At 49.3% G+C, this 230,686-nt stretch carries 199 protein-coding genes, 5 tRNA genes, 1 other RNA gene and 1 pseudogene (1 of these 206 only partly in view); 47 read left to right on the forward strand and 159 right to left on the reverse strand.

All coding sequences use genetic code 11. From position 1 onward, the window contains the following. Positions 1–929, forward strand: the end of a protein-coding gene (locus AOV_RS02575) for a hypothetical protein (RefSeq protein ID WP_075139011.1). 9,595 nt of this gene lie to the left of the window's left edge; 929 of the gene's 10,524 nt are visible here — the last part of the coding sequence; its start codon lies beyond the left edge, outside the window; its stop codon occupies positions 927–929. Between the two features lie 364 nt (positions 930–1,293). Here the strand turns inward: AOV_RS02575 and AOV_RS02580 are convergent, their stop codons facing one another. The 3 genes from AOV_RS02580 to AOV_RS02590 all read right to left on the reverse strand — a co-directional run bounded on the left by AOV_RS02580 (position 1,294) and on the right by AOV_RS02590 (position 6,097). After that, a complete protein-coding gene (locus tag AOV_RS02580) occupies positions 1,294–1,584 on the reverse strand; it encodes a hypothetical protein (protein ID WP_233497095.1) in 291 nt (96 codons plus the stop codon). Positions 1,585–1,876: 292 nt separating this feature from the next. Further along, on the reverse strand, positions 1,877–3,709 hold the full coding sequence (gene typA, locus AOV_RS02585; protein WP_075139012.1) for a translational GTPase TypA: 1,833 nt from the start codon (positions 3,707–3,709) through the stop codon (positions 1,877–1,879). A gap of 78 nt (positions 3,710–3,787) precedes the next feature. After that, positions 3,788–6,097: an AAA family ATPase gene (locus AOV_RS02590; protein ID WP_075139013.1), complete on the reverse strand. Its 2,310-nt coding sequence runs from the start codon at positions 6,095–6,097 to the stop codon at positions 3,788–3,790. Positions 6,098–6,213: 116 nt separating this feature from the next. Here AOV_RS02590 and AOV_RS02595 point away from each other — a divergent pair, with 116 nt between their 5' ends. Next, positions 6,214–6,942 (forward strand): TerC family protein, encoded by a 729-nt coding sequence (locus AOV_RS02595; RefSeq protein WP_233497096.1) that lies wholly within the window; start codon positions 6,214–6,216, stop codon positions 6,940–6,942. A gap of 114 nt (positions 6,943–7,056) precedes the next feature. Here the strand turns inward: AOV_RS02595 and rbfA are convergent, their stop codons facing one another. From rbfA to AOV_RS02680, 18 genes are all read right to left on the reverse strand, one after another. Next, complete coding sequence (gene rbfA / locus AOV_RS02600; RefSeq protein WP_075139014.1) at positions 7,057–7,410, reverse strand: 30S ribosome-binding factor RbfA; 354 nt, start codon at positions 7,408–7,410, stop codon at positions 7,057–7,059. Beyond that, a complete protein-coding gene (infB, locus tag AOV_RS02605; RefSeq protein WP_075139015.1) occupies positions 7,407–9,908 on the reverse strand; it encodes a translation initiation factor IF-2 in 2,502 nt (833 codons plus the stop codon). Before infB ends, rbfA begins: the two co-directional genes overlap by 4 nt. Positions 9,909–9,929: 21 nt before the next feature. Continuing rightward, a complete protein-coding gene (gene nusA, locus AOV_RS02610) occupies positions 9,930–11,480 on the reverse strand; it encodes a transcription termination factor NusA (RefSeq protein WP_075139016.1) in 1,551 nt (516 codons plus the stop codon). Between the two features lie 322 nt (positions 11,481–11,802). After that, a complete protein-coding gene (locus AOV_RS02615; protein WP_075139017.1) occupies positions 11,803–14,904 on the reverse strand; it encodes an efflux RND transporter permease subunit in 3,102 nt (1,033 codons plus the stop codon). A gap of 238 nt (positions 14,905–15,142) precedes the next feature. Continuing rightward, positions 15,143–15,883, reverse strand: a complete 741-nt coding sequence (tatC, locus tag AOV_RS02620) for a twin-arginine translocase subunit TatC (protein ID WP_075139018.1) — start codon at positions 15,881–15,883, stop codon at positions 15,143–15,145. A 134-nt stretch (positions 15,884–16,017) separates the two neighbouring features. Then, positions 16,018–17,286, reverse strand: a complete 1,269-nt coding sequence (gene ispG, locus AOV_RS02625; protein ID WP_075139019.1) for a flavodoxin-dependent (E)-4-hydroxy-3-methylbut-2-enyl-diphosphate synthase — start codon at positions 17,284–17,286, stop codon at positions 16,018–16,020. A 27-nt stretch (positions 17,287–17,313) separates the two neighbouring features. Beyond that, the gene (locus AOV_RS02630) at positions 17,314–18,687 is read right to left on the reverse strand and encodes a TRP75-related protein (RefSeq protein WP_233497097.1); all 1,374 of its coding nucleotides are present in this window, start codon (positions 18,685–18,687) and stop codon (positions 17,314–17,316) included. 195 nt (positions 18,688–18,882) lie between these two features. Continuing rightward, complete coding sequence (dxr, locus tag AOV_RS02635; protein ID WP_075139021.1) at positions 18,883–20,064, reverse strand: 1-deoxy-D-xylulose-5-phosphate reductoisomerase; 1,182 nt, start codon at positions 20,062–20,064, stop codon at positions 18,883–18,885. A 22-nt stretch (positions 20,065–20,086) separates the two neighbouring features. Next, positions 20,087–21,532, reverse strand: a complete 1,446-nt coding sequence (locus tag AOV_RS02640; RefSeq protein ID WP_075139022.1) for an NADH-quinone oxidoreductase subunit N — start codon at positions 21,530–21,532, stop codon at positions 20,087–20,089. A 2-nt stretch (positions 21,533–21,534) separates the two neighbouring features. Beyond that, entirely contained in the window at positions 21,535–22,998 is a 1,464-nt protein-coding gene (locus tag AOV_RS02645) for an NADH-quinone oxidoreductase subunit M (protein WP_117374435.1), read from the reverse strand. After that, positions 22,995–24,878, reverse strand: coding sequence for an NADH-quinone oxidoreductase subunit L (nuoL, locus tag AOV_RS02650; protein ID WP_199463048.1), 1,884 nt, complete (start codon positions 24,876–24,878; stop codon positions 22,995–22,997). The genes AOV_RS02645 and nuoL overlap by 4 nt, the downstream gene beginning before the upstream one ends. Before the next feature lie 84 nt (positions 24,879–24,962). Further along, the gene (gene nuoK / locus AOV_RS02655) at positions 24,963–25,289 is read right to left on the reverse strand and encodes an NADH-quinone oxidoreductase subunit NuoK (protein ID WP_075139024.1); all 327 of its coding nucleotides are present in this window, start codon (positions 25,287–25,289) and stop codon (positions 24,963–24,965) included. A 48-nt stretch (positions 25,290–25,337) separates the two neighbouring features. After that, complete coding sequence (locus tag AOV_RS02660; RefSeq protein ID WP_075139025.1) at positions 25,338–25,937, reverse strand: NADH-quinone oxidoreductase subunit J; 600 nt, start codon at positions 25,935–25,937, stop codon at positions 25,338–25,340. A 188-nt stretch (positions 25,938–26,125) separates the two neighbouring features. After that, the gene (nuoF, locus tag AOV_RS02665; protein ID WP_075139026.1) at positions 26,126–27,418 is read right to left on the reverse strand and encodes an NADH-quinone oxidoreductase subunit NuoF; all 1,293 of its coding nucleotides are present in this window, start codon (positions 27,416–27,418) and stop codon (positions 26,126–26,128) included. Between the two features lie 179 nt (positions 27,419–27,597). Beyond that, entirely contained in the window at positions 27,598–27,840 is a 243-nt protein-coding gene (locus tag AOV_RS05410) for a hypothetical protein (RefSeq protein WP_233497099.1), read from the reverse strand. Between the two features lie 231 nt (positions 27,841–28,071). Continuing rightward, entirely contained in the window at positions 28,072–28,293 is a 222-nt protein-coding gene (locus AOV_RS05415; RefSeq protein WP_233497100.1) for a hypothetical protein, read from the reverse strand. A gap of 86 nt (positions 28,294–28,379) precedes the next feature. After that, positions 28,380–28,583 carry a hypothetical protein gene (locus tag AOV_RS05420; protein WP_233497101.1) on the reverse strand — a complete coding sequence of 68 codons (204 nt, stop codon included), beginning with the start codon at positions 28,581–28,583 and terminating at the stop codon, positions 28,380–28,382. 314 nt (positions 28,584–28,897) lie between these two features. Next, positions 28,898–29,338, reverse strand: a complete 441-nt coding sequence (locus tag AOV_RS02680) for a hypothetical protein (protein WP_075139029.1) — start codon at positions 29,336–29,338, stop codon at positions 28,898–28,900. Positions 29,339–29,538: 200 nt separating this feature from the next. On the opposite strand from AOV_RS02680, the gene miaA reads away from it, so the two are divergent. Next, the gene (gene miaA, locus AOV_RS02685) at positions 29,539–30,456 is read left to right on the forward strand and encodes a tRNA (adenosine(37)-N6)-dimethylallyltransferase MiaA (protein ID WP_075139030.1); all 918 of its coding nucleotides are present in this window, start codon (positions 29,539–29,541) and stop codon (positions 30,454–30,456) included. A gap of 44 nt (positions 30,457–30,500) precedes the next feature. Here miaA and AOV_RS02690 read toward each other — a convergent pair whose 3' ends face one another. Both AOV_RS02690 and rmuC read right to left on the reverse strand, forming a co-directional pair. After that, complete coding sequence (locus AOV_RS02690; protein WP_075139031.1) at positions 30,501–31,184, reverse strand: VirB8/TrbF family protein; 684 nt, start codon at positions 31,182–31,184, stop codon at positions 30,501–30,503. Positions 31,185–31,421: 237 nt separating this feature from the next. After that, positions 31,422–32,750, reverse strand: coding sequence for a DNA recombination protein RmuC (rmuC, locus tag AOV_RS02695; protein ID WP_199463049.1), 1,329 nt, complete (start codon positions 32,748–32,750; stop codon positions 31,422–31,424). A 90-nt stretch (positions 32,751–32,840) separates the two neighbouring features. Here rmuC and serS point away from each other — a divergent pair, with 90 nt between their 5' ends. Then, positions 32,841–34,130 carry a serine--tRNA ligase gene (gene serS / locus AOV_RS02700; protein WP_199463097.1) on the forward strand — a complete coding sequence of 430 codons (1,290 nt, stop codon included), beginning with the start codon at positions 32,841–32,843 and terminating at the stop codon, positions 34,128–34,130. Positions 34,131–34,313: 183 nt separating this feature from the next. Here the strand turns inward: serS and AOV_RS02705 are convergent, their stop codons facing one another. The 4 genes from AOV_RS02705 to yihA form a co-directional block, all read right to left on the reverse strand. Further along, positions 34,314–34,850: a hypothetical protein gene (locus AOV_RS02705; protein ID WP_075139033.1), complete on the reverse strand. Its 537-nt coding sequence runs from the start codon at positions 34,848–34,850 to the stop codon at positions 34,314–34,316. A 218-nt stretch (positions 34,851–35,068) separates the two neighbouring features. Further along, the gene (gene hemF / locus AOV_RS02710) at positions 35,069–35,896 is read right to left on the reverse strand and encodes an oxygen-dependent coproporphyrinogen oxidase (protein ID WP_075139034.1); all 828 of its coding nucleotides are present in this window, start codon (positions 35,894–35,896) and stop codon (positions 35,069–35,071) included. 199 nt (positions 35,897–36,095) lie between these two features. After that, complete coding sequence (argB, locus tag AOV_RS02715) at positions 36,096–37,076, reverse strand: acetylglutamate kinase (RefSeq protein ID WP_199463051.1); 981 nt, start codon at positions 37,074–37,076, stop codon at positions 36,096–36,098. Next, entirely contained in the window at positions 37,027–37,638 is a 612-nt protein-coding gene (yihA, locus tag AOV_RS02720; protein ID WP_075139036.1) for a ribosome biogenesis GTP-binding protein YihA/YsxC, read from the reverse strand. Before yihA ends, argB begins: the two co-directional genes overlap by 50 nt. A 344-nt stretch (positions 37,639–37,982) precedes the next feature. On the opposite strand from yihA, the gene prfA reads away from it, so the two are divergent. After that, positions 37,983–39,062 (forward strand): peptide chain release factor 1, encoded by a 1,080-nt coding sequence (gene prfA, locus AOV_RS02725; protein WP_075139037.1) that lies wholly within the window; start codon positions 37,983–37,985, stop codon positions 39,060–39,062. A 188-nt stretch (positions 39,063–39,250) separates the two neighbouring features. Here the strand turns inward: prfA and AOV_RS02730 are convergent, their stop codons facing one another. The 4 genes from AOV_RS02730 to AOV_RS05325 form a co-directional block, all read right to left on the reverse strand. Then, positions 39,251–40,783 (reverse strand): acyl-CoA carboxylase subunit beta, encoded by a 1,533-nt coding sequence (locus AOV_RS02730; RefSeq protein WP_075139494.1) that lies wholly within the window; start codon positions 40,781–40,783, stop codon positions 39,251–39,253. 95 nt (positions 40,784–40,878) lie between these two features. Then, positions 40,879–41,040, reverse strand: a complete 162-nt coding sequence (locus AOV_RS05320; protein WP_158543033.1) for a hypothetical protein — start codon at positions 41,038–41,040, stop codon at positions 40,879–40,881. A 23-nt stretch (positions 41,041–41,063) separates the two neighbouring features. Beyond that, positions 41,064–41,867 (reverse strand): bifunctional DNA-formamidopyrimidine glycosylase/DNA-(apurinic or apyrimidinic site) lyase, encoded by an 804-nt coding sequence (gene mutM / locus AOV_RS02735; protein WP_075139038.1) that lies wholly within the window; start codon positions 41,865–41,867, stop codon positions 41,064–41,066. Beyond that, positions 41,845–41,982: a hypothetical protein gene (locus tag AOV_RS05325; protein ID WP_158543034.1), complete on the reverse strand. Its 138-nt coding sequence runs from the start codon at positions 41,980–41,982 to the stop codon at positions 41,845–41,847. Before AOV_RS05325 ends, mutM begins: the two co-directional genes overlap by 23 nt. A 21-nt stretch (positions 41,983–42,003) precedes the next feature. On the opposite strand from AOV_RS05325, the gene AOV_RS02740 reads away from it, so the two are divergent. Then, positions 42,004–42,074, forward strand: a tRNA-Thr gene (locus AOV_RS02740). A gap of 45 nt (positions 42,075–42,119) precedes the next feature. Here AOV_RS02740 and AOV_RS02745 read toward each other — a convergent pair. From AOV_RS02745 to AOV_RS02775, 6 genes are all read right to left on the reverse strand, one after another. Further along, positions 42,120–43,433, reverse strand: a complete 1,314-nt coding sequence (locus tag AOV_RS02745; RefSeq protein WP_075139039.1) for a hypothetical protein — start codon at positions 43,431–43,433, stop codon at positions 42,120–42,122. 81 nt (positions 43,434–43,514) lie between these two features. Next, the gene (locus AOV_RS05365; protein WP_199463053.1) at positions 43,515–44,411 is read right to left on the reverse strand and encodes a hypothetical protein; all 897 of its coding nucleotides are present in this window, start codon (positions 44,409–44,411) and stop codon (positions 43,515–43,517) included. Between the two features lie 93 nt (positions 44,412–44,504). After that, positions 44,505–45,575 carry a hypothetical protein gene (locus AOV_RS02755; protein WP_117374438.1) on the reverse strand — a complete coding sequence of 357 codons (1,071 nt, stop codon included), beginning with the start codon at positions 45,573–45,575 and terminating at the stop codon, positions 44,505–44,507. A gap of 93 nt (positions 45,576–45,668) precedes the next feature. Continuing rightward, positions 45,669–46,784, reverse strand: a complete 1,116-nt coding sequence (locus AOV_RS02760; protein ID WP_147314700.1) for a hypothetical protein — start codon at positions 46,782–46,784, stop codon at positions 45,669–45,671. Between the two features lie 135 nt (positions 46,785–46,919). Continuing rightward, complete coding sequence (locus tag AOV_RS02770) at positions 46,920–48,332, reverse strand: hypothetical protein (protein ID WP_147314701.1); 1,413 nt, start codon at positions 48,330–48,332, stop codon at positions 46,920–46,922. 78 nt (positions 48,333–48,410) lie between these two features. After that, the gene (locus AOV_RS02775; protein WP_075139046.1) at positions 48,411–49,367 is read right to left on the reverse strand and encodes a hypothetical protein; all 957 of its coding nucleotides are present in this window, start codon (positions 49,365–49,367) and stop codon (positions 48,411–48,413) included. Between the two features lie 66 nt (positions 49,368–49,433). Here AOV_RS02775 and gltX point away from each other — a divergent pair, with 66 nt between their 5' ends. Next, complete coding sequence (gene gltX / locus AOV_RS02780; protein WP_075139047.1) at positions 49,434–50,834, forward strand: glutamate--tRNA ligase; 1,401 nt, start codon at positions 49,434–49,436, stop codon at positions 50,832–50,834. 383 nt (positions 50,835–51,217) lie between these two features. Here gltX and AOV_RS02785 read toward each other — a convergent pair whose 3' ends face one another. From AOV_RS02785 to AOV_RS02865, 18 genes are all read right to left on the reverse strand, one after another. Continuing rightward, positions 51,218–52,816 (reverse strand): porin, encoded by a 1,599-nt coding sequence (locus tag AOV_RS02785; RefSeq protein WP_075139048.1) that lies wholly within the window; start codon positions 52,814–52,816, stop codon positions 51,218–51,220. A gap of 396 nt (positions 52,817–53,212) precedes the next feature. After that, entirely contained in the window at positions 53,213–54,817 is a 1,605-nt protein-coding gene (locus AOV_RS02790; RefSeq protein ID WP_075139049.1) for a porin, read from the reverse strand. Between the two features lie 27 nt (positions 54,818–54,844). Beyond that, positions 54,845–55,951, reverse strand: coding sequence for a porin (locus tag AOV_RS02795; protein ID WP_233497102.1), 1,107 nt, complete (start codon positions 55,949–55,951; stop codon positions 54,845–54,847). 70 nt (positions 55,952–56,021) lie between these two features. Further along, on the reverse strand, positions 56,022–56,609 hold the full coding sequence (locus AOV_RS05425) for a hypothetical protein (RefSeq protein WP_233497103.1): 588 nt from the start codon (positions 56,607–56,609) through the stop codon (positions 56,022–56,024). Positions 56,610–56,815: 206 nt separating this feature from the next. Continuing rightward, a complete protein-coding gene (locus tag AOV_RS02800) occupies positions 56,816–57,583 on the reverse strand; it encodes a cytochrome c1 (RefSeq protein WP_117374442.1) in 768 nt (255 codons plus the stop codon). Continuing rightward, complete coding sequence (locus AOV_RS02805) at positions 57,584–58,810, reverse strand: cytochrome b (RefSeq protein WP_075139497.1); 1,227 nt, start codon at positions 58,808–58,810, stop codon at positions 57,584–57,586. Between the two features lie 11 nt (positions 58,811–58,821). Next, a complete protein-coding gene (gene petA / locus AOV_RS02810) occupies positions 58,822–59,346 on the reverse strand; it encodes a ubiquinol-cytochrome c reductase iron-sulfur subunit (RefSeq protein WP_075139498.1) in 525 nt (174 codons plus the stop codon). A 311-nt stretch (positions 59,347–59,657) separates the two neighbouring features. Next, complete coding sequence (locus AOV_RS02815; RefSeq protein ID WP_075139050.1) at positions 59,658–60,422, reverse strand: hypothetical protein; 765 nt, start codon at positions 60,420–60,422, stop codon at positions 59,658–59,660. 270 nt (positions 60,423–60,692) lie between these two features. After that, positions 60,693–61,496, reverse strand: coding sequence for a metal ABC transporter permease (locus AOV_RS02820; protein ID WP_075139051.1), 804 nt, complete (start codon positions 61,494–61,496; stop codon positions 60,693–60,695). Between the two features lie 6 nt (positions 61,497–61,502). After that, the gene (locus AOV_RS02825) at positions 61,503–61,856 is read right to left on the reverse strand and encodes an Mth938-like domain-containing protein (RefSeq protein ID WP_075139052.1); all 354 of its coding nucleotides are present in this window, start codon (positions 61,854–61,856) and stop codon (positions 61,503–61,505) included. A 23-nt stretch (positions 61,857–61,879) separates the two neighbouring features. Continuing rightward, on the reverse strand, positions 61,880–62,755 hold the full coding sequence (tsf, locus tag AOV_RS02830; protein ID WP_075139053.1) for a translation elongation factor Ts: 876 nt from the start codon (positions 62,753–62,755) through the stop codon (positions 61,880–61,882). Between the two features lie 34 nt (positions 62,756–62,789). Further along, a complete protein-coding gene (rpsB, locus tag AOV_RS02835; protein WP_075139054.1) occupies positions 62,790–63,773 on the reverse strand; it encodes a 30S ribosomal protein S2 in 984 nt (327 codons plus the stop codon). Between the two features lie 144 nt (positions 63,774–63,917). After that, a complete protein-coding gene (locus AOV_RS02840) occupies positions 63,918–64,508 on the reverse strand; it encodes a Maf family nucleotide pyrophosphatase (RefSeq protein ID WP_075139055.1) in 591 nt (196 codons plus the stop codon). Further along, positions 64,502–64,837, reverse strand: coding sequence for a translation initiation factor IF-1 (infA, locus tag AOV_RS02845; RefSeq protein WP_233497104.1), 336 nt, complete (start codon positions 64,835–64,837; stop codon positions 64,502–64,504). The genes AOV_RS02840 and infA overlap by 7 nt, the downstream gene beginning before the upstream one ends. Further along, positions 64,834–65,253 carry an FAD-dependent oxidoreductase gene (locus AOV_RS02850; RefSeq protein WP_075139056.1) on the reverse strand — a complete coding sequence of 140 codons (420 nt, stop codon included), beginning with the start codon at positions 65,251–65,253 and terminating at the stop codon, positions 64,834–64,836. The genes infA and AOV_RS02850 overlap by 4 nt, the downstream gene beginning before the upstream one ends. A 54-nt stretch (positions 65,254–65,307) precedes the next feature. Next, positions 65,308–66,423, reverse strand: coding sequence for an efflux RND transporter periplasmic adaptor subunit (locus AOV_RS02855; protein ID WP_075139057.1), 1,116 nt, complete (start codon positions 66,421–66,423; stop codon positions 65,308–65,310). Beyond that, entirely contained in the window at positions 66,389–67,804 is a 1,416-nt protein-coding gene (lpdA, locus tag AOV_RS02860) for a dihydrolipoyl dehydrogenase (protein WP_075139058.1), read from the reverse strand. The genes AOV_RS02855 and lpdA overlap by 35 nt, the downstream gene beginning before the upstream one ends. Before the next feature lie 7 nt (positions 67,805–67,811). Then, positions 67,812–68,978: a PQQ-like beta-propeller repeat protein gene (locus tag AOV_RS02865; protein ID WP_075139059.1), complete on the reverse strand. Its 1,167-nt coding sequence runs from the start codon at positions 68,976–68,978 to the stop codon at positions 67,812–67,814. A gap of 322 nt (positions 68,979–69,300) precedes the next feature. Here AOV_RS02865 and der point away from each other — a divergent pair, with 322 nt between their 5' ends. Next, positions 69,301–70,626 (forward strand): ribosome biogenesis GTPase Der, encoded by a 1,326-nt coding sequence (der, locus tag AOV_RS02870; protein ID WP_075139060.1) that lies wholly within the window; start codon positions 69,301–69,303, stop codon positions 70,624–70,626. Positions 70,627–70,763: 137 nt separating this feature from the next. Here the strand turns inward: der and gpmI are convergent, their stop codons facing one another. Beyond that, a complete protein-coding gene (gpmI, locus tag AOV_RS02875; RefSeq protein WP_075139061.1) occupies positions 70,764–72,248 on the reverse strand; it encodes a 2,3-bisphosphoglycerate-independent phosphoglycerate mutase in 1,485 nt (494 codons plus the stop codon). Between the two features lie 318 nt (positions 72,249–72,566). Between gpmI and carA the strand changes: the two genes are divergently transcribed. From carA to dut, 3 genes and pseudogenes are all read left to right on the forward strand, one after another. Continuing rightward, entirely contained in the window at positions 72,567–73,667 is a 1,101-nt protein-coding gene (gene carA / locus AOV_RS02885; protein ID WP_075139063.1) for a glutamine-hydrolyzing carbamoyl-phosphate synthase small subunit, read from the forward strand. Positions 73,668–73,937: 270 nt separating this feature from the next. Beyond that, positions 73,938–74,856 (forward strand): annotated as a pseudogene (gene ispH, locus AOV_RS02890) (4-hydroxy-3-methylbut-2-enyl diphosphate reductase). A 208-nt stretch (positions 74,857–75,064) separates the two neighbouring features. Beyond that, complete coding sequence (gene dut, locus AOV_RS02895) at positions 75,065–75,508, forward strand: dUTP diphosphatase (protein WP_075139064.1); 444 nt, start codon at positions 75,065–75,067, stop codon at positions 75,506–75,508. Between the two features lie 48 nt (positions 75,509–75,556). On the opposite strand, the gene AOV_RS02900 is transcribed toward dut, so the two are convergent. After that, the gene (locus tag AOV_RS02900; RefSeq protein ID WP_233497105.1) at positions 75,557–76,975 is read right to left on the reverse strand and encodes a UDP-N-acetylmuramoyl-tripeptide--D-alanyl-D-alanine ligase; all 1,419 of its coding nucleotides are present in this window, start codon (positions 76,973–76,975) and stop codon (positions 75,557–75,559) included. A 187-nt stretch (positions 76,976–77,162) separates the two neighbouring features. On the opposite strand from AOV_RS02900, the gene AOV_RS02905 reads away from it, so the two are divergent. After that, positions 77,163–77,768 carry a DUF2460 domain-containing protein gene (locus AOV_RS02905; protein ID WP_075139065.1) on the forward strand — a complete coding sequence of 202 codons (606 nt, stop codon included), beginning with the start codon at positions 77,163–77,165 and terminating at the stop codon, positions 77,766–77,768. A 21-nt stretch (positions 77,769–77,789) separates the two neighbouring features. Here the strand turns inward: AOV_RS02905 and AOV_RS02910 are convergent, their stop codons facing one another. The 7 genes from AOV_RS02910 to AOV_RS02940 all read right to left on the reverse strand — a co-directional run bounded on the left by AOV_RS02910 (position 77,790) and on the right by AOV_RS02940 (position 97,166). Continuing rightward, positions 77,790–83,792 carry a type IV secretion system protein gene (locus tag AOV_RS02910; protein WP_199463056.1) on the reverse strand — a complete coding sequence of 2,001 codons (6,003 nt, stop codon included), beginning with the start codon at positions 83,790–83,792 and terminating at the stop codon, positions 77,790–77,792. A 22-nt stretch (positions 83,793–83,814) separates the two neighbouring features. Further along, a complete protein-coding gene (locus AOV_RS02915) occupies positions 83,815–87,990 on the reverse strand; it encodes a type IV secretion system protein (RefSeq protein WP_117374445.1) in 4,176 nt (1,391 codons plus the stop codon). Positions 87,991–88,001: 11 nt separating this feature from the next. Further along, complete coding sequence (locus tag AOV_RS02920) at positions 88,002–90,992, reverse strand: TrbL/VirB6 family protein (protein WP_233497106.1); 2,991 nt, start codon at positions 90,990–90,992, stop codon at positions 88,002–88,004. Between the two features lie 118 nt (positions 90,993–91,110). Further along, complete coding sequence (locus tag AOV_RS02925; protein ID WP_075139068.1) at positions 91,111–93,756, reverse strand: TrbL/VirB6 family protein; 2,646 nt, start codon at positions 93,754–93,756, stop codon at positions 91,111–91,113. Further along, the gene (locus AOV_RS02930) at positions 93,749–96,157 is read right to left on the reverse strand and encodes a VirB4 family type IV secretion/conjugal transfer ATPase (RefSeq protein ID WP_075139069.1); all 2,409 of its coding nucleotides are present in this window, start codon (positions 96,155–96,157) and stop codon (positions 93,749–93,751) included. Before AOV_RS02930 ends, AOV_RS02925 begins: the two co-directional genes overlap by 8 nt. A gap of 3 nt (positions 96,158–96,160) precedes the next feature. Further along, entirely contained in the window at positions 96,161–96,457 is a 297-nt protein-coding gene (locus AOV_RS02935) for a type IV secretion system protein VirB3 (protein WP_075139070.1), read from the reverse strand. 94 nt (positions 96,458–96,551) lie between these two features. Beyond that, on the reverse strand, positions 96,552–97,166 hold the full coding sequence (locus tag AOV_RS02940) for a superoxide dismutase (protein ID WP_117374446.1): 615 nt from the start codon (positions 97,164–97,166) through the stop codon (positions 96,552–96,554). Between the two features lie 347 nt (positions 97,167–97,513). On the opposite strand from AOV_RS02940, the gene pstA reads away from it, so the two are divergent. Then, a complete protein-coding gene (gene pstA / locus AOV_RS02945; protein WP_075139501.1) occupies positions 97,514–98,761 on the forward strand; it encodes a phosphate ABC transporter permease PstA in 1,248 nt (415 codons plus the stop codon). Positions 98,762–98,967: 206 nt separating this feature from the next. Here pstA and AOV_RS02950 read toward each other — a convergent pair. After that, positions 98,968–99,042: transfer RNA gene (locus AOV_RS02950), tRNA-Arg, on the reverse strand. A gap of 9 nt (positions 99,043–99,051) precedes the next feature. Then, positions 99,052–99,939 carry a lipoyl synthase gene (gene lipA / locus AOV_RS02955; protein WP_075139502.1) on the reverse strand — a complete coding sequence of 296 codons (888 nt, stop codon included), beginning with the start codon at positions 99,937–99,939 and terminating at the stop codon, positions 99,052–99,054. A 272-nt stretch (positions 99,940–100,211) separates the two neighbouring features. Here lipA and AOV_RS02960 point away from each other — a divergent pair, with 272 nt between their 5' ends. Next, on the forward strand, positions 100,212–102,602 hold the full coding sequence (locus tag AOV_RS02960) for a hypothetical protein (RefSeq protein ID WP_117374448.1): 2,391 nt from the start codon (positions 100,212–100,214) through the stop codon (positions 102,600–102,602). A gap of 151 nt (positions 102,603–102,753) precedes the next feature. Here the strand turns inward: AOV_RS02960 and AOV_RS02965 are convergent, their stop codons facing one another. The 3 genes from AOV_RS02965 to AOV_RS02975 all read right to left on the reverse strand — a co-directional run bounded on the left by AOV_RS02965 (position 102,754) and on the right by AOV_RS02975 (position 110,597). Further along, a complete protein-coding gene (locus AOV_RS02965) occupies positions 102,754–104,337 on the reverse strand; it encodes a hypothetical protein (protein ID WP_075139073.1) in 1,584 nt (527 codons plus the stop codon). Between the two features lie 106 nt (positions 104,338–104,443). Continuing rightward, entirely contained in the window at positions 104,444–108,517 is a 4,074-nt protein-coding gene (locus AOV_RS02970; RefSeq protein ID WP_233497237.1) for a hypothetical protein, read from the reverse strand. A 103-nt stretch (positions 108,518–108,620) separates the two neighbouring features. After that, the gene (locus AOV_RS02975) at positions 108,621–110,597 is read right to left on the reverse strand and encodes an acetyl-CoA carboxylase biotin carboxylase subunit (protein WP_075139075.1); all 1,977 of its coding nucleotides are present in this window, start codon (positions 110,595–110,597) and stop codon (positions 108,621–108,623) included. Positions 110,598–110,967: 370 nt separating this feature from the next. On the opposite strand from AOV_RS02975, the gene AOV_RS02980 reads away from it, so the two are divergent. Then, on the forward strand, positions 110,968–111,957 hold the full coding sequence (locus AOV_RS02980; protein WP_075139076.1) for an RluA family pseudouridine synthase: 990 nt from the start codon (positions 110,968–110,970) through the stop codon (positions 111,955–111,957). Here the strand turns inward: AOV_RS02980 and rpmB are convergent. The 21 genes from rpmB to AOV_RS03085 form a co-directional block, all read right to left on the reverse strand. Continuing rightward, a complete protein-coding gene (gene rpmB, locus AOV_RS02985; protein ID WP_075139503.1) occupies positions 111,954–112,265 on the reverse strand; it encodes a 50S ribosomal protein L28 in 312 nt (103 codons plus the stop codon). The genes AOV_RS02980 and rpmB overlap by 4 nt on opposite strands. Positions 112,266–112,853: 588 nt before the next feature. Further along, positions 112,854–114,842 (reverse strand): replication restart helicase PriA, encoded by a 1,989-nt coding sequence (gene priA / locus AOV_RS02990; RefSeq protein ID WP_075139077.1) that lies wholly within the window; start codon positions 114,840–114,842, stop codon positions 112,854–112,856. A gap of 205 nt (positions 114,843–115,047) precedes the next feature. After that, positions 115,048–115,980: a gamma-glutamyl-gamma-aminobutyrate hydrolase family protein gene (locus tag AOV_RS02995; protein ID WP_075139504.1), complete on the reverse strand. Its 933-nt coding sequence runs from the start codon at positions 115,978–115,980 to the stop codon at positions 115,048–115,050. Positions 115,981–116,100: 120 nt separating this feature from the next. Beyond that, entirely contained in the window at positions 116,101–116,802 is a 702-nt protein-coding gene (locus AOV_RS03000; RefSeq protein ID WP_233497238.1) for a uroporphyrinogen-III synthase, read from the reverse strand. 191 nt (positions 116,803–116,993) lie between these two features. Continuing rightward, positions 116,994–118,706 (reverse strand): aminopeptidase P family protein, encoded by a 1,713-nt coding sequence (locus AOV_RS03005; RefSeq protein WP_075139079.1) that lies wholly within the window; start codon positions 118,704–118,706, stop codon positions 116,994–116,996. A gap of 127 nt (positions 118,707–118,833) precedes the next feature. After that, on the reverse strand, positions 118,834–119,361 hold the full coding sequence (locus AOV_RS03010) for a retropepsin-like aspartic protease family protein (protein ID WP_075139080.1): 528 nt from the start codon (positions 119,359–119,361) through the stop codon (positions 118,834–118,836). Positions 119,362–119,753: 392 nt separating this feature from the next. Continuing rightward, the gene (locus AOV_RS03015) at positions 119,754–120,596 is read right to left on the reverse strand and encodes a 3'-5' exonuclease (RefSeq protein WP_075139081.1); all 843 of its coding nucleotides are present in this window, start codon (positions 120,594–120,596) and stop codon (positions 119,754–119,756) included. Continuing rightward, positions 120,590–121,483, reverse strand: a complete 894-nt coding sequence (era, locus tag AOV_RS03020) for a GTPase Era (RefSeq protein WP_075139082.1) — start codon at positions 121,481–121,483, stop codon at positions 120,590–120,592. Before era ends, AOV_RS03015 begins: the two co-directional genes overlap by 7 nt. A gap of 94 nt (positions 121,484–121,577) precedes the next feature. Then, the gene (gene ffh, locus AOV_RS03025) at positions 121,578–122,933 is read right to left on the reverse strand and encodes a signal recognition particle protein (RefSeq protein WP_075139083.1); all 1,356 of its coding nucleotides are present in this window, start codon (positions 122,931–122,933) and stop codon (positions 121,578–121,580) included. Then, complete coding sequence (locus tag AOV_RS03030) at positions 122,926–124,476, reverse strand: proton-conducting transporter transmembrane domain-containing protein (RefSeq protein ID WP_075139084.1); 1,551 nt, start codon at positions 124,474–124,476, stop codon at positions 122,926–122,928. The genes ffh and AOV_RS03030 overlap by 8 nt, the downstream gene beginning before the upstream one ends. 73 nt (positions 124,477–124,549) lie before the next feature. Continuing rightward, the gene (locus tag AOV_RS03035; protein ID WP_075139085.1) at positions 124,550–125,026 is read right to left on the reverse strand and encodes a type II toxin-antitoxin system RatA family toxin; all 477 of its coding nucleotides are present in this window, start codon (positions 125,024–125,026) and stop codon (positions 124,550–124,552) included. Positions 125,027–125,054: 28 nt separating this feature from the next. Next, positions 125,055–125,212: non-coding RNA, 6S RNA (ssrS, locus tag AOV_RS03040), on the reverse strand. A 44-nt stretch (positions 125,213–125,256) separates the two neighbouring features. Next, positions 125,257–127,182 carry a molecular chaperone DnaK gene (dnaK, locus tag AOV_RS03045; protein WP_075139505.1) on the reverse strand — a complete coding sequence of 642 codons (1,926 nt, stop codon included), beginning with the start codon at positions 127,180–127,182 and terminating at the stop codon, positions 125,257–125,259. A 212-nt stretch (positions 127,183–127,394) separates the two neighbouring features. Next, positions 127,395–129,254 (reverse strand): Rne/Rng family ribonuclease, encoded by a 1,860-nt coding sequence (locus AOV_RS03050; protein WP_075139086.1) that lies wholly within the window; start codon positions 129,252–129,254, stop codon positions 127,395–127,397. Positions 129,255–129,348: 94 nt separating this feature from the next. After that, positions 129,349–129,675: a cation:proton antiporter subunit C gene (locus tag AOV_RS03055; RefSeq protein WP_075139087.1), complete on the reverse strand. Its 327-nt coding sequence runs from the start codon at positions 129,673–129,675 to the stop codon at positions 129,349–129,351. Between the two features lie 84 nt (positions 129,676–129,759). Continuing rightward, on the reverse strand, positions 129,760–130,218 hold the full coding sequence (locus AOV_RS03060; protein ID WP_075139088.1) for a Na(+)/H(+) antiporter subunit B: 459 nt from the start codon (positions 130,216–130,218) through the stop codon (positions 129,760–129,762). Then, the gene (locus AOV_RS03065) at positions 130,193–130,762 is read right to left on the reverse strand and encodes a DUF4040 domain-containing protein (protein WP_075139089.1); all 570 of its coding nucleotides are present in this window, start codon (positions 130,760–130,762) and stop codon (positions 130,193–130,195) included. The genes AOV_RS03060 and AOV_RS03065 overlap by 26 nt, the downstream gene beginning before the upstream one ends. Next, a complete protein-coding gene (locus AOV_RS03070) occupies positions 130,763–131,062 on the reverse strand; it encodes a monovalent cation/H(+) antiporter subunit G (protein WP_075139090.1) in 300 nt (99 codons plus the stop codon). Positions 131,063–131,069: 7 nt separating this feature from the next. Further along, a complete protein-coding gene (locus tag AOV_RS03075) occupies positions 131,070–131,324 on the reverse strand; it encodes a monovalent cation/H+ antiporter complex subunit F (RefSeq protein WP_075139091.1) in 255 nt (84 codons plus the stop codon). Positions 131,325–131,341: 17 nt separating this feature from the next. Then, positions 131,342–133,324 (reverse strand): transketolase, encoded by a 1,983-nt coding sequence (tkt, locus tag AOV_RS03080; protein ID WP_075139092.1) that lies wholly within the window; start codon positions 133,322–133,324, stop codon positions 131,342–131,344. A 19-nt stretch (positions 133,325–133,343) separates the two neighbouring features. Next, on the reverse strand, positions 133,344–134,828 hold the full coding sequence (locus tag AOV_RS03085; protein WP_075139093.1) for a gluzincin family metallopeptidase: 1,485 nt from the start codon (positions 134,826–134,828) through the stop codon (positions 133,344–133,346). Positions 134,829–135,073: 245 nt separating this feature from the next. Between AOV_RS03085 and AOV_RS03090 the strand changes: the two genes are divergently transcribed. Together AOV_RS03090 and AOV_RS03095 are read left to right on the forward strand one after the other, a co-directional pair. Next, entirely contained in the window at positions 135,074–135,766 is a 693-nt protein-coding gene (locus AOV_RS03090; RefSeq protein ID WP_075139094.1) for an OmpA family protein, read from the forward strand. A gap of 372 nt (positions 135,767–136,138) precedes the next feature. After that, positions 136,139–137,419: an adenylosuccinate synthase gene (locus tag AOV_RS03095; protein WP_075139506.1), complete on the forward strand. Its 1,281-nt coding sequence runs from the start codon at positions 136,139–136,141 to the stop codon at positions 137,417–137,419. Here AOV_RS03095 and AOV_RS03100 read toward each other — a convergent pair whose 3' ends face one another. The 5 genes from AOV_RS03100 to AOV_RS05330 form a co-directional block, all read right to left on the reverse strand. Then, a complete protein-coding gene (locus tag AOV_RS03100; protein ID WP_410518155.1) occupies positions 137,420–138,211 on the reverse strand; it encodes a GTPase in 792 nt (263 codons plus the stop codon). Next, positions 138,151–138,624 (reverse strand): Holliday junction resolvase RuvX, encoded by a 474-nt coding sequence (gene ruvX, locus AOV_RS03105; RefSeq protein WP_075139095.1) that lies wholly within the window; start codon positions 138,622–138,624, stop codon positions 138,151–138,153. Before ruvX ends, AOV_RS03100 begins: the two co-directional genes overlap by 61 nt. A 60-nt stretch (positions 138,625–138,684) precedes the next feature. Next, positions 138,685–140,472: a ribonucleoside-diphosphate reductase subunit alpha gene (locus tag AOV_RS03110; protein WP_075139096.1), complete on the reverse strand. Its 1,788-nt coding sequence runs from the start codon at positions 140,470–140,472 to the stop codon at positions 138,685–138,687. A gap of 220 nt (positions 140,473–140,692) precedes the next feature. Then, positions 140,693–140,765: transfer RNA gene (locus AOV_RS03115), tRNA-Glu, on the reverse strand. Beyond that, positions 140,751–140,897, reverse strand: coding sequence for a hypothetical protein (locus AOV_RS05330; protein WP_158543035.1), 147 nt, complete (start codon positions 140,895–140,897; stop codon positions 140,751–140,753). Before AOV_RS05330 ends, AOV_RS03115 begins: the two co-directional genes overlap by 15 nt. A 187-nt stretch (positions 140,898–141,084) precedes the next feature. On the opposite strand from AOV_RS05330, the gene AOV_RS03120 reads away from it, so the two are divergent. Together AOV_RS03120 and AOV_RS03125 are read left to right on the forward strand one after the other, a co-directional pair. After that, positions 141,085–141,948, forward strand: coding sequence for a polyprenyl synthetase family protein (locus tag AOV_RS03120; protein WP_075139507.1), 864 nt, complete (start codon positions 141,085–141,087; stop codon positions 141,946–141,948). Then, the gene (locus tag AOV_RS03125) at positions 141,945–142,889 is read left to right on the forward strand and encodes an FKBP-type peptidyl-prolyl cis-trans isomerase (RefSeq protein ID WP_075139097.1); all 945 of its coding nucleotides are present in this window, start codon (positions 141,945–141,947) and stop codon (positions 142,887–142,889) included. The genes AOV_RS03120 and AOV_RS03125 overlap by 4 nt, the downstream gene beginning before the upstream one ends. Positions 142,890–142,910: 21 nt before the next feature. Here the strand turns inward: AOV_RS03125 and AOV_RS03130 are convergent, their stop codons facing one another. The 3 genes from AOV_RS03130 to AOV_RS03140 form a co-directional block, all read right to left on the reverse strand. Further along, complete coding sequence (locus AOV_RS03130; protein ID WP_075139098.1) at positions 142,911–144,044, reverse strand: FAD-dependent oxidoreductase; 1,134 nt, start codon at positions 144,042–144,044, stop codon at positions 142,911–142,913. A 132-nt stretch (positions 144,045–144,176) separates the two neighbouring features. Next, positions 144,177–145,637: a replicative DNA helicase gene (locus AOV_RS03135; protein WP_075139099.1), complete on the reverse strand. Its 1,461-nt coding sequence runs from the start codon at positions 145,635–145,637 to the stop codon at positions 144,177–144,179. A gap of 69 nt (positions 145,638–145,706) precedes the next feature. Next, entirely contained in the window at positions 145,707–146,375 is a 669-nt protein-coding gene (locus AOV_RS03140) for a hypothetical protein (RefSeq protein ID WP_075139508.1), read from the reverse strand. A gap of 178 nt (positions 146,376–146,553) precedes the next feature. On the opposite strand from AOV_RS03140, the gene AOV_RS03145 reads away from it, so the two are divergent. After that, positions 146,554–147,036 (forward strand): nucleoside deaminase, encoded by a 483-nt coding sequence (locus tag AOV_RS03145; protein ID WP_233497108.1) that lies wholly within the window; start codon positions 146,554–146,556, stop codon positions 147,034–147,036. 78 nt (positions 147,037–147,114) lie between these two features. On the opposite strand, the gene AOV_RS03150 is transcribed toward AOV_RS03145, so the two are convergent. From AOV_RS03150 to rpmF, 3 genes are read right to left on the reverse strand one after another with little or no spacing between them, the layout of a single operon-like run. After that, positions 147,115–148,086: a beta-ketoacyl-ACP synthase III gene (locus AOV_RS03150; RefSeq protein ID WP_075139101.1), complete on the reverse strand. Its 972-nt coding sequence runs from the start codon at positions 148,084–148,086 to the stop codon at positions 147,115–147,117. Next, positions 148,086–149,135, reverse strand: a complete 1,050-nt coding sequence (gene plsX, locus AOV_RS03155) for a phosphate acyltransferase PlsX (protein WP_075139102.1) — start codon at positions 149,133–149,135, stop codon at positions 148,086–148,088. Before plsX ends, AOV_RS03150 begins: the two co-directional genes overlap by 1 nt. A 6-nt stretch (positions 149,136–149,141) precedes the next feature. After that, positions 149,142–149,318, reverse strand: coding sequence for a 50S ribosomal protein L32 (rpmF, locus tag AOV_RS03160; protein ID WP_010265167.1), 177 nt, complete (start codon positions 149,316–149,318; stop codon positions 149,142–149,144). A gap of 210 nt (positions 149,319–149,528) precedes the next feature. Here rpmF and AOV_RS05565 point away from each other — a divergent pair, with 210 nt between their 5' ends. Both AOV_RS05565 and tgt read left to right on the forward strand, forming a co-directional pair. Next, positions 149,529–149,585 (forward strand): hypothetical protein, encoded by a 57-nt coding sequence (locus AOV_RS05565; protein ID WP_410518156.1) that lies wholly within the window; start codon positions 149,529–149,531, stop codon positions 149,583–149,585. Further along, positions 149,585–150,766: a tRNA guanosine(34) transglycosylase Tgt gene (gene tgt, locus AOV_RS03165; RefSeq protein ID WP_410518157.1), complete on the forward strand. Its 1,182-nt coding sequence runs from the start codon at positions 149,585–149,587 to the stop codon at positions 150,764–150,766. The genes AOV_RS05565 and tgt overlap by 1 nt, the downstream gene beginning before the upstream one ends. Positions 150,767–150,951: 185 nt before the next feature. On the opposite strand, the gene pstB is transcribed toward tgt, so the two are convergent. The 6 genes from pstB to AOV_RS03195 form a co-directional block, all read right to left on the reverse strand. Beyond that, a complete protein-coding gene (pstB, locus tag AOV_RS03170) occupies positions 150,952–151,710 on the reverse strand; it encodes a phosphate ABC transporter ATP-binding protein PstB (protein ID WP_075139103.1) in 759 nt (252 codons plus the stop codon). A gap of 5 nt (positions 151,711–151,715) precedes the next feature. After that, the gene (gene dapB / locus AOV_RS03175) at positions 151,716–152,456 is read right to left on the reverse strand and encodes a 4-hydroxy-tetrahydrodipicolinate reductase (RefSeq protein WP_233497239.1); all 741 of its coding nucleotides are present in this window, start codon (positions 152,454–152,456) and stop codon (positions 151,716–151,718) included. A gap of 210 nt (positions 152,457–152,666) precedes the next feature. Further along, positions 152,667–153,152, reverse strand: coding sequence for a flavin reductase family protein (locus tag AOV_RS03180; protein WP_075139105.1), 486 nt, complete (start codon positions 153,150–153,152; stop codon positions 152,667–152,669). Positions 153,153–153,164: 12 nt separating this feature from the next. Further along, on the reverse strand, positions 153,165–154,058 hold the full coding sequence (locus AOV_RS03185; protein WP_075139106.1) for a 4-hydroxybenzoate octaprenyltransferase: 894 nt from the start codon (positions 154,056–154,058) through the stop codon (positions 153,165–153,167). A gap of 222 nt (positions 154,059–154,280) precedes the next feature. After that, positions 154,281–154,793: a hypothetical protein gene (locus tag AOV_RS03190; RefSeq protein WP_117374451.1), complete on the reverse strand. Its 513-nt coding sequence runs from the start codon at positions 154,791–154,793 to the stop codon at positions 154,281–154,283. Positions 154,794–154,997: 204 nt separating this feature from the next. Beyond that, positions 154,998–155,921 carry a hypothetical protein gene (locus AOV_RS03195; protein ID WP_147314702.1) on the reverse strand — a complete coding sequence of 308 codons (924 nt, stop codon included), beginning with the start codon at positions 155,919–155,921 and terminating at the stop codon, positions 154,998–155,000. Positions 155,922–156,433: 512 nt separating this feature from the next. On the opposite strand from AOV_RS03195, the gene rpmH reads away from it, so the two are divergent. Genes rpmH through AOV_RS03210 form a run of 3 tightly spaced genes read left to right on the forward strand, consistent with a single transcriptional unit; the run spans position 156,434 to position 158,267 of the window. Beyond that, on the forward strand, positions 156,434–156,568 hold the full coding sequence (rpmH, locus tag AOV_RS03200) for a 50S ribosomal protein L34 (protein ID WP_012880559.1): 135 nt from the start codon (positions 156,434–156,436) through the stop codon (positions 156,566–156,568). Continuing rightward, complete coding sequence (gene rnpA / locus AOV_RS03205; RefSeq protein WP_075139109.1) at positions 156,559–156,933, forward strand: ribonuclease P protein component; 375 nt, start codon at positions 156,559–156,561, stop codon at positions 156,931–156,933. The genes rpmH and rnpA overlap by 10 nt, the downstream gene beginning before the upstream one ends. Positions 156,934–156,947: 14 nt before the next feature. Beyond that, entirely contained in the window at positions 156,948–158,267 is a 1,320-nt protein-coding gene (locus AOV_RS03210; RefSeq protein WP_075139110.1) for an alanine:cation symporter family protein, read from the forward strand. Positions 158,268–158,396: 129 nt separating this feature from the next. Here AOV_RS03210 and AOV_RS03215 read toward each other — a convergent pair whose 3' ends face one another. The 31 genes from AOV_RS03215 to AOV_RS03365 form a co-directional block, all read right to left on the reverse strand. Beyond that, entirely contained in the window at positions 158,397–160,577 is a 2,181-nt protein-coding gene (locus tag AOV_RS03215) for a ComEC/Rec2 family competence protein (protein ID WP_117374453.1), read from the reverse strand. A 296-nt stretch (positions 160,578–160,873) separates the two neighbouring features. Continuing rightward, complete coding sequence (pheT, locus tag AOV_RS03220; RefSeq protein WP_075139111.1) at positions 160,874–163,240, reverse strand: phenylalanine--tRNA ligase subunit beta; 2,367 nt, start codon at positions 163,238–163,240, stop codon at positions 160,874–160,876. A gap of 3 nt (positions 163,241–163,243) precedes the next feature. Next, the gene (gene rplQ / locus AOV_RS03225) at positions 163,244–163,648 is read right to left on the reverse strand and encodes a 50S ribosomal protein L17 (RefSeq protein WP_075139112.1); all 405 of its coding nucleotides are present in this window, start codon (positions 163,646–163,648) and stop codon (positions 163,244–163,246) included. A 39-nt stretch (positions 163,649–163,687) separates the two neighbouring features. After that, entirely contained in the window at positions 163,688–164,788 is a 1,101-nt protein-coding gene (locus AOV_RS03230; RefSeq protein ID WP_075139113.1) for a DNA-directed RNA polymerase subunit alpha, read from the reverse strand. Positions 164,789–164,808: 20 nt separating this feature from the next. Beyond that, the gene (gene rpsK / locus AOV_RS03235; protein ID WP_075139114.1) at positions 164,809–165,183 is read right to left on the reverse strand and encodes a 30S ribosomal protein S11; all 375 of its coding nucleotides are present in this window, start codon (positions 165,181–165,183) and stop codon (positions 164,809–164,811) included. Between the two features lie 9 nt (positions 165,184–165,192). Next, positions 165,193–165,564, reverse strand: coding sequence for a 30S ribosomal protein S13 (rpsM, locus tag AOV_RS03240; protein WP_010265244.1), 372 nt, complete (start codon positions 165,562–165,564; stop codon positions 165,193–165,195). 62 nt (positions 165,565–165,626) lie between these two features. Further along, positions 165,627–166,277, reverse strand: coding sequence for an adenylate kinase family protein (locus tag AOV_RS03245; RefSeq protein ID WP_117374454.1), 651 nt, complete (start codon positions 166,275–166,277; stop codon positions 165,627–165,629). Continuing rightward, positions 166,259–167,560 (reverse strand): preprotein translocase subunit SecY, encoded by a 1,302-nt coding sequence (gene secY / locus AOV_RS03250; RefSeq protein WP_075139115.1) that lies wholly within the window; start codon positions 167,558–167,560, stop codon positions 166,259–166,261. The genes AOV_RS03245 and secY overlap by 19 nt, the downstream gene beginning before the upstream one ends. A gap of 21 nt (positions 167,561–167,581) precedes the next feature. Next, entirely contained in the window at positions 167,582–168,022 is a 441-nt protein-coding gene (gene rplO, locus AOV_RS03255; protein ID WP_075139116.1) for a 50S ribosomal protein L15, read from the reverse strand. Positions 168,023–168,035: 13 nt separating this feature from the next. Next, positions 168,036–168,560: a 30S ribosomal protein S5 gene (rpsE, locus tag AOV_RS03260; protein ID WP_010265253.1), complete on the reverse strand. Its 525-nt coding sequence runs from the start codon at positions 168,558–168,560 to the stop codon at positions 168,036–168,038. A 9-nt stretch (positions 168,561–168,569) separates the two neighbouring features. Continuing rightward, positions 168,570–168,935 carry a 50S ribosomal protein L18 gene (gene rplR / locus AOV_RS03265; RefSeq protein WP_075139117.1) on the reverse strand — a complete coding sequence of 122 codons (366 nt, stop codon included), beginning with the start codon at positions 168,933–168,935 and terminating at the stop codon, positions 168,570–168,572. A 12-nt stretch (positions 168,936–168,947) separates the two neighbouring features. Continuing rightward, on the reverse strand, positions 168,948–169,493 hold the full coding sequence (gene rplF, locus AOV_RS03270) for a 50S ribosomal protein L6 (RefSeq protein WP_075139511.1): 546 nt from the start codon (positions 169,491–169,493) through the stop codon (positions 168,948–168,950). A gap of 11 nt (positions 169,494–169,504) precedes the next feature. Continuing rightward, positions 169,505–169,903 carry a 30S ribosomal protein S8 gene (gene rpsH / locus AOV_RS03275; RefSeq protein ID WP_075139512.1) on the reverse strand — a complete coding sequence of 133 codons (399 nt, stop codon included), beginning with the start codon at positions 169,901–169,903 and terminating at the stop codon, positions 169,505–169,507. A gap of 17 nt (positions 169,904–169,920) precedes the next feature. After that, entirely contained in the window at positions 169,921–170,226 is a 306-nt protein-coding gene (gene rpsN, locus AOV_RS03280; protein ID WP_075139118.1) for a 30S ribosomal protein S14, read from the reverse strand. An 11-nt stretch (positions 170,227–170,237) separates the two neighbouring features. Next, positions 170,238–170,771 (reverse strand): 50S ribosomal protein L5, encoded by a 534-nt coding sequence (rplE, locus tag AOV_RS03285; protein WP_075139119.1) that lies wholly within the window; start codon positions 170,769–170,771, stop codon positions 170,238–170,240. 6 nt (positions 170,772–170,777) lie between these two features. Beyond that, a complete protein-coding gene (gene rplX, locus AOV_RS03290) occupies positions 170,778–171,092 on the reverse strand; it encodes a 50S ribosomal protein L24 (RefSeq protein ID WP_075139120.1) in 315 nt (104 codons plus the stop codon). After that, a complete protein-coding gene (rplN, locus tag AOV_RS03295; RefSeq protein ID WP_075139121.1) occupies positions 171,092–171,451 on the reverse strand; it encodes a 50S ribosomal protein L14 in 360 nt (119 codons plus the stop codon). The genes rplX and rplN overlap by 1 nt, the downstream gene beginning before the upstream one ends. Before the next feature lie 11 nt (positions 171,452–171,462). Continuing rightward, positions 171,463–171,696, reverse strand: coding sequence for a 30S ribosomal protein S17 (rpsQ, locus tag AOV_RS03300; protein ID WP_011114489.1), 234 nt, complete (start codon positions 171,694–171,696; stop codon positions 171,463–171,465). Then, positions 171,686–171,892: a 50S ribosomal protein L29 gene (gene rpmC / locus AOV_RS03305; RefSeq protein WP_075139122.1), complete on the reverse strand. Its 207-nt coding sequence runs from the start codon at positions 171,890–171,892 to the stop codon at positions 171,686–171,688. Before rpmC ends, rpsQ begins: the two co-directional genes overlap by 11 nt. Before the next feature lie 7 nt (positions 171,893–171,899). After that, positions 171,900–172,313: a 50S ribosomal protein L16 gene (gene rplP, locus AOV_RS03310; RefSeq protein ID WP_075139513.1), complete on the reverse strand. Its 414-nt coding sequence runs from the start codon at positions 172,311–172,313 to the stop codon at positions 171,900–171,902. Positions 172,314–172,325: 12 nt separating this feature from the next. After that, a complete protein-coding gene (gene rpsC / locus AOV_RS03315) occupies positions 172,326–172,961 on the reverse strand; it encodes a 30S ribosomal protein S3 (RefSeq protein ID WP_075139123.1) in 636 nt (211 codons plus the stop codon). Positions 172,962–172,964: 3 nt separating this feature from the next. Next, positions 172,965–173,303: a 50S ribosomal protein L22 gene (rplV, locus tag AOV_RS03320; protein ID WP_075139124.1), complete on the reverse strand. Its 339-nt coding sequence runs from the start codon at positions 173,301–173,303 to the stop codon at positions 172,965–172,967. Positions 173,304–173,306: 3 nt separating this feature from the next. Beyond that, on the reverse strand, positions 173,307–173,588 hold the full coding sequence (gene rpsS / locus AOV_RS03325; RefSeq protein ID WP_075139125.1) for a 30S ribosomal protein S19: 282 nt from the start codon (positions 173,586–173,588) through the stop codon (positions 173,307–173,309). Between the two features lie 5 nt (positions 173,589–173,593). Then, a complete protein-coding gene (gene rplB, locus AOV_RS03330) occupies positions 173,594–174,427 on the reverse strand; it encodes a 50S ribosomal protein L2 (RefSeq protein ID WP_075139126.1) in 834 nt (277 codons plus the stop codon). Further along, a complete protein-coding gene (locus AOV_RS03335; protein WP_075139127.1) occupies positions 174,424–174,711 on the reverse strand; it encodes a 50S ribosomal protein L23 in 288 nt (95 codons plus the stop codon). The genes rplB and AOV_RS03335 overlap by 4 nt, the downstream gene beginning before the upstream one ends. Further along, positions 174,704–175,330, reverse strand: coding sequence for a 50S ribosomal protein L4 (gene rplD, locus AOV_RS03340; RefSeq protein ID WP_075139128.1), 627 nt, complete (start codon positions 175,328–175,330; stop codon positions 174,704–174,706). Before rplD ends, AOV_RS03335 begins: the two co-directional genes overlap by 8 nt. Positions 175,331–175,347: 17 nt before the next feature. After that, a complete protein-coding gene (rplC, locus tag AOV_RS03345; RefSeq protein WP_075139129.1) occupies positions 175,348–176,046 on the reverse strand; it encodes a 50S ribosomal protein L3 in 699 nt (232 codons plus the stop codon). 1 nt (position 176,047) lies between these two features. Further along, positions 176,048–176,365: a 30S ribosomal protein S10 gene (gene rpsJ / locus AOV_RS03350; protein WP_075139130.1), complete on the reverse strand. Its 318-nt coding sequence runs from the start codon at positions 176,363–176,365 to the stop codon at positions 176,048–176,050. A 6-nt stretch (positions 176,366–176,371) separates the two neighbouring features. After that, the gene (gene tuf / locus AOV_RS03355) at positions 176,372–177,553 is read right to left on the reverse strand and encodes an elongation factor Tu (protein WP_011114180.1); all 1,182 of its coding nucleotides are present in this window, start codon (positions 177,551–177,553) and stop codon (positions 176,372–176,374) included. Positions 177,554–177,601: 48 nt separating this feature from the next. Next, a tRNA-Gly gene (locus AOV_RS03360) sits at positions 177,602–177,672 on the reverse strand. An 8-nt stretch (positions 177,673–177,680) separates the two neighbouring features. Next, positions 177,681–177,763 (reverse strand) — tRNA-Tyr (locus tag AOV_RS03365). Positions 177,764–177,927: 164 nt separating this feature from the next. On the opposite strand from AOV_RS03365, the gene rlmB reads away from it, so the two are divergent. The 9 genes from rlmB (at position 177,928) to hemH (ending at position 185,814) form a co-directional block, all read left to right on the forward strand. After that, complete coding sequence (gene rlmB / locus AOV_RS03370) at positions 177,928–178,713, forward strand: 23S rRNA (guanosine(2251)-2'-O)-methyltransferase RlmB (protein ID WP_075139131.1); 786 nt, start codon at positions 177,928–177,930, stop codon at positions 178,711–178,713. Beyond that, positions 178,706–179,380, forward strand: coding sequence for a (d)CMP kinase (gene cmk, locus AOV_RS03375; RefSeq protein WP_075139132.1), 675 nt, complete (start codon positions 178,706–178,708; stop codon positions 179,378–179,380). The genes rlmB and cmk overlap by 8 nt, the downstream gene beginning before the upstream one ends. A 64-nt stretch (positions 179,381–179,444) precedes the next feature. Beyond that, positions 179,445–181,124, forward strand: coding sequence for a 30S ribosomal protein S1 (locus AOV_RS03380; protein WP_075139133.1), 1,680 nt, complete (start codon positions 179,445–179,447; stop codon positions 181,122–181,124). 9 nt (positions 181,125–181,133) lie between these two features. After that, positions 181,134–182,009 carry a signal peptide peptidase SppA gene (gene sppA / locus AOV_RS03385; protein WP_075139134.1) on the forward strand — a complete coding sequence of 292 codons (876 nt, stop codon included), beginning with the start codon at positions 181,134–181,136 and terminating at the stop codon, positions 182,007–182,009. Positions 182,010–182,016: 7 nt separating this feature from the next. After that, the gene (locus AOV_RS03390; RefSeq protein WP_075139135.1) at positions 182,017–182,292 is read left to right on the forward strand and encodes an HU family DNA-binding protein; all 276 of its coding nucleotides are present in this window, start codon (positions 182,017–182,019) and stop codon (positions 182,290–182,292) included. Positions 182,293–182,457: 165 nt separating this feature from the next. Continuing rightward, positions 182,458–182,745 (forward strand): DUF4164 domain-containing protein, encoded by a 288-nt coding sequence (locus tag AOV_RS03395; RefSeq protein WP_075139136.1) that lies wholly within the window; start codon positions 182,458–182,460, stop codon positions 182,743–182,745. Further along, positions 182,746–183,180: a cell division protein ZapA gene (zapA, locus tag AOV_RS03400; RefSeq protein ID WP_075139137.1), complete on the forward strand. Its 435-nt coding sequence runs from the start codon at positions 182,746–182,748 to the stop codon at positions 183,178–183,180. A 327-nt stretch (positions 183,181–183,507) separates the two neighbouring features. After that, positions 183,508–184,461, forward strand: coding sequence for a hypothetical protein (locus tag AOV_RS03405; RefSeq protein WP_075139138.1), 954 nt, complete (start codon positions 183,508–183,510; stop codon positions 184,459–184,461). Positions 184,462–184,761: 300 nt separating this feature from the next. After that, positions 184,762–185,814 carry a ferrochelatase gene (gene hemH / locus AOV_RS03410; protein ID WP_075139139.1) on the forward strand — a complete coding sequence of 351 codons (1,053 nt, stop codon included), beginning with the start codon at positions 184,762–184,764 and terminating at the stop codon, positions 185,812–185,814. Positions 185,815–185,816: 2 nt separating this feature from the next. Here the strand turns inward: hemH and zapE are convergent, their stop codons facing one another. From zapE to ankB, 4 genes are all read right to left on the reverse strand, one after another. Next, the gene (gene zapE, locus AOV_RS03415; RefSeq protein WP_075139514.1) at positions 185,817–186,866 is read right to left on the reverse strand and encodes a cell division protein ZapE; all 1,050 of its coding nucleotides are present in this window, start codon (positions 186,864–186,866) and stop codon (positions 185,817–185,819) included. A 276-nt stretch (positions 186,867–187,142) separates the two neighbouring features. Further along, positions 187,143–187,472, reverse strand: coding sequence for a hypothetical protein (locus AOV_RS03420; RefSeq protein ID WP_075139140.1), 330 nt, complete (start codon positions 187,470–187,472; stop codon positions 187,143–187,145). A 557-nt stretch (positions 187,473–188,029) separates the two neighbouring features. Then, positions 188,030–188,926: an SPFH domain-containing protein gene (locus tag AOV_RS03435; protein WP_075139142.1), complete on the reverse strand. Its 897-nt coding sequence runs from the start codon at positions 188,924–188,926 to the stop codon at positions 188,030–188,032. A gap of 99 nt (positions 188,927–189,025) precedes the next feature. Then, on the reverse strand, positions 189,026–189,826 hold the full coding sequence (gene ankB / locus AOV_RS03440; protein ID WP_233497109.1) for an ankyrin repeat domain-containing protein AnkB: 801 nt from the start codon (positions 189,824–189,826) through the stop codon (positions 189,026–189,028). A 122-nt stretch (positions 189,827–189,948) separates the two neighbouring features. Here ankB and AOV_RS03445 point away from each other — a divergent pair, with 122 nt between their 5' ends. Beyond that, positions 189,949–192,552 (forward strand): UvrD-helicase domain-containing protein, encoded by a 2,604-nt coding sequence (locus AOV_RS03445; RefSeq protein ID WP_075139144.1) that lies wholly within the window; start codon positions 189,949–189,951, stop codon positions 192,550–192,552. A 187-nt stretch (positions 192,553–192,739) separates the two neighbouring features. Here the strand turns inward: AOV_RS03445 and AOV_RS03450 are convergent, their stop codons facing one another. Together AOV_RS03450 and AOV_RS03455 are read right to left on the reverse strand one after the other, a co-directional pair. After that, the gene (locus AOV_RS03450; protein WP_075139145.1) at positions 192,740–193,714 is read right to left on the reverse strand and encodes a quinone oxidoreductase family protein; all 975 of its coding nucleotides are present in this window, start codon (positions 193,712–193,714) and stop codon (positions 192,740–192,742) included. A gap of 115 nt (positions 193,715–193,829) precedes the next feature. Beyond that, complete coding sequence (locus AOV_RS03455) at positions 193,830–196,163, reverse strand: type I secretion system permease/ATPase (protein ID WP_233497240.1); 2,334 nt, start codon at positions 196,161–196,163, stop codon at positions 193,830–193,832. A 197-nt stretch (positions 196,164–196,360) separates the two neighbouring features. Here AOV_RS03455 and AOV_RS05370 point away from each other — a divergent pair, with 197 nt between their 5' ends. The 3 genes from AOV_RS05370 to carB all read left to right on the forward strand — a co-directional run bounded on the left by AOV_RS05370 (position 196,361) and on the right by carB (position 201,051). Beyond that, on the forward strand, positions 196,361–196,531 hold the full coding sequence (locus AOV_RS05370; protein WP_199463058.1) for a hypothetical protein: 171 nt from the start codon (positions 196,361–196,363) through the stop codon (positions 196,529–196,531). Positions 196,532–196,541: 10 nt separating this feature from the next. Continuing rightward, positions 196,542–197,348, forward strand: a complete 807-nt coding sequence (gene folP, locus AOV_RS03460; RefSeq protein WP_075139147.1) for a dihydropteroate synthase — start codon at positions 196,542–196,544, stop codon at positions 197,346–197,348. Between the two features lie 397 nt (positions 197,349–197,745). Beyond that, the gene (gene carB / locus AOV_RS03465; RefSeq protein ID WP_075139148.1) at positions 197,746–201,051 is read left to right on the forward strand and encodes a carbamoyl-phosphate synthase large subunit; all 3,306 of its coding nucleotides are present in this window, start codon (positions 197,746–197,748) and stop codon (positions 201,049–201,051) included. 479 nt (positions 201,052–201,530) lie between these two features. Here carB and AOV_RS03470 read toward each other — a convergent pair whose 3' ends face one another. Beyond that, positions 201,531–201,920 (reverse strand): hypothetical protein, encoded by a 390-nt coding sequence (locus tag AOV_RS03470; RefSeq protein WP_075139149.1) that lies wholly within the window; start codon positions 201,918–201,920, stop codon positions 201,531–201,533. A 161-nt stretch (positions 201,921–202,081) separates the two neighbouring features. Beyond that, complete coding sequence (gene fumC / locus AOV_RS03475; protein ID WP_075139150.1) at positions 202,082–203,470, reverse strand: class II fumarate hydratase; 1,389 nt, start codon at positions 203,468–203,470, stop codon at positions 202,082–202,084. Positions 203,471–203,638: 168 nt separating this feature from the next. On the opposite strand from fumC, the gene AOV_RS03480 reads away from it, so the two are divergent. Both AOV_RS03480 and AOV_RS03485 read left to right on the forward strand, forming a co-directional pair. Next, the gene (locus AOV_RS03480) at positions 203,639–204,289 is read left to right on the forward strand and encodes a phosphopantothenoylcysteine decarboxylase domain-containing protein (RefSeq protein WP_075139151.1); all 651 of its coding nucleotides are present in this window, start codon (positions 203,639–203,641) and stop codon (positions 204,287–204,289) included. A gap of 24 nt (positions 204,290–204,313) precedes the next feature. Next, positions 204,314–205,654: a dihydroorotase gene (locus tag AOV_RS03485; RefSeq protein WP_075139515.1), complete on the forward strand. Its 1,341-nt coding sequence runs from the start codon at positions 204,314–204,316 to the stop codon at positions 205,652–205,654. A gap of 112 nt (positions 205,655–205,766) precedes the next feature. On the opposite strand, the gene glmM is transcribed toward AOV_RS03485, so the two are convergent. From glmM to radC, 3 genes are all read right to left on the reverse strand, one after another. Further along, positions 205,767–207,128, reverse strand: a complete 1,362-nt coding sequence (gene glmM / locus AOV_RS03490; protein ID WP_075139152.1) for a phosphoglucosamine mutase — start codon at positions 207,126–207,128, stop codon at positions 205,767–205,769. A 36-nt stretch (positions 207,129–207,164) separates the two neighbouring features. Next, positions 207,165–207,809, reverse strand: a complete 645-nt coding sequence (gene lipB / locus AOV_RS03495; protein WP_075139153.1) for a lipoyl(octanoyl) transferase LipB — start codon at positions 207,807–207,809, stop codon at positions 207,165–207,167. Positions 207,810–207,897: 88 nt separating this feature from the next. Further along, positions 207,898–208,590, reverse strand: coding sequence for a RadC family protein (gene radC / locus AOV_RS03500; RefSeq protein ID WP_075139154.1), 693 nt, complete (start codon positions 208,588–208,590; stop codon positions 207,898–207,900). A gap of 222 nt (positions 208,591–208,812) precedes the next feature. Between radC and AOV_RS03505 the strand changes: the two genes are divergently transcribed. Together AOV_RS03505 and groL are read left to right on the forward strand one after the other, a co-directional pair. Next, positions 208,813–209,097: a co-chaperone GroES gene (locus AOV_RS03505; RefSeq protein ID WP_075139155.1), complete on the forward strand. Its 285-nt coding sequence runs from the start codon at positions 208,813–208,815 to the stop codon at positions 209,095–209,097. A 47-nt stretch (positions 209,098–209,144) separates the two neighbouring features. Then, positions 209,145–210,800 (forward strand): chaperonin GroEL, encoded by a 1,656-nt coding sequence (groL, locus tag AOV_RS03510; RefSeq protein WP_075139156.1) that lies wholly within the window; start codon positions 209,145–209,147, stop codon positions 210,798–210,800. 843 nt (positions 210,801–211,643) lie between these two features. Here the strand turns inward: groL and AOV_RS03520 are convergent. After that, the gene (locus AOV_RS03520; RefSeq protein ID WP_075139158.1) at positions 211,644–212,375 is read right to left on the reverse strand and encodes an SDR family NAD(P)-dependent oxidoreductase; all 732 of its coding nucleotides are present in this window, start codon (positions 212,373–212,375) and stop codon (positions 211,644–211,646) included. Between the two features lie 220 nt (positions 212,376–212,595). Between AOV_RS03520 and clpB the strand changes: the two genes are divergently transcribed. Continuing rightward, complete coding sequence (clpB, locus tag AOV_RS03525) at positions 212,596–215,214, forward strand: ATP-dependent chaperone ClpB (RefSeq protein ID WP_075139516.1); 2,619 nt, start codon at positions 212,596–212,598, stop codon at positions 215,212–215,214. Between the two features lie 121 nt (positions 215,215–215,335). Here clpB and AOV_RS03530 read toward each other — a convergent pair whose 3' ends face one another. The 3 genes from AOV_RS03530 to AOV_RS03540 form a co-directional block, all read right to left on the reverse strand. Further along, positions 215,336–216,988 carry a hypothetical protein gene (locus tag AOV_RS03530; protein ID WP_075139159.1) on the reverse strand — a complete coding sequence of 551 codons (1,653 nt, stop codon included), beginning with the start codon at positions 216,986–216,988 and terminating at the stop codon, positions 215,336–215,338. A 244-nt stretch (positions 216,989–217,232) separates the two neighbouring features. After that, a complete protein-coding gene (locus tag AOV_RS03535) occupies positions 217,233–218,060 on the reverse strand; it encodes a hypothetical protein (RefSeq protein WP_233497110.1) in 828 nt (275 codons plus the stop codon). 260 nt (positions 218,061–218,320) lie between these two features. After that, positions 218,321–219,058 (reverse strand): protocatechuate 3,4-dioxygenase, encoded by a 738-nt coding sequence (locus tag AOV_RS03540; protein WP_233497111.1) that lies wholly within the window; start codon positions 219,056–219,058, stop codon positions 218,321–218,323. 652 nt (positions 219,059–219,710) lie between these two features. On the opposite strand from AOV_RS03540, the gene AOV_RS03550 reads away from it, so the two are divergent. Both AOV_RS03550 and purN read left to right on the forward strand, forming a co-directional pair. Further along, entirely contained in the window at positions 219,711–221,207 is a 1,497-nt protein-coding gene (locus AOV_RS03550) for a leucyl aminopeptidase (RefSeq protein WP_075138991.1), read from the forward strand. A gap of 14 nt (positions 221,208–221,221) precedes the next feature. Further along, positions 221,222–221,866, forward strand: coding sequence for a phosphoribosylglycinamide formyltransferase (gene purN, locus AOV_RS03555; protein ID WP_075139484.1), 645 nt, complete (start codon positions 221,222–221,224; stop codon positions 221,864–221,866). Positions 221,867–221,874: 8 nt separating this feature from the next. Here purN and AOV_RS03560 read toward each other — a convergent pair whose 3' ends face one another. From AOV_RS03560 to AOV_RS03580, 5 genes are all read right to left on the reverse strand, one after another. After that, positions 221,875–222,126 carry a hypothetical protein gene (locus AOV_RS03560; protein WP_075139163.1) on the reverse strand — a complete coding sequence of 84 codons (252 nt, stop codon included), beginning with the start codon at positions 222,124–222,126 and terminating at the stop codon, positions 221,875–221,877. Further along, positions 222,092–222,925, reverse strand: coding sequence for a hypothetical protein (locus AOV_RS03565; RefSeq protein ID WP_117374461.1), 834 nt, complete (start codon positions 222,923–222,925; stop codon positions 222,092–222,094). The genes AOV_RS03560 and AOV_RS03565 overlap by 35 nt, the downstream gene beginning before the upstream one ends. 428 nt (positions 222,926–223,353) lie before the next feature. After that, positions 223,354–224,379, reverse strand: coding sequence for a hypothetical protein (locus AOV_RS03570; RefSeq protein WP_117374462.1), 1,026 nt, complete (start codon positions 224,377–224,379; stop codon positions 223,354–223,356). Then, entirely contained in the window at positions 224,361–225,779 is a 1,419-nt protein-coding gene (locus AOV_RS03575) for a hypothetical protein (protein WP_147314703.1), read from the reverse strand. The genes AOV_RS03570 and AOV_RS03575 overlap by 19 nt, the downstream gene beginning before the upstream one ends. A 92-nt stretch (positions 225,780–225,871) precedes the next feature. Then, complete coding sequence (locus AOV_RS03580) at positions 225,872–226,654, reverse strand: phosphoribosylformylglycinamidine synthase subunit PurQ (RefSeq protein WP_075139168.1); 783 nt, start codon at positions 226,652–226,654, stop codon at positions 225,872–225,874. 80 nt (positions 226,655–226,734) lie between these two features. Here AOV_RS03580 and mnmG point away from each other — a divergent pair, with 80 nt between their 5' ends. Continuing rightward, a complete protein-coding gene (gene mnmG / locus AOV_RS03585; RefSeq protein ID WP_075139169.1) occupies positions 226,735–228,648 on the forward strand; it encodes a tRNA uridine-5-carboxymethylaminomethyl(34) synthesis enzyme MnmG in 1,914 nt (637 codons plus the stop codon). Positions 228,649–228,834: 186 nt separating this feature from the next. Here mnmG and glpX read toward each other — a convergent pair whose 3' ends face one another. Then, on the reverse strand, positions 228,835–229,803 hold the full coding sequence (gene glpX, locus AOV_RS03590; protein WP_117374516.1) for a class II fructose-bisphosphatase: 969 nt from the start codon (positions 229,801–229,803) through the stop codon (positions 228,835–228,837). An 85-nt stretch (positions 229,804–229,888) separates the two neighbouring features. Between glpX and AOV_RS03595 the strand changes: the two genes are divergently transcribed. Continuing rightward, the gene (locus AOV_RS03595) at positions 229,889–230,593 is read left to right on the forward strand and encodes a murein hydrolase activator EnvC family protein (RefSeq protein WP_075139170.1); all 705 of its coding nucleotides are present in this window, start codon (positions 229,889–229,891) and stop codon (positions 230,591–230,593) included. The last annotated feature ends 93 nt before the right edge of the window (positions 230,594–230,686 follow it).

The following is a 230,686-nucleotide window of genomic DNA, read 5'->3' on the forward strand; positions in this document are numbered from 1 at the left end:
TCAGAGGTATTCATAGGGAGGGATCAATAATGGAAGACGATATTGGAACTGCTGGACAGAAGCAGCCGAACCACGGAAAAAAGACTCCGAACTTTGCCGGAAAGCTGCTCCAGACAATACCCAAGATGGAAAAGAAAGGTCAGCAGCCCTGGTATGCAAGATTGTGGCAGTGGATCAAGGGTGTGATTGATTGGTGCCGTGTGGTGGCCGGCGTGGCAGTAATGTTGATCCAGGATGCGGTACGGGTACGCAGGATGAAAGCCCAGCACTCTTCACGGCAGCAGCAGGAGACTCAGCAGGTCGCTGATATACACTCTGCACGCTCCACTGACACTGGAAGCGGTAAGGGAGCACCGGATGATAAGCATGACCGTGGCGCCGACGACAAGAAAAAAGCACCTCCTTCATTCTCTGACGTGGCAGTACTGTTCAGGAGTATGCCCAAGATGGGTGAAGGCCAGCGGCCTTGGTATGCAAAATTGTGGCAGTGGGTCAAGGATGTGACCCTTTGGTTGGTTTATACCTGCGCTTTTGGACTTGCAGTTTGTCTCGACAAACTCGGCATAAGGAAGCTAAACCGCTCTGCAGAACCTACTGAATCAGGAAAGCGCGCACCACAGGAAGCGCAACAAGAGCAAAGCAACAATAGTAGCATTGCAAAAGAAGAAAATCACCGTGGCGTTTCGGAGGCTGCTGAGGCAAAACCCGAAGTTGCTGAGGAGCATTCTCCACCGACATCAGACAGCCAACAAGCGGAGGCGCGGTCACCTGGCGAGGATGAACTTCATAAAAGTCAGCAGAATAAACACCAACAAGGTGCGGCGGAAACACCACAGGGGAGAGAAGGCGATACACCTTCAAGCACCATAACAGACCCTGAAGTAGTCAAAGAAGTTAGTAAGAGCCAGGATCGCCGCAACAGCGTTTAATGAGATCCCCAAAGGGGCATCTTACTAACAAGCAGTCTTCCATATTTCGGTCACGCACGCGCCACGCAAAGCGTGGCCTGCCGTGGGGTGTCTGCTTCTCGCACACGGCATCAGTTTCTATCACAGCATTACTGCTGCAGTGGTGTCCACTGCTCATCACCGCACCATGGGACCATAATTAGGGAGTGGTACTTAGCATAGGCTACCTGAGGCACGTCACAATCGTGCAGCCGTGGTAACCCACTGCAAGACGTGGCCTATCGTGGTTGGGGCCAGGGCAACTTTTCCATATTCATCTCAGCAGCGCAGCAACCCCTCAGGTGCGTACCAGATCCCAGTTCGATTGTGCTGGCTTCCAGGCACTTCACGACATCTGAGCCATCAGGGAGTGTTTTCCGGCAAGGCAAGTATCAAATCTAGCAAAAGTGGAGTTAAGCTTCTCCAGCACAGCCGGGCTACTTCCGTGCAAAATTTCTGCATTTCCCCTGACTTTGCTGAGCGCCTCCTCCAGGAGCTGGAGTAATTCCCTCTCTATGTCTTGCAACGCCTTGAATTTTTGATTATCACGCAGGCGCAGGCACTCCATCTCCCTTTCTATCACAAAAACAATCTGCATAGTAAGTTCTGTTATGTACTCAAGAGGCTGCTGTATCATAGGGCTCACCAAACACTTGTGATGGCCAGCTTCCAGGAAAAACCTTAATCTTACGTTACGGGGAGTATGCCGAGATCGCCACCGCGCAGTGCGGGTACGTTATAGTAGGTGGCTATGGACGCGGGAGGGCGCACACCGTGACGCGAGCGATCCAGATCGCTGTGAACTATAACACCGAGCCAGGGCTTGTTTTGTCACACCTGTATTATTCGCCACGAAAGCCTATATGCACGTACGAGCAAACACCGGGCAAACATCACACGCCAAACCCTGCTCAACACAGAACGTGCACCTATGCCGTATTTTTTGACCTTGAAAGACGCTTGCGCTCATTGGGGTCCAGAAACCTTTTCCGCAGCCTCAGAGATTTTGGAGTACATTCTACCAGCTCGTCATCATTGATGAATCCTATCATTTCCTCTAGCGTCATCAACTGCGGGGGAACAAGCCTGACAGCCTCATCAGAACCTGCGGCCCTAATGTTGGTCAACTGCTTGCCCTTCAGGACGTTCACTTCAATGTCATTGCCCCTATTGTGCAACCCGACTACCATGCCCATGTATACCTTATCCTGAGGTTTGATAAACATTGCACCCCTATCTTGAAGGTTAAAAATGGCATACGCAACTGCCTCACCCTGCCCAGTAGAAATCAACACGCCGTTCACTCTACCAGGAATATCGCCCTTATGCGGTGCATACCCATGGAACAGGCGGTTCATTATACCGGTGCCCCTGGAATCTGTAAGAAACTCACCATGATAGCCAATTAGCCCCCTAGAAGGAATCAAAAACACCATGCGCACCCTTCCCTTCCCCGACGGCGACATATCCTGCATGTCACCCTTGCGGAAGCTTAATTTCTCCATTATCACGCCGCTGTATTCTTCATCAACGTCAATTACTACCTCCTCAATGGGCTCCAGAACGGCCGACCCCTCTTTCTTAAATAGGACGCGCGGGCGTGATACGGAAAGTTCAAAGCCTTCTCGCCGCATTGTTTCAATCAATACACCTAACTGCAGCTCCCCCCTGCCACCAACCTCATAAAAATCACTGCGCTCTCCCTCCTTCACCGTGATTGCAACGTTAGTCTCAGCCTCGGATAGCAGCCTGTTTTTGATCACAGTAGACGTAAGCTTGGTACCCTCAGTACCAGCCAGAGGTGAATCATTCACTCCGATAGTCACAGCCATAGTTGGGGGGTCCACCGGAGTAGAGGAAATGGGCACGCTCGCCGAAATGTCTACGATGCTGTCGGAAACCGAAGCTTTTTCAAGCCCAGCAACGGCTATTATGTCCCCAGCACTGGCCTCATCAACTGGAATACGCTTCAAACCAGAAAAGGACAGCAGCTTGGTCAGTCTGCCGCTCTCCACAACTTCACCGCCCAAGTTTAGCACTTTCACCTGCGAATTGATCTTCGCCCTACCCTGGTATATCTTACCAGTCAGCACCCTACCCAAAAACTTGTCTGACTCCAAAAGGGTCAATAACATACTGAACGGGGCGTCATAATCATACTGTGACGGCTTGATGTATTCCAAAATCGCCCCAAACAGGGGAGAAAGATCTTTACGCTCCTCGGACAAATCCCTGACGCACCAACCATTCCTCCCGGAAGCATATAGCACAGGAAAATCCAGCTGCTCACTTGTAGCATTGAGATTTATAAAAAGCTCATACACCTCATCCAAAACCTCGCTCACCCTACTATCGGGGCGATCAACTTTATTTACCACAACTACCGGTAGCAAATTGGCCTTCAGCGCTTTCGATAGCACAAACTTTGTCTGCGGCATTGGGCCCTCAGATGCGTCAACAAGCATGAGTACCCCGTCCGCCATGGAGAGTACCCTCTCCACCTCACCACCGAAATCGGCGTGGCCGGGTGTGTCTATTACATTGATTTTGTGGCTTCTCCACGTAATTGCGGTACACTTTGCCAGAATTGTAATACCCCGCTCCCGCTCCAGGTCGTTGCTATCCATCATCCGTTCAACAACTTCCTGATTATCTCTTAGTGCACCGCTTTGCTTGAGCATACTATCTAGGAGTGTAGTCTTCCCATGATCTACATGTGCAACAATAGCCAAATTACGAACAGACTCGTAATTGTTAGACATAGACTCCCCCACGACGCAACGGGATAAATCTATAGGATTTAACTAAATAATCAACGATAAAAACCACCGTGCAGCAAGTTATTGCGCAATACTATCAACAGATTTTTCGAAAAATTCATACGAGAAATCCTCCTTTTGAGGATCAAACTTTACCTCTACCCTGCCCCCGTATGCCAGCTTTCCGAACAACATTTCAAGCGCTAGGTGTTTCTTAATCTTCTGCGCAATCACACTCTGTGCCTTTCTTGCGCCATAGCCCTCCTGTTGCCCCATTTTCGTTAGAAATTCCACCGATGCTTTATCGATGCTTATGTCAACACCCTTTCTGGACAGCTGATCCCTAAGCTCGGCAATGAACTTACCTACTACTTTCTCCATCACTTCGGCACTTAGGTATGAAAATGGTACTACGGCGTCCAATCTATTGCAAAACTCCGGACCAAAAATCTTCTCTATGGCCTTGCGCTCGCTACCTATGTGAAAAGTGCGGTCGCGGTCAAACCCCAAAGCGTTTTGGCTGAATTCCACCGCCCCGGCGTTCGTAGTGAGTATGATAACAACATTACGAAAACTAACCTTGCGTCCGTAGGTGTCAGTAATGCACCCGTAGTCCATTATTTGCAGCAATATATTATACACGCTGCTATGGGCCTTTTCTATCTCATCTAGTAGCAATACGCTATATTGGTTTCTCGCTATCGTGTCGGTAAGCAAGCCACCTTGCTCATATCCCACATATCCTGGGGGAGAACCTATCATTCTAGCAACAGTGTGGGATTCCATGTATTCAGACATGTCAAATCTGACCAATTTCATCCCCATGTTCTTTGCCAGCTGTTTTACCAACTCAGTCTTCCCTACCCCAGTGGGGCCGGCTAGTAGGTAACTTGCAAGCGGTTTTTGATGGCTTCTGAGCCCAGCCTTGGCAATTCTTATTGCATCCACAATCTGCGAGATGGCTGCATCCTGTCCGAAAATAACCTTCTTCAGATTTTCTTCTAAATTTTTCACCTTATGAGTGTCGCTCGCGAAAAGGTTGTCGCACGGTATTTCAGTAATACGAGAAATTATGGCTTCGATGTCCCTACCCGTGACTATTTTACCATTTTCGTCCGATCGCAGCTTGGCATACACCCCCGCCTCATCTAGAACATCCACCGCTTTGTCTGGTAGCATCCTTTCAGCTATATACCTGTCTGACAACTCCGCAGCATATTTGACCGCCTGGCTGGTGTAGTGCACATCATGATATATCTCATAATATGACTTTATCCCACTCAGAATCTGTATAGTTTCTTCAACAGTAGATTCCTCAACATTAATCTTCTGATACCTTCTCGCCAGCGCTCGGTCCTTCTCAAAATTGCTGTTATATTCCTTGTATGTGGTTGCACCTATGCACCTGATGGAGCCCCTAGCAAGCGCTGGCTTCAGCAGGTTACTGGCGTCCAATGGGCTTCCACTAGTAGACCCAGCACCAATGATAGTATGTATCTCATCAATGAAAAGGACTGCATTCTTTTTGTTCTCTATGGCCCGGATAACCGCTTTTATTCTCTCTTCGAAGTCACCACGATACCTCGTTCCCGCAAGCAAAGAGCCCATGTCTAAAGAGTATATTTCCACACATTTGAGTTGAGGCACAATGTTTCCCTCAACAATTCGTAGCGCTAAACCCTCAACTATAGCTGTTTTTCCTACGCCAGAATCCCCAACATACAGGGGATTGTTCTTCCTCCTACGCAATAGAACTTCAATAGTACGCTCCTGCTCGTACTGCCTACCTATGACGTAGTCTATCTTCCCATTTTTGGCCAAAACATTGAGATTTACGCAATACGCCTCAAGGCTTTCACCATCCTTCGAGACCACATCCTTGGCTACATGAGGAAAGCCAACCGCCCCTCGTTTGACGAAATCCACCTCTTTGCCCAGGTCGTGTTGGTCATATAGCTCTTCCGGATGCTCGTTACTGGAAATACAACTTACAACATCAATATACTTGACATTGTGCTCATTCAAAAAAGAAACGCTACAGGAGTCTTTTTCCAAAAAAATTTCCGCCAAAACGTTTACGCCGTTAATTTCGTCTTTCCCAGAAGCATGCGCGTGCACTATAGCCCTATGCACCACCTTTTCAAATGCCATGCTCGGCCTGACTTCGGTGACATTCTGGTTCATTGCTATAGACATTTCGTATCTTAAAAAGTTAATTAAGGTCGCCCTTAATCTGTCTATAGAAACCCGACATACATATAATACTCGCCTAACATCAAGGTCATCAGTCAATGCCAGTAACAGGTGTTCCAGGGTTGCACATTCGTGACGAAAATCAAACGCTATTGATAGCGCCCTGTGTAAACTGGCCTCAAGGTTCTTCGATAACACGTAAATCCCACCCCCAACTCTCGGGGCCAGAGTACCATCTAAGCATTAAAATACATTGAAAACAAAATGGGATCAAAAATGCAAAAGTGTGTATACTACCTTGTGAATTACGCTCTATGGCCGAGGATAATGCACTGACTATGAACTTCCATTGTAACAGTATTATTGAGTTCTCCACCCTATTTTTCCTGGAGATGATTCTAGGTATTGATAACCTAATCTTCATAGCCTTGATCACCTCAAAGCTTCCGGAAAGCTTACGCAACAAGGCACGAATTTGCGGTCTTAGTGCAGCTCTGGTAATGCGCTTTGCCATGTTGTTCGGAGCTTCATTTTTATTATCAATGAATGAACAATTAATCACACTGTTGCATGTACAAATCTCCTACAGGAATATGTTCTTTATAGTGGGCGGGGCTTTCCTGGTATATAAAAGTGTACGCGAAATTTATTTGGAGATATTTCCTAAACAAAATCTAAAAATTAATGCTACACCCAAATTTCTTCTAGCAATTGGACAAATCATTGGGATTGATCTTATGCTCTCATTAGACTCTGTAATATCAGCAGTTGGGCTAACTGATAATACACTTCTCATCGCCATAATATTCGCCATATACGCTGTCATTGCGCTCTTTTTGTCCAAAGAGGTGTCTAACATCGTGCACAAGCGCTCAAGAGTTAAAACGATTGCGTTACTATTCATAGGGGCATTAGGAGCGCTGCTAGTCGCGGAAGGTATGGGGTATAACATCCCTCACAGTTACCTGTATACGACATTACTCTTTCCTATAGTAATGGAGTATATAGACTACTGGAAAGAGAAGCGCACCTTACTGAAGTAGCAAACAGCTAGGTAACCTCTTTAGTAGCCGCACATCGCTAACAAATAATAAGCAGGTGCATATCGGGCACACAGGCCACTATCTGCCAAACACCACCCCCAATAGCAGGCAGCCTCACCTCGGAGCAGCCATTATCTCACTAATCCGGAGGAAATTATCAAACTCAACATCTAGCTTGAAGTGCAACCTGGGCACATACCGTAATTTGAGATATCTGAATACCGATCTCCTGATGCTATTGGATGCATCATTCAGCGCGGCAACCACCCCATCATTATCAACCAACCTGTCCCCAATTACCACAAACACCGTGGCGTTCCTCGCATCTTCACTAACTTTCACGGCAGAAATTGATAGCACACCGCTCAGATCATAAAACTCACGAACAAATAGCTGTGCAAGCGCCCTCTTAAGAACTGACGCAACCTTCAAGCTACGCAACTTGGCAGCCGGAGTAAAAGCTATCATTCCACCACCCTAGCGTGTTCCACTACTTCGAGAACTTTTATCACATCACCCACAGCAATATCCTTGGCGCCCTCAATTAACACGCCACACTCTAGGCCGTGACTGACTTCTTTTACGTCGTCCTTGAACCGCCTTAGAACCTTTACTTTGCCCTCGCACATTATCGCGTCGTTTCTGTAAATCTTCACCGACGCACCCCTACTTACAGCACCTTCAGACACATAACAACCGATAACCGTCCCTCCTTTGCCGCTGGAAAACACCTCTCTAACAACCAACAGCCCGACCTGCACCTCTCGTATGATCGGCTTCAGCTTCCCAGAAATAACACCTTTTACGTCATCTATTAGGTCATATATAACGCGGTGATGGCGTATATCAACGTCTTTCTGCCTTACAAGATCCCGAGCTTGAGCATCTACCTTGACGTTAAACGCCAATATCACAGCCGATGCAGCCTCAGCAAGCAAAATGTCAGACTTTGTAACGTCACCAATGTCTTTATGCAGGATATTAAACTTGACCTCTTCGTGCTCAATCTGCGCTACGGAGCGGGAAATAGCCTCGAGAGAGCCGGCTACATCAGCCTTGAGTATCATGTTGACTCCTTCCTCGGGCCTACTCATGGAGAACACCGGCCCCGCGAAAACGCCGCCATTCTTACTGGACTCACGCTCACGGGAGAAGTTAATCCCTGCCCTGTGCTCAAGCAAATCCCTGGCATGTTTCTCGGAAGGCATCACCAAAAAGATGTCACCCGCTTTAGGTACTTTATCAAGCCCTAAAACCCTAACGGGCATGGATGGAAATGCTTCCTCAACACTATTATCGCCGTCATCAAACATGTTGCGTACTTTCCCGTACGAACCATCCCCAGCTACTATTACGTTCCCCTTCCTTAGCGTACCCCTCTGTACTATTACAGTCGCAACTACGCCACAATTCCTCTCTATCTTCGACTCTATTACCACACCTTGCGCCCTACCCTCAACTGGGGCCCGTAACTCTAACATCTCGGCCAAAAGCAAGACACTTGATTTCAGCTTATCTAAATTCTCTCCAGTCTTCGCAGAGACCGGTACAATTATGACGTCTCCCCCAAGCTTCTCTGGTACCACACCGTGCTGCAGCAGATCATTAGTAATCTTATCAACATTGGCATCGCTCCTGTCTATCTTGTTGACTGCTACCACCATGGATACACCTGCAGCCTTAACGTGATTTATGGATTCCACAGTTTGGGGCATAACTCCATCATCAGCAGCTACCACTAATATAACTATGTCGGTGACGTTAGTACCCCGGGCACGCATGTCAGAGAACGCCTCGTGCCCAGGTGTATCAAGGAAGGTTATCTTTTTACCATCAACATCTATCTGATAAGCACCTATGTGCTGCGTAATACCCCTGAACTCCTTTTCTGCAACGTTAGACTTGCGCAAAATGTCGAGTAGCGAGGTCTTACCATGATCCACGTGACCCATTACAGTGACAACCGGCGGCCTCGGCTCTAGTGTAAGACCACTGTCACCAATGTCAGATAACTCCCTCTCCATCTGGATCTTACTCACAACCTTGGGTCGATGATTGAATCTCTCGGCAACCTCACGTGCCACATCAGACCCAATAGCAGTGCTCTGCCTAGCCTCTACACCCATGTGTGACAAAACCCGCAACACATCTCCCACCTTCTCTGCCATCGCGGCAGCCAGCGCCTTAACCTCTATTTCATCGGGAATCACAACGTCTCTGGATATTCTGCGATCACTCTTGGAACCACCCCTACGCCTGGAAGATGCCACGAGTACATATCTCTCCTCCGTGCCACTCAGGGCATTTTCTATATCTAATTTGATGTGCTTGCTGGAGGCGCGGGAAGCCGCTGCCTTTTTGATACCACCTCCACCCTCTTTTTCTTTAATTTTGCCGCCAGCACCTTGGTAAGAATATCTCTTACCTTTGTCATCGTGCCCCCCTCTTCCAGGACGCGCGCCCGCGGCACCGGAGGTAATGTCGCCCAACACTGGAGCGGCAACTTCCGCAACTACATCATCTGCGGCGGGGGCGGGCTCTTTCACACCATCAGACCCATCTATCACATCCCCCCCTTCAGCAGGGGGCGCCGTCTCTGCTTCTTCTTCATCCCGAAACTTCTTAGCAGCCTCTTTCTGGGCGCTTATACTGTCCGCCGTGTGTATCGCATTAATCCTGGAAAGCTGCTCCCTTGCGGTCAAGCCGCATGTAGCAGACCGGGAAGCTTGTCTTTGTCTGCCATCATCAGAAGTATAAGGCAACGCGCCATAGCCCACACCCTCAGGGGAAGATACGCCACCCGACTTTCTTTTTCTACTGCGCACCTCAACGGTCATGAAGGTCCTACCGCCAGCAGAGGCAGGTGTTTTTGTAAGCGTAGAGGCTCTGGCACCTAGTTTGAGCGTAGGACGCCCACTGTTACCAGAGGAGCCGCAATCCCCTCCAAACTTCTCAACATCACTCATCAACAAGTACCCGAAAAATCTCTAAATCCACCCCATTCGCTTGCGAGACTCCAAAATGATGGAATCCACCTGCTCTTTACTCAATCTTGCCTTGGGAACCGTATCATAAAACTCATCGGTACACATCGAGGCGATGTCCTCCACGTTTCTTATGCCACCCTCACACAGCTTTACAACATCTTCTATCTCCAGATACGGAAGCTCCAGTACCTCCTCACTCACAGACATATTCTTCAGCGTCTCAAGCGCTTCCTCGCGTCTACGGGTCAGATACTCAGCAGCGCGCTTTTTGAGCTCCACCGCAATCTCCTCATTAAACCCGTCTATCGCGGTAATCTCAGCAACGTCAACCTTGTCCAAATCTTCTATTGTAGAAAAACCCTCACTTACTAACAGTTGCCCTATAATCTCCTCGACATCCAACCCGTCAACGAAAACTTTAGCCCCAAAACTAAGCTCCTTGGCCTTTCGCGTAGATTCCGTCTCATCCCCGATGACGTCAATCTCCCACCCTACAAGCTCAGAGGCCAATCTTATGTTCTGGCCGTACCTACCTATCGCTAGGCTAACCTGATTTTCCGGAACGACGAGCTCTATCTTCTCCACATCTTCATCTATGATGACTTTCACAACCTCAGCAGGGGCTATTGCGCTCACTACAAACTTCGCGAGGTCTGATGAATACAGCACAACATCTATCTTTTCTCCGTGTAACTCGGAGACTATATTTTGTATTCTCACGCCCCGCGCACCTATGCACGCACCCACCGGGTCCACGTTTTTGTCTGAAGAGAACACGGCCACCTTAGACCTAGAACCAGGATCCCTGGCCAGCGCCTTTATGGAAACTATCCCGTCATACACCTCGGGTATCTCTTGCTTGAACAAGAGCTCCATGAACCTCCTGCTAACTCTAGAAAGGAAGATCTGAGGACCAGATAGCTCTTCTTGTCGCACCTCTTCTACGTGAGCCTTTACCCTGTCATTGGGGCGGAAGACCTCCCCCCTTATGGTATTATAGACAGGTAGGTATCCCTCACTACCGTTAAGATCGACCACCACATTGTTGTACTCAACCCGTTTGACAACCCCATAGACAAGGTCACCAACTCGGTCTTTAAATTCCTCATACTGGCGCTTCCGCTCCTGAATCATGATTAGCTGCGCAACTTTCTGCCTCGCAACCTTGGCGGAGTTATAGTCAACGTCCACAGGAGGTAGCGGCTCAAGCAGGATATCACCAACCTTTACATCCTCCTTACCATCAGCAACCGCATCAGAGATCTTGATCAACTTGTATTTATTCACCTCACCAGGCAAGATACCATACTGCTCGCTATCGAAGCTCATATCATCATTAACTACCAGAGCCTGCCTGGAGAGAGAGATCACACCCGTCTTTCTGTCTATTGACGCTTTGATCTTACAGTCACCATACTTGCTGCGACTCACAAGTTCCAAAGCCTGCTCTATCGCATCCACCACCATTTCCAGATTCAGACCCTTCTGCTCCGCAACGTCCCGAGCAACCCTGATTAGCTCCAGATTATCAAAATTATACAGATTCACCATAAAACCCCTTGCACGAGCCCGAAACGCCTATTACACCTTGATGGTAGAAGCGGCGCTTTTACGCAACACGCCACGGCGATTCTACTTATGAGGCCAATTTGAGTCAAGACATTTCTCCACCCTAAAAAGCAGAAGTGGAATAGGGTATCTCAGCCACAGAGCCGCATAAGGACTACCTTGCCTGCTACCTGCAGAATATATGGGAGCATTAACACCCAGCTAACCCTTCCCGCAAAAAGCGCACCTGGCGCCCAAAAATGCTCTGATGACGGCAAAATCACACGGAGTCGCAGGTATAGCATCACACCATGCACAAACCCCCTCAGCCCGTTGCGGCCCTTCTCTTCTCGCCCAATATCAGAATCGCGGGAGTGAACAACAGCGTGATGATCGTGGCAAGCAGTAGCCCCACAGAAGTTGTGGTAGACAACTCAAACCACATTTGGCTGGATGGGGAATCGTACAGGATTCGCCTACCTAGAAAGTCTATGCTTACCCTCAAAACCATGGGTAGAAGACCTAAAACTCCTGTGATAACGGTCAAAAATATTGGCCTCAGCCTGGAAAGCGCAGATTTCAATATGGCATCCTTCCTGTCTGACAACGTCTTACAGTTTTCTCGGTAAGCATCCACGAGCAATATGTTGTTATTAACCACTATACCGGAAAGCACAATGATGCCAACCCCGCCCATGACGACCCCAAATGCTTTGTAGGTAACCAAAAACCCCAAAAATACACATGTGGTGGATAAAAACACTGCAGTCATCACCACTGCAACGTAGTAGAAGCTGTTCAGCTCTCCTACCAAGACTAACACCATCAGAAGTAGGACTAAACAGAATGCTGTTATCAAAAACTCCTTGGATTCTTCCTGACTTTCTATATCCCCAAGAAAACTGGCCGTGATATTGGAACCAATTTGCTGATCTAAAATATTTTTGAGGTACTCTACTCGCTCACTCACAAGATACCCCGGCAGCAAGTTGGAATAGATGGTAAGCGACCTTAATCCATCCACCCGTTTTATCACATCCGCTCCATGTCTCACTTTTCCATCGACAAAATAGGAGACCGGAACAGCCCCGTGTACGGTATTTATAGACAGGCGGTCCAATCCTTTCAGTGATCTATCACCCTCATGAAACCTGGCCAAAATGTCTATGCCATCTTTGGCCCCTTCTGGGTAATATTTGCCTACAATCGTGCCACTTGTTAGCAACTTGACGAACTGCCCTACCAATACCACATCCGCACCGAATGAGATTGCTTTCTTTCTGTTTATATCAACACTCCACTCGGCTCCCGTAAGTAGGTTATCGCGCGTGACCCCAGTAAAACCTTGAGATTTACCCATCGCAGATACTAAGACATTGGCAGCGGATTCTAGATCCTCAACACTTTCACCCCTCAGGTTCACCTCCAGCGGCTTACCCTTGTTTGGCTTCATGCTATCACCCTTAACGTCAAACGTTACCCCGGCAATATCCCGCAACCGCTCGATAATCTCCCTTAGCAACACGGTGGACTTCTTGCGCAGGTACCAATCCTGAAATTCGATGTTAATTGCACCAATCACCCTACTGTTCCATGGATCATCCAAGCCGTGCCCAACCAGCGCATAGAGAAGCTTAATCCCCTCCACGCCCGCAATTTTCTCCTCAGCGCATCTAATTATTTCATCTTTTTCCTGCAACGAAAGGTTGCTGTCGCTTTTTACTTCTATAACGGCGCGGTCAGGCTCGATCTCGGGGAAGAATTCCATCCCAGGACCTATAGTAAAATACGCTATTGTAGCTAGCATCAGAGACCCGACTGTGGCACACACAAACTTTTTTGGGTGATCAAGCACAACACGTAATACCTTAGCGTACAAGCGTGTTGCACTGCCTAGTTTACTAATATCTAAATCTTCTATCGCGTTGATCTTTGACACATCTTCCTCAGACGTCGCCGAAGGCTTACCGAACATAGAGCCCAACACTGGAGTAAACACTATGGCCATAATCCAAGACCCCACTAACGTGGAGATTGAAACTACTGGTATGTGCTTCATAAACTCACCAATAATTCCAGGCCAAAACAGCAGGGGAATGAAAACCGCCAGCCTGGTCATGGTGGATGAGGCTATGGGCCAAAACATCTTAAAAGATGCCAACTTATACGCTGATGTCCTATCCAGCCCGTATACCATCTTCCGGTCCGCATATTCACTCACCACTATAGCGTCATCCACCAACATTCCCACAACCATGATCAGGGTGAACAGTATGACGATGTTGAGGGTGTACCCCATGACGTATATGACAACAATCCCCAGCAGAAATGAGACTGGTATGGAAAGAGCAACCAGAATGGCTGTGCGCACACCCATAAATGCCATCATTACCAACATAACCAGCAGCACAGAAAATGCTACTGTGTTTTCAAGCTCGTGCAGGATAGCTGACACCTCTTGGGACTGATCCTGTATAAAAAGCAGCGATACCCCTTCCGGTAGGAACTTACTTGCACCCTTCAACAGAGCGGTAACGTGCTCAACAACTTCGGAAATATTGCTCCCACCCTTCTTCGAGATTTCCAATACAACGCACCGCTGTCCATTAATTCTGGCAAACTCTTTCGCGTCTTCCAAAGCCAACTTCACCTTTGCAACATTGCCGATAGTGACAACGGCATCACCGCGCGCCTTTAGTACTACATCTAAAATCTGTTTACGGCTGTCTAATAGGCCATTAACCTTTATTTTATGGCTACCAACCTCCGATTCAAGCACACCATAATCCACAAACGCGTGGTTTCTCGCTATCGCCTGCGCCATGTCTGTCAGCTGTATTCCATGGTGGTCCATAAGCTCTGGAATTAGATCCAGCTCTACAACGTCCTTACGCAGACCAACAGCATTTACCTTAAAAACGTCACTCAGGGCCTCAATTCTGTACTTTAGCTCGCGTGCTACAGAGCACAAAGACCTAGTTGGCAAATCCCCAGCAACAGCCACACTGAGTACGGGCAGCAAACCTAGATTCCGCTCCTCAGCCAGGAGTGAGGTAACATTTCTTGGAAGCTTTGGGCGCACCACATCAAGCCGGGCTCTGACGTCTTCCACGGCGGCTTTTATATCCGAACCATGGCGAAACTCAAGCACCATGCTGACAACACCATCCCGCACTATGGAGACAACCCTCTTAACCCCAGAAACCGATCGTATCTCTCTCTCAATGGGCAGGGCCAATAACACCTCGGCCAGTTCTGCTGGCACGCCCTCCATAGCAGCGGTGACGTTAATAACCGGAGCTCTGACCCCAGGAATTTTCTCACGCGGCAGTTTGTAGTAAAAGTATGCCCCGGCTATGGAAACAACAAACAAAACGAATAGGGTAAGCCTACTCTTCTCCAAAAAGAACCCTGAAATCCTACTCACGACAACCACACCGTTCTGTCAACACACTACGCATTTGAGGGGCTCGCAACTGGAGCCCAAGCGCATCATTCTGCGGTCCCCCCCCCCCAACACACACAACACACCCAAAGGTGGTGAGCATCAGTCAATATAACTAGCACAAATTCCGAGAAGATATAACCCCCTATAATGGGTAACCAACGTTTAATAGTAAGTTTTCTGCTTACAAAATTGCTGATTCTACAACCAACTTGCCTCCCTACCTGCGTTCAATGTACCTACAGGCGAGTATAGAGGCTTCGTACAGCAATAACATAGGAATTGCGAGACCTATCTGACTTATCACATCGGGAGGAGTCAAAATTGCAGCCAAGGTAAATATAACCACAATTGCGACCCTGCGTTTTCCCGCCAAAATTTTTGACGAGATCAGGCCCATCCTAGCCATCATGGTGAGTATTACGGGCAGCTGGAACGCCATGCCAAAGGCAAACATTAGCTGCAATACTAAATCCAGGTATTCGCTCACAGATGGCATAAAGTCTATGGGTACACCAACTGAAGCATCTCTATTCTCGAAACCCATAAAAAACTTCCATGCCAACGGAAATATGTAGTAGTACACCATAGCTGCACCGGCAGTGAATAGGACCGGCGCGGCTACTAGATACGGCAGTAAAACCCTTTTTTCCTCCTTGTACAGGCCGGGAGCAAGGAACATATAAAGTTGCCAGGTAAAAACAGGAAATGAAAAAAATAGCGCGGCAGTTGCACCTACTTTTACATATACAAAAAAGGCTTCGGTGAGGCCTGTGTATATAAGAGAAAAGTCTTCATTATCACCTGCAAGCTCCACCAAGGGGACTAGCAGGAACTCATATATCTTATCGGAGAACAGATAGCAGACGATAAACATTCCTATAAAACACATGACGGAGAATACAATCCTTCTCCGGAGTTCACAAAAATGCCCTGCTAATGACATGTTACCCGTATCCATTGGATGCACCACAATTGTAAGAGTATAGGGGAATTGTGACATACTTGAGGAAATTTACCAAGTAGTCCGCACAGCGGCACAATCACACATTCCCCGCCTACCTGTGGTAGACCGATCGCTCCTAACCACGTTTTCTAACTGTAATTCCGGTGCACGTAAGACTCAACTATCTCGAGAAACTCCCCAAGCACGTTTTCACCCTGGAGCGTGCAGAGCTTTTTTCCGTCCTCATACACGGCAGCAACCTCTCTTTCCCCGTTTCCGGGAAGACTGATGCCCAAATTCGCGTGTTTGCTCTCACCGGGCCCATTGACCACGCATCCCATGACTGCAACCGTCATGTTGACCACACCGGGGTTGCTTTTTCTCCAAACCTGCATACGCTTCTCTATGTAGTCGTTCACTCCGCTTACTAACTTCTGAAAGTAAGGGAAATTTGTGCGCCCACAACCTGGACAGGAAGTCGTCTGGGCGGAGAAAAACCGCAGACCTATAGCCTGCAGAATCTCCTTACATACCCTAACTTCCTGTGCCCTATCCTCTCTAGAAGTGGACGTCAGCGACACCCTTATAGTATCACCTATGCCCATAAGCAAGAGGTGTGCTATCCCGGCTGTACTGCTGACTATACCTTTCAATCCAGTGCCTGCTTCGGTTAACCCCAAATGGAGAGCGTAGTTGGCAGACTTGGATAAGGCAGAGTACACCGCCACCAGGTCACGCACTTTGCTGGTTTTACAGGAAAGCACTATTCTATCACGCGGCATGCCTATACGTTCCGCAAGCTCGGCACTTTGAAGAGCGGACATCACTAGGGCTTTTCTCATCACCACGTTATCCGGGTACGGATTCGCCAGAGATGCATTATCACCCATAAGCTTGCCTATCAAGGCCTTATCTAGGCTCCCCCAGTTGACTCCTATCCGAACTGGAATATCATGCTTTATTGCGTACTCTATGACAGATTCAAAATTCCTATCTCGTCTGTCGCCAAAACCTACATTTCCCGGATTTACCCTTATTTTCCCAAGAAACGCTGCATAATCCGGGTACTTGCCCAGTAATCCTGCGACCTCATATTGGCCACAACCAACAACCATTTTCTCATCGAAGCCATGGCTGACTAAATGCTCAACAATCTTGGGAATGCTTTTTATAGACTCCTCAGAATTTATGGCAACCCTTATAAGCTCAGACCCCTCCATTGCGAGACAGAGAATTTCCTCCAGGTCGGAAGAGAGGCTTCCAGAACCCCCAAGAGCCATAGATTGCACCACTACAGGGTTGCCACCACCTATGACAACCCTACCTACTCTAACCGCACAGCTGACCCGCGCCGTGTGTGGCGACCCAACAACAGACTCAAACTCCGCTACACCCAAAGCGGCACGACAATCGACCACTATACCCCTCCTCTACGGGAGTGCATGCTAGTCCATGTACTGTATGATGTAGTCGTCTTCATATTCGTCGTCATCGAACTTCCAGGAATCCAGAAAGTCCCTACCGACAACTCCTGTCTCCCCACTTCCGGCAGTGTGCGTCTTCCCCCTGGTACTCGCACCCTTGTCATCCTTTGTGAGAGGCGCAGCCTCAGGGGCAGCTTCTGACTTACCACGGACATCACCTTCAGCCCGCTTAGCAGCCCTCTCAATCTGCTTTCTACCTATCTGCTTAGAAGGCTGCCCGGCATCAAGCTTCTTGAGCTTACCTGGGTCAGGCGCTTTGGTAGAAGCGCTCTTCACCGGAGCAGCCACACTACCACTCTCTACAGAACTTGCAGACTTTTCGGCATCATCATCTGATTTCTTTGCGGTAGGAGCCACCTTTTTGCTTTTGGAAGTTGGCTCTGCCAGCGGCGCAACGGCGGAGGGCTTCTTTTTGCCTGCAGAAGGCGCAGCACCACTACCTACAGGTATAGGTGCAGCCCTAACCGAGCCGCCGCCATCAGATTTTTTGGCACTTTCCCCTTTCAAAACCTTTTTATCATCGCCACGCTTGTCAGTGGAGCCAGCCGCGTCAGACAGCTTTTTCTTGGTCTCCTGAAGATGCTTAGCAGCGGCCTTCTTGCCAGCTGAGACAGATTTATTATCATTAGCCGAAGAAGCGCCACCTTTCTTCTCCTCCTTGTTTGAACCCGCAGAAACGGCACCTACACCACCATTGGCGTCAGGTCCGGCCGTAGCAGTAGCAGGGGGGTTAACATTACTCACAGAAACCTTCCCGCCTGAGCTAATACCAGCAGCGGGGGAGCTGGATGCGCCACCACTTTGAGCCGCCGACTTAGCGCCAGGAAGAGCAGCCTTCTCAGATTGGGTAGACACACGCTTCTTGCGCCCACTGGTAGGAGTGCGCGCTTCCAACTCTTCAGGCGCCTCATTCCTAAGTTTCAGATCCACGTCCAAAAACCTCGCACCTTCAACCCGGGCAAGATCCATTCCTTCCTTGTTTATCATGCCCTTACCGCCGCTTTCCACCCTATCCAGGGGAACCGCACCATACTCACGCAACTTTTCCACGACATCACGCTTCTGGATACCAGAACGGCCACTAATGCGCCTATCAGAGGCCCCTTTCCCCTCTGTGCGCAACTCCCGCGTACCAGAGCCAACATCCGCCAGGATGTCTTCCCTGCGCTGCTTGTACACCTCATAGGACTGGGCAAAGCCCTCATCCTCATCAAAGAGGTCCCCTCCTGGATTATATGGGGGAACGTAGTTCCTACTCATCTCAAATACGTACTTTTCACCACACGAAGTTACAAACAGCGCCAAACCCAACAAAGAAATCACTAACCTTGACATGGAACCAACCGATGAAGTTAACACAACATACCACGCACTAGACACACTCACCACGCCAGACACGCGAGACACCCACAGGCAAGCAACGCACGCTGCCCACTATACCCACGTAGGAACGCACCCACGCGCATTACATACATTATTACTCGCGGCAGCACAACATTTATCACACAAAAAGCATGCAAGCTCGTACTGTTATTGAATCAATTCAGAAACTTTTAGTGTATCTATAATCTCCCTAACTCTAGTTCTGCATATTAGGTCATATTCGCTCACTTCCGAGATGGAGTTTACCTCACAATATGCGAGCTTGTCCATAGCATTCATAATAATGTTGGTTATATCCAAAAATGCAATCTCGGAATTTAAGAAGGCTTCCACTGCAACCTCATTCGCAGCATTGAGCATTATGCCCGCAGCGCGCGGCTTGGATGAGCAAAGCGCTTCAAATCCAAAATTCAGTGCGGGAAAACGCTCGAGGTCGGGCTCCATGAACGTTAGCCTACCATAAGACGCCAGATCGAGAGTGCTGCTGCATACGGTTGCCCGCTGAGGCCAGTACAGCGCGTGTAGTGTGGGTATGCTCATGTCTGGTATAGACATGAGGGAAATGGATGTTCCGTTTGGATACGCAGCCACAGCGTGCACCACAGACTCTGGGTGTACTATTACGTCAATCTTGTCTGGATCAAGCGAAAAAAGGTAGTGCGCTTCTATGACCTCCAATGCCTTGTTAACCATAGTGGCGCTATCAACTGAGATTTTGCGCCCCATCTTCCACACAGGATGCATAAGAGCATCGTTAGGTGTCACAGTTTGCATCTGCTCTCTGGTCCACCGCAAAAACGGCCCACCAGAAGCTGTTAACGTAACCCTATCGACGCACCTGTCATGAGCTAGTATTTGGAACACAGCATTGTGTTCGGAATCTATAGGAACGATATTGACGCCCATTTGCTTGGACGCATTGACGAGTAAGTCACCCCCGCAGACCACGCTTTCTTTATTCGCCAAAGCAATTGACTTCACACCCGATTCTATTAGACGTATTACTGGGTGCAAAGCAGCTATACCTGTTATGGCCATTACCGCACTGTCCACACTCTGAGACGCCGCATCCATGACACCGGTGGTACCCGCCCCTACTTCGACATCTGTATCACAAAGCAACTCCCGCAGCGTCCCATACGCGTCATCTTCGGCTATAACGGCCATGTCTGAGCCCAAAAGCCTCGCTTGCGACGCCAATAGGTGTGCATCCTGCCCAGCAACCAAGGCTACAACTTCAAAGTCATCAGGATTGTCGCGCAAAATCTGAACTGCCTTCTGTCCTATGCACCCAGTCGAACCAAATACAGAGACTCTCTTACGACCCATGTGAAACACCCAACCTTTCGACCTAAGTGTGCCCCACGAGAACCCACACTAGGCCCTGGAACAGGATATCAAAATACTGGGCCAAAAACAAGGCAGCGACGCTCAACAATGTACAAACAACGGCAACAGCGGTCAGGCCCAAGCGACGCGGAAGCGCTGGATGCTCGGCACCTCTTGCCGGTTGGTCAAAGTACACCACCCTAGCAATGCGAAAACAGTAAAAGCATGGCACAGCCCCGACTGCACACGCGAACAGAACATACGGGAAAGCCACAACCGCCGGGATGTCTGACATCACAATGGACTTGAGTAAAAAATATTTGGGCCAACATCCCACAAACGGAGGAAACCCCGCAGTCGAAATCATAGAGGTAACCAACGAAAAAGCCACAAACGGGTTGTTGCGGTACATACCGGCGAGGTCTGCTAATTCAAATCCTTCATCATCATACCTGAGGAGCACAGAAAAAATCCATGCGTTGATTACCAAACTTGTCAACACGTAGTGCGATATGACACATGAAGATGTGCCGTGCAGGGCAACTACCGGCAGCACATACCCAAGTTGCCCTATGTTGGAATATGCAAGCAGCCTTTTGATGTTGCTCTGCCGTAAAGCACCGAGCTCTCCAATGATTGCAGATAACCCAGAAACGAAAATAATCCCGAATAAAATGCTCTGTTGCAGTATACCATTCTCCCCAATAATTCGGGCAAGTAGCAAGATCGCCGTAGATTTTGTCACTATAAAAAAGAACGCCATAGCCGCCATGGGAGAGCCGTGATAAGTATCCACAGCCCACATGTGAAAGGGCGCCACAGCAAGCTTGAAGAGCACACCCACCAATATGAACGCGCACCCTAAAGTGGCCCCCAGCGAAGCGCGCCCCTCAAGAATCTCCCGCATCACACCGCATTCTAACCCCGTGGAGTATCCGTACACTAATGAGATTCCATAAAGCATGATGCAAGAAGAAAGAGCGCTCAGAATGAAGAACTTAAGCGCGGACTCAGACGCGCGTTCCGAACCGCGATTAAAGCACACCAGAACACAAGATGACAGGCTATTTAGCTCAAGCGAAATGTACAAAGAAAGAAAATGGCCTGCCTGCACCAAGGTCATGGCACCCAGAGCCGCAAACAGCATAACTACAGAAAATTCGTAGCGCACCTCTCTTTTTGCACACAAAAACAGCAGGGAGACCACAAACCCCGCAATACCCACAAAAATTCTGGATACGCAGGTGTACTGAGTATGTAACACGAGGCCGCTAAATAGGTGAACGTCTTCAGCAACGTGATGGGCAACACCCGACCACCAAGAGAGAACAACCACCACGCCCATAGAAATCGCCGATAGCCTATGTATCCAGCGTGCATCTACCACCATACCCAACAGAAGGACAACCATTGCTGAGCCCAGAAGATAAAGCTCGGGCAGCATGTACAGTAGATCTCTCCAGCACATACTCAGCCCCAGGAAGGTTGAAGTTTATGTAGAGGCACCAATAAATGCTCTACGGCAGGCTTTAACATGGTAAGCAATGGCGCAGGAAAGACACCAAGCACCAACACAAGTATGGCTAGGGCCGCTAAAATGGCAAATTCTCCAATGTTGATGTCATCAAACTTGCCAGAACCCGCAGGAGCGGACCCCCAAACAACCTCCTTACACAGACGCAGCATATACGCAGCGCTTAGTACCATGCCTACAGCAAAACAGATAACCATTGGCCCAAAGGCCTTAAAAACTCCAAGCATTGATAAAAACTCCCCCATAAACCCGGAAGTACCCGGAATTCCCGCAGAAGCCATGCTGAAGAACACTATCATCGCGGAAAGCCTTGGCATCTTCGATGCCAATCCACTACACTCAGACATCTCCATGGTCCCCGTTCTGCTATATATCATACCAACACACAGAAACAGCGCAGCAGATATCAGGCCATGACTTAGCATCTGATAGACCGCCCCCAGCATCCCGGCCTCATTCAAGGAAAACATCCCAGCAGCAACAAAGCTCATATGAGCAACAGAGGAATATGCCACGAGCATCTTCATATTGCGTTGCGCAAACGCCGTTAAAGATGCATAGATCAACGACACCGCACTCAAGCAGATTACAAATTTCGCAAAATGGGCACTAGCCGTTGGCAACATTTGGATGCAAAATCTCAAAAGCCCATACCCACCAAGTTTGATCAGTAACCCTGCAAGCAGCACGGATCCAGCTGTTGGCGCCTGCACATGCGCGCTCGGTAGCCATGTATGGCAAGGAACCACCGGAAGTTTGACGGCAAACACAATGAAACACAAAATCCAAAAGTACACTTGCCAGTGGAAGTGTACATTCGTCGCCAGCCCAACGGCAGTATCATCGAATGACGAGGAAGTTGCGTTGGCAACAGCATCAATACACGCCACAGCAGCCAAAAATCCGACCGAAGCTGTAGCCGTGTATATAAGAAACTTAAACGCGGCACCTACTTTATCACCATGACCCCAAAACCCGATCATGAAAAACATCGGGACCAATGAAGCTTCAAAGAAAATAAAAAACATTAAGATGTCATGTGTGCAGAAAACTGCAATCACAAGACTCTCTAACAAAAGCAACAACGCGAAAAAAGAAGGAACGGTCGGCGCCCCGCCCGGACTAAACACACAAAAAAGTGAACATACAAGAAACAGGAAAGAGGACAGCACCGTCAATGGTATGGACAGCGTATCCATAGAAAAAATCTGCCCTACCCATAAATGGGAATCTGTCTCCCCAGCGAAATCACCCCCTTGCACCAGCGGTATAACGCTTACACAAAACACTGCCAGCGTGACAACCACGGCGGCTGGACCTACAGCCCTGGACATAGCACCGCGCGAAAACGCCGCCAGACAAGACCCCAACGCCGGTATTAGGATCATCAGAAGAATCACCGTATCATAAAACCATATACCACCAACAGTGTAGTAGCTACCACCCCGGACAACATGACAAGAGCATAATCAAACGCGCGCCCGCTCTGCACCTTGACACTATATCTGGCGCATGTGCTCACCGCCTCAGTAATACCACCTAAGAGGAAATAATCAATCACTTTTTGGTCTACAACGACCCGAAAGGTCGTGGCTATTCTGCCCATTGGACGTACTAGCGTCAGGTCATACAGCTCATCAAAATAGAATTTGTTCTTCAAAACCGTATGGACCAGCCTTGCAAGCTTGTCCGGGAAGGCAATAACACGCAACCTGTTGTGGTAGGCTAGGTACAACAACGCACCAGCGACACCCAATATTGCGGGAAGCAGGGAGAGCAGCAGCCCGATGTCTTCATGTGCGTGCACTTTTAGGCTTCCACCCCAAAATTCACTTCCAGTAATGCCCCAAAAGCTCTTGAGCAACATGCCGGAAACCACTGCCCCAACTGCTAGTACAAGCAGCGGGAACAGCATAATGCCACTGGATTCATGTATAGACGAAATTCGCTTTGTAGAAGGATTGTGAAACACCTTGAGCATGAGCCTACACGAATACACGGAAGTAAGACAGGCAACCAAATTCGTCACCGCAAATCCAACGCTGCTGGCACTGCTACTTTCAATGATCAGCTCCTTGGAATAAAACCCAGCAAAAGGAAACACACCCATGAGGGACAGGGAGCCTATCCACATCAGCGCGTAGGTTAACGGTATATCACGCCAGCAATTCTTGCTCATATGTGTAATCCTCTGCTCACCAGCATTAGAGTGAATTACGTTACCAGCAGCAAGGAATAGTAGAGACTTGAAAAGCGCGTGTGTCGCCAAGTGAAAAATCGCCAAGTGGTAGTTGGCGGTTCCACATGCCACAAACATGTAACCCAGCTGACTGCAAGTGGAATAGGCTATTATCTTCTTGATGTCTTCCTGCACAATTGCAACTAGCGCCGCAACCAGGCACGTCGCCAGCCCAATCACTAGCACAACGTCCAGAGCGGCTTGTGATAGCTCAAAAATTGGCGAGCAACGCGCAATTAAAAACACACCTGCTGTCACCATGGTGGCTGCATGTATGAGTGCAGATGCAGGAGTGGGGCCCTCCATGGCATCCGGAAGCCAAGTGTGGAGGCCGAGCTGGGCGGACTTTCCCATACACCCAAGAAATAGTAATATGCATGCAATGCTTACAATCTGTGTTTGGTATCCAAGCACGCTCACGGTGCCGAAACCTTCCCCGTTTGAAATCTGCTCGAAAATTTCATCGAAACTCAAAGAGCGAAATACGTAAAAAATGGCCAACATACCACACAGAAAAAACAGATCCCCTACTCTGTTCACAACAAACGCTTTCATCGCAGATCTGTTTGCTGCATCTTTTTTGAACCAAAACCCTATAAGTAAGTAAGAGCATAGCCCAACACCCTCCCAGCCAAAAAACAGCTGCACGAAATTTCCGCTGGTAACCAGGACCATCATGAAGAAAGTGAAGACGGATAAGTAAGCGAGGAACCTAATTCCGCCACTATCGCCGCTCATATATCCTATCGAGTACAGATGCACCATTAGTGACACAGTAGTCACAACCACAAGCATTATGGCGGACAGTTTATCAATGCAAATTGACCATGCGATCGCCATATCTCCAATTTGGAACCAGGGCATAACCCCAACACTGTAGCGCTGCTGTAGTGTAAGAAATAGGTACCAAGACAGTACCGCTGAACAAAATACGCACGAAGATATTATACCGGCAGACAACAGTCTGCTGCGTCCCATTGCCTGCCCAATAATAGCCCCAATTAGGGGAAGCGTAACACAGAGAAACTCAACACTAAACATACAACCACCACGGGACACGGGCTATATGGCAGCCCCCACCTCCAAAACAAAATGCACAAGAACGTGCGCCTTTACCACCTTTAACTACATCTTCAACGAACTCGCCTCACTGAGGTCAATATCCCCAACATTTCTGAAATGCGCCAGCATCACCGCCAGGCCCACAGCAGATTCCGCAGCCGCAACGGTAAGTATGAACACCGCAAAGATCTGCCCTTGAATGTCCCCCTTATAGGCAGAAAAGGCCACAAAATTCATGTTTACAGCCAGCAACATAAGCTCCAGGGAAAGCAAGGCATTGATCGCACTCTTTCGCCCTATCACTATGCCACAGGCACCAACAACAAACAAAGCAGCCGCGAGCACTAAAAAGCAATTCAGAGACAAGCCGGCATTTACTAGAAACTCCATATCACCCCTCCTACACGGAGTAAATCAACTAAATTCAGCGCAAACGGTTCAGTCCACATCAGAGACGCCCACACCAACTCCAGGTGAAAGTAACTTAATCTTAGACGACCTCCTAAGTTGCCGGCCAACATCTTGCTTCAAGGACCGGCCACTGCTGCCACCAACCACCAAAATCAGGCTCCCAACCCCAGCAATGAGCAGTAGAACTCCAGACAGCTGGAACGCATAAGCATATTCGGTGTAAAGCTGCGAACCTATGAGGAACACGTTATCTGCGCCACCAAACCCCTCTGAATCGCCAATTGCAGCGGATTTGACGTGAAAAATTGAGTATACCATGCAACCAAAAAACAGGAGCATGCATGCAACCCCCAGTGGATAGTGCCTGACTAAGCCGTGTTTAGACCTCACCCGATTGATATCTAGCATCATTACAACAAACAGGAAAAGCACGGCAACAGCCCCTACATATACTATGACGAGAAGCATAGCCACTAGCTCTGCCCCCAACATGATAAATACGGCGCTGGAGACAAAAAAAGTCAAAATCAGGCTCAAAACTGAGTACACCGGGTTTGGCAACAGGACAACACCCACAGCAGATAGTACCACCACTCCCGCAAAGCAGAAGAACAAAAAGCTGAGCACCGGCCCCTCACAGCGATAACACCGGAGATGATAACATAACAACGCGCAGGTGCAAGTTCATTCAGCCCAACCCACCGGCGATTTACGTGCAAAAGACCCCGCCAGACATTGATGACCGCCACAGCAGCACCACAAGCATCTTTTCAACTTGCAGTAAATAGCACACGTAGTAGGGGAGCTGCCCTCGTTCACGAAGCCGCAACTCTGCGCTTTTCCTTTCCCTTACCACCAATGCGGTCTTCAACTACATGCCTGAAGTGGCGAAACAGGCCTTGTATAGGCCATACCGCAGCATCTGCAAGGGCACAGATCGTGTGGCCTTCAATTTGGGATGCAACATCGAGCAGTTTGTCTATCTCACCGTCTTTTGCGGTCCCATCGACCATTTTTTTCATCATTCTCCACATCCATCCAGTACCCTCTCGGCATGGAGTACATTGACCACACGATTCATGCATGTAAAAGCGAGCAATTCTCTCGATTGCCTCTACCAGATCTGTAGACTTATCCATAACTATCAACCCAGCCGTGCCGAGACCGGATTGCACTGCCTTTAGGGAGTCAAAATCCATCATCACATCGTCACAAATAGACTTAGGCAACATAGGAACGGAAGAGCCACCGGGTATTACAGCCAAAAGGTTATCCCAGCCACCAACAACGCCACCGGCGTATTTTTCTATAAGTTCCCGCATCGGGATTCCGAGCTCTTCTTCCACGTTACACGGCTTATTCACATGCCCAGAAATACAGAAAATCTTTGTCCCAGTATTATTCGGCCTACCCAAGGAGGAAAACCATTTTGACCCCCTACGCATGATGTCCGCAACCACAGCGATGGTCTCAACATTGTTTATGGTTGTGGGGCAGCCGTACAGACCCACAGCCGCAGGAAATGGGGGTTTCAACCTGGGCATTCCCTTTCTCCCTTCCAGGGATTCTAGCTGTGCGCTTTCCTCCCCACAGATATATGCACCAGCGCCCCTATGGATAAAAATATCCAAATCGTAGCCGGAAGAGCATGCATTCTTCCCAACCAACCCGTGTTTGTATGCCTCATCCAAAGCTTGAGACAACACTAAGTATTCTTGATAGAACTCACCCCTTATATAGATATACGCGGCGGTGACGCCCATAGAAAACCCGGCTATTAGAATGCCCTCTATGATCTTGTGCGGCTCATATCTGATTATGTCTCTATCCTTGCAGGTCCCTGGCTCTGATTCATCAGCATTAATTACCAAGTACGCTGGACGGCCTTCTGGGCGCGTTTTAGGCATAAAGCTCCACTTCATCCCCGTGGGGAACCCAGCACCACCTCTCCCTCTCAACCCAGAATCTTTGACCTCCTGGATTATTTTGTCGGGGCCCAGCGCCAGTATCCGCTTGGTACCATCCCACGCTCCACGCTTCTTAGCCGCCCCAAGATACGGAGACTCTCGGCCAGCAAGGTTGGTAAACGCCACATCCTCGCTTTTCACTCAACACCCCAACGAGCAAACAAATCAAATACTAACCCACAATTCCAAGAACAGCAAACCCGTAGAACCAACCACCCGCTTATTTTTGCAAATCAAGTTTCACACATTTATTATTTCAGCAAGCTTATGGATGCCGTGTTCCCAGCTGTAACCGGCTCGCAAAACACTATCCATAGAGCTTAATGCCTTCTCCCCACGCAACCCAATTGGTACTTTAGTGTAAGGAAAGAATGCCTACCAAACCAGCCTGGAAAACTTACTGAACCTGCCCTCAGCATGTGGCTCCGCTGGCACAGAGTCACCACTCTTGACGCTTCTATAATAAAGTCCAGACCCTGCTCCATCTTGCCATCACGTACGTCATATGCACGATAAGACCCTACTCTACCGACGTTGGAACCGGTAAGCCTGTCAGCAATCATCCAAAACGACGTCCGGTATTTGGCGCGTGCAGTGAATTATCCCATTCAATGACTGCACTAAATCGTCCAAGAGAGCGATAAAATTATCCGCTCCAAGTGTCCAGAATGGAAAACGGCCCCGGAAGTGGAATACCAGTGTGCTCGTTAGCAACTAGATGGTCAGCCGTCTACCCCAACACCGCATTCATAGGCGGCTGATACGCACGTAGCCGCCCAGAAAAACCCTACTTATCAAAGAGCCCCCTCAGAGAATTCAAGTACACCTTTATAATACTCCTTTATAGGGCTCATAATATCCTCAAACTCTACAGAATGGGGGAAGAACTCCAGCACCGATGCCCCACGGAAAGAGGTGCGGAACCTTACAGAAGCCAGTTTGCGCCACAACTGCCCCGGAAGCTTCGCGCTAAGCTCACCCAACAACACGGGCTGCATATTGAAAATGAAAAACACGCCACTTTGTCTGGGACTACAGTGGGATAAAACTTCGCTTTTCCATCCACCCCTAGCGATTAGCTCAACAGCCCAGTCTACTGCGCTTAAACACTTCGGGTCAAAATTACGTGGCTAGGCACGTGGTCAAACTTCTTAGAAGTCGCAGCCACATCACTACAGAAGAGCACCAAACCACCCTCTCGCTGTATTCTTCTATCACTTTGACTGGATAACGCTGGATCCAAGACTGCTAGCTTCGCGCTAAGCTTACCCAACAACACGGGCTGCATATTGAAAATGAAAAACACGCCACTTTGTCTGGGACTACAGTGGGTAAAACTTCGCTTTTCCATCCACCCCTAGCGATTAGCTCAACAGCCCAGTCTACTGCGCTTAAACACTTCGGGTCAAAATTACGTGGCTAGGCACGTGGTCAAACTTCTTAGAAGCCGAAGCCACCAGCACATAGTGCCAAGCTGCCCTCCGCGGCATTAGAGTTGCTACCGCCCTGACGCCAGACAAGGCTGCACCAAGAATGGCTAACTTCTTTATTCGCAAATGCCACCCCAAATGAAACCGACAGCAGTGCGCTGCCAGAGATGCACAGGGTGCACAAGTCCATTTAGGCGCCGAACTCCTCTTCGACCTTCTTCACTATGTCATCCGGAGGGTTCTCACCCCAACCAGAGTAGAGAATCTCGCCATAGAGCGCAACATCCATAGAGCCACTCTTGCTTTTTGCAAGAAACATTTCTCTCTTGCCTTTGTCCACCAGCACATAGTGCCAAGCTGACCTGCCCTTGTCCTTGCCTCGGACAAGAAACAGGCAATCCAGCCTGCCTTTCCTAGTAGCACTGGCAAACCCCTCACTACTTGCCCTGGTAGTTCTAAGGACGCTCTTGTCCTCGCTAAAGACCGCGGGCCTACCAGTTCTATTCTCTACAATACTGGCAAACTGCTTACCAGCACTTTCCTCGCTCCCCCTCTGGGTAAAAGATTTCTTCCCACCGAACCTAGCGGCGAACCCCTTCCCGCTACCAGCGGAACCCCCCTGATCCGTCATCGTGCAAATCCTTCAAAAGTACAACAATCCGGCAAAACAGCAACTCGCGTAGAGTGTACCATGCGCAATGCCCGAGTTCAACACTATTTGGTCATGGTAGTTGACATTGATTATCAAAAACATAACCCTACTTGGAAGAATACGCGTGGTAAAGTATACGCAGCATGTTTCCCGCGTAACCGATTGTATTAGCAGATAGTATGCACAAGTTATTGATACTGACCGGGCCAACAGCCTCTGGAAAATCTGAGGTGTCCGGAATAGTGGCAGAGCGCCTGGGGTGCACGATAATCAATTGTGATTCGAAACAAATTTATCAGCACGTCCCGACAATTACTGACCAGGCAGAATACCTGCAGACCAACCCACAGTTTCGATTGTATAGCTATGTGCACCCAAGTAACAATTACTCGGTAGGGTTGTGGCTGGAAGATGCAAAGCAAGAAATATTGCTCGCTTGGAAGAAAAAATCATTCCCCATAGTTGTCGGGGGAAGCGGCCTGTACATAAACAGCCTGATATACGGGCTTTCTGAAATGCCCCCAGTAGACGCACACATCAGGCAGAAAGCCAGGACCCTGCTTAGTGAAGTTGGAAACGACAAGTTTTTTGAATTGCTGCTTCTGCAGGACGCAAACGCCAGCAAAATTGACCGACGAAACTCCCATCGGCTTTTGCGGGCTTTTGAGGTGTTTGAGAGCACCGGAGTTTCAATATTCTCTTGGCGAGAGCGTCACCCAAGGCAGCGTCCTTTCGAAAATTGCGAGGTGTGCGTTTTACTACCTCCTAAAGAGGAGTTATACCCCAGAATTGACAGAAGGCTGGTAGACATGATCAACTCATCCGCAATATCTGAGGTTGAGTATTTGATGTCACTAAACTTGCCTGCAGATGCCCCAATCATGAAGGCCATAGGAGTGCGAGAAGTTATGGAATACTTGCGCGGAAACATAAGCCTGTCCGAAGCCATAGAAAACTCACAAAGAAACACACGGCTATATGCCAAGCGCCAGTATACGTGGTTCAGAAGGCAACTACCTGAAGATGCGCGGGTCCTCAACACCCGGGAAGAAATGGTGCAGCATCTAATATCCAGTCTAACGGAGATGGAGAAGTAAAAACCGATTGCTGAGCAGCCAGCATTAAGCCAGATACCAACTTGTTAGTCTATGTATCTGTACGTATTAATAGTAAACTCAAATGGCACTACCCCGGCCGAGGCCATTCTGACGTTAGACAGAGAGAAAGAAACCAGTACTTTACGACGTTCAGTATCGGCCAACACACCGTGTACTATGTGTTTGACTCTAAACTCCACAACCGCGCTGCTAAGTGAGGCCACACTGCGGGGCAATAGCTCAACCTTGTCAATCACTGCTTCAAGGGATATGGCATCAGTCTTATATTTTGATATCAGCGGGTGTATAACCGCACCTCGTTCCATAATGTTTTTGAACGCAACGAACACCCTTCTGGACGAGTTATTCTTTACGAAACCCAGCTGTGCCTCCGTACTGTCAGGAGAGTATGACTCATAGCGTTTCACGTACTCCCCCGCTAGGTAGGAAGAAAGAAGATCTTCCTCCCTTTCCTCAACATCCACGCTAAGCCTCTTGATCCGCAAAAACTCGTCGCTGTACCGGTCTGTATATTTTATGAAGCTAAAGTCAGTCTTGGTAGGAAACATAGAGTACGTATCCAACATCAAGAACAGAAGAAACGTTAAGAAAACCACGAGCGAGACGCACAGCCATGCCCTTTCACTAACGGCAACTAAATACTTACGGCAATACCATTCCAGCGCGTCTTCAAAGTATTTCTGACTTTCGCCGATAAATTCACTCATTCTATTTCAGATAACTCCCGACACTGCGCGGCAAAAACCAAATTTCCAGATTACCTTGTGCCCGTGCGCGCATGCTACTTCAAAACAGTTGCTATTGTATTTACTAGTCAGCAATCTGGGCGGCTATGCGGATGTTTTCACGCTTTATATAAAAAGTCCACAAATTTCTTAAAATAGCAACTATATACCACCATCAACCTAGGCCCTAAGCCGCCCCCTTTGGGCACTTGGTCTATTTCAGCTGTCAACAACATCCACCTCAAGGCTTTTCGAGGTCCGGACCCCTAGGTTTTTCAGGCTTTTTGTGCGGGCAAGTATGTTCCCGTGCCCCTCAGAAAGCTTTTTCATTACATCACGGTATGCGCTACCGGCAGTATCTATCTGCTTACCCAACTTTTGCATATCCTGAATGAAAGACGCAATTTTGTCGTACAGCGCTCCCCCTTGGCGAGCAATTTCCAGCGTATTGCGGTTTTGGTTTTCTAGCCTCCATAGAGATTCAACCGTCTTCAGAGTTGCCAACAGTGTAGACGGACAAACCACAACTATCTTACGATACCACGCATACTTGTGAAGCTCTGCATCCGCCTGAACAGCCAGAAAATAAGCGCTCTCTATCGGAATAAACATTAATACAAAGTCCGGAGCATTTATGCTTTCTACGTCGGAGTATCTTTTACTCGAAAGGTCGCTTATGTGCGCCCTCACAGAGCCTACAAAATGCTTGAGGTGCGTCAGCCGCGCGTCTTCCTGTTTCTCCGAACAGTACTTTTCGTAGTGCACTAGTGACACTTTAGAATCCACAATAATATGCTTATCCCCAGGCAGAAGTATAACTACATCTGGATATTGCTTTCCTCCATCAACTCCCTGCAGGCCCATACCTGCACCGTGTAGTTTGTAATCCTGCCCTCTGCGCAGACCAGAATCTTCCAGCACCCTTTCCAAGATGACCTCGCCCCAATTTCCTTGGATTTTTGTCTCCCCCTTCAGTGCATTGGCGAGCCCCTCAGCTTGAAGTGTTATCTTTTCATTGGCGAGCACTATACGCTGAATTTCGTTCTTCAGTGAAAACTGCTCCTTGCCATGCCTGATAAATGCCTCTTCCAATTCACGCTTTAGGGCTTTCATATTCTCCCTCACCGGCTCCAACACTCCGCTCAGCCCCTCACGCGACATTTTGTTCAGCTTATCAACTTTCTCATCAAAAATCCTATTCGCAAGGTTCTCAAAGTGTGCCCTACACTGCTCATCAACACACTTCAAAAAGCTATCCAGCTGCGCTCCGGCCTGTTCTAAATTTTTCTTCTCAACCTCAAGAACCAAGGCCCTATCTTTGGCATCTTGCAATTTGAGCTGTAAAGCCTGCACTTCTTGCCTTAAGGAGGTATTTTCACCTTCCACTACCTGAAGCTTTTCCTCAAGGTGCCTTTTTGCTACGCTAACATCTCCATAAGTGCGGCTTGAAACCCGGGTCCTCAGCGCAAAAATATACGTGACGGAAAACACGCAAAGCGCCTCTACCACCAGCACAGATACCGTATGCCAGGTAACATCCAGCATCATAAGGGCTACTCCACACAAAATGGTCTTACAATTGTAGGGCTTATCATATAGTATGTCTAAGTTCTTTTGAAGCGCGATTCAGGAATTCCAGTGCACGATATTGAGCTTATTAAAAAAGACCCTACACTGTTTGACAGGGCTATGATATCTCGCGGGTTCGATAAGCAAGCAGAGAGGATTATCGGGCTAGATACGAAAAAAAGGGGGGAGTTGTCTGCGTTGTATTCTCTGCGAGAACAACGTAACACAGTCACGCGGGAAGTGGCACTTCTAAAGCGCGATGGGGTTGAGTGTACATCCCAAATCGAGGCCTCAAAAAAACTGGCTGAAGAAATAGAAGCACTAGAGCGCAGGATTAAAGAAGATACAGAACTCTCCAGCCTACTCGAAAGCCTACCTAATATTCCTGATTCCATGGTCCCGGTAGGTAGCGATGAGAATAGCAATGTTGAAGTGAGGTCTTACGGACAGAAGAGAGATTTTGCTTTTGATGCCAGACCCCACTATGAGCTTGGCGAAATGTTAAACCTGTTGGATTTCAGGCGTGCTGCGCTGCTTTCCGGAGCAAGATTTTCCATCTTAAAGGGCCAATTAGCGGGGCTTGAAAGAGCATTGGCAAGCTTCATGCTAGACATGCACACTAAGGAGTTTGGGTACACAGAGATATCACATCCCATCCTAGTGAACGAGCGTACAATGTACAACGTGGGCCAATTACCGAAGTTTGATGATGACTCCTTCCGGACCACAAATAACTTCAGGCTCATACCAACCAGCGAAGTTGCACTAACCAACCTGGTGTCTGGAGCAACAGTCCCACACAATTCTTTGCCAATAAGGTTTACTGCATATTCTCAGTGCTTTAGGGCAGAAGCCGGAAGTGCTGGTCTAGACACGCGAGGTGTAATACGGCAACATCAATTTGGTAAGGTTGAGCTTGTTAGCATCACCACAAGTGGCGCGTCAAATGCCGAACTTGAGAGGATGACTTCAATCGCGGAAGAGGTGTTGAAGCGGCTTGAGCTTCCGTACAGAGTCATGCTTCTATGTTCCGGAGATATGGGGTTTTCCGCCAGTATTTCCTACGATATAGAAGTATGGATGCCGGCTCAAAACAAATATAGGGAGATCTCCAGCTGTTCAAACTGTAAAGATTTTCAATCCAGAAGGATGGGAGCCAAGTATTTCTTTTTTGAAAACAAGAAAAAGCACTCCGAATTGGTGCACACCCTAAACGGTTCTGCACTTGCCATTGGGAGGACAATAGCCGCCATTATGGAGAACCACCAAAATGAGGACGGGTCTATCACCATTCCAGACGCGCTGAGAAAGTATACCGGAACGAGTAAAATAATGCGTGCAGAAGATGCGCTGCCTTAGGTTTGTACTGGGCCGCGGTTGCGGAAATAGAACTTGGTCTTCTCAAGCAGTATTTGCATGGCAAAGGCTGGCCAACACGCCGGAAATGCGTAGTCATCCCCAAATGCTTCGACGTATGTAGTGCAGATAGCCCCGTTAATGGGCACGGCGTTGTGCCCAAAACATCTGTGTGCGGCAAAACGCTCAACCCCTCAATGACGACGGAGATGCGCTACGTATGCCACAAGCATCACCTATTACAACCTCGTTACAACTCGCACTAATCGGTTGATCACCTAGACATCTTACCTCGGGCAACAAGCACACAACACCGTAATTGCGTTTAGACACCGGCTCTGTGGGCATGCCAGATATCCGAATCGCACCATCGCACCCAAGAGACTCCATCTCGATCAAATTGGGAATGCGCACCGCTTCAGGTGCATAACCGGATGTAGGTGAACTCCTACAACCTGATAGTGAAGCCGGGTTCATCCGACCCCTATGCAACAGACTATTGGCTCTGTTAGAAGCACGCGCCACCTGTGCAGAAAAGCACATGCACAACCCGAGCAGACACAAAATTGCGCCATGGACGGAGAGCGAAATGAACAGATGCTTGTCCACATCTTGCTCTTTGTATTTACTAACAACATACGATGCACACACAGAGGTAAGCGCACTGCAAGTAACTACAAAAGCCGCAATGTGCGCAGCCATGGTTACCTGACTACTGTTCACGACTACTCCTCAACATATCCAAAATAGAATTAGGCTCAGCGTGCGCAATGCTACCACGCATTATGACAATTTCAACATATTTCTTATTATCTTTACCAATTTTACTGACGGTAGTCGCAATGTTACATTCTGAATCAACACCGGGCGTGCAACCTCCTAAGTGAAGAGCCAAAAGGCCTATACCGACCCAGACCAGGCATCAAGCTTGGAAGCTTAGCCTATTCCCACCGCACCAGAGGGGGCATGGACATCATTATTGCGTCCGGGTTCCCATTGGTCATAAGGCCAAATCTCGTTCCTCTATCGTATATCAGATTGAACTCGACGTACCTACCGCGCTTCAATAGTTGAAAGTTGCGCTCTTTTTCTCCCCACGTTTTGTGCATGTTTTTTCTAACTATGGCGGGATATACTCGCAAAAAGCATTCTCCGACTTCCCGTGTAAACGCAAAGTCTTTTTCCCAATCTCCGGTGCACAGGTTATCGTAAAATATTCCGCCTACACCGCGCATTTCTTTCCTGTGATGAAGATAAAAATATTCGTCACATTTTTGCTTGAACCTGGGATAATATTCGGGATCAAACTTGCCGCACGCAGCACGTATACCCTCATGGAATGTGGTTTTGTCATCTTCGTCGTAGTATATAGGGGTCAGATCCATGCCACCACCAAACCAGCTCTTTGCAGTACACATAAACCTGGTATTCATATGCACTGCAGGTACAAACGGAGACTGCATGTGCGCAACTACGGAGATGCCGCTGGCCCAGAACTCTCCCTCGCTTTCCTGTGCCCCAGGTATTTCGCGGGCAAAGTTATCACCCATTATGCCGTACACCGTTGAAAAGTTTACCCCGGCCTTCTCAAACACTTTGCCGGCAATCACAACTGATTCGCCTCCACCACCACCTTCTCTATCCCACGTCCTGCGCTTGATGTCTGGACGACTGTCGGAAAACTCCCCTTCGATCGCTGAAAATTCATCGACAATCTTATCGCGTAACTCGCGAAACCACTGTGCAGCCCTTTCTTTCCTTTCGTTCATACAAACCCAACTACTGACGTGTAAAGCGTACACGAATTCCGAGTATAGACAACCATAAAGCATCTGCCAAAGAATCGGCGCAGCAGCACCAGATCTGCAGACAAAATTGACGGCGCAGGCACACACAAACGTCACTGACAGTGGCACCTCAAGTGAGAAATCGGTGTTAGGAGAAGTTTGGCTGCAGCGAGGACACGACTTATTGCTCCCCGCGGAATTCACAGCAGAGAGTTGTACCAGTACCGTGTGTTGTGAATAGCTCAAGCAGCAGGACGTGGGGTATGGTGCAATCAACTATGTGGGACGTGCCGCATGTTTCACGGGCGAATTTTATACATGCCTGCAGCTTGTGCAGCATGCTTACGCTCATTCCCTCATCCTGCAGCAGTTTTTCTGCTCCATCTGACGAGATTTCCCGCAATAAATGGCCTTGGGTGTCTTTCACGCAATCAGCGGCATCCGCCAAAAGCACCAGTTTCGCAGCAGACATGGCCGAGGCTATTGCACTAGCCATGAGATCCGGATTTACTACGTAAGTTACCCCATTAGCCCCGCTACACACCGGCGAGATTACTGGAATAAAGTCTGACTCCTCAAGGAGAAATAGCAGATCTGTGTTAACTTCGCTAGGCTCGCCTACAAACCCCACATCCATGATTTTCTCTATGTTGTTCGGGCCCCCATCGCGCAAGGTGCAGCATGTCTTTTTCGCTCCCACCAAGCATGCATCCTTCCCACTAACACCTACAGCAGAGCCCCCAGTATTGTTTATTTGCTGAACCACCTCTTTGTTCACAAGGCCGGACAGGACCATCTCCGCAATTTCCAAGGTCCCCACATCCATAACCCGTAAACCGTTGACAAAAGTACACTCCCTGCCAAATTTTGCCAAAACTTCCTCAACTTTGTAGTCGCCCCCATGCACAACAATCGGATTTATGCCAACCTGTTTCAATAGCACTACATCGCTTGCAAACCGTGCGGAAAGGTTTGCGTCTTTCATTGCGGCTCCATCGTATTTGATTACAAAAGTCTCCCCCGAAAACCTCTGTATGTAAGGCAGAGATTCAGATAATACTTTGACGTCACGCAGCCACTCACTATTTCCCAAAAATTGACCAGCATTAAGTTCAGACACTGCGCTCTCCCGGCCACTCTTTGACACATTTTGAGACTTCATGAACCAACTCCTTTATCCCCTTTCCAGACTTGCTGCTAGTCCCAATTATTGGACGTAGCAGCATACAACACCCCTCCACCCTGCCCTGTACGGCAGATAAAACATCGTCAAACTCCCTGTCAGTCAACCTGTCGATCTTGGTAAGGACCAAGCTATAGTGCACACAGTGTTCCTCAAGCCAGGACATAAAATCCATGTCTATTTCCCTGAGCCCGACTTTAGAATCTATAAGCAAAACCAACCGATGTAAAGTTTCCCTAGTCAGCAAGTAATGTTCTACCAACGACATGTAAGAACTTGCGCTTTCTTTCGATGCCTTAGAATATCCGTAGCCAGGGAGGTCAACAAGCGCAAGTACCCCTTCGTTCAGGTAGAAGTTGATTTGCCTGGTAGACCCCGGACTGGAAGACACTCTGGCACCCTTTCTATTTCTCGTCACCGCGTTAATTAAGCTAGATTTCCCCACATTGGACCTTCCCGCAAAAGCAACCTCAGGAACCAGAAAGTCTGGCAGGGAACGCTTATCTTGCACCCCGGCGACGAATTTGCACTTAGACAACATATAATGGCCTATATCTCGTGGCACTTAGTGTACATTGCACAGCGGAGGTGCAGCATTAAAAATTTACAATCCCACTGCAGAGAAGCCACAGGTAACAAGCCCCGAACATTATGGTCGCCCACTCGGGTAATGTATGGGCTACGGGCCCCATGTCCGCGAACATGATACAATGCCAAACGTATCTGCCAAAATGCAAAACTTACTAAAGTGCATTGATTGTTTTAATCTACGCGCGCGGCATACAGCACAAAAAATTTACAACGTTCTGCATAGGTGCTAACATGGCCGTGTTTTGCAATTTCGGTTTCGAACGGCTGCCCTAGCCATGAGGTACAGGTAAAACTATGAGCTTTGAAGACAGCCTTGAGGGGCTGTGCGAGAAATTTCGTATTTTGAAACGTCAGCTATCTAATCCTGAGTCGCTTGGAGTCCAGGCTTTCGTTGTTGCGTCCAGGGAATATTCTGATCTACTCCCTATAATGTCTCTAATTGAAGAATACCAGACAACACAAAAAGAAATCGGGGAGCTGGAAGAGCTTATCAATAGTGCGGAAACAGATGCAGAATTAGCCCACCTAGCAAAAGAAGAGTTATATACAAAGCAAAAGTCAATCCCGAAGCTAAAGCACCAGTTACAATTGTCTCTACTACCGAAGGATAAGGATGACTCACGCAGTGCGATTTTAGAAATTAGAGCTGGTACCGGGGGAGAGGAAGCTGCGCTGTTTGTGTGCGATTTGTATCGTATGTACATAAAATACGCAGAGAGAAAGTCATGGAAGGTGGAGCCTATAGGCATCTCCACCACCGGCATTGGTGGATATAAAGAAGCCTCTTTGTGCATAGGGGGAAAAGACGTGTTTGCGCGGTTGAAGTTTGAATCTGGAGTGCACAGAGTGCAACGTGTACCGGAAACTGAATCTTCGGGTAGGTTGCACACCTCCGCGGCAACTGTTGCCGTATTGCCGGAGGTTGAAGAAGTAGACCTAAAAATCGACGAAAAAGATCTCAGGATAGATGTCTACAGATCGAGTGGTCCGGGCGGGCAGTCAGTCAACACAACCGACAGTGCCGTTAGGATAACACACATCCCGACAGGTATAGTGGTGATACAACAAGACGAAAAGTCTCAGCATAAAAACAAGAGCAAGGCCCTAAAGGTGCTCAGGGCAAGGTTGTATGCTATGGAAAAACAAAAAATAGAAGATGAAATATCAAAAATGCGCAAGAGCCAGATAGGCTCGGGTGACCGTTCAGAGCGTATCCGAACCTACAACTTCCTGCAATCCAGAATTACCGACCACCGTATTAATATGACACTATACAGGCTTGAACACATAATGAGAGAGGGAGATCTTGATGAATTTGTCGATGCCCTCATCGCTGATGACCAGGCAAACAAACTGCGGCAGATTTCCCCCTAGCATCCCAAACCATACACATCACACAACCTACCGAAAGACGTGCATATTACGCCATGATGCCAAAACCTCCCGCAGTCACAGTTGGTAGCCAAAATAACAACCAGAGCCTATACGTAATACACCCAAGTAGTGTCGCATAATTCCCGAACTACACCCTGTTGCAAATGCCACCCAAGGGCGTATTGGCGTTACAGAGGAAGATTATCGTGCTTGCGCCAAGCCCGTGCAACCTGCTTGTCGCGCAACATACTTAGAGCAGAGTGCAAATGCCTCCTAGTGGAGGACGGAACTATGACATCGTCTATAAACCCTCTTGAAGCTGCAACGTAAGGGTTGACTATCTTGTCATTATATTCCTGCACCAGCCTCTGCAAACATTCCTGGTCTTTTTCATGGCGGAAAATAATTCCAACAGCACCTTCCGAGCCCATTACAGCTATCTCGGCACTGGGCCAAGCATAGTTGACGTCCCCACACAGGTGCCTAGAATTCATAACAATATATGCGCCTCCATAGGCCTTGCGGACAATAACGCTTATTTTCGGCACGGTCGCCTCCGCGTACGCGTACAGCAATTTAGCACCATGAGCTATTATGCCAGAATATTCTTGAGACACACCCGGCATGAACCCAGGAACGTCAATAAGCGTGACAATTGGTATGTTAAAGGCATCACAAAACCTTACGAACCTGGCAGCCTTTCTTGATGCATCAATATCCAAACACCCAGCCAGATGCAGCGGCTGGTTCGCTACAAACCCCACAGTGTGGCCGCCTATCCTGCCAAAGCCTGTTATAATGTTTTTCGCAAAATCCGGTTTTAACTCGAAAAACACCCCCTCGTCACACACTTTGTGTATAAGCTCGTACATATCATACGGAATGCTGCTACTATGGGGGACCAGAGTGTTTAAGGACTCGCTTTCTCTGTCCACAGTATCTCTTGTCTCTCTGAATCTGGCAGTGCTCTTATTATTTGCAGGCATAAACGAGAAAAACTTCCTTACCTGACGCAGCGCATCAATTTCATCGCTAAAAGCGCGATCGGCAACTCCGGTCTTCTTCGTGTGTATGGCAGAGCCGCCCAAATCTTCCTGGGTAACTTCTTCAAAGGTAACCTTCCGAATAACATCCGGTCCGGTAACAAACATGCATGAGCTGCCACGCACCATGAATACAAAGTCAGTCAATGCGGGGGAATACACCGCACCACCTGCACATGAACCCATGATTAGAGATATTTGCGGGACCACCCCAGACATTTCAACATTTCTACGAAATATCTCGCCGTAGCCGGCCAGAGAATCCACTCCCTCCTGTATACGGGCACCACCGGAATCGTTAATCCCTATCACAGGCATCCCCACCTTGGCGGCTATATCCATAATGTGGCAGATCTTCTTCGAGTTCATCTCGCTCAGAGATCCACCAAATATCGTGAAGTCTTGTGAGTACACACATACCCTCTGGCCATATATTGTGCCAGAACCGGTGACAACACCATCTCCCGAAATTTTCGCCTGATCCATGCCGAAGTTGGCGGATCTGTGCTCCACAAATACTCCGTATTCTTGAAAAGAGCCTTCATCAAGCAAAACCTCAAGCCGTTCTCTAGCAGTGAGCTTACCCCTACTGTGTTGCTTCTCCACCCGGGACACGCCACCCCCAGTTTTGAGCTGGGATTTTTTACTTTCTAGCTCCTGAATAACTGCGGAACACATCACATACCTGAACAAATTAAACTGTAGCACGCGAAATTATACCAAAAAAATCTCTCGATTTTCATCTTTTGTAAAACTGGGCAATTTACTCCTCATCAATCTTCAGAATCGTAGGGGATTTCAAACCCGCCCTGTGTAACCACGAAACTCTTAACCCCCTTTCCGGCCAAACACACAGATTCATTCGCCGATTCTATGCCGGCACAACAAGCGCCCGCCAGTGGGCTCACAAACCAATCTCTACCCCCCAACTCCAAGAAAACCCGTTATCCGGGCGAAGCTACCGCTGGCATAGTGCACAGAAAAACGTGCTCCTCCCGCCATGCCTTTCCGAGAGTATGCTCGCCCCACAAATGTTGCAGGGCTTTCCTTCCCTTTGGTATACCATAAAATGCTGCTGGAACCCTCCCACGGCACCAGTAGGTACTTTATAATCCTTGATGGTAGACCCACCAGTATCTATGGCAAGCTGAAGGGTGACTTTAGTTTCCCGCACTATTCTCTCGCATTCTTCGTAAGAGATGCTACTCATCGCTCGCGTGGGCAACACCCCGACTCTGAACAGAATCTCCGATGCGTATATATTCCCTATTCCAGCAACTATAGAGTTATTCATCAACACGCTCTTGACGCATGTCTTACTTGGTCGCATCAAATACCTTGCGTTAAATTCGGCAGAAAGCGGATCTGGCCCAATCCTTGACGCGATATCCTCATATGCCTGAAAGTCAACCAGCAGCACGGCCCCAAATCTGCGTGGATCGTTGAAAACTATATGAAATCCGTCATCCAGAAGCAAGGCAACGTGGTCGTGTTTTTCCCGCACATAGGGCCTGGCGTGGATCATCCTACCACTCATACCCATGTGGAACATAACGCGCCCACCTCCGCCCAAAACAAACACCAAGTATCGCGAAATTCTGTGTACGGACTCAATCTTCCTACCTACCACTGCACTTTCGAAACCGTCCGCTATCCGGACGCGCAAATCACGCCTATATACCGTAACACCTTCCACAGACCTGCCAACGGCTTTGCAAGCGAAGAACCTGGAAATGACTTCAGCTTCTGGCAGTTCTGGCATCTTCAGCGCCGGGAGACTTTTTCTTTTTGCGGCGGGCGATGTTCTTTTTTAAGAGCTCCGCCAGCCTCTTTTTTCTGTCTTCAGCATTAATGTTTATCTTTGACTTACCCATCACAAAAAACTACAATCCGTTTCCGCCGTTATAGTTTAGTGGCAAAACGCGTCCTTGGTAAGGACGAGCCTCAAGTTCGATTCTTGGTAACGGCACCCTGAAGCTAGTTACCAGTTTTTCTCCCCCTTGGATAGTACTTCCTACCAACCTCCAGGCACGCGCCACGCCTTAGCCTTACCAACAACAGGCTCCCAATCTTGATCAGCATTAAGAGCCTGAGTAGCTTGAGCAAACTCTAGACCAAGCTTAGCGGCCTCCACAGCAGTCTGAGCAGCCTCTACAGCAACAGCACCAGCAAAGAGTAGAGCACCACCAGCAATCGCTAGTCCCACAGCAGCAACAGCCCCAGCAATAGCCAGACCAACGATAGCCCCACCAGCAGCACCTGTTAGCAGTCCCACGATCTCAACACCTTGAGGACCTAGAGCCCCAGTCACACTAGCCACCACACCGGCCGGGCTAGTTTGAGCCATAAGAGCCTGAGTAGCCGTAGCATGAGCAAACTCAGCAGTCTTAGCATCTACAATACCCCGAGCAGCACCCACAGCAGTCTGAGCAGCCACAGTGAAACCCTCAGCAGCCTGACCATAAACATCAGCAGTAGCCTTAGCGGCCTCCAGACTAGCAGTAGCAGCCACCACACCAGCCCTACCAGTCTGAGTCAGGACCTCAGCAGCACCTTGACCAGCCTGAGTCACAACATCCTGAGTAGCCTTAGTAACATCTAGAGCACCCTGAGCAGCCTGGGTCCCTACACCAGCCACAGCCTCAGCAGCCTTAGCCACAGCACTCTGACCAGCCTGAGCGGCCTCTAGAGTGGCCTTAACAGCAGCAATCTGAGTCTCTACAGCAGCCTTAGCAGTAGCCGCAGCCTGAGCAGCAGCAGCCTGAGCAACCAGAGCACCCTTACCGGCCACAGACTCTACAGCCTGGGCAGCACCAGCCATACCAGCAGCAGTAGCCCAAGCCTGAGCAGTAGCCCCAGCAGCAGCCTCCTGAGCAGCATAAGCAGCCTCAGCAACAACCTGAGCAGCCACACTAGCAGTTTGACCAACCTGAGCAGCACCCTCAGCAAGCTGACCAGCAGCAGCCTTCTGAGCGGCCTCCAGACTAGCAGTAACAGCCATACCAGCCTTAACAGCAGCGGCCTGAGTAGCAACCTGAGCAGCAGCAATCTTACCAGCAGCACCCTCCTTAGTACCCCAAGAAGTACCAGCATCTTCAACAGCAACCTTACCACCCTCAGCAGCCTTAGCAATTTTCCCATAATTTATTTTTCCAGCTATAGGAGTTATAGGAGTAAGAACAGGTTGTAATGATTGTACAGTGACTAATCCTTCTTCCTTTACTTGTATAACTTGCTTACAAGATCTATATAAATCCCTTATAGATACTCCAGTTACTGCTAAATATGCTACTGCAGCAACCGCTGATATAACGGCAGCTACAGTCACAGCAGCAATACCTGCTGGATTTGCTGCTGCTACACATACTGCTACTGTGCATAGTAGCTTGCCTATGTTCAGGAGTACCCCTTACCATATGGAGCAACAGGCACAAGTAATCACAGCAACGGTCCCAGCAAAGAGTAGAGCACCACCAGCAATTACTGCTCCCACAGCGACTACAGCCCCCACAACAGCCAGACTAACGATAGCCCCACCAGCAGCACCTGTTAGCAGTCCCAGAATCTCACCACCTTGAGGACCTAGAGCCTGAGCAGCCAGACCAGCAATCTTGGCACCCTCAGCCCCACCACCGGCCAGAGCAACCAAACTAGTCAAGCCACCAACACTAGCCTGAGCAGTCTGAGCAACACTAGCAGCTGCACCTGTAGCAGCCTTAAAAACCTCACTATTCGCAGCAGCACCAGCATTGGCAGCACCCTTAGCTAGAGCCTGAGCAGCACTAGCAACCTCTAGAGCTGCCCTAGCAGTCTCAGCCGCAGCCTGAGCGGCAGCCAGGCTAGTAGTCTGAGCAACATTCCCAGCAGCGGCACCTAGGACCAGACCACCGACAGCACCCGCGGCCGTAGTACCTTTGGCAATCTTAGCCCCGACCTTGGCACTATCCTTAGCTATCTTAGCCCCGACCTTGGCACTATCCTTAGCAACCTTGACACCAGCCTTGGCAATTTTAGCAGCAGCACCCTCCTTAGTACCCCAAGAAGTACCAGCATCTTCAACAGCAACCTTACCACCCTCAGCAGCAACCTCAGCACTAGCAATTTTCCCATAATTTATTTTTCCAGCTATAGGAGTTATAGGAGTAAGAACAGGTTGTAATGATTGTACAGTGACTAATCCTTCTTCCTTTACTTGTATAACTTGCTCACAAGATCTATATAAATCCCTTATAGATAATCCAGTTACTGCTAAATATGCTACAGCAGCAACTGCTGATATAGCACCAGCCACTGCAGCTACAGTCACAGCAATACCTACTGGATTTGCTGCTAACGCAGTAAAAATTGCACATAGTGCTGCTACTGTGCATAGTAGCTTGCCTATGTTCAGGAGTGCCCCTTACCATATGGAGCAACAGGCACAAGTAATCACAGCAACAGCACCAGCAAAGAGTAGAGCACCACCAGCAATTACTAGTCCCGCAGCAGCCAAACCAGCAACAAGTAGAGCCCCACCAGCAGCACCTGTTAGCAGTCCCAGAATCTCACCACCACCAGCACCTAGAGCCCCAGTCACACTAGCCACCACACCGGCAGCCTGAGCAACCTCACCAGCTACACCAGCCTCAGCCGCAGCCTGAGCAACAGCAGCCTGGGCCTTAGCACCCTCAGCTAGAGTCTTAGCAGCCTCAGCTAGAGTCTTAGCAGCATCCTGAGCAGCAAAAGCCTGAGCAGTCTGAGCAACACTAGCAGCTGTGGCCTCAGCAGCCTTAGCTAGAGCCACAACACCCTGAGCAGCACTAGCAGCTGTGGCCTGAGCTGTACTCTCAGCATAAGCACCAGCACCCTCAGCCACAGCCTGAGCAACATTCCCAGCCACAGAACCCAGGACCAGACCACCGACAGCACCTGTTACCACACCACCTTTAGCTATCTTAGCACCAACCTTGGCACTATCCTTAGCAACCTTGACACCAACCTTGGCACTATCCTGAGCAACCTTGACACCGGCCTCACCAACCTGAGCCATGACCTTACTGGGCCCAATCTCAACAGTACTTCTACAAGTAATCACAGCCCCTGCAGCTACAGCACCTAGGACCAGAGCACCAGCCGCAGCCCCACCTATAACCAGAGTACCGGCCAGAGCAACACTAGCACCAGCAACCAGAGCCCCGACACCACCTATAACCAGAGCACCAGCAATTACTGCTCCCACAACACCAACCACGCCAGCTACAACATCTAGTGCACCCTCAGCACCAACCCCAGCCTTAGCAATTTTCCCATAATTTATTTTTCCAGCTATAGGAGTTATAGGAGTAAGAACAGGTTGTAATGATTGTACAGTGACTAATCCTTCTTCCTTTACTTGTATAACTTGCTTCCAAGATTTATATAAATCCCTTATAGATACTCCAGTTACTGCTAAATATGCTACTGCAGCTACTGCTGATATAGCACCAGCCACAGCAATAGCTAGACCACCCTGAGCAGCAGCCAGAGCAACTGCACATATTACTGCTACTGTGCATAGTAGCTTGCCTATGTTCAGGAGTACCCCTTACCATATGGAGCAACAGGCACAAGTAATCACAGCAACAGCACCAGCAAAGAGTAGAGCACCGACAGCAATTACTGCTCCCACAGCCACAGTCAGAGCAGCCCCAGTCAGAGCTATAGCCCCACCAACGATAGCCCCACCAGCAGCACCTGTTAGCAGTCCCAGAATCTCAGCACCCTGAGGACCTAGAGTCCCAGCCACACTAGCCACCCAATCAGCACCTAGAGCTCCTACAATCAACCCGGCCAACCCACCACCACCAACACTACCCTGAGCAGCAGCCTGAGCAGCCTCAGCAGTAGCCGCAGCAGCCTTCCCAACCTTAGCACCAGCCACACCACCTACACCCTTAGCTAGAGCCACAGCAATCTCAGCACCCAGAGCCCTAGCAGCCTCAGCAGCAGCAGCCTGAGCCTCTAGAGTCTGAGCGGCAGCCTGAGCGACATTCCCAGCCACAGAACCCAGGACAAGACCACCAGCAGCACCTGTTACCAGTCCCAGAATCTCACCACCCTGACCACTGAGAACACCAGCAACCTTGACACCAGCCTTGGCACTATCCTTAGCGACCCTGACACTATCCTTAGCAACCTTGACACCAGCATCGGCAATCTTACCAGCTGTACCCTCAGCAGCACTAGCAATTTTCCCATAATTTATTTTTCCAGCTATAGGAGTTATAGGAGTAAGAACAGGTTGTAATGATTGTACAGTGACTAATCCTTCTTCCTTTACTTGTATAACTTGCTTACAAGATCTATATAAATCCCTTATAGATACTCCAGTTACTGCTAAATATGCTACTGCAGCTACTGCTGATATAGCACCAGCCACAGCAATAGCTAGACCAGCCCCAGCTGTAGCAGCCAGAGCAACCGCCCATATTACTGCTACTGTGCATAGTAGCTTGCCTATGTTCAGCAGCACCCCAGATACTATATGGAGAATGCTATTAGTGCATATTGGGATGAATGATAGCGCTGAGCACTGAAAGTAAAGGGAGCTTGCATTACCTATGTTCAGTGGTACCCTGACACTTTTCCTGTTTTGGTGGCTTAGAAGTACTCTGTTCAGGTTCAACATCTGGAGCAATCTCACCAATCTCAGCAGGTGCATAAGCGAGCTGACCAGCCTTCACAACATCCTTGATTGCACTAGCCTTACGTCTACACACATAGGCAGCCCCTGCAGCACTGGCATAGAACACACAAGAGGAGAGTGCTAAGTAGAAAAAGACAAGGGGAGCTTGCATTACCTATGTTCAGTGGTACCCTGACACTTTTCCTGTTTTGGTGGCTTAGAAGTACTCTGTTCAGGTTCAACATCTGGAGCAATCTCACCAATCTCAGCAGGTGCATAAGCGAGCTGACCAGCCTTAACAGCATCCTTGATTGCACCAGCTTTACGTCTACACACATAGGCAGCCCCTGCAGCACTGGCATAGAACGCACAAGAGACTACAGCTATAGCAATTACAGGAGGAGCAGCACCAACAACACTAGTCACAGCAACAGCAACACAAACCACAGCCATGACTAGTTTCATAGTTGGGCCACCAACAGGTGGAGCATTAAGCCACTTTATTTTACTAACCTGCTGTGGTTTATAGTTTTCTATGACATCATATTCTGTATTATCCTTCTTACTCCCTGCTACAACAATCTCCTTCATGGATATCACAGGAATCTTAGCATTCTTAGCAGCATCCTTTATGGCACTGGGATCTACCTCAACCATGACCTTGGCAACACCAGAATTGGTAGCAACCTGAGCTACGACCTTACTGGGCCCAATCTCAACAGTACTCCTACAGCAACAACAGGCACAAGTAATCACAGCAACAGCACCAGCAAAGAGTAGAGCACCGACAGCAATTACTGCTCCCACAGCCACAGTCAGAGCAGCCCCAGTCAGAGCTATAGCCCCACCAACGATAGCCCCACCAGCAGCACCTGTTAGCAGTCCCAGAATCTCAGCACCCTGAGGACCTAGAGCCCCAGCCACACTAGCCACCCAATCAGCACCTAGAGCTCCTACAATCAACCCGGCCAACCCACCACCACCAACCTTAGCAACCAAACTAGTCAAGCCAGCAACATTACTCTGAGCAATTTGAGCAACACTAGCAGCTGTGGTCTGAGCAGCCTTAGCAACCTCACTACCCTGAACTAGAGTCTTAGCAGCATCAGCTAGAGCCGCAGCAGCCTTAGCAGCCTCAGCAGCAGTCTGAGCGGCAGCCAGGCTAGTAGTTTGAGCAACATTACCAGCAGCGGCACCTAGGACCAGACCACCTATAGCACCTGTTACCACACCACCCTTAGCTATCTTAGCACCAGCCTTGGCAGTATCCTTAGCGACCTTGACACCAGCCTTGGCAATCTTACCAGCAGCACCCTCCTTAGTACCCCAAGAAGTACCAGCATCTTCAACAGCAACCTTACCACCCTCAGCAGCCTTAGCAATTTTCCCATAATTTATTTTTCCAGCTATAGGAGTTATAGGAGTAAGAACAGGTTGTAATGATTGTACAGTGACTAATCCTTCTTCCTTTACTTGTATAACTTGCTGCCAAGATTTATATAAATCCCCTATAGATACTCCAGTTACTGCTAAATATGCTACTGCAGCAACTGCTGATATAGCAACAGCAGCTACAGCCCCCACAGCCATGCCTGCTGGATTTGCAATTGCACATATTACTGCTACTGCACATAGTAGCTTGCCTATATTCAGCAGTACCCCTTACCATATGGAGCAACAGGCACAAGTAATCACAGCAACGGTCCCAGCAAAGAGTAGAGCACCACCAGCAATTACTAGTCCCGCAGCAGCCAAACCAGCAACAAGTAGAGCCCCACCTGCAGCACCTGTTAGCAGTCCCAGAATCTCAGCACCTTGAGGACCTAGAGCCCCAGTCACACTAGCCACCCAACCGGCAGTCTGAGCCCCACCACCAACCTCAGCAATCAACCCGGCCAACCCACCACCACCAACATTACCCTGAGCAGTCTGAGCAACACTAGCAGCTGTGGCCCTAGCAGCCGTACCAACCTGACCACCAACCTTCTCAGCAGCCTTAGCTAGAGCCGCAGCGGCCTGAGCAGCCTCAGCAGCAGCCTTAGCACTAGCTAGGCTAGTAGTTTGAGCAACATTCCCAGCCACAGAACCTAGGACCAGACCACCGACAGCACCTGTTACCAGACCAGCATTACCACCTATTTCCAGACCACCCTTAGCAATCTTGACACCAGCCTTGGCAATCTTACCAGCAGCACCCTCCTTAGTACCCCAAGAAGTACCAGCATCTTCAACAGCAACCTTACCACCCTCAGCAGCAACCCCAGCCTTAGCAATTTTCCCATAATTTATTTTTCCAGCTATAGGAGTTATAGGAGTAAGAACAGGTTGTAATGATTGTACAGTGACTAATCCTTCTTCCTTTACTTGTATAACTTGCTGCCAAGATTTATATAAATCCCCTATAGATACTCCAGTTACTGCTAAATATGCTACTGCAGCAACTGCTGATATAGCAACAGCAGCTACAGCCCCCACAGCCATGCCTGCTGGATTTGCAATTGCACATATTACTGCTACTGCACATAGTAGCTTGCCTATATTCAGCAGTACCCCAGATATCGCATGAGCTCTGTTTGCTACTGCGATACGATGTGCAAGCAGTGGGCATCCGCCATACAATTTCGCCTATATTGCCATCGTGGGACTTTTGTTGTACCATCCCCCTGGGTTTTTGAAGCAGGAACAGTGCGCGTCGTTACCAGGTTTGCTCCGTCTCCTACCGGAAGCTTGCATCTGGGTGGGGCAAGAACGGCTTTGTTCAATTGGCTGTTCGCTCGGCGCCACGGTGGCCAGTTCTTGCTCCGTATGGAAGATACGGATCAGGAAAGGTCTTCCGAAACCGTTGCGCAGTCTATTATAGAAGACATGGCGTGGCTTGGGCTACATCATGACCAAGATGTAGTTATCCAGTCTGCAAGAAGAGAACGTCATACGCAAGTGGCAAAAGAGTTACTTGCGCACGGTAGAGCTTATTACTGCTATTGCTCGGAAAATGATATCGCTGCTGAAAAGCTGAGGTCCGAAAAGGAGGGAAAATATTACAGGCATCACTGCCCGTCGAGAGATGTGAATCACGCACAATCGGGCACTGTTGGGGTTGTGAGGTTGAAAAGCCCAGAAAACAGGGAAATAAAATTTACAGATGGAGTATACGGGGAAATATCTGTGAACAGTGCGCAGATAGATGATATGGTCATATTGCGTTCGAATGGCCACCCCACATACCTCCTAGCGGTGGTGGTGGACGACCACGACATGTGCATTACCCACATTATACGGGGCTCTGACCACATAACAAACACGATAAAACAAATGTTGCTTACCGAGGCTATGGGCTGGGACAATCCCCAGTTCTGCCACATACCCCTGATACATGATGAAGAGGGAACAAAACTATCGAAAAGAAACCGTGCACCGGGAGTGCATGAGTATCGGGAGCTTGGTTTTTTGCCCGAAGCCGTGTGCAACTACTTATTGCGTATGGGGTGGAGCCACAAGGATGAAGAAATTATAACAATGCAGAGTGCAACTCAGTTGTTCTCAATCGAAAAAATTGGCACTTCCCATTCATGCTTGGACAGCAAAAAACTGCTATTTTTGAACCATCACTACATGAACCAAAGAACTGAGCATGAGATTCTTGAGCTCCTACTGCCATTCTTGGAAAGAGAACTAGGTTGCGCCGTTGCCAAAACAAAACTTGCTAGACTTTCTTTGGGAGTAAAAAAGCTCATGGAAAGGGCCAGGACTCTGGCCGATCTCGCTAGAGACTCGGTGTTTTACGTTCAAGATATACCAATTTCCGTCGATAACGATGCAAAGCAAGTTATTTTAAGCAGCTTAGAGCTACTAGCCAAACTTACAGATTCGATGTCACAAATAGAGCAAAAAACCTGGACGAAGGATTTTTTGCCTTCGTACATTAAGGAATGGACAAAGAGAAATGGTGTGGTGATGAGTGATGTCTATCACCTGCTGCGCGCAGCCATAGCGGGACGGCTTAGTACCCCAAGCATATCGGAAGTTATGGAAATATTAGGCCAGGAAGAATGCATTCACAGGTTGAGGTTTTTTCTCAACCCCTAGTGTGCATGCAAAGGGCCATGATGTTTAAAGTGGCGGGCAACACCAAACCGGATCGCCAAGCACCAGTTATTAGTGTGTGGTAAGTACAAAAAGACCGGCACCCGTATCTACAAGACATAACTATTCAAATAATCGAGAAGTCTACAGAAAGTTTGGTTGGCATATGTGTCTCGCGCAAGCTGCCGCACGAGATGAGGAGATTTTTACACTGCCCTGGGGCAGGCCCACTTTCCTTAATTAATTCCTAGAGAAGGCTGCGCACCCCCCGGCTATGCAGGCTTTGCAGCACAAGAGTATGCGCAGACAGTACAGCTAATCGGGTAACAGCCCCGCCAGCAAGTAAGTCCAAGCAGGCGGGGTTTGCTTCTTCCGACGGCGATAGTCTAGAATTTGACCTTCATCCCAGCAAGCATCACTCGCCCATTATTTACGCCATTAGTCTTCGCGCTATCTAACACCACAGAAGACCGTGCGTTAAAGTAGTGGTAGTTCGCAAAGAATGAACAGTCAACCCTAGAGGCACTGGTGGAAATATTATATTCCGCTCCTAGCGCGATTTCGTTTAGCTTATTACCGCTGTAATTGCTGCCCCTATAGATTGCCGAGACGTATGCCCCGTTATACTCATATCCACCTCCTAGCGTCCAAAAGTACGTGCCTTCCGTCTTGATAAGCACTTTATCGCGGATATTGAGCACAAACTTTCCCCCGTCCCAGACGTACATGTTGTTTACTCTATCTATCGGACCGAGATAACCGTAAGAGGCTGCCAACTTCAGATTTTTGTAACCAAACATCCCACCAAAGGCGATGTTTTTCATATCATCCAATTTTGCAAAGGAAAGGTGTTCGCTCAACAGCCCTTTCTTGCTTTTCGCGTATTCGCTGATTGCTGACACCTTAAAATCTACCCCCTTGATTTGCGCCGAGTAAGTCACGGCAACATTAGTCACACGTTCATACAAAGGCAGTATGTGGCGCGCTCTGGCATTTTGCTCTTGAACCACCACATTCTCCTCAAGAGTCCCCCGTAAAAAGCCCAGGCCAAGCCCAAGAAGCCCGCTCACGGGAGTTTGCGTTTGCACAGAAAGCTTACGTGGTACGTGGGCATTGATAATCTTATCCTCATCGTACCCGAACGGCGAGTAGCTTACACCCAGTCTCAACCCACCAAAACTTGGGGAAAGGTATGAAAATCTAAAAGGCAACGCATTAACTATATTAGCGGGTAGACCGCGATTGGAAGAGCTAGAAACCCCTGTGGAGAATCTGTTGCTGCCTTCCAGTATACTCTGGCTGTACAGTCCGGTAGACAGGTAAAATGTATTCTCTAGATACCGCTTCCTCAGCTCATTTGGAAGATCTACTGCATCAGCGTCAGAGTTTTTCAAGGGGTCATGAATACCTCTCAGATTTACATATCGCATCCAAATATTACTGTTATCTCCTGCTCCTATACTGAAAGCGTCAACTTTCATCAAGGAATCAACACCCTCTTGATACCCAACTTTCAAGTCGCCAAATTGTGTGTTGACGAATACGCGCGCACCCCTGCTACCAACCTGCTTAAAAGAAACATACGCATTCTTCTGAACATGCGGAACATCTAGTTCCAGGCTCCCCCCATAGGAAACACCCCACACATCGTTGCGTCCTTCAGCAGTGATGTGCAACATCCCATCTGAGGCAAACCCATACTTCCTTGAATACTCAGAAGGAAAGTCACCGCGCTGTATGCCCTTAGTGCGGTAGTAGTCATTTTGAAGTGAGACCCACCCATGAGTAATTAGGGTTCCACCTATATCTATAGAGGGCATGGTACTGGCATAGTGATCAGCGGCGCTGTATTTATGTTGTCGCTCAGCGGAGGCGACATTTCCATTACTGTGTAACTTTTGACCACGAGATACGGCAAATGCATCGCCCGCCTCGCATAACACCAAAAGAGACGCAAGAGCAGTGGAAAAAGAAACTCTCGTCATTGTGTATTACCCGATTAAACATTGAAAATATGTTAGCTGTACGAGCTATACTTAATGAGCGACAGTAAACATGTCAAGGAATTAATACTGATATAGCATAATAATATTATGCTATATGATTATACTTTATGCCTAAACAGCAAAGCCCTGCAACTGCTTAGGATTTTTCTATTAAACCCAGACACAAAAACGGCAACAACAGAAAAGACTGACAAAGAAACAAAAAGAAAGGAGCGCCTATGGCGCATAGGCCACCCGTAGCACACATCACGCGTTCACGCCACTCTACACGTTAAATGGCATAGCCGCACAGCAAGGAACGCGCCAGCGCCCCCGCCGGAGGAGAAGGGCCTAACGCCGCGCAGCCTACTGGCGGCAGCCGTCACGCCCCGCAGGCTAAAAATCAAACTTCACACCGGAAAGGACCACAACACCATCATGTTTGTGGTTTTCACGCCCTTGAGTACTATCAGAAGTGCGCACATAATCTGCGTTATCCCCCCTCTTGAACTCACTAGGCCTCTGCTCCAGGGAAAACGCGTGACAGCTGACAAACAGCCCAAATTTAGTGCCCCTTCTCTCATATAAATTATAACCGAGGCCAACAGCCAAATCCCTCAGCACGTGCTCACCATCGAACCCCTTTCCATAGTCGTGGTACGCTGCACCGCCGCGAGCGACGCCAACAGTGTGACCAACCCTACTGACGAAGTACACCACACTGGAATAGAAATCGCCATAGCCATACCCTAGTGACGACGCAAAGTAATAGGAAGGGAGGTTAGTTCCGTATGGCACTTCCCAAGTCCTGCCACTCTGACTAACAACTTTCGGGCGTCCAGAACCGCCCAAGTATCCATATGATACCGCAGCCTTCAGCCCGGCAAACTTCATTTCAGCACCAGCTGACAGTGCGGCAAGATTACTATATTCAACAAAAGGGCTTGTACCCGGGTTCAGTATGTCCGCATACCGCTTCGGCCTAGCATACTCACCAGTAACAGACAAGCCGATAGCCACGTCGTCATCGCCCCAGTCATAGCGCAACGCGCCGCTGAGTATGTTCTTGTAGACGGGGCCCAAGTCAAAACTGGGCTTCACAGCGACAAGAGCAAGCTTCGCATCTTCCACAGCGTCACTATCGCTCCTACTGCTCTCTTCCTCACTACTCACATTCCGCCCAACACCGAGCCTGTAGGCATCACTCTTGAATAGATCATCCCTGTAACCGGACGGAGAGTAACTGACTCCCAACGAAAACCCACCAAGCCTGGGAGACATGTAAGAGAGCCTCATGGGCAAAACCCCCAAAAACCTGCGGGTCTCTCTAAGAACCCCAACCCTGTCGAAGCTGCCTATAGACCGGAAAAGATTCTCGCTGTATAACCCTGGATACATGTGAAAGGGCATACCGGAGGCATATCCCAGGAAACACCTCAGGTACTTGCCCCACGCGCCGCCCCCTCCTCCAGGAACCAAAGCCAGCACGTCTGCCTTCATAGAGGACTCCACGCCTTCCTGGTAGCCCAGCAAGAAAGTGCCGTAAGGCGTATCGGCGAATATCCTACTGCCGGCACCTACCATCTCATCGTAGAACGACTTCCCGAAAGACCCTACAGGAACTGATAGAGCAAAATCTGCTCCGTAGACCAGCCCGGGCGTACTTCCTTTCGATCTCAATCCAACTGCAAGCGCGGCATCGTAACTGGTCCCCCAACTACCTAAATTATGCTCAAAAACATGCGCATCACTTATGCCGTGCCTGCCGTAACGCCAAGATTTAACTTCTCTATCATCGCTGCGCACCCGCCTGTGTCCCTCGTGCTCATCTCCAACAGGATTATCATCCAACAGCCATGCGTAAGAGAGCACTCGCCCGGTGACAAAAGCATACCCTTTACTCTCCTCCTGAGGCTCAGTAGAAGCAGCTACACCCCCAGAAGAGGCAAGCAGCAGCGCCGCCGCCATAACCGGAGCCACCAGAGAACCTTTATGTACCATACAACACCCTCAAAACTAGATACCTGACTAGAAGACCAGCCTCACGCCGGACATTAACACATCGAAATCGTACGAAAGGTGACTATCAGCCCAGCCTTTCCCTACAAAACCCCTAGCAAAATCGTACTCCACAGAAACCCTGTGCAGCTGCGCGAACAGTGCACAATGCACATCGACACTTCCGTACAGATCATAACTGACCCTCACACCGAAATCATCAACTTCCGCCGAGGATACATACCCACCCTTCACGCTAGTGAAATACGACAGCTCAGCACGAAAAGGCCCAGAACCATAACCCGCACCCATTACAAGATAACTCGAGGGACGCCAAGCGGGATCCGTTTTGCCACGACCCCAGTTAATGGTAGAGCCTACAAGAGGCCCCCTGGGGTAACCCGAGTTGCCCAGATGCCCGTATCCAAACCCGAAGTCTACGCCCCCAACCTCTACGCTTGCAGACATGCCAACCGCCGCGAGCGCACAGAATCCACCAACTGGCGCTATGTCCCCATAGCTCTTAGACACCCCGATAGCAGGGGCCCACTCTGCAGCAAAAGCCGCACCAACTTTTATTTCTTCTCCCCCAATGTGAAACGAGCGCTCCGCCGACAAGGCTGCGCTCACAACATTTTTGTAGGCAGGAGCATACAGCACGTCATCCGTCAGAATGGTTCTGGACACACCCACGACAGATCCACCAGGGGAACCAACGCTTGCAGGGGGTTGGTCCGCCACCGGCACGCCAACGCCTCCTACAGACCCGCGACGCACACCATCCCGGTCCGCATTCTCCACATCACCAAGCTCACCAACAAGTCTCCACTGCTCCTCTTCCCTCTGCAGCGAATCTTCGTAGTAGTACCCCCTAAAGAGCTCCGAGTTGTATCCAGTAGGGGAGTAACTCAGACCAAACCTCACGCCAAAAAACGTAGGTGACTGATAAGAGAGCCTGAATGGAAGGTTATTGGCAAAATATCTGCTGTAGTGCCTACTGTACTCATCCACACCATAGTAATCCACCAAGCTGTTCTCGCGAAAGACAGACTCGCTATACAGCCCGGGATACAGCAGCGCAGCACCGCGCAGCCACCACCACCCCTCACCATGAGCGAAAAAGTCACCCTTCAGCATAGGCAACTTGTACTTCATTAGAGTTGGATCCTGCCCGCGTACAAAATCATCGAACACGTTTCTGTGTGATTTAGGGGGAAGAAACTACAGACTCAACCCCCTCCTGATGTCCTAAGGAGAATCTCCCGTATGGAGTTAGAACAAACACCCGACTACCGCGGTTAACAATAGCCTTACCCTCACCCTCAACAGCACTACCGACCTCCGGCACCAGGAGCTGAAAATCCGCCCCATACAGTACGCCGGAATCCGCTACATACTCGAACGACAGATTTCCGATAAAGTCACAGTCTCCATTCCACCCCAAATCCTTCGAGACTCTGCCTTCGGCTTTAATAGAGTCCCCAAATGAGCCTACAGAGCCGGCACCAGCGGAAAACTTGGGAAGTACAGCGCGCCCTCCCCAGCCATAAAAGAGGATCTCGCCGCCGAACGAGAATTCATCGTCCCCACCGCGTGTGGCACCACCCTTACCGTAAAATTCCACCCCACTACCCGCAGAGTTATGGGCAGAGCCAGCAACAACGGCAAAGCCAGGGAACAGCCCGCAACAAACTGCACAGAACGCCAGCAGGACCCGCATAAAATCAACCTTAGAAAGCAACACGCTGCGGTAGACCACAGCATTTGTAACTATAATACAACCAAAAATGTGCATCCACGCGCGCATAAAACACCCAATGCGCCCGGAAGCCAATCTATACAGTATGCGCTCTGCCGCAAACTTTCAGCATATACCATGTGGCATACGCTCACAAATCCGCCATAGTATGGGTTTTTATAGCAATACAAGAAATGGACAACTCTGCCTAAACCTGAAGGTTGTAACCCACCTAGAACAGAGGGCAAGCACGGCCCCACCACTTATTGTTTTAATAGCGCTTTACGCAGCCTAGAATGCACCAGGGCGACTAAAACAGTGCCAATAGCCAACGAAAACACCACTTTTATCCCTAGCTTCTTCCTACGCTCCATCTCGGGTTCCGCTGCCCACTGTAGAAAATTGACTACATCACGGGCAACATTCTCAACACTGGGTACAGTGCCATCAGAGTAGTTCACCGCACCTTCAAAAAGTGGCGGGGCCATGGCAATTTTCCCTCCGGGGAAGTGCCTATTTAGGTAAAGGCCACCTTCATCCGGCTCGCTGCCCTCATAGCCTGTAAGCAGGGAATATACATAATCAGCCCCATTGTGACGGGCCTTGATTATTAGAGATAGATCTGGTGGATAGGCGCCATTGTTTGACGCAGCCGCAGCCTCTTTATTGGGAAAAGGGTTGGGAAAATAATCCGCGGGCATTCCCGGCCGCTCAAACATTTCACCCGCCTCATTAGGCCCATCACTCACCGAATAAGAGCTCGCTATCGCCTTAACTTCTTCCTCGGAAAAACCCACATCACGCAGGTTACGAAACGCGATCCTACTCATGGAATGGCAGCTGGAACACACCTCCTTGTAGACCTGATAACCGCGCTGTATAGCACTCCTATCAAAAGACCCAAAAATGCCGCTAAACTTCCACTTTTGCCGCACCACACCGCCCTGTGTTTCAGCACCTGCTACATTAACAAAGCACATGCCAATGAGGAACAAGGCGGCAGCTAACAAAACTGGTGAGTACCTCCGCATTTACTTCATCTCCGGCACGGCATCACTGATACTCTTGGGCAACGTTCTGCATCGTTCGTACTTGGAAAGTAACGGCAGCACAATGATAAAGTAACAGAAGTAGTAGAAGGTTGCCAATCTACTCAGAAATATAAAGGGTTCCCTCACTTCCTGCCCACCTAGCCAGACCAGCGCACAAAAATTCAGGACAAAAATCCAGTAGCAGACCTTGAAAACGGGGCGGTACTTACCGCTTTTGACAGCTGACCTATCGAGAACAGGTAACAAAAACCACACCGCTATGGAGCCGAACATTGTTGCAACGCCAAGTAGCTTATCTGGAATAGAGCGTAGCATTGCATAAAACGGTAGGAAGTACCACTCGGGCACTATATGTTCGGGAGTGACCATGGGATTCGCCTCTATGTAGTTATCGGGGTGCCCCAAGTAATTGGGAGCATAGAACACGAAGAGGTATAGAAAAATGAAGTACAACCCGAATGTTATGCAATCCTTCACCAAAAAGTACGGATAAATGGGTACGGTATCGTGCTTTGACTTCACTTCAATTCCACTGGGGTTCCCAGAACCGAACTTGTGCAGTGCAGTAATATGCAAAACCGCAAGAGCAACAAGTACAAACGGTAGCAGGTAGTGCAGCGCAAAAAACCTATTCAGTGTGGGATTGTCCACAGCGAAACCGCCCCACAGCCACCTTACGATATTTTCGCCAACAACGGGAACAGCGGAAAAGAGGTTTGTTATCACAGTGGCACCCCAAAAACTCATCTGACCCCAGGGAAGAACATATCCCATGAATGCAGTGGCCATCATCACGAAGAATATTATGATGCCAAAAAACCAGACTAGCTCTCTGGGCTTTTTGTACGAGCCATAATACAGTCCGCGAAAAATGTGGATGTAGACAACAATAAAAAAGAAGGAGGCACCAACCGCATGGGTATATCGTATCAGCCATCCATAACGTACGTCGCGCATTATGCGTTCTACGCTGTCAAACGCATAGTCAACATGCGGAGTGTAGTGCATAGCAAGAAACACACCAGTTACAATCTGGACCACAAGCGCAATTCCCGCCAGAGACCCAAAGTTCCACAGGTAACTAAGATTTTTCGGCACCGGGTAGGCAGCCATATGTTTCAGGAAGGCACCTATGGGCAGCCTATATTCTATCCAAGCAAGAACGCCCCGACCGAGCCCATTAGAATTGCCTTTACCGCCAGACATACCCCGCACTCCTATACAGCAGATTCAGCGCTTCTCTTACCAATAACCACGGTGCTACTATCGGGAAAGTAGTGGTCAGGCACAGGAAGATTAAGCGGCGCCGGACCCGAAACTACCCTGCCAGATGTATCGTATTTAGAACCGTGACATGGGCAGTACCACCCCCTCTTGCCATTCTTTAGCTCCACAGGAACACAACCTAAATGTGTACAAACACCCAGCACGATTAGCCACTCACCACTCTCTAGACGAGTGCGCTGCTGGTCGCTTTGAGGATCACGCAGGTCAGCAACATTAACTGCCCTAGCGTCCTTTATTTCTTCCGAGGTCCGCCTGCGTATAAAGACCGGCTTCCCCTGCCACTTTACAACTTTGGTACTACCTTCCTTAATGCCGGACAGATCCACCTCAACCGTAGCCTGAGCCATAACATCAGCAGAGGGATTGAGAGATTCAACCAGAGGATACACGAAAGAGGCCAGCCCCATGCAAGCCATGGAGAGCGTGGTAAGGCCCAAGAAATCCCTACGCTTCATCTCACCACGTGGGACACACTTGTCTTCTTCCTCAACCACAGCAACACCCTCCCCACATGCACGCTGAAACTCCTAACCAAGGAACAACAGCGGCCGTATTGTAGCAAATAATGCATCCAAAACAAACAAATTTATCACCGCATCATCTACAACAGCATGTTGCATGCTTGCGCGCAGGTAATGTATCTAGCAACGCTGCGAAGCGAGAGCGCACAGTATTTGAGGTGTAAGCACGAAGACTGTAGGGCACAGTCTGCCCGGCATAGTAGCTTGAGATATCATCACTTGCACGAGACCACCCACCACAAAACTTACGCGCAAATGGCAATTTCCTCCGCGTAACACGCGCACGCCTTTTTCCTAATTTCCGCGGCAGATTTTTCTGTGAGGGTGCCAGACAATATCTTTTCCTTCACAACCGCAGATAGGTACTCGGAAGTCTTTATGTTATACTTCACATCCTCAGGGAGTGTATTGTATCTCTCAGCACTGTCGACCATCTTTTCGTAACTGATTTGGCTCTTTTCGTACGCGCGAGTAAGTTTCCGAAGTGTGCGGTCCTGCCTTTTTCTGGAATTGTTGCATGTACCTGCAATCGTGGAACAAAACCCAAGTGCACCAAAAACCATGAACGAGGCAACAATAGCCGTAATCGCGTGATTAGAGGTGCTAATCCCCGTGGTGTATGCACCAGATCCGAAGAGCTGCTTTAATACGTATAGCAGTAGAACAGAGCCAACGACCACACCAACAACTACTTTACAAATAAAAGATGCTGCATCACCAACCGCAGCGCCTGCGCCATGACTTGTAGGCGGGAACCATCCCTCGGGAATCTCCGTATCAATTGAGTCCAGAACACAAAGCAAGGAAAAGTGGTCCGTTATCCTACTTCTCATTATAGATTGCTTTACTGCCATGTTCTCCAACTCTATCCTTAGTCTTTCACATTCGTTTGCAGTCTCGCTATCTTCATGTGCACCAAGATATTGGGCACAAAACATGGCGGTCAGTGCGGCAGTAACCGCGGCAATCACATATTGCGTTACTGTATCACCCCCTCTAGATCCTGGCATCTTCACACTCCTGTTAAGTCACTCATGCAACAAAAGCAATTATAGCCTTCCAAGCTATACTAATTCTGGCATCATTATTCAAGAACAAAGTTTGTCCAAAGTAGGTTTCTCAATGATGTGCATCTTGAGTGCGGCAGTGTGGCGGTTACGGGGCTTTTTCACTGGATGTGTGAGCGACTATCGACACCAAGCAGTGTGCATTCGTTGTTGACGTTTGTTAAGTTGCAGCCATCTCCCGGCACGACATCTTAGAAGGGAAGCCGTGAGACCTCACAGCTTTTTACTTTTTGAGAAGAGATATACTAGTAAAAGCATAGAAAAGGAGGCAATGATAATCATCGGCCCTGGAAATGTGTCAAACTTTGCTGCAGACAACAACCCCAAAACGCCTGATGTTGCGGAAATCACTACAGAAACGATGACCATCTGTACCGGAGTTTTGGAAATCAACCTGGCACCTGAGGCTGGTATCGTCAAAAACGCTGTAATCAGCAGTATTCCCACCGAACGCGAGAATAGCACAATTACAAGTGCGGATACCACGAAAATTTCCGTCTTTATTTGGCCGGCCTTGATGCCCGCAGACAGCGAGAGATCGCGGCTCACGGACACGGCCACCCAGTACCTCCACCGCAAGACAAGCACAAATATGCCAGTTATGGCAATAGCTGCCATTTCCAGTAAGTCACTTCTACCTACCATGAGAACATCACCGAATAGTGAGTGCATTACGCGCTCACCGGGTGACGGTACCAGCGATAGTAAGATCATGCTAAGTGACATAACCACGCTCGTCATGATGTTCAAAATGGTGTCTATCGCATGAATTTTGTCCGTAGTTAGGGAAATGATAAGTGCAAGCAGTACTGCAACCACAAAAACACCGATCGATGGGTGTATTTCCAGCAGAAGCGCAATCCCCACCCCAAGAAGCGATGAGTGCGCTACGCTGTCACCCATATAAGAAAGCCTGTTCCAGATCATGACTGAGCCCAAGGGTGCCGTAATAAGGCTTGCAGTCAGGATCGCAAGAATCCCGTTAATAAAAAAATCTTCGAATATAATATTGGACATCGCGATCTACAGCGGAAGAAGCAAAATGGCGCAGACATGCTCGCTTTCATGTAGTAGAACGTTGTACGTATCACAAGCTGCAGTTATGGACATAACTTCGTGACGCACGCTCGAACGCTGTAGACGAGAGGAAAGGACGCGCGAAAACCGTTCAAAACCCCTGCCAACCCCTATAGGTACCATTCTAAAGTTACCTTGTACATACGAAAGCACAGCCTCAGCGCCACCAGAAAGCTCTAGCTGATGTGGAAGCGCCACAACGCGGTGGGGAAACACCACCGAAGGACCACGATAAACGGCCCCCTGGATGACAAAGCACTCACCGTCGCAACTATCTATGGCATTTACTAAGGGAGACAACGCCGTAACCCCTTGAAGACACCTTAGCCAACCGAGAACAGTCTGTAAGCAACGATGCGCACTTCACACCCTAAATCTTGACCCTTCTTGTGCAAAAGATCACGAATTTTCGTGCTACCATCCATTATGAACGCCTGTTCAAGTAGCACCATGTCTTCAAAAAACTTTTGCATCCTCCCATCTACTATCTTGCTTACAACGGACTCTGGCTTGCCAAGCGCTTCCACTTGTTTCGCCACTATCGCCCTCTCCCGCTCGATAATATCGCTGCTCAAAGTTTCAACAGAGATCGACTCAGGTTTAGCCGCAACGATGTGCATGGCCAGCTGCCTAGCGAACTCCAGCAACGCTTCAGTTTTTGTAGTATTAGCTTCCAGGGCAACTAGAGCACCAGCTCTTCCAATACCCTCATCTACGGCGCCATGTATATAACTTCCAACAACCCCAGAGCCGCCAAGTTCTAAAAAGCCTATTCCACTCAAGACAACATGCTCACCAAGAACGGCAGCAGCATTCACTACTTCATCAGCAACGCTTACACCAGATCCACCATCATAAAAAGACTCGGAGAAGTTTGAAAGGTCTTCCGCCCCGTACTTGAGCAGACTGCCAACTAGTTTTGCGGCAAGGGAACGGAACTTCTCATTACGCGCAACAAAATCGGTCTCCGAACCCAGCTTCAATATAGCCCCTTTGTTACCCTCAACACGCACCGCAACCAGCCCATCAGCCGTATCTCTATGCGATTTTTTATAAGCTTTAGACAGCCCTTTCTCTCTCAGGTACACCTTGGCCTTTTCCATGTCACCAGAGCAGGTTTCCAGAGCCTCTTTACAATCACCAAGACCCGCACCTGTGATCTGACGCAGCTCTCTAATAGCTTCAACACCAATTTTCATCACCTACCTCACATAACAACAAGAGAGCATACGATCATTCCAAAGCCGCATCATCAGCAACACTAGAATCCGGCAGCACGCCATTCCCCGCAGGCACACTGGCACCATTGGGCTCACCGTCCGGCAACGTCGCGCTTTCGGGTGTATCAACTTCCACAGTAGATAGGTCAACCTCAGGTGTATAAGGACCGGCCCCGGCAGCAGACTCGTCAATACTAGACACCTCACTCACAGGTGTACGACCGCTACCCGTTGTTGCCCCCGTGTTTGACTCTACAGTATCACTTCCCTTGGCAACAATGCTTACCCCAGAACTCGCCAAATCTGAACGTATAGCTTCCAAAATAGTTTTCGATACAGCGCGACAAAAGAAGTCTATAGACCGCACTGAATCGTCGTTTCCCGGAATGGGGTAATCCACACCACTGGGATCAGAGTTCGTATCGAGAACGGCAACCACCGGGATCCTTAGCTTGTTGGCTTCCCTAATAGCTATGTGCTCTTTATTAGTGTCAATCACAAACAGGGCATGGGGCAGCCCGCCCATTTCTCGTATACCACCCAGCGATCTTTCCAATTTACCCCTCTGCTTATCAAGCATTAAGAGCTCCTTTTTAGTAAACTGTCCCTCGCTATTGTTAATGAGCTTCTCAAACTCCACTAGGCGCCTAATGGAAGAAGAAACAGTTTCCCAATTTGTTAGCATTCCCCCGAGCCATCTGTGGTTTACGTAATACTGGCCACACCTGGTAGCTTCCTCAGCAATCATGTTAGAAGCTTGAACTTTAGTGCCTACAAAAAGCACCCTTCCCCTTTTCAGCACCACATCATAAAGCACCGATAGGGCATCTCTGAGAAGTACCAAAGTTTTTCTCAGATCTATCACGTGAATGTCTTTATACTTGTGCACCCCATATATGTAGGGGGCCATCGCTGGGTTCCAGCGGCCAGATTTGTGTCCAAGGTGTACCCCGGCCTCAACGAGATCGCGGATACTAAATTCAGGCAGATTACCCATTACCACTCCAAAATTACTACAACAGTTAAACCTCCATAGCCCAACCCGCATACACGGGACCATTGTACGGCTATGTGCGAAATAGCACGCCACCAGCGTTGGAAAAACACCGGCTACCAATGCTAGCAGGCACTCTACCCTTTATCAAGGAATATGTTTAAGATCGAAATAGCCGCTCAAGAGGCAATATGTCTCATGCAATGGCAGTCCAACTATGGAAGAGTATGAACCCTGAATCCAAGAAATCAGCGCCCCAGCAAGGCCCTGTATACCATACCCTCCAGCTTTACCCTTCCATTGCCCAGAGCTTACGTAATACTCTATCTCGCCCTTAGACATATTCTTAAACTTGACAACGCTAACAACACTTCTTTCGTGCACCATGCCACCAGGGGAATACAAGCAAACCGCGGTGCACACGCGGTGCCTCCTACCAGAGAGCATTTCAAGATAATCTACGGCGCGGTCCTTATTCTCAGTCTTGGAGAGCACTCTCTTACCGCAGTAGGCAACCGTATCTGCACCAAGAACGAACTTACCAGACCTCAAAGCCGCCACTGTAGTCGCTTTACTCCTAGCCATGCGCATGCAATACTGTTTGGGCAACTCCCCCCTAAGTGGGCTTTCATCAACGTTAGGAGGCACGATCTCGCCGGGCACGACACCAATCTGTTCTAACAGACTCAGTCGGCACCTCGAAGAAGAAGCAAGCACCAGACCGTCTATCTTCAGCATTCCCTATTCCTGAGCCTGCTAACAACTCGCCCCTTGCCCATGCCGTCTTTGCTCACACCATAAGAGCTCACTTCAACCATAACCCGGTCATGCATCAGGATGCGTATTTTGCTCTTGCGTATCCTACCAGAAGCGTGAGCCATAACCTCACAACCGTCGTTCAATTTGACAATAAACACGGCGTCCCGGAGCAACTTCGTGACCACGCCCTCAATCCTTACTACCCCCTCCTTAGCTTTCACCATACACCAGAAAAAATCACATGGCCGACATTGTAAAATATACACAGCACCATTGCAATTAGTTTCAAAACCTCTTCCTAAGGTCACAGATTAACTTCCGTGCCAACTGCCACATACTCAACCTCTGCACCCAATCTGCTCCACACCGAAGACATTTCAGGGCCTATGGCCCCACCTCCTATGACAAGCAGTTTGCCCGGAACGTCCATACTTAATGCCCCATCCGAGGACAAAATCTTGACTTCATCAATGTCAATACCAGGTAAAGAGGCCGGAAGGGAACCTGTGGCAAGTACAACATTCTTGGCAGACAGTGTATTATCTGGGGATGCTCCATCACGTCCTGCAGCAATCTCAAAACCATCACCTACAGCGCGAGTGATAGTTGCAGTCCCACATAGCTTATCTACCCCCGCAGAAGAAAACAGGCTGCTTATGCCGGAGCCGAGTGCGCTTATTTCTTTGTCTCGTACCTCAAACATCTTGCGTAGGTCAAACTTCACATCTCTGGCCGTAATCCCAAAATCCTTGAAAAGATCCTTGGCTGCGTGTAAAGGTCACAAATTAACTTCCGTACCAACTGCTACATACTCGTGACCGCGCGCTATAAGGTCCACGTCATCGGGAACACCAGAAACCCAGAGCTGTCCACCTAAATCGTCAACTATCTCTACCTCAAAAAACCGTACCGTATTATTGTCGAGAACTTTAACACCGACCGCGCCAGTGTCATCCAAGCTCAGGGAAGAAGAGGAAATTTTATGGGTCCTGAACTTGCCAATAGGAACTCTAACCGATGCGGCCATCCCTTCCGTCACAAAAACTCCGCTTTTGTTATCAGCCAAAACCTCAATTGTGTACGTCTTGGTTCCAGGAGAAGCAATCCTCCCGATGAAGGCGATATCACCGCGCAATACCTCACCACTACCTAAAACAACATCAGCAGGGCCATGAAGTCTCAGTTTTGATATGCTCTTCTCCGAAACATGAGAGACAACTCTCAGGCGGTCAAAGCTCGCAATCTGCGCGATGGTCTGCCCACCACTGATAAAGCTTCCCGCTTGGGGAACAATCTTGCCAAGTATGCCCGAAAATGGCGCTCTGATACGCGTATTGCGCAACTCTATCTGGGCACGTTTTAAGTCGGCAGCAGCAGCCATAAGTGCGACGAGCGCCGCATTGTCCTGGGCTTCAGATCTATAGCCGGTACTGCTTAGGGACTCTGACGCGTCGCGCTCAAGTTGCCTCTGTTTCAACAAAGCTTCGGACTGCTTGAGCCTTTCTACTCTGCCACACTCTTCGATCTCGAGGATGACCTGCCCACTTTCAACTTTGCTACCACTCTTAGCAACCACCCGCTCCACTTTGCCGCTAACCTCAGACAGAATGTCCATAAACTTTGAGGCATGGACTTCCCCAGTCAAATGTATGACCAGCTCCCTATCCTCAGCGTGCAGTTTTTCCACCCTTATAATTGTAGGCAGCTTTTGAAGGCCCGATATGACATCACGTTTGGCTGTACCGGACGCAATCAACCCGCTCAAAAGCCATAGGGCACACACTATAAGCAGGCAGGCAGCAAGCTTGTAGCGCGACCTCAGGCGCAAAATCGCCTGCAGCACGCTGCGCAACACATTGCTAACTTGTCTTGGAGCAAGCAACTTCACACGCATCTCTAAAGACCTCGTTTACATCCGGATGGGAGTGGCATATGTGGCAAATGTCCTTGGAGGAGGCCCGGTAGCCAAGAGCGACAACGGCCTCGTTAATCATGGTATCAGCGTAAGTACCCACAATGTGCACCCCGAGGATGGTATCAGTACGCTTGCACGCCACAACCTTAACAAACCCCTCACCTTCACCGGTAACCCTAGCTCGTCCGTTTGCAGCAAAGCTGCTTTTACCCACCTTGTAGTCATACCCCACGCTCTTCACGTAGTCCTCACTTCGCCCAACAGACGCAACTGCGGGGTGTGTGTAGACCACTGCTGGAATGACACCGTAATCCACACCCGAAGCGTGCCCCGCAATAAGCTCAGCAACTGCATGCCCTTCCATCTCAGCCTTGTGAGCCAACATCGCCCCACCAATCACGTCACCTATAGCAAAAATCCCCTTTATGCTGGTCTCATATCTGCCATCTACCGAAACGAAACCCCTATCGTCCAGCAGCAATCCATCTATGGCAACTGTCTTATCAATGTTTGGCCTGCGACCCACCGCTACAAGAACTTTGTCAACTTCCACAGCCGACACTGCACCACCGGAAAGGGCTTCACAGCTCACAACCAGCTTGCCTCCCTTCTTCTCAGACACGGAAACCACTTTGCTCGACAACATAAAATTGATTCCCTGCTTTTTCAAGTGGTTCAGCAGCGCTTTGCTAACCTCAGAATCAAAACCCGGAGCTATGCAATCCGCATATTCAACAACAGTAACCTCTGCACCCAATCTGCTCCACACCGAAGACATTTCAAGGCCTATGGCCCCACCTCCTATGACAAGCAGTTTGCCCGGAACGTCCATACTTAATGCCCCATCCGAGGACAAAATCTTGACTTCATCAATGTCAATACCAGGTAAAGAGGCCGGAAGAGAACCTGTGGCAAGTACAACATTCTTGGCAGACAGTGTATTATCTGGGGATGCTCCATCACGTCCTGCAGCAATCTCAAAACCATCACCTACGGCACGAGTGATAGTTGCAGTCCCACATAGCTTATCTACCCCCGCAGAAGAAAACAGGCTGCTTATGCCGGAGCCGAGTGCGCTTATTTCTTTGTCTCGTACCTCAAACATCTTGCGTAGGTCAAACTTCACATCTCTGGCCGTAATCCCAAAATCCTTGAAAAGATCCTTGGCTGCGTGATATTTGTAGGAATAGTCCAATAAGGCCTTTGATGGAATACATCCAACTCTGAGGCAGGTACCACCAGGCAGTGAGTTGTTGTCTATACACGCAACCTTGAGGCCGAGTTTCGCGGCCTTGAGCGCGCACTTATACCCACCGGGCCCCGCACCAATAACAGCAACGTCATAATCACATGCACCCATACGACACCTACGAAAGCACCATTAATCCTTGCTTCCCTGCAGAAGCGTATGCCATGCCTTCTGATAGCATGAAAGGGCGGGTAAAAAACCCTGGAATTTTGTATGACTCCTCAACCGAGCCGGAAAGCGCGTTCACTCCAAGAAGCCGTCCATTCCTTCCCAGCAACCACAACTTACCCCCAACAAGCACCGGGGAATTCCACCTGCCACCTCCTCTGATCCCAGCCAAATCAAGGACCCATAGTTGTGTTTTACTTTCGGGATCAAAAGCCATCAGTTTGCCAGCCTTGGTCAAGACAAAAATACCCATTTTTTCCACACCAAGGACGTCATAAGACTCAACGTCAGCAGACCATAATTCTTTCCCAGAAGATAGCTCCACACTCTTTAGAACCCCGGACTCATCCACCAGAAGCACTTCCCTAGCAACGATCACCGGAGAGACTACACTGCGCCCGACCACGCCTAGATCTTTCTTGCTAAGACCAATTTCCCAAACTTTATCCCCACTATAGGCATCCAGGCACAGCACTTTGCCATCAGGCAAAAGCATGACAATTACGTGCTTTCTGTGGGAGTAGGCGACTGATAGCGGGCCTTTCACTCGTATATCCGAGCCACCAACCTCTTCGTGATGCCACAGTAAACCACCGTCAGCCACGTTAAAGACATAAAGGCAATTGTCAATAACCAGCGCCGCAACGGCCTTGCCGTCGTTTAAAATGACGAGGTCCCCGCTCAAGGGGTTACGCAGAACCCTCTTCCATTTTATCCGCCCATCTTTGGGATCAACACCGTACAATAGATTATCGATAGCGCACAGCAAAGTCCCATCAGAGTACACCACGCTACTAGAGTACACACCATCTGTGCCCTCTGCCAAGTCAACATGCCACGCTATCCCACCGGCATCTTCCCCGCTGAGCGCAATTAGCCTGCCGCGCCCATCTAGAACCACGATGTGGTCATCCACAACTACGGGTGGAAGCGTAACGTCATGGATGCCAACCAAGTTGCGCACCTGAGAAAACGTCTGATCAACTTCAGGCACAATAAAGGGCGCGGAAAGACCCCAGACCCGTTCAGAAACAGCTAACTGCTTCACAGAGCCGGCAAACGCCGCACCACTATACGATAGGCAGAAAAATACTGAAACGACAGCTAGCAGCCGCATACAAACACAACGCAATAAAAAGAACTGTGTTCATAATCTGACAACTCGTGCAAAAAATCAATCAATTTTGTTAACCTCCATATCGCACACGATCGCCGATTAACACCACACAAAAACTTCGTTTATGCCGCATATGTGCGCGTCTTCCACACAACAACAAATTGAAACAAACATCACACTGTGTCGCAATAAAGTATGTGCGAAAGTTTGGCTGTGCACACATGCCACGACGCACAATCCCTTTCCTCCATTAAGGTGCTGCACACTCTGGATATTGTGGGTATAATCCCCAGGGACACGGTTCCACCATAGGTCTTATATAATGCAAAAGGTGGCTATAGTCGGGCTTCCGAATGTGGGTAAGTCTACTATTTTCAACAGGTTAGTGAGGAGTAAGTCAGCCATAGTCAGCAATGTTGCCCACGTCACCAGAGACAGGAAGGAAGGCGTGGCGAACTTTTGCGGGCTGCGGTTTGTTGCCATAGACACAGGCGGGGTAGGAACCGGCACCGGCATGCAAGCATTGGTCACCGAGCAGGTTGAGTTTGCTCTTGAATGCACAGACATAGTGCTGTTCGTTGTAGACGCCAAAAAGGGCACAGATATCCAAGATGCAGACTTTGCAAAGTGGCTTAGGAAGAGAACATCTAAACCGGTCATCCTGGTAGTAAATAAGTGTGAAAGTAACAAGAGCTGCGCTCCCATAGATGGCATGGAATATTTGAACTTTTTGGGGCCTGTGTACATCTCGGCTGAACATAACCTGGGCATGCCAGACCTGTATGAGGTTATGTCACCCCTATTTGAGTGCGAACATAAGCAAAAGACCCATGAAAAGGCTATCATAATCTCAATAATCGGCCAGCCAAATGTCGGTAAGTCAACATTCATGAATAGCGTTTTGGGAGAGAAAAGGGTGATTACTGACGGCATTGCAGGCACCACTCGTGACTCCATCAGTGCGGAATATTGCTACAAAGGGGTCAAGCTCCTCCTCACTGACACTGCGGGGATCCGCAAAAGGACAAAAGTCGTAGAAAATATGGAAAAGCTTTCGGTAAAATCAGCTACTGATGCCATATCAAAGTCGAGCGTCGTTGTGCTCATGGTCGATTTTACGCTTGGTATAAACCAACAGGATCTTTTCATAGCTGATACCGCCATCAGGGAAGGCAAGGGGATAGTAGTTGTCCTAAATAAGTCAGACCTAATAAATGATAGGGCAGTTGAAGAAGAAATACTACAGGCGATAAGACAACACAGTAGGGTGGATTTTGACGTACCCATTATGAAAATCTCCGCACTGCGCGGCACTGGGTGCAGCAAGGTTTTGGATAGGGCAATAGAGTTGTATAAGTCTGCAAGTAGTAGAATAAGTACCGCACAACTCAATAAGTGGCTCAATGCCGCGTTGGAGCACCATGCCCCTCACTTGCAGAACAATAGAAAGGTAAGATTGAAATATATAACCCAAGTTTCGGCATTACCACCAACTTTCGTGGTATCAGCAAATATGGCACATATTGAGGATAGTTATTTGCAGTACCTCAAGAATAGCTTTATCAAGAACTTTTCTATGCAAGGCGTACCAATTAGGCTTATCGTCAGAAAGGGCCATAACCCATACTCAAGTAAGCAAAAGCGCTGATAGCTGCTACCCTCCCCCGCTTTGAGCTCGAAAGTGCCGCGCGTATCAAACATCCTTTCGGCATTCTCGTGATAAGTGATCATCAACATAGTTGCGCCAGTCCTCCGCGTGTCGCCTTGGCATTGGCGCGCATGTTGCTACGCTAACGTGAGAAGAGAGCTCCCAGTCATTTCGTCTGGCTTTGCTATTTTCATGAGCTCCAAAATCGTTGGAGCAACATCACAAAGCCTGCCATCAATGAGACCAAATCGCTTGTCGCAATTACACAGCACAAGGGGTACCGTGTTAGATGTGTGCGCAGTAAATGGAGTGCCGCGCGTATCAAACATCTTTTCAGCATTCCCATGATCGGCAGTTATCAGCATAGTTGCACCAGCCTTCCGCGTGGCATCAAATACCATCTGCAAGCATGTATCAACCACAGATATGGCCTTCTTCACAGCTTCAAGGTTCCCAGTGTGCCCTACCATGTCCGCATTGGCATAATTTACAACAACCAAGGAATACTGCTTGGATTCAATGTGCTTTACCAAAACTTCAGTCATCGGAAACGCAGACATCTCTGGCTGTAGGTCGTAAGTACTCACCTGAGGGGAGGGAATGATGACTCTATCTTCCCCGGGAAATGGTTCTTCTCTCCCTCCACTGAAGAAAAATGTCACATGCGCGTATTTTTCAGTCTCCGCAATTCTGAGCTGCCTCAGGCCACATCCAGAAACAACCTCCCCTAGGGTGTTGTATATATTTCTGGGAGGAAACAGAGACGGAACCTGAATTTTCTCGGAGTAGCGGACCATACCAAGAACGTTAGACACCTCCTGAGATCTATGCAATATCATACTCAGGATCTGCACGATTCTGTCACTCCTGAAGTTTGTAAGCAATATTCCATCCCCAGGGGAAAACCCTTGATAGTCACCGATAACAGACGGTACCAAAAACTCATCTGAGATTCCATCGCTGTAGTTACTCTCAACAGCGGTGATAGCGTCTCTGTATCTTGGACCACGAGCCAGGGCAATAGCTTCATAAGCCTTTTCGGTCCTGTCTAATCTGTTATCTCTGTCCATCGCATAGTATCGACCGCTTACAGTCGCTATACTTGCACCGCATGAGTGCACAACCTCACCCAAGGCCGTTACGTATTTCTTTGCTGAACGTGGGGGAACATCACGTCCGTCCAAGAATGCGTGTATCATAACTTGTACTCGTAGCTCCGCAAAGACCTGCACAAGCTTAGTTATGTGATCTTGCAATCCGTGCACCCCCCCGTCAGAGAGCAAACCCATTATGTGGCACACCCCACTCCCATTCCTGAGCGCATCCACAAACTGCAAAAGGTACGGATTACTGTGTATACCACCAATTTCAGCGTTGATCCTCTGAAGATCTTGCGGCACCACCCTGCCAGCACCGAGACTTATATGCCCAACCTCTGAATTTCCAACCTGGGTGGCGGGAAGCCCAACATCTTCACCGCTGGCAGATAGGCTACTACGAGGACATCTAGAAGCTACAGACTCCCAAAATGGCTTATGGGCGGCATGTATGGCGTCACACTCACTACCATCACCATTGCCCCATCCATCGAGTATGCAGAGTACAACAGCGCTGCCCGACATACACTTTTTTTAGCTAAACGAAAAACAGGGCCAATTCTACAATACCTTCCGTGCCATAGCAAACAACTATCGTCCACAACTTGTGCTTAAAATCCCGTACCACCAGCCCTGCTGCACGTACTGTAATTTGCTCAAGCAAAGCCTTGTAACATATCCACAAACCGCATGCAAATGGGCATGTATTCGTGCAAACACCGCACAACTACCTCGTCACTACCAGACAACGCCTGGAAGTGTGCATCAAAATACACAAATAACCCGTTAACTTTTGCAAGGTTTTGTACTACAATACCGGGGTTTTTGTTTTCGTTACTAGTTATGATGTACGGCCACCATGATGCAGTGCTAGTGCTGTCGGATGGCCGCCACTTTTTTGGTAAATCCCTGGGAGAAAGAAAAAGCTGCATAGGTGAGGTGTGCTTCACCACAGGATTCACTGGCTATCAGTATACTATTACTGACCCGTCATTTGCCGGACAAATAGTGGTTTTCTCCTTCCCTCATATAGGGAACGTGGGCGTGAACAGCAAAGATTTCGAGTGCGAGCATGTGCTAGCGAGGGGCATAGTTGTTAGGGAGATGTCTGATGCGTCCCACGTATCTTCATTAACAGACCTAAACTCTTGGATGAAAGCCAACGGAGTTAGCGGAATATCTGGAGTAGATACACGCGCACTCACCGTACACCTGCGTGAGCATGGCTCACAAAATGGTATAATACACTGCTTTGATGACCCAAATTTGCTGAATTTGCAGGAGCTGAAAAGCATCGCAATGGCGCCGATTGCACCCCCCGTGGCCACTGAGCTTCCACACCTGAAAAGTTATCAGGTTTCGCAGACTGGACCGAGGGTTTGCGTAATAGATATGGGAGCGAAACGTGGCATAATGCAGGCACTATCCGCCCTCGGGTGTGCTGTACATGTTGTGGCAGGTAGGGATGATTTCGTAACACAAATCATGGATTTGCACCCGCAGGGGATAGTACTCTCCAACGGCCCTGGTGACCCTCACGACGTCCCAACTGATATAATAGAACAGTTGCGCGTCCTGTTGCGGCGGGGAATACCTATTCTCGGCATATGCCTAGGGCACCAATTACTCGCCATTACCATAGGGGCAAAAACCGTCAAAATGCGGCACGGCCACCGGGGCAGCAATCACCCAGTGTACAACATTATGACCCGCACTGTTGAGGTGACTAGCCAAAATCATGGGTTCGCTGTGGACGCGCAGACCCTGCCGGAGAACGCTGAAGTTACCCATAGATCGCTGTTTGATGGCACAATAGAAGGCATGAGGTTGCTAGATTACCCAGCACTTTCCGTGCAGTACCACCCAGAGGGGCATCCCGGCCCGCATGACTCTCACTATATATTCAAAGACTTTGTAAACCTTGCCAAGGCCCACGAATGGTGATACCCGTACAACCCCGCTGAAAGTCGTGGCACTATCCTCTCGATACTCACACACCTGCAGCCATGGGCATAGTGTGCTTGGCTAAGCACAAAGTTTTGGAGTTAAACTGTGCATGTGTCACCTCTGGAGCCAGACCATCAGTGCAGTCCCTCCGGATGCTTGACAGCCTTGATCGAAAGTTGTACAACGAAATCGTGGTGTGCCGCGGCTATTGCGGAGTTGTGCCGTGCGATAGCAGCTTTTTTCCTCGGGGTTTCTATGCTTGGCAATGTGGAGGTAATTCTGGCTCGGCCGCGTGGGTTCTGTGCGGGCGTGGAAAGGGCAGTGCGCACCCTTGAGAGTGTCGCTAACAAATATGCTGGCACTAGGGCAGTATATGCGCTACATCAGATTGTACACAACCTTCACGTTGTAGATAGCTTCAAGAAAATGGGCGTCAAGTTTGTTAGTACGCTGGATGAGGTGCCAGAGGGGGCGGTTCTGGTGTTAAGCGCACATGGTGTTTCCCAGCAAGTCAGGGAGGAGTCGAGGCGCAAGGGGCTTACAGTGGTTGATGCAACGTGCCCCCTAGTCACCAAGGTACACCTGGAAATACAGCGATACGACAAAAGCGGATATCAGGTCATATTTGTGGGGCACAAGGGGCACAGAGAAGTAGAAGGCAGTATGGGGCAGATATTCAACCCGGTGATTTTGGTACAGAGCGTCCAAGATGTGCAAAACATTCAAGTTCCAAGCGCGACCAAGCTCGCATACGTAGACAACTCTTAGCATTGATGACACCGCAGATATAATAAACGCCTTGAAGCTCAGATTTCCTGAAATCGTGGGGCCAAACCTGCGCGACATATGTTACGCAACCCAGAACAGACAAGTAGCGGTGAAGTATATGTCAAAAATGGTAGATGTTGTGCTTGCGATAGGCAGCAAAAATAGCTCTAACTCAAATCGCCTTCTAGACCTGGCAAAATCTCAAAATGTGAGGGCCTATCTCATAGATTCGTACAGGAACATAGATCTAAAGTGGCTAGTTGGCGCGCACAAGATTGGGATCACCGCAGGTGCTTCTGCTCCGGAAATTCTGGTACAGGAGGTTGTGGACTATTTAGGCCTGCATGCCAACCTGAGGGTGCGCACCATGGAAGGAGTTAGTGAAAATATCACCTTCAAACTGCCTGAGCTAGATTAGCTGGGTGTCATGAGCATCTTGTGCACCCTCATCTCGTCGCAATGCTGGAGCAGGTGTCTTGGCGCATGAATCAACAACCTATAAACATTCATGGGTTACGGTCCAAGCAGCAATAGCCAATTCTCGACGGAGATTTTTGTATCTGCCAACACTTGATTATTCCTGGGAAAAACAGTAGGATCGCCGAAGGTTCTAAGGTCGTGGGGTTGTGTTGAAAGTCAAGATTTTGAGACTTGCCTCGGGGTATGGGTTGCCCTTGCCATCCTATGCCACTCCCAAAAGTGCAGGGCTAGATTTGTACGCCGCGGTCGACGGCAAGTTGGTAGTGCACCCAGGTGGCAGGTGCGCAGTGAAGACGGGTATTGCCCTAGAGTTGCCTGATGGATATGAAGCGCAGATAAGATCTAGATCCGGTCTGGCTGCTAACTTTGGTGTTTTCGTGTTGAACGCACCGGGAACCATAGATTCCGACTATCGCGGGGAGATAACCGTGGTGCTGTCAAACTTCGGCAGCGAAGATTACGTAATTAGCCGTGGTGACAGGGTTGCGCAGATGGTCATAGCCCCGGTGGAACGGGTAGATTGGGAAGAGGTAAGTAGTATAACAGCCACCAGCCGCGGAGAGGGTGGGTTTGGTTCTACTGGAACGTAGGGCACGCACGCCGATGTATGCGGGGCAGGCAGGTTTCCTCAAGGCACATCAGGTTGCGTGCTCCGGACACTCGAGCAGGTGTTTGACGATTAGAGACAGCTTGGACGCGAATGAGCCCTTGACCAGCACGCCGTCTCCCGGCCTGATGGCGTGTTCCAGGTGTGCAATCGCCTCCTCATAGTTGGTGAAATGTCTCCCACGTAGGCGTTCAGGTAGTACGTCGTACAGGGACAGCATGTGTGTTCCTACGGTGTATACCACGTCTATGTTGCCGCGCGCTATGTGTTCCAGTAGCCCGCAGTGGTAATGATGGCTGCCACTCCCCAGTTCGAGCATATCACCTAAAACCGCTACTTTTCTAAGGATACGAGCGTGCTTCAGATCACTAAAACTCCCTATAGCCACGGCCATAGATAAAGGATTTGCGTTGTACGCATCATCCAGCAAGATAATTTCCCTGCCCCTAAATGTGGTAACATGGACTTTACCCCTACCTTCCAGTGGGACAAATTCTTCTATGACGTCTTTAACTGGCGTGAGATCTAACGAAAAAACTTGGCCCACGGCAGCTGCTATAGCAGCCGAATATGCCAGGTGCCTGGCACAGTTTTTCAGGTCACACTGCAACTTCCTTCCAAAACACCTCAAGGTTACGGAGTTTCCTGGTTCTTTGCTTCCGAGAATCTGTACATCGGCTCCTGCACCCACACCAAAACTTATGACACGCGCACAACGGTTTTCAGCCACAGCACGCATTTTATCATAGCATATGTTATCACGGTTCAATATGGCGACAGCACCATCCTTGACGTGGTTGAACACCTCTAGCTTTGCAGCTAGCACACCCTCAATAGACTCAAAAAACTCCAAATGTGCCGGGCCCACGTTGGTAATCACGGCAACGTCCGGCCTCGCAATACGAGACAGGATGTCTATCTCCCCGGAAGAATTCATGCCCATCTCAAGCACAACAAACTCTGCATTTTCGGCCAAATTCGCAGCACATAGAGGCATTCCTATAAGGTTGTTATAGTTCGCCTCGTTGTAATATACCTCACCGTACTTGGACAGGACTTCGGTCAGAATATACTTCGTGGTAGTTTTGCCTACGCTGCCGGTAATTGCTATTATCTTGGCACGTGTACCCCTTAGGCGAACAGCTGCAATATCGTGCAACGCCTGTAGAGTATCTTTCACCATAACCAAAGGCCCACAATCTGCAGCCAAGGAGGATTCCTCACTCACAACAGCAGCAACGGCACCTTTGTTGAACGCCTCTCGGACAAAGCCGTGTCCGTCAAAGTTTTTGCCTCTGATTGCAATAAACACATCACCAGGGCGCAAGGTCCTAGTATCTATAGACACTCTACCACATGATGCCCAATCTCCTCCAAGGCATAGCCCGGAAATCGCGGCCTCCATAGATTTGGCACACCACATAATACGCTTGAACAGTATAACGTGCACACGTATACCACAGTATAACAGACAAAACAATTGAGGTTGTACCGTGGAATGTGCGCGCACAGCCCACTGTCGACCAGCGCGGCTGGGGTGGAGTCACAGGACTTCCACGCGCATTACGGTGCAACACAGAAAGTGATTACTGCTTACCTGGAGGGAAGGTAAAATTTCCGAAAGTGAGGTAGGTCCAATGCTAGACAACAAAGCAAAATTTCCAGAAAACATATCCTATGGGTCCGTAGGGGGACCGACTTTTTCTACTGTAATTTCCGAGCTCGGCGGCGGAAAAGAGCAGCGTAAAGCTAACTGGACGCGTTCGCACAATAGGTACAACGTGGTGTACAACACCGCATCTAGAGATCAGTGCAGTGCATTGATTAGCTTTTTCTATGCACACAGGGGAAAGGCCCTGCCCTTCAGATTCAAAGACTGGTCTGATTACGCGGCAACCGGGCAAAAGATTGGAGTGGGTGATGGTAAAAGCTTGAATTTTCAGCTCGTCAAACGCTACTACGCGGGAGAACATTCCTACACACGCAAGATTAGCAAACCGGTAGATGGTACAGTCAAAGTATACTTAAATGAGGCATTGCAGGAGTACACAAGGGATTATGGCATAGACTTCAGTAGTGGAATCGTCACGTTCGCTACACCACCAGCACATGATGATATCATCCACGCAGATTTTGAGTTTGACGTACTAGTCAGGTTTGACACCGATTTCCTTGCCTTCTCGCTTGACGCACATGGAAACTACGGGTGCCACAGTGTACCGTTAGTAGAAGTCAGCGAATAGCCACACGTCCGCTTGGGTCTGTTAGGATGATCCACCCAAGCCGTCAAGTTCTGTTTTCAAGGCCAGCAGTTCAGACTCAATGTTTGCCTTGTCAAGCTCTGTAGTGTTGGGCGAATCCAAAGCTTTCTTCAGCTCTACAATCCTCTCCTGAAGCGCAGCAACTTGCTTCTTGCGTTCTTCCTGCTGCTGCCTCCTGGAAACCCCTCCGGACCCTGTATGCGCACTTGTTGACCGACCATCACTTGCAGCTTTACCACCAATTACCCGATGTTGTGGGTTAAGCGCAGCAAATACATCCCCCCTATCTGCTGTATGTGCACCTGCTGCCCAAGGCTGGCTGTCAACGGCGTCTTGGAACTCATCATCTTCATCATCGCTATCACCAGCATCTTGGCCTTCCCGTTCTGTCCCTACAGCTCCAGTAGCACCCGCAGTTTCCTCTGTGGTCTCCCCATCACCTGCGGGCACACCCTGGGTAGCATCGGAAGCTTTATCATAATCTGGATCAGGGTCATAATCCGGAGTGGGATCATAATCTGGCTTGGGCTCAGATTCCTGCTGCCCATCTTGCGCATCACCCGGAGCGGCCTCTTCTGTATCAACCTCACCCTCAGACACAGCCCCCGCTGCTAGACCTCCCGCGGGCTCTGTAGCGGCTCCCTCGTCATCCGCAAGCACGTCTTGTGAAGTGTCGAAAAATTCGTCATAGTCTGGATCGGGGTCATAATCCGGATCAGGATCATAATCTGGTGTAGGATCGTAATCTGCTTCAGGATCATAGTCTGGCTCAGGTTCGGCTTCCTGCGACCCATCTTGCGCATCACCCGGAGCAGCCTCTTCTGTATCAACCCCACCCTCAGACATAGCCCCTGCTGCTAGACCTTCCGCAGCTTCTTCTGGTTGCTCACTAGTAACTGCTGAATCTTGGCCCGCTACTCCCGTAGCTTCCATCCACGCACGCTCACTATCGGCTGCACTGTATGCGACATCATATCCTACGTCACCTTGGTCAGTATGTTCATCTTCAGTACTTTGGTGCAAGACCGCTGCCTGTGCAGCCAGCTCATCCGCCAGTGCGCCATCCGCCAGACTTGCAGGATCCTCAACTGCAATGTCGTGCTCCAGCACTTCACGCAGATCGCTATCTTCCTCCACTTTACCACCATCGTATGACTGATGCGCTTCAGCTTCCGCTTCTACATATGGCTCCCTAGTGCTTGCAAAAGCATCCTCATACTGGCCAACTTGACCCAGTCCCTCTCCTTCTTCGGGTTCATCCTTGCTGGTGTACGCCTTGTATACTTCATCCCCAACTTCCAGGGCAGATTCCTTAGCATCCTCGTAGTCACTCTCTTGTGGGCCACCGTAACCGAGTTGTTCTCCCCCTCCTTCGTGTTCGTCCTCTTCATACCCCTTCTTGCTGGATTTTCTGCCACCTTCTGAGATTGAAGCACCGCTCCTACTCCTATCAGATTTTTTGAGGTGCAGCCCCCTATCATCAACCTCACCCTCAGACATAGCTCCCGCTGCTAGACCTTCCGCAGCAGCCTCCTCATCATCTGCGGGCACACCCTGGGTAGCATCAGAAGCCTCGTCATAATCTGGATCAGGGTCATAATCCGGAGTGGGATCATAATCTGGCACAGGATCATAGTCCGGTTCAGGATCATAATCTGGCTTGGGCTCAGATTCCTGCTGCCCATCTTGCGCATCGCTCGGAGCAGCCTCTTCTGTATCAACCCCACCCTCAGACATAGCCCCTGCTGCTAGACCTTCCGCAGGCTCTGCGGCGGTCTCCTCATCATCTGCAAGCACGTCTTGTGAAGTGTCGAAAAATTCGTCATAGTCTGGATCGGGGTCATAGTCCGGATCAGGATCATAATCTGGTGTAGGATCGTAGTCCGGAGTGGGATCATAGTCTGGCTTGGGCTCAGATTCCTGCTGCCCATCTTGCGCATCACCCGGAGTAGCTTCTTCTGTATCAACCTCACCCTCAGACATAGCCCCTGCTGCTAGACCTTCCGCAGGCTCTGCGGCGGTCTCCTCATCATCTGCAAGCACGTCTTGTGAAGTGTCGAAAAATTCGTCATAGTCTGGATCGGGGTCATAGTCCGGATCAGGATCATAATCTGGTGTAGGATCGTAATCTGCTTCAGGATCATAGTCTGGCTCAGGTTCGGCTTCCTGCGACCCATCTTGCGCATCACCCGGAGCGGCCTCTTCTGTATCAACCTCACCCTCAGACACAGCCCCCGCTGCTAGACCTCCCGCGGGCTCTGTAGCGGCTCCCTCGTCATCCGCAAGCATGTCTTGAGAAGCGTCAAAAAATTCGTCATAGTCTGGATCGGGGTCATAGTCCGGATCAGGATCATAATCTGGTGTAGGATCGTAATCTGCTTCAGGATCATAGTCTGGCTCAGGTTCGGCTTCCTGCGACCCATCTTGCGCATCACCCGGAGCAGCTTCTTCTCCGTCCGCAAGCACATCTTCAAATTGGTCAGTAGAGGTCCTCGCAGTGCCTTCCTCCTCTAGTTGGGCTTGCACCTCATCTAGGTCACCTTCTCCAACTCCACGCTGCTCATCCACTGCGGCACGTAGGGCACTAGACTCAGAATCACGGCCCCGCTCCTCCACAGAACCATCAGACCCACTATCAACAGTATCAGACCCCCGCAAGACATCATCAGCCATCTCGGAAACACCCGCTCTTGCAGACTCGCCATCATCTGCACCCTGCTCTCCGGCCCTAAATTCATGCCCAGGCTCAGCGGGATGGGTTCCGTCTGCCCTTGCAGCATCATGCCTAGCGAGAGAATGCTCCATCAACCTCGCAAAGTCCACGTCACCCGAAGGTGTAACGAACTCTGCAAGCTCTGGAACTTCCCCAGGCCTTTCGTGAGCCATTGTAGCGATCTCACTTCGAAGCTTGTTCATGTCTTCGTCTATCCTGTCCCGAGCTTCCGGATCCTCCGCACGGGCACGTAATGCACCAAGACCATGGAGTGTATCAACTGCATCCCAGAAATTGTCTTTATCGACGTGCAACTTTCCGTCGCTATCAAATAGCTTGTGGCTTGGGGTATCGGCACCTTGCTCGCCATCTTTCAACTCAGGACGCACAAACGGGTTCGAATCATCGTCCTTTTGCGCGGGCGCGTACCCACTAGGCTTGTACTTCTCAACTCCGATAGTAAGCGCCTCTAGGCTGCTCAAAAATGCCGCCCTGTCATGAACGATATTGTGTATCAGTCCTTCGGTCTCAGAACCCGTAATACGGCCCAGAGCGTGGCCACCTAGATATTTCATTGCATCCAGTGGTGAGTATCCCAAATGGGCGCCCACCCACGCTCTAGCGTAGTCAAATCTGGGAGAAATTGACCGCATTGAATACAAATCTTCTTCGGTATATGAAGCGGTTAGCGCACTGGAAAGCGACCTTACACCGTGAGCAGCCGTGCCAAGTACCCCACCGACCACTGGCACCCTCTTCAGCAAGTTTTCTGGCACCTTGGCAGCGGTAGAAGCCAAATCCCCGGCCTTTGCCCGCATCAAGATTCTCAACCCATCTATACCCCTATCCACACGATCTATCAGAGTGCCAATAACTGGAATGTGAGAGAATATCCTTACAAAACCTTCGCTGTACATTGACGCTACAGTCCTCGACAGCATGCTACCGCCAGAGAGCACGACCGCAACATTCTGCACAAAGGCTCTCATTTGCCATACAAGAAACGCTACCAGGATGAGCCCAAACACCTCGGGCCACATCACTATGTAACCCTTCTTGAGGTCCTTGATTATGTTATAATCATGCTGATCTTCAAGATCCTTGGTAGACGTAGGATTGAGCACTTTACCGCTGCCTATCACGGCGGTGGTTAGTGTTTTCACCAACTCCCCTTTGAATTGGGGATCTCTGTACTTTTGCGTGACGTCTTTATTCCATTTTTGGTCCTCTTCCTCCCTCTTCCTTATCACCTCCATAAACTTGTCTTTCGTGTCACTCGTCACGGTGCCGTCTTGCACGCGTTTTTCTAGCTCATTCTTTATCTTTTCCACCAACCTGGCAGTTGATGTGCCACGTGCACTAGCGATGAGCGAGTTTGTCATGGCGGTCAAAGGCTTCAGATTCTTCTCACCCTCAATAGGAGACACCCCACCTGGAGGCACAGAGCTCTTAGCATCTGGATCTAGGAACGGGAAGTCCACATAGCGGAAATCCTCATCTTTGTAGTCTGGCGGAACTTTAATTACAGCACCACCACCGGTAAATACATATCGTGCGGAGGTTCCAGAATCGGTCTGTTCATCTTTGTTGGAAGCACCACTCCATCCAATTAGCACAGGATCGTATTTTTGCCCAGGAGTCCACTCGTAGTATCTCTGATCGATGATTCTGTGTCCAAGCGCATAAAATTTGATGTGCAGCACCTCATTGTAGCAGGCAGTAAAGCCAAAAATCCTGTAGTAGTAGTGCATTATGAGCGAGCCAAACATCGCAATAAGGGTGAACATCAGTATGGCTTGCATAGAGAAGCTAATACACTGAGTCAACCACCCATCAAAAAGGCTTCTGAATCTGGAAAAAACGATACCAACAAACATTATGGGCATCAGCGCGATTAGGAAGGTGATCCCCACAAATGCGGTGAGGTAAATTATAAAGCCGTAAAGGCACAGGGCTACGTAGCAAATTACCGCTATTATGATTATCAGCAACGCAAATATGGAGGTGAAGTCCGCCATGATGAGCGCTCTAGCTTTGGCTTCCCACACAACGGTGGAGAATATTCTTTCCCCGATCATTACGTCCATAAATTCAAACGGGGCGTCGGGCTTGAATGTCTGTTTAGCAGCGTAACTATTAACTAGCGCTATAATTTGGTCAACACCTCCTGTAAACAGCTTCAGAAGGTGGTTATGGAAGAAGTCCCAACTACCGGGAGATACCAACAGTATTACCAGGATAATCTTCAATATCCGGACCATTGCATCAGCGAGAGGTGCTTGAACCATCCCCAGTAGGTACACCAGCGCAGAAACGACCAAAAACAAGGTCATGACCGCAAATGCGAAGTTCCTAAATCCCTTGTTGCTTACGATGTTTTCGAATATCTGCTTCCCAGCCTTGTCCAACTCACCCCTGACCAGCTTTCTCACATATTCAAATACCCTGACACCTTGGCCGTTAATGACACCTTGTTTAAACTCCAAGCTATAACCACCGGCGTTGTCGTAGTAGTAATTGTCTAATATTTTGACATAAATTCTCCACCCTCTTTGTGGCGTAACAGCCTGGCAGTCACTACCGAAGATTTTCCCACTGGAGTGGTAGGACGCTTTTCCAGTTTGGGCTTCACCCGCAGCTTCGTGTCCCAAGTGAGTGGTTGGAGACACGGGATATTCTATCAAATCAAGGGTAGAGTTCGGATCCGGATCCTCCGGACGTTTGAACAGTAGATACGCGCCATATCCGTTCTCCAGCCAGCATGGCCTCCCATACTGGCCCTTGTTTGCATCATCAGTTGTTGGTATGTGTTGACAGCTGAGCTTACAGCCACTCACGCTACGCTCGCGTTTTTCATATGGGCCACATACCCTGTCTATATCAACCACGGAATCGTAGAATTCGTCATTGGGGTCTACCGGCCTTGATATGCCGGTATTTACTGCCAATTGCGAGCTGTGTTTTTCGCCATTCTTAGCCCAGGGAACCCATGCCCCCTCTATACTTATTACAAGCTCTTTCCCGTCAGTAACAAACCCCGTGTCCTTCCATCGGATCATGTGCTTATTTGCCCCGGGGGTGCTTGCATTACCTGTCTGCCCATCACCGGCTTTGAATGCTTCTACGTTACCCGGGCCGTAATAAGCCGACACAGAGGCAGTAGTGCTGCTATTGAAGTTATCCGCGGACACACAACGGGGGAATGGTACATCACTTCCACATGATGCAACAAGCAAGCACAGCGGCAGTAGTCTCAGGAATTTGTTTACAGCTGACCTTGCAATAGTAACCATTCTTCCCAGACCAATAGACCGCCTATTCCTTGTCTTGCTTTTCTTCTGTAGAAGTGTCATTATCCGGGTTCTTGTTTAACTTTTCCTCAATGACTTCCCCATCGCTGTTGCCGTAGCTGTCCGCAGCGCCATCTGTGGTGTGTTCCGCTACATCCACACGCCGACCTGTGGAATCATCCGCCTCCTCGATACCGCTCAGATGGTCGACGAATTCAGCCTGATATCCCTGAGAAGCTTTGCTGTCATCGTCTTTTTGTTCAGGATGTTCAGGATGTTCCGCACCGCTGGCAGCCCGCGCATGATCATCTGGCTCCTCTTCAGGGCTCTGTTGCTGATCATCTTGACCTACATCAGATTCGGCATATTCGGCATGAGACGTAGTATCGGTGCGGCCCACCTCGTCCGTGTCAGCGCCAGAATCGCTAGCGTCGGAATCACCAACACTTTGGGCTATGGACTGATCATCCGGATTATCTTCGTGATGTGCGCCATGTCCAGGCTCTTCTGAGTCTGCAGCGCCAGTATCACCGGATGGTCGCACATCTTCACCACCCGCAAGAGGTGATGGCTCATCCTCCCATTCAGAGCGTGCATCAAACCACGAATCCTCAGGATGCAACCTAGATTGCTCATCATCACTGGCACCACTGAGCATATCTCCCCCGTACTGATCATCTTCGGCTTCCCCTCCACCGGGCCCCATAGGCGCATCTGCACCTACCTCCTCGTAGTGCGCCACGCCAACATCATCACTGGCACCACTGAGCATATCTCCCCCGTACTGATCATCTTCGGCTTCCCCTCCACCGGGCCCCATAGGCGCATCTGCACCTACCTCCTCGTAGTGCGCAACGCCAACATCATCCGGAACTCCCGATCTACTCACATCTTCATCGCCACCTGAAGTAGCACCTTGAACCATATCACTTGACTGATCACCCATAAGTGGTGAGCCCTCGCCACCAGACCCGCCGAAGTCAGCCACATCCGGCACCCCTACCCGCGGCGCTCCACCACCAGCTACACTGTCATCACCACTCTGACTAGCTCCAGCAGCACTATCACCAGATCCAGCATCCGGAGCGGCAGAGTCATCAACGCCTTGCGTTGCTGCACGAGCTGCAGCACCATCTCCATCGGGCTCTGGAGATTTCGGATCAGCGCCCTCCTGCATTGGTCGCGCGCCATCTCTACTTTCAAACTGCACCTTCTCTTCTCCTGGTGGCGCCATACCTCTGGCCGCGGCAATCCGCTGTTGTGAAGCGGCATCCAAGCCTACAACCCCAAGCATGGCCTGGGTAGCCCCCATAGCACTAGCCGTTATGCTAGCAACACTACCAGATATTGAGTGAGCTATGGTCTCAGAAATCTTCACAAACTCTCTAACAGATTTGCAGCACAGTATGAGCACCAGGACAATAGCAACACCAAACGGAAGGCCCATAAATCCTATATCTTCCCTGGCAAGACCTTCACGGTACCTGTCATTCACAGAAAGCTCATTGGAGAAACCTATAGGCAACATGACAGGCAACAGACATATATCTGGCTTGTTAGGAGTACCGGGATCGTTAGAAGGTATGTTTATGCCTATAGCGCAGTTCTCACATGCGGTAAAGTCGGTAACAACATGTAAGCTGGTTAAGATCATTTGATTCAAGAACGCAAGCGAAGCAAATATGATGATCGGCTGGAGCGAGAAATTCATGAGCACCTTAAGCCACCCATCAAATAGTTGTCGGGTGCGTTGAAACAATATGAAGGAAAAGAATATCGGGGCCAGGGTTATTAGGAATGCCACAGCCAAGATCGAGAACAAATATGTGATCATGGCTGAAAACATGGCCAAGAAGAACTCTATTAAGGCCCAAACCACTCCAACAAACGCGAGCCACCCAACTGGACCTGCTGCTATTAGGGCGAGAAGCCTTAACCAAAGCTCTGAGGTCAGAAGTAGCCCCAAGGTTGCATCCAAAAACTTGAATGACCTATCGCCATCTAGGTACCCATTGAATGCCGCAATAATATCTGATACCCCCCCAATAAACATGCTGAAGCAGTGCTCGTTGAAAAATCTCCAGCTACCCGGTGAGAACATGCACACCAGGAATACCACCTTTGCGACTCTTATGGCGAGATCGTACTTGGTAATCTTGATTACACCCATAATGTACCCCACCGCAGAAAACATGAGGTACAGGGTAAGCACCCCTTGGATTAGCATCCAGAAGGGCTTTGACGTCACCTGATTGCTGTATATTTGCTGTATAGCACCCTTTTTGTTCTCTTTAAAAGATTTCTCAACTGCAGATGCTATGTCATCAACCTGGTCAACGTTTGCAACGCCTTGCGTAGTTGACATTTCGGTACCGTACAGCACATTCAGTAGGGTTCCTTGCAGTAGCGCAAAAAACTTGGAAATTATTGGCTCCCAGGTTGGAATCCAGAGCCGTACCGAATAGTGGTTATCCGGGTAGTTGCCATCTTTGAGCTGATCGTCGTATTTTTCATCAACAGCTATTCCGAAGTATAAATATCCACTCTTCCCATTTGCTACGGAGCCGTCTTCACCCTTCTTGTTGATGACGTATATACCCTTGGGGTTCTGGCTTTCCAAATCGAGCTCAATAGCGCCACTACTGCCGTTACCTGGTAAAAAGTTGGGTGCTTGTTCCCCTATGTACATGTACAGTTTCTTCCCCGAGGTCGCGTAACACGTTCTGTGGACCCTTAGTGTGTAAAAGCCCTGCATGCTTGCTTCTTCACTGTCCCCTGAACCGCGGCCAGAACCACCTATTTGAGTTCGCTTTAGATATGAGAGAAACAGCCTGCCGCTTTCTGGTACCCCATAACTCTCGTGCATCTTAAGGCTGAGATCCTTGAAAGCCCCGCCACTGGCGCTGGAGATGTTAGTCACTTTCTCAGGAAGGAATTTACACGAGTTGGCACAGCCGCTGCTAGCAATGTTTTTGTCTTTACCGGTGCTAATCACAGCAACTGCACCTTCAGCTATCTCATAGGCAGCATTTTTAACGTCACTTATGTCTGATGGTAGATCCAAATACTCCTTAAGTGCATCAGGAGATTCAATATCTATTTTCTGGCCTTCTCCTATGTCTTTCTTAGGCTTCGTTGTGGGGCACATGACTTTATCATTCATAACCCGCACTATGGAGCGTGTGCAATCTTCCTTGTTTACCTGGTCTGAGGGTCCGCATATTAGACCGCAATTACAGCTTATGTCATACTCCGTATACTCCCTTAGCAAAGCATCATAGTTGGGTTTGGGGGCCTGCTGCTCCTCACTTGTATACGTTTGACTCTTCTCATACTTCCCTGGATTTTTGTTTTGCTTGAGTTCAACCAGATTCCTTCCCTCTATCACTCTGGTAATGAATTTGTCTCGCTTCAGCTTTTCACAAAGTTCCTGCGTTATGTCTGGTGGGCCATTAACCTTAACTGTCCTTCCGTCATGAATGCGCCCAGTAGCCACCATATATTTTGAATTGGATTTCAAAATCTCCCTGCCATGCTCTTTACTCTTCGTAATTTTTGACATGTAACCCAGAGGAAACGCAAGGCGAGGGGTCTGCACATCACTACCCCCAAGCTTGGGCAGTTCAATTCCCTCTGGCACCTCATTGCACTTATTACTGCTACTTTTATCCTTGTAGTAAAGCGATGCTGAGCCGCCATAGGCGCCGGAAGAGCATATATCCTTTGAATCAACACCCAACTTGCATTCTTTGTCCTTATAAAAGTCACTGTTGCCGTAGTAGATTACAAAGCTTTCTTCGTTTCCTATCTTTTCACAAGATGGAAATTCCAAGTCATAAAGAAATGGGAAAAAAGCTACCCGATCGCCCTTTACAACATCGAGCAGGGTATCATAAAACTCGTTTTCAGGGCGGGAAGATATAAAATCTTCGGGAAACATTCTTACCGTAGCCGGAGTGCTGGCGTCCTTGGGACAAAGGCTTATGGTGTTTTCAACCGTAAGTTTTAGCTCACTATTTGCCTCAACGCGGTAACCTGAATTCACCCAATAGGTCGCCGGGTTCTGCCTAGAAGCACCAGGTGGCTGCACTTGCACTTTTACTTCAACAGAGCTGCTGCTCACACCCTTCCCAGGTTCTATGCATACCCCGCCACAGCCGGAGATTAGCAACACCAACGCAATGAGCAGTAACCTGAACATCCTTATACCATCTAAAAGCTCGCCGGAGGATCAGCAGGATGGATAATCTGCTTGCGCTTAGTGGGCGCACCAGCACCAGGTTGCACACCCTGGGAAGTGGGCATGAGTCTGGAAGCAAAGCTTTCTTCTCGCCCGGCACCCGCCCCCCTGTAGAAGAGCGAGGACTGATGTCTCTGCTGCGCCGCCATATGCCCAGTCATCCTATCCATTCCAACTATGCTCAACAGAGCCTGCGCAGCGTTTCCACCTACATCAGACAGGTTGGTAAACGCACCGAACATGATACTACACATCTCACCACTACTGATCACGAAGTCCCTGGTAGCGTGGGCCACGGCCACAAAAATTAGTACGTTAAAGAGCGGGCCAGGTATTCCTATTAGAATCGTGTCTCCAGTATTGTATAGCTCTCTTACAACGTCGCTAACCGGCATGATCGGGACTATTCCCATTGGTAGGAGGAAGCGTAGCACGCACAGAGTGGCGATTTTCAAGTCTAGCGACAAAACGCAAGCTTCACATACCTGAAAGTTTAGCATCGCATATATCACGCTGTTGACTATTTGCACCATCAAAGCAATGCAAGAGAAGATCAAAACCGGTTGCATTGCAGTTTGTAACAGCACTTTTATCCAAGCATCAAATATCGCCTTAGTACGTTTAAACAGCACGCATATCAGAAAGAATGGCGCTATGCACAGCAGCAGCGCTATCAACATAATAGAAATTAGGTATATCACCACCGCACTGAACATGCATTCCACCAGGAGGAACAGCCCCCAGAATATGAGCACCACTGTGAGCCACCCTACAGGACCAGAAAATATGAGTGCTAGTAATTGAATCCATGTTTGCGAGACTGAGAATCTGTACAGTATGCCATCCATAAACCCAAAATCATCGGAGTTTCCAACGCCACCAGTCATGATGGCAATAAAACTTTTGGGTCCATCCGTAAACAATTTGAACAGATGATCGTTAAAAAAGGTCCAGCTATCCGGGCGTATTACGTATACCACAATGATGATTTTCGCAAAGATGATAAACAACTGGAAAATTGACGCCCTGGAGAACCCCAAAAAGAAGTAAAGTGCGCTGATCATCACGTACAAAATCAGCAGTGCATTCACAAGCCTGATGAACGGACCATCCGTGCTAATGTGTCTGTACATTCCAGCAACAACGCTTTCCTTTCCACCATCCTTATTGCCGTACAGTGCAGAACGCACTCTGTCTTCCGTCCACTTTACGATGTGGGAAAAAAACTTGGGGGGCGTCTTGGCAATTGTGGCTTTAATCTCGAAGTGTCCCACATTATTCGACGTTCCATCTCCGTTGTCGCGTACGCCATAATACAAATCCCCCCTTGTGTTTTGGGCTTTGGAAATTTGTATCTCACTTTCATTCATGAAGTCCAGCTTGTGTGATTTGTTATCGGCAGCACCCGGTGAGTACTCCGGATAGCCCTCAGAAAACGTATAGTACAGGCTATTTTGTAGGTGAGCGCCGCAATCTTTCTTGACCTTAAGCTTATAGCTGCCCACAAGAATTTTGTTGCCATGCTGTGTGCCACTACTGGTACCATTTTGTTGGGGGTACTGCAGGGTCAGCACAAGCGTGCCAACCCCGTAACCTAGCCTGGTACTGATTTCATAGTCACGGTCAAGTTCTAAGTATTTGTCAATATCGCTAAACCCCGCTTTGACCGCATCATCTCTGGTTGGCAGCGTAACACGCAAATTTGGGTCTTCACCACTCTCACTACGTTGACTGGAAGAGGCGAAAATGCTGCTGTCACCGCTTTTCCGTACACTAACAGGCTGAAATGTGTATGTACTGTACACATATTTTGGTCCGCTAACGAACGGAAGTACGGTGGCCAGTACACCGTTACCCTTGTCATAAGACAGCAGGTGGTAAGCATGGTATTTCTTCTCCGGTACACCTTTCCCACCTTCTTTGTCTGCAATCGCAGAGCTTCGCACAGTCTTAAGTACGCCACAGTATTCGTTGGCTGCAAGTTCGTCCATTGCGCGCACATACCTGGCACGAGCATCATGCACCTTGGTCAAAACTTCGTTTAACTTCGTGTCATCGGTATTGGTGGTAGACGTGGATGCACCTGTGCTGCCGGTAGCTTCTTGCTTACTGTAATCCATACATGCTTTGTAACAACCAGTCGGCAATTCACGGCTACCTGGTCGGTAGCCATATCTACCAAATGGCTGACATTTCACCACACAGTTTTTTATGCCCCGAGGTGTACTATGCAACGTCCCAACCGCCGCGGCATTAGACCTTGTTCCCTTGGCCTCCTTCTCTATATCATAATCGCTGTAGCATAAATACTTCTGGTCATCCATGTTCTGCGTTGAGTCAAAACCTTTCTTTAGCGATTCTTCATCCGACTTCCCGGGAATTATATGAGGGGGGAAACCCGCAACAAACGGAGATAACATGGTATCTTGTGGTACTTCGTACCACGAGTTCATAAAGCCGTGCTTGTCCACCAACTTGTGGCTAAAGTTTATTACGCGCTGCTGTCCTATGTCTCTTTTTCTGCACTCCTCCGAATCCGCGGCGTATACGTCGTCATCCTGGTTCCTACATATGGCGTCGTCAACCGTAAAGCTCCTTATGGGAACAAGTGAAAACCGTATTTTGTCCTCTGGCATGATATTTACGGGAAACCGCACAGTGAATTCCTTTTTCTTTCCTGGAGTGAGCATATCTCCCGGAAACGCCTCCAGCTTCACCTCTGGCAGCTCTGCATCGTGACAGAAATCCACGTTGTAGTGTTCTATCTCCAGCTTTATGTCCTTATCTTTCACGGGAAAGTCCACCTTTACCCATGGCCCCTGCAGGCCGTCACTACGCTGTTTCGGGTTCGCGTATACCACACTTCTTACGGTGTCATTCATCGCATCTTGCTGAGACATACAGCCGTGGTAGCCACACCCTGACAGAAGCATAAGAAATACTACTGGGATAATCCTCAGCACAACACAAGCTCTCCACTTTACAACTAGACAAACGCGTTCTTGTAGCGCAGAAAAGTTATAAAACAATCAACAGTAAACAATGAGGTAGATGCCACCATAGAAACCCGTATCACAAACATTACTCCCCAGACGACCCTCCAGACACGGCATCCGTACCAGCGCCTGCACTACTACTCCTCGGGGCGCTACCACCCGAAACTTTATCAGAGCCACCTTCTGCCGCCTGACCACCTCCTCTAATGCGGTCCATAGCCTTGCTTCCCACATCAGACATCTTACCCGCAGCATAGCTGCTGGCCTTGGAAGCAGCACCCATAGCTCCACCAGCAAGCGCCCTAGGATTGAAGCTACCCGAACCGATAACACCGGCCCTTGGATCTCCCGCAAGTTCCCCAGCGATGTAAGATATAGAAGACAAGAAGTGATAGAATAAGAACCCTACCAGCACAAACACCCCAAGCTTGGTCCAAATCGCAGCGGTTGTGTTCTTAAACTCTGGACTTGTAACTGACAACCCCAGCACCAGCGGCTTTGTATGGAAGTTGACTGTACTAAACATGCAGGCCAGATTGTCTTCCATTTTCTTATCATCACAGGCCTTCTCGTTCTCAAGCTTGAAGTTTATCCTTTCAAGGCTACCTACCTGTATCTTGTCTCGTTTAAATTTCAGATCTCCAAAGTATATGTTGTCAAAAACGGTAAACATCAGTGACAGGAACGAAAACAATATTACTGGGTACAAGGAGTACACCATAAGCTGTCTGGTCCACCCATCAAAGAACCCCTTGGTAACTTGGAAGAGGCACATGGGTATCATGAGGGGGGATATGATTGTGAGAACCGTTAGGGCAATCAATGACAGCAAGAATACGTACACACACCATATCACGGTAAATATCAGCATCATCACCGCAAAGAATGCGACAACACATATTATCACCTTGGCATTTATTAGAATTGCAGGTATCAACAGACCGGCACAAAGGAACACAGTCAATAAAACGCCGGTGCCCGTCCCCCCGTTGAGCTGGCTGCCGAGGTAGAACATTATCCTACAGTCTAGCCTATCCCACGGCATTAGGTATCGAAATTCCTCTTGGTAATCCTCTGCTTTGTAGTCGCAAATATTTTGCCCTCCGTTGGCAGCAGATAGTACGATGTCCGAAAGGCCAATCGAAAGCTTGGTTAGGTAGTCATATGACTTATGCATAGCATCACCCTGGGTAAAGTAGATAACCAAGGCGAATTTTATCGCCGTCATATACAGTTCAGATACGTTCTGAACCCCACCGAGCATAGCTTTGATAGAGAACAAAATCAGTGCAAGTATCAACGCAGCCATGACAGCGTTCTTGAGCTTGTTTTGCGCCACCCGCAGGAATCCAGGGTTTGGCCCCGAAGCAGATTTGTGCACACACTTTTGGCTGCCACCGTGAGTGGGATCTAGTACATTTTTCAAAGAGCCTACTATGCAGTTTATCAGCACAGAGGTGACAGGAAACGGAGACTTCGTGTTCAATGAAGCGGCACCTTGGCATGCCTGGTCTACGTAGCAACTGTAGCATTCGCTATTGTCGTAGCCGATAACCTTAGCCCCTTCGCTGCCTTTTGCATCCATTATTGGCTTTGATTTCTCGCACATCGGCACCGGGGGCGAATTAGGACGCATTTGACAGCCTATCTCCGGCCTAGGAATGAGTGGCAAATTACTCACGCTGACCGCATCCACGCAGAGCTTATCGCCCCTCTCAACAGCACGAAATTGGGCATCATGTATTGTCTTTGTCTCTCCAGCCTTAAACACTTCACACTTCACGTTGCCGCTAGGGTTTTCACCGTATCCAGCCCCAGAAATGGCAAGCTTGGTTTTATGCATTCCCGCATCGCCGTATGTACCTTCACGCGGGTAGGCCCCCTTCTTTATTTGCTCAGTATAGCTATCACTTCCTGCCTGGTTCTTCAGGGCCCTATAAGCACCTGCAAACAGTGTTGCAAGTGGCTTGCGATAGCATACCTCGATGTAGCGGGAACTAGAAACCCTGTTCTTTGGCCACGCATAGTGATTAACTTGTTTGAACTTCCTGTCCTTGCACACGGGCTCCAGCATTCTGGCTGCTTCTAAGCTTTTACCCGGTGCAATGCACGCGAAATAACTGTTCAAGTCTGCAAATTCCCTTGAGCATCCACCTTCACTGGCAGTTCCGCCACTATTGTTGTGCCCGCCCCCCTTCTGCCACAGATCTTTCACTGCCTGATCGGGTGCATACGGATTGTCGCACTCCTTGTATCCCCCAACTTTGAAACTGCTCGTGTCACCAGTACCAGAGGTGCTGCTTGTCAGCACTGTGTTGACGCCGCTAGTGCCTCTTACTATTTCCCCCTCCTCAAAGCGCAGAACTGGGTGGCGCACAAAGCTCCAATTACAAACAAAATACGCCGAGGATGCGGCAACGGCCGCAGATATAACAGCCACATTTGTGGCAATAAGTGCGATCCCGGCCTTGGTAGTCCAGCCCACAGGTATCTTTACTAATATCGCACCGGTTATCATAAACCCCAGTGCTGGACCTATGACCTTACCACCTACCTCAGCTACCGTGGTTGCAGCACCACAACGGGGGTTGGTGGCCTCAGCGTATCTGTAGCTCACCAGGCGATCGCTCTCCTCACCCTCGGGCTCATCCGAATATGCGGCGTAATGCGGCAGAAATGGCAGCCCTATAAATAGGATTATCAGTGCTATTGCCCTGGCCGTTCTATGCATTTTTAACCTTCTGGCAGAAAATTGGCAGCCACACGTTCGGGTCACGACCAACTTCTTCTATTATTTCGTTCAACATCAGTACTGTCTCCGCCCTTCCTGATAGAACATTTATGGTATCTTCCAAGCCCCTGAGGTCTATCCTCGCGACCACGGCACTGACACCTTGCTTTACCAAAAAAAACCTACTCCCGGGATCCGTGTATTTTATTAGGGAGTATTCTCTCTCAGTTAACATGAATACATCCCTATATGCACTGGTAGCCTTAAGGTTAGGTAAAAAGATCTGTGTTGCTGTCTGCTGCACCAGTGTGTCACTTATCTGGCTTTTACTCGCATCTTCAACACTTTGTGTAGCAAATATCACAAAAGTGTTGAGCTTTCTGAGTACTTTCAACCAGTCTTTTATTCTGGGTGCAAACACAGGGTTGTCGATCAGCGCCCATGCTTCATCCAAGATTATTATTGAGGGCGTGCCGTCAAGCGATATGCTAATCTTGTGAAATAAATATAACAGGGTAGGGGCGAGGGCTGACGGATCTTTGAGCAAATTTCCCATCTCGAATCCAAAGACCCTAGACTTGGTAAAATCTAGCAGGTCCTCTTCATTATCGAAAAGCGCCGCATGTGAACCCTCGGAATGCCACATCATCATGCGCCCAGCCAGGGTGTCTGCACCCCCTATACCCAAAAAAGGCACAAGGTTACGCAACATCCTGTCTTCCTTTCTGAGCTTAAAATTGCCTTCTATAGCGTCATTGATGCGCAATATGTCATCTGGGGTTAGGTCACTCGAGAGTGTAGTCGCCAGTACTTTCATCCATTCCATGAGGAACGTTCTGTTATCGGCCGTGTCATCCAAGTGCAGCGGGTTCAACCCGGTGTTGCCCCTAGGCTCCACAACCGAATATATGCCATTTAGCGCCCTGATGAAGATTTCCGCACCGTGGTCTTTGTCGAAAAAGAAGATCCTGGGAGAAAATTTCATTGCCTGAACACACAGAAAGTTCATCAGCACGGTTTTACCGCCACCAGTTGGGCCTATTATTGCCGTATGGCCAACGTCACGTATGTGGAAACTGAAGAAGAACGGAGTACCAGATGTGGTATCAAAAACCGTGACTGCCTCCCCCCAGTGGTTATCGAACTTTTTGCCTATGGGGTAGTTGTGCTGGGACGCGAAGCCAGCCATATTCAGCGTACTAATCACCGCCTTCCGCACAACGTATGAAAAGTTGCCCGGAAGTTGAGCCCAAAATGCGGGCTCCAGATTTACTTTTTCTCTTACAGGATACACCCCACAGTTGGAGAGCTCAGCCTCCACCAGAGACAGCGCGTTTTCCAGGTTCTTCGGGTTTTTTTCAATACACAAAACTGTCAGGTGATGAAGCCCAAACGCAATCTTACCGCTCGTCGCGTCATCCAGCGCCTTGGAGATCTCGTATATCTGCGAAACCGCCTTGTCAGCAGATTGAATCATGCGATTTTGCTGAATCTGCATCTTGGTTATTGCGGCCTGTCTGTTCGTAAACTTGAAAGACTGCGTGATAATAAACTCATATGGTAACTGCAAAAACGCATCCAACATCCCGGCAGAAGTGGTTTGGCCGTATTCCTTTAAGCTAATCAGCCCCGCATATTTTGACTCATCATGTCCAACAACTTGCACCACCTTGCGACCGAAATACAATCTGTGCATGGGCAAGTGCCGGGAAATGTCTCCGAGGTGCATGGCGACATTGTGCACCGTGCCGCAATTCACAATTTGGAGCAGAAACTCCATAATCTCAGAAAAGTCCCCTGAAGGTGTTTGCCTGATGCCAAGCTCTCTCGGTGCATAGTTACGGAGGCTGGTCACCACCCGGTTTGTTGCCTCTTCTAGGTCCTCATAGATGGCGCGCATGTCATTCTTCCAGGCTTCGCTGGTCACCTTCTTGCTGAACTTTTTCATTAAGTTCACGAAAAGCTCGGTGCTCTTTTTACCTCCATCCCTGACAACCGTTATGTACAGCTCGTTTGCAAATGACGGCTTCGTCATGTGTTTTTCGCGCCACTGGACATTCACTGCATCAGCAAAAGCATTGGAGAGCTTACCGCTTGCAAAGCCATGAGAGAACGCGTCCTTCCTGCGTCTTATGATGTGAAAGTATAGACCAAACGAAGAGGAAGACATGCTCCGGAGCGTCTGGTTTCTGATCGAGTTTTGTATGGACAAATCCTCATCGTCCGCGGTTTCAAACGCGTAGCCAGACAGCTTGATCACTTTCAGCATGCAACCATCTTTGGTTATAAGGGTTGTGCTGTTCCAGTGTTCCAAGTAAGGTAGAAAATGAGCCTCGTGGCATTCCCTCTCAACAACCCCCCTCTTTCTAGTAGTTGCTGCAGTTCTCCCGAGTCCTAACATCCGCTACATTACGTCGTAAGAATTAGCATTGTGATAGAAACGATTAAGACACTTGCTGCACTTTTGCATTTTGATGACAAACAGATCCATGAACAACGGGTCTTTAGAAGATGCAGCGAAGCCTATTGCGTGTATGCCCGGAGCCAGAATAAGCAACACCCTAAAGTCGTTACTGTACATGAAGATCATGATAGAGATCATGAAATTCAGTATCGCAAATGTGTAGCTTACACCAAAAAGCATAGTGGGCCTTGTAAGCCCCTTAAACAGCTGATCCGTCTTGACACTACCGGACGACATTACTCCACCGAAAACAGGCACACGCGACTTTCCACAGACTCTAGCAACAAAAAATTATAAAATGATTAACTAGTACTAAGAAGCCCTGGTCCTGTCACACACCCGCAGTTTCAAGCCTCTGTAACGCGAAATCCCAGTTTATCAAGTGCTCAAGAAAAACATCAACATACTTCTTGCGAACGTTTAGGTAATCAAGGTAATAAGCATGCTCCCAGACATCCATGGTAAGTAGAGGGTAGCATCCAGAAGTCAACAGAGGGGACTCTGCATTTGGAGTGCTCACAACCTGCAGCTTGCCGGAATTCCTATCATAAAGTAGCCACGCCCATCCACTGCCGAAATGCCCGGTACCACTAGCCGCAAAGGCATCAGCAAATTCCTGCACGCCACCAAAGCTCTCTTTAAGCATTTCCGCCAGCTTCGCCGGAGGATTTCCTCCCCCGTCTTTCTTCATAGACTTCCAGTAAAAGTCATGATTCCAAATCTGAGCTGCATTGTTAAAGATCGCCCTAGTAGCACTAGAGCCATGGGCCTTAACAATAATATTTTCCAAATCACTATTGCCCATCCCATCAAACTCTGTGCCCACCACCAGCTTGTTCAGCATATCAACGTAAGTTTTGTGGTGACCGTTATAGTGACGGTCTAGCAGTTTGTCTGAGATGTAAGGCTCCAGGCTACTGTACGGAAGGCTAGGTAATTCAAACATAACTACGATCGCAAAACAAACCCTCAATGTATACCAACTGCGTAGCAGATTCAACACCTAAAGCTCAAAAAATCACAATAAACAATGTACACAGCATTATGCACCCGCTTACGGCCATGGTACACAACTGCAAAAGAGGCGCGCCCCCAAGTGCGGAGTCAACGCCATGAGGGGTGAGAACGATGCATATGGCGCGCTCCCTGCGGGTAGCAAAGGTGGGCTGGAGAATTTGTTGTACATATAAAATCCTTTGTAATGGCGTTGCAAAGGATGTAGCATTGGCACGCTTCCGTCAGGTTTATCCAGGGGGTGGTGCATCTCCGCTTAGTTTCGGCGCTGTTTTTGCTATGAAGAAAGATTTCACAAAACTACTGAAATACCACCGAAAGAGTGTAAGGGTATTCATCAGGAGCAAGAAAGATAGGCTGCTCTCCGTGCTGTCTTTGGGCGCCCTTGGTATATCAGTGGGCATGCTAGTTTTGGTATTGTGCAGCATAGTAAACAACGGGTACAAGGCGCTGACAACCACAAAAATCTTGCTTTCCTTTGACCAAATTGGGCATATGGACCCGGGCGACAGCGGGTTCAGAGATGTGTGCATACGGCACATTCAAGGTGCACTGGAGAAGGTAATTCAAGATTCCGTGGACCTAAGCAACCATGAAACCAGAAGGATTGCGCATAGCGTCATAAGCGAAACTGCCCATTACGACTTTGCACATCTCGTTGAGAAAGGCGCCCTATTGAGTAATACCAGCGTGTGGTTCAACGCTTCAAGCGATTTTGTATCCAGCACGCCCGGCAACAACGATGTATACGATGCAATAAGGCAAAAACTTGTTGCTGAAAACAGGGTCAAAAGGTTTTTTAATTCCGCACTATTTACCAATTCTCACTCTAAGGTCCCAGAGAGTGCAGGCATCACGGGTGCGCTCATAGGCTCTTTGCTGACTATCACGGTGTGCCTGGCTTTGGCAATACCGGTGGGTGTAATGAGCGGGATATGTATGCAGGAACTCCTGAAGAGGGGGAAGCTGGCCTCGATGATTGAGGTTAGCATAAACAACCTATCCTCAGTCCCCTCAATTATTTTCGGGGTTCTAGGACTTATCGTCTATCTAAACATCCTTGGAGTGCCCAGGTCTTCCGCGCTGGCAGGAGGCATGACTTTATCAATCATGATACTGCCCAACTTGATTATAAGCACCCGGCAGGCTTTTGCGGCAGTACCAGAATCTGTAAAACAGGCCGCCTTTGCTCTAGGAGCATCAGAGATGCAGGTCATAATGCATCATTCACTTCCGATCGCCCTGCCCACCGTGGTGCAGGGAGTCATGGTAAGTGTCGCGAGAATGATTGGTGAGTCTTCCCCATTAATCATGATAGGCATGGTCGCATTCGTGGTTGATCTACCCAGAACATTTCTAGACCCTGCTAGTGTTTTACCCGTACAAATATACATCTGGGCGAACAATTCTAACATTGAGTTTACTAAAATATCCGCAATTGCAATACTGGCTCTGCTAGTCATACTGCTTATCTTGAACATGATAGCCGATCTTATCAGAAAGCGATTTGACCACTTTTCGTTCTAGTTGCTCCACCGCACAATCTGCGAATCCGTCGCTTGAAGTGCGTCACCAGCTGATTGCGTGAACCGCGTACATTGGAGCCAGCGGCCCGGGCACCTGCACATGTTAGCGTGTAACGCATGACTGGCGCTGTGCGTTGTGGGAGCTATTCCGTCCCAAGTAACGGCTGCAGCAATTAATAACTACAAATTTCTTGCTATAGCATGGTGCGCACTCGGCAGGACTCGAACCTGCGACCTCTACCTCCGGAGGGTAGCGCTCTATCCTGACTGAGCTACGAATGCACGATAACCCTATTCGCTTACTTTAGCACGTGCGAGCCTAAGTTCCTTAAGTTTTCGGAAGTCATCCTCAGCGTGGTAGGAAGATCGCGCAAGCGGACTTGCAGCAACCATGGAGAACCCCTTCGCATACGCCATGAGTTTGTACTGCTCGAACTCCGCAGGGGGAACATAGCGATGCACTTCAATGTTGTTCTTTGTAGGTTGCAAATACTGCCCCATAACTATGAAGTCCACACCGGCACACCTTAGGTCATCCATAACTTGGTACACCTCTTCCTTAGACTCACCCAGCCCTAGCATGAACCCAGACTTGGTAAACACCCCAGGGCTTCTGTCCTTGACCTCTTTAAGCAGATTCAGTGAATTAAAATACTTCGCCCTGGGCCTGACCTTAGAATACAACCTGGGCACAGTTTCTAGGTTGTGGTTATACACATCTGGACGTGCAGAGGCGATAATGTCAATTGCGCACGGCTTACCGAGAAAGTCTGGAGTTAAGATCTCCACCGTTACGGAGCTGTCACGCTTTCTTATCTCCCGAACGCACTTAGCGAAGTGGCTGGCCCCCCCATCTGGAAGGTCGTCCCTGTCCACAGAAGTTATAACCACATGTTTCAAGCCAAGCTTACTGATTGCAGCACCAACTCTCTCAGGCTCATCAGGATCAAGGGCATTGGGTACGCCGACTTTCACGTTACAGAACGCGCACGCCCTTGTACACACGGAACCCATGATCATAACAGTGGCATGGCGCTTGTTCCAACACTCACCTATATTAGGACACGCAGCCTCCTCGCAGACCGTATTGAGCCCGTAGTGACGCACAAGCTCGGCAACTTCCTTAAAGACCGCACCGCCCGGCATCCGTACCCTCAACCAATCGGGCTTGTTTTCCATACTGACCAGCAACAAACTACCGAGTAGCGTAGTAAAAACTGCAACACTTGTCAACCAACCAGCCCCGCAATCGCGCAACTAGCGAAATGTGTATTTACACAAATTACGTGTCTGACCACCGCGCTCACAACACCGACATGTATGGTGGAGGTCACCCCACCTGATTAGTGGGGGTTTCGGAGCGCATTGCGCATTAAAGTGATTTTTTTCTTTGACATCCCCCCCCCCGTGTGGCAAGCTGCGGGCAATTTCTAACTAGAGTGGTGTGTGTTATGAGTGACGGTAACCAAAAACTGCGGAGAGATCTCCGTGCAGCGGCTATCAATGCAGCTATGGCTGCAGCAATTTCTGGTAAGGTTGCTGCTCATCAACTGAACCAAGAGTTGCGTGCTATCGATGCTGAGCATGGACCTAGGATCCGCCAAGAAGCTATAGACAAGGAAATGGCTAGGATCCAAGCAGAAGTACGCTTCGAAAAGGCTGCTGAAGCTATGACTAAGGCTGTTCCTGGTAAGGTTGCTGCTCATCGACTGAACCAAGAGTTGCGTGCTATCGATGCTGAGCATGGACCTAGGATCCGCCAAGAAGCTATAGACAAGGAAATGGCTAGGATCCAAGCAGAAGTACGCTTCGAAAAGGCTGCTGAAGCTATGACTAAGGCTGTTCCTGGTAAGGTTGCTGCTCATCGACTGAACCAAGAGTTGCGTGCTATCAATGCTGAGTATGGACCTAGGATCCGCCAAGAAGCTATAGACAAGGAAATGGCTAGGATCCAAGCAGAAGTACGCTTCGAAAAGGCTGCTGAAGCTATGACTAAGGCTGTTCCTGGTAAGGTTGCTGCTCATCGACTGAACCAAGAGTTGCGTGCTATCAATGCTGAGTATGGACCTAGAATCCGCCAAGAAGCTATAGACAAGGAAATGGCTAGGATCCAAAGGGATGTGCGTCTCGAAAAGGCTGCTGAAGCTAATATCAAAGCTGTTCGTGGTGCAGTTGCTGCTCATCAGCTGAACCAAGAGTTGCGTGCTATCAATGCTGAGTATGGACCTAGAATCCGCCAAGAAGCTATAGACAAGGAAATGGCTAGGATCCAAGCAGAAGTACGCTTCGAAAAGGCTGCTGAAGCTATGACTAAGGCTGTTCCTGGTAAGGTTGCTGCTCATCGACTGAACCAAGAGTTGCGTGCTATCGATGCTGAGCATGGACCTAGGATCCGCCAAGAAGCTATAGACAAGGAAATGGCTAGGATCCAAGCAGAAGTACGCTTCGAAAAGGCTGCTGAAGCTATGACTAAGGCTGTTCCTGGTAAGGTTGCTGCTCATCGACTGAACCAAGAGTTGCGTGCTATCGATGCTGAGCATGGACCTAGGATCCGCCAAGAAGCTATAGACAAGGAAATGGCTAGGATCCAAGCAGAAGTACGCTTCGAAAAGGCTGCTGAAGCTATGACTAAGGCTGTTCCTGGTAAGGTTGCTGCTCATCGACTGAACCAAGAGTTGCGTGCTATCGATGCTGAGCATGGACCTAGGATCCGCCAAGAAGCTATAGACAAGGAAATGGCTAGGATCCAAGCAGAAGTACGCTTCGAAAAGGCTGCTGAAGCTATGACTAAGGCTGTTCCTGGTAAGGTTGCTGCTCATCGACTGAACCAAGAGTTGCGTGCTATCGATGCTGAGCATGGACCTAGGATCCGCCAAGAAGCTATAGACAAGGAAATGGCTAGGATCCAAAGGGATGTGCGTCTCGAAAAGGCTGCTGAAGCTAATATCAAAGCTGTTCGTGGTGCAGTTGCTGCTCATCAGCTGAACCAAGAGTTGCGTGCTATCAATGCTGAGTATGGACCTAGAATCCGCCAAGAAGCTATAGACAAGGAAATGGCTAGGATCCAAGCAGAAGTACGCTTCGAAAAGGCTGCTGAAGCTATGACTAAGGCTGTTCCTGGTAAGGTTGCTGCTCATCGACTGAACCAAGAGTTGCGTGCTATCGATGCTGAGCATGGACCTAGGATCCGCCAAGAAGCTATAGACAAGGAAATGGCTAGGATCCAAGCAGAAGTACGCTTCGAAAAGGCTGCTGAAGCTATGACTAAGGCTGTTCCTGGTAAGGTTGCTGCTCATCGACTGAACCAAGAGTTGCGTGCTATCGATGCTGAGCATGGACCTAGGATCCGCCAAGAAGCTATAGACAAGGAAATGGCTAGGATCCAAGCAGAAGTACGCTTCGAAAAGGCTGCTGAAGCTATGACTAAGGCTGTTCCTGGTAAGGTTGCTGCTCATCGACTGAACCAAGAGTTGCGTGCTATCGATGCTGAGCATGGACCTAGGATCCGCCAAGAAGCTATAGACAAGGAAATGGCCAAGATCCAAAGGGATGTGCGTCTCGAAAAGGCTGCTGAAGCTAATATCAAAGCTGTTCGTGGTGCAGTTGCTGCTCATCAGCTGAACCAAGAGTTGCGTGCTATCGATGCTAGGTACGGGGCTCAAGCTACTCTGGATATTATGGGTGAATGCGCAGAGATGCAAACTCTCGATAGTCTCGCTAAGGAGTTCGGTGTGAGCACTGACGCGATAATGGCTCAGTATGGTGCTACTGCTCCGCAAACAAGACTTGACGGCGTAGTAGTTGCTGCTGGTTGTGCGCAAGCACAAGGTGCTGCCCGCTAGCTCGTGATAGGCCGGGGGAGGCGAGAGTCTCCCCCCTTGCTTCTGCTGGGGTGTGTATATCGAATATTCAGCTGAGTGCGTGCACGCAGAGCGTCTGCATCAGGGCGTAATCAGCCACGCACTGGTTCAGGTACCTTGTACATGTATTACGTCATCTCTGGATTTGTGGCCCAACCTCGATGACCCTTTGCACTGTTACATCCTCCAGCAGTATGCTGCCTCTCAAGGACTGTCCCGCCTGGGCAAATTCAAATGCGCATCTAACGTTGTACTCGCCGTAAGGGTGCCCCCGCATTCCCTCTTGGGCACCACGCATATCTAAGCCGGTACAGTAGGCCGCATGCTCCGTAGCTACACCGCGCTGCCATTCGTACCCTCCTCTATCGCGAATGAAGTTATCCACGACATTGGCCGCCTTGAATATGGCTGTGGCAACTGCGTTACGGTTAACATCGGCATTCCACACATTGGCCCTGGCCATTGAGGCATCAACAGTCCCCACCAAGGCATCACGCGCAGTCATCATGAGTCTCATTGCAACATTTTGGATCATAAGGCCAATAAATGCGGCAAGCCTCGCGATTATTCCTCCCTCGGGTACCCCGTGTATATGTCCATGCATATGCCCGTGAGCGCCAAGACCATGGCCGGCGTGGATAAAAAGCCTGCCCATTGTTGCGGCATCAAGCTCCCTAGCCCCCATTCGCCCCGAGAGAAGGCCATCAACAAAGTGCCGATCCGCAGCAAACGCGTGGTACACACTGTGTTGCATGGTCAATTCTGCAGCGGTATGACCTATTTCTCTTTTGATTCCATCATGCACGATGCTGTCAACATCGAAAAGGCGCCCTAACCTTCTGTGCATGGTGGCATAGTTCTCTGAAGCGCTGATCGAAGGCGCATACCTCTGAAGATCTAACGACGCCCCAGCGAGAGTGTGCGCAACTAGCATCATGAAAAACATATGGTGGTCCGCACCCTGCCGCCTCTCCATGGCTTGCAATTGCATCTTGAGCTGGGTCAAAAGCATAAGCCTCTCCTGCAGAAGCTGCCGCATTTTAGGATCTAGTTCTTTTTCTAGTGCATCTCTGAGCTCCATTATTTGCTGCTCGAGCAGGTACCTAAAGCTTGACACCCTCCTGTCCACAAGCTTTCTTAGAAAGGCCATTAGCGCCTCTGTGAGCACTCTCCTTCTGCGCTTCTCCCGCAAAGTATAAGGCCGCTGTCCGTGCTCTGTTGTATCTGGAGAAAGAAACTTTTTGTAAAAGTCTTCCACGAACGCCAGCAATACATTTAGGAACGACTGATTAACTTCAAAATCTTTGTCACCGGGAAGGGCAATATCGGCATGTTGTGGGCCGCCCTCGGCTATTTCTACTTCATGGCCTTGTGATACCTCCCCTTCCCTGGGCTGCCGCACATTTTGCGCAAACTCTTTGAATTGCTTTGCAAGTTCCTGTATGTACTCTTCCGCACTCAGGTCCTCTAACCTAATCTTTCCCCACGCCCTGAGACTGCTGTCATCCCCTTCACCAAGCTTGTCAGTGACGTACGTGTCATCAAGCATAAAACCTCTCAGGCAATCGATATTAACTCGCGAAGGCGGGATTGTAACCCCACGCAGTAAAAAATCACTGTACCCGCTCTCCGTTCCTTCAACTGTGGGCACGCGCACGAGGATGCATGTGCCATAACTGCCACACAACAGCACAGCAACATTGTAAATAAAGCGCATATTGTCACAGTCGCGCGCTTAGTCTACCGAATCTGACGCAATACTGCAATTTACATTCAGTACATGCACATGTCACCGCCGGACTGACGCCGTAATGGGCGTCATACTACAGACAGCGTGGCGTAGCACGTGGCACGCGCACAACTTCAGTACACTGTAGTGAAGCACTTATCCCACTAGAGTCACACGTGCCGACGTTTCTTTCATGGCCTGGGTGCTGCTGCGCGTGTTCGCTACAACGGCAGATAGTGCCTGATGTCTCCTCGTGCTGCATAAAGTTCTCCAGGCTACCATGCACCCTATTGGCAGCTTTTGCACTTCTTAGCATAGCCCTAACTTGGTGTATCTGCAAAATAGTACAAGCAAAATCCCCAAGACCATTCAGCGCAGATTTTACTTCATCGAGCGCATAACTTCTGCGGAAAAATGACTCCAGGTAAATATGATGGTCCATCGTGCGGAAAATCTCTGATACTTCTGAGGATTCGGATAGAAGCACTGCTTGAAAGAACCCCTCTGAGGCCACTACAATATCCCAGAAAAAAACATTGCTCCAAAAGAAGGACAAAAACTGCTCAGTATAATGAGTTCCAGCAAAGAAGTCATACGCGGATTTAATGCCCAGCGGCCGCATGGCATTTTCAGCAAATCTGGAGTAGTGGTCGAACAATGACTGTAAACCTTCAATGCCCAATAGCGGCGCCATTTGGTAAACCATGAGCGACGCTAACATGTATTTTAACTCGCGACAGTGTGCTGCAAAGTCTACAAGCCCGCGCCCAAGCTCAGAGAAGTAAGACCTTGTGCCCAGGCTTAACCCCACAAAACTTGACATATCCTCCGCCACAGATGAAGGAGTTTCTAGCAAGAGAAAATCTGTGCACACTATATTACGGAACTTGCGGTAGCTTACAGTGTTGTGCCGTCCAGCCGCGCTACGGTCCGCCACACCAAGTATGCAGCAGACATCCCTGATGTACGAAGAAAAATTGCTTTTAATATCACACAGCACCAAATCTCGGCTTACATTTCCACGCCCCAGGAGCGCTTTTTTCCAATCTTGCAAAGTAATCACACAATCCATAAGGGCAATTACGCAACTCCTTTCGATTTTCGTATCCGAAATTATGGTTTCATGTCGCATCACGATACCAGTAAGATCGTACGAATCCATTGCAGAAATCGCCCAGCGCAAGGCCGCTATTTTTTCATTGACCTCCCGCAGGGTAATTGATTCTCCTTGGTCGCGTGCTGTATTTATAACTTCCCATGCATCCCTACGGCTTCTTATTGCTCGCACAGCAGGAGCGTCACGGTTGCAATGTATTAGCTGCAATGTCTGTAAATTCGCTGCAGTAATTTTGTCATACACCTCCCTTCTCGCAGCATAAGAATTAAGTATATTCGCGGCACTGGAACCGGTTCTAGCAACGATGCTCAGCTCTTCTTGGTAGTTGTTGAGCAAAAAGAAAAACTCTTTTCGTAGTTTCAAATAGCTCCCATCAAAAACCGTACTCTGGGGTAAATCTAGAGTCCCGCGAAACCTATGAAGCATAAGCTTAATGTCAGGTTTGCATCCATACAATTCCTCCCCAACAGTGGCGGATAGCGACCTAAATGCGTCTGGCAGATCCTGGCGCTTGATTAATATTGTCTCCAACAGCATTTGTAGGTCAATGACCTGCCCAACTTCGGTACCATCGCACCCATGCATCTGTTCTGGCACATTGCTATCAGGTGTATCAAAAACATTCGTATGCTCTGCGTTCCCGTGTAGTAGTTTTTCTATCAACAGCCAACAGGCATCTTTTAGTCCGTACAGACTTATATGCTCACAGGCGCCAATAAGAGCTTCAAACAGGAAATTACACGCGTCATGAAGTTTTCCAAAAATAAACCTGGTCACAGTGGACATCAGACCACACAGCAGGATAAAATCTAACACTCTGGTGATCAGCCCAGCAATGTTGACAACAAGAAACACGCACCGTTCCACTACGGTATCTAGCCCTACTATAGCCACAGTGATATCAAACATTGACCTGAATATGTCTAGAGCTCCCCTAACCAGCACTCCGGGAATGATTCCAAAGTGGTCAAGTATTTGCCCAATCACTGCGACTACTGAGCATAGAATCATCAACAGGCCCAGCACCAGATACCATACCCATCTGCACTTCCTTATGGGAAACGTGACCCGCTCCAAAAACCCTGGAATGTTGTGCTCCATCCTGAATGACCTGCCCAACATCTCCGCTTCGTAGTCACTTTTCACAAACCTGTATTCAAGATCTTCAAGGTGCAAGCCACGGCATATGGTCCGGGAAAACTCGGTAAATGGCACCATCATATTTTTGGCGTAAAACTTGCTCTTAATGCCTTTGCCTACGTAACCTGAGAAGGTTCTGTAGTGTGCTGGGTTTACCCATGGCAGCCAAAACGAGTGAAATGGCAGCCAGCATGATATTTTATAAGCATACTGCGCAAAACTCAGACCCCTACTGTAATTAACGCCCTTAATCTGCTCACACCCACAATCCCTGACAATCTCCCGCAAAAGTGCCAGTACCGCGTCATTCGTGCATCCATCGCTGAAAATTGTTTCAAGGAGTCTGTCGCATTCCCCACGCATGTCGGCATACTCAAACTCGCACAAGAAGTCACACAACTTGTGAGACTTTAAATGCCGGAAAAGCAATTCGTTTCTGAGGCGGGTGTTTACTTCCCGCAAGCCATTGCTCGAATGTGAAAAGAGCCGCGAAATAGTATCAGGGTCAAGCAATGGCTCCAGCCCGGGTGTATCACCAGCAGCAGATCGGTGGTTTTGAATTATGCGCTCTGACGAATCATGTCTTCCACTAATAAGCGCGCGGCTTGTCTCGCGAAATAGTGACACCCAGCAGTTTATATGCGCTGATATCTCTGAGACTTCCCTGCGCGTAAATCTCACAATCGCATCTCTATAAATGGTATGTCCCGTGGAGAAAAAGTCGTAGATGGATAGAAGGCGACTAATATCACCGGTAATGTGTCCGCAGGTCTCCCTCAAGAAAAACAGAAAAGCCCCTTCAGTCCAGGACCCTTCATTTGCCCGCATACAGGTTATCATCGCTCCGACAATCGCGTTCATGCCTCTAAAATATTGCTGAGCTTGCAACACTCCCAGTGGGTTCAACCTTTGAAAAAAGGAAGGGTTCTCCAGCAGAGACTGCACTTGCTTCAAACTCAGAATCGCTTGTCTGATTTCTGCAACAGCAGCGTGTCCGCCCGCATCCTGGCCTAATGCACTGCGTGACCAGGCGCGATCGAAATTTTCCTGCAACCCGCGGGCAATGCACCTTTCCTGGCGCAGACAAAGTTGGCGCTCAATGTGGGATTTGACTAGGCTATCACCAATGATTTCTTGCACGATGATGAAAAAATCTTCGCAGGCAATCTTGATTGTTCTATCATCCCCAACCGGGGCTCTGATTCCACAAGTTGCTGATGCCAAAAATCTCCTAAGACACTCCTCAGCAGAGTCGTTGTTTGGTGTCACCTCACCGCAATCAAGCCGTCGCAATCTCATAAGCGCGGCTTCAAATAGAAGGCTCCCTATCGCTTCCTGTGCGCCTGTCTTGAGTCTGAGCACATAACACCACTCCTCGTCAAAAAAGGAAAAATGTTCCTGCAGTAGCGCGGGATTTGGAAAGCAAAGCTGGGTGTACAAGCCCATAGACAGCACGTCGGGCAGCCTGCCTGGATATGTACCCCTGATGTAGTTGATGCACTGCTGGAACTTGCCCCCACCCGCGCGCATATCATGGATATAACGGTCATGTATGTGTGAATATAGGTTTGCCCCATATTCTTGGAATATATCAGTCGCCTCCAGCAGCAAGTATGTCACCAATCTGGTGTGATACTCGTCACCACGCGCTGCCGCCCTAACTGGGTTGTGTACAGCTTCCCTGAACCTTATAATGTCTGACCGCTGAAACCTTACAGAGCACTCCTCTGGCGTTCTCGTGCAAACTTCCCCCGGCAGCGCAGCGAGAAGAGCAAAAAGCCTATTGTCACGTCTGCAGTCAACTTTGAAGTGAAAAGCACCGTCGCGCACTGGAGGATCGGTAGCGACCCTTGCTACAGCCTTTGATAGAAACCCTATGGTACTTCTTATCCTCGGCTTTCCTATCAACACTGACACTATCCCCAACAATGAGCAAAGCAAGCAAGGTTGCCGCTAACACACGTACACACCGCAACAGGTCCACACCTACCTGCAATGCCCGACCATCAGGAAACTATTTGCCTACAAATTTGATAATAACATCTCCTGCCACAACGCTTCCACCACTAGTGCACAAAACTTCCGCAACCCTTGCCTGAACTTCCGAACATATCAGATTTTCCATCTTCATAGCCTCAATCACAAGCAATGGCTGCCCTACACTGACTTCATCTCCAGACTTCACATAGACGTTTACAACCATTCCTGCTATTGGGGAAACTACAACATCAGAAGATGCCCCATCACCCGTAACTTCTGGCATGAACTGTAGCAGGCTGTCTGCATTTGCTCTGTGTACAGAACACAACGCCTCAACCGCCATGTATTTCAGCACATACCGACTTGAGCTTGCACGGACCTTAATCCAGTGAGAAGCATCATCCACACGTATTTCTAGCATTTTGTAATTCCCATGCCACGTACCGGATAGTACGATGCTTCCTTTTTTGTGGTCCAGTGCAACAAAAATTTTCCCTTCAGAACACCGTACATGTAACCTGTACTTAAAGTCACCCACGTGTGCGGACAGCTTTTCACTCTCTAGCGCCTTGCCGTAATTCCTAGACTCATCTTCCAAATATATGTGCAGCGCAGCAAACGCCAAAATTTCTGCGATCTCGGGAGTCAGTGGATCACCCTTGAACCCAGACCGATAAAATTGCGAAACAAACCCAGTGTTTATGTTTCCGGAAATAAAATTAGAATTGCAAAATACCGAAAGCAGGAAGTCAATATTATTTGCCACACCTTCAATGTAGAACCTGTTAAGAGCCTCCCGCATAACCTTAATCGCCTTTTGTCTGGTCCCCCCGTGAGATGAAACCTTGGCAATCATGGGATCGTAGAACATGCTAACATTCGCACCTTCGATAACTCCACTGTCTATCCGAAGGTTTGCACTAACAGGAGGTTCGGAATAATATTTTATACGCCCGCTGGAAGGTAAAAAGCCCTTTTTCGGGTCCTCAGCATATATCCTGGCCTCTATTGCTGACCCAGAAAACCGCACATCATTTTGGGAGAAGCTCAGCCGCCCACCATCGGCAATCTTGATCATCTCCTCGACAAGGTCTATGCGAGTTACAAGTTCTGTAACCGGATGTTCCACTTGTAGTCTGGTGTTCATTTCCAGAAAGTAAAATCGTTTCTCGGCATCAATGACAAACTCTACTGTACCAACCGAGAAATAGTTCACCCTCTTTGCAAGGCTCACACACTGGTCATACATGCTTTGCCGCGTCTTTTTGTCAAGGAATGGACTAGGAGTTTCTTCTATTACCTTTTGGTTGTTGCGCTGTATAGAGCATTCCCTCTCCCCTAGACATACCACATTGCCGTGCTTATCAGCCACTATTTGTACTTCTATGTGTCTGGGAAATTCCACGTACTTTTCTATGAAAATTCTACCATCACTGAAACTCTTGGATGCTTCGTTGGTAGCGGATACAAACGCCTGCTCCATTTCCTCGGCTGATTTCACAACTCGCATGCCTTTACCCCCACCGCCTGCAGCAGCTTTAACCATGACTGGAAATCCTATAGACTCCGCAATGTTTTTTGCATCAGTGGGGGATTCTACAACACCCATGTATCCGGGAACTACAGCAACACCTGCATCTTGCGCAACCCTCTTCGACACCACTTTATCGGACATCATGCGCATGGAAGACGGAGCAGGACCTATGAATCCTATACCACACTCAGACAGCCTGTCTGGGAATTCTGCATTCTCAGCAAGAAACCCATAACCAGGGTGCACCGCATCCACCCCGGTATCCTCAGCCACAGCACAGATCTTACCTATATCAAGGTAGCTCTGGCTGGCTGGGCCCGGACCTATATACACGGCTTCATCGGCACAGAGAGTATGCAGCGCACCACGGTCCGCATCCGAGTATACGCACACACACTTTATGCCCATTTTGCGCGCAGTCCGCACTATTCTGCACGCTATCTCTCCCCTATTTGCAATTAGAATCTTTCGTATCATGCAGCCCACAGAAAACTCGTAAACTCAGAGGGCCGCAAACAGCCCAACGTGGCACCGATTCTACATTCGAGCCACCTTACCGCAAAACAATATTTTTGCAACACACCCGCATTTTAGCACACTTGAAGAAAATACCTGAGGTCATATCTGCACTGGGAAGCGTGTTCACTGGCGCGTCACACCACTGTAAATGAGCCAGATTAGCCATCCATGGGCGATATACACACACTCGAATTGGGACCTGTAGCCCAGTGCAGGCTTTAATACGGTCGCGCATACAGGATACTCACTTCTGCAAAGCACCCAAGATGAATCGCAATTGCATTCGGCAATATACGGAGATACTATGGTTAGAAAACCAGTAATTAGAATGAAATGCGTACACGAAGTATGCGTCACCCAAGAGGGTGACCAGCAAAGAATTGATAAATTTATCTCGTGCGCATTGGATATATCACGCAACAAGGCGCAGTATTTGATCGCCGGCGGGCAGGTTACAATTTTTGGGAAGGTAATCAGCGACAACAGCTACCTGGCAAAAACAGGTGACGTGTACACGATAGTTACGGCCGCACAAAGACCAAGTGCTTTATCACCCAATTACGATATTGACCTTAAAGTGGTGTATGAAGACCATGACATCATAGTGATAGATAAAGACCCCTACATAGCCGTCCATCCGGGAAATGGAATTGAACACTACACAATAACAAATGCGCTGCTTGCCCGCTTCGGGGCCGGTTTGCAATCTGTCGGCAGTAGCTCAAGGCCGGGCATCGTACACAGACTGGATAAGGACACCAGTGGGCTCATGGTCGCAGCGAAGACTGAGAGCGCCTATTATAGGCTTTCCGAAGAACTTGCCAACCAAGAATTCAAGAAAGAGTACCTAGCAGTAGCCTGGGGTATACCTTGCCCCAAGCATGGTACGATACACACAAACATCCGCGTGAAAAGGTCCGACGTAACCATGATGGAAGTCGCAAAATCCGGCGGGAAGCCAGCAAAAACAGAATATAAAGTTGAACAGGAATTTGGGAAAGTCGCAAGCTTAGTTAGGTGTACGCTCCATACCGGAAGGACGCATCAAATAAGGGTACACCTGAGCCATATAGGGCACTCCATAGTAGGGGATCAGAAGTATGGTAAGAACTGCAAAAAATGCATGAGGAGCGGGGTGCAGGATGTCAAAAACTTCCGGAGACAAGCCCTGCACGCGTCCCTACTTGGCTTTCGTCATCCATCTACCGGGAAGTACATTGAGTTCACATCAGAACCGGGCAACGACATACAGCAACTGATATCGGAGCTACGACAAACAACAAGCCTAGAAAGAAAAACAGAAAAGAGCAGAGCTTAGAGCACGCCGCACTGCAAGGACTTACCAGCTGCAACAGCAGCCTTTATCTTGCGTTTTATCTTCTGCGCCTCGCCACTGAGCTTCCTGGAAGCGGTGTTCAACAGATAAAGGTCAAAACCACCCTTGTAGTTTATAGTCCGCAAGGTACGGGCAGCGATCTTCATCTTAAATTTTCGCCCAAGCACCTCACTAACCAAAGTCACGTTGTGCAAATTCACCAAATAAGACCGCTTCGTCTTACGGTTGGAGTGCGACACCTTGTTGCCAAAGGACTTTGCAAGCCCAGTAACGTCACAAACCCTACTCACAGGAACCCCCGAAAAAACACAACAACCCTGCGCGATTGTACCAAGATATGAGCGATAGTCAACCACAGCATGAATACAGACCAACATTCATGGCAACAGAACATCTATCACACCAAGTATTCGCTGCTCCGGGCTCCGTCACCCAAAAATTGTCAGTGCGCAGTCGCACAACCAAATATGTGCGCGCTGTGTGCCGCTTTTAAATAGACAGGCACAGAGGCCCTGCGGGCCGGAGTTTCCCTAGAAATGGGGCATAATTTACATCTTAAAGTAAAACATACGTAGTTGGCCATAACCGTGGGTATAAGTGAATCGCGGCCCGAAACACCCAGATCGCCAGAACAGGGCGCCAATGTAGGGTGAATAAACTGCAGCCGGAACAGGACAGCAGAGCACCATAATTTTCAACCCTTATGGGCACCACAGAAAAATATTTAAACGCTCAAACTACGGGTGACGCTACTCCAGATTTATGATGAGAGGAGCACCAAAAATAGGCACTCATCCACGTCTAACGGCTTTCAAATGCTGAATTTAGATTCACGTCTGCAACATAAATCAACGTGGATAGCTGCTCGCAGGAAGCGTTCACGCGAAGTTAACTGGGTCAACGTCTATCACCACTTTCACTCTCCCAAGTTTTGTGTACCGATCCCGACATTCTGCTAAGATCTTCCTCACGGCCATGATACTGCGAGTTTTTATCAACATCCTATACCGGTGCACGCCGTTTACCAGGCTCATTGGGGCTGGAGCCGGCCCCCAAACCGTGATATGCCTTGAAAGGTCCGCCACGATATCTTTAGACACATCTACAACCCTAAACTCCTCTTTGCCTGATACTATTATGGCAACAAGCCTCGTGTACGGAGGCATGTCGGTAACCTTGCGCGAGTGTAGCTCCGCACTGTAAAAATCCTCACGCTCACAAGACAGCAAAGACTGAATAACTGGGCTCTCCGGGCCGTGTGTTTGCAACACAACCTCCCCTTTTTCTTCAAATCTGCCAGAGCGACCAGAGACCTGGTGCAGTAGTTGATAGGTTTTCTCAGTTGCTCTCAAATCGCTGTTTCCCATGCCCAAATCCGCATCTATGACCCCAACAAGGGTCAGCTTAGGAAAGTTGTGTCCTTTGGCTATAATCTGGGTGCCTACAATGACGTTCACTTCGCCTTCCATAATTTGCTCTATTGCGCGGGTAATTCGCTTGGTACTTACGTCACTGCTGATTATTGCAACTTTCGCCTTCGGAACGAGCTCCTTTATGCCTTCAGCAACTCTTTCAACCCCCACCCCATACGGCGTCATGGTATTGTGTTTTGTACAGTCCGGACATTGCTGAGGCACCGCGCAGCTGTATGCACAATAGTGGCACAGCAGGCCATCTAACCTTTTATGTTCGGTCAGCCATGTGCAACAATTTGGGCAGCTTATTTTGTACCCGCACTTTTTGCACAAGACCAATCTCGCATATCCGCGACGATTTAAAAACAACATTGCCTGGTTACCCTTAGCGAGGGTAGAAGCTATTTTGTCGTGCAGTCCAGATGAAAGCCATTCTCTGAGCAACTGATCCTTGCGCATATCAACCACTGCGATGTCGGGCATTACTGCTTCACCAAATCTCTGCTTTAGCACAACATGATGGTATTTGCCTTGGTGAACGTTATGCATCGTCTCCAAGGCCGGGGTTGCCGAACACAGAACCACAGGCACACCTAATTGTTTCGCTAGCACGATAGACATGTCGCGCGCGTTGTAGATGATTCCACAGTCTTGCTTGAAAGAGGACTCATGCTCTTCATCAACGACTATCAATTTCAAATTTTTGAACGGCAGAAACAGAGCAGACCTCGCCCCCACCACTATCGATGAGGCTCCGTAAGTGATCGCCAGCCAATTTTCCCTACGCTTTTTCGCTGTAAGGCCGGAGTGCCACTCCACTGGATTATACCCCGCAAAATAGTTATGCACCCGCTTCATGAGCTGCGTAGCCAAAACTATTTCCGGCAGCAGGATTAGGATCTGAGCATCCAAGCAGCTGTGTAGTAGCTTGGCTATTGCTGTACAATAAACCTCGGTCTTACCGGAGCCAGTCTTTCCATCCAACACGGTTACTGAAAATCCAGAAAGCCTTCCCACTATTTGGTCACAGGCCTTTAGCTGCTCCCCTGACAGCTCAGCAGATGCGCTCAGCCCATGACCATCACCGGTTGGCACACAACGTTTGTACTCTTGCGTACCAAACATGCAAGATTTTGCAGCAATGACGCCGCCGAGCACCATTTTTAGCACCATACCTATTGGCATGATGTTATAATTGCTGACCCACTTCAGAAACTCCATGAGTGGCCGCTGTACCGGCGGGAGGGGAATTCTGTCGCCAATGTCTTTCAGCTCCATATCGGGGGTAGGCCCTCTCCTCATGGTAGTGATTATGCCTACTGCCACCCTATTCCCAAAGGGGACCCGCACGTAGTCGCCTACAGAAAGTTCCATGCCTTCGCGTACGGAGTAGTAGAAACACCTATCCACAGGTACAGGTAGCGCAACCTCCGCTATAATTGGCTCCGTCACAGCTTCGCATTATTCTAGTACACCAAGCCGCATATTATGCCACAATTTTCCAATTACCGTGATAAATGCAGGCGCTTTGAGTAAGTTTGCACCCTGCAGACACATGATTTCTCCAGGCCTGCAGGCAGCCAAGCTGCCAGTACAAAAGCCTCACACCACCGAATAGAAAATCCTGACCTGTGCGCAGAGGTAAAATCACGTATCACTAGTCACCAGCAGAACCGCCCCCGAGGAAATCTGTGATAATGGCGAGCGCCACCGCAATAGCACGGTCAACCGCGCGGTGCCGACCTGTTTTTTTATCAGCATTCATCAGCATGTACTCTGGGTGCATTTGTATCAGTATGTTGCCCGTTCTGTCTTCAAGTGCTTCTATGATGCCGTCTTCAGATACTGCAGCGATCTTGTAGCCAAGTGCCTTTAGTTTTTTAATATTTTCCGGCGCGTTGTCTATAGCCTCCTTGTGCGCATCGGGCAGGTAGAATACCAGATCTCCCCCCGCATTTACCTTCCTCACAATACTTTCAAGCTTAGTACCCGGCAGGGCTTTCACCCGCATCAGGGGAACCCCAGGAAGCCTCGGGTCTGGGTCAGCAATATTATGAGAATCGGCCATTTTATCGGAGCCCAGAATATCCCGCACCTTGTTTAGCTTGATACGTTTCGAGTGCAATACATTTTGCAACCCTCCACAGATAGCCAGAAACCGCAAGTTAGCCCCATCATCTATTAGGCCAACCATAGCGTCCGTAACCAGTTGACGGTTGGGAGTTGGTGGCAGCGGGGGAGAAACCACGTTGTAGTAGTTACCAGGAATTAAAATCCTATCTACACCGTTTTCCCGCAAAAACCTGCCAAGGCTATCTTTTATTGCTGCCATGCCGGCACTGGTGCCACCAGCACCCTCTACTATTTTGTTATAATCCAAAAGTGTGACACTTTTCGCGCCCAATTTAACGAGCAACTCAGTAATCCCCACGGCAGTATTGTACTCATGAGGATATGTCACACTTTGAGTGGACAATACACCTATTGTGCCTACCCTACGCCCGTATGCAGACTCAAAAGTGTAGATACACCCCATCAGGAAACAACACAACGCCATGTAGGCGCATTTACCTAGAGAAAATTTTTTCATACCATACATACGCTACACACATAAGACCCACTAAATTCAGCACTACACGGCTGAGGGAGTGCAAACAAACTTATGATCATTCCAAACTATTTTTGGATTTCACGCTTAATAACACACCATTTATGATCCTTCAATGCCTAATAATAACTTAAACAACGACTCCTCTGTGGGATGCCTAGAAACGAGTATCTGCCTCCATGCGCCCGCATTTAATACGCGAAAAGCGCTATTGCTCATCGAATACGCACAAACATTACGCAGAAGCCTGCTGTACGGCCCGGATAACTCGGTAAAAATTTTGGCTGTCCCAGTTGAGTAAAACACTACACCTGATACCTCGCCATTCATGAGCAGATCGCAGCACTGCGGGCTTAGATCCTTTCTAGCCACAACCTTGTAGAGCACGGCCTCCTCCACTTCAAAGCCCATTTCCTCGGCAGCGCTGCGTAAATCGCATGAAACTTCCTCCCCTCTCGCGTACAGTATCTTAGCTCCGCGTTGGTACGCACCTAGGCAAGACAGTATGTCGTGCACAGTGCCACCCGCAGATACCACATTAGTAAACCCAAGGGCAGTCGCACGCCTCATGGTGCTATCACCCACAGTCAGGATGCAAGCATCGCGTTCATCGGTAAGTTTGGCTATAACATCGACACCATTCCTGCTAGTAGCAACAGTAACGCCATACGAATGTAGCCTCAGGGCCTCAGTACGCAGATGCACGACTTCAAACATGGGCTCAACAAAAACGTCAAACCCCAATCTCTCCAGAACTCCTCTGGACTTTGCTGAATCTGCACTGGCGCGTGTCAACACCAGCATGCCCACGGGCAACCTTCCATAGTAAGAATAAACCGAACCTCGACTACCAACGCTCCCCCCCCCCTACTTAAACTGCGCGCAACGCTCCGCACCAAAACCAAGTGGGAAACAACAGCGAACATACACAAAAATTGCGTCCGGGACAACCCTGATGTGCATTCTACGCCGCTAAGAGCGGGCGCCAGCACACATCACAGTGGTGAGCAGGCTGTTTGTAGCCAAGTTTTGACCGTCGCGGTAACGTGGGGCGCTAACTCGCTGTACACGAAGTTGTGATAATCATTCACATACTTTGCCTCTTCAGGACTGAGCATTTTGGAGTCGATCAGGTTTTTGTCCAGCGGGACACGAGTAAGTTGTTGAAATCTGCAAAATCCCTTGCCACACGCCTCAACGTACATAAGGTTTTCAATCCTAATGCCGTATTCACCAACCTTGTAGTAGCCCGGCTCGTTGGAGAGCACCATACCTGGCAGCAGGCCCACTTGGTTCCCGCGTGAGATTGCCTGTGGACCTTCGTGCACAGATAGGAAGCTACCAACACCGTGCCCAGTGCCGTGCCCATAGTTGAGCTTTTTGCTCCACAAATACTGGCGAGCTAGTACGTCAAGGTCTCCCCCCGAGGTCCCGGTGGGAAAAACCGCCCTTGCCAGGGCAATGTGCCCTTTTAGCACATCAGTGAAGCGCTCAATGTGTTCTCTACTTGGAGTACCGACCGCCACAGTTCTGGTAATATCTGTCGTGCCATCCAAATATTGCCCACCGGAATCCAGTAGATACAGCCCTCCTTCACGCAGTACCTGGTTTGTTCTTTCGTTTACCCTATAGTGGACGATTGCACCATCCCCCCCGAAACCAGAAATCGCGTCGAAGCTTTCTCCGGCAAATAGCTCTTGAGCTTCTCTGAACTCACGGACTTTCAACGCAGCTCCTAACTCTGTTACTTCCCTGCAATTTGCAAGTTCTGTGTGCAACCAATACAGAAAATTGGCCATGGCAGCCCCATCTCTGATGTGAGCCTTGATCATTCCCCGTATTTCGGTTTCGTTCTTCGTGGCCCTGGGTAAGGTGCAAGGATCATCATCCCTGACCTTCACCACCTTACTTCGCACTGCATCAAATATTGACATTGGAACCGTGGATGCATCCACCACAATGCCGTGCGCGCTCATTAAAGCCTCGTGCAATTTATCCATAGTAAAGACGCGTACGTCCTTGTCACTTATGTGTACCTGATCAGCTTCCTCGTCCACAAAAAGCTCGACGCTCCCGTTACTATGGAGGATCGCACGCGCCAAAACAGACGGAGTATGCGTAAATGCCATGTTGCGTATATTTAAGAGCCACGATATTGCATCTACGTCTGTCATAAACATGACGCTCTTGGCGGGCAGAGTACGGGAAATGGCTGCGCGCTTCTCACGGCTTGAAAGCCCAGCAAACTCTACTGGATGTTCTTGTATGCGCTGGTGAATCTGCATGGGCCGCTTCCAAAGCTTGTCTAGCATGACATGCGGCACCATCTTGGGTAGAAATTTCGCGTACCTCCCCACCTGGCTGAGCGTAAATAGCTCCCCCTCATAGCCCACAACAGGATACTCGTCTATGTGCTTTTCAAGCCATGCAAAAGGCGTCAAATCACGGAAGTCATGAACGTCATAACTACCCTTATCCACTTCTAGCGCGGATTGTACTATATATCTACTGTCGGTAAAAAATTGACTTTTGCCTTTTTTGCAAATTATCAGGAAGGCGTTTGACCCACTAAAGCCGCACAACCATTTTACTCTTTGCCTGCTTTCATGCACCCACCCAGATTGATATTCATCAACATGGTGCAACAGAAGCGCATCAAGGCCCTGCTCATCCATGAGGGGCAATAACTTCCGGAGTTTTGCGTCCATACCGTACCCGCAAAGAGTGCCCTAAGCTTATAGCAAAACCTAGGCATCTTCGCCAGCGTAATCATGCACGAACAGTCCCCCACACAGCGTGGCACGTGTGCAAAATTTGCCTTGGTACGTTTAGATTTCAGCTTGGGGAAAGCAATAGTTCGTCATTCCGCATTGTAAAGTGAAAATGCTTCAGAAAACTCATTCCCAATAGAGACGTTCTCAGCTCAGATGTGCTAATGCTGGCACCTACATTTCTTGCAACCAGCGTTCCTATTCTGATTTCTGGTATCTGAAAATAAGTGGCCTTTATTGCCCCATTTGCCGTATGGTAGGTTTTGGATTGCTGCACCGGCCTCATGTGCGCGCCTATCTTTTGCGCGTCCTTTTCAGACAGTACAACATCTGTCGCACCTGTATCCACAAGGAATGTTATATTCTCTCCATTGATAGCCGCAAGTATATAAAAGTGGCCATCCTTGGATTTGCGAAATGCAACCCCCCCATCTTTTATGATAGGTACATCGCTTATAGCGGCTGCAGTGCTACCAAAACCGCCAAACGGTGGCTTATACACTCCGTCGTACAGGAAGGCAATTACCGATATAAGCCCAACCCAAAAAGCTATATACTTCGCGAATCTCATGGTAAAAACACCCCGCATCATGGCAAACTATAAACAGACATATCGGTCTTCGATAGCACAGTAAAAACCTGCAATGTAAGCTCCAGAATTGCACGGATATTGTAGAAAACGGCGTACGTACCCGCCACACCCGGAGTCAGGCATGCAACCACTCAACAAGCAACAACCTGGAAAAAAGGCGCTGTAGCTCTGGCTATAACGCACGATTCTGACCCAAAACTGAGTTGATGTCTACTAGGGCGACGTATAAAGGCCTACTGACTTCATATTACAGCTCTGCACAGGCATGCTAGACATTGCCATGCAATACGTCCATGTGGTCTCCTGCAGACGCACGTACACGATAGTAACCTAACTACGATAAAACTTATTAAACACGCGTGCAATAACCCAACAGAGGCCGCGTGTTCCGCTTAGGAAACTCCTTCTCCCATCATAAAAAACTGGCCACCGCAAACCTTTTCCCATTCCGCAACAAATTCAAGCATGTGCCTATTACCGCTACTTTGCAGATACGCAAGCAAATCTTTGATGCATTCGTTGTAACCGTCTGATGTCATCCTACCCTGATGGTGCATCAGTCTGAGGTACACAAGGTAGGTGTTGATTACGTCAGACTCGCAGTAGTCACGAATTTCGGACAACTGCCCACAGTCGTACATACGCATGACTTCAGAACCGTCTATACCTATTTTGCCTGGAAAATTCAGCACAGAACACACTTCATGCATTTTTACCCTGGCAGACGTGCCAAAATCTGAGAGATAATCGAGCAAATCGCAGTGCCAATCGGTGCTATATCGCTGAAAATAGTTATTCCACTTATCGCCAGAATTATACAAATATCCAGCTTGAATTCCGTGCACCATGGCCCGATATTTTATCACAGGAAGGTCAAAAGTGCGTCCGTTGAACGTCACAATTCGGGGCTTGATTGTGGAAATGTAGCCCAGAAGCCCGCGCACTAGCTCTCTTTCTGTGGAGGACACAGTCCCCCCAGAGCGTATTTCACGTAGTGTAAAGTGCTCACACCCCAGGTCGCGTCGTATATCTGCTCTAAGAAAGCTTATTGTCACTATCTTGTGGAACGGCTGGCGTAGGAATTGATTTTGCCCACTAGTCACTTCAAGATGGTAATCAGCCATAGCCTCCCGTTTGGCAGTGACACCACCGTCAACAACCCTCCCTACTAGATTATCACAGCTGTCAGTATCTGGTACGGTTTCGATGTCAAAAACCAATAACGAACTCAGCATTGTGTGTACCCGACGCATTCATCCAGGTGATCCTGCCAAAATTTGCGCACTTTAACAAACAAAAAAAGGTGCACTTTTTTACCCAGCATTTGCCCTATTTCCTCTCTTGCCACCGTGCTTACGCTCTTTATGAGGGCGGCATTTTTCCCCACAACGATCGTTTTTTGGCTTTCTTTGATTACATACACAACCTGTTTAATTATGACGCTACGGCCTTTATCTTCAAACTTTTCCGTAACCACAGACAGTGAGTATGGCAGTTCCTGGCGTAGAGCGAGAAACAGTTTTTCGCGAGTAATTTCGGCTACAAAAAACTCTACAGTGGCGTCAGTACGCTGAGTACCAGGATACAACCACGGACAGTAACCCGCAGACTCGCGCAGGTGCGTTAACAGCGCCTCCGTACCCAGACCGTGAAGTGCTGAAACCGCAAAGACCCCAGTAAATTCGTGCATGGATCGTACGTGTGCTAAAATCTCGCGAATACGACACTCCTGGAGAAGATCGGTCTTATTCAGCACAGCCACAGTAGGAATATGTGAGTGCTTAACCTTGGCAATCACCCTGGCAACTTGGCCACACAGATAGTTCCTGGCTTCAAGTACTAAAACCACGATGTCCGCACCTCTTATAGACATCCATGCGTTTTTTACCAAAAATTTTTCCAGAACAGTTTTCGGCGCAAAAACACCAGGGGTATCTGTGAACACCAGCTGGACATTCCCATCGTTGCGTACTGCATTCATTCGCACCCGCGTTGTATGGACTTTCGGAGTTACTATTGAGGCTTTAAACCCCACCAATTCATTGATAAGGGTGGACTTACCAGCATTGGTTGCACCCACAACAGCAACTAGGGAACATTTTTCCAAATCGCGCCCCACCATAAAAACCTAGATATCACACTCTATTTTGGCCACGCGCCGCCTCACTGGCACGGCAGAGAATGACAGAAAGACGCAGCAACACTTAAAGCACACATCACATACCCTTGCGTTGCAGGAAGGACATGACGTCTGTATCTTTAAGCTTGCTTGCCTTCAACTGGCTGAATTTGCCTATCATAGAGCTCATCTGGTTGTACTGCTTCAGTAGCGCATTAACTACGTCAACTTTAACCCCAGCACCCTTTGCTATTCTGGTTTTGCGCGCGCCGTTTAATATCTTGGGGTTAGCCCTCTCTAGCTTAGTCATAGAGTTTATGATGGCAATATACTTGTCTACCCTGCTATCGTCAACGATCCCTGCAACCTTGCGTTTTACATCATTCCCAAACGCGGGAATAAACTTCATAATGCTGGCAATTCCCCCCATCCTATTTAGGGCTTTCAGCTGAACTACCAAATCATCAAGGTCAAATTTCCCCTTGCTGGCCTTGTCCTGTAGGTCACGTATAGTCTCCCTACCCACAGCCTCAACCGCTTTTTCAACAAGGGAGGCAACGTCACCCATGTTTAAAATCCGGCGTGCGACCCTATCTGGGTAAAAGTCGTCCAAATCTTCGGGCTTTTCCCCCGTAGACATAAACTTTATGGGGCACCCTGACACCATCTTCATAGATAGTATGGCACCCCCGCGCGAATCCCCATCAGCCCTGGTAAAGATTGTACCGGTCAGGTTAAGTTTGTCATGGAATCCACGAACAACCTCAACTGCATCTTGCCCCATCATGCAGTCTACAACCAGTATAGTCTCGTTGGGCAAGATCTCCTTTTTGATGAGCTGAAGCTCCCCTATCATCTCTTGGTCTATGTGCAATCTACCCGCAGTATCGACTATGACAACATCATATCCACCAAGTTTTGCCTCCTTCATAGCTCTTTTGGCTATATTCAGCGGTAGCTCACCCTCAACAATGGGGAGGCTGTCTATACCTACTCCTTGTGCCAAAATTCCAAGTTGTTCCTGGGCTGCTGGCCTGTACACATCCAGGGACACAACCAAGACCTTTTTCTCACTCTTCTTCAGTTTGAAGGCGACCTTCACCGCGTTTGTGGTCTTACCAACACCCTGCAACCCGACCATCATGATAGCAATCGGCGCCTTCCCGCCTAGATCAAGCTCACTTTTCTCGTTGCCCAGAACTTCTATTAGGCATTCCTCCATAAGCTTGATAATCATCTGCTCAGGCAGGACCCCTTTGATTACCTCGCCCCCAACTATCTTGCTTTTTACATCCCCTATAAACTGCTCCACAACCACGAGGTTAACGTCAGCATCCAGAAGGGCCTGCGTCACATCTTCCAAGACAAGATCAAAGTCTTTATCAGATATTTCGCGCCTACCACCCAGTTTTTGTACCGCGGAAGCAATTCCCTTGGCTAAAGAATCAAACATAAACTAACACCAACACAACCCCAATAACCAGCATACACAGAAGCAATGCAGCGTCTGCCGCCTCCATCCTCTGGCGCAACGCCGATACCCAAGCGTGACCCTTATCATCGTATTCGGGAACACACACCTTTTCGGAAAGTACGTTACATAGGTATAACACAAAATTCCAAAACCCAGAAATCACCTTGGGAAGAAAGCGCCTATAAATCCAGTCAATATCCACGCTAAACTCGCACCTGCCTAGCAGTTTTTTGCGCAGCGATACAATAAAACATAGCACCGTAACAGAAATGGCTGCAATCTGAACGGCCACATCTTTCGGAGTGTATACAAACCGCTCCCCCGTAAAGGAGAGAACCTGTTTGTGAAACATGCCCAAAACTACCAACAATAGCACCAAGAAAGCCATGGGGCCCCCAAGAAGATATCTGCCAACTGATGAGGACCCATTATGACTAACGCGCAGCTGGGAGCTTGAAAGCCACACCAATCTCAACCCTACGCCAGCAAACAATAGGAGGCTACAGACCAAAAAGACCTGTTTTGATATCACGCCAAAAAGTCCGGCGGTTCCCGCGCTATGCAGCACTAATGATTTCACTATAAACCCGGCACTCCCAGGAAAGGCACCCATGTTCAATACAGCAACTACACAGGCCACAATTGACAAATAAACGGCATACAGGCCGCCCTTTCTGTGCTCCGCACTGCCTACTGTAATCGCGTCTGCTACCATAAACAAAAGTGTCTGGTAAAGCACGGAAAGCGCCATGTACGCCATTAACACCCCATAGGAAACACTGTTAAACCCTATGGCGATCAGCATCAGTCCCACCTGCCCGACAACGTTATATGACATGGCTTTCCTAATATCCCGTTCCAGCCAAGCAAAAATTGCACCGTATATAGCGGTCATCATGCCCGCATATAGCAGCACTGGATCACCAGAAAACATTCTTAGCAGGACGCAGGCGGCAACTTTGGTCGTAAATGCGGACAACACCATAATTCCAAACCTGGAGGACATTGGATACGTATGTGAAACCCAAGATGATGCAGGAAACGATGCAGCATTTATCAGAAGACCAGCCATATAAAACGCCTTTGATAGCCCGGTAAATTGGCCTGCCTGGGCAAATTCGCATGCACCTACAAGGAGGAGTACCCCTGAAACAAAGTGCACAGACGCGTAGTGAAGAAATGCCCCGATATTACTGGCAGGACATCCATACGCAATGAGGAGGAGCGCGAAGAGCGCCATAAATTCGAACCCAACAGCAATAAAGGTGGGGTCAGAAAGCGAAAGCACAAATGTGCTACTTGCATAATACAGCAGGCAGCATAACACCTCTCGCGAGCGCATATTTCCACATGACTGCAGCAATATCGCCAGCAAGGCCAGGGAAAACGACAGAAAGAGAGGCATTGCGGACTGCAAAGCGTGTGACAGTCCAAGCGCATCCCGCCACAGAACGGGCAACGCGGCATCAGTTCCACCCGCAAAAAACCCATACACCCCGGCAGCCGATAGAACTCCGTACATGACAACTCCCAACCAGCTCTACCTATATACATACACAGGCTCGCACAAACAAGCTCGGTATTGGTTGGTGAGATTAACGTCCTAACTTCTCAGCCCCAAACAATTCGTAGGCTCTTGCACGAAATGCGCGCATGATCCGGTGTTTGGCAACATCCGCCGCAACATCAAAGGTGACCTGAAGTACCTTTTGCCTGAAAGAAAAATTTATACGAAACTTGACCAGCGTTTTTTCGTTCCCCATTGGTAAAAAACGCCATTCGCTTTGCAAAAGCCTGAATACACCGTCAGTGGAGCGCACCTTAACCCAGCCTTGCTGGTTACCTATAGGAGAGCAAAACGAAACGTGCGAGGTGTACCCACCCTTGAGTGAGAGAAAACCCGCAACTACCTCGGCAACTAAGGAGGAGCCATCACGACTTATCACCCTCACATCTTTGCACCAGGGAAGGAATTCCGGATATCGCTCTACATCCAACACGATGGAGAATAACTTCTCTGCAGCAAATGCCAGAACCTCTTCCCCAACTAACCGATTCCCCCACGCAGGCATACACACCGGGTGCAACTCATTGAAGAGTGGGGGATCCGCCTTTGCCGCAATGCTTTATTAGTGTCCTGAGACTAAAGCTAAGGTGGGTGCCATATAACAACCGCCTTCGGGTTGACAGTGACGGCCCCCTTCAAGAACAAAACGGGCTCGAGGAACTTCCAACCTACACGTACAACGCAGAACCCCCGGGTATTATACAGAACAAGTAAGACAGATCAATATATAAATACCTACTTCTTGTCTTCGTCATCCTTTTTGATTTCCTGGTATTCCGAATCTACCACCCTCTCCTCCGGATTCCCAGAAGCTTCGCTTGCAGCACTATCAGCGGAAGCACCCGAGTCTTTCTGAGTAGAATATGCCGCCTCACCCAACTTCATGGACAGCTGCATTAGGGCATCATACTTTTGCTGAACAGCGTCACTATTACTGTCATCACTGCTCAAGCACTCCCTGAGCTCCTTTATTGCAGTCTCGATGTTAGACTTATCAGCACTGGAAATCTTGTCCCCATAGTCATTAAGGGACTTCTCAGTGGAATGTATTAGAGCCTCAGAGCTGTTCTTAAGCTCCACGTGCTTCTTGCGCTTCTCATCTTCTTCAGCTCTGTCTTGGGCATCTTGGACCATCTTCTTGATTTCCTCCTCACTCAGCCCACCAGAGGATTGTATCTTGATGGTCTGCTCCTTCCCAGAAGCTTTATCCTTTGCAGAAACGTGCACTATACCGTTGGCGTCTATGTCAAACGTTACTTCAATCTGTGGAATACCCCGAGGCGCTGAAGGAATCCCCTCCAGGCTGAACTGACCAAGCAGCTTGTTGTCTACAGCCATTTTCCGCTCACCCTGGTAAACCTTGATGGTGACCGCAGTTTGCCCATCCTCCGCGGTGGAGAACACCTGGGATTTCTTAGTAGGAATTGTGGTGTTACGCTCAATAAGAGGAGTGAAAACGCCACCCAAGGTTTCTATACCAAGCGATAGCGGAGCGACATCCAACAACAAGACATCTCTCACATCACCTGTAAGTATCCCACCCTGTATAGCAGCACCAATTGCCACTACCTCGTCAGGATTCACCCCTTTGCAGGGTTCCTTCCCTCCAAAGAAATCTTTAACTCTCTGGATTACCTTGGGCATTCTAGTCATCCCACCGACTAGCACCACCTCATCTATCTTGCCGGTGTCTTTAATCCCTGCGTCATCCAACGCCTTCTTGCACGGCTCTATGGTACGTTCAATCAGCTCGCTTACCAGCCCTTCAAATTTGGCTCTCGTAAGTTTCAGGCTAAGGTGCTTTGCACCTGTACTATCGCTGGATATGAAAGGCAAAGTTATATCTGTCTCTAGCCTACTAGAAAGCTCAATCTTGGCCTTCTCTGCGGCTTCTTTGATCCTCTGAACAGCCATTGGGTCATTGTGCAGGTCTATTCCAGTTTCTTGTTTGAAACTCTCCATCATGTGTTCCATAACGGCGTTGTCAAAGTCCTCACCACCCAACTTGGTGTCACCATTTGTGGCTTTTACTTCAAATACACCCTCAGCGATCTCAAGCACGGAAACATCAAAAGTTCCACCACCAAGGTCGTACACAACAATTGTTCTCTGCCTGTCGCCCTTATCCAAACCGTAGGCTAACGCAGCAGCAGTGGGCTCATTAATAATTCTCACAACATCCAGACCGGCAATTGTCCCGGCATCTTTAGTGGCTTGACGTTGTGCATCGTTAAAATACGCAGGAACAGTAATTACGGCCTTTTTTACCGGGGCCCCGAAATACCTCTCTGCGGTCTCTTTGATCTTTTCCAGAACAAACGCGCCAATCTGCACTGGGGAGTATCCCTCACCCCTAGCCCGTATCCACGCATCCCCATTTTTTGCTGGAAATACTTCGTAAGAACACTTGACGTCCCGCATATCGTCGTATCTACGACCTATTATTCTCTTGCTAGCGTATATCGTATTTTGAGCATTGATGTTCGCCTGACGCTTAGCAAGCTCACCCACAAGCCGCTCGTTTTCTGTAAAGGCAACAACCGACGGAGTAGTTCTTGAGCCTTCACTGTTTTCGATAACTTTCGCGGTACCTGCCTCCATAACAGCAACGCAAGAATTCGTAGTACCTAGATCTATGCCTATGATACGCTCAGCCGCCATGATCACCCCCACTAAACAATACTTTAAAAAACCAGATACGGTAGATATAGTAACCAAAGTCCTAAATTACAACCCCTACCCCTCCGGCAAGATAAAAAATATACGAGAGCCCGGCCCGGGCACACAGCTTGATTGTTATGCGACGCAACCAGCGAGGACAGCACATTTTGTGGCACTGTAATGGGACTCAGTAGAAAAAACTGGTACATACTCTAGCGTATGTCTGCAAACATGCGAGACAGCCATTTCTTGATCCAAGTTTCGTCAGGCTTTTTGGCCGCAACGAACGCTGCTTGAGTAGTTTCTTGCACATTTGCAACCTCGGCGCTTCCTGCTTTACTTTCTGCGAGTCCCGGCTGGGTTTCAGGCGGCCCCATAAGCTCTTCACTTAGAGCCGTGCTATACCCCTTCTCCGCGTGAATGCTGAAACCCGTAGCACCTGGATTCTCGCTTACGCCCAGCCTTATGAGAACCTTGAATTCGCTTTCTATAGCCCAAATATGCTTACGCTTGTAATTAAATAGGTAGGTCAAAACCCCGTGGTCAGCTAAAACCGAAATTATCTTTTCGCGATTTTTATGGGCGAAGTACCGCACATCTCTAAGTATGTCTGCAGCAACGGACTCAAGCGATCTAACTCTGCCAACGCCTCTACAATGAGAGCATTGGACCGTACTGGTATCTAGTATGCTTTGCTTGACCCGCTGTCTGGAAATTTCCATTAGACCAAAGGCGCTTATGTACCCGAACTGCACTTTCGCCTTATCGTTCTTAAATGCCTCCCTAACCTCAGATTCAACAGCCCTGCAGTACCTGTATCTGAGCATATCTATGAAGTCAATGACTATTAGGCCAGATAGCCCACGCAAATTCACTTGCCGCGCAATTTCTTTGACAGCCTCCATATTGGTTTTGTACGCAGTCTCTTCTATACTGTCTTCGCCGGTCATCTTGCCAGAGTTGACGTCTATGGAGACCAGCGCCTCGGTCGGGGTTATGACTATATATCCCCCAGATGGAAGGAAAATCTTGTCGCTGTACAACTCAAGTATTTGTGCGTCAATCCTGTAATGAGTAAAAATTGGCACGCTGCCTTTGTACATCCGAACCCGTAGTTTGTTCCTAAACATGGATTTCGCGTACTCTTTCACAAGGCTGAACGCCCTACTGCCCGAAACAACCACATCGTGGATTGTCTCATCACAAAAATCCCTAAGCGCTCTCTTGATTATGTTAGCCTCAACATACAGAAGCGCAGGAGGTTCCATTTTCTCGCAGTTGTCGCGTATCTCCTGCCACGTAGATTGTAGGTAAGACAAATCCTGCTCTATCTCCTTTTGGCTTCTATTGCTACCAGCTGTTCTGATTATGACCCCAGATTCCTTTGGAAGCTTTATAGAATTGAGTACTTCCTTCAGATTCTTCCGGTCATCACAATCTTCAATACGCCGCGATATTCCACTATTCTTATTGCCTGCATTCGGCATAAAGATACAATACCTACCCGCAAGCGCAACGTACGTGGAAAAGGTTGCACACTTGTTCCCTCGCTCTTCCTTTATGATCTGGACCATAAGTTTCTGGTCCACCTTTACAACATCCTGAATCTTGTACAACTTGTGTAACGAAGACTTCGACCTGCCGGTTTTGGAGGCTGTATTCTTACCAGAACGATCATCCAATGGGGGCTTACAGGCATCCACAGGGCCATCATCGGGCAACGGCGCGGCAGCCCCATCGTCCTCAGCAAACCCCTCGTGCTCCTGACCATCGCCGTACATGTTTTGCAGAAGAGCTTCTTTCTCCTCTACGGGCAGCTGGTAGTGCTCAACCGAAATTTCAGAGAACGGCAAAAACCCATGTTTGCTTATCCCATATTCTATGAACACAGCCTGCAAGGAGGGCTCTATGCGCTTTACGACCGCGTAGTATATGTTGCCACGCAGCTGCTTTCTGTCTTTTAACTCCTGATCAAACTCAACTACCTTACCGTCATCAAGTACCGCAACTCTTATCTCATCAACATACGCGGCATCAACCAATATCCTCTTCCCGCTGTTATCATTAGACACAGAACCTCACACCAATTCATAAAACACTCCAAAGGCCACCTAGAGCACCACAAAAACCGACATATGCAACACTCTGTGTTGCGAACAAAAATTCTCAAGCCGCGTCGGGCTTTGCTTCTATCTTCATGACCATAGCAAGCCCAACGGCCATGGTGGCCACGCCTACCACTATAGCGGTAAGCATCAAAACACTGGGCAACGGGTTGCTATACAACGCCTCCCCTGCCTGCCCAGAAAGTATGGGCACTTTAGCACCTCTTACATACCCTAAAGAAATGTAGAACAGCAACACGGAAGACTGAAAAATACCCAAGCCCATTAACTTCTTCAAACGATTGTCAGTCACCACTATAGTAAACAGGCCAATCGCCATCAACAGGGCTGCCGCCACATGGTTCACATGCAGTAGAAAGAAGAACACTCAGCTCCCCCTGTGCTGTACCACCCCAACGACGACCTCACCGCACAACACACAAGCTCACGGGGCCGCGCAGTCAGTGTATATCTATTTTTCCCGCGATGCAAAGTCAAAATAAATGCTCACCATAGAGCCACACACTACCAAACCGACACCCAACTCAACAATGAATATGCCAAGTTTCTGTTCGGAAACAGCATCAAGCACCGCAAAAAAGTAGGAAAGGAAACTTTTTCCGAGAATTGTGGATGCAGCACCTGTAACTATATATAACAGCAACCCCGTGGCACCCATCCCTTGCAGGAAGGAAGCGGACACGACTCTGGAAACTTGCGCCGCTCCGAACACCATATGGTATAAGACCAGTGCAGAGGCTACTATAACTCCACCCTGAAACCCGCCTCCTGGGCTGTAATCACCGTGAACCTGTACATACAAACCGTACAGTATCATCACCGGGAGCATTACGGTCGCTGCACTGCGCAGCGCAGGATTGCTACCTGGAACAACGCACTCCCCCCTAGGCATTTTTCTTACCTCCCCCATCCAGTAGTAATGATACACACATGGCAGCCGTGAACACGACCAGCGTCTCGCCCATGGTATCATATCCACGGAAGCTCGCCAGAATTGCAGTAACTACGTTGGGAATTTCCACATAACGGCTTGTATGCTCGAAATAGGCTGCTGCCTGGATATTTGCCGGGGAAGCTGCGTCTCCGAACTCAGGCAAATCCAAAACTGCGCACATTAACGCCAGAAACATGGATAGTGCGATCGATGCGGCTAAGAGGACTCTAACCGCGCTGCAGTTGGTCCACACATAGCCAACCTTGTCTCTCCCTACATATCCAAGGCGGGAAAGCACAACGAGAGTCAGCGCAGTGCTGAGCCCAGCACCCACAGCCGCTTCTGTTATGGCAACATCAGGTGCAGCCATTACCAGATGGGCGGCTGCCATGGTGAGACTAAATGTACACATCACAATAGTGTTCACCAACACTCCCTCACATAGCGCAACTGCTGCTGCTGACGTTACCAACAGTGGCAGGAGCGCCCAGTTTACAGCCATGCTCACATCCAAGTGCATCTAACCACCATCTGTATCATCACTCTTGCACCGGGACATGAGAGCGCCCACAATGGCGTTGCATGCGGTTGTTGAGGTAATCCACAACAGTACAACTAGCACAAACATCTTGATTGTAAACACAGACAACCCACACTGCATGGCTAAACCACACAATACAAGCGCTACACCAACGGAGTCTGCAACCCCCACGGCATGTACCCTAGAACGAAGATCTGGAAACCGGAAGGCCCCAACGGCGGCTATCACCACAAAGAACAACCCAGCACCTAGCGTTACCATACCTAACAGTGGCAACATAAATCTCTCACTCCCAATTAGACGCGAAAAATTTGGAAAACCCTATAGCGGACACGAGCCCGATACAAGCATACACTAGAGATACATCAACAAAAAACGCCTGGTTACCTGTAAGAACACCAAAGGCTGTAATTAGCACAACGCCAAATGTGTTAAATGCGCTAGCTGCCAACATTCTGTCGCCCACAAGCCTCGACACGATGACCTTATATAGCATCGCAGACATGCACGCAACAAGCACGAAAATTGAGGCAACAAGCACAGCTAACTCCCAAGTAACTACATCCCAGAACGCAACCTAGCCAATATTGTACCAGCTACATTTTCCTTTGTTATCCCAAAATGCCTGTACAAATCTTCACACTTACCTGATGCACCAAACCTGTCAAGCCCTATAAATATACCCCTCTCACCTATGTACTTATGCCACCCCAGAGAACAAGCCGCCTCCACAGCCACTTTTAAGCTCCCATTGCCCAGCAAATTCGCAATATAATCTGCATTTTGTTCGTCAAATATTCGCCAGCAAGGCATGGAAACCACTCTGGTGCCGACTCCCTGATCTTGAAGAATGTCCCTGGCACCCAGTGCCACATCTACCTCGGAACCCGTAGAAAAGATAGTAACCCTAAAATCCCCCTCATGCTCGCGCACTATGTATGCACCCTTGACGGCAAGGTTGTCACGGGAATAGCACACACGGTTGAAGCCCACACTCTGCCTAGATAATGCAAACAACGATGGTGACTTGGTGAGTTTCAGAGCCATTTCCCAGCATTCCAAAACCTCAATAGCATCTGCAGGTCTGAAAACGTACAGGTTTGGTATGGCACGCAGGGAAGCGAGGTGCTCTACGGGCTGATGGGTGGGGCCATCCTCCCCCACACCTATGGAGTCGTGAGTCATTACGTATATGACTTGCAACCCCATCAATGCAGACAATCTTATAGCGGGCCTGCAATAGTCAGAAAAAACTAGAAAGGTCCCACCGTAGGGTATTATGCCCCCATGAAGTGCCATGCCGTTCATACACGCGGCCATCGCGTGCTCTCTCACCCCATAATGCACATAGGACGCGTCAAAACTTTTAGAACTTACCACCTCCATGTGGGGCGCCTTAGTATTATTGGAGGAAGTGAGATCGGATGACCCACCGACGAGCTTGTATACCCTTGTTGCCAAGAATTCTAAAACTCTGCCGAAGGATTTTCTGGTTGCTTCGGTTGGGCGTGTTTCACAAAGGGTATTTTTCAGAGCATCAAGTTCATCTATGACACCGTTTGGCACACCATCTGAGAGTATTTCGTTAAGTGCCTCAGCCCTTTCACAACCAGCAAATTTTTTCATCCATAGATCGCATTCCAGCTCAGCCCTTGCTCTAACTTCACGCCATAAAGTCCTAGCTTCCTCTGGAATTTCGAACCTCTCACCCTCCCATCCTATAGCATTCCGAAACTCTTGAGCATCTTCAGGAGAAAACGGCCAGCTGTGCGCAGCAGCAGTTCCCGCCTTGGGAGGCATAAACTTACCTATGACCGTCCTACAACAAATTATAGATGGTTTGCCCCTAGATTCCCTGGCTACTCCAATCGCTCGCTCAATCTCGCCAAAATCATGCCCATCAACTTCCAATACATCCCACCCATAGGCGGAAAACCTTGCACGTACGTCGTCAGAGGTCGCCAAGCTTGTACTCCCATCTATCGAGATGCCATTATCGTCAAACAAGACAATTAGGTGATCCAGACCCAGGTGTCCGGCTAGAGAAGCGGCCTCATGACTGATTCCTTCCATTAAGCAGCCGTCCCCAACTATAGCGTATGTGTGATGATTGATAAGATCATCACCAAATCTCTGGGAGAACATGCGTTCAGCAATAGCGAGGCCTACGGCGCACCCAAGGCCCTGACCTAGGGGACCTGTAGTCACCTCAACACCCGTGGTGCAACCGTATTCCGGGTGACCGGGAGTTATCGAATGGAGTTGCCTGAAACGCTTTATATCGTCAATCCCAATATATCCAACCAGGTGCATTATTGAGTACATGAGCATGGACCCATGCCCGTTGGAGAGAACTAGTCTGTCCCTATCAAACCATGACGGATGGTTCACGCTGAACCGCAAAAACTTTGAAAACAGCACGGTAGCAACATCGGCCATGCCTAGTGGCATCCCCGGATGCCCCGAGGCAGCATTTTGTATGGCATCTACAGACAGAAGCCTAACCGCTTTCGCCATAATTTGATATGAGTCGTATCCCATCAATGAATTCCCGGGCAGCCTACATGCTGAGATACCTGCCGATGAGGTAATTCTTGTATGAATCCACATCGACTCTCTTCCCAGTAATCTTCTTTAGCAAAGTGGTACTGCTGTATCTTCCACCGTGGGAATATACATGTTTGTTAAGCCAGCCGACGACACCAGAAAAGTCTCCATTCCCCACCCCGCTACAAACGTCTACCTTACTGTTTTTAATCGCAGAAAAAATTTGCGACGCCGCAATCGATGCCACCACCCTGCAAGGCACATAACCGAAAATCCCACTTACCCAGTAATCGTCCTGCATGAACCCCTCCTTGTCATCAGAGGGCACGGAATCGAAATAGTATTTCATGCCCTGGGCCCAGGCATCCGGCAACTCACTGACTTTCAAGTCGTCGTTTATTATCTCTTTTTCCAGTGCGTACCGCAGCATTATATGCGCAAGGGAGCTGACCTCATCTGACTTCTCTAGCAGCATGTTTGGCCGAACCTCGGTAAGGTGAGCATATATATTGTCAATATCGGCCGCTTTTCCCCTAATAGAGAGAAATTTCTTCATTGCCGGAAGGATGAATGAGATAAACTCCCTGTCTCTCAGCAAGTGACAAGACATCAATAACCCCTGAGCTTCATACATCACGCTACCCGGGCAGCTACCCACTGGTTGGTGTTTCCACTTCTGAGGCAGGTTCGAACAGTATAAAAACTTCCCAGCATTTTCCAATGCATCCCTTAAAGCAAGTCTGTAGTCATATTCGCAGTCATCCGCGCCTTTCCCAATACTGCTGGCAACCCCTTCCTCGCTTAACAAATCCATCTTTCTGTGTGAACACACAGCCTCAAGAAGCCCTCCCCCAACGGCTTCAGCTATGTGCTTGCAAAGGGCCATTTGCTTGTCACTAGCAACAGTCTTCGCGGGGTAAGCCTCACTGCTGCCGCTCTGCCTGTTCATAACCTCTCCAGCAAATTGCCGGAAAAATGCCCCCATATCGGTGAAGACCTCATCCATCTTCTTGGTGGTAAGATCCCCATCATAAGCGCCAAGCATGACGTCGTACTTGCTTGCGGCCCCCAAATCCTCAACCTTCATGGCAGCCGCCTCTGAAGATAGCTTGACAACGTCAGCAAGGCACTCCAGCACATTACGTGCGGACTCATCCCCCTGGCAAAACAGCGCCCACTTCGCCCTGCAGGTGACCCTGGCCTTTACTAGGCAACTCACTAGATTGATCGGCAACCCCCTAAGGCGCCTGTATATTCTGTTGATGCAATGGAGGTTTGCAACCTCCCAATCTCCCAACTGCCCCTTGTTTGCAAGTGCAAAGTCTATGGCTTCCGCGACCACTTCACTGTCTACGATCTCCTGCACCACCTCCCTCAGAGTACATATTCTGCTGACTTTACAATCGAAATCCGAATCGTCAGCGTAGAGAACCCTGACCACACCAATGACGTGGTTTACCTTCGTAAATACCTGCTCCAAAAATTTATAATGTTTCATACGCACAACACCCGGAACGAGACCGGCCCCACTAAGACACAACCCAAAAACAACCTAGGAGACCGCTGTCAGTTAGGCAGACATGCGCTAAATTTACCATACATCGCGGCGAAAGCTATAACAAATAAACCAAGTAGGATAAATTATTTTTCTTGACTTGACTCGGTTTTAAGCAATGATTTTGCGCAGTGGGGTTCTTCAGTGGTTATCGCAGCTGAATCTTTAGTGTAGGGGAGGGTTTTACTATGCTGCATCGTTGGTTGGCTCTGTGCTTCTTGGCGTCGCTTTCCGTAACGGGCTGCGGCCTTTTCAGTAAGGAAAAGGTCGGCATAGACGTTGTCGGCGTGCCTTTTAGCGCCGGGAGGGTAGAGAAGGTTTATTTTGACTTCAATAAGTACGAGATCAAGGGTTCCGGCAAGAAGGTGTTGCTGGGCTTGGTGGAGCGAATGAAGGCGAATAAGAGGTCTACCCTACTTATTATCGGGCACACAGACTCAAGGGGAACGGAGGAATACAACCTGGCGTTGGGTGAGAGAAGGGCGAATGCTGTTAAGGAGTTCATACTAGGGTGTGACAGGTCGCTGTCTCCAAGAATATCTACTCAGTCCAGGGGTAAGGCGGAGCCAGAAGTTCTGGTATATTCAAGCGACTTTAAGGAAGCTGAGAAGGCGCATGCCCAAAACCGCAGGGTTGTGCTCATTATGGAGTGTCAGCATACAGTGTCTCCCAAGAAAAAAAGGGCCATCAGGTGGCCGTTCAGCTTTGGTCGGAGCACAGCTCAGCAAGACAGTGACGGTGGCGGCGAGGTTTCCGACGAAAATCCCCTCGAAGATTCTTCAGAGGAGGTAGCTTCCGAAGTGGTGTCTGCGGCGGAGTCAGCGTCTGAAAAAGCGGCAGAGGCGGCACCAGAAGTGGTGCAGCAGGACTCGGAAGAGTAGTCAAACCCAGGTAGTAAGGGCCGCGTGGCTTTTGCTCGGTCACTATCTGCTATTTACGCCAGGCGCGGCATTGCGTGAACGCCCAGCCCCAGCGGGGCGTGGGGTGTCCGCGCGGCTTTTTGTTCCTTGAGATGCGTTGGTGGTTAGTCTCCGCTTTTGGGCGCGGCTGGTGGAGCGTCTGTGTCGTTGGTAAAGGCCGGCCGTCGTGTGGTCGGCTGCTCTTTGTGCGCGGGAATCGGCAGTTCGCAGCTATGGGTTCTAGTGCGTGTATTACGAGTGCCCATTACAGGGTTGGTGGTGTTGTGCACCTGAACAGTATTGACACTATTTCTTTATTTTGCTAGCTTGGCCAGGAATTTTCATGGGCAGCAGATGGCGAGCATAGTGGTAGTGGGGCTACAGTGGGGAGATGAGGGCAAGGGCAAGATTGTGGATTGGCTGTCTGTGAGTGCCGATGCTGTAGTACGGTTTCAGGGGGGTAACAATGCTGGACACACAGTGGTTGCGGATGGGAGAGTGTACAAACTGAGTCTTTTGCCAACGTCCGTATTGCGGCAAAACAAGCTGTCCATGATAGGCAGCGGAGTGGCGTTAGATCCGTACGCATTCGTTCGGGAGGTAGAAAGCCTCAGGGACAGCGGCATATTTCTTGACCCTGACAGTTTGTGCCTGTCCGAGTCCTGCCCATTGGTTCTTAGTGTGCATAGGGATGCGGACTCTATAATGGAGGAAATGCGTGGAAATGAGTCCATAGGCACGACGTGTATGGGAATTGGCCCGTGCTACGAGGACAAAGTTGGCAGAAGGGCCATAAGGCTGTGTGACTTGCTGGATGAAACATCGCTTTATGACAAAGTACTGTGCCTGTTGTCTTACCACAATCTGCTAAGAAGGGCTACAAACCGACTGGAAGCCTCTCCACAGGGAATCATGGATGAGTTGATGCAAATTGCCCCAAAGGTCTTGCCCTTTATGAAGCCTGTTCCAGAAATCATCAGCAACCTAATTAAGCAAGGTAAGACCGTACTGTTCGAAGGTGCGCAGGGCGCGTTGCTTGATGTCGATCATGGCACGTATCCATATGTAACGTCTAGCAACACAGTAGCGGGCTATGTACAGGTGGGGTGCGGCGTAGGCATTCTCGGAGATACACGAGTTCTCGGACTCGCAAAGGCCTACACCACAAGGGTTGGTAATGGGCCCTTTACCACAGAGCAAACCGGAGCAGTTGGTGACACTATGTTCGAGCGTGGCAGAGAGGTAGGCACTGTAACCAACCGCGTAAGGAGGTGTGGCTGGTTTGATGCAGTCTCTGTGCGTCAAGCTGCCCTATCCTCCGGCGCATCTGAAATGATACTAACCAAACTAGACGTGCTGGACACAATTGATGAGATTAAAATATGCACCAGGTACAGATGTGGTGAGGAATCATATGATTACCTCCCCGCTGCATCCCATATACAAAACAAGTTAGAGCCTGTATACGAGACTTTACCGGGATGGCGCACTAGCACATTGGGAGCTGTCTCTCGTAGTGACCTTCCAGAAAATGCAATGTCATATATCAGTAGACTGGAGGAGTTGGTTGGAGTACCAGTAAGCTTGGTGTCTACAGGACCGGAAAGAAACCACATCGTATCAATGAATCCCTGACTACTTCTTGTTGTAGTGTACGTACAGGAATGGGTCAAATGATGCATCTGATGGCTCTACAACTACCTTCTTTACCTGTGAATGTAAAAAGACAATCAAGGAGTTTGGTTCATCACCAATTGATAGGGTAATCACTTCTTTCTTGATAGAACTCGCCAGAAGTTGCTGCTTCTCCCTAACTTCCCCTTCTGAGAGTAGATCACACTTGTTTAGTATGACCACCTCTTGCTTACAAGCAAGCTCCTCACTATGCAACTTAAGTTCCTGCCTGACTAGCTCATAGGCACCTACTATATCTGGAAGTGAGCAATCTACAAGGTGTAGGAGTATGACGCACCTCTCAATATGCTTGAGAAACTTGTGCCCTAACCCTGCACCAGAACTGGCATTTTCTATAAGACCAGGAATATCTGCCAATACCAGCCCACACCCATTTGCATATGCAACCCCAAGGTGTGGTTCTAGGGTTGTAAAGGGATAGTCAGAAACCTTAGTCTTCGATGCTGTACAACGTGATAATAGACTAGACTTCCCAGCATTGGGCATGCCTATTATCCCAATATCTGAAATTATCTTGAGCTTTAACAGAACACAGTGCTCTTCCCCTAATGTCCCATAGGTGAAATATGTGGGCGCACGATTAGTCGAACTCTTGTACTGGGCGTTGCCAACCCCACCCCTCCCTCCTGTAGCTACTATGCATTGCTGCCCTATGTCGTGTAAATCCGCTATTAGGGTGTTTCTATCCCCTTGGCCATATCCAACACTTGTTGCAAAATCAGCGCCGCAGATATCTTATCATCCACCTTCTGAGATTCCTTTCTGCGCAATCCAAGGCTCTCAGTTGTTCTACTGGCCATTGCGGTGGTATACCTTTCATCGTGTAGGTACACATAAATACCAGATTTTTTTATCAGCTTCTGTACAAAAGAGCGGACTACCGCGCACATTTCTCCTTCCATGCCATCAAGCTGCAGTGGTAAGCCCACAACTGCCGCGCAGATCCCCTCCCTTTTCAAAATAGCGTTCAGCTCGCCCAGATCTTGCCTCATATTTCTCCTAAGGTACACACTATGCGGCATCGCAATGGTACCCGTACTATCGCTCACGGCAAGGCCAAACTTCTTCTCACCAAAATCCAGCCCCAGAATTCTCCTATTGGCCCCCAACGCCTCAAAGAAACCCTCTATGCTTTCACACAACATAACCAACCTGCCACAGCCAAGTACGCGGCAAGCCTCAGCTACGCAATACAAACCATGTGACTATTGACACGCCAAGCATTCATCATAGTCAAAGTTGGTGATTTGCCGTTGCGGAGAGACCGCCTGCCCGACATGAACGTGGGACACTTTGTCTGCTTTTTGTACCGACTTGGATCTTAAGTAGTAAAGGCTTTTTATCCCCTTCCTCCAAGCAAGAAAGTGTATTTTATGTAAGTACCGCTTATGCACACCTGCAGGAAGAAAGATGTTGACTGACTGCGCCTGGCACACATACGGGGCCCTATCACTGCTATGCTCAACTATCCAGCGCTGATCCATCTCGTAAGCAGTCCTGAATACAAGCTTTTCCCGCTCGGTGAGAAAATCCAGATGCTGCACGGAACCCTCGTTGGTAGAAATGGACGACCAAACTTGATCGTTATCCAACCCCTTAGACTCTAACATCTTCTGCAGAAACTTGTTACGCACCACAAAGGAGCCAGTAAGAGTCTTGTGAGTGAACACGTTCGCTGCGTACGGCTCTATTCCCGGTGAAGTATTGCCGGAAATTATGGATATGGAAGCAGTTGGAGCAATGGAGAGCTTATGCACAAACCGCTCCATTTTGTTAGCATCCACAGCATCAGGGCATGGCCCCTTCTCCAGCGCAAGCTTATAAGAAACCTCATCCGCCTGGCTCTTTATATACTCAAAAATCTTCTTATTCCACACAGAGGCAGCAAAAGATTCAAAGGGCACCATTTTGCTCTGCAAGAATGAGTGGAACCCCATAACTCCTACCCCAATACTGCGCTCCCTCATCGCAGCATATTTTGCGCGTTCGATCTCTGGAGGAGCTTTGTTGATAAAATCTGTGAGTACGTTGTCTAGGAACCGCATTACATCCTCTATAAACAAGGGCTCCGTGCTCCACATGTCGTAGTACTCAAGGTTCAAGGACGCAAGACAGCAGATCGCGGTTCTGGATTTTCCTAGGTGGTCCTCCCCTGTAGCAAGGGTGATCTCAGTGCACAGATTGGACATCTTTACTTCTAGTCCGAGCTCCTTATATATGTCTGGCTTGTGCTTGTTAACTGTGTCTACAAATACGACGTACGGCTCTCCCGTTTCAACCCGGGTGGTCAAAATTTTTATCCACAGATCCCTAGCCCTAACGGTGGAGATAACGCACCTATCCTTGGGGCTCACCAAGTCCCAGGGCTTATCCTGTTCAACCGCTTTCATAAACTCATCAGTAAGCAAGACTCCGTGGTGGATGTTTAGCGCCTTCCTGTTGGGATCACCACCTGTGGGCTTTCTGATATCTAGAAATTCCTCAATCTCTGGGTGACCGACGGGCAAATACACAGCGGAGCTGCCTCTGCGCAAAGAACCCTGGCTTATGGCCAAGGTCAACGCATTTTGCACGACTATGAATGGAATTATCCCCGAAGTTTTTCCACTACTTCTAACCTTTTCTCCAATGGAGCGGAGATTGCCCCAGTAACTCCCTATACCCCCACCACGCGACGCAAGCCATACGTTTTCGTTCCACAGGTTCAATATACCAACCAGGCTATCTTCGGTCTCGTTTAAGAAACACGAAATCGGCAACCCCCTGGAGGTTCCTCCATTACTCAATATCGGAGTAGCAGGCATGAACCACAACTTGCTCATGTAGTCATAGAGCCGCTGGGCGTGCTCGTCATTATCTGAATAATACTGGGAGACGCGCACAAACAGCTGCTGATAGTCCTCGTTATCCAGCAAATACCTATCAGACAGCACAGCCTTGCCAAAGTTAGTAAGGTTGTTGTCCCTGGTACGGTCGACAATAATCGGTGACACCTTGTCATACCTCCTACATTTACTAACATACAAACCCGAAAAGCGGTACGCATCCCGCCTTTGAATATATACAGTACCTATACAGACAATTCAGTACTATATACAGCACTCACGTAACAAAAGGGACAAAGCTCCCCGTCATCGGTAACCAATAGTTAAAGAAACCCCGACGGGACTAACCCCAACCTTAGAAACACCTACGCCGCACCCGGCCGGTAAGTGACTCCCACGGGAGTCGAACCCGCGTTACCACCGTGAAAGGGTGGGGTCCTAGACCACTAGACGAAGGAGTCACAGCAGACCCATATATAATCATCAGCACCGTTACAGTCAAACAAAATTCCTACTGCAGCACAACCCACCAGCCGCACCAAAAACTCGCGCAAGCACCGCAACCCACACCCGACAACAGACCCGCGAAACACAAACCCTATACCAACAAACTACCAACCACGTACACTAATTAGGTGTATACCAAACGCCGTCAAAGTACCACAAGTTGCATAAAAACGAAAATGTAAAATTCGAGTTTTTGAAATGTGCATGTAAGTAAAAACCTGGGACATGCAAGCAAACTCTTGTATACTGAGGAGGAATCTGATTACACCGTCTATGCACCACATCTACAGCGACATACGGCAGAAGGTAGAGGATTTTGCCTCTCTGGTGCAAAAGGAACTCGCTCAGGTGGCGTCCGCAACAAAGGCTGAGTGCCCGTCAGCAGTCTTGCACGAAGCTTTGAGCTATACCATATCGAATCCAGGAAAGTGCGTACGCTCGTTTTTGGCAAGTACGTCAGCGCGAGTTTTTGGCGTCAGCGCGGAAAGAACGTTGCGGTTGAGCGCTGCTATTGAGGTTGTGCATACCTACTCCTTAGTGCATGATGACCTGCCATCCATGGATAACTCTCCTATCAGGCGCGGCAGGGAAAGCTGCCACACAAAGTTCGGAGAGGCGGTTGCAGTTTTAACTGGCGACGCTTTACTTACACTCACCTTTGAGTTATTGTCGACCATGAATGAGGGTTGTGCCGTAAGGTGTGAAATCATAAAGCTGCTGTCCAAGGCGTGTGGCCGTTGCGGCATGGTAGCCGGGCAGATGTTGGACATGGAAACACGCTCTTTGACGTCATTTGAGAAAGTCAGGAGGGTACACGAATTGAAAACCGCCAGGTTGTTCTCTGCCGCCTGCGAGGCTGGCGCAGTTTTGGGTGGGGCTTCTGCCGAGGAAAGAATGGCGTTGGCTGAGTACGGTGCTGCACTAGGTTGCGCGTTCCAAGCGAAGGATGATCTGAGTGACGCTGGGGAGGATAGCGAGCGACGCTTCGGCAGCATGGCATATATTCTCGGGACAGAAGAAACGCGAGACTATATCGATGGTTTGTTGCGTAAGTGTGAAAAGCACCTAAAGAAGCTACCTGGTGATGTAGATACGCTCGGCGGTCTTATTGTGTTTGTTGAAAACTTAAGCGTATGAAAGTCCTAGCATATCGCCTGTTGTACGTAGTTGCGGTTTTCGCCGTTCTTGGGTTGCTGCTGAGAGCGGTGTCCACCAGCATTGTCTCCGGCATAACCGAACACACTGATAAGCCTTACAAGGTTTCCGTCACTGATAATGATAGCCCTGCATACAAGATAGGAGCCCTGATGCTACGGCCGATAATAGAAGCGAGGATTGACCGGTACATAAGCGAACAAGGACTAGCAGAATACCTGCGTGACGCGGCATCTGCTGCACCTCCTGAGGAGAATTTCCGCCTGATTGACTTAGAAGAAGGTGAGGGACGCGAGGTGCTGTGTGGACAGAAGGTCTCCGCAATGATTTTACACTTCCCCATGGACAGCCAGGAGACCATAGACCCGCTGCAAGCCGCACGCAAGATCAGTGGCAGCACGCAACCTGTGAGTTTCAGACTTGGAGCGCATGAGGTCAAGGAGATAAACTACGCTTTGGCCGGTATGAGGCGGGGCGGCAGCAGGGTTGTTACAGTAACTCGTGACGAAGAGGGAAAATCTGACAGCTATTATGTACATCTCACGTCTGTGGATGACAAGGTGCCTGAGGCTCATGACATAAGAAACCTTATGTCCTTCGACAAGCGCGATACCAGCATCAAGGAGGCAGTGACCGTGGCGCGATGCGGTGATGCTGTCTCTGTTAAGTACACGATAAAGGATGTGCGCGGGAAAGTGTTAGTTGGGGACCAGGTTGTTGACTTCATAATAGGCAACAGAAGCGTCCCGATTGTGTTGGAATTGGGAGTAGTTGGCCTGAGGTCGGACAGCCGGAGGTCTATAATAGTACCACCAGAGCTTTTGTCTGGTTTCGATCAAACCGTGGATAAGCACGGCGTCAAGATTATCGACGCACAGATCAAACATAAGAAGGCTCCCAACTCGGACTCGAGTATAGAATAGCCGGTTTCCGTGGTGTGGGTACTACTCTCTTTTTGTCATGCCACTGTTGTGCGCTGCTCCACGTATGACGCCATGCAATTGCTCGCACCCTACTTCCATTTCTGAATTAATAAGCCCAGGGTAGCGCGCACTTCCGTGTTTTAGCAGGCTTATTACCTCCTCCACTATTGCCGGAGTGCTCAGATATCCATGTCTGTACAGCCCGTTTATCCTTATAACGCCATCTTCAACTATAATTCTTGGAAGGTTGTCCGAAAATGCGGGTCTGCAGGCAGACATCATATCAAGCACCCTGGCCTCTGCAAAACCCCTGTGGACCGAGTATGCGGCTGATAGCAGTTCGAGCACGGATCTAACCGATATCTCTGAGAAGTCACAGCTTTCTATTTCCGTAGCACCGACTATTAACCTACCTTCAGATCTGGGTACCATGTACACGCTGTATCTGGGATGCACCATGCGAATTGGGCGGCCGATGACGACTTCGGGAGCGTGAAGTAGCATGCTTTCCCCTCTCACCCCCCTCAAGCCGGGAACCGCGCTCTTCGCTCCAATGCCCCTGCAGTCAAAAACCACATCAAAAACGTGTCGCTTGCCGTCCACCACCAACGCTCTAGACGCTACTTCATCCACACGTGTATTGCAAAGCCATTTGATACCTAGACGAATTAATGTGGCTTCCAGACGTGAAAAAAGCCGCATGCTATCTATGCATCCCTCTCCTTGAATGTACATACCGTGGCGTACAGATAGCCCGCTTTCAAGTGTGTGAATTTCATCGGAAATGCAGAGACTACCAAAAAGGTCAGTGAATCTCCGCCGGATGATGGCGCATATCCTCTCCAGTTCCTGCAAGTCACCTGCGTGGGCTACAATTATACTCCCCAACATTTTGAGACATTCACTCGCACCCACGGAACGAAGAATTCCGGGCCACAACTCCAAAGATCTGTGGCCCAGTTCTATAACCAAACCCCCGGTTGTCTCCGCTTCGGAATACAGAGAAAGCATGCCCCCAGCAATAAATCCGCAGCTGCGTTTGCCCAGTGCGTTATCTCGATCAAAGATCGACACCTTCCATCCATCCTGCAGCAACGCCAGAGCCAGTAGTCTGCCAACCAGTCCAGCCCCCGCTATCCCCGCAGTTTTTACCATATCGCCATTCTCAAACTAAGGCCTAATACACCAAGAAACGCAACAGACCGTGCTCGGAACAAGGCGCAGCACGGTCCAGTAACCGCTCCGCATCTCAACAGACAGTGCCCCACGTTTGGCAGCAGGTTATCACTATCCAGAACGCGCCCCACCACTATCGTAAACATCGTAGCGCGCAGTGTAATCCCTGAATTTTCCTTTTTCAGGCTCGAAAAAAAGTCTAATATTGCCTATGGGCCCGTTTCTTTGTTTTGAAACAAGCACATCGGCAACATTGCTAATTGCATTCATCTTCATCTGCCACTCTGCATGCTTGGCAGTCCCTTCAGCAGGCTGTTTTCTTAATTCGTAGTACTCCTCCCTGTACAAAAACATTACCACATCTGCGTCCTGCTCTATGCTTCCAGAATCACGCAAGTCAGACAGCTGGGGCTTCTTATCGTCACGCTGCTCAACAAGCCTGGAGAGCTGGGAAAGCGCCACTAGTGGAACATTCAGCTCCTTCGCTATGGCTTTCAAGCCTTGAGTAACCTCAGAAACTTCCTGCACCCTATTCTCTCCGCTCCGCTTCGTAGTTCCCTTGATTAACTGCAGATAGTCTACAAAAACAACCCCAATATTGTGAAGCTGGTGCATTCTTCTTATCCTGGTTCTGAGTCCGCTAATTGACAAAACGGATGAATCGTCCACTATCAGTGGCAAATCGCATATTTTCTCGCTAGCCTTCAATACTTGATTCAAATCCGTGCTGCTAATTTTGCCCGATAGGGCCTTGTAGGAACTGATTTCAGATTCTATCGATATGATCCTAGAAGCAATGTGCTCTGCAGACATTTCAAGTGAGAAAAACCCGACACTTTTTCCGTCGTTTTTAAGCGACTTACAAGCACTTAGGGCCATATTCAAAGCTAGGGCTGTTTTCCCCATAGAAGGGCGCGCAGCTACAACTATTAGATCAGAATTCTGCAGCCCATTTAACAGTTGGTCCAAATCCTTAAGCCCCACAGATACTCCCTGTAGAGCGTTTGCACCGCCCTTGGCAGCTTCGATCTTCTTTTTCACGTCCTCTACCAATACCGAGAACTTGTGATAATTCCTGTCGGATCTACCTCTGCTACCCAGCACAAACAGCCGCTGCGCTGCATCTTCTATCTGCTGTTCCGCAGGGTTGTCAGAGTCATAATCGTACGCATTGCTTACCACATCGTTCCCAAAGGCAATTAAGCAACGTCGAAGGTGTGCATCAAACACAGCCTGCGCCACACTTCTTATATCGAAAACTACGCTGGCCTTTGCCGCGATCTTGGCTAAATACTCAGCGCCGCCACATTCAATCAATGCCTCGTCATTGTCAAAAAACATCTTCAGGCTAATCTCGTTGGCGGCAAGGCCACGCCGGTTAATTTTTATTACTTGGTCAAAAATCCGCCCGTGCAGAGGATCAAAAAATACGTCTGCGCTTATTATATCCTCTAAAGCATCGCAGATTCTGTTGTCCCTCAACATCGCACCGATGAGCATCTGCTCGGCTTCAATGTTGCTGGGCAAGCTGCTTATAGTACTTAGCGTACTGCCCTCTTTTAAGTCCTGCACCAAAAAACCCCAACAAGCCTCGGAGGATTATACCACCAGGGGGCCATGCTGCAAACCAACAGCAGACAGCTATCTAGATCTTGCAATATATTTGCCCTGAAATCTGCTGGGCATACGAACAAACATCTGCCAGAATCCATTGGGAAGCTCGCCGTTATCGCCAACTCTGGCACCTGAACTGAACAAGCGAGCCAGACTTTCCTGCCTCTCCGACATCACAAGCCTAGTCCACTTACCTATGGGCTCTGCCACCCCAACAATTTGCGCAGTGCTTTCATACTTTACGCCATCATCGGCAACCTCATGCTTCTGTGCAGATGCAAGGTCCTTTTTGAGTAGCTTGTCTTCTTTTTCAACATTGTACTTTTCCTGGTCTGTCAGTGTCTCATCCACGTCGTGCTCATCCGCAGACTTCTCGCTTGACGTCTCAGACGACTCTTTGCCAAATAGGCTGGCAATCTTTGCAACCAGGCGCCGCACGGCGGACAGCAAGGCATCGATAGCCCCCCATAGCTTGTGCAGCAGTTTTTTTACGGCTTGCCAAATGTAGTCAAGCCCCTTTTTCAGTGTTTTGAACGGCCAGAGAAGAATATTCTTCAGGCACCTGCATACACACCTTCTCACCGGTTTAATAAACAGCATTAGAGATGCAAGCAGCCCCACAGACGCCGCAGCACCCTTCAACGCAACCCCCACAATTCCAGCACCCGGTATCAGCCCCAGCAACTTCTTTATCACACCTACAAACTCGGACACGCACCCGCGCCGATTCTAGCATACTATAGCGTACATACAAAGTGTCTGTTGCATCGGGCTAATCACCGTTAAGCCAGGAGTAACCACTATGCATATTACAGCACCTTTACGCACGGCTGCTATTGTCCTATGCTTGGAGTAGTGTTTTAAAGACGTGATTATGCCGTCAGAATCCCCCTACATGAGGCTAGCAATGCATGAAGCGGTCAGCTCACCGGCTGAGGTTCCAGTTGGCGCCGTAGTTGTTGATGAGCACGGCGTTGTGGTGTCAAGCAGGCACAACCTAACACTTCATAACTCAGACCCAACAGCACATGCGGAGATGCTTGCCATCAGGGAGGCTTGTCTTCACCTGTCAACTCATGTGCTAGACAATTGTGATATGTACGTAACTCTTGAGCCGTGCGCCATGTGTGCGTACGCGATATCTTTGTCAAGAATCCGCAGACTATACTTCGGCGCATACAATACAAAGTTCGGGGGGGTAGAGCACGGCGCCCGAGTATTTAGGTTTTGCAATCACATCCCCGAGGTATACGGTGGGTTCCTTGAGAGAGAAAACGCGGAAATATTGAAAAACTTCTTCCATAAGCTACGGGACACCAACAGCACCCACCATGGGGGAAACAACACCAGCGCTTAACTAGCACCTACCAATGCGTCTCCTGGCCGCATATATCAGATCTAACAACCCCCACTTGCAAGGCATACGTACAGGTGACTACAGTCTAATCAAACTCGCACCCCACGTAATACCAGCACCTATCGCGGCAAGCAATATTAGGTCGCCCTTCTTAACCTTACCAGCACGTTTAGCTTCGTACATTGCAAGCGGTATGGATGCAGACGAAGTGTTCGCGTGCTCATCTATGCTCAAGATGACCCTATCCCTGGAAAGTTTTAGTCTGTTGATAACAAGGTCAATAATTCGCACATTGGCCTGGTGGGGAATAAACCAATCAATCGAGTCAACATCCAACGAACTACTCTCAAGTAGCGCTGCAATAGCAGATGATAGCCTAACCACCGCATGCTCGAATAGCACGGTACCCTTCATGCATATGTACCCCGCCTTACCTGTAGAGGCAACCCCACCGTTTGTGTAAAGCACATCACCAAGTGAGCCATCAGAGCACAAAAGAGTGGACATAACTCCGGCATCGGATCCGGCCGTTTGTTCGTCTTGCCCCTTGAACACACATGCCCCTGCACCGTCACCGAATAGCACACACGTGGACCTATCAGTCCAATCAACCACCTTAGACATAGCCTCGGACCCTATGACCAGAGCAACATTAGCCCGGCCAGCTTTTATCATGCTATCTACAACCGATAGAGCATACAAAAAGCCCGAACAGGCGGCGTTTACATCGAACGCGGCTGCGTTCTTGCAACACAAATTCCCTTGCACCATAGTTGCACAACTCGGCATTGTTTTGTCTGGAGTTGCGGTTGCAACAATTATGAGGTCGACCTCGTCTGCCGATATTCCCGCATCTTCTAGCGCGATCTCAGCAGCTTTGGTTGCCATACCGGATACGGTATCACTCTCTTCCACCACATGTCTGCGTTTTATGCCAGTTCTTCGAAAAACCCACTCATCCGTAGTATCAACCACGAGCGACAGATCATCGTTGGTAATGACTTTTGCAGGCAAAAACGCCCCCACACCACAAAAAACAGACCTGCGCATCAACCGTTACTTACTTCTGAGATCATTTCTTTCGCCATGTCTCCTTGGCTAATCGCGCATACAGCCTCTTTTATCGCGTGGGCAAACGCTACAGCATCGGCCGAACCGTGGCTTTTCACCACAATACCATTGAGGCCCAGTAGTACAGCACCATTGTACGACCTCACATCCAGAGCGCTGCCACCGCTAGCCCGTTCCTTGAAGTAGCAAGAGCGCAAAATACGCATCGCAGCCCTGCCCATTAAGGAAGAACAAATTTCTTTTTTGAGTATATGGAGTGTGAGCCCAGCAACCGCTTCACAGGTCTTCAACATAACGTTGCCGGAGAAGCCATCAGCAACAACAACATCCGCCACCCCGTCAAACGCCTCTTTTGCTTCGACGTATCCGTAGAAATTAATGTCCTGCTTCGCGTCGCGCATCAACGCAAATGCCTCCTTAATGCTGTAAGTGCCTTTGTTATCTTCCGCACCTATGTTCAACAGCCCTACTCTGGGATTCTCAACGCCGAGCACAGCCCTCGCAAACGCCCTACCCATGATCGCAAACTGAAAGAGTGAGTCCGGAGCACACTCAGCATTGGCACCCAAATCTAGTGCAACAAAACTGTTCTTCCTGGAAGGCAACACGGCAGCAATCGCTGGACGATCTATGCCTTGCAGCGTACCCAAAAGATACCTGGATATCGCCATAAGGGCACCAGTGTTACCAGCAGAGACTGCAGAAGCAACCACTCCCTTTTTAACGTCTTCTATTGCACACCACATACTTGACTTCCTGCGGTGCCTAAGCGCAAAAGACGGCCTATCGTCACACAACACGGCATCCGGCGTGTCAATGAAGACGCTGTTCTTCTCTACCAGCTTATACTTGCTAAGCACCGGCAGCACAGCGCTTTCTTTGCCATATATGCTTAGATGCACCTTGCACTTACACGGCACAACACCGGAGAGGAGCAGATCAGCCCCCTTCACGGCAACTTCGGGTCCAAGATCACCCCCCATAGCGTCAAGCGCCACTGATACGCATGCGCCGCTGTCACGCACCATACGCCACTAAACCTTAGACTCAGTAACTTGCTTCCCGTTGTAGTAGCCCCCCAAACACACGTGGTGAGGCAATTTATACTCTCCAGTAGTCGGGTCAATAACAACATTAGCAGCAGATAGCGCCAAATGCGAACGATGCATATTGCGCCGAGATTTCGATTTTTTTCTCTTGGGTACAGCCACAGTTCAACCCCCACCCACAATACTCGGATCATGGCCTAGAAAATCGATGTTGGCAATAGCATTTTTCAAAAAAGGACCCCTGTGCAAGCTAGGCAACCGGCAACTTCCCATAACTTGGCCAAATTTGATAAGGGCGAAAAATTTTTTGGTGCGGTATACCGGTAAATGGCCTACCATGGCTATCGCTAATTTATATGTACACCAGATTGTATCAAAACTTCAATTTTCACGTCCTACTGCAGCATAATAGGGCGCGTGTCGGTGTAATCTCCACTCCCCACGGAACATTGTACACCCCTGCGTTCATTTTCTGCGCAACAAAGGCCGCTGTAAAATCGTTAGACATGAAAGTGGTCAAAGAATGCGGCACGCAGATTGTGCTCTCCAACACATACCACCTTATGTTACAACCGGGAGAAGAAACTGTGGCCGCACTGGGTGGGTTGCACAATATGCTCGGCTGGACCGGGCCAATGTTGACTGACTCTGGAGGGTATCAAATCTTCAGCTTGGGATATGGCTCAGTATCGGAGGAATTGAAAGGTAAAAGAAGGCGGGCTAACCCCTCTCTCATCAAGATAGATGAGAGTGGCGCAATTTTTAGGTCATACATCAACGGGCAGTTGTATCACCTGACTCCTGAAAAATCTATACATATTCAACGCATGTTAGGGGCAGATCTTGTCGTGGTATTAGATGAGTGTACCCCCTTTCACACTAGCTATGAATATACAGCGCAGTCAATGCACATGAGCAATCGGTGGGCGTTAAGGTCGCTAGAGGAGTTCCAAAAAACCTCAGATGGAACTCAAGCCTTGTATTGCGTCATACAGGGTGGGGTGCATAGTGACCTGAGGCACGTTAGTTGCGAATTTGCTAACAGTTCTCCATTTTTTGGCAACGCAATTGGTGGTTCGCTCGGGTCATGCAAGCAGCAGATGTATGACACCGTCTCTTTGACCACCAGTTTGCTTGACAGGAACAGGCCTGTACATCTGCTTGGCATAGGCAATGTGTGCGATATTTTGCACGGAGTAATGAACGGTGTAGACACGTTTGACTGCGTATACCCTACCAGGATAGCAAGGCATGGAGCAGCGCTGGTAAAGCCTGAAAATAGGACCTCACCAGACAGGGAATATATAAATTTATACAATTCGGAATTCACGCGTTCTTTGGCGCCCATAGAGCAAGACTGCGGATGTTATACGTGTAACCATCACTCCAGGGGTTACTTGCACCACCTACTAAAGGCCAAAGAACTGCTGGCATACACCCTTATAACCACGCACAACGTGTACTTCATGAACAGCTTGATGCAGCGCATAAGAAGGGCGATAGTCCAGGAAACCTTGGAGCAGGAATATGAATACTGGCTGGGCGGATACGGGGTACCGGAATCGGCCTCACCGCAGTCCGTAACGCAAGAAAACCCCAACTGCGCCTAGGCTCACCGACAAAAGCCGTGTATCATGCGCGGAATCTAGAGGACAGGGAGAGCACACCCACGCATCAACTTCTGCAATTACTCGGTCTTGAGGCACTCCGACCACAAGCCAGCCCATGAGCCACAAATCGGGCATTTGCCTCTTACACGGTACAGTTTTCCGGTGGGAACACTGCCAGTGAACTGCTATAAGTGGTCGGCAAGATATTCCTTGACCTCCTTCGATTTCGGAGCTTTGAACACCTCCTTGGTTGTATTATGCTCAACGATTCTGCCACCGTGAAAAAACGCGACTCTATCCGAAACTTCGCGCACTTGCTTCATTGAGTGAGTGATCAGCACTATTGTGAAGTTCTTCTTCAGTTCCTTAATCAAATTCTCCACAACACCTGTAGCTACAGGATCAAGCGCAGAACACGGTTCATCCATTAACAGCATAGTAGGCCTCACTGCAATCGCTCGAGCTATGCACAGACGCTGTTGCTGCCCACCAGAGAGCTTACACGCACTATCCTTCAGCCGTCCACCCAGCTCGTCCCACAGCCCCACACTTCGCAGACTTTCCTCAACGATATCGTCAAGTCGCTTTTTGTTCCTAGCCAATCCATGTAGCTTAGGCCCATAAGCTATGTTTTTGTATATTGAATCGGGAAACGGGTTTGGTTTCTGAAACACCATGCCAACCCTTGCTCGTAGTAGTACAACATTGGTGTCAGGCGAGTGTACGTCCATTCCCTCAATGTCAATCTTGCCTTCCACCCTGCAATCTGGGACAAAGTCGTTCATTCGGTTAAAACACCTCAAGAACGTGGACTTACCGCACCCAGACGGCCCTATCAACGCGGTAACTTCTCTTTTGCATACATCTAGGTTAACGTTGAACAAAATCTGCTTCTTGCCATACCACAGATTCAGACCCCGCACTGTAGCATGAACTTCTGACACTGGAATTACGCCCTTAATACATCTAACATGGTATACAGCCCTACCGGCTTCCCAACCAGCCAGCGCGCAGCCCTTATGGCACCTCGCGCAAAAACTTTCCGATCAATTGCGCGGTGTTGCAACTCTACAATCTCATCATCGCCGAGGAACATAACCGCGTGATCGCCAATCACTCCCCCTCCCCTGGCAACGGAAAATCCCGTGACGCCACTCCGCCTACAGCCAGCGCCAAACGCATGCTGTTGTGGCTCAAACTCAACCCCCGTGCCTTGTGCCACAGCCTTACCTAACATCAGCGATGTTCCAGAGGGTGCATCTTTCTTCGCTCTATGGTGCAATTCTCGAATCTCTACATCATAGCCCTTAAAGCCAGCTGCAGCTATTTTAACTAACTCCAGTAACAACGTAACACCCAAACTCATGTTGCACGACCACAAAAGCGGAACCTTCTCCGCATGCGCGCGAAAATCCCCCTCATCAACTCCGGTAGTACCGCTGACCAGTGGAACACGTTTCTCGGAGGCAACACCTACACACTCGAGCATACACTCAGGACTACTAAAATCAATAACAACATCAGAGCAATCAAAAAGAAATTCCTTGGAATCCGTAATCTTGGCGCCATGACCACAACCAAGCACCTCTCCCATATCCTCACCTACAAGGCCATTCCCTCGTCTTACAACACCCCCGCTAAGCCCAACACCATCAGTCTCCACCACCTCCTGTACGAGTAGGCGGCCCATTCTACCCAAACAACCAACTATGCCAATCTTCACTACAGGGACCCCAAACCATGTTCAGACGCCTTTATGCACTACCACTCTACGTTAACACAGCAACACAAATACGCAGCTGACGGACCGCATGATAGCGTCTCACAGATACGGAGTATGCGCAACGTTTCTTTTCATAGCAGCCCCCCCAATCGGCATATGGTATACAACTAAGCGGCATTAGCAATTCAACCTGAAGTACTCCCCACGGTAGTAAAGCAGAGGATTGGCATCATCAAGAATTTTACAGTCCCGCACTTTACCAACCACAATTTTGTGATCTCCCCCATCATATAAATGATGCATTGCACAATAAAAATAGGCTATGGACCCATTTATCACGGGCATACCATCTATTACTGCAAAATTGTAGCTCTCCCAATACTTCCTGTTCCTCTCCGCAAAATTTCTGGAAACGTCAGCCTGGCGCTCACCCAAAATATTCACAACAAACCTGGCACATGAGCTAAATACGCCAAACCTGGAGGAGGACTTCTCAATAGAAAACAGTACCAGTGGCGGATCTAAAGACACAGAGTTGAAGGAGCTAACCGTAACCCCGTGCATAACACCGCAGCTATCCATCGTAGTCACCACAGTAACACCAGTGGCAAACCTGCCCATACAAGACTTAAATAGCTCCGAAGAAACGTCGCCGAGTTGCATCCGAACCGGGAATTACAGAAACCTGATACCTATCCTACCAAGAAATGCGCCCAGAAAAAGCAGCACCCCCACGTATATGTTGATCTTGAACATATACATGCATCTACTGGGGCTGTCAAAGTCTGACTTTGCGTATTGGTAGTAGAATATGCCAGCAATCCCAAGCATGCACACATAATAAGCGGCACCCAACGAGGATATTACCCCCGCACTTACCCACATGGTGGTGGTTAGTATATATAATTTCCTTATGTATAGCCTGATATCATCACCAAACTTAATCGCGGTGCTGCCCAGGCCCAAAATTGCATCGTCTTTCTTATCTTGACAGGCGTATATGGTATCGTAGGCAGTAGTCCAAAACACACACCCTATGTACATAAGCACAGACCCAAGAACCAGCTTATTGGCCGCCATAGCAGAGCCTATCAGCACACCACAGTTGAAGACAAGACCGAGAAAAAACTGTGGGTAGGAAAAATATCTTTTTGCTAGGGGATACAGCACAATACCGACCGCAAAAAAGATACTTAGGTAGAAAGTCATCGTGTTAGTCAACAGCAAAATACCCAGAGCAATCCCAACCAGTAGGCACAGCACTTTCAATGCTTGAGAAACAGTAAGAGTGCCAGAAGCTAGCGGCCTCTTCTTGGTCCTCTTTACTTTCGCATCTATCTTCCTATCAAAGATGTCGTTTATCACACATCCGGCAGATCGTATAACAACGGCACCGAACATACTGAGAACAAAAAGCCACAGAGTTTTCACGGTGCTGCTCGATGCAATTGAAATACTGGCAAAAGTGGGAAAGGCGGCAAGTAGGGAAATCTCTGCGCTATGAAGTCTGAGCAGCGAAAAATACGGGGCGCAGCGCCCAACAAGACTCTTTGCTCTGTTTAACACCATAAGTCGTCCCAACACACATACTAGCTCCCTGATCTACTACATAACTGCTAGTTGTTCAAGAGCCAATACACTATACCGGCCTAGGATCCCCAGAAGAGTATTCAAGGAGCCTCGTACGGAGCAGTATTGCAACACCAAATCGACCAGGTACAAAGACTAAGCAAAGGGAGAGCGCGGCCTGCTGAGCCGCCCTCCCATTCCCTTTAGCTCTACAACAAAAGACTAAATAGCAAGACTTTGCGTACTAGTACAAATAACAGATTGTGCAACAACACCTATCATCTCAGCGCTGGGTGTAGTCCGTTCGCCTATAACGCCCAACACCTTGCACCTTTCCGCTGCACGTTTCAGTTCTTTCGCAATGCGGGCAAGTTCCAGTTTAGCTTCCTCCGCAATTCTAGACTGCCACTTGGTATCTATGGCTTTAAGTTCCTTACCTAGTGCCAGTTTAGCTTCCTCCGAAACTTGAGAACGCCACTTGGCATCTATGGCTTTAAGTTCCTTACCTAGTGCCAGTTTAGCTTCCTCCGAAACTTGAGAACGCCACTTGGCATCTATGGCCCTCAGCTCCTGCTCGAGTTCTGCACGAACCTGAGCTTCAACCACACACCTACCGAGGCGCGCAAGGCACAAGTGTGCGGTCTCCACAAGCCTCAGCAACCCCGCACTTCCATGACTATAACCGAATGTAACAGAAACCTGGATCTTCACCGGCATCACAAACCGCCCCGACATACACACTAACTTCCTGGTCTACATAACTGCTAGTTGTTCAAGAGCCAATACACTATACCGGCCTAGGATCCCCAGAAGAGTATTCAAGGAGCCTCGCACAGAGCAGTATTGCAACACCAAATCGACCAGGTACAAAGACTGAGCAAAGGGAGAGCGCGGCCTGCTGAGCCGCCCTCCCATTCCCTTTAGCTCTACAACAGAAGACTAAATAGCAAGACTTTGCGTATTAGTATTAGTAGCAGAAACAGATTGTGCAACAACACTTATCATATCAGTGCTGGGTACAGCCTGTTTGCCTATAACGCCAAGCTGTCCGCACTTCTGTGCTGCAGCGAGAAACCTCTCCGCAACGCGGGCAAGTTCCTGTTGAGCTTCCTCCGCAATTCTAGACTTCCACTTGGCATCTATGGCCCTCAGTTCCTCACCTAGTGCCAGTTTAGCTTCCCCCGAAACTTGAGGACGCCACTTGGCATCTATGGCCCTCAGTTCCTTACCTAGTGCCAGTTTAGCTTCCTCCGAAACTTGAGGACGCCACTTGGCATCTATGGTCCTCAGCTCCTCATTGAGAACTTGAGGACGCCACTTGGCATCTATGGCCCTCAGTTCCTTATTGAGAACTTCAGGACGCCACTTGGCATCTATGGCTTTAAGTTCCTTACCTAGTGCCAGTTTAGCTTCCTCCGAAACTTGAGAACGCCACTTGGCATCTATGGCCCTCAGTTCCTTATTGAGAACTTCAGGACGCCACTTGGCATCTATGGCTTTAAGTTCCTTACCTAGTGCCAGTTTAGCTTCCTCCGAAACTTGAGAACGCCACTTGGCATCTATGGCTTTAAGTTCCTTACCTAGTGCCAGTTTAGCTTCCTCCGAAACTTGAGAACGCCACTTGGCATCTATGGCTTTAAGTTCCTTACCTAGTGCCAGTTTAGCTTCCTCCGAAACTTGAGAACGCCACTTGGCATCTATGGCCCTCAGCTCCTGCTCGAGTTCTGCACGATCCACAGTAGCAAGTAGAGCTTTAGCCGCTTCCCCAAGCACAACAGCGGCTTTAAGAGCGGCAACAACAGAACCAAGGCCTGTAGGGGAACCCCCCGACATCAACAAAGATTCATTTTGATCATTACCCATGATAACACACCACACAAATTGTGAAAAAATCAACTCACTATTTAACATCAAAAAAAAAAAAAAACCAACACTTAATTTTAAAAATATTTACAAACTTGACGGGGCCCATTACCAGTACCCTCACGGGCTCACGCCACAACCTGCCTGTTATTCGGCACAAAGCCTCGCAAGAGCACAGCACGGAGTCCTTGCTGTTTACGTATTGATAACGATACAGTCATTTAGTTGAGTACGGTATATACACATTTCAAGAAAGCCCCGGTGAGATGTAAGAAAAAAGTCGCTTCATATGCACACAGACAGTGGCAACACCAGCAGCACAACTAAATTAGGTGGGGTAACTTCCACCATGCATATTGGCGTTGTAAGTGCGGTGGTCAGACGCGAAAGGGGAATCCCTCCCAGCTGAGTTTCGGGAGCCCAGCACACAAATTGGTTAATATGGTTGCATGTTGCTTGACAATAGCGGGGATTGATTATAGCCTGTGCTGTTGTTGATCCCGGTTCACATGATGAAAAGGACGTTTCAGCCGAGTAGGATTGTGAGAAAGCGTAGGCACGGCTTCCGTGCCAGAATGTCCACAAGGTGGGGCAGAAAGATTCTCAACAGAAGGCGTGCTAAGGGGAGGGGCCTTTTGTGCGCTTGAGAGGAGTGGTTACCCTGAAGAAGAGAAGGGAATTCGCGCATGCCAGGTCTGGTGGGCGCTCAGCAAGCAGCGGGGGCTTGTTATTGCAAGCTGTGGAGGACCCTGCGTGCCAGCCGGGAAGTGATGGCCCGGTGCGGGTGGGGTTTACGGTAAGTAAAAAGTCTGGGAACTCCGTGGTTAGGAATAGAATACGCAGGCGGTTACGAGTCATTGCCCAGGATGTTATATCTACCAGCGCAGCTAGGGGGTTTTATTACGTTTTTGTGAGCAGTAGTAGGCTGTCAGAAGCCGGGTTGCCGGCGCTGCAGTCTAGCCTGGTGTCATGCCTCAGGAGGTTGAGGCTGTATGTACCAGCTCGTGACTAGTAGAGGGGCGGCATATGGGCTTTCTTAACACTCTACTGTGCATCCCAGCCGTGACTCTGCTGCTATTTGCTGGGTTGCGCATGTCTATCTCATCCGGTTGGCTGCAGATACGGGGGCTGCCTCTCGCAGTTTCTTCGCTCTTTACGGGTGAGAGGAAAAAATTCTCCTCCGTTGCCGCTGTGTGTGCAGTGCTAGGTGGAAATCTAGGCGTTGGCAACATTTCTGGAACCGCAGTAGCACTAAGCTCGGGGGGGCCTGGTTTTATAGTTTGGATGGTGCTGATAGTAACGGTCACCTCAATAGTAAAATACGCCAGCTGTTACATAAGCACTTCTACAAGGATACTGACAAAAAATGGCAAGATGTTCGGGGGGCCCGTGGTGTACATAAAGCACGCCCTTGGAGCAAAGTGGGCTCCATTCACCGTTGCATTTGTAACCGCAGTGTGTGCCATAACAGTTGGAAACTTGGTCCAAGTAAATTCCCTGGCTATCCCAATGGACCTCATGGATCTGCCGCCCCTAGCTGCCGGCATGCTCGTGGCATTTGCACTCTTTTTTGTTAGTGCCTTGGGTATGAATTTTATAGCCAAAACTGTCTCTAGCATGGTCCCAGCAATGGTTTTGCTGTACATGGCGCTGTGTCTCACTGTTCTGGTGAAGTGCTACGACAACATTTTGCCCTCTTTTACGCTAATCCTCACGAGCTTTCTTAATCTAGACAGCCTAAAAAATGGGGCAGTCCTGGCGTTCATTGCGGAAATCCTGGCCGTTGTGCAGGTCGGCGCACTACGTGGCATATTTGCGACCGATATAGGGCTGGGGTTAGAGGGAACGGTGCATTCACTGGTGCCAAACGAGTGTGACGACAAGAGGTTTGTAGCGCAACAGAGCCTGATGTCGCTAATTTCACCGTTCATCGTTGCAATCGTGGCTTTTGTTACAACCATGGTGTTGCTCACGACCGGCGTGTGGTCCAATACTGCACTGGAAAGCACAAATATGTGCTTCACTGCCTTTACAAGTGTTTTGGGGTCAGGCTATGTAGAGTATGCGCTACTGGGATTGATGTTCTGTTTCTCGTTCACCACAGTGCTAACATGGCTTATGTGTTCAAAGGAGGCGCTGCTGTACATTTTGGGGAGGGATGCGTACGGAAGGGCCTGGACCGCACTTTTCATCGCCATAGCCCCCTTGGGGTCCGTGTGCACAGTCAAGCTCCTGTGGGACATTGCAGACCTTGCAATTTCACTTGCCACTATAGTAAATACTATAGGAATGCTTATAGTAGCATCGCAATATCGTGACATGTTTAAGGTTGCGCACCTGAGGTAGTTCTGCCCAAGTATTCCATACGCTACCACAGTATTAGCGGCTGCACATCTGTGCAAAAAAGTGCTGCGGGGCTAATAAATTAAGCTAGGGCCGTGCTTTTTGCGGTACTACCGGTAACCATGGTTACGCTCAGGGTGTGTCACGTTTAAAACCGTTACAAAGAGGCGCTGAACCGCGCGCATTTTTGTTTCCCACAGTGCATTTCGCACACCTCCCTTGAACAAAACTTGCCGCATTTGCGTGCCACGGCCTTTCGGTGCGCGCACTTTCTACCCTAACCGAGGAGCTACTGAGCGATACATGGTGCACCCCATGTTTCTTGACGTCATCATAAGTAATATGAGGTACATGGCTGCATGGCACCGGGTAGTGCAGGCCGGACCCGGTGTATATTACCAAATCCGCCTCCGAACAGCGTTGTAAGATAAACTCAGTATCGCAGGAAATTAGCACTCTATTATCGTATACGCAACTGCCTGCCATACATATCAGCTTCTTCCCCTGACCAAAATAGCCTCCCATTGATGATTTTAGGCTGCCCATTTCCCGCGCCCACGCGGAGTAAGCAAACCCTCTCGTGCTCCCCCTCCTCATTGCAAAATACAGCCGGCCATCACCCTCTTTCACAGCCACCCCACCAACGCTACAAAGGACATCCGGAGTCTTGTAAGAAAGCGCGAGTAGAAACCCAGACAAAACAAAAAGCAAACCCAATATTATTCTTGTGACCCCACGACACCAGCTGAATGCTAGCAATCCGAGTGTCATAAATAGCACAGAACTGGGAGGAATGCTGCGCACGGTTGGCGCTAACCACTCAGCTTTTGCAGCATAATGGGCAATATATAAAATCAGACCTACAGACGCTTCCAACGGGCGAGACACTAACGAACCGGCGGATAGGCAGCCTGCTATCACGTATACGAGGCCCAGCGGTATCACTACAAACGCTGTAAGCGGGATAGCAACGATATTCGATATTACTCCAACTATGGAGAAGTAGTTGAAGTGGTACACAACATACGGGGCAGTTGCAATGCTGGCAACCAAAGAGCCTGAGGTTGCCGCGGTAATGTACCTCACAACACTACGTGCAGATATTACCCTGCTTATGTCAAAACCTCCAGCCAGCGCCACAACAGCGGCAAACGACATTTGAAAACTGGGTAGCAAGATTGTCTCAGGAGTGAGCAATAGTATGATAGACGCGGCAAGAGATATGGAGCGCAATCCGCTGTTAGGTCTGTCGACTATTATCCCAACAAAAGTTAGGGTTACCATGATAAATGCCCTGCAGGCCGAAACTGGCATACCGGAAATAAGTAGGTAGCAAAAACTTGCAATAATGGCTGCAACCGCAGCAAACTTTTTTATGTTATGTTTGAGGGTTATAGTTTCGGAGAGAACAAAGATATTTCTGGTGAGTATGAATGAGATACCAGCAACGAAAGATAGATGCAGTCCAGAAATTGCGAACAGATGCGAAAGCCCGGAATTTCTTATATCTTCTAGTATCTCACTTCTGATACCAAGCCTTTTGCCGACTAGCAGCGCCGCCATTATTTCGGCGCAATCTCGCTGAAGGCCAGAAACAAGTCTTGTATAGATCTTGTCTCTGATTCTCTCTACCCATTCCTTGAACCCTACTTTGCCGCGTCGTTCATGCAACTTGACCTGGGAGGTCGTAAAACCGACCGCATCAATGCCTCTGAAGTACGCAACCCGGGCAAAGTCGTAGCCGTGTTTAGACGCGGAAACAAGCGGTGGGTGCATAACTCCAGAAAATGTCAATATGTCTCCAGGTCTTATCGAAGGATCGATTGTGGTTCTTGCAGCAAGTCTTACACATATGCCCTGAACCCTGTCGCTTGTTACATTACACACTAGAAGTTGGGCATACCCGGGCTTATGGTTAATCTCCTTCAGTAGCCCAGTAGCACCGTTGACGTACACCCGCCGAAATGTGGAAATGGGCGGCTTTTTGGGAAAGAGTAATGTGGTCCTGCAGTATGCACTGATAAACCCCAGCGCCCCAAACGCCACAATCAGCAGCGGCAAGAATCTTGTATTGGCCAGCGTAAGAAAAAAAAGAGCCACTGTTGCGCAAGCCACAAGTGCTGCCAGTGTAAAACTTGGCTCGTGTTTTAGGGAGAAATACAGTAGGATACCCGCAGCTTGCAACGCTGGAATCCATATCACAAAATCGCAGGCCTGAGATATGAACGCACCGATAGTCAGTTGCCAAAACTCCCTTATGCGGAACAGTCCGACTGCTGGCTGCATTGCGTTAACGGTAAGGCCAAAGATCATTATTGGATTAAAATCTTAAGAATTCAAGCCTTACAATGCCGAGCCAATTCCTAAGTTATGCGTCCCGTAACAGCCCATCCCCAGCCAGACATGTCTCACCAAAGCGAGATTCACCACCAGTCCATGAAAAGGCCTCTCGGCTGTACTGAAGCTGCTACTTACCTCCTCCACACATCTAGACCATATACACCCCGCGTGGCAGTGGTCTGCAGTCCGTGCAAGTAAGAGTGGCCACGTTCCGCACCTAGCTAATAAAAGCAACGTGCCTAACACAAGTCCACCCCTGCAGACGACTGTTAATCAGTTCTAAGCTCACCCCCAAGTTTTTGCGCTACCAGGGCTATAATGCGCTCAGATACGTCTTTAATCTCCGATTCAGTCATGGTGCCCACTTTTGACATCATCACAACAGCAATAGCGATAGACACCTTGCCTTCGGGTATGTTATCCCCACAGTAGACATCAAAAACCGAAACTTCCGCCACGCCGGGGGCACAACCTACTACGTCAACCAAAGCTTGAGATTGTACTCCTTTGTCCAACACAAATGCAAAATCCCTCTTTACTGGCTGGTACTTGTGCACCAAAAATTCGTCTTCTGTTGCGAGATCTTCATCCACAATCGGGATGCGGGATACAAATATTTCAAAACACGCAGCGGTAGATCGCATTTCAAAAAAACTAATGAGGTCGGGGTGCAGCTCACCAACATATCCGCACAATATGCCGCGAAAGTACACATCTGCCGATCGCGCCGGGTGCATATAATTCCTGTCACAGCTTCTGAACCCAACCTCCCGATTATCAACACCGAGTTGGGCAAGTACCTGTAAAACGTCACACTTTGCATCAAAAAAATCAAATTTTCTGGTGGCGCCGTGAGGATTGCGCGGAACGTTATCACCGGAACGTACGCCACATATCGAGCGCTCGCTCTCATCAAGAAGCCTATAAACCTCCCCAAGCTCGAAAATCGTTACACTCTCACACCCACACGCTTGATTGCTCGCGGTTGCTTGTAGCAAATTGGGCAAAAGAGTCGGGCGCATGACATCAAACTTGTTGCTTACCGGGTTTTCTATGCACAAGTCTTCAACACAATATCCAAGTTTTTTCGCGACAGCGCCGCTCATGAAGGACCACGTAACAACCTCTGTAAGCCCAGCAGATAGCATGACCAGACTTAACTTGTCGTCGTAATTACGCCCCCTAGGGCCCGCAATACACGGCACAACGGGCTGCTCATTAACTTTGTCATACCCGTGCATGCGCAGCACTTCCTCCACAACATCGAAGGAAGAGCGCACATCAGCCAACCTCCAAGATGGTACCGAGACCTCCCACTGATGATCCTTGTCGGTATTAACATCAAAGCCCAAAGCCGTTAATACGCTCAGAATTTCTTCGCGCTCAATTTTTACACTACCTATAACGCCCACGGAATCTGGATTGAAGCTTATCACCCTGCCCTCAGAAAAAGGTGCTTCACCGCACACCACAACGTCGGATGCGACGCCGCCGCAGTACTTTACAATCATATGTGACGCGAAATCCAGGCCAAGTTTAACGCACCCAGGATCGGTAAATCTCTCAAATCTGTAGCTGGAATCTGTAGATAGTTTGAGTATCCTGGCCGACATTGCAATATCGACCGGATCATACCACGCGGATTCAAGAAATATATTTTCAGAATCCAATGTACACCCACTCAGGGCCGATCCTATGACGCCCGCAACGCAGTGCACAACTCCGGCACCGTCTGTCACCACCAAATTGTCTTTGCTAAGGGTGTATTTCTTCCCGTCAAGCGCGTGAAAATCTGTGTTAGATGACGCACCGACAACCAGCTTGCCGCCTTGTATCTTGTCGGCATCATATGCATGCATCGGCCTGTTGAGGACCAGCATAACATAATTTACTATGTCAACAACGCATGAGATGGTCTTGACGCCGGCGGATATCAGGCGATCTCTAATCCACCTAGGTGAGTTCCCAGTGTTTTTTATGGACTTAATATACCTGCCCATAAGCATGCCAGCAGAGCGCATTTCAGCTTTTATTGGAGAACGCCCAAAAGTCTCTAGGTTGTCCACAGGCAGTGGCCTAAAAGCCCCAACCCCAGCAGCAACTAACTCTCTGGCAATGCCACGAAGGCCTAGGCAATCCCCCCGGTTTGGTGTGACACCAACCTCAATCACAGCTCCGGACAGAAAAAAGCTATCTCCCACTTCATAGTCAGAACTCGGGAGGTCCAATATACCGGAATCTTGGGCCCTCCACCCTTGGACGCCTAGTTCATCAGCCGAACAAAGCATACCATGGCTTTTCACACCCCTGAGCACTGCCTCAACGATCGCGGGACCACCATTGGGCATCACCGCACCGCAGCGCGCCAGTACAGACAGCATGCCCTCCCTGACGTTGGGTGCGCCACACACCACCTGCATGTGGCTTGTGCCGTCAAAAACCTCACAGACTTTCAGCCTATCAGCCGAGGGATGGGGCTTAACTGTACCAACCCTGGCGACCACGAATGGAACTGGGTCCCGACATTCGTGCAACAACTCTGCCTCGATACCCAAGCGAGAGAGCTCATCCGCAACTGCACCGGCCGACCACTTAGTATCCAAATGGTCCAGAAGCCAGGAATATGCGAATCTCACAGGTTAGCCCTCAACCGCCTTTTTAGGCTCTCCCTCTTTTCTGTCCACAAATTCCATAATTGCAACTGGAGCACAATCGCCCGCGCGGAACCCGTTCTTCAAAATTCGGGTATAGCCACCAGGACGCCGGGCATAGCGTTTTGCCAGCACGTCTAACAGCTTGTTAACTGCATCCAAGTCCCCACCCATCCTGGAAAGCAAAAGCCTACGGCCGCGGACCGGGTCCTGCTTTGCAAGCCTCCGTGCAATGGTGACCAGCCTCTCCACAAAGGGCCTTAAGTCTTTTGCCTTCGCGACCGTGGTAACAATACGCTCGTGACGAATCAGCGACACCGCAAGATTAGCCAACATAGACAACCTATGCGCCGTAGGACGGGAGAACTTTCTACAATTTACACCATGCCTCATTACAGACCCTCACCCACAACCATATGCAAAGGACCCACACTAATCCTCACTATACTGCTTACTAAGATTCTCGATAGACTCAGGCGGCCAATTAGGAACCTTCATGCCAAGGTGAAGGTTCATGCTGGCCAAGACCTCATTTATTTCATTCAGAGACTTTCTACCAAAATTGGGAGTGCGCAACATGTCAGACTCTGTTTTTTGCACAAGGTCACCTATGTACGTTATGTTGTCATTTTTCAAACAGTTGTGGGACCTCACAGAAAGCTCCAGCTCATCAACCTTGCGCAGTAGATTATGATCATATGGGAGCGCCCCCTCCTCTTTATCAACCTTCTTCCTGGACTCTCCCTCAATCTCCTCAGAGCCTATGAACGACTGCAGCTGATCTTGCAGTACCCTGGCAGAAACGGCCACGGCCTCGTCCGGAGATATAGAGCCATCCGTCTCAACAGAGAGAACAAGCCTATCGTAGTCAGTAAACTGACCTATCCTACTGCTCTCGATCCTAAATGCAACCTTTTTTACCGGACTATAGAGCGCATTGGTTGCAATGAACCCAGAACCTACTTCACTGGCAGCACCAGATCTGGAGGCCGCTCTGTATTCAGAAGCGGGAACATAGCCTTTTCCGCTGTTCACATATATCTTCATGCTAAAGTCAACATCCTTGCCCAAAGTGCAGATATGCAAATCCTTGTTCAGGATCACACAACCCTCAGAGTCACCTATAGCGGCCGCCGTGATCTCCCCAGGACCTTTGGCAACAAGACGTAAAACTCTGGATTCGGAAGTCAAAAGCTTTACCCTCAACATGCTGAGGTTGAGCACCAAATCCGCAACGTCCTCCCGAACTCCAGATAGGGACGTGAGTTCGTGCGACACACCCTCAACCTCTATCCCGTATACAGCGAACCCCCTCAGGGAAGACATCATGACACGCCTGAGCGCGTTACCCAAGGTGAGGGCAAACCCGCTCTCCAGGGGCTCCACAATCAACTCAGCAGAACGTGATACATCGCCATCACCCACAACCTTTATGGAAGAAGGTCTGGTCAGTTTATCCCAGTGATCAGAGATCGAGAACTCGCTGCCATAACACAAGCCAACGGAGCCCCCCCCACTATCAGAAATCGCCATAAATCTCTCGCAAACAAAAACTATACCCTGCGCCTCTTCGGCAGCTTACACCCATTGTGAGGGAGTTTAGTAGTATCCCTTATGGACGTAACGTTGAGGTTACACGTCTGAACCGCCCTGATGGCAGCTTCCCTACCAGCACCAGGACCGGATATGCACACTGACACTGTCCTCATACCATTCCGCTCAACAACGGCCTTAACCGCTCTTGCCACTGTCTCCTGAGCAGCATAAGGGGTCGCCTTCTTGGAGCCTTTAAAGCTACAGGCCCCGGCTGAGGTAGTGACAAGAACATGCCCCTGCTGATCAGCAATCGTCACAATCACGTTGTTGTATGTGGCATAGATGTGCACCCTGCCCACAACAACGTTTCTCCTTTTCTTAACTACCGCCATATAACCCTATCACCCCTTCTTGACAGCAACGGCCAGCCTGGTGCCGCCTTTACGGGTCCTAGCATTCGTGTGCGTCCTCTGACCGCGCACAGGAAGCTTCTTCCTATGACGCAAGCCCCTATAGCAACCTATGTCCATAAGAAACTTGATATTCATAGCTACCTCTTTCCTCAGGTCAGCCTCAACAACACAGCCAGACCTTATGAAGTTTCTGATCTTAACCACATCTTCGTCGCTAAGGGAGGATACGAGAACATCCTCTCCTATACCACAGCCCTCGCAAATCTTACTGGCCAGGGACGGACCGATACCGTATATGTACGTCAAGGCAACTACAACACGCTTATTTACGGGGACATTAACCCCACCTATACGCGCCACTAAGAACCCCTACAAAAACACCAGCGGAACCCTTGTATAGCAAATGTACCACTCACCGTCAACTAGTTATTTGGAACATCAACTATATCCCTTATGGCCTGAAACACTTCGTCTACAGATCTATTGCTGTCTACTCTAGTTACCAGCTTTCCGTAGTACTTCTCCAACTCTCCTATAACGGATTCATACTCTAAAATTCTGTGCTTTATTGTTTCCGTTACATCGTCATTCCTACTGATATAATCACGACAACCACACTCATCGCACACCGTTGTGCCGAAGCTCACGTTCGACACCTTGCCACAACCCTTGCATATCAAGCGCCCACGCAACCTGTATTCTATAACTTCCGCATCTACCTCTAATTTTATCACAGCGTCGATTCCGCAATCTATTAATTGTAGAATGACCGTCAAAAACTCGGCCTGACGCAGATTTCTTGGAAACCCATCAAGTAGAAACCCCCGCCTAACTTTTCTGAGCTTTCTGAACAAGATCTCACACACAAGTGCATCATCGACGAGGAGACCCGAGCGCATCACGTTTTCCACCTCTTTGCCTATCTCAGTGTGCTCGCGAACCTCGCTGCGTAGTAAGTCACCCATGGACACCACTTGCAGACCGTCTAAATACCCGGCCAGCATGCGCGCCTGCGTTCCCTTACCAGAGCCGGGAGCCCCTAAGATGAGCAGGTTTATTTTACTTTTTTCCATAACTCAGACTTCTTCATCAACGCGCTATACCTGCCAGAGTACACCTGAGTCTGAACCTGAGAGAACGTGTCATTTATGACATTCACGATGATCAAAAAGCTGGTACCACCCAGGGTGAACGAAACTGCGCAGTAGTGACGAACAATTTCCGGCACAACACACACAACGGATAAGTACATCGCGCCCAAGACTGTGATCCTACCTATAACCTGGTCAAAATACTCTTGGGTCGCCTTACCTGGACGCTTTCCGGGAACAAATCCCCCATTTTTTTTTAGCATCTCCGAAGTCTCCTTTGTATCAAACACGAGGGAAGTGTAGAAGAAGGTAAAAAACATTATCAGCGCTATATAGACGGAGACGTACAGTACGCCTTCCGAGGAAAGGTACCCAAGCAGTAAATCGGCCCATTCAGAGCCGGAATGAAACCTTACGAGTGAAATAAATGACAGCAGCAAGGCGTTAGCGAAAATTGGGGGTATGACACCCGCGGTATTTATTTTGAGCGGAATGTAACTTGAATCGCTACTGTAAAAGCGGCCGCCCGTCTGTCGTTTCGGGTACTGAACAAAAACCTTCCTGTACGATCTCTCGAAAAAAATTATCAACAGGAATAGAGCAAAAAACGATAGCAGCATTGATAGGACTACCAGCCCAGAAACCTCCCCGTTTTTTCCAAGCAAAAACACGGAGGATATAGAACTTGGCAGCTCGGAAATTATCCCCACAAAAATTATGAGGGAAATACCGTTACCTATACCCTTAGAATTGATTCTTTCTCCAAGCCAAAGCAAAAACATGGTTCCCGCCAGTAGGCTACTTATCCCAACCACCCGGAACATTATGCCCGGATTGATGACCACCATAACCTCGTCGGAGTTCATGCGCTCCAGCCCCAAGAGTATAACCAACCCCTGCGCAACACAAAAAACTACGGACAGATATCTCGTGTAGGTGCTCATTTTCATCCTACCAAGCTCGCCATCCTGCCTCATCTCATTAAGAGTGGGTATGGCAACGGAAAGCAGCTGCACTATTATGGACGAGACTATATACGGCATGACATTGAGCGCGAAGATAGTCATCCTGCCCAGGGCACCCCCGGAGAACACATTGAAGATGCCGAGAACGCCGGTCGCGTGGCTAGAGACTATATCCTCTACAACGCTGGGATTAACTCCGGGAATGGGGATATAAGTACCCAAGCGATACACTATTAGGGCTAGCAGCGTGAACCCAAACCTCCGGAGCAGCCCAGTATTGCCTCGTGCACCCACATTCACAACAAACCTTCCTTAAGAATCTCAACCCTTCGGTAAGTAGACTTTCTTCCCAGCAGCCTTCGACACCGCATCATAACTTACCCCCACCTTCGCCTTGAGCGCGCCCTTGCCGAGAACCTTCACCTTACTCATCGGCGAAGGTATAATACCCAACTCTGCCATCAGCTCTTTGCTGATATTTGAAGCGTCAACAATCTTCTTCTCGCTAATCAGCTTTTGCAGGGCACCGATATTCACTATTTCGTACTCAACTCGGGACATGGACCTGAACCCTCTCTTGGGAAGACGGGTAAATATGGGCTGCTGACCCCCCTCAAACCCATTGACGGCGCACCCCGACCTAGCCTTCTGGCCCTTATGCCCCCTACCAGAGGTCTTACCCTTACCGCACCCCAGGCCTCTGCCCAGAACTTTAGGCCTCCTACGTCTGGACAATCCAGCAAATAATTCGTTCAATTTCATAGCAAAAGACCTATCACCTATTCTCTATCACTTCACCGACCTTACGGCTCCTCTTACCTGCAACTTGCTTGGGGGATAGCATATTTTTAAATGCGGCGAATACGGCATAAATCACGCTATGCGGGTTAGAGGATCCAATAATTTTTGCAACAACATCCTGCACACCCAACACCTCAAACACCGCTCTCACCGAACCGCCGGCAATAATTCCGGTGCCAACCCTGGCAGATCTGAGAACAACTCTACTCGCGCAGAATTTCGCTTCTACATCATGGTGCAGTGTTCTTGACTCGCGGAGATAAACTCTGATCATACTCTTTTTTGCCGCATTCACCGCTTTGATTTTGGCTTCAGAAACTTCCGCGTGCTTACCCATGCCGCAGCCTACTCTGCCTTTCTCATCACCTACTACAACAAGTACAGAGAAGGAAAATCTTCTACCACCTTTAACAACCTTAGAGACCCTGCGCACAGACACTAACAACTCCGACAAATCATGCGAATCGTGCGCAGCGCGCGGCTTTTTATCAACACTCATCAGAACAACCTAAAACTCAAAACCAAGACCTCTCAACTCATCCGCAAATGCAGCAACCACACCTATGTACCTGCATGAACCACGATCAAGCACGAACTTGCGGTAGCTGACATCCAAGCCATCTAGGCGACCGGCAAACAACCTTGCGACCGTTCTAGCGGCTTCTGAGTTTACCCGCCTTTTGGCCACAGCCAAAACATCGGGCTCAAGTGTGGAAGCGGCCGCTAAAGTTGCACCTTTCTCATCATCTATAAGCTGGGCATAAAAGTGCCTGTTAGACTTGAACACGGAAAGCCTAATGTTTGACAGCGACCTGAGCTTTAGCCTAACTCGCCTCTTGCGCCTTATAGCCCTTTTTAAATCACACAACGACATAGCCAGCCCACCCTATTTCTTCTTACTCACTTCCTTTCGGTACACGTATTCCCCTTTGACGAATATACCCTTACCCTTGTAGGGATCATACCGCCTAATCGAGCAGATATCAGCCGCCACCATGTGTACCTTGACCTTGTCGGAGCCTTTAATCACAAGCTGCGTGGGCTTCGGGCATTTGATTTCTATTCCCTCCGGAATTACATATCTCACCCCGTGGCTGAACCCCACAAACATAGAAAGGCACTTGTTGTCACACACAACTCTGTACCCAACACCATTCACTTCAAGTTCCACGGAAAACCCTTTGGATAGCCCTTTTATAGCATTGCTTATACTACTCCTATAGGAGCCCCACATCACCTTCGCCCTGGGAGATGATTGACGCTCATTCACAAGCAGCAGGGTACCGCCATCAAGTACAGCTCGTATGCCATGGCATAAAGGGAAGGAGGAGGATGTCCCATCCTTACCAACTACAGTGACAGAACTACCATCACACACATCCACTTTCACACCTTCAGGAACCTCTATGGGCATAGCCCCAACTCTAGACACAGCAAACTCTCCTAAAAAACACCGCACAAAATCTCCCCGCCAATGCCGAGCTTACGTGCCCTGTAATCTAACATCACTCCCTGCGATGTCGACACTATGTACACACCAAGACCGTTGTAAAACTTCGGCAGCTTGTCTGCAGAGGAATACACCCTCTTACCTGGGCGCGAAACGCGCACTATCTTCTTAATGACCGGAGCACAATTGTAGTACTTGAGACACACCCTAAAGTACTTTATCCCTGAGCTCTTAGACTCCTCAGTGAAGCCCTCTATGTAACCCTCTGCAAGCAGGATATCCAATATGGATTTAACTACCTTAGAATGGGGCACAAAAACTACCTTGTTCATGCCTGCCTGCCCATTACGCAGGCGGGTCAAAAAATCAGCAATCGGATCGGATAACGACACAGCCAACCTCCTTCTACTTACCAACTCGACTTCGTCAAGCCGGGCATCTGCCCTACCGAACCAAGCTGGCGCAGCACTATGCGGGACACCATAAACTTCCTGTAGTAACCGCGGGGCCTACCGGTGATGAGACACCTGTTCCTAATCCTAATGTAAGAAGAATCCCTAGGCATTTTAGAGAGCTTCACCTGAGCGGCAAATCTCTCCTGCATAGGCAAGCTCTCATCCTTGATGATACGTACCAGAGCACGCCTCTTCTCCGACAACCGTGCAGAGATAGCAACGCGTTTCAGATTCCGCTGCACTACAGATTTTCTAGACACTACACCCCCAACTAATTCACAAAAGGAAAACCGAGCTCGGTAAGCAAAGCCTTAGCATCATGATCGCTCTTCGCAGTGGTAACCACGCTCACATCAAAACCACGTACCTTGTCTATCTTGTCGTAGTCTACCTCAAGAAAAGATATGTGCTCTTTCACCCCGAAAGATATGTTCCCATGACCATCAAACTGCGACATAGACAACCCCTTGAAATCCCGCTCACGCGGGAGCGCTATGTTAATCAGCCTGTCCAAAAACTCATACATTTTCCTACCTCTCAGGGTAACCATACAACCTATGGGAAACCCCTTGCGTATCTTAAACCCGGCGATAGACCGCCGCGCACGAGTTACCACGGGTTTCTGCGCCGATATCAAGGCAAGATCCCTGCTACACGAATCCATAACCTTGCTATCCATTGCTCCAATACCGATACCCATGTTCAGGCAGACCTTCACTACTTTGGGCACCTGCATGACACTACTGCGACCCAGCTTACTCATAAGAGACCGCGCCACAGCCTCCTTACACAAACTTCCTAGCATACAAACCTAATCCAACACACGGCCAGAACCCTTAAGATACCGCACCTTCTTTCCGTCCACAAACTTGTAGCCCACCCTGGTGCGCACACCGGCCTCATTATCAAACAAAGCAATATTGGAAATGTCTATAAACCTTTCCACGCTGAAAATACCACCTTCCCTATCCTTAGAGGGCTTAACACTCTTCCGGCATAGAGCAACTCCGGCCACCTTGGCCATCACACGCCCCCCTTTCCTTAGAACCTTTACAACCTTGCCGATCTTGCCCTTATCGCCTCCGGCTATAACAATCACATCATCCCCGCTAACAATCTTAGCCATCACAAAACCTCCACAGCCAAGGACATAACCTTGGTGAACTCACCAACAGGCAGCTTCCTGACAGGGCCGAAGACCCTCGTACCTAGAGGGTCGCCTTGGTCGTTCACCAACACAACAGCATTACTAGAAAACCTGATAATGCTTCCATCCAAACGACGGATCGGGCCCTTGGTCCTCACAACAACGGCCTTATACACCTTACCTTTATTCACCTTCCCCCTAGGAGCAACAACCCTAGCAGATACAACAATAACATCCCCAACCACGGCGCGTTTCTTTCCGCCCAAGAACCCTATACACAGCACCTTGCGGGCACCTGAATTATCTGCTACATCCAAGATCGCGTTTTTTTGTATCATACAGAGTTACCTCAACTATCCACCACAATCCATCTCTTGGTAGCAGATACGGGAATGTGCTCTCTTATCTTGACCACATCGCCACGTTTACACCTATTGTGCTCGTCGTGCACAGAGTAGATTCTGCATTTTTTGACGATCTTCTTGTACACTTTGTGGTGCACCATGCGGTAGACTGAGACTTTCACTGTCTTATCTCGCCTAGCATCCGTGACGACACCCACTAGGACTCCCTTAGACATCATCCCCTCTCACTCTTCTCCAACTCAGCGTGGTAAGCACTCTGGCTATCTCCTTCTTAATTGCGCTACGTTTGGCACTGCTGGTAGACGCACCTCCCTTACTCTCAAACACCTGGGCAACCAAATCCCTACGCAGGGACGCCAGCTCCTCGCGCAGCTCTTTAGAAGACTTCCCCTTCATGTCTACAGAAGAACCCATAACTAACTTACCTCAACCCATCTTCAACATAACTACACTTCACGGGCAACTTGGCACTCGCCTTCCTAAGGGCCTCCCTAGCCAAGATGGGCGAAACCCCACCTATTTCAAACAACACCCTGCCCGGTTGCACCCTACACACCCACATTTCTATGCTGCCTTTGCCCTTACCCATACGGACATCAACAGGTTTCTTGCTCACCGGGAGGTGACAGAACACCCTTATCCACACCTTTCCCACGCGTCTAAGACTCCTCGATATACTGCGCCTAGCCGACTCAATTTGCTTAGAAGTCAGCCTGCACGGCTCCAACGCTTTAAGCCCGCATGAACCAAAGGCCAATTCGCTACCGCCCTTTGTTTGACCCTTTATGCGCCCTTTAAAGCTCTTAGAGTACTTGGTTTTTTTCGGCACAAACAACATAATAATATCTCACTCAACACCAGTCCTAGAATCGCCCACATGGACCCAGACCTTCACACCAACAATCCCATATATGGTCTTAGCTTCAGCGCAGCTATAGTCTATGTTAGCCCTGAAAGTGTGTAGAGGCACGCTGCCTTCTTTATACCACTCTGTCCTCGCGATCTCTGCTCCACCTAGCCGCCCGGAACAACTGACCTTAACCCCTCTGGCACCAAGCTTCAAGCAGTTCTGAACACCCCGCTTCATAGCCCTCCTGAACGATACCCTTTTCTCCAACTGCTGCGCTATGTTCTCAGCTATCAGAGCGGCTTTTAGATCAGGCTTCTTAACCTCCACTATATGTAGCTCAACATCGTGATTGACCATCTGGGCAATTCTCTGCTTGACCCTGTCTATATCAGTGCCTTTCTTACCAATTATGACACCAGGACGCGCGGAGTGTATGTTTATTATCACAGCATCGACCTTCCTGGCAATGACAACCCTACTAACCGCAGCATGGTGAAAAGTCTTTTTGACAAAATTGCGCAGAAGAAGGTCCTCGTGTAGCTTGGACGCATACCCCCCGTTAGCATACCACAGCGAATCCCAAGTCCCAACTATCCCTAACCTTAATCCAATAGGATTAGACTTTTGCCCCATAAGTTACCTTTTCAACAATCTAATTACAACGCTTCCGTACCGTTTTCTGATTCTGCATGCTTTGCCCCGCGCTCTGGGCCGAACCCTACGCAGAGTGAAAGACTTACCAACCAAAACTTCCTTCACGTACAAACTGTCCAGGTCAACGTCGTAGTTAGCCTGAGCATTAGCCACAGCGGACCTGAGCACCTTCCCAACAAAGAGCGCAGCCTTTTTCTTGCAAAACTTCAGGTGCATAACAGCCGTAGACACGTCCTGACCCCTTATCAGGTCCGCAACCAGATTCAACTTAGAAGGCGTAGACTTGAGACCCGACACCCTAGCACTGATAATAGTAGTCATAAACTAACCCTTCCTGGACACTTTCTTGTCACCCGCATGCCCCAGAAATCTCCTGGTAGGGGAAAACTCGCCAAATTTGCGCCCTACTATGTTGTCAGTTACCTTCACGGGTACGTAGGTCCTTCCATTGTGAACCCCAAAAGTCAGCCCTATAAACTTGTGCAGGATCACCGAAGACCTTGAGTGTATGTTTATGATCACACTCCTGTTGGATGCAATCGCCCTATTTGCAAGGCGCAGCACATGAGGGGCACAGAAAGGAGGCTTTTTAACCGATCGAGACATACAAACTACCTCTTCCTGACAGACGAAACTTTTATGTATTTATCGCTATGCTTGCCACGCTTCCGAGTCTTCTTACCCTTAGTTGGCACACCCCATGGGGTAACAGAGTTCCTACCACCAGAAGTTTTACCTTCCCCGCCACCATGCGGGTGGTCTACGGGGTTCATGGCAACACCACGAACCGCAGGCCTGAAACCAAGCCACCTACTTCTGCCGGCCTTGCCTAGCTTTATGTTTTGATTGTTCAAATTTGAAACAACACCCACAGTTGCCCTGCATAACGCCAGAATCTTCCTCACCTCTCCGGAACCGAGCCTCAACAGGACATACGCGCCGTCCCTACCCATGACCTGAGCATAGCTACCGGCTGCCCGAGCTATAATGCCGCCACCACCCGGCCTGAGCTCCACATTGTGTACAAAGGTCCCAGCAGGTATTGAGCTTAGCTGCAAACAATTCCCGGGAAGCACGTCTGACCCAGCACCGGAAACAACGACGTCCGAGGCCTTCAGCCCATCGGGAGCCAGGATGTAAGACAACTCCCCGTCTTCATATCGGACCAGGGCCAAAAAGGCAGTACGGTTTGGATCATATTCCAACCGCTGCACAACAGCCTGTATACCATCCTTGTTCCTCTTGAGATCTACCACTCTACGCAGCCGCTTGTGCCCACCTCCACGGTGGCGCACAGTGACAACTCCATGTGCATTCCTACCTCCACTGGAGGCCCTACCAACAACCAGAGACTTCTCGGGCTTGCCACTCCACAGTGCAGCTCTGTTAACCATAACAGTTCCCCTAAGGGACGGAGTAATGGGGTTTAGAACTTTAAGACTCATTTCGCCCCCACAACCTTAAACTCCTTGCCCTTTGGCAGAGAAAAGTACACCTTTTTCCTGTCTTTCCTTCTTCCAGGAATGCCCTTACAACGCTTCCTTTTACCCTTGACCCTAAGCGAGCATACATCGGTGGGGAGGTCCCCACACAGCAGCTTTATAGCGCGCTTGACCTGGGGCTTGGTAGCACCAACAGCCACGTACACCGCATACCTGCTGTGTCCCTCACCTAATGAAACCGACTTCTCCGTAACCACAGGAGAAGAAATTACCGAAAAGCTATCCATTACACAACCTACTCTCAAGACACTTAACTGTGCCGACGGTCAGAATCACGCAATCATGCCGCAATATATCAAGGACATTTATGCCAGCGTACTTCAGTAGGTCAACGTTCGGAAGATTCCTACATGCGCATGCGACTTTATCCTCATATGTCTCAGCAACTACCAAATAAGACCCATACGCACCGAAATTACCAAAAGTAGCACGCGCATCTGCGGTTTTTTCCAAAAGCAAACCCGAGTCATCCAGCACCACAAGTTTGCTGTCAGAAACCTTCATAGACAGCGCAACCTTTAGCCCCAACCTGCGTACTTTCTTGTTCAGAGAGTACGCATGGCTCCTATTCACGGGGCCAAACACCACTGCACCCCCCCGGAATTGTGGGCTGCGTAAACTACCTTGCCTAGCTCTACCGGTGTGCTTCTGCCTATAAGGCTTCGCCGTAGTACCAGAAACATCAGATATACACCTAGTCTTGTGCGTACCAGCACGCCTCTTGGCAAGCTGCCAGGCCACCACATCTCTTAGCACATCACGCCTGAGCTGCACACCAAACACCTCGGCGCTGAGCTGCACCTTGCCAACCACCTCATTCTTGATGTTAACCACATTAACTTCCATGAACGCCTCTCACTTTCTCAACCAGCAGCGCCCACAGAAGACTCGGTAGCTACAATTCTACCTTCTCTCGGCACGGGCTTTTTCACAGCATCTCTCACCAGAACGTAAGAGCCGCAAGGCCCGGGGACGTTGGTGCCCTCAACAACAAGCAGAGATCTTTCGGAATCTACGAGTACCACCTTAAGATTCTGCATAACCGACATGGTGTGACCCATGTGCCCGGCCATCTTCTTGCCCTTAAAAACCCTACCGGGATCTTGGCACTGCCCCGTTGACCCTTGCGACCTGTGAGATATGGAAACACCGTGAGACGCATGCAGCCCACCAAAATTGTGCCTCTTCATAACACCGGCAAAACCTCTACCTATCGAGCGTCCAGCCACATCCACAAACTGCCCCCGGAAAAAATGGTCTACCAGAACCTTGCCACCAAGTTCAACACCATCCACTGTATCTACACGGGACTCAAACAGGTGACAATCAACGTCTACTCCCTTCTTCCTAAGCGCACATACCTGCGGCTTGTTTAAGCGCCCAGGCCGACGCACACCAAGCACAACCGCGTTATACCCGTGCACATCACGACTTTTCACGTCAACAACGAAAGTGTCCTCCAACAGCAGCAAGGTCACAGGAACCCTAGCACCCGCATCCCCAAACACTGCAGTGCTGCCAACTTTCTTCATCAACAAACCAACCCTGCTTCCAGTCGCCACGTTACCCTCCTACGACCTTGACTTTGACATCAACACCAGCTGGAAGCTGAAGACTCATTAGGGCCTGAAGTATGGCGGAATTAGCCTTCGGTAGGCTAATCAACCTTTTGTGCGTCCTGATCTCGAACTGTTCCCTAGACTTCTTATCAACATGGGTCGAGCGATTAACAATGAATTTCGCAATCCTGCGAGGAAAAAACACGGGACCATTAACTTTGGCGCCACTTCTCCTTGCAATCAGAATTATGCTGCGGGCAGACCTATCGAGCAGGCAATGGTCAAACGCCTTGAGTTCAATGTATATCTTCTGCGTTACCATAAACCGCTACTCCAAAATCTCAGTTATGATACCGGAGCCCACGGTTCTTCCACCTTCTCTAACCGCAAATCTCAATCCCTTATCGAGAGCAACTGGTTTGTCCAGAGCTACCTCAATACTCAGATTATCACCAGGCATCACCATCTCAACCCCACTGGGCAGCTTTATGCTGCCAGTAACATCTGTGGTGCGGACATAGAACTGAGGCTGGTAGTTGGAGAAAAACGGAGTGTGCCTCCCACCTTCCTCCTTCTTTAGAATGTATACCTCTGCCTTGAACGCCTTGTATGAACGTATCTGACCTGGCGCACTCAATACCTGGCCTCGCTCCACATCTTCCTTCTTGATGCCCCTGAGTAGTATGCCAGCGTTGTCCCCAGCTTCACCTGTCTCTAGAGCCTTGTGGAACATCTCAACCCCAGTGCATACCGTGCTCTGTAGATCCCTGAGACCTACAATGTCTACCTTGTCCCCTACCTTGATCACTCCTCTCTCAATCCTTCCCGTAACTACCGTGCCACGGCCAGGTATCGAGAACACATCTTCAACCGACATCAAAAATGGCTTGTCTTTCTCTCTAACCGGAAGCTCTATCTTCTCTAACGCCCCTACCAGCTCCATGATCTTCTCACTCCACGGACCGTCAGAACTCTCCTCTAACGCCTTTACCGCAGAACCCCTAACTACGTCAACCCCATCACCGTCATACCCATAGTTGCTCAGAAGCTCCCTAACCTCCATCTCAACTATCGATAGCATCTCCTCATCTTCTACTACGTCACACTTGTTTATCCATGTGACTATGTCTTTCACTCCTACCTGCTTGGCTAGTAGTATGTGCTCCCGAGTCTGTGGCATGGCACCGTCAGTCGCAGAAACAACTAGTATCGCTACGTCCATCTGTGCAGCACCCGTTATCATGTTCTTTATGTAGTCCGCATGCCCAGGACAGTCCACATGAGCGTAGTGCCTGCCCTCCGTCTCATACTCTACGTGCGCTGTAGAAATCGTAATGCCACGCGCCCTCTCCTCAGGAGCCTTGTCTATCTCATCGTACTTTACTACCTTGTTCGCTCCGCTAAGCCTCCTTGTCAATACCGTAGTAAGCGCAGCCGTTAACGTGGTCTTCCCGTGGTCAACATGCCCTATCGTACCTACGTTTATGTGCGGCTTTCTCCCTTCTGTCATAAAATTACCCCAAAACAACACATTACAGCGACAAGATACCTTTCAAAGAGCGGGTAATGGGAATCGAACCCACGCGGGCAGCTTGGAAGGCTGCTACTCTACCACTGAGTTATACCCGCAACAGCCGTGGAGGAGGTAGGATTTGAACCTACGTACACATAAGTGGGCAGATTTACAGTCTGCTGCCTTTGACCACTCGGCCACCCCTCCCCTGAGACTCAGCAAAAAAGCGACGCCCCTGTAATAGCATATAATTCACAAAAGCAATACCAAAAAAACCAACTGCGATTCTAGAGTTGATTCAGAAAAATTAAACCCTACAATACGTCACTGCATACGTTAGCAAAATTTTTAGGCTTTGCAACAACAGAGTTATGGGTCGCACCAGAAATCATGAGGGATGCATGTGGATATGCGGTAGGCACGTGTGCATTTCTGCTCTCCAGAACCCAAATAGGGTGTGTAGAGATATGCTAGTTACCGGAGAGTTCCTGAAGAAGTACCCAGAAGTTGCGCGTATGGCACAGAGCAAAGGCGTACACCCAAGAAGGGTTGCGGCGGGGGAAATCAGCAAGATTTGGGGCCACAGTGGAATGGCGCATCAGGGAATTGCGCTCAGGGTTGGTAGGCTCTCCGGGCACGACGGTAGCAAGCTCAGGGTGGAAGATATAGTGTCGGCCCACCTTTCCAATACTTCTACCGTAGTCCTCCTAGATAGGGTTACAGACATCAATAACGTGGGCGCAATAGTAAGGTCAGCCGCTTGTTTTGATGTGGATGCGGTCATTCTACCGGAACATCATTCTCCCTCCGAAAGCTGCGTAATTACGAAAGCTTCCAGCGGAGCCGCAGATATTGTCCCTGTAGTGCAAGTGGGCAATCTGGTCAAAACGATGGAATACTTGAAGCAGCATGGATACTGGTGCTACGGCATGGATGCGGGCGGGGATAAGGCCTTGCACGAAATTAGTTTTTGTGAGCGCAGAGCCATAATACTGGGCTCAGAGGGAAAGGGCATAAGGAGGTTGACAAGGGAGCATTGTGATCATCTAGTCAAGATCCCGATGTCAGCAAGGATTGATAGCCTGAATGTATCCAATGCGGCCGCAATAGCGCTATACTCGAGTTATCTGCAGCTACACGGAAACGTTCGTGACTAATACCCCTAGCAACCAGCAGCGCAGCAAGCGCTTGGTTATAGCCATAGACGGGCCATCGTCTTCAGGAAAGGGCACGCTCGCCAAGGAACTAGCCAACGTTTTGCGCATGCAACACTTGGACACCGGAAAGTTGTACAGGGTCTTCGCAGTCAAATTCCCGCACAAATACTCACAGGCCCGCAGCCACGAGGAAATTCGGCTGAACACAGAGGAAGAAGAAGAAATGCTAGCAGCACTGAATAATGACGACCCAGGGTACTATAGCGAACACGTTGGAAGGATGGCATCGATACTCGCGAGAAATAGCCAGGTTAGGTCCGCGTTGCTGCCAATACAGCGGCAGTTTGTGCTCAATGCCCCACAGGGCGCTGTTGTAGACGGGAGGGATATAGCTTCCGTCGTGTGCCCAGATGCCGATGTGAAGATCTTCGTTAGTGCATATGCGTCAGTTAGGGCACGAAGGCGCTTTAGGCAGCTGTGCGGTTCTAACCGTAAGGCAATGTACAAAACCGTGCTCTTCCACCTGCTGCACAGGGACATCAGGGATACCTGCAGAAGTTCTGCCCCATTGGTGCGCACTGAGGATGCTATATATCTGAACAATTCGCACATGCAAAAGGCTGCTGCCCTACGGGAATTGGTGGAAAAAATAAAAACGTTCTTGTAAAACTGCGTGAACGGTATATCATTGCCACTCGTTGTTTTCTTTTCGTTGTTTGCGGGCTTAGTGTATGTCGTCAGGTACGGGTGTGCAGGGCAGTGCTTCTGGTAGCATAAACAGGATGTATTCCAACAGATTTGTGAGCCATGGCTTTGAGGATATAGAGTCCGGTGATGCTGACCTTTCTGACGCTCTGTCTGAGCTCCTGGATAAGGGGCCAAAGGAGGGTGAGATAATAGAGGGCACAGTGATCTGTATGGATGGTGGGTATATAACCGTCGACGCAGGGCTGAAGTCCGAGGGTGTGGTCTCCCTTAGGGAGTTTGAGCTTGGTGATGGCGGACAGGACGTTGAGGTTGGTTCCAAGGTCAAGCTATGCCTGGAGAAGATCGAGGGCAGAAGTGGAAGTGTGGTCCTGAGCCGAGAGAAGGCAATAAGGGATGAATTGTGGCAAAAGCTCGAGAAGGCTGCGGAAGAGAAGACTGACGTAGAGGGGGTTATATTTGGTTCCATCAGGTGTGGGTACACCGTAGATGTCGGGGGCGTTGTCGCCTTTCTGCCCGCAAGCCATGTTGGGCTGCGCCAGGTCAAAGACATTACCCCTTTGTTGGGTAAAAAGCAGCAGTTCCGCATTCTCAAGATGGACAAGAAGCAGGGGAACATCGTTGTTTCTCGGAAGGCAGTGCTGGAAGAGTCGCTTGCAGACGCTAAGGATTCTTTCCTAAGCCAGTTGGAGGAAGGCAGCATAATAGAGGGTAAGGTCAAGAGCATAACCAAGTATGGCGTGTTCATAGGCATACACGAATCTCCGTCCGTAGGGGTCGTAGATGGGCTGTTGCACATAACAGATATCTCCTGGAGCCGTGTGAGCCACCCGTCGGCCGTGTTTTCTTGTGGGCAGACAGTGCGCGCAAAGATAATCAGGATTGACAGGGAAAACCGTAAAATCTCTCTGGGAGTTAAGCAGTTGGAGGAGAGCCCCTGGGCAAACGTGGAGGAGAGATATCCTGTGGACAGTATCCATAAGGGTATAGTCACAAGCATAGAGGATTATGGGATCTTCGTGGAGCTAGAAACCGGGGTAGAGGGGCTGATACACGTATCTGAGGTAAGTTGGGTGAGGAGCCACCTGCCTGTAAACCAAACCTTCATGCGTGGTGAGGAGGTTGAAGCAAAAGTCCTCAGCCTAGACGCAGCCAAAAACCGCATGAGTTTGAGTATAAAGAGGTGTAAGGAGAACCCGTGGGAGGCGTTTATAGAAAAGTATCCCGTCGGGTCAATTGTTGAGACCAGAGTGAAGAGCATAAGCAGCTTGGGCATGTTTGTTTCGTTTGAGGATGACACTTCAGGGTCAGGCATTGAAGGGCTGATTCGCTCCACCGAGCTGAGTTGGAGTAGCTCCCCCGAAGCAGCGTTGAAGAAGTACAACGTTGGAGACCTTGTGAAAGCTAAAATATTGATGGTTGCCACAAACAAGAACAAAATAGATCTAGGGGTTAAGCAGATTGAGCGGGATCCTTTCCTTGATTTGCTCAAGAGAGTCGGGATTGGCGAACGCATTGTTGTCACCGTGTCAAAGGTTCTTGAGGACATGGGTGTGTTGGTTGACGTGTTCGAGGGGTCAGAGAGCTTCAACGTATTGGTGAAGCAAGAGTACCTGCCCGAGAACAAGAAGTTCTTTCCTGGTGACAGGGTAGAAGCTGAGGTTTTAACGATTGGGTCTTACAGTCTTGTCTTATCGCTGAGGTAGGGGTTGCACGTGCTTGATCACTTGCTGAAGATGGAGGCGTTACATTCCAAGGTTCTGTGGTGGAGGGCTTCTTTCTTTCTCTCTGTGTGTTTGCTGCTGTTGGTTGTGGGGCAAGTAGATTACTCGAGGGTTATAAAAACCTTGAGGAGGACTCACGACTACGTTGCGAGAGTAAGAATCAGTGGCGAGATTGGTCGTAGCAGGGCCAGGGAGGCTATGCTTACTCGGTTAGCGGAGAGTGACTCTGTAAAGGCATTAGTTCTCAGGATAGATAGCCCAGGTGGCACTGTAGGTGATAGTGAGGCTTTGTATCAACAGATAAGAGAGATAGCCCTGAGGAAGCCTGTAGTTGCGGTACTTGGGAACATAGCTGCTTCAGGTGGGTACATGGCCGCCATAGCGGCTGACCACGTGGTCGCACGCCATGGTACCATAACCGGGTCCATAGGTGTGATCTCGCAGTACATCGGCGTGGCTGAGGTAGCCGGAAAGTTGGGCATTGCACTAAAGTCTATTAAGACTTCTCCGTTGAAGTCTAATATGTCTCCTCTGGAGGAGTTGTCACCCGAAGGGGAGAGTGTAATACAAGAGGTGGTGGACGATTTTCATGTCTTCTTTACTGGCCTGGTGGCCGAGAGGCGAGGGTTCACCCCTGATAAGATCTCTGCAGTCTCTGACGGTAGGATATACACCGGTACCCAAGCCCTACAAGTTGGGCTGATAGATGCCATAGGAGGGGAGAAGGAAGCTTTAGAGTGGCTGAAGACGCAGCGAGACGTGGATGTGCGCGTCGTCAAGGATGTGGACTACCAGCGCATTGATTCTGGTTTGCCAGCGTTTTTTTCCTCTGCTATACAGTACTTGCACGTATTGCTTTTCGGATGAACACTATATGTCCCTCAAGTCTGATCTAATTCAGCGCGTTGCAAGAAAGAATCCCTCACTGGGTGAAGCCGTGGTTTCACAGATTGTGGGTATATTTTTTGCCTCCATAGTAAGCTGTGTAAGTAGCGGGTGCAGAGTCGAGCTTAGGGGGTTCGGTGCATTCTCCACCAGACATTACGTGTTGAAGGACCACAGCTTAAACTCCAGGCTTCCAAAGTCAACTTACAAAAGGGTGTACTTCCGCCCCAGTGAGAAGCTCGTTAAAGCTGTTGACGGCCGTTAGCACAGCCGAGGAATAGGCCTGCATTGCGTGGCCTAGGACAAGTTTGGCACATTTATTTGAAATTCTTCAAACTTGTCCTGCAGTTCCGGGTTGACGATAACAAAAAGTTTGCATGTTTTGGTTATCTGTAATAACTTGCGTCTTTGGGTCTTTGTTCATCGTCCTATGGTTGTTAAGTCGGAGGATGCGGACTACGCGGGGGATCTGCGCAGGGCGTTTGATGAATTGGAGAATTCTCTGGCGCGCAGGCTAGGCACTGAGGGCAGTGCGGATGCAGCTGGGTCTGAAAGAAGAGTAAGCGAGCTGGCCGAGGAAAAGCAGCTGCTGGAGGAGGCGTTGCTGCAACGTGAGGCAGAGTGTGCGTACTGGAAGGCGACGTGCAGCGAAATTGTTGACGGCCTGAATTCCTCGATAGAAGCGGTGAAATCTATTTTGAATAGTAGAGAGGGATAGGTGATTGAAGAGATATCTGCTGGCTCTCGTGTCGTTGATGTTACAATTCGCGGCAGTACTTACAGAGTCGCGTGCGGGGCAAGCGAGGAGAAGCGCCTGGGTGAGCTTGCCAGTAGGCTGAGCAAGTTGGTGGAGGCGATATCTGGCGGAGGCAGAGGCAGAGCTTCTGACACCCTACTGTTGCTTCTGGCCGGATTGAAGCTTGAGGATAAAGTCGAGGAACTGACACGGGAGCTCAACAAGGCTACTGAAGAATTATCTGAGTATAAGGCAATGCACAGCAAGGAGGTTCGCCTCAGAGGCTCCCTTGAGGGGTTGTTGCGCTACAGCCTGTCACGGACGAAGGAATTGTTAGCGTATGTTAATGACACGCATGCGAAGGAACCGCAAGACACGGAAAGCGCAGAGGCCGAGAGTGCTGCCAGAACCTGCTGAAGCAGTTACATGCACGTGGTAACTACTGGTGGTGTGCCGCGCGCTGTAAAACGTGGCTGATTTCTCCGTCACACAATCCGTAGTTTCGCCTTGCACTTGGTTGGGGTGGTAGGCTACAGCCCGGCTCAGCATGCGTAAACCCGGTGTACGTGCCCGTAGTTGTGTGCCGTACCCGTGTGCGTACGTTCAGAGCATGCGGAAGCGCTGAATGCAGGTCTCCACTTGTGGCATCGTGTTCGCAGGCGGGGAGGCTAAACAATCTGCCCAACTGTTGACTGTGCCGGGTATTTGATCTAGACTGAACCCAATCTTACGGGCGGAGGACGTATGCCGGGGTGTTGTAGCAATTCCGAGCCAAGCGGCAGGGGTGCCGCGGGGGAAAGCGGTGGCGGGCCGCATAGTCATCTGAAAGTGCTGTCCAGACAGGTGTGTGAGTCCCTGCTGTGCGGCTTTTCCGGTGCGTCGTCGTTTCTCATAGCCTCAGCGTCTGCTATCCAATTACGTGTCTTCCTAAGTGTCTGCCACAGCTCTATAGAACCTGGTGCGCGTAGAGTGCACAGAAGAAATATGCGTAACGCGCTTGCCGCCATGAAGGCGAGCATGCTGCCTGCAGCTGAGATGTTTGTTCTAGTACCAGTGCTGTGTGTTTTACTCCACTGGTTCGGGAGTATAAGCCTGGCGATCTGCTTGCTTGCGTGCTGGGGAGCGATGTTCGCAGTGTGTCTCTTCGTGAGGGTTACCGGAATATTAAAGGGATGCCCGAGAGTGGAGTCTCCTATGTATGGGCCTAGCCCCTTCCCGAGAATGGCCCCCCCGCAGAACGTTGTCACTGTGCATGAACATGAAGATCCTATACACAGTGGGCCAGAACCCGCATCCAATGCTGGCGCTACAGGTGCGTCGCTTTTAAAGTCCGCCGTGCTAGCCGTTTTATTCATACCCTTCCGAGCTGTAACGCTGGTCTCTACACTTGTGTTGATGACAATAGCGCTGCTATGTGCGATCCCCGGCTTTCTTCATGACGTTTACGATGCTGTGAGAAGGCGCGTTGCGCACGGTAGTGTCGAGCGTCCTAGCCATAGCCCGCAGTTTGCGGTTCTGTTTCCAAGGGTAACAGACACCGCGCGCAAGTTTTGCTCCCTGGCAAAGTCGGCTCTGTTTGATCTCGCGTGGATTGCCACTATGGGGATTACTGGAGTACCATCCCTAATGCACGGAGTAACTGTAGAGGGGCTGACATCTCCTCATCATGTCGATGTCGCCGCTGCAGAGCTTGGTTAGTGTTAGCAGTCACGGCACAACTCGGAAAAAGCTCAGCACCGAGTCATGGCAGCCCCACTGGGGTAGGAAGGTCAGCCACTGTTGCAGCAAGCAGCTACTGGGCAGCCCTCAGTAGTGATGTGCTGGCTGTGCTTGTCCGCCTCACAGAGCTGTTGGCTAGTCCTCAGTGGTACCCGTGATTTTTACCCTGGTAAGTACAGCTACAGGTGTCTGGCGTAACCCCGTATGGATTGTGTTGGTAAGGCATGGATCTGAGTTGTCAGCGTATTGGTCTTAATCGAGTGCATTTTCGTAAACAGCGTGAGTAGAGTGTCAAACAAAAAAGTGGCTGTGGTATTGCTAAACCTTGGGGGACCAAGCTCTCTGTGCGAAGTCGAGAAATTCCTGTTCAGCCTGTTTAGTGACCGACGCATACTAGAGCTACCGTACCCGCTAAGGATGCTAGTGGCCATGCTAATTTCTAAGTTAAGAGCGAGGTCGGCCAGGAAGATTTACGCACTAATGGGGGGAAAGTCCGCCATACTGGAGGAAACAGAGCACCAAGCTTCGGCCCTGGAAAAACGCTTGAATTGCGCAGCAGAAGGTAAGATATACAAGGTGTTCGTCTGCATGCGACACTCAAAACCAGGGTCCAGGGAAGCGCTGCACGCCGTTCGTGATTATCAACCTGAACATGTAGTACTGCTTCCTATGTATCCGCAATATTCCAGCACCACAACTCTGTCCGCAATTGAAGACTGGCATAACAGCGCGCGTAGAGCGTGCTATGAGCCCGATACCAGAATCATATGCTGCTACCACACTCACGCGGATTACATAGCGGCACACTGCGAACTGATATTGGGCGAGTATAATAAGGCCGCTATGGCCCACAGTAGCCCGAGAATATTATTTTCCGCACATGGGCTGCCCGTACGCATTGTAGAGCGCGGGGACCCATACCAAGAACAGATACGGCAAAGTGTTTGCGCAATTGTGGAGCGATTGGGTATACAAGCTCTGGACTACTCCATATGCTATCAGAGCAAAGTGGGGCCTACTAAATGGCTCGAGCCTAGTACGCAGCTCGAAATCCTAAGGGCGAAAGACGATGGTGTCCCGGTAGTGGTGGTGCCAATCTCTTTTGTATCCGAACACTCAGAAACTCTGGTAGAGCTCGATATAGAGTACAAGGCACTAATGCCCGGAAAGCAGCAATATTTCCGGGTACCCACCTTGAGGACAAACACACTGTTCATTGAGTGCCTATACAAGCTGGTGTACGCACTAGATGCGAGTGCGGCACCGTGCTGCGCCGAGTATGGGCTATGCTGGAAAAAGATGCGGGGCGAAATTCACGCAGGAGCGCGCTAGTATCACCACATGTCGGACCCCATTTCAGCAAGCCGGGACGCGGCGCGTTTGAAGCCCACTGACTCGGGCCCTGCATGTAGTTCATTAATATTAGCAGCAAGCGAGCAAAATATGCGCACCCTGCGCTCATATAGCTCATCCACCAACATTATGAACCGCTGCATTTCGTTTTGAGCAAAAAAGTCAAATACCGGAATGCCTTTGATGAATATGGTAGTGAAGTTTTTGGCTATTTCCTTATAGTCTGCAACCCATAAAGGGTTTTTGTTGCCGCACAGATCCTCAAAATTAAACCAGGCAACAGTATTGCGGGTCTTCCCTACTTCGATCTTCCTGCTTCCAACAGTCAGCATCACGTTTTCAACTTTGCCAGAACCAACAAGCGCCACAAAGTGTGCGTGCAATTTTTGGTCCGCACCCTTACCCACATAATATCTACATGCATCTTGTCCGCATATTGACCTATAGTCGAGCTTACCAAGCATGGGCACAACTTGCATATGTTGCTCAAGCAAAGATATAGCAGGCAGAAAGAGCTCACGACGTAGCCCTCCTTCATACAATCCACGTGGGGGATAGTTGGACGTCATTATGACTACCAGGTTTTTGGAGAACAGCACAGAAAACACTTTGTGCAGCACTACAGCTTCGCACACATCGTTGACTTGCACTTCATCTAAGTACAAGAGCTCCGCACCTTGTAGCATGGTATTCACGGCAAAAGATATGCAATGGCTGTCCTGCTGCCAGTTATCAACACGCATGTGGTGCAGCAGATCGTGCAAATCCTTCATGAAGGTGTTGAAGTGTACCTTTTTCTTCTTTTGGATTACCGAATGTTCGTAAAACAGATTCGCCAGCATGGACTTCCCCCTGCCAACGTCCCCGTGCATGTATACACCCTTCTTTGCGGCAAACCCTGGCCTGCGCCAAAACTCCCACCATTTCGGCGGAATTCGGTTGTACTTCATCAGCTCCTTGAGCGTAGCAACCTGGAGGTCATCCTGCACTATCTCACGTGCATCGACCATACTGTGATATCTAGCAAGCATAAACTCACCAACAACCCCGTTAGACCGGGGGGAATTATATAATTTGCAACTGAGGCAGAGAGCTTTACGCTCAAACATAGAGTGCCATAAAAACGGGATAAATTCCATCACCGCTGCACTACATGGAAAATCAGGCCCAAGATGCCCTTCCCCACAATAGTGCAACATCCGTCTCGTGCACCACAAACCATATACCGCATCATGAGCAGCGTGCGCAACCCAGTTTTTCAAATTTGAGGAGAAAGAAATTTGTTGCATAACCATCAGGCAACACAATTACCTATTGCTCAGGGATTTAGAGACTATGTCCCTCATCTTGTCTCTGACATAGGCCGGATTGTAGCCAGCAAAGTGACATACAGTTATAAAATCACTGTGTAAATCATTGATCCAGTTAAAGGCCTTCACCTTTTCTATATTATTTTCTGTTCGCTTATAGTTAGATGTAATATCTATCATGGCCTGAAGTATAACTGCACCCCAAAGTGAGCTGTAACGTTTCTGTTCACCAACCGTTTCTTCATCTTCCACATTGTGGAGTGGGTCAGTAGCAAGGCCGTCGTACACCCCACAGTAATTGTAGAAGTTTAATAAATCAGAGTTCATTTTTATCCTCTTAGATGAGAAAGATCGACCGATTCAAAACCCAGGGAAAACAAAAAATCAAGCCACGCCAGGGTGTCTCTCTGCTCCTTATTATGAGCAAAAAAGTAGCCTCCTTCCCAATAGCGGGGATTTTACGGTATGCCTGTTATGATATAATTATATTGGATATTTCCGTACAGGCTGATCAAAAACTGTTACTCATCTGGTATGTATTTTGCTGAGCGGGAGACCGGGTGCGAAAAAGCTTGCGAGGTTATTATTATCTATAGGCTCGGAATGCGCTGTAGTGGCATTATCTGTATTGGCTGGCACCATGGGAATATCAGGTCTCACAACGTAGAACTGGGGCTGTACAGTGTGGGACGTAACAGCACATATCTGTACACGATGCAATGCGATAATTTGTTATACCCTGAGCACTAATCACCCAAAACCATCGGTCAGCAGTTTACATTGCAAACTCGCGGCTTCCGCAGCGGATTTCTAACACGCTAGGTATGACTCACTATAAGTCTCAGAGCAGTTCATCCAGTAGAGAATTCGTGCGTGAGCTTGTCTTATTCCACACTTATTACGGGCTGCGTTTCACTTTCTGAGACAAGCGCAACCAGCAGATTGCTGACAAATTTGAGTTTGCGGTCATCGGTCAGGTCAATCCCGTGCTTAGCCTCGAGGTGAGAAAGCACCTCGTCTACCATGCTGACCGCGTTTTTCACTATATACACTCTTGCTTCGGAAATCGCCTTCGCTTGTTGCCTTCTTAGCATAACTTGCGCTATCTCAGAAGAGTACGCTAGATGGGATATTCTCGCATCTTCCACCTCGATACCAACAATACCCACTCTGCTTTGCAGGATTGCACAAAGCTTTTGGGAAATCTCTGTAGAATTCTGGCGCAGCGACACGGTGGAATTGGAATCATACGGATAGCTGCCAGCAAGTTCTCTAAGGGCAGTTTCTCCTTGCACGGAAATGAAGCTCTGATAATTCTCTATGTTAAAGCACGCCTTAGCTGGAGATACAATTCTCCAAACCACGGCAGCTGCTATCTCTATAGGATTCCCATCTGCATCGTTAACTTTCATCACGGAGGTGTTCGTGCTCTCGATTTTCAGAGAAACGCTGCGCTTCGTAGAGAAAGGTACAGTGAAACGCAGGCCCATGCCGAAAGACGTGCCGATGTACTCACCAAAAAATTCCACAACTTTGGCTTCATTTGGCCCGTTTATGAAGAAGCCACTTGGCAACAATGACCCGACTATAGCCAATATGCCCATGGCACCCAAAAACGGCAGCGAGAAATCGCTAACCAGGCAGCCGATGCCAAGCCCGGTCAGGCCAATCAGCATTGCACCGATTACGCTGTATCCGTTAAAACACAACAGATTTTTGTTCTCAATATTGCGTACGGACGACGATGCTATACCATTATGTTTTCCCGTATCTTTTTGCATTACACCCCCCTAGTACAGCTTTATGCAAGGATTAACAATAGCAATATAAAACAGAACCAAACCCCCCCGCGCCTACGGTTGGGCAGTACGAACGGGCAGCTATCCCTCTTGTTCTTCTTCGCTGAAGCCAACCTGCATTTCACTTATTGCGTTTATCACGTCCACCCTGCCCTTATCAATCGCAACACTGAGCGGAGTTTCTCCTTTATCGTTCTTGACTCCGACATCAGCGCCATTTGACAGCAGGTATCTGACAGTATCTATGGCTCCATGCCTAACTGCGTGAATAAGCAGGTTGTCCCCATTTTCAGCGCGCATTTTTTCCATAACAAACTGTTGGTCTTTGCCCATCACTGCCAGCTCATTGATAACGGCCAGAAGCCCAGTGATGTTGTTCATTTTGGCGCAATGGAATACATGCGCATAGTAATCTTCCGCGCGGTAGAACCGTGGTAGATGCGTATTGTTGTTATTATATGCATCTGTCTCTATGTACGGATGGGCTGCTCTGCGATGTGGCCAATGTCTGACTTTGCCTTGCGGTAAATTTGCAGCATCACCTACAGATTCGTCACGGTTGCCATTCTGCACACGTTCTGTGTTGGTTGCAGCGGCCACGTCACCAGCGGGTTCGCCCCCTTGCGCTGGAGGCTTTTTCTCCCCCTTATCCTGTTTCTGCGCGCCGTCAACACTCACCTCTTTCTGGGAGCGTTTTTCCCCTGATTTGTCATCACCACTTTTGCGCCATGTCATAACACCGCCAATACCTGATTCCACGCTGGGCACCATGGTTTCCGCGCGCTTGCTCACTTCTCCCAAAAGAAGGTCTAATGCGCCACTGGAAGAGCTGCTAGCAATGCATTCCTGGCCACAAAACACAGTGCACAAGACACCGGTCAAAAAAACCCTCCTCACAACACACATGTTCCGCTACTCTCTAGACTCCACGCATAATAGGCTCTACCACTAAAGTATGATTTAATCATTAACATAAAGGTTAAGAAAGTAAAAAGACAGAACAAGTGAAAAATTCTAAGCTTGACATACAGCAGCAAAATGCTACCGACCCGGAACGGGAATTTGTGTGGATAAGTGCATCTGCGGGTACTGGAAAAACCGGGTTACTGGTCCATAGAGTAATAAGGCTGATGGTATCTGGGCAGCGCAATATACTGTGCCTTACTTTCACAAACGCTGCTGTACATGAAATAAGAGAGAGAATATACGGCATAGTGGCGGAATGGCTGGCTCTACCCAAAGACGAGCTAGTCAGTAGGCTTCAGGAAGTATGTTATCAACGGATAGACCATCAGCACTACATAAGGGCACGACAGCTTTTCTTTGACGTTCCTTCCATCCTAAAAATACAAACGGTGCACAGCTTTTGCCACTCTTTGGTAGTGTCATTCCCCGCGGAAACAGGCGTCTCGGCAGACTTTGAAATGCGAGAACTGTCTGAGTCTTACCCAAAAATTTTTGCTCAGCTACTGCGAGAGGATAGGGGCATTGACCGTGACTTGTCAGAAATTTCGATAGAGCTCAAAGAAGATACGCTATACAACCTTGTGTATCAAATCATCAATAAGCAACGCAAGATTGCCTCCGTTGAACCACCGCAACCTGCGGTTGCTGACCCACACACAATTATGTGCCCAGTGCAATTGATAGATGCTTTGAAGCGTGGCGGCACAAGGGACCAAAAAATCAGCAGGAGGCTGAGCGCCTGGAATAATTCCGTAAAAAGGTCTCCAGAGAAGGTTGCGGAATACTTGTCGATTTTCATCGACCTACAATCTCTAACCAAAAAATCCGTCTCCGGCATAGCGACCAAGGGCATTGTGGAACAATTTCCCAACATTGTCGGGGTTATTGAGTGCGAGCAGGAGGCGCTACTGGAATTTGCAGAACAATTCTACACAGAACGGATAACAAAACGCACGTTTCACCTGGCACGGATTGCGCAGAAATGCGCAGCGCTGTACGAACAAGACAAGAAACACTCAAAATACCTGGATTACAACGACGTCATCAGGCTTACACTTGATCTCATGTTACATCCAGACTACAAAGACTGGGTGCTCTTCCGCTTAGATAGCGAAATAGACCATATATTGGTAGACGAATCTCAGGACAATAGCCTCGAGCAGTGGAACATAGTAGCTGCTCTGTGCAGTGAGTTCTTTTCCGGACTTGGAAGCAGCAACAGTAAGCGCACACTGTTCGTTGTGGGGGATGTAAAACAATCTATATATGGGTTCCAAAATGCTCGACCAGATTATTTTCACCGCATGCACCAATATTTCTCCGCCCAAAGTAACGATACGCTCACGGTACAATTGCATACGTCATTCCGGTCAGCCAGGCCTATTTTGTGTCTTGTAGACCGGATTTTCAACGCTTTTAGAGAGCAGGTCTCTTTTCAATCACAAGAAATAAAACACGGGGTGTATCGCGCATCAGATCACGGATATGTTGAAGTGTGGCCATTGATAAACACCGAAAGGCGCAAGAAACTTTACGCATGGGATGAACCAGAAATTGCCACTGGCACGCAACACGCTCTCGGTGCACTGCTGCTTGCACAAACAATAGCCGGGACCATCAGCATGTGGATTAAAAGCGGCAGGATGCTAGCTGCCAAAAGCCGCCCAGTGTGCGCGGGAGACATACTAATACTGGTGCGTCGCAGAACCATTTTGGTTGATTACATAATAGCGGAGTTGAGGCAGGTTGGAATCCCGGTATCCGGCAGGGATAGGTTCAACATGATGGATTATGTCGCAATTCAGGACCTGGTAAACCTGGGTGAATTCCTGTTGTTGCCTGAAAATGACATGGCTCTCGCAGCGCTGCTTAAGTCCCCCATATTCGGACTGACAGATCATGACCTTTTAAACCTAGCACGTAGTCGCACCGACGCTGCTTCGCTGTGGAGTAAGCTACAAACGTTCATTCAGTTTAGCAACATCACAGACTATCTAACATCACTGATCAGCATTTCCAAGGGCCGTACCCCGCTAGATTTATATTGCCTTGTCCTATCGGAGCACAGAGAAAAGCTATTGCAAAACCCGAGCCAGGCGTCAGCGGAAATAGTAGATGAATTTATAAATCTGCTTATAAAGTTTGGGCTCAACAACGTAAACACGTTAGAGTCTTTCATTCACTGGATAAAGAGCACAAACCCCGAGGTTAAGATTGACATAAGCACCTCCGAGAACGTCGTTAGGGTCATGACCGTACACAGCGCAAAAGGCATGCAATCACCCATCGTGTTCTTACCGGACACAACAAACGTTCCCAAGTGTGAGCTTCAGCTCATTTTTGACGCCGAAAATACACCTATATGGTGTGCCGGCGACACAAACGCACGTTGCAGGGACCTGAAAACGCTGAAAAGGCAAGAAGAATATAACGAATATCTCAGGCTGCTGTATGTTGCCATAACCAGAGCGGAAGACGAGCTGTACGTGGCTGGTATAGGCCCATCACGCGAGCAGTCCTGGTACGACATAATTACCGGCGTGGGTGGGGATATATTCACAAAAAAATCAGTGGTCTTGTCCCCAATGTTTCAAGACAAGGTAGATGTTCTCTACATAGAAAGCCCGAAAGAATCTGGCTAGCCGGGACGTGGTGGAGTGAGCTCGTAACCTCACGCTATTGGGAATGTACTAAACCGTCAATGAGCTCAACAGCTGAGGAACTATGCACAGCACTTCAGAACCAGCCACTAACTGGATCATAAATGAGCCGGCGTGCACGCATCACTACCACACACAGGGCGTGCCACATAGCATGGCAACTGCAGCGCTACATGGTGATGACGCCTAGACCCGCCAACTTCCGGTCTTCAAGGTCTTTGTGAGCTTTGGCAATATCTTTAAACTTGTAAGTCTTGTTGATCTCTGCCCTAATATGCCCCCTTCTGAGCATTTCAAATATCTCCATGGCAGTGAGCCCAAGTTCCAGCCTGGAGCGCTTATAATGCTGAATCGCTGGGGAAGTTATGAACCACGACCTGGCGCTCAGCATCGACATGCTTACATTAGGCATGCGACCGGAAATACTCCCGTAGGATATGTACAGCCCAAAATGCCCCAGTACGCTGAACGACACCTTACTTACAGCCGCACCTATAGGATCATATACAACATTTACGCCCCGGTCACCAGTGATCGACATCACCTCTTTGGTAATATCATCATCCTTGAGGCTCATAACATAAGAGCAGCCCGCCTCTCTTGCCGCGTCAAGACGTGCACCCGATTCTACAACTCCTATGACCTTGCCACCTTTGTATCTGGCCCACTGACAGAGAATTTGTCCAACACCTCCAGACACTCCGTGCACCAGGGCAAATGTTCCTGGACGTATGTCGTATATTCTGTGAGTAAGATAGTGCGCAGCCATTGCCTTAAGCATGACCGCAGCCGCAACTTCGTCACTTATGTCATCAGCTATCTTGAATAGGTACCTTTGGTTTATCAGTCTGGCCTCAGAATACGCACCACCAGGCGCAGTGCAGTACCCTACCCTATCTCCAACATTTAGCGCCTCAACGCCCGGCCCTAGCTGCCGCACAACACCAACGGCCTCTACACCCAAAACCGCGGGGAAGGATGGCACCTTCCTCGTCCCAGCACGATATTCTACATCGTAGCGATTCAGGCCTATCGCCGTGTGATCAATTAAAACTTCACCCTTGCCAGGCTCGCCAACGTCTACGTCAACGTACTTGAGAACGCCGGCATCACCATTTCTGTCGATAACAACAGCCTTTGACATACGCTCCACTCCATCTCACCGTACCATATTACATATAACCGTTAACAAAAAGAAAAAGACCTCGCATCAGTCATACGTCTGCACCTATTTAATTCACCTTGCAATCCATAAAGACCTAGTCCTGTCCGGGAACCAGCACACCGGCCTCCACATGCTGCACGCGGTCGTTATTAGGAGCCCCGGTTCCCACAGCGGCTTTGGCGTTAGGGCTAACGCCACTGAGCGCGTTATCAATATCGGTTCCACCTGTGGTGGTGCCATCTGAAATTCGCGCCTCAGATGCAGTCTCTACAACACCACTTGTTGTGGATTTTTTGGCACGACTGCGAGTTTTCCTTCTGCTCGACTCTTCTTGCAAATTCGAGGAATTTCTAGCGCTGCTGCGTTCAGCGGCATTTTTCGTGTCACTATGTGGGCCGGGAGAACCTGTGCGTGCATCAGTCTTCGGATCGTCGGCCTTTTCACGTGCTACCTGTTCACGGTCTTGCGCAGGCGCAGAATCCCGCTGCGTGGCGCCTTCACTCTCAGCCATACTTGCAACCGAGGAGGCACTGCCTTTTTCTTCATCATTCTCGGTAGAGTGATCTGGACTGCCACCATCAGGTTGCAAACCTCCAATCGGAATGCTATGCCCATGTGCAGCTTGGTTCCCTGTTGCAACACGAGCAGCAGCACCGGGCGATGCCTCTATCTTAGAGGGCTCCTGACCGCTAGTATGGCACACTCCCGTACTTTCCCGACCACCCGACCCTCCGCTGTTCGCAGGAGACTTGTTCGCAGTAAACCTGTTTAGTATCTCATCCCTATCACCCATAGCAGCCATCATGCCGTCATCCATAACAATTATTTGCTCTACGGCGCTGAGCAACTGCATTTTGTGGGTCACAACGAACGTTGTAATACCAAACTGTTTTGCATAGGCAAGCGCGTGTACCAAGTTTGCCTCGGCCCTTCCATCCAAGTTTGCATTGGGCTCATCCAAAACCAAAAGCCTCACATCACCGTAGAATGCTCTGGCCAGCCCCAACATTTGTTTCTGCCCCCCTGACAGGACCACTCCGTTACCACCTATTACGGTGTCATACCCGCTAGGGAGGTGTAATATCATTTCGTGAATCCCCGCAATCTTGGCAGCCTTAATTACCTTTTCCGGGTCAGGATCAGGTGCCATTCTTGCAATGTTGGTCTTAACAGAGGCCTGAAAAAGCTCGACATCTTGAGGCAAATACCCAACATGACACCCGAAATCTTCTCTATTCCACGTGTATACATCCGCACCATCGAGTCTAACAACTCCAGACAGGGGTTTCCATACCCCTACCAAAAGCTTTGCCAGGGTTGATTTCCCCGATGCACTGGGCCCGATGATGCCAACAATGCTACCTGGTTCTACACCAAAGGATACACCTTTAATCGTGGGCTTGCTTCCCCCATAGGGCGTGAAGAACACTCTATCCATGGTGATGCTTCCCCTGGGTGTTGGTAATGCCATGGCCTGCTCTCTCTTCGGAAATGCAAGCAACAATGCCTGCAGCCTTCTGTAGGATATCCTGGCTGAGAGTAGCATTTTCCAGGTATTGATCGCAGCCTCAAACGGGGCTAAAGCTCTACCCATGAGAATTGAGGCAGCAATTATGCCACCAGCGGTTTTATGTCCGTGTATAGCAAGCCATGCTCCCACCCCGATCACAGAAATCTGTAGGACAGAGCGAACAAACTTTGTAACACCCATTATCACGTTAGACCTGCCCTGGGCTTTTATCTGTAGCTTTCTGTTGTGGGCGTTTCTGTTGGACCATTCTGCAACTATGTGCCTCACCATACCCATGGCCTCTACCACTTCGGCGTTCCGACTCGCAACATCTATGTAGTTGATATTGCGCACGTTTTCCTCGTTAGATTCCTGCATAACACGCTTGGTTGCCAGCTCATTCCAAACTGCCATCAACACCAGTAGAGCTATACCAACTACGGCTATATACCCCGTAACAGGGTGTATCATGAATATCGCAGCAAGGTATACTACTGCCCACGGCATATCGAACAAGGACAGCACGCCAAACCCTGTAATGAAGCTCTTTACTACTCCAAGATCACGTATTGCTTCACCGCTGGAGGTTGAAGCCTTGACCGAAGTTAAGCTTATGGCCCTGGCAATAAGATCAGGCGTGGCTTCTCTATCTATCCAATCCGCAACCTTAGCCATGGTTAGAGACCGGCAAACATCCAGCATTGAAGAACAGACCAACGCACCTACGGTGACTACACTCAGCATCAGAAGGGTAGAAGAGCTCCCACTGGAGAGCACTCTATCCAAAACCTGCGAGGTATACAGAGGCAAAAACAGGACCAGGACGTTTATCGCAGAACTGAACCAAAACACAAACCAAAACACGCCCTTACACTTTTCCAACGTCTGATACAGGACGCTTTTTTTCAGCTCCTTCATCGCGGAAAAGCCGAACTTTACACCTTCCACTACATACCCCAAATACTACGGATCTCGGAACGCACTTAAAACAGTGGCACCAGCCGTTAAGCCTCGATATTACTATAAAAGTCTACTTATCATAAAGTAAATTAGTATTGTACAACCCTAAATTAGGCCTTAGAATACCACTTGGGGTTTGTTCCGTTGTTTGTAAAATGCTACCTGTCGTTGTGTTGTCGCTGCTCACTGTGTTCTCGTTGGTGGCAGGTGTTGTGCTGGCATCTGTGGGTGGGAGTTTTTACGTGAAATATAGAAACAAACTCATGATTGCCAGGGTGGCGCTGCAGGCGGCTTGCGTCATATCTGCCGCGTTGCTGCTGAAATAATGGGTCAAGCGTGGATTCTCTGCGTACCAAAATTATGGGAGCGTTGAATATAACGCCAGATTCGTTCTCCGACGGGGGCAAGTTCTTCAATAGCGAAAACGCGGTCAGCCACGCTGCAAGGTTAATAGCAGATGGAGCGGCAGTCATAGATGTAGGTGGAGAGTCAAGCGCACCTGGTGCCACGTCCATCTCTCAGGAAGAGGAATGGGAGAGGCTACGGGAGGCTCTGCCCAAAATTGTAGATATAGCACACAGCTCAGGAGCTGAGGTTAGTGTTGACACCAGAAACGCACGCACCGCTGCCGAGGCTTTGACCTTTGGAGTGGATTACGTAAATGATGTCGGCGGGCTCATGGATCCGGAAATGCTGCCTGTAGTGGCGCGTAGCAAAGCCAAGATAATAATCATGCACAATTTTGGTATACCTGTCTCTGTAGTGAAACCAAAATTGGGCGCGCCGGAACAACTTATGGAGGAAATTATAGAATGGTTTCACGCCAAGGTAGACGCTTTGGTCTCTGCCGGTGTTGATAAACAGCGCATCATACTAGACCCGGGTATAGGATTCGGAAAGTCGCAAGAATATTCGTGGCACATCATAAAGAATGTGTCGCAGTTTAAAGTTTTGGGGCTTCCAATATGTATTGGGCACTCGCGTAAGTCTATGTTTTCCGCAATTTCAACTGAGCCAGAATCGCGTGATTTTCCCACAGCAGTTGTGTCGGCGTTTCTGCTGAGCCAGGGGGTGGAGTTCATACGGGTTCACAACGTATCCCTCAGCATGGTTGCGCTTAAAGTTGCAAGCACGCTGCTGTAGCTCATTGCATCTATCCCACAGTTCCCATTCACCATATGTTGCTAACAAGACCAGGGCCGCAGTATGCCGGATTGTGCACACCTGCGCGGTGTGACGCATGCACGTTGCCCAGTAAAAACCGCTATACAGAATGCCAATAGTCCGCAAGGCAATGGCCACGGATTGCAACCCACAACTGTAACGTCAGGGAGCTCACGATACATATTTCTTGAACACGTTCACCAAACCTGCAAAGCTTCTCCCTAAAAGCAAAGTGTGCCGCATAACTTGCACAGGAGCACCACTTACTGTGCTAGGGGAGGTTATGTCTTGCAGCCGCGTGTTGCGCCGCAGTCCCGCTTTGCTTTTTACCCATATTAGTAGTAACATTCTGCGGGCTTATTACCAGGAAATATAGATGCCGAAGCGCGAAGACATAGAAACCATAATCATTTTGGGCGCGGGGCCCATCGTGATAGGCCAGGCGTGCGAATTCGATTACTCTGGCACTCAGGCTTGCAAGGTTCTGAAAAGTGAGGGTTACAGGATAGTGTTGGTGAACTCCAATCCTGCCACTATTATGACCGACCCTGGCCTGGCAGACGCAACGTATATAGAGCCGATAACCGCAGAAATTCTTGAGAGAATAATACTAAAAGAGAAGCCTGATGCTATATTGCCAACCGTCGGAGGGCAGACTGCGCTCAACGTCGCTATGGAGCTCGTAGATAATGGTGTGCTATCTCAAAACAATGTAGAAATGATAGGCGCAAACCAGGATGCAATACGAAAAGCGGAGGATAGGAGCTTATTTCGCAAAGCAGTCGAACGGGTGGGGGCTAAGTGCCCCAAGAGCGTAATTCTAAAAACTTCAGACCAGATAGCCTCAGCAATAGAATACGTGGGATTGCCCGCTGTTATCAGGCCATCTTTCACTCTCGGAGGTATAGGCGGGGGCATAGCGCGCACCAAAGAGGAATTTTACGAGGCGATCCAACTGGGGTTCACCATGTCGCCAATTTCCGAGGTCCAGGTTGATGAATCAATAATAGGATGGAAAGAGTTTGAGATGGAGGTAATGCGCGACTGTCGCGACAACTGTATAGTCGTGTGCTCCATAGAAAATATTGACCCAATGGGCGTCCATACCGGGGATAGCATAACAGTAGCGCCGGCGATCACATTGCGTGATGAGGAGTACCAGCACATGCGCAATGTCTCTTTTGATATACTCAGGGAGATAGGAGTGGAAACCGGTGGGTCCAATGTCCAGTTTGCGGTCAACCCCGAACGCGAAGGGGAAATGGTAGTAATTGAAATGAACCCAAGGGTTTCCAGGTCATCCGCTCTTGCGTCAAAAGCTACAGGATTCCCCATAGCCAAAGTCGCTGCAAAATTAGCTGTGGGATACACCCTAGACGAAATAGCGAATGACTGCGCAGTTTCGATTCCGGCATCATTCGAGCCGGTGATGGACTACATAGTGGTCAAGGTCCCCAGGTTTGACTTTGCAAAATTCCAAGTCCCCTCACAGGAGCTGTCCACGTCCATGAAGTCGGTGGGAGAGGCTATGGCAATAGGTCGGTCGTTCACCGAGGCGCTGCAAAAAGCCATGTGCTCTTTGGAGGCCGGGTATAGCGGATTGAACGAATTTTTCCCCGCGGGTACACATATAGAGCAAGTGTACGAGGCCCTGGCAGAGCCTTCGCCCAGTAGGGTTCTTATGATCGCGGACGCGCTTAGAATGGGAACTAGCATTGAAAAGATAAATGAGCTCACAAAATATGACCCATGGTTCCTAAAGCAGATAGAAATAATCGTGGCCTACGAGCAAGAGGTTAAAAACAACGGGTTACCACAGACAAAGGCTGAGTTGCTGCAGCTCAAGAAAATTGGATTTTCAGATGCAAGATTGGCGGAGCTTTGTGGTAGGGACGTCGCATATGTGGAGAACCTGCGAGCAGCCCTGTCGGTAAAACCGGTGTATAAGAGGATAGACACGTGCGCCGGAGAGTTCAGGACCGATACGGCTTACATGTATGGGTGCTACGAGGGAGACACTTTTAGCGTACCTGAGTGTGAGTCGCGGGTCACAGATAAAGATAAAGTCATAATATTGGGAAGTGGACCTAATAGGGTCGGACAAGGAATAGAGTTCGACTACACGTGTGTACATGCCGCACATATGATAAAACAAATGGGATTAGAAGCCATAATCATAAATTGCAATCCCGAAACTGTATCCACTGACTATGACACATCTGATCGGCTATATTTTTCTCCACTAACGCGGGAATGCGTTCTAGATATCATAAGTAAAGAGTCCGAGACGCCGGCAACAGTGAAGGTTATTGTCCAATTGGGGGGGCAAACTCCGTTGAAGCTTGCAAAAGTGCTACAGGAAAAAGGTGTAAACATCGTTGGAACGGGTTTCGATTCAATCGACCTAGCAGAAGATAGGCAAAAATTCAATAAGCTGCTGACAAAGCTCGGGTTGAAGCAGCCACACAGCGAAACTTGCAGTTCCGCAGATGAGGTATTAGATAAGGCAAAACGTGTGGGATTTCCAGTCTTGCTACGCCCTTCATACGTGCTGGGTGGGCAGTTTATGTCGGTGGTACGCACCGAGCAGGCCCTTAATACATATTTACATAGGCACAGCAAAATATTCGACTCCGGTTCGCTGCTCATAGACGAGTTTCTGACCGACGCCACGGAAGTTGATGTAGATGCAATCTGCGATGGCAGCCAGGTCTACATAGCCGGGATCATGGAGCACATAGAAGAGGCTGGTATTCATTCAGGAGATTCAGCATGCTCACTACCACCCTACACCCTCGAGGAAAGTACAATAGCCCTGGTATCACAATACACCAAAAAAGTGGCACTGGCTTTGAACGTCAAGGGGTTACTGAATATCCAGTATGCCATTCAGGACGGGGAAATATATCTGCTGGAGGCAAACCCAAGAGCGAGCAGAACCGTACCGTTCGTCGCAAAAGCCACCGGTGTCCCCATTGCCAAACTCGCAACCACAGTAATGTTGGGTGGAAAGCTATCTATAGACGATAACGCGCCAACTACAATGCCATACACAGCGGTAAAGGAGGCCGTGTTTTCATTTTCGAGGTTTGCAAGCGCGGATCCGATGTTAGGGCCAGAAATGAAATCCACCGGTGAGGTTATGGGTGTGGATAAGTCCTTTGGCATGGCCTTCGTAAAATCACAAATTGCAGCCGGATACGCTCTACCAACCTCAGGTAAGGTGTTCCTATCTGTAAAAGATAGCGATAAACCGGCAGCAGCAGATTTAGCGCGGTCATTTGTGGAGTTGGGGTTTGAGATTTTTTCAACCACCGGAACCGCCAAATATCTGGACAAATTGGGCATATGTACCACACACATTAACAAAGTACGCGAAGGAAAACCGCACATAATAGATATGTTAAACAGCGATGAAATAGTACTGGTCATCAACACCTCTGCGGGCGTAAAGGCAGTTTCAGACAGCGCGGATATCAGGAGAACCGCGATTATACGCGGAATACCCTATAGCACAACGCTTTCTGGTACAAAAGCCATAGTGCTTGCTCTTAAGAACCTAAAATCCGGAAGCGGCCTGGAGGTAGTATCCATACAGGAGCACCATAGTAGAAATTCTGGGGCGCTATCAGGATGTTCCGTGCGGTGGAACCCTGGAGAAGAGGAAGCAGCAGCTACGTGACAACTTCCAAATGAAATTGGGGGTACACCATATCTCCAGATTTGCGACCAGCCAGCCGGTGGCACTCTCCAACACCGGCCATAGCGGCCAGTCATGCTAAACCCATTCAGACCGTATCTACCCGCAACATACCTAGCCCATCAAGACCGCGGTTACCTACAAAGCTGCATCGCACACGAGATAGCATCTCACCACACAATTGCTGCACAGGCCGAGCCGGTCAGCTGCCTTCTTCACCGCGATGAGGAAAGCCCAAAACATACAGGTGCTGTCAAGGAATGTCTCGGTCTACAGGGCAATCGGTGACTCGAGGAAAGCCGGCCACCAACACAAAAACAGATAATCCACGGATAGGTGCGCACTGGCGCCCGCTAGAGGCTGCTACGCACAGGCGCCGCGCGCCGAGAGCACACAAACCCTGGCAGAGGCCCATGCGGAACACCGACCCACGGAGCCAAGCTTAGCACAAAACTGAGAGATCACCCACCTTCAGCAGCAGCAGAGGAATTCTGCTGAGACGGCTGGCTACCAGAAACCTGGGCAGCGGCATCACCGGGAGCAGCATTGCCACCCAGCACCACTCTTTCAAGTCTGAGAAGCCTTTTCTTGATGATCCTGAGGTCTTCCGAGATCCTTTGAGACACACGCTCTTCCAGACGGTCAGCTATGCGGTCATACAGTCCGCTACCAACGCCGTCAGCGGCTATTTGGCCCACAGGGTCACCATCCTTCATGCTGGAAGCCAGAACCTTCTCTTGCATCTTCATTATGGAGGCAACCACGTCATCAAAGCGGCCTTCGCCGAACACTTCCTTAACGCTCCCTATACACTGCCTGATAATTTCCTTATATTCGTCTTCCCCAGACATAAAAACGCCACCGACACAACTAGAACCCCGATGGTAACACGTAGCCAGAGTACGGTCAATTACAAACTTGTATCGCCGGGCCAGTGCGCAGCAGTACGTACCTCTCCACCGCGGCTAAGACGTGTAGCCACACACCACATCGTTAAGGCAGACAACTGTATTCAGTCAGGAGAAATCATCTTTCTGGGATCAACTATAACGTCAAACTCCTCGCCATCTACTAAACCCAATTTAGCAGCCGCATCCTTAAGTGTTACACGATTCTCAAACGCAAACTTGGATATCTTTGCGGCGTTGTCATAGCCTATATGCCTGTTCAGCGCGGTAACTAGCATGAGAGATTGGCCCAACATGACGGCTATGCGCTCCTTATCAGCCTCTATGCCGCTTACGCACTTTGTCGCAAAGCTTACACAAGCATCTGCCAACAATCGGATAGACTTTAGAACGTTATATGCAATCATAGGCTTGAATACGTTCAGCTCAAGGTGCCCGTTGGACCCGCCTACAGAAACTGCAACGTGATTCCCCATAACCTGCGCGCAAACCATGGTGAGTGCCTCACACTGCGTCGGGTTCACCTTACCTGGCATGATTGACGACCCCGGCTCATTCGCGGGAAGTATGATCTCCCCTATTCCACACCTGGGCCCGGATGCAAGCAGCCGGATGTCATTCGCTATTTTCATACAACTAACGGCAAGCGTATTGAGCGCGCCGCTCAGCTGCACCATGGCGTCATGTGTTGCAAGCGCCTCGAATTTATTCTCTGCGGTTACAAACTTCGTACCGGTGATGCCCGCAACCTCTTTCGCAAACTCCTCAGCAAAGCCTTTCTTGGTGTTCAAGCCCGTACCAACACCTGTACCCCCTTGTGCGAGCTGATATACATCCACCATTGAGGACTTAACCCTCTCTATCCCCTTTCTCACCTGGCACTCATATCCTGAAAACTCCTGACCAAGTGTGAGGGGAACTGCATCCTGGAGGTGAGTGCGACCTGTTTTTACTATGTCTGAAAATGCCACAACTTTTGCCTCCAGCGCGCTGCGAAGTGTCTCCAGTGCGGGCAGTAAGCGCCGCTCTACCTCGGCCACCGCGGCAATGTGCATGGCAGTGGGAAACACATCATTCGAAGATTGGGAGTGATTGACATGGTCATTCGGGTGTACGGGAGACTTGCTACCAATTTTCCCCCCAAGTATTTCTATGGCCCGGTTCGCTATTACCTCGTTGGCATTCATGTTGGTCTGGGTTCCGGAACCGGTCTGCCACACCACTAGGGGAAATTCCTCATCCATCTTGCCATCTATAACTTCTTGCGCAGCAGCGCAAATAGCCTCCCCCACAGACTTTTCTATGCTCCCCTTTCTAGCGTTTACCCGGGCAGCCGCCAGCTTCACTACACCCAACGCCCACACCAAGGGCCGGGGCATTTTTTCCTCCCCAATTGCAAAGTTCATCATGGAGCGCTGCGTTTGTGCACCCCAATAGCGTTCAGCCGGCACCTCAATGTTACCCATGCTGTCAGACTCAATCCTCACCCCCATAACAGACTCCTGAAGCTAACAACGCCGCATTATACCAGACTTCCAAACCTCGTCCACAACCAACTCTCTAGCGCAACTGTAGGTAAATTCACTAAAATCTACATATGTTTTGCAAGACTTAGTAAGTAACGTTACTATTTCCACACGTTTAGTCGGAATAGGTGGCCAGTGCGCAGCGTACTCATTACAGCAGGGTCTACCAGGGAGTATATAGATCCTGTCCGCTACATAAGCAGCGGCTCCTCTGGAAAGCAGGGATACGCTCTTGCGGAGTGTATGGGGCTGATGGGTTGGAACGTGAAGCTTGTATCCTGCCCCGTCAGTATAACGCCTAATCACGACTTATACGAGGTTTTACACGTTGAAACTTCGGCGCAGATGCTGGAAACTTGCTTGGACTTGCTACCCGTAGATGTTGCAATATGCGTGGCAGCAGTTACAGACTGGGTGCCATACAGGCATTCAAGTAAGCTCAAGAAGCGCTCTGTTGACGCTATTAGCATTATGCACAGCCCAGATATAGCAAGGTGCATTAGTATGTCAAAAAAGAGGCCTAAGCTTGTTATCGGGTTCTGTCTAGAGTCCGAAAACTTGATAGAATCATCCAAAGAGAAATTGGCTTACAAGGGCTGCGATTGGATAATCTCAAACAACCAATACGTGGTGGAGGAAGAGCAAACTATGGGTAGCGATCGCAACAAAATATCCATTGTAACCGGGGATTTTGTGCGGCACTATCCGGTCATGACAAAGCGGGAAGTGGCTAATCTGCTTACGAAAAATATTATTGACTATTTTAACGGATTGCACATAAGCTAGGTGGGTGTTGTGGGTGTTGCAAATATGTATGCAAATCAGTCTTGGGAGTTGCTTGGTAGCGGCCAGCGCCCGGATTATGTCGTTGCGTATGTAAACGCGCGGGTTATTGACCCCGGGTCCAACATGGACGCACCTGGTTACGTTGTAACTCGAGGAAGGGAGATTTCCCATTTTGGCTTTGGTACACCCGAGGTTGACGATTTTCAGTCGAGCGCAGATGAGATAATCGATTGTTGCGGGCATGTGTTGATGCCAGGAATAGTAGACATCCACGTGCATCTCAGAGAGCCCGGTGGCGAGCATAAAGAAACCATAGATACAGGAAGTAGGTCCGCGGCCGCTGGTGGAGTAACTACGGTTGTTTGTCAGCCTAACACATCCCCACATATAGACAGCGTCATGGTCGCAAAGTACCTGAAGATGAGGGCGTTAGAAAGTTCCTGCGTCAACATAGAGTTTTACGGATCAATAACAAAACCATGTGGGTCATTGTGTGATATGGCTTCCCTGAAGGAGGCGGGCGCCTTGGGATTTACTGATGACGGATCACCCGTGATGAATGCACTGTCAATGAAACGCGCTTTCGAATGCGCGAGCACCCTGGGCGTGGTAGTCGCCCAACACGCGGAGGACTGCCATCTTTCTGACGGTGGGTGCATTAACGAGGGAAAAGTCTCGCAGGAACTCGGTCTGAAGGGAATCTCTGACCTTTCTGAGAGCATCATGGTAAGTCGTGACATAGATCTACTGCGCGAAGTCCCCGGTGCGCGGTACCATGTGCTGCATGTGTCAACAAAGAAGGCCATCGATCTGATTCGTGCCGCAAAGAATGAGGGCCTGCCAGTCACGTGTGAGGTTACTCCTCACCACTTTGCTTTGACTGAAGATGCAGTCAGAGAGCACGGGACCATGGCCAAGATGAACCCCCCACTTAGAACTGAGGAAGATCGTCTGTGCATGGTTGAGGGGCTCATGGATGGTACAATAGACTGCATTGCTACAGACCACGCACCGCACTCGTGCCAGGACAAAGCGCTGCCCATTTCTAGTTGTGCGTTTGGTGTGGTTGGCTTGGAAACCATGTTGCCACTCTCTTTGGAGTTATATCACAGCGGGAAAATGGGCCTGCTGGAGGTTTTGTCTAAGCTAACTGACAAGCCATCAGATATAGTAAAAATCCGGAGAGGTAGAATAGCCAAGGGCCTGGTGGCAGATTTGGTTGTGGTTGATTTGGACCATGAGTGGGTTGTAGACACAACAAAATTCGCTAGCAAGTCTAAGAATTCGCCTTTTCACGGCAGGACCGTAAAAGGCAGGGCGCTGCGAACTGTTGTTGCCGGAAAGACCGTATACTTGGCGTCATAGCCACACCGCAGCGATCACATGATCACGCGTTCCAGTACCTACAGAAATTTCGAAGGATGCGCACAAAGTGCGCTGCCTATATACAGCTGCCGCAGTGGGTCTCGGCTCCCATTTACTGCATTTCTGGCTCAACATCGCTTTCCACACCTAGCTCACGCAGCTTTATAGAAAGTTCATCCGCAACCAATGCCACCAACTCTGGATCTTCCCCCTCAACCACACACCTTATAAGCCGCTCAGTTCCGGACCTTCTGAATATTACCCTACCATTCACTCTTTCCAGCGCTTTTTCTACATCTGACAAAGTAGGCCCGATCAGCTGCGCTATGCTATCAAACCCCATGCTATAGGGTATGTCCCTATGCACCCTGGGCATCGGCACAAAATCACTAAATATTGAGCTCGCGCTTTTATTTTCCAAAAGCATTATTGACAAAATTTGTAATGCAGCAACCAGGCTGTCGCTAGTTGTGGAATGCTCCCACAGAATAATGTGCCCAGATTTCTCTCCTCCGACACTACATGAGTGTTGTCGCATTGTATCCACAAGGTGACGATCACCCACTTCTGACCTGTGTAGCCTCACACCTAACTCTCGAGCGTAGCGATCCATTGACTTACTCGACATAGTAGTAACTGCCGCGTCGGTAATAGACTTCGTCACACGTAGGTGCCTCATTATTGACGCTATTACCTGGTCTCCATCAACAAGCCTGCCTTTTTCATCACACACAACAACACGATCGGCGTCTCCGTCCAGGGCAATGCCAATATCCGCCCTCTCTTCCAATACTTTTTGTACCATACCCTCAGGATGTAAGGACCCACAATTGTGATTTATATTTAGCCCATCAGGCTTGTTGCCAATGACAACAACATCGGCCCCCAACTCCCAGAATACTTCGCCACCTATGTGGTATGCGGCCCCGTTCGCGCAATCCACAACTATCTTCATGCCAGACAGCTTGAGCTTCTTGGGAAATGTGCCCTTCACAAATTCTATGTACCTTCCTACCGCGCCGGCTATCCTATACACCTTGCCCATGTCACGAACCTGGGCGAGGTTGCCGCTCAGTTCGGCACGCACGTTAGACTCAAGCATTTCTTCCAACTCTAGAGGTATTTTTATTCCCTCGCCGTCAAATATCTTTACTCCATTATCCAAATACGAGTTGTGCGAGGCAGAAATCACCACGCCCATGCTGGCACGCAAGTTTCTGACCAGCGTGGCTATAGCCGCAGTAGGCATTGGCCCTAATAGGCCAACGTTAACGCCCATGGCAACCAGCCCAGAGACCAACGCAGATTCCACCATATATCCCGAAATTCTAGTATCCTTGCCCACAACCACTCGCGCGCCAACCTTTTTTCTGGCCTCAAGCCCTATGGCCATCCCAAGCCTAAGTACGGTTATCGGATCCATGGGGTATGCATTAGCCCTACCTCTAACTCCATCTGTACCGAAAATATTCACGACAACACCACACAGTTGAGTGTATACATATAAAACCTAGTTGCTGAAGATAGCGTCGAACTTTTGCTGCAGCACAGCATCAAACTCTTCAAAGGATACGGCAACTCCCAAATCCTGAAGCGACGTAACGCTAGAACCGGCCATGCCGCAGGGAACTATGCCCAAGTAGTTATTGAGATCAGTGCTGATGTTGACTGAAAACCCGTGATAAGTCACCCAACGACTGATCGCTATGCCAAAAGCGGCTATTTTCTTCTCTTGCCCATTGCACTGCACCCATACGCCCGTGTTGTTGCTATCAAAATGGCTATCAATGGCAAACTCCGCCAGTGTATTGACTACCCACAGCCCAAGGTTACGCACGTACAACCTTACGTCACGCTTGTCCCTTCGCCCTAAATGCAGCATCACATAAACCACTCGCTGCCCTGGGCCATGGTACGAATATCTTCCTCCACGGGTGACGCGTATAACCGGAAACGCGCTCTCAGAAAGCAACTCCTCATCCTTCGCGCTAGTACCAGCAGTATACACCGAGGGGTGCTCCAACAGCCAGACCATCTCCGATTCTATACCCTTCAAAATACCGCCAACTCTGGAGGTCATAAAGTCCAAAGCAGTCTTATAGTCGACCATTCCGTCAGAAACGCGCCACTCCACAGGAAAACCAAGCAAACTCACAGAACACACGCATGGGGGTGCGACTCTACAACACAAAATGGCGCAAGTCAACCCCCTGCAGACATGGGACAATATATCCGAAGGTAGGTTACAACAGTCCGTTAGTTTTGAAGCTATAGTGCCTTTTTGGCGTGACAATCACGTGGTCCACCAGCACTATGTTCATGCTACAGCAGGCTTCTTGTAACCTGCCAGTAACGTGTATATCTGCCTTGGATGGCTTTGGATCACCGCTTGGGTGATTATGCGACACCACAATGTACGAGGCATCATGCAAAAGTGACTTCTTTATAACCTCGCGCACGTATAGAGGGGTCTCGTCTATAGTGCCAGTGTTTTGTATTTCATCCGCAATAACACGATATTTCTTATTTAGGTACAGAACACACAGGTTTTCCACATTAGAGTTTCCTATTTTGGCTCGCAAATAATCTAGCAATTTCTGCCACTCATTCACCACCACACCATATTTCATTTCGCCTTTTAGCGCGCGTATTAGCGCTTCTCGCACGCACAATATTGCAGCAACTGAGGATTCGCCAACTCCTTTCACTCTCTTCAGCTTAGCAACATCTGCGTATATCACCTTGGAAAGGGTACCAAACTCTGCTATGAGCTGCTTTGCAATGGGTTTTAGATCCACACGATTACGAGCAGAGCATAAAATCAATTCCAGAATTTCATAGTCGAGCAATCCGATCCCCTCACCAGATATCAGCCTCTCTCTGAGCCTTGCTCTATGACCAGATTTAAGCTGCTCGCATTTCGAATTATCCCGCATATTATCGCCTTATAGTTAAGAAATAAACCAGAGCCCTTTAGGGAAAATCCTACGCATTGTGGCGGCGTATGCAAGTCGACATGTGCCTCAAGCTAGCTAAAAGTTTAAAAAAAAATTACCATTTGTGTTCCACCACTCTTGAAATTCAATTTTTTGGCTCCTATATAACCGCCAGAGTTATCGTGACGCGGTCAGTCACAGAAAAATGTTCGGAGGGTAGTTATGAAGCTAGCTATGTTGCATGATAATGTGTTGGTTGAGGCTTTGGAGGATAGCGGAGGGAATTCTCCCATACAGCTTCCGGATTCGGCTAAGAAGAAGCCGACCAGGGGCAAGGTTATGTCTGTGGGTCCTGGCGCTTCAAACAGTGATGGCAAAGTCACACCTATGTCAGTCAAGGTGGGCGATGTGGTCTACTATCGCCAGTGGGCTGGAAACGAAGTAGAGCTCGAAGGAAAGAAGCTCATAGTCATGAAAGAAAGCGACATAATCGCTAAGGAGGCGTAGTCCGACGCGCAGGTTTGGTTTGTTAAGTTTGATTTAGGAGGTTATAAATGGCAAATGTTGTTGTTACGGGCGAGGCATTAGATAAATCTATAAGGGAGGTAGTGCGCATCCTGGAAGACGCTGTTGGTTGCACTGCCGGCCCAAAGGGGCTCACCGTCGCTATTAGCAAGCCTTACGGGTCCCCGGAGATCACCAAGGATGGATATAAGGTCATGAAAAGCATAAAGCCTGAAGAGCCCTTGGCGGTCGCTATCGCGAACATAATTACTCAGAGTGCGTCTCAGTGCAACGATAAGGTTGGTGACGGAACTACCACGTGCTCCATACTGACTGCAAAAGTTATCGAGGAAGTGTCCAAGGCCAAGGCAGCCGGCGCTGATATAATAAGCATAAAAAACGGGATCTTAAAAGCCAAGGAGGCTGTGCTTACAGCTTTGCTATCAATGAAGCGTGAAGTGGCATCTGAGGACGAAATTGCACAGGTTGCTACTATATCTGCCAACGGGGATAAAAACATAGGTAGCAAAATAGCGCAATGCGTCAGGGAAGTTGGCAAAGATGGGGTAATAACGGTCGAGGAGAGCAAGGGGTTTAAGGACCTCGAGGTCGAAAGGACTGACGGTATGCAGTTTGACCGCGGGTACCTATCCCCTTACTTCGTAACTAACGCTGAGAAGATGTTGGTAGAGTTCGAGAATCCGTACATATTCCTCACTGAAAAGAAGATCAACCTGGTACAAAACATACTACCAGTACTGGAAAATGTTGCTAGGTCAGGAAGGCCATTGCTGATCATCGCGGAAGACGTAGAGGGTGAGGCGCTGAGTACACTGGTGCTTAACAAGCTCCGCGGGGGCCTGCAGGTTGCGGCTGTTAAAGCACCCGGTTTCGGCGACAGAAGGAAAGACATGCTCGGTGATATTGCCGTAATAGCTGGTGCAAAGTATGTAGTAAACGACGAGCTTGCGGTAAAGGTTGAGGACATAACTCTGGAAGATCTCGGTACTGCCAAGACTGTGCGCATTACTAAGGATACAACCACAATTATAGGAAGTGTCGACAGCAACGCTGACAGTATTACCAGCAGGATTAGCCAGATTAAGTCCCAGATTGAGGTTTCTTCTTCTGACTACGACAAGGAAAAACTGAAGGAGAGGCTGGCTAAGCTCTCAGGCGGGGTTGCCGTACTTAAGGTTGGCGGCTCTAGCGAAGTTGAGGTCAAGGAGCGTAAGGATAGAGTTGAAGATGCTCTGCATGCAACTAGGGCCGCGGTCGAGGAAGGCGTGGTACCCGGCGGTGGGGCTGCCTTGCTATACACGCTCGCATCTCTGGACGGCGTAAAAGGGAAGAATGATGATGAGCAGCTGGGTGTTAACATAATAAAGCGCGCTGTTTGTGCTCCAATAAAGAGGATCATCAAAAATTCCGGATCCGAAGAGGCTCCATGTGTTATCCAGCACTTGCTGAAGCAGAACGACAAAGAGCTAATCTTCAATGTTGACACCATGAACTACGCTAACGCGTTCGCTTCCGGGGTTATGGACCCTCTAAAGGTGGTGCGCATCGCGTTTGACCTGGCTGTGTCACTTGCAGCTGTATTCATGACTTTAAACGCAGTGGTTGTGGACGTCCCAAACAAAGAAGATGCAGCAGGCGGAGCTGCCGGAGGTATGGGAGGTATGGGAGGCATGGGAGGATTCTAACCCAACCCCTTAACACACATCACACATTCGGGAAGAGCGGGTTATAGCGGCGTACCGCTGGGAGGCCCGCTCTTCTCCTTTCTCCTGACAAAGCTTGGGTGGAGTAGTGTTTTGACGTGCAGATTGCCTGCGGTGGACACTCGCTACTTGAGCATCGCTGCATATGTGCAAAAATGCTGGCAGCAACGTTACGTATCGGCACTTGGTTGATACCTAGTGACCACTACCTACGAGAGGCTGCGGTCACAAGCACAAAAGTGGTGCATTCGCTTAACGCGGCCACTTGGTGTAAGCGTAAAGGCCTAGGCATGGGTGCGTTGCTTTGCCTCACATTTCCTTTCTTGCTCCATATGTGGAAGTACGCCGGTAGCACCCGACTTGCGCTGCACTCGCTCTGCCGTTGCACCCTGACATGTGGTATGATAAGGGGGATTGGTACGCAGCCAACACCGTCAGCGTATAATCAGCGCTGGATTAATAGCCTAGTTGACCACCACCTACAGAGGCTGCAGTCAGGCGCAAAAACAGTGCATCCGGCCTAACGCGGCCACATGGTGTACACACGGCATAGAGGAAAGTTTAGGCATGGATACGGCTTTTCCGATTCTCCCTCATAAAACATATTCCCTGCGTGAGGCTAATCCTATACGGGTACCGCTCTGGCGCCCGTTCCGTTCGTGATATTGTTGACACGCGATCCTTCCCGCAAGGAAGCGCCCATCCTCGTAACCTCCCTTCCTGCATGCACAAACTCTCAGCCTAGTGATGGCCACGAGCTGATTATTCACCGCCTCATGCACACAACACCCCCGCAGTCAGCAGCATTGGCATCGCGCGGGGGTGTTATTCTTCCTCAATGTTTTGGGTCAGCTCGTATATTTGGCCAGTAACGCAACATTCTTCGGACGACAATTCCACAAACTTGTCTGTGACGCTATCAGGTGCCAGCAATTTTGACTGCTCCTGCGCTGAAAAGATCTGAGAGTAAATGTTACTGTCGATACTGCATGGGTACACAATGTTTGCACACAGCTTGCTGTGCTTGGTCTCCACTGCATACACCTGCACCATGGCTTCTAGAGCCACTTTGCTTGCGGCATACGGCGCAAAATACGAGTAATTCAGTAGTGACCTTGCGGCTTCGGACGTCACAAACACTGCCCTGCCAGCCGGGGCACTTTTGAGAAGGGCGTCAAAGTGTTTGATGAGATACCAGTTTGCAAAGAGGTTCACATGCATCACTTCCTTCCAAACCGCAGGTTCATATTCCTGCACGGGACCAAGACCTCCGAGCAATGCAGCCACAGAGACTAAAATATCGAGGCAGCCAAACTTGTTCTTCACGGAGAGGGCTAAGTTATCCACGCTTTCATAATCTTGTATATCTATAGGAGCAAGTATAGCCTCACCACCAGACTCCTGTATCTCGTCACACAGTGTTTTCAGCTTGCCCATGTTCCTAGCAACCAAAACTACCCTGGCGCCCTCCTTGGCAAACCTCCTGGCTACAGCTGCCCCGATTCCACCCGAGGCACCAGTAATTAACGCCACTTTACCCCGCAAGCGATCAGCCATACCTAACTTCAAAACCCCTACAAATGCATGAGTGGGGATGGTAAGCCCTATTCAAGCGCTTGACAAGAAATATAGTGCACCTCTACACAGCTGTGAACACAGTAATTAGAGGTAAAATTCTTCATTGATAGGCCCCTTTGCATTTTTTTCTGAAGCTCCATACAAATTTAGTGGAACATGACATATATCTGTGTACAGAAAAGTTAGGCACGTAACCATCATGGATCTGAACAAGTTCACCGAGAAGGCAAAGGGTTTCATAACGAATGCGCAAATGTTTGCGGTATCATCCGGGCACCAGTCTTTGCTTCCGGAGCATCTGCTAAATGTGATGCTGGAGGAGGAAAATGACATGGTCGGCAACCTAATATCCTCATGCGGAGTTGATGTGAGCAAGATTACCAGCACTCTGTCAAATATGCTGAGTAAATTGCCGGTAGTAAGTGGTTCAGGAAGCGGACATCTGAGCCTCTCCAGAGAGATGGCAAAAATTTTAGACGAAGCGGCGAGCCTGGCAAAGCGCAACCAAGATGCGTACGTAACTGCGGAGCGGTTACTGCAGGCCCTTGTTGTCGTGGAAAGCAGCGTGTCGCGAATGCTGCTGAATGAGGGGGTAACAACGCAGAAGTTGAACACCCTGATCGAAAAAATGCGCGACGGAGTGAGGGCTGAAAGCGAAAATGCAGAGCAGCAATTTGACGCACTGAGGAAGTATACCCAAGATCTGACTGAACTGGCCGCAAAAGGCAAGATGGACCCGGTAATAGGCAGGAGTGACGAAACTAGGCGGTTGATTCAAGTCTTGTCTCGCAGAACTAAAAACAACCCAGCATTGATCGGAGAACCCGGAGTGGGAAAAAGTGCAATCGTAGAGGGACTTGTTCAGGCCATGGTTTCCGGTAACGTTCCCATGTGGCTGCGTGACGCAAAGGTGCTCGCCTTAGATTTGGCTGCGCTGATAGCCGGAACAAAATATAGAGGGGAGTTCGAGGAGAGGCTGAAGGCTGTAATAACAAAAATAGTCGCCTCAAACGGCAAAATCATATTGTTCATTGATGAGCTGCACATGCTAGTAGGAGCGGGGGCCACAGGTGGCTCTATGGATGCATCTAACATACTAAAGCCCGTTCTTGCCAGAGGGGAAATACGCTGTATTGGCGCAACCACGCTGGATGAGTATCGTGAACATATAGAGAAAGACCCCGCACTCGCGCGAAGATTTCAGCCCGTATTCGTTGCGGAGCCAACTACCGGTGATACAATTTCCATACTAAGAGGCCTCAAAGAAAAGTACGAGCTCCATCACGGTATAAGAATCACCGACAGCGCAATAGTTGCTGCCGCGACACTATCTAACCGTTACATTACCGATAGGTTCCTACCAGACAAGGCTATAGATTTGATAGATGAGGCCGCAAGTCGTGCAAGAATCGAAATAGACAGCAAACCTGAAATTATAGACAGCATAGACCGTAGGATAATGCAACTCAAGATAGAGTCAGAAGTCTTGAAAAACGAAAAGAACGAGGCATCTCAGCAGCGTCTTGCGGTCATTAATGAGGAGCTCAACGAGCTGAGTTCCGAGGCTGCAGATTTGAACAGCAAATGGCAGGCTGAAAAGGTCAAAATCTCAAAAATGCAAGAACTAACTGAGAAGCTCGACGGGGCGCGTATCGAGCTGGAACAGGCTCAAAGATCTGGCAACCTGTCACGAGCTGGGGAGCTAATGTATGGGGTGATACCATCGCTAGAGCAAGAATTGAAACAGCATGAAGAAGTAGCCGGTACCATGCTGAGGAAGGAAATAGGAGTGAACGACATTGCAGCAATAGTTTCGCGGTGGACGGGTATTCCCGTGGAAAATGTGATGAATAGCGAAAAAGAAAAGCTGCTCAATATGGAGAGAGAAATAGGCAAAAGCGTCATAGGACAGGAAAGCGCTGTTAGGGCAGTGAGCAACGCAGTTAGGAGATCGAGAGCGGGAGTGCAAGATGCACAGAAACCCATGGGGTCATTTTTATTCCTAGGCCCGACAGGCGTCGGGAAGACCGAGCTCACCAAGGCGCTGAGCGAGTTTTTGTTTGATTCCAGATCTGCACTGCTGCGATTTGATATGTCTGAGTTCATGGAAAAGCACTCGGTCGCAAAGCTTATAGGCGCGCCACCAGGATATGTGGGGTACGAGCAGGGTGGAATGCTGACAGAAGCCGTGAGGAGAAGACCGTATCAGGTAGTGCTGTTTGACGAGATAGAGAAGGCGCATCCGGACATCTTTAACATATTGTTGCAAGTCCTCGATGAGGGCAGGCTAACAGACAGCAAGGGCAAGTTGGTAGACTTCAAAAACACAATACTGGTGTTAACATCAAACATTGGACAGGAAATTCTAGTACATGGCTCCACAGGCGAAAGCGCGGAAGTAACGCGCCAGAAGGTGCTTGAGATGCTAAACATGCATTTCCGCCCAGAGTTTCTGAACAGGCTTGACGATGTTATCATATTCAATAGGCTAGCCAAAGAGCACATAGGGCGTATAGTAGATGTTCAGATGTCTTACCTACAGAAAATAATCAGTGACAAGGGCCTCACCATAACTCTTCTGCCGGAGGCGAAATCCTGGATAGCAGAGCGCGGTTATGATGTAACCTACGGGGCACGCCCTCTCAAGCGCCTAATACAACACAACATACAAGACCAGCTGGCAGAGTTGCTGCTCTCTGGTAAGGTAAGTGCCGGAGATAACTTGGAGGGATTTGTGTTGGATGGAGCGCTGGCAATACGTAGGAAGGAGACTCCAGCCACACATACGGAATCCGGAGCAAACAGTTACAACCCGTAGTTATCTACACTTGCATCGGTAGCAGTGTACTTCTGCATGTTAGAGATTCCAGCCGGCTATAAAACCAGTGGTCCGCGGGTTGGGTATTCGGATAGTGCAGCGTCATTCACACGCCCTCTACTTAGCGACTATGTAGCACACCTGCGTCAGCGTTATCGTGCACAAATGCCGCACTACCGACTCTTATATCATGATTTGCGTGTGCAATTCTAGAGTTGGTCTCTCTGCTTTCGGCTTTACCCAGGATTAACAAAATCAAGCTTATGGTACCTTGAGCCATTAGGTTGAGTAGCCCAAAGCTGGCAACGCTGCTTTCTATGCGTGCACCATACAGCACTACATTTTCCCATCCAATGCCCTCCCCTCTTGACCTCCTTGTAATGTACAGCACATCACGTATCACCGCTATTACCGCAATTGCACCAGAGACTGCAAGAGCCGCAAGGAACCCCACATACGCAGGATTGCTCACCACGCTACTGAAGCAGGGTATGTGTAACACCCCTGTGAACAGGGCACCAAGCACCAGAATATTGGTGAGCAATATCTCTGAAAATAAACACGCCCTGTCAGCGATAGCTGAGGCTTTTCTCTTGCCTACGGTGTATAGCTCACTAGACAACTGGGCAAAACATGCGGGAAGCATAAGTATAGAGGTAACCACGCGGAAGAAAATTTCGTAAGCAAACTTATCCCACGGATATGCGGTATTTCTATCTTTGAGTTCTTCCCTAATCACGAACAGCTCGCAGATGTTGCAAACCGCCGTGGTCAGTATACCAAATTTGAGTACGGAACGGGCTATATTGTCAGGCACTTCGATATCAAGAGAGCACGCTCCCTTACGGACTAAGTAGCAGCAGAATGCAGTTGCTCCTGTTAATATCGCTACGGATGACAATATCCCCACAAGTGCGGCAATGCTTATTGGATCACCACGCAACCCCATCAATGATGGGCTACCAACCTGTAGGAAGGCAATATAGGCCACTGTGGCAACGAGAAAAATGTTGACCAATAAAACGTGAGACAATGCACTTAGCACCCGCACCACAGACATCGCAGCCTTCCTTCGTTTGCGATAAAAGTAGTTACATAGCAGGGCCATGCATGCAGGAAGTAATAACAAATATGATGTGCAGTACAAGTAGACCTCATACGCAACATCGCCGTCATATATCCTTCTACGTTGAACATTCTCATGAGTGAAGAATGGCCCGCTGCGTCCACTATAGCTGACAAGCGCCGGCATGCCGTACACTATATCTCGTAGGTAACTCTGTTCTAAAAGTGCATGACATACACCGCACTGTGTACTTTTCACCATTTCATATACACAGTAGTATCGCCACGTCATTGAGATGATAGACAAAGGAATTGTGCACATGGAAGCCAAAAAGAGCACGGCCAGGTCTAGATGAGGGATGAAAAACCCCTGCAGTAGGGTGGGATACTTTTTGAATGCGATTAGCAGGATCTTTGCAAATATGAGCTCAATGGCCAGTACAGAACGCAAGCATAGAAACAGCTCCATGCTGATGGCTGCCCCCACCATCCTGCCTCTTCTGTATAGCTCTTTAGAGATGTAATACGGGATTATAGGCACCACGCACAGCACGGAGCTGCACAGCATGTACGCCGTGTATATCCTACTCCGCACATCGTACGCCTTGGCCTCATCATTCGGGACGGTGTTGCAAGCGTAGTTCAACGCGCCGCCCTCGGACGATGTGCCTATACGTGGCTCATTAGCATACGCGATACCCTCTTCCATAGCTTGAGGCACACATTTTTAGTAAAAACCAAAAAGAGCGCCTCTGCCCACTCTGGAACGGGCATTCATTAGACCCCCACGCACTCAGGTGGCACCCTGCAAGTATGGTACCATACAGAACCAATATAGACAACCGGAGCACGTATTGCCCAGCATCAAATACGCACCCACCCGACATATTTTTGTGAGCGCGCGGGTGTTTGCCCTGGGTTCGCGTACAAACCCCAAGGCAAGCACCTTGCTGCTAGTCTCTAAACAGACCCCACTTGGTCTTTGTGTCCACAGACAAGTCACATATCTTAGAGCCTGTAGCAGCTTCTCTGAAGTTTAACGCCAGATCTTCCTCCCCACTCTTCCTATCGTATATGTAGCACCCCAAGGCAAACAAGGCAGTTGGAATACCCAGCAACAACTGTCTATCGCACCTCGCCAGAGAAGACATGCTCATGGAATCACGGATTTGCTCCCTGAACATCAGGTTAAACGCGGAATCATCAGCCCTATCATGAGCACTGGCAATACCACGCCACATCAGGCTGAAGCCGCGCCTCGCGGGTAGGGAGTCCTTGATCTTCATGTACCACGATGCGTAGTGGTACACAATGCTGATGGCGAACAGAATCATAGTCGGTGCCAGAGCCCACAAAACTGACTTCCCAAAAGAGAAGTGCTGACCAGTTATTGGCCCTGATAGCGCATAAGTAAGCAAGGTAAATGTCGCAAGGTTAAATAGCAGCACGTGCATGTAAGCATACATTTGCCTTACTGTAGGCCTGAGCATACGGTGCAGCAACCCTAACCGGACTCTACCACCTCTTTTCATAGCGCTCCACGGCACGGTTCTGGCCCATGTGTACTCTGACCCTGCAACGGGTCTTGACAGAGTGGCCAACAGGAGCACCGGTGCTGTCAGGAGAACCACCAAAGCCATGGTAGCACGAACATACGAGCAGAATGCCTTGAACCCAGCCGTTGCAAACTTACCTTTGGCCTGTCTCTTAGGCTTGCGGTATATGTTAGGAGTTGCTGTTTTGCGGCCGCAGGCACCACCCATGTCAACAAAAACATCCACGGGCACACCCAGTGATGGATAGCCGCCAACACGTTGGCCATCGCAGGTCATAACTGGGCTTACGCGCTTTTCACGCCTCCCGGATGGCCGGCACACCCTTCTTTTGACTCGGCCCAGGACTTCGGCTGAGTCATAGCTGTCTGGACACGCTTTCACGGACGTATTACCCTAGAAACACACACTTACAAGTGTACAGGGAAACCGCACCGCGAATCAATCATACGCAAACATTGTGGTCAACTTAAAGCCTTCCACAGCTGTTATGGAGCCACGCCAATATCGTTATTATTCTGTTGAGCAGAACCAAAGTTTTCAGCAAAAGTCATATTAAACTCGTACACTTTAACCCCGGTTTCGCCTCCTCCGTCGACTAGCCGCGCAGTGAGTAGCTTCCTCATTGATGCAGGAATCCTGCTGAAACCTGGGTCTTCAGAGTTACCAAGCCCTTCAAAAAACATCTCGGTCTGAAGCTCGGGAAAATCTTGGTGTTTTAACAGGAAGTGGACACGCGGAGACCTACCCATATGCTGACCCGGCATAACTGTAACAAAGCCAAAGTTACCCAGATTGTCTGTGGTTGCCTTGCCAGAACCGTTAAAGTTTTCATCGTATTTCACCTCGCCAGGCCTGCCCGACGAACTCCTAGTTGCCTCACCAGAATTTTCTGCCCTACCCGAATTGTACACACCGCGTGAGTCTGCTTGCCACATAAACACGTTAACGTTGCTGAGGGGGTGGCATTTTGAATCCGTTACTCGCCCCATTATGTATATCAACTCCCCATCGGCAACTACTGGGCTCCCAGACTTACGTGCCAAATTGTTCGAGAGGTTAAAAACATTGGGCATTTCACTAACATCATGAATTTCCGGAGTTTCCACACAATTTATGATCACCGGATCAACCGCACCAGCCCCACGAGAGAAGCACGCCACCAACACAGCCAATCCAACAAACACGCCACTAAACCACTTATTTAACTTCCTCACCCCTCTCATAGCCAACCCCATAACACACCAACAACCTCAGCAGAACACGGCAACCCTGACCGTGCGTGTCCATCCCGGCACAAGAAACCCAACAATCGCGGGTGCCGCACACTACCCATACCGAGCCGACGCCGCGCAATATACAACACCAGAGACTAACCCTGTATTACCGCGCAGCACCACCCAAAGCAAGAAAAACAATTCACCCTAAATCCCGTCAGCATGAAACTCGCCAGCAACGCACATATGCTCCACCAGACGGTGCAACAAACCGCTTTGTCAGAAGCATACACTTCACACAGCATCGCGGCAAGTTTCTGGATTGGCGCAAACCAGTAGGCGGGAAACGGCCTACCATCGCAGTGTTATAGCCGGCTCCATTACACTTAAAGGGTGGCTCTAGCACAAAGCTGATGGGTATGGTGCAGATTCCGGTAGAGCCCGCAATGCACCTTACACCACTCCCTAAAAAATTCGCCCGATCCTCATTGGCCGGCTCTGGGGCAAAACACATGCCACGTCACACCTAACAGCCTATTTGCGTTGGGTGGCGCCAAATGTTGTTCAATAACAACAATCGCGCCCCCTATAGCTTCTTGAAATGCCGCACAAATGGTGCTAGAATCCGCACGCTTGTGCTTGTTTGGTTTTTGGGGCCAGTATGGTTAGTGTTTCGTTTCTTAGTCTTGCTTCCGGTGTTTCTACCTTGCTTAAAACCGCAGTGCTTGTTGTTGGGGTTTTTGAGAGCAGTAACGTACTTGAAGATGGTGGGATTCTGCGCCCTGAGGAGAAAAAGACGGTGTTGAAAGTCAAAGACATGGCTATGTTCTCCGGGAAGTTCGCCGACACCATGCCTATAGTCCTAACCCGTGACGGCGGGGTGGTACTAGTAGTAGGTCTGGGCAAAGAGTCTGACACCATAACGGAGAGTAAGGCTATGGAGTTGGGCGGGGCGGTGTATTCTAGCCTTGAGAAGATTAAGGCGAAGAGCGCTGTAATAGCGGCACCTAGCGGCTCAGAGCTCGGAGTGGCTTACGGGGCTTTCTTACGCAGTTTCAAGTTTGACCAATATTTTCACAGCAAGAGGTCTGACCATGTGTCCACGGTTCAGGAGATCAACGTGTTGGTTTCCGGGGACGCGGAGTCTGCAAAGAAATCTTTTGATGCGCTTAGGAAAGCGGAAGGAGAGTCAGTATTTTTCGTGCGCTCGCTTGTGTCAGAGCCTGCAAATATTTTGTACCCAGAAGAATATGCGGCACGAATTCAGAAGGAGCTAACTCCGCTCGGGGTTGAGGTAGAAGTGCTTGACGAGAAGCGCATGGAAGACGAGGGCATGATGGCCCTTCTCGGAGTTGGGCAGGGCAGCACTAAAGAGTCAAGATTGGTCGTTATGAAATACACTGGGGCACCTGGTGGTGGGGCTCCGCTGGCGTTTGTGGGCAAGGGCGTGACTTTTGACACTGGGGGCGTATCGCTCAAGCCTGCAAAGGGTATGTGGAGCATGAAGTATGACATGGGCGGCTCTGCTGTTGTTGTCGGGTTGATGAGGACTTTAGCCGCAAGAAAAGCGAAGGTAAACGCAGTTGGTGTGGTAGGGCTGGTTGAGAATGCTGTTGGTGGAAATGCCCAGCGTCCTGGTGACATTGTCACTTCCATGTCTGGACAGACCATAGAGGTTTTAAATACAGACGCGGAGGGCAGGCTAGTCTTGGCCGATGCTCTGTGGTACACGCAGAAGGTGTTCTCTCCGAAGTTCATTGTTGACCTAGCGACTTTGACTGGAGCAATAACCGTTGCGTTGGGGGAGAACCAGTATGCAGGACTCTTTTCCAACAATGATTCCCTGGCTGAGCAGCTTACAAAAGCTGGTGAGGAAGTTAATGAGAAGCTTTGGCGCATGCCCATGGGAGATGCTTACGACAAGATGATAGATTCCCCAGCAGCGGATGTGCAAAATATTTCCACCAAGGGACGTGGGGCTGACAGCATAACTGCCGCGCAGTTCTTGCAGCGCTTTGTAAATGAGGTACCTTGGGCACATTTGGACATTGCCGGTGTTGCTTGGGATGACGATGGGTCTGCTGTGTGCGCTAAAGGGGCAACTGGGTTTGGTGTGATGCTGCTCAATAGGTTTGTATCAAAGTATCACGAAAAGTGAGGCGGGGTAGCCGCATGGCAGGGGCAGACCGTCTTAAGCTTGGCGTGTTGATCTCCGGCAGGGGGTCAAACATGGCAGTCTTAGCTCGGGCATGTCTAGATGACGGGTTCCCTGCAGTTGTGGAGTGTGTTATATCAAACAACCCCAAAGCTGCGGGGCTCTCTATTGCCAACAACTACGGGCTACGCTCGTTCGTCGTCGAGAGGAAGCCTCTAGATGTTGAGCGAATTGATCAAGTTTTGACGGATCACAAGGTAGACTTGGTGTGCTTGGCAGGTTTTATGAGCATACTAGAGGGGGGATTCGTTCAAAAATGGCATCGCAAAATGATAAACATACACCCATCTCTGCTGCCAGCATTCAAAGGTATGCGGGCACAAGAACAGGCCTTGAGAGCCGGGGTTAAAGTTACTGGGTGTACTGTGCATTATGTTTATCCGGAGCTGGATGCCGGACCGATAATAATGCAGGCGGCAGTACCAGTTTTGAGCAACGACAGCGTAGAAAGCCTTGCGAACAGGATACTGGCTGCGGAGCATGTGTGCTACCCTGAGGCAGTACGGCTTATATCTCTAGGCAAAATAAGGCTAGGCAGCGATGACGTAGTTGAGGCAAACGACGGCAGTAAGTTGTTTCTTTTTCCCGCCAGTATTTCATAGTTGCCCCCCTATCTTGCTCTTGACTGTTGCGCCACGGTAGCAACATTACCAACAACAGGCTCCCAATCTTGAGCACTAGCAATAGCCTGGTAAAGATCAGCACCAGCCTCGAGGAAATCTTTTTCTCCCGCAAGAGACTTCATCACATCAGAGTTGGAAGTACTAGCCTTGGCAATCTCCACAGCAGCCCTACCAGTCTGAGTCAGGACCTCAGCAGTCCCCTTCTTACCAGTAGCAACGATAGCCTCCCCCCCCCACACCAGTTAGAGCCTTAACAGCAGCGGCCTGGGCACCAAGCTGGGCTTCTACAACATTACCAGCATCTTCAACAGTCTTAGCAGCATCAGCTGTTACCAGAGCACCCAGAGCCCCACCACCAGCAAAGAGTAGAGCCGCAGCTACAACAGGCCAAACAACCACACCACCAGCTACAGCAGCTCCTACAGCCACAGCAACAACCACAGCATCAGCAACAACACTTACAGCAGCGGCACCTAGGACCAGACCACCGACAGCACCTGTTACCACACCACCTTTGGCAATCTTAGCCCCGACCTTGGCACTATCCTTAGCAACCTTGACACCAGCCTTGGCAATTTTAGCAGCAGCACCAGCTGTACCCTCAGCAGCACTAGCAACCCCAGCCTTAGCAATTTTCCCATAATTTATTTTTCCAGCTATAGGAGTTATAGGAGTAAGAACAGGTTGTAATGATTGTACAGTGACTAATCCTTCTTCCTTTACTTGTATAACTTGCTGCCAAGATCTATATAAATCCCTTATAGATACTCCAGTTACTGCTATATATGCAGCAACTGCTGATATAGCCCCAGCTACACATACTGCTGCAGCAATACCTACTGGATTTGCTACAACTGCAGCTACAGCCCCACTAGCAATCGCTAGTCCCACAGCGACTACAGCCCCAGCAAAGAGTAGAGCACCACCTGTTAGCAGTCTCACGATCTCACCAGCACCTAGAGCCCCAGTCGCATGAGCTCTGTTTGCTACTGCGATACGATGTGCAAGTGCTTTTCCTGTTTTTGCGCTGGAACTCAATTTTACTCCTCCCTCCTTGCGGAGATGCTGGTGTATGGTTTATGCGTAGCTCTATTACAGCACCAACGGATAATTATCCCGCTAAGGCCTATAACGCGGGGTATTTCACGTGTAAGTAGGGTCTACCTCCCCAGTCCTAGTGTACAATGACACTACATAACAACTTATTAATAATATGAATATATTAAGGAGTCTGTGCGTGCAATGGTTGGGAGGCGCACATAGTACCCACTGCAACCTTAACTTTTCTCCTTGTTGTAGACGCTTTTAATGATTACCTTTTTATCCCATGTAGCGCTGGTGGGAGGACTTTTAGGTTTTTGGGTAGGGTGGTTTAGCAATCACGCCAGCAACAAGTAGACCACCACCAACCAGAGCACCACCTAGGACCAGAGCAACCGCACCTGCAGCCAAACCAGCAGCACCTGTTAGCAGTCCCACGCTCTCAGCACCACCCAACCGGCAGCCTGAGCCCCACCACCGGCCTGAACAATCAACCCGGCCAACCCACCACCAACACTACCCTGAGCAGCCTTAGCAACACTAGCAGCAGCGGCCGTAGCAGCCTTAAAAACCTCACTCTCATGAGCCTTAGCAGCCTCCTTAGTTAGAGTCACACCAACCTTAGCAACCTCTAGAGCTGCCCTAGCAGTCTCAGCAGCAGCCTGAGCAACAGCCGCAGCCGCAGTCTGAGCGGCAGCCAGGCTAGTAGTTTGAGCAACTTGACCAGCTGCAGCACCTAGGACCAGACCACCGACAGCACCTGTTAGCAGTCCCACGATCTCACCACCCTGACCACTGAGAACACCAGCAACCTTGACACCAGCCTTGGCAATCTTACCAGCAGCACCCTCCTTAGTACCCCAAGAAGTACCAGCACTGGCCGCACCCTTAGCAACCTCTAGAGCTGCCCTAGCGCTCTCAGTCCCTGCAGTTTGAACAGCATCAGCAACCTTACCAGCCACAGAACCCAGGACCAGACCACCTATAGCACCCGCGGCCGTAGTACCTTTGGCAATCTTAGCCCCGACCTTGGCACTACCCTTTGCAACCTTGACACCAGCATCGACACTACCCTTTGCAACCTTCACACCAACCCTGACACTACCCTTTGCAACCTTGACACCAGCTGTACCCTCAGCAGCACTAGCAACCCCAGCCTTAGCAATTTTCCCATAATTTATTTTTCCAGCTATAGGAGTTATAGGAGTAAGAACAGGTTGTAATGATTGTACAGTGACTAATCCTTCTTCCTTTACTTGTATAACTTGCTGCCAAGATTTATATAAATCCCTTATAGATACTCCAGTTACTGCTATATATGCTACAGCAGCAACTGCTGATATAACGGCAGCTACAGCAATAGCTAGACCACCCACACCAACCGTAGCAACCGCACATATTACTGCTACTGTGCATAGTAGCTTGCCTATGTTCAGTGGTACCTCTGACACTTTTCCTGTTTTGGTGGCTTAGAAGTACTCTGTTCAGGTTCAACATCTGGAGCAATCTCACCAATCTCAGCAGGTGCATAAGCGAGCTGACCAGCCTTAACAGCATCCTTGATTGCACCAGCTTTACGTCTACACACATAGGCAGCCCCTGCAGCACCTAGGACCAGACCACAAGAGACCACAGCTACAGCAATTACAGGAGCAGCAGCACCAACAGCAATTACTGCTCCCACAGCCTGAGCAACCAGAGTCACAGCAACGACAGCCATGACTAGTTTCATAGTTGGGCCACCAGCAGGTGGAGCATTAAGCCACTTTATTTTACTAACCTGCTGTGGTTTATAGTTTTCTATAACATCATATTCTGTATTATCCTTCTTACTCCCTGCTACAACCTCCTTCATGGATATCACAGGAATCTTAGCATTCTTAGCAGCATCCTTTATGGCACTGGGATCTACCTCAACCATGACCTTGGCAACACCAGAATTGGTAGCAACCTGAGCCATGACCTTACTGGGCCCAATCTCAACAGTACTCCTACAGCAACAACAGGCACAAGTAATCACAGCAACCACGCCAGCTACAACATCTAGTGCACCCACAGCCACAGCACCTATAGCCAAACCACCAGCACCAGCCGTAGCCCCTAAAGCCAGAGCAACCGCACCTGCAGCAATAACCAGAGCACCAGCAATTACTGCTCCCACACCAACCACGCCAGCTACAACATCTAGTGCACCCTCAGCATCACCAATCTCATCACAACCTATTTTTCCAGCTATAGGAGTTATAGGAGTAAGAACAGGTTGTAATGATTGTACAGTAACTAATCCTTCTTCCTTTACTTGTATAACTTGCTTACAAGATTTATATAAATCCCTTATAGATACTCCAGTTACTGCTAAATATGCTACTGCAGCAACTGCTGATATAGCACCAGCCACTGCAGCTACAGCAGCCATACCTACTGGATTTGCTACAACTGCACATATAGCACCAGCCACAGCAATCACTGCTGGATTTGCTACAACTGCACATATTACTGCTACTGTGCATAGTAGCGTGCCTATGTTCAGGAGTACCCCAGATATCGCATGAGCTCTGTTTGCTACTGCGATACGATGTGCAAGTGCTTTTCCTGTTTTTGCGCTGGAACTCAATTTTACTCCTCCTTGCGGAGATGCTGGTATATGGTTTGTGCGTAGCTCTATTACAGCACCAACGGAAGGAGTGCGGAATATGTCTGGGCAACATTCCCCGTGTGGACACCTTGCATCACTTGTGGCGGCAATTCGTGTCTGTCTGCATATTGCTCGCGCTAGAGCCACCAGCTTAGGCTCGTGTGGGAAAGTGTGCGCAGCATTAGCATTACCCCCTGTGTCTCTGAAGAGTTCCATATGCATCATTAGAGGAGCACGTTGCAGTGTAAACGCCTATATAGCTCTGGTTTTATGCGCGAAAGTACAAGCCGCACGGGGCGGGGTATCAGTCAGGCGAAATATCTTACGGCGTTGCAAAAAACTTCAAAGCCATCCGCATAGGTGGGCGCGGGCTTTCCTGCACGCATGCTTGCATCTTTTACATCCGTCCAGTCATATCGCTGAGTAAAAAATACCGCCCTTTCGGGGTGCGGCATCATGAGAAGAGCGCGGCCACCATTTCCAGATAGCGCAGCAATGTCATATGCTGACCCATTTGGATTGTGTGGAAACTGGCCATCGGCAGGTTCACCGCTAGGTTTCGCGTATTTCATTGCGACGCTGCCATGTTCTACAAGCCCGTCTAGTACACCATCTGGAGCGCAAAACTTGCCCTCACCGTGTGCAACGGGAATGTACATTTCGTCTATGCCTTTTAGCCATACCGAACCGCAACACGATCTTACTCTAACCCACCTGCACTGATATCTACCCACATCATTGCGCACCAGAGCTACATCAGGGAAAAATACCCTGAGTAAAATCTGGCACCCGTTACATATCCCCAGTAACAGCTTATCTTGTTCCACGAACGCCCGCATTTCCTCCCCAAGCCCATGTAGCATACGTAGCGCAAATGCGTTGCCGGCACCGGTATCATCGCCGTAAGAAAACCCACCAGGCACCACCATGGTGTTGAACTCTCTGAGACACTTAGGGTTCAGCAACAGCTCGTTGATGTGCATTATTCTCCCGGAAACACTGGCGTTTAAAAACCGCCCTGCTTCCATAAATGCGAAAAGTGTTTCCTCTTCGCAGTTTAACCCATACCCAGACAAAACCACTAAATTCATGCGCTATATTTACACTTGCAACCCAAGGCACCGGAAGTTTAGCACTATTTGACACGTCTTATATTACTTTTTACCATCTAGTGTTCGATATCATCTGGTCGGTTGTTGTGCTAAGCTACGACGTCGTAGTAGTTGGTGGGGGGCATGCGGGGTGTGAGGCCGCTGCAGCCGCGGCGCGCATTGGCGCGAAGGCCTTGCTCATCACCCACAAAATCAGTTCAATAGGTGAAATGTCCTGCAACCCCGCAATCGGGGGTGTAGCCAAGGGTGTTGTGGTGCGGGAGGTAGATGCGCTTGATGGGTTGATGGGGCAGGCCATAGACAAAGCAAGTATACACTCTACCATGCTTAACCGGAGCAAAGGCCCAGCAGTCTGGGGGCCAAGAGCCCAGGCGGATAGGGATGCCTACAAGATGGCTATGCAGGATATTGTTTTGGGTTACAGGAACCTTGAAGTTCTGGAAGCCTCAGTGATAGATTTTTCAACCGATGACGAAGCAGGAACTCCGTGTGTTGCGTCGGTCACGCTGTCCTGCGGGAAGGTTCTGCGCACGAGAAGGCTCGTTCTAGCCACAGGGACCTTTCTGGGAGGAATGATACACGTCGGGAAAGATAAGGGTATACCAGCCGGCAGGATGGGGGATAAACCTTCCACAAGGCTGGCAAAGGCCTTATGTGCACACGGCTTCGCGTTGGGTAGGCTCAAAACTGGCACGCCACCCAGGGTTGACAAAGACAGCATAGATTGGTCCGCCACCGTGGAGCAAAAGGGTGACTCATTGCCAACCCCATTTTCTTTCTTGTCTGATGCTATGGTCCTGCCGCAGGTCTCATGCTACATCACCCACACAAATACAAAAACGCACGAGATAATCAGGAACAATTTGCATCTTGCTGCCTCCTGTGTATCGTTGGTGGACGTCTCGGCACCGAGGTATTGCCCCTCCATAGAGGAAAAGGTTAGAAGGTTCCCAGAGCACAAAAGCCACCAGGTGTTTTTGGAGCCAGAGGGATTAGATTCCAACTCGGTATATCCTAACGGCGTCTCGACTTCATGCCCCATAGACGTGCAGTTGGAAATGCTGCGAAGCATAAGGGGCCTGGAAAACGTGATGATGTTGCGGCACGGATATACGGTTGAGTACAACTTTGTGGACCCTAGAGAGCTACACCACACGTTGGAAACTAAAAAGATCAAAGGGTTATACTTTGCAGGGCAAATCAATGGTACAACTGGGTATGAAGAGGCGGCTGGCCAAGGAATTGTAGCAGGAACAAATGCAGCGCTATCGCTCTCTCAAAATAATCCCCCACTCGTTTTGAACAGGAGTGATGCATATATTGGGGTCATGATAGATGATCTGGTCACGCTGGGCACCAGCGAGCCTTATCGGTTGTTCACGTCTAGGGCAGAATACAGGCTACGATTGCGCTCTGACAATGCCGACATGCGGCTCACCGCAATGGGATACGATGTCGGTCTTGTATCGGAAAGGAGGTTTGGCGTTCTGTGCAACAAAAAGCAAGAGATGGACAGGCTGGTTGATGAGCTCAATAGCGCCATTGCAACGCCACATATGCTATCTAAGCATGATATATTCATATCCCAGAACGGGGAGAAGAAAACTGCATTTGAGTTACTAGGCCATCCGAGCATAAACATGGACATCCTCGTGCAACTGTGGCCAAGCTTGAATTCCTTCAGCAAGGCCGCGCTAGCCGCGGTAGGCATCGAGGGAAAGTATGCGCCGTACCTTCAGCGTCAGGAAGCGGACATAAAATCGTTTCTAGAAGAAGAAAACGCATCAATTCCGGCAGATATAAGGTATTCTGAGGTTCATGGACTGTCCAAGGAAGCGCAGGAGAAGCTACAGCGCGTGCAACCGTTTTCTATAGGGGCTGCCAGGAGGATTCCCGGCATAACCCCAGCAGCAATCGCCAACATCATAATACATCTACGGTGCCGCAGTAGAGCATCTCACCAAGATGGCTAGCTAATAAGCCACCACGTCCCACTTTCCCGCTCACCATAGACTCCAGCAACAGGGTTTAGATATGGCAATGTTGCAGCACACGGCCGAATCCATCTGAATCAATTACGGAGCAACATCTATGCAAAGCTGTAGCGCGGCCCCCACCCATTGCAAATGCCTGCGCCTCTGTGACGGTTTTACAGTTCGCTAGCGCTTGGCGCGTACAACAGGCCCAGTGGGCGGCGGGTTGTAAAATGTTCTCTGCACCCGCGAAATAGCACCCAAAGTGGAAAAGATAACCGAGTCCGCAGTGATGCATCCACCCTCGCTGTGCGAAATCCCCTTCATTATCAAACTATCGGTCACCCCGGTAGCTATGAAAAACGCCTCTCCTCGCACCATGTCATTGGTCGTGTACGACCTATCCATATCCTCTACACCCATACCCCTGGCTCTTTCACGTAGCGCATCTGTATTCAGAACCAACTTCCCCTCAATCTGCCCCCCTACAGCTGCAAGCAGGACGGCAGAAAGCACACCTTCAGGTGCACCCCCTATGCCAAGGTAAATGTCGTTCTCCCCACGAATTAGTGACATCGCAGCAGATATGTCACCGTCATCTATCAGCTTTATGCGGGCGTCCAACTCCCTGAGGCCCTCTATTAAAGCGGTATGCCTATCCCTCTTTAGTACCACAGCTCTCAGATCAGACACGGCACATCCTTTAGCGTGTGATAGGCTATGCAGATTCGTTTTCAGATCACTACTCAGGGACACCACCCCATGGGGCAACCCCGGACCAACGGCTATTTTATCCATATATACATCCGGCGCCTTCAATAGGCACCCGGATTGCGCCACCGCGATGACAGACATGGCACCATCTTTGTACAGGGCGCACGTGGTAGTGCCTTCCAATGGGTCAACTGCTATATCTAACGTTGGCCCACCAATGCCGACTTTTTCTCCGGAATATAGCATAGGAGCGCTATCTCTCTCACCTTCCCCAATGACTATTGTTCCGTCTATGTACATTTTGTTGAGCGTGGAACGCATGGAATCTACCGCCGCCTTGTCAGCGTTTTTTTCGTTCCCCCTACCCGCAAATTTATGCGCCTCAATCGCTGCGCGTTCTGTTACATTGAGAAACTCCATACACAGACCATCACTCAACACGCGCACTACCTCTGCAAATAATCATTAACAAGTACCCAGGAGTCCATTATGATACAGCGAATGGTGAGGCAATCAACTTACAAATGTGCGTGTAGTAGCGTTAATACTAGCCAGCTTCCTTCTGTACGGCTGTTTCACTCAGGATCCGGCTCCCGTATCCCTCAGGGGCGAAGAGTTTTATGGGAACCGGGAACGAGATGAAAATGCTGACTATCGCCTAACACGTGATTACAGCGACAAGGGGACAGCAACAACAACTGCATCGAAGCGCAAGTTGCTGGTGAGAGACATATCCACGCGTGGCACTCCTCCCTCAAGCGCAAAGCTCAAACAGGGGCCCAAGCCATCACCTTCTAAGGGGTGTGAGTTCGACATGCCGCTGGACGGCGGGAAGGTAGTGGAGTCTGGTGCTGACGGCGGCAATGGCCCCTACTGCAATGACGGGGTCGCCATATTTGCAGATGGTATCGCAAAGGTCAAGGCTGCGGGAAGCGGGAAGGTTATGTATGTGGGAAAGGGGCTCCGGTGGTATGGGAGTTTGGTAATATTGGAACACAACAAGTATACCATATCGCTCTATTCTTATCTGCACGAGGTGCACGTCAAGATTGGTGACAAGGTGAAAAAGGGTCAGGTTATAGCAACAATTACAAAATCTAGCCAAAGTGCAGACAGTGGATATTTCTTCTGCTTTGCAATTAGGCGCAATGGTAAACCTGTAAACCCCGTGCAATACATCAAAAAATGCAAAAAGGCTGCCAAGCCCGTAGTCGTTGCCGATAAACGCTAGATGCGTATAACCATAGTGGTCGGCCCCGGCCATCCGTGCCAAATTACCGCGCTGGACGGGCGGTAGATGCCACAAGCATTATTTTGGGCAAGT

Source organism: Anaplasma ovis str. Haibei (genome assembly GCF_002214625.1).
Lineage (GTDB): Bacteria > Pseudomonadota > Alphaproteobacteria > Rickettsiales > Anaplasmataceae > Anaplasma > Anaplasma ovis.

Excerpts from the sequence above, each read along its gene's own strand:
- AOV_RS03130 (WP_075139098.1), bottom strand. The coding sequence starts at position 144,044 with ATGGTAAAAACTGCGGGGATAGCGGGGGCTGGACTGGTTGGCAGACTA.
- AOV_RS03095 (WP_075139506.1), top strand. The coding sequence starts at position 136,139 with ATGGCGAGCATAGTGGTAGTGGGGCTACAGTGGGGAGATGAGGGCAAG.
- AOV_RS03070 (WP_075139090.1), bottom strand. The coding sequence starts at position 131,062 with ATGTTGCCACTGTTAGGTATGGTAACGCTAGGTGCTGGGTTGTTCTTT.
- rlmB (WP_075139131.1), top strand. The coding sequence starts at position 177,928 with ATGGGTCGCACCAGAAATCATGAGGGATGCATGTGGATATGCGGTAGG.
- der (WP_075139060.1), top strand. The coding sequence starts at position 69,301 with ATGCAAAAGGTGGCTATAGTCGGGCTTCCGAATGTGGGTAAGTCTACT.
- mutM (WP_075139038.1), bottom strand. The coding sequence starts at position 41,867 with ATGCCAGAACTGCCAGAAGCTGAAGTCATTTCCAGGTTCTTCGCTTGC.
- AOV_RS05370 (WP_199463058.1), top strand. The coding sequence starts at position 196,361 with ATGCTACCTGTCGTTGTGTTGTCGCTGCTCACTGTGTTCTCGTTGGTG.
- AOV_RS02855 (WP_075139057.1), bottom strand. The coding sequence starts at position 66,423 with ATGCGTGTGAAGTTGCTTGCTCCAAGACAAGTTAGCAATGTGTTGCGC.
- lpdA (WP_075139058.1), bottom strand. The coding sequence starts at position 67,804 with ATGGGTGCATGTGATTATGACGTTGCTGTTATTGGTGCGGGGCCCGGT.
- AOV_RS03195 (WP_147314702.1), bottom strand. The coding sequence starts at position 155,921 with ATGGGTAATGATCAAAATGAATCTTTGTTGATGTCGGGGGGTTCCCCT.
- AOV_RS03245 (WP_117374454.1), bottom strand. The coding sequence starts at position 166,277 with ATGGAAAAAAGTAAAATAAACCTGCTCATCTTAGGGGCTCCCGGCTCT.
- rpmH (WP_012880559.1), top strand. The coding sequence starts at position 156,434 with ATGAAAAGGACGTTTCAGCCGAGTAGGATTGTGAGAAAGCGTAGGCAC.
- tuf (WP_011114180.1), bottom strand. The coding sequence starts at position 177,553 with ATGACAGAAGGGAGAAAGCCGCACATAAACGTAGGTACGATAGGGCAT.
- AOV_RS02640 (WP_075139022.1), bottom strand. The coding sequence starts at position 21,532 with ATGTGCTGGAGAGATCTACTGTACATGCTGCCCGAGCTTTATCTTCTG.
- rplE (WP_075139119.1), bottom strand. The coding sequence starts at position 170,771 with ATGCTAGGAAGTTTGTGTAAGGAGGCTGTGGCGCGGTCTCTTATGAGT.
- AOV_RS03085 (WP_075139093.1), bottom strand. The coding sequence starts at position 134,828 with ATGAAACATTATAAATTTTTGGAGCAGGTATTTACGAAGGTAAACCAC.
- AOV_RS03190 (WP_117374451.1), bottom strand. The coding sequence starts at position 154,793 with ATGTCGGGGCGGTTTGTGATGCCGGTGAAGATCCAGGTTTCTGTTACA.
- plsX (WP_075139102.1), bottom strand. The coding sequence starts at position 149,135 with ATGGTGCGTGACAGCGGCGCATGCGTATCAGTGGCGCTTGACGCTATG.
- dnaK (WP_075139505.1), bottom strand. The coding sequence starts at position 127,182 with ATGGCGGCTGAGCGTATCATAGGCATAGATCTAGGTACTACGAATTCT.
- AOV_RS02940 (WP_117374446.1), bottom strand. The coding sequence starts at position 97,166 with ATGTTTGAATTACCTAGCCTTCCGTACAGTAGCCTGGAGCCTTACATC.
- AOV_RS03540 (WP_233497111.1), bottom strand. The coding sequence starts at position 219,058 with ATGAGAGGGGTGAGGAAGTTAAATAAGTGGTTTAGTGGCGTGTTTGTT.
- pstA (WP_075139501.1), top strand. The coding sequence starts at position 97,514 with ATGAAGAAAGATTTCACAAAACTACTGAAATACCACCGAAAGAGTGTA.
- ffh (WP_075139083.1), bottom strand. The coding sequence starts at position 122,933 with ATGTTTGATTCTTTAGCCAAGGGAATTGCTTCCGCGGTACAAAAACTG.
- rplV (WP_075139124.1), bottom strand. The coding sequence starts at position 173,303 with ATGACTACTATTATCAGTGCTAGGGTGTCGGGTCTCAAGTCTACGCCT.
- argB (WP_199463051.1), bottom strand. The coding sequence starts at position 37,076 with ATGAAGTCTCAAAATGTGTCAAAGAGTGGCCGGGAGAGCGCAGTGTCT.
- AOV_RS03060 (WP_075139088.1), bottom strand. The coding sequence starts at position 130,218 with ATGGGGGAGGTAAGAAAAATGCCTAGGGGGGAGTGCGTTGTTCCAGGT.
- rpsK (WP_075139114.1), bottom strand. The coding sequence starts at position 165,183 with ATGGCGGTAGTTAAGAAAAGGAGAAACGTTGTTGTGGGCAGGGTGCAC.
- prfA (WP_075139037.1), top strand. The coding sequence starts at position 37,983 with ATGAGCTTTGAAGACAGCCTTGAGGGGCTGTGCGAGAAATTTCGTATT.
- AOV_RS02690 (WP_075139031.1), bottom strand. The coding sequence starts at position 31,184 with ATGAGTGAATTTATCGGCGAAAGTCAGAAATACTTTGAAGACGCGCTG.
- nusA (WP_075139016.1), bottom strand. The coding sequence starts at position 11,480 with ATGGTGAATCTGTATAATTTTGATAATCTGGAGCTAATCAGGGTTGCT.
- AOV_RS02790 (WP_075139049.1), bottom strand. The coding sequence starts at position 54,817 with ATGGTACATAAAGGTTCTCTGGTGGCTCCGGTTATGGCGGCGGCGCTG.
- infB (WP_075139015.1), bottom strand. The coding sequence starts at position 9,908 with ATGAGTGATGTTGAGAAGTTTGGAGGGGATTGCGGCTCCTCTGGTAAC.
- nuoK (WP_075139024.1), bottom strand. The coding sequence starts at position 25,289 with ATGGAGTTTCTAGTAAATGCCGGCTTGTCTCTGAATTGCTTTTTAGTG.
- AOV_RS03520 (WP_075139158.1), bottom strand. The coding sequence starts at position 212,375 with ATGGCTGATCGCTTGCGGGGTAAAGTGGCGTTAATTACTGGTGCCTCG.
- rplD (WP_075139128.1), bottom strand. The coding sequence starts at position 175,330 with ATGGAAGTTAATGTGGTTAACATCAAGAATGAGGTGGTTGGCAAGGTG.
- rplN (WP_075139121.1), bottom strand. The coding sequence starts at position 171,451 with ATGATACAAAAAAACGCGATCTTGGATGTAGCAGATAATTCAGGTGCC.
- rpsE (WP_010265253.1), bottom strand. The coding sequence starts at position 168,560 with ATGAGTGTTGATAAAAAGCCGCGCGCTGCGCACGATTCGCATGATTTG.
- AOV_RS03210 (WP_075139110.1), top strand. The coding sequence starts at position 156,948 with ATGGGCTTTCTTAACACTCTACTGTGCATCCCAGCCGTGACTCTGCTG.
- gpmI (WP_075139061.1), bottom strand. The coding sequence starts at position 72,248 with ATGTCGGGCAGCGCTGTTGTACTCTGCATACTCGATGGATGGGGCAAT.
- AOV_RS02595 (WP_233497096.1), top strand. The coding sequence starts at position 6,214 with ATGGCCGAGGATAATGCACTGACTATGAACTTCCATTGTAACAGTATT.
- AOV_RS03380 (WP_075139133.1), top strand. The coding sequence starts at position 179,445 with ATGTCGTCAGGTACGGGTGTGCAGGGCAGTGCTTCTGGTAGCATAAAC.
- rpsC (WP_075139123.1), bottom strand. The coding sequence starts at position 172,961 with ATGGGGCAAAAGTCTAATCCTATTGGATTAAGGTTAGGGATAGTTGGG.
- AOV_RS02805 (WP_075139497.1), bottom strand. The coding sequence starts at position 58,810 with ATGTCTGGCGGTAAAGGCAATTCTAATGGGCTCGGTCGGGGCGTTCTT.
- dxr (WP_075139021.1), bottom strand. The coding sequence starts at position 20,064 with ATGGGTCGTAAGAGAGTCTCTGTATTTGGTTCGACTGGGTGCATAGGA.
- AOV_RS03575 (WP_147314703.1), bottom strand. The coding sequence starts at position 225,779 with ATGGAACTCTTCAGAGACACAGGGGGTAATGCTAATGCTGCGCACACT.
- AOV_RS03015 (WP_075139081.1), bottom strand. The coding sequence starts at position 120,596 with ATGCTGAGTTCGTTATTGGTTTTTGACATCGAAACCGTACCAGATACT.
- AOV_RS03180 (WP_075139105.1), bottom strand. The coding sequence starts at position 153,152 with ATGCAACTCGGCGACGTTTCTTCGGAGCTATTTAAGTCTTGTATGGGC.
- AOV_RS03010 (WP_075139080.1), bottom strand. The coding sequence starts at position 119,361 with ATGATGCGGGGTGTTTTTACCATGAGATTCGCGAAGTATATAGCTTTT.
- nuoL (WP_199463048.1), bottom strand. The coding sequence starts at position 24,878 with ATGTTTAGTGTTGAGTTTCTCTGTGTTACGCTTCCCCTAATTGGGGCT.
- AOV_RS03485 (WP_075139515.1), top strand. The coding sequence starts at position 204,314 with ATGTATGCAAATCAGTCTTGGGAGTTGCTTGGTAGCGGCCAGCGCCCG.
- AOV_RS02680 (WP_075139029.1), bottom strand. The coding sequence starts at position 29,338 with ATGACGGATCAGGGGGGTTCCGCTGGTAGCGGGAAGGGGTTCGCCGCT.
- AOV_RS02910 (WP_199463056.1), bottom strand. The coding sequence starts at position 83,792 with ATGGTTACTATTGCAAGGTCAGCTGTAAACAAATTCCTGAGACTACTG.
- AOV_RS02975 (WP_075139075.1), bottom strand. The coding sequence starts at position 110,597 with ATGATACGAAAGATTCTAATTGCAAATAGGGGAGAGATAGCGTGCAGA.
- carB (WP_075139148.1), top strand. The coding sequence starts at position 197,746 with ATGCCGAAGCGCGAAGACATAGAAACCATAATCATTTTGGGCGCGGGG.
- AOV_RS02760 (WP_147314700.1), bottom strand. The coding sequence starts at position 46,784 with ATGCACCTGCTGAGATTGGTGAGATTGCTCCAGATGTTGAACCTGAAC.
- purN (WP_075139484.1), top strand. The coding sequence starts at position 221,222 with ATGGCAGGGGCAGACCGTCTTAAGCTTGGCGTGTTGATCTCCGGCAGG.
- groL (WP_075139156.1), top strand. The coding sequence starts at position 209,145 with ATGGCAAATGTTGTTGTTACGGGCGAGGCATTAGATAAATCTATAAGG.
- AOV_RS03335 (WP_075139127.1), bottom strand. The coding sequence starts at position 174,711 with ATGGATAGCTTTTCGGTAATTTCTTCTCCTGTGGTTACGGAGAAGTCG.
- AOV_RS03450 (WP_075139145.1), bottom strand. The coding sequence starts at position 193,714 with ATGTCAAAGGCTGTTGTTATCGACAGAAATGGTGATGCCGGCGTTCTC.
- lipA (WP_075139502.1), bottom strand. The coding sequence starts at position 99,939 with ATGGAAAACAAGCCCGATTGGTTGAGGGTACGGATGCCGGGCGGTGCG.
- rplX (WP_075139120.1), bottom strand. The coding sequence starts at position 171,092 with ATGGCTAAGATTGTTAGCGGGGATGATGTGATTGTTATAGCCGGAGGC.
- AOV_RS03185 (WP_075139106.1), bottom strand. The coding sequence starts at position 154,058 with ATGGTGTTAAACAGAGCAAAGAGTCTTGTTGGGCGCTGCGCCCCGTAT.
- AOV_RS02930 (WP_075139069.1), bottom strand. The coding sequence starts at position 96,157 with ATGTTAGGACTCGGGAGAACTGCAGCAACTACTAGAAAGAGGGGGGTT.
- zapE (WP_075139514.1), bottom strand. The coding sequence starts at position 186,866 with ATGCTTGCTAGATATCACAGTATGGTCGATGCACGTGAGATAGTGCAG.
- AOV_RS03215 (WP_117374453.1), bottom strand. The coding sequence starts at position 160,577 with ATGATCTTTGGCCTTACCGTTAACGCAATGCAGCCAGCAGTCGGACTG.
- rpsJ (WP_075139130.1), bottom strand. The coding sequence starts at position 176,365 with ATGGTAACGCAGAAGATATACATTGAACTCAAGGCGTTTGACCATTGC.
- miaA (WP_075139030.1), top strand. The coding sequence starts at position 29,539 with ATGCACAAGTTATTGATACTGACCGGGCCAACAGCCTCTGGAAAATCT.
- AOV_RS02960 (WP_117374448.1), top strand. The coding sequence starts at position 100,212 with ATGAGTGACGGTAACCAAAAACTGCGGAGAGATCTCCGTGCAGCGGCT.
- rplO (WP_075139116.1), bottom strand. The coding sequence starts at position 168,022 with ATGAAATTGAACGAATTATTTGCTGGATTGTCCAGACGTAGGAGGCCT.
- rmuC (WP_199463049.1), bottom strand. The coding sequence starts at position 32,750 with ATGATGCTGGATGTTACCTGGCATACGGTATCTGTGCTGGTGGTAGAG.
- tsf (WP_075139053.1), bottom strand. The coding sequence starts at position 62,755 with ATGAAAATTGGTGTTGAAGCTATTAGAGAGCTGCGTCAGATCACAGGT.
- AOV_RS03090 (WP_075139094.1), top strand. The coding sequence starts at position 135,074 with ATGCTGCATCGTTGGTTGGCTCTGTGCTTCTTGGCGTCGCTTTCCGTA.
- AOV_RS02935 (WP_075139070.1), bottom strand. The coding sequence starts at position 96,457 with ATGTCGTCCGGTAGTGTCAAGACGGATCAGCTGTTTAAGGGGCTTACA.
- rplB (WP_075139126.1), bottom strand. The coding sequence starts at position 174,427 with ATGAGTCTTAAAGTTCTAAACCCCATTACTCCGTCCCTTAGGGGAACT.
- AOV_RS03405 (WP_075139138.1), top strand. The coding sequence starts at position 183,508 with ATGCCGGGGTGTTGTAGCAATTCCGAGCCAAGCGGCAGGGGTGCCGCG.
- AOV_RS02815 (WP_075139050.1), bottom strand. The coding sequence starts at position 60,422 with ATGCCAGGATCTAGAGGGGGTGATACAGTAACGCAATATGTGATTGCC.
- AOV_RS02630 (WP_233497097.1), bottom strand. The coding sequence starts at position 18,687 with ATGTCAAGGTTAGTGATTTCTTTGTTGGGTTTGGCGCTGTTTGTAACT.
- AOV_RS02965 (WP_075139073.1), bottom strand. The coding sequence starts at position 104,337 with ATGCGCTTTATTTACAATGTTGCTGTGCTGTTGTGTGGCAGTTATGGC.
- AOV_RS03065 (WP_075139089.1), bottom strand. The coding sequence starts at position 130,762 with ATGCACTTGGATGTGAGCATGGCTGTAAACTGGGCGCTCCTGCCACTG.
- AOV_RS03580 (WP_075139168.1), bottom strand. The coding sequence starts at position 226,654 with ATGAATTTAGTGGTTTTGTCTGGGTATGGGTTAAACTGCGAAGAGGAA.
- rpsQ (WP_011114489.1), bottom strand. The coding sequence starts at position 171,696 with ATGATGTCTAAGGGAGTCCTAGTGGGTGTCGTCACGGATGCTAGGCGA.
- AOV_RS02580 (WP_233497095.1), bottom strand. The coding sequence starts at position 1,584 with ATGATACAGCAGCCTCTTGAGTACATAACAGAACTTACTATGCAGATT.
- AOV_RS03120 (WP_075139507.1), top strand. The coding sequence starts at position 141,085 with ATGCACCACATCTACAGCGACATACGGCAGAAGGTAGAGGATTTTGCC.
- AOV_RS02785 (WP_075139048.1), bottom strand. The coding sequence starts at position 52,816 with ATGACGAGAGTTTCTTTTTCCACTGCTCTTGCGTCTCTTTTGGTGTTA.
- AOV_RS02795 (WP_233497102.1), bottom strand. The coding sequence starts at position 55,951 with ATGCTGAAGGGTGACTTTTTCGCTCATGGTGAGGGGTGGTGGTGGCTG.
- AOV_RS03395 (WP_075139136.1), top strand. The coding sequence starts at position 182,458 with ATGGTTGTTAAGTCGGAGGATGCGGACTACGCGGGGGATCTGCGCAGG.
- petA (WP_075139498.1), bottom strand. The coding sequence starts at position 59,346 with ATGAAGCGTAGGGATTTCTTGGGCCTTACCACGCTCTCCATGGCTTGC.
- AOV_RS03145 (WP_233497108.1), top strand. The coding sequence starts at position 146,554 with ATGCCGTCAGAATCCCCCTACATGAGGCTAGCAATGCATGAAGCGGTC.
- typA (WP_075139012.1), bottom strand. The coding sequence starts at position 3,709 with ATGTCTAACAATTACGAGTCTGTTCGTAATTTGGCTATTGTTGCACAT.
- rplQ (WP_075139112.1), bottom strand. The coding sequence starts at position 163,648 with ATGAGGCATGGTGTAAATTGTAGAAAGTTCTCCCGTCCTACGGCGCAT.
- carA (WP_075139063.1), top strand. The coding sequence starts at position 72,567 with ATGATGTACGGCCACCATGATGCAGTGCTAGTGCTGTCGGATGGCCGC.
- AOV_RS02840 (WP_075139055.1), bottom strand. The coding sequence starts at position 64,508 with ATGCTGAAGATAGACGGTCTGGTGCTTGCTTCTTCTTCGAGGTGCCGA.
- AOV_RS03550 (WP_075138991.1), top strand. The coding sequence starts at position 219,711 with ATGGTTAGTGTTTCGTTTCTTAGTCTTGCTTCCGGTGTTTCTACCTTG.
- rpsB (WP_075139054.1), bottom strand. The coding sequence starts at position 63,773 with ATGGGTAATCTGCCTGAATTTAGTATCCGCGATCTCGTTGAGGCCGGG.
- AOV_RS05425 (WP_233497103.1), bottom strand. The coding sequence starts at position 56,609 with ATGCACATTTTTGGTTGTATTATAGTTACAAATGCTGTGGTCTACCGC.
- AOV_RS05410 (WP_233497099.1), bottom strand. The coding sequence starts at position 27,840 with ATGATTGCTGACAGGCTTACCGGTTCCAACGTCGGTAGAGTAGGGTCT.
- rplR (WP_075139117.1), bottom strand. The coding sequence starts at position 168,935 with ATGTCGTTGTGTGATTTAAAAAGGGCTATAAGGCGCAAGAGGCGAGTT.
- AOV_RS03390 (WP_075139135.1), top strand. The coding sequence starts at position 182,017 with ATGTCCCTCAAGTCTGATCTAATTCAGCGCGTTGCAAGAAAGAATCCC.
- AOV_RS03230 (WP_075139113.1), bottom strand. The coding sequence starts at position 164,788 with ATGGCGATTTCTGATAGTGGGGGGGGCTCCGTTGGCTTGTGTTATGGC.
- rbfA (WP_075139014.1), bottom strand. The coding sequence starts at position 7,410 with ATGATAGCTTTTACTCCGGCTGCCAAGTTGCGTAGCTTGAAGGTTGCG.
- AOV_RS03455 (WP_233497240.1), bottom strand. The coding sequence starts at position 196,163 with ATGAAGGAGCTGAAAAAAAGCGTCCTGTATCAGACGTTGGAAAAGTGT.
- AOV_RS02980 (WP_075139076.1), top strand. The coding sequence starts at position 110,968 with ATGAAATGCGTACACGAAGTATGCGTCACCCAAGAGGGTGACCAGCAA.
- AOV_RS02820 (WP_075139051.1), bottom strand. The coding sequence starts at position 61,496 with ATGTCCAATATTATATTCGAAGATTTTTTTATTAACGGGATTCTTGCG.
- AOV_RS02865 (WP_075139059.1), bottom strand. The coding sequence starts at position 68,978 with ATGCGGCTGCTAGCTGTCGTTTCAGTATTTTTCTGCCTATCGTATAGT.
- AOV_RS03030 (WP_075139084.1), bottom strand. The coding sequence starts at position 124,476 with ATGTACGGAGTTCTATCGGCTGCCGGGGTGTATGGGTTTTTTGCGGGT.
- dapB (WP_233497239.1), bottom strand. The coding sequence starts at position 152,456 with ATGGGCCGCCTACTCGTACAGGAGGTGGTGGAGACTGATGGTGTTGGG.
- AOV_RS03470 (WP_075139149.1), bottom strand. The coding sequence starts at position 201,920 with ATGTCTGGGGAAGACGAATATAAGGAAATTATCAGGCAGTGTATAGGG.
- hemF (WP_075139034.1), bottom strand. The coding sequence starts at position 35,896 with ATGAACGAAAGGAAAGAAAGGGCTGCACAGTGGTTTCGCGAGTTACGC.
- clpB (WP_075139516.1), top strand. The coding sequence starts at position 212,596 with ATGGATCTGAACAAGTTCACCGAGAAGGCAAAGGGTTTCATAACGAAT.
- AOV_RS03150 (WP_075139101.1), bottom strand. The coding sequence starts at position 148,086 with ATGCGCAGGTCTGTTTTTTGTGGTGTGGGGGCGTTTTTGCCTGCAAAA.
- tatC (WP_075139018.1), bottom strand. The coding sequence starts at position 15,883 with ATGGATACGGGTAACATGTCATTAGCAGGGCATTTTTGTGAACTCCGG.
- AOV_RS03125 (WP_075139097.1), top strand. The coding sequence starts at position 141,945 with ATGAAAGTCCTAGCATATCGCCTGTTGTACGTAGTTGCGGTTTTCGCC.
- AOV_RS03505 (WP_075139155.1), top strand. The coding sequence starts at position 208,813 with ATGAAGCTAGCTATGTTGCATGATAATGTGTTGGTTGAGGCTTTGGAG.
- AOV_RS03000 (WP_233497238.1), bottom strand. The coding sequence starts at position 116,802 with ATGCTGGTGTTGACACGCGCCAGTGCAGATTCAGCAAAGTCCAGAGGA.
- AOV_RS02925 (WP_075139068.1), bottom strand. The coding sequence starts at position 93,756 with ATGCATAGAACGGCCAGGGCAATAGCACTGATAATCCTATTTATAGGG.
- AOV_RS03435 (WP_075139142.1), bottom strand. The coding sequence starts at position 188,926 with ATGCAAAAAGATACGGGAAAACATAATGGTATAGCATCGTCGTCCGTA.
- era (WP_075139082.1), bottom strand. The coding sequence starts at position 121,483 with ATGGTGGGGCGCGATTTGGAAAAATGTTCCCTAGTTGCTGTTGTGGGT.
- AOV_RS02730 (WP_075139494.1), bottom strand. The coding sequence starts at position 40,783 with ATGTGTTCCGCAGTTATTCAGGAGCTAGAAAGTAAAAAATCCCAGCTC.
- rpmC (WP_075139122.1), bottom strand. The coding sequence starts at position 171,892 with ATGGGTTCTTCTGTAGACATGAAGGGGAAGTCTTCTAAAGAGCTGCGC.
- AOV_RS02995 (WP_075139504.1), bottom strand. The coding sequence starts at position 115,980 with ATGAAAAAATTTTCTCTAGGTAAATGCGCCTACATGGCGTTGTGTTGT.
- AOV_RS02915 (WP_117374445.1), bottom strand. The coding sequence starts at position 87,990 with ATGTTCAGGTTACTGCTCATTGCGTTGGTGTTGCTAATCTCCGGCTGT.
- AOV_RS03530 (WP_075139159.1), bottom strand. The coding sequence starts at position 216,988 with ATGGAAGAGGGTATCGCGTATGCTAATGAGCCACGTATAGGCACATCG.
- AOV_RS03035 (WP_075139085.1), bottom strand. The coding sequence starts at position 125,026 with ATGCCTGCGTGGGGGAATCGGTTAGTTGGGGAAGAGGTTCTGGCATTT.
- AOV_RS03420 (WP_075139140.1), bottom strand. The coding sequence starts at position 187,472 with ATGAACTCTGATTTATTAAACTTCTACAATTACTGTGGGGTGTACGAC.
- fumC (WP_075139150.1), bottom strand. The coding sequence starts at position 203,470 with ATGGGGGTGAGGATTGAGTCTGACAGCATGGGTAACATTGAGGTGCCG.
- ruvX (WP_075139095.1), bottom strand. The coding sequence starts at position 138,624 with ATGTTGTGTGAAAGCATAGAGGGTTTCTTTGAGGCGTTGGGGGCCAAT.
- rpsS (WP_075139125.1), bottom strand. The coding sequence starts at position 173,588 with ATGTCTCGATCGGTTAAAAAGCCTCCTTTCTGTGCCCCTCATGTGCTG.
- tkt (WP_075139092.1), bottom strand. The coding sequence starts at position 133,324 with ATGGGATACGACTCATATCAAATTATGGCGAAAGCGGTTAGGCTTCTG.
- AOV_RS02905 (WP_075139065.1), top strand. The coding sequence starts at position 77,163 with ATGCTAGACAACAAAGCAAAATTTCCAGAAAACATATCCTATGGGTCC.
- yihA (WP_075139036.1), bottom strand. The coding sequence starts at position 37,638 with ATGTTGTCTAAGTGCAAATTCGTCGCCGGGGTGCAAGATAAGCGTTCC.
- radC (WP_075139154.1), bottom strand. The coding sequence starts at position 208,590 with ATGCGGGATAATTCGAAATGCGAGCAGCTTAAATCTGGTCATAGAGCA.
- AOV_RS03005 (WP_075139079.1), bottom strand. The coding sequence starts at position 118,706 with ATGGACGCAAAACTCCGGAAGTTATTGCCCCTCATGGATGAGCAGGGC.
- AOV_RS02800 (WP_117374442.1), bottom strand. The coding sequence starts at position 57,583 with ATGCGGAGGTACTCACCAGTTTTGTTAGCTGCCGCCTTGTTCCTCATT.